The organism is Bartonella sp. AU16XJBT, assembly GCF_028618665.1.
In the GTDB taxonomy this organism is placed as follows: domain Bacteria; phylum Pseudomonadota; class Alphaproteobacteria; order Rhizobiales; family Rhizobiaceae; genus Bartonella.
Window position 1 is genome coordinate 1 of sequence record NZ_JAQITF010000001.1, and the last position, 230,686, is coordinate 230,686.

157 protein-coding genes, 4 tRNA genes and 2 pseudogenes (1 of these 163 cut by a window edge) are annotated in these 230,686 nt (G+C 37.8%); 83 read left to right on the plus strand and 80 right to left on the minus strand.

Annotated elements, in window-relative coordinates:
• The 3 genes from PVV66_RS00005 to PVV66_RS00015 form a co-directional block, all read right to left on the minus strand.
• Positions 1–4,200: hypothetical protein (locus PVV66_RS00005; RefSeq protein WP_273717535.1), on the minus strand; the 4,200-nt coding region annotated here is incomplete at its 3' end.
• A gap of 1,225 nt (positions 4,201–5,425) precedes the next feature.
• Complete coding sequence (locus PVV66_RS00010) at positions 5,426–11,563, minus strand: Vomp family autotransporter (protein ID WP_273717534.1); 6,138 nt, start codon at positions 11,561–11,563, stop codon at positions 5,426–5,428.
• A gap of 1,086 nt (positions 11,564–12,649) precedes the next feature.
• Positions 12,650–13,168: a helix-turn-helix domain-containing protein gene (locus tag PVV66_RS00015; RefSeq protein ID WP_273717533.1), complete on the minus strand. Its 519-nt coding sequence runs from the start codon at positions 13,166–13,168 to the stop codon at positions 12,650–12,652.
• A 943-nt stretch (positions 13,169–14,111) separates the two neighbouring features.
• Between PVV66_RS00015 and PVV66_RS00020 the strand changes: the two genes are divergently transcribed.
• Entirely contained in the window at positions 14,112–14,381 is a 270-nt protein-coding gene (locus PVV66_RS00020; protein WP_273717532.1) for a hypothetical protein, read from the plus strand.
• Between the two features lie 317 nt (positions 14,382–14,698).
• Here PVV66_RS00020 and PVV66_RS00025 read toward each other — a convergent pair whose 3' ends face one another.
• Complete coding sequence (locus PVV66_RS00025) at positions 14,699–15,910, minus strand: MFS transporter (RefSeq protein WP_273717531.1); 1,212 nt, start codon at positions 15,908–15,910, stop codon at positions 14,699–14,701.
• Between the two features lie 624 nt (positions 15,911–16,534).
• On the opposite strand from PVV66_RS00025, the gene PVV66_RS00030 reads away from it, so the two are divergent.
• From PVV66_RS00030 to PVV66_RS00050, 5 genes are all read left to right on the plus strand, one after another.
• Positions 16,535–17,311, plus strand: a complete 777-nt coding sequence (locus PVV66_RS00030) for a trans-aconitate 2-methyltransferase (RefSeq protein WP_273717545.1) — start codon at positions 16,535–16,537, stop codon at positions 17,309–17,311.
• Positions 17,312–17,841: 530 nt separating this feature from the next.
• The gene (locus PVV66_RS00035; RefSeq protein ID WP_273717530.1) at positions 17,842–19,056 is read left to right on the plus strand and encodes an MFS transporter; all 1,215 of its coding nucleotides are present in this window, start codon (positions 17,842–17,844) and stop codon (positions 19,054–19,056) included.
• On the plus strand, positions 19,053–20,258 hold the full coding sequence (locus tag PVV66_RS00040; protein WP_273717529.1) for an ATP-grasp domain-containing protein: 1,206 nt from the start codon (positions 19,053–19,055) through the stop codon (positions 20,256–20,258). Before PVV66_RS00035 ends, PVV66_RS00040 begins: the two co-directional genes overlap by 4 nt.
• Positions 20,259–20,281: 23 nt before the next feature.
• Complete coding sequence (locus PVV66_RS00045) at positions 20,282–20,998, plus strand: YqcI/YcgG family protein (protein WP_273717528.1); 717 nt, start codon at positions 20,282–20,284, stop codon at positions 20,996–20,998.
• Entirely contained in the window at positions 20,991–21,335 is a 345-nt protein-coding gene (locus PVV66_RS00050) for a cupin domain-containing protein (RefSeq protein ID WP_273717527.1), read from the plus strand. Before PVV66_RS00045 ends, PVV66_RS00050 begins: the two co-directional genes overlap by 8 nt.
• Positions 21,336–21,844: 509 nt before the next feature.
• Here PVV66_RS00050 and PVV66_RS00055 read toward each other — a convergent pair.
• The 4 genes from PVV66_RS00055 to rplU form a co-directional block, all read right to left on the minus strand.
• A tRNA-Ser gene (locus PVV66_RS00055) sits at positions 21,845–21,934 on the minus strand.
• A gap of 1,704 nt (positions 21,935–23,638) precedes the next feature.
• Positions 23,639–26,173, minus strand: a complete 2,535-nt coding sequence (gene ptsP / locus PVV66_RS00060) for a phosphoenolpyruvate--protein phosphotransferase (RefSeq protein ID WP_273717526.1) — start codon at positions 26,171–26,173, stop codon at positions 23,639–23,641.
• A gap of 1,398 nt (positions 26,174–27,571) precedes the next feature.
• Entirely contained in the window at positions 27,572–27,841 is a 270-nt protein-coding gene (gene rpmA / locus PVV66_RS00065; protein ID WP_273717525.1) for a 50S ribosomal protein L27, read from the minus strand.
• Positions 27,842–27,853: 12 nt separating this feature from the next.
• Positions 27,854–28,330, minus strand: coding sequence for a 50S ribosomal protein L21 (gene rplU / locus PVV66_RS00070; RefSeq protein WP_273717524.1), 477 nt, complete (start codon positions 28,328–28,330; stop codon positions 27,854–27,856).
• 289 nt (positions 28,331–28,619) lie between these two features.
• On the opposite strand from rplU, the gene PVV66_RS00075 reads away from it, so the two are divergent.
• Positions 28,620–28,709, plus strand: a tRNA-Ser gene (locus PVV66_RS00075).
• A gap of 933 nt (positions 28,710–29,642) precedes the next feature.
• Here the strand turns inward: PVV66_RS00075 and pgi are convergent.
• From pgi to PVV66_RS00090, 3 genes are all read right to left on the minus strand, one after another.
• Positions 29,643–31,307 (minus strand): glucose-6-phosphate isomerase, encoded by a 1,665-nt coding sequence (gene pgi, locus PVV66_RS00080; RefSeq protein WP_273717523.1) that lies wholly within the window; start codon positions 31,305–31,307, stop codon positions 29,643–29,645.
• A gap of 188 nt (positions 31,308–31,495) precedes the next feature.
• Positions 31,496–34,633 (minus strand): efflux RND transporter permease subunit, encoded by a 3,138-nt coding sequence (locus tag PVV66_RS00085; RefSeq protein WP_273717522.1) that lies wholly within the window; start codon positions 34,631–34,633, stop codon positions 31,496–31,498.
• Complete coding sequence (locus PVV66_RS00090) at positions 34,630–35,766, minus strand: efflux RND transporter periplasmic adaptor subunit (RefSeq protein ID WP_273717521.1); 1,137 nt, start codon at positions 35,764–35,766, stop codon at positions 34,630–34,632. The genes PVV66_RS00085 and PVV66_RS00090 overlap by 4 nt, the downstream gene beginning before the upstream one ends.
• A 363-nt stretch (positions 35,767–36,129) precedes the next feature.
• On the opposite strand from PVV66_RS00090, the gene PVV66_RS00095 reads away from it, so the two are divergent.
• The 4 genes from PVV66_RS00095 to PVV66_RS00110 all read left to right on the plus strand — a co-directional run bounded on the left by PVV66_RS00095 (position 36,130) and on the right by PVV66_RS00110 (position 41,161).
• Positions 36,130–36,206 (plus strand) — tRNA-Arg (locus PVV66_RS00095).
• Between the two features lie 762 nt (positions 36,207–36,968).
• On the plus strand, positions 36,969–38,642 hold the full coding sequence (locus PVV66_RS00100) for a formate--tetrahydrofolate ligase (protein WP_273717520.1): 1,674 nt from the start codon (positions 36,969–36,971) through the stop codon (positions 38,640–38,642).
• Positions 38,643–38,829: 187 nt separating this feature from the next.
• Positions 38,830–39,063, plus strand: a complete 234-nt coding sequence (gene rpsU, locus PVV66_RS00105) for a 30S ribosomal protein S21 (protein WP_273717519.1) — start codon at positions 38,830–38,832, stop codon at positions 39,061–39,063.
• A gap of 1,537 nt (positions 39,064–40,600) precedes the next feature.
• Positions 40,601–41,161 carry an SH3 domain-containing protein gene (locus PVV66_RS00110; RefSeq protein ID WP_273717518.1) on the plus strand — a complete coding sequence of 187 codons (561 nt, stop codon included), beginning with the start codon at positions 40,601–40,603 and terminating at the stop codon, positions 41,159–41,161.
• Between the two features lie 46 nt (positions 41,162–41,207).
• On the opposite strand, the gene irrA is transcribed toward PVV66_RS00110, so the two are convergent.
• On the minus strand, positions 41,208–41,720 hold the full coding sequence (gene irrA, locus PVV66_RS00115) for an iron response transcriptional regulator IrrA (protein ID WP_273717544.1): 513 nt from the start codon (positions 41,718–41,720) through the stop codon (positions 41,208–41,210).
• 233 nt (positions 41,721–41,953) lie between these two features.
• Here irrA and fabA point away from each other — a divergent pair, with 233 nt between their 5' ends.
• From fabA to fabI, 3 genes are read left to right on the plus strand one after another with little or no spacing between them, the layout of a single operon-like run.
• On the plus strand, positions 41,954–42,463 hold the full coding sequence (fabA, locus tag PVV66_RS00120) for a 3-hydroxyacyl-[acyl-carrier-protein] dehydratase FabA (protein WP_273717517.1): 510 nt from the start codon (positions 41,954–41,956) through the stop codon (positions 42,461–42,463).
• Positions 42,464–42,520: 57 nt separating this feature from the next.
• Positions 42,521–43,741: a beta-ketoacyl-ACP synthase I gene (gene fabB / locus PVV66_RS00125; RefSeq protein ID WP_273717516.1), complete on the plus strand. Its 1,221-nt coding sequence runs from the start codon at positions 42,521–42,523 to the stop codon at positions 43,739–43,741.
• A gap of 48 nt (positions 43,742–43,789) precedes the next feature.
• Complete coding sequence (gene fabI, locus PVV66_RS00130) at positions 43,790–44,608, plus strand: enoyl-ACP reductase FabI (protein WP_273717515.1); 819 nt, start codon at positions 43,790–43,792, stop codon at positions 44,606–44,608.
• A gap of 61 nt (positions 44,609–44,669) precedes the next feature.
• Here fabI and PVV66_RS09700 read toward each other — a convergent pair.
• From PVV66_RS09700 to acnA, 12 genes and pseudogenes are all read right to left on the minus strand, one after another.
• Positions 44,670–45,453: pseudogene (locus tag PVV66_RS09700) on the minus strand (integrase); the annotation flags it as partial.
• Between the two features lie 1,021 nt (positions 45,454–46,474).
• Positions 46,475–47,482 (minus strand): NAD(P)H-dependent glycerol-3-phosphate dehydrogenase, encoded by a 1,008-nt coding sequence (gene gpsA, locus PVV66_RS00135; RefSeq protein WP_273717514.1) that lies wholly within the window; start codon positions 47,480–47,482, stop codon positions 46,475–46,477.
• A gap of 399 nt (positions 47,483–47,881) precedes the next feature.
• A complete protein-coding gene (cyoD, locus tag PVV66_RS00140; RefSeq protein ID WP_273717513.1) occupies positions 47,882–48,610 on the minus strand; it encodes a cytochrome o ubiquinol oxidase subunit IV in 729 nt (242 codons plus the stop codon).
• Complete coding sequence (locus PVV66_RS00145; RefSeq protein WP_273717512.1) at positions 48,610–49,278, minus strand: cytochrome (ubi)quinol oxidase subunit III; 669 nt, start codon at positions 49,276–49,278, stop codon at positions 48,610–48,612. Before PVV66_RS00145 ends, cyoD begins: the two co-directional genes overlap by 1 nt.
• Positions 49,275–51,293 (minus strand): cytochrome o ubiquinol oxidase subunit I, encoded by a 2,019-nt coding sequence (gene cyoB / locus PVV66_RS00150; RefSeq protein WP_273717511.1) that lies wholly within the window; start codon positions 51,291–51,293, stop codon positions 49,275–49,277. Before cyoB ends, PVV66_RS00145 begins: the two co-directional genes overlap by 4 nt.
• Positions 51,294–51,368: 75 nt before the next feature.
• On the minus strand, positions 51,369–52,340 hold the full coding sequence (cyoA, locus tag PVV66_RS00155) for a ubiquinol oxidase subunit II (protein ID WP_273717510.1): 972 nt from the start codon (positions 52,338–52,340) through the stop codon (positions 51,369–51,371).
• Positions 52,341–52,464: 124 nt separating this feature from the next.
• Complete coding sequence (gene aroQ, locus PVV66_RS00160) at positions 52,465–52,914, minus strand: type II 3-dehydroquinate dehydratase (RefSeq protein ID WP_273717509.1); 450 nt, start codon at positions 52,912–52,914, stop codon at positions 52,465–52,467.
• Positions 52,915–52,969: 55 nt separating this feature from the next.
• Positions 52,970–54,103: a DNA replication/repair protein RecF gene (gene recF / locus PVV66_RS00165; protein WP_273717508.1), complete on the minus strand. Its 1,134-nt coding sequence runs from the start codon at positions 54,101–54,103 to the stop codon at positions 52,970–52,972.
• A gap of 20 nt (positions 54,104–54,123) precedes the next feature.
• Positions 54,124–55,245: a DNA polymerase III subunit beta gene (gene dnaN / locus PVV66_RS00170; protein ID WP_273717507.1), complete on the minus strand. Its 1,122-nt coding sequence runs from the start codon at positions 55,243–55,245 to the stop codon at positions 54,124–54,126.
• A gap of 187 nt (positions 55,246–55,432) precedes the next feature.
• Complete coding sequence (gene dnaA, locus PVV66_RS00175; RefSeq protein ID WP_273717506.1) at positions 55,433–57,004, minus strand: chromosomal replication initiator protein DnaA; 1,572 nt, start codon at positions 57,002–57,004, stop codon at positions 55,433–55,435.
• Between the two features lie 704 nt (positions 57,005–57,708).
• On the minus strand, positions 57,709–57,975 hold the full coding sequence (gene rpsT / locus PVV66_RS00180; RefSeq protein ID WP_100128210.1) for a 30S ribosomal protein S20: 267 nt from the start codon (positions 57,973–57,975) through the stop codon (positions 57,709–57,711).
• Between the two features lie 238 nt (positions 57,976–58,213).
• The gene (acnA, locus tag PVV66_RS00185; protein ID WP_273717505.1) at positions 58,214–60,901 is read right to left on the minus strand and encodes an aconitate hydratase AcnA; all 2,688 of its coding nucleotides are present in this window, start codon (positions 60,899–60,901) and stop codon (positions 58,214–58,216) included.
• 296 nt (positions 60,902–61,197) lie between these two features.
• Here acnA and ccmA point away from each other — a divergent pair, with 296 nt between their 5' ends.
• Genes ccmA through PVV66_RS00210 form a run of 5 tightly spaced genes read left to right on the plus strand, consistent with a single transcriptional unit; the run spans position 61,198 to position 64,134 of the window.
• Positions 61,198–61,809 (plus strand): heme ABC exporter ATP-binding protein CcmA, encoded by a 612-nt coding sequence (gene ccmA / locus PVV66_RS00190; RefSeq protein ID WP_273717504.1) that lies wholly within the window; start codon positions 61,198–61,200, stop codon positions 61,807–61,809.
• Between the two features lie 11 nt (positions 61,810–61,820).
• Positions 61,821–62,486: a heme exporter protein CcmB gene (ccmB, locus tag PVV66_RS00195; RefSeq protein WP_273717503.1), complete on the plus strand. Its 666-nt coding sequence runs from the start codon at positions 61,821–61,823 to the stop codon at positions 62,484–62,486.
• 46 nt (positions 62,487–62,532) lie between these two features.
• Entirely contained in the window at positions 62,533–63,312 is a 780-nt protein-coding gene (locus PVV66_RS00200) for a heme ABC transporter permease (protein ID WP_273717502.1), read from the plus strand.
• Positions 63,300–63,551 (plus strand): hypothetical protein, encoded by a 252-nt coding sequence (locus PVV66_RS00205; RefSeq protein WP_273717501.1) that lies wholly within the window; start codon positions 63,300–63,302, stop codon positions 63,549–63,551. The genes PVV66_RS00200 and PVV66_RS00205 overlap by 13 nt, the downstream gene beginning before the upstream one ends.
• A complete protein-coding gene (locus PVV66_RS00210; RefSeq protein ID WP_273717500.1) occupies positions 63,526–64,134 on the plus strand; it encodes a DsbE family thiol:disulfide interchange protein in 609 nt (202 codons plus the stop codon). The genes PVV66_RS00205 and PVV66_RS00210 overlap by 26 nt, the downstream gene beginning before the upstream one ends.
• Positions 64,135–64,684: 550 nt before the next feature.
• Here PVV66_RS00210 and PVV66_RS00215 read toward each other — a convergent pair.
• The 3 genes and pseudogenes from PVV66_RS00215 to PVV66_RS00225 form a co-directional block, all read right to left on the minus strand.
• Positions 64,685–65,686, minus strand: a complete 1,002-nt coding sequence (locus PVV66_RS00215; RefSeq protein ID WP_273717499.1) for an Hsp33 family molecular chaperone — start codon at positions 65,684–65,686, stop codon at positions 64,685–64,687.
• Between the two features lie 35 nt (positions 65,687–65,721).
• Entirely contained in the window at positions 65,722–66,657 is a 936-nt protein-coding gene (argF, locus tag PVV66_RS00220; protein WP_273717498.1) for an ornithine carbamoyltransferase, read from the minus strand.
• A pseudogene (locus PVV66_RS00225) lies at positions 66,654–67,869 on the minus strand (aspartate aminotransferase family protein). The gene argF and the pseudogene PVV66_RS00225 overlap by 4 nt, the downstream one beginning before the upstream one ends.
• 484 nt (positions 67,870–68,353) lie before the next feature.
• On the opposite strand from PVV66_RS00225, the gene PVV66_RS00230 reads away from it, so the two are divergent.
• Positions 68,354–68,887, plus strand: a complete 534-nt coding sequence (locus tag PVV66_RS00230; RefSeq protein WP_273717497.1) for a GcrA family cell cycle regulator — start codon at positions 68,354–68,356, stop codon at positions 68,885–68,887.
• 859 nt (positions 68,888–69,746) lie between these two features.
• Here PVV66_RS00230 and PVV66_RS00235 read toward each other — a convergent pair.
• Together PVV66_RS00235 and PVV66_RS00240 are read right to left on the minus strand one after the other, a co-directional pair.
• Positions 69,747–70,337 carry a Smr/MutS family protein gene (locus tag PVV66_RS00235; RefSeq protein ID WP_273717496.1) on the minus strand — a complete coding sequence of 197 codons (591 nt, stop codon included), beginning with the start codon at positions 70,335–70,337 and terminating at the stop codon, positions 69,747–69,749.
• A gap of 65 nt (positions 70,338–70,402) precedes the next feature.
• Entirely contained in the window at positions 70,403–71,095 is a 693-nt protein-coding gene (locus PVV66_RS00240; protein ID WP_273717495.1) for a Tim44/TimA family putative adaptor protein, read from the minus strand.
• A gap of 170 nt (positions 71,096–71,265) precedes the next feature.
• Here PVV66_RS00240 and PVV66_RS00245 point away from each other — a divergent pair, with 170 nt between their 5' ends.
• Complete coding sequence (locus PVV66_RS00245) at positions 71,266–71,760, plus strand: FxsA family protein (RefSeq protein WP_273717494.1); 495 nt, start codon at positions 71,266–71,268, stop codon at positions 71,758–71,760.
• A gap of 143 nt (positions 71,761–71,903) precedes the next feature.
• Positions 71,904–72,380 carry a protein-export chaperone SecB gene (secB, locus tag PVV66_RS00250; protein WP_273717493.1) on the plus strand — a complete coding sequence of 159 codons (477 nt, stop codon included), beginning with the start codon at positions 71,904–71,906 and terminating at the stop codon, positions 72,378–72,380.
• A 65-nt stretch (positions 72,381–72,445) separates the two neighbouring features.
• On the opposite strand, the gene PVV66_RS00255 is transcribed toward secB, so the two are convergent.
• Positions 72,446–74,746 carry an NADP-dependent malic enzyme gene (locus PVV66_RS00255; protein WP_273717492.1) on the minus strand — a complete coding sequence of 767 codons (2,301 nt, stop codon included), beginning with the start codon at positions 74,744–74,746 and terminating at the stop codon, positions 72,446–72,448.
• A gap of 196 nt (positions 74,747–74,942) precedes the next feature.
• On the opposite strand from PVV66_RS00255, the gene mutS reads away from it, so the two are divergent.
• Entirely contained in the window at positions 74,943–77,687 is a 2,745-nt protein-coding gene (gene mutS / locus PVV66_RS00260; RefSeq protein ID WP_273717491.1) for a DNA mismatch repair protein MutS, read from the plus strand.
• A 595-nt stretch (positions 77,688–78,282) separates the two neighbouring features.
• On the opposite strand, the gene ilvD is transcribed toward mutS, so the two are convergent.
• The 3 genes from ilvD to PVV66_RS00275 all read right to left on the minus strand — a co-directional run bounded on the left by ilvD (position 78,283) and on the right by PVV66_RS00275 (position 81,932).
• Positions 78,283–80,121, minus strand: a complete 1,839-nt coding sequence (gene ilvD, locus PVV66_RS00265) for a dihydroxy-acid dehydratase (protein WP_273717490.1) — start codon at positions 80,119–80,121, stop codon at positions 78,283–78,285.
• A 1,101-nt stretch (positions 80,122–81,222) separates the two neighbouring features.
• A complete protein-coding gene (locus tag PVV66_RS00270; RefSeq protein WP_183193592.1) occupies positions 81,223–81,474 on the minus strand; it encodes a DUF1150 domain-containing protein in 252 nt (83 codons plus the stop codon).
• A 26-nt stretch (positions 81,475–81,500) separates the two neighbouring features.
• Positions 81,501–81,932, minus strand: coding sequence for an Hsp20 family protein (locus PVV66_RS00275; protein ID WP_273717489.1), 432 nt, complete (start codon positions 81,930–81,932; stop codon positions 81,501–81,503).
• A 120-nt stretch (positions 81,933–82,052) separates the two neighbouring features.
• Between PVV66_RS00275 and nth the strand changes: the two genes are divergently transcribed.
• From nth to PVV66_RS00325, 10 genes are all read left to right on the plus strand, one after another.
• A complete protein-coding gene (gene nth / locus PVV66_RS00280; RefSeq protein ID WP_275064822.1) occupies positions 82,053–82,814 on the plus strand; it encodes an endonuclease III in 762 nt (253 codons plus the stop codon).
• Between the two features lie 154 nt (positions 82,815–82,968).
• Positions 82,969–83,172, plus strand: coding sequence for a 50S ribosomal protein L35 (rpmI, locus tag PVV66_RS00285; RefSeq protein WP_005774429.1), 204 nt, complete (start codon positions 82,969–82,971; stop codon positions 83,170–83,172).
• A gap of 33 nt (positions 83,173–83,205) precedes the next feature.
• Complete coding sequence (gene rplT, locus PVV66_RS00290; RefSeq protein ID WP_012230420.1) at positions 83,206–83,607, plus strand: 50S ribosomal protein L20; 402 nt, start codon at positions 83,206–83,208, stop codon at positions 83,605–83,607.
• Between the two features lie 95 nt (positions 83,608–83,702).
• On the plus strand, positions 83,703–84,785 hold the full coding sequence (gene pheS / locus PVV66_RS00295; protein ID WP_273717488.1) for a phenylalanine--tRNA ligase subunit alpha: 1,083 nt from the start codon (positions 83,703–83,705) through the stop codon (positions 84,783–84,785).
• Between the two features lie 31 nt (positions 84,786–84,816).
• Positions 84,817–87,231 (plus strand): phenylalanine--tRNA ligase subunit beta, encoded by a 2,415-nt coding sequence (gene pheT, locus PVV66_RS00300; RefSeq protein WP_273717487.1) that lies wholly within the window; start codon positions 84,817–84,819, stop codon positions 87,229–87,231.
• Positions 87,232–88,805: 1,574 nt separating this feature from the next.
• On the plus strand, positions 88,806–89,714 hold the full coding sequence (locus PVV66_RS00305; protein WP_273717486.1) for a metal ABC transporter substrate-binding protein: 909 nt from the start codon (positions 88,806–88,808) through the stop codon (positions 89,712–89,714).
• Positions 89,711–90,541, plus strand: coding sequence for a manganese/iron ABC transporter ATP-binding protein (locus tag PVV66_RS00310; RefSeq protein WP_273717485.1), 831 nt, complete (start codon positions 89,711–89,713; stop codon positions 90,539–90,541). The genes PVV66_RS00305 and PVV66_RS00310 overlap by 4 nt, the downstream gene beginning before the upstream one ends.
• The gene (locus PVV66_RS00315) at positions 90,538–91,404 is read left to right on the plus strand and encodes a metal ABC transporter permease (RefSeq protein ID WP_273717484.1); all 867 of its coding nucleotides are present in this window, start codon (positions 90,538–90,540) and stop codon (positions 91,402–91,404) included. Before PVV66_RS00310 ends, PVV66_RS00315 begins: the two co-directional genes overlap by 4 nt.
• Positions 91,401–92,306 carry a metal ABC transporter permease gene (locus tag PVV66_RS00320; RefSeq protein ID WP_273717483.1) on the plus strand — a complete coding sequence of 302 codons (906 nt, stop codon included), beginning with the start codon at positions 91,401–91,403 and terminating at the stop codon, positions 92,304–92,306. The genes PVV66_RS00315 and PVV66_RS00320 overlap by 4 nt, the downstream gene beginning before the upstream one ends.
• Before the next feature lie 458 nt (positions 92,307–92,764).
• Entirely contained in the window at positions 92,765–93,151 is a 387-nt protein-coding gene (locus PVV66_RS00325) for a YbaN family protein (RefSeq protein WP_273717482.1), read from the plus strand.
• 1,333 nt (positions 93,152–94,484) lie between these two features.
• On the opposite strand, the gene pncB is transcribed toward PVV66_RS00325, so the two are convergent.
• The 5 genes from pncB to aroA form a co-directional block, all read right to left on the minus strand.
• Complete coding sequence (pncB, locus tag PVV66_RS00330; RefSeq protein WP_273717481.1) at positions 94,485–95,789, minus strand: nicotinate phosphoribosyltransferase; 1,305 nt, start codon at positions 95,787–95,789, stop codon at positions 94,485–94,487.
• A gap of 129 nt (positions 95,790–95,918) precedes the next feature.
• A complete protein-coding gene (locus PVV66_RS00335) occupies positions 95,919–104,489 on the minus strand; it encodes a GH36-type glycosyl hydrolase domain-containing protein (RefSeq protein WP_273717480.1) in 8,571 nt (2,856 codons plus the stop codon).
• 233 nt (positions 104,490–104,722) lie between these two features.
• Positions 104,723–106,423, minus strand: a complete 1,701-nt coding sequence (gene rpsA, locus PVV66_RS00340; RefSeq protein WP_273717479.1) for a 30S ribosomal protein S1 — start codon at positions 106,421–106,423, stop codon at positions 104,723–104,725.
• 133 nt (positions 106,424–106,556) lie between these two features.
• Positions 106,557–107,204: a (d)CMP kinase gene (cmk, locus tag PVV66_RS00345; protein WP_273717478.1), complete on the minus strand. Its 648-nt coding sequence runs from the start codon at positions 107,202–107,204 to the stop codon at positions 106,557–106,559.
• Positions 107,201–108,529, minus strand: coding sequence for a 3-phosphoshikimate 1-carboxyvinyltransferase (gene aroA / locus PVV66_RS00350; protein ID WP_273717477.1), 1,329 nt, complete (start codon positions 108,527–108,529; stop codon positions 107,201–107,203). Before aroA ends, cmk begins: the two co-directional genes overlap by 4 nt.
• Before the next feature lie 186 nt (positions 108,530–108,715).
• Between aroA and PVV66_RS00355 the strand changes: the two genes are divergently transcribed.
• Positions 108,716–109,096, plus strand: coding sequence for a TIGR02300 family protein (locus tag PVV66_RS00355; protein ID WP_100129789.1), 381 nt, complete (start codon positions 108,716–108,718; stop codon positions 109,094–109,096).
• 107 nt (positions 109,097–109,203) lie between these two features.
• Positions 109,204–109,279: transfer RNA gene (locus PVV66_RS00360), tRNA-Ala, on the plus strand.
• A gap of 1,204 nt (positions 109,280–110,483) precedes the next feature.
• On the opposite strand, the gene PVV66_RS00365 is transcribed toward PVV66_RS00360, so the two are convergent.
• Both PVV66_RS00365 and PVV66_RS00370 read right to left on the minus strand, forming a co-directional pair.
• Positions 110,484–111,071 carry a hypothetical protein gene (locus PVV66_RS00365; protein ID WP_273717476.1) on the minus strand — a complete coding sequence of 196 codons (588 nt, stop codon included), beginning with the start codon at positions 111,069–111,071 and terminating at the stop codon, positions 110,484–110,486.
• A 113-nt stretch (positions 111,072–111,184) separates the two neighbouring features.
• Positions 111,185–112,369: a DNA recombination protein RmuC gene (locus tag PVV66_RS00370; RefSeq protein WP_273717475.1), complete on the minus strand. Its 1,185-nt coding sequence runs from the start codon at positions 112,367–112,369 to the stop codon at positions 111,185–111,187.
• A 91-nt stretch (positions 112,370–112,460) separates the two neighbouring features.
• On the opposite strand from PVV66_RS00370, the gene def reads away from it, so the two are divergent.
• From def to truA, 3 genes are read left to right on the plus strand one after another with little or no spacing between them, the layout of a single operon-like run.
• A complete protein-coding gene (gene def, locus PVV66_RS00375; protein WP_273717474.1) occupies positions 112,461–112,997 on the plus strand; it encodes a peptide deformylase in 537 nt (178 codons plus the stop codon).
• Positions 112,997–113,926 carry a methionyl-tRNA formyltransferase gene (fmt, locus tag PVV66_RS00380; protein ID WP_273717473.1) on the plus strand — a complete coding sequence of 310 codons (930 nt, stop codon included), beginning with the start codon at positions 112,997–112,999 and terminating at the stop codon, positions 113,924–113,926. Before def ends, fmt begins: the two co-directional genes overlap by 1 nt.
• 1 nt (position 113,927) lies before the next feature.
• Complete coding sequence (gene truA, locus PVV66_RS00385; RefSeq protein WP_273717472.1) at positions 113,928–114,671, plus strand: tRNA pseudouridine(38-40) synthase TruA; 744 nt, start codon at positions 113,928–113,930, stop codon at positions 114,669–114,671.
• A gap of 32 nt (positions 114,672–114,703) precedes the next feature.
• Here truA and PVV66_RS00390 read toward each other — a convergent pair whose 3' ends face one another.
• Entirely contained in the window at positions 114,704–115,567 is an 864-nt protein-coding gene (locus PVV66_RS00390) for an LOG family protein (protein ID WP_273717471.1), read from the minus strand.
• A 106-nt stretch (positions 115,568–115,673) separates the two neighbouring features.
• Between PVV66_RS00390 and dapD the strand changes: the two genes are divergently transcribed.
• Positions 115,674–116,522 (plus strand): 2,3,4,5-tetrahydropyridine-2,6-dicarboxylate N-succinyltransferase, encoded by an 849-nt coding sequence (gene dapD, locus PVV66_RS00395; RefSeq protein WP_273717470.1) that lies wholly within the window; start codon positions 115,674–115,676, stop codon positions 116,520–116,522.
• A gap of 593 nt (positions 116,523–117,115) precedes the next feature.
• Here dapD and lepA read toward each other — a convergent pair.
• From lepA to dnaK, 5 genes are all read right to left on the minus strand, one after another.
• Positions 117,116–118,921 carry a translation elongation factor 4 gene (lepA, locus tag PVV66_RS00400; protein WP_273717542.1) on the minus strand — a complete coding sequence of 602 codons (1,806 nt, stop codon included), beginning with the start codon at positions 118,919–118,921 and terminating at the stop codon, positions 117,116–117,118.
• Between the two features lie 869 nt (positions 118,922–119,790).
• The gene (locus tag PVV66_RS00405) at positions 119,791–120,684 is read right to left on the minus strand and encodes a DMT family transporter (protein WP_273717469.1); all 894 of its coding nucleotides are present in this window, start codon (positions 120,682–120,684) and stop codon (positions 119,791–119,793) included.
• 32 nt (positions 120,685–120,716) lie between these two features.
• Positions 120,717–121,622 (minus strand): acetylglutamate kinase, encoded by a 906-nt coding sequence (gene argB / locus PVV66_RS00410; RefSeq protein ID WP_012230379.1) that lies wholly within the window; start codon positions 121,620–121,622, stop codon positions 120,717–120,719.
• A gap of 1,253 nt (positions 121,623–122,875) precedes the next feature.
• Positions 122,876–124,018 carry a molecular chaperone DnaJ gene (gene dnaJ / locus PVV66_RS00415; protein WP_273717468.1) on the minus strand — a complete coding sequence of 381 codons (1,143 nt, stop codon included), beginning with the start codon at positions 124,016–124,018 and terminating at the stop codon, positions 122,876–122,878.
• A gap of 158 nt (positions 124,019–124,176) precedes the next feature.
• The gene (dnaK, locus tag PVV66_RS00420; protein WP_273717467.1) at positions 124,177–126,069 is read right to left on the minus strand and encodes a molecular chaperone DnaK; all 1,893 of its coding nucleotides are present in this window, start codon (positions 126,067–126,069) and stop codon (positions 124,177–124,179) included.
• A gap of 1,060 nt (positions 126,070–127,129) precedes the next feature.
• Here dnaK and PVV66_RS00425 point away from each other — a divergent pair.
• On the plus strand, positions 127,130–127,684 hold the full coding sequence (locus tag PVV66_RS00425) for a copper chaperone PCu(A)C (RefSeq protein ID WP_273717541.1): 555 nt from the start codon (positions 127,130–127,132) through the stop codon (positions 127,682–127,684).
• Positions 127,685–127,798: 114 nt separating this feature from the next.
• Here the strand turns inward: PVV66_RS00425 and lysM are convergent, their stop codons facing one another.
• Positions 127,799–128,254 carry a peptidoglycan-binding protein LysM gene (lysM, locus tag PVV66_RS00430; protein ID WP_273717466.1) on the minus strand — a complete coding sequence of 152 codons (456 nt, stop codon included), beginning with the start codon at positions 128,252–128,254 and terminating at the stop codon, positions 127,799–127,801.
• A 386-nt stretch (positions 128,255–128,640) separates the two neighbouring features.
• Between lysM and PVV66_RS00435 the strand changes: the two genes are divergently transcribed.
• The 6 genes from PVV66_RS00435 to thpR all read left to right on the plus strand — a co-directional run bounded on the left by PVV66_RS00435 (position 128,641) and on the right by thpR (position 133,697).
• The gene (locus PVV66_RS00435) at positions 128,641–129,363 is read left to right on the plus strand and encodes a response regulator transcription factor (protein WP_005774392.1); all 723 of its coding nucleotides are present in this window, start codon (positions 128,641–128,643) and stop codon (positions 129,361–129,363) included.
• A 39-nt stretch (positions 129,364–129,402) separates the two neighbouring features.
• Positions 129,403–131,187: a sensor histidine kinase gene (locus PVV66_RS00440; protein ID WP_273717465.1), complete on the plus strand. Its 1,785-nt coding sequence runs from the start codon at positions 129,403–129,405 to the stop codon at positions 131,185–131,187.
• 23 nt (positions 131,188–131,210) lie between these two features.
• Entirely contained in the window at positions 131,211–131,675 is a 465-nt protein-coding gene (locus PVV66_RS00445; RefSeq protein WP_273717464.1) for an HPr kinase/phosphatase C-terminal domain-containing protein, read from the plus strand.
• Between the two features lie 135 nt (positions 131,676–131,810).
• On the plus strand, positions 131,811–132,209 hold the full coding sequence (locus PVV66_RS00450; RefSeq protein WP_100129806.1) for a PTS sugar transporter subunit IIA: 399 nt from the start codon (positions 131,811–131,813) through the stop codon (positions 132,207–132,209).
• Positions 132,210–132,226: 17 nt separating this feature from the next.
• Entirely contained in the window at positions 132,227–132,520 is a 294-nt protein-coding gene (locus PVV66_RS00455; protein ID WP_273717463.1) for an HPr family phosphocarrier protein, read from the plus strand.
• Positions 132,521–133,157: 637 nt separating this feature from the next.
• The gene (gene thpR, locus PVV66_RS00460) at positions 133,158–133,697 is read left to right on the plus strand and encodes an RNA 2',3'-cyclic phosphodiesterase (RefSeq protein ID WP_273717462.1); all 540 of its coding nucleotides are present in this window, start codon (positions 133,158–133,160) and stop codon (positions 133,695–133,697) included.
• A gap of 92 nt (positions 133,698–133,789) precedes the next feature.
• Here thpR and grpE read toward each other — a convergent pair whose 3' ends face one another.
• Together grpE and hrcA are read right to left on the minus strand one after the other, a co-directional pair.
• On the minus strand, positions 133,790–134,458 hold the full coding sequence (grpE, locus tag PVV66_RS00465) for a nucleotide exchange factor GrpE (protein WP_273717461.1): 669 nt from the start codon (positions 134,456–134,458) through the stop codon (positions 133,790–133,792).
• Between the two features lie 125 nt (positions 134,459–134,583).
• Entirely contained in the window at positions 134,584–135,654 is a 1,071-nt protein-coding gene (gene hrcA, locus PVV66_RS00470) for a heat-inducible transcriptional repressor HrcA (RefSeq protein ID WP_273717460.1), read from the minus strand.
• A 483-nt stretch (positions 135,655–136,137) separates the two neighbouring features.
• Here hrcA and rdgB point away from each other — a divergent pair, with 483 nt between their 5' ends.
• The gene (gene rdgB / locus PVV66_RS00475; protein WP_273717459.1) at positions 136,138–136,785 is read left to right on the plus strand and encodes an RdgB/HAM1 family non-canonical purine NTP pyrophosphatase; all 648 of its coding nucleotides are present in this window, start codon (positions 136,138–136,140) and stop codon (positions 136,783–136,785) included.
• Positions 136,782–137,981, plus strand: a complete 1,200-nt coding sequence (gene hemW / locus PVV66_RS00480) for a radical SAM family heme chaperone HemW (protein WP_273717458.1) — start codon at positions 136,782–136,784, stop codon at positions 137,979–137,981. Before rdgB ends, hemW begins: the two co-directional genes overlap by 4 nt.
• A gap of 841 nt (positions 137,982–138,822) precedes the next feature.
• Here hemW and dapE read toward each other — a convergent pair.
• The 3 genes from dapE to PVV66_RS00495 form a co-directional block, all read right to left on the minus strand.
• Positions 138,823–139,995 (minus strand): succinyl-diaminopimelate desuccinylase, encoded by a 1,173-nt coding sequence (gene dapE / locus PVV66_RS00485; protein WP_273717457.1) that lies wholly within the window; start codon positions 139,993–139,995, stop codon positions 138,823–138,825.
• Positions 139,996–140,219: 224 nt separating this feature from the next.
• A complete protein-coding gene (locus PVV66_RS00490) occupies positions 140,220–140,966 on the minus strand; it encodes a M48 family metallopeptidase (RefSeq protein WP_273717456.1) in 747 nt (248 codons plus the stop codon).
• Between the two features lie 32 nt (positions 140,967–140,998).
• Entirely contained in the window at positions 140,999–141,778 is a 780-nt protein-coding gene (locus tag PVV66_RS00495) for a carboxylesterase (RefSeq protein ID WP_273717455.1), read from the minus strand.
• A gap of 195 nt (positions 141,779–141,973) precedes the next feature.
• Here PVV66_RS00495 and infC point away from each other — a divergent pair, with 195 nt between their 5' ends.
• Both infC and PVV66_RS00505 read left to right on the plus strand, forming a co-directional pair.
• A complete protein-coding gene (gene infC / locus PVV66_RS00500) occupies positions 141,974–142,492 on the plus strand; it encodes a translation initiation factor IF-3 (protein WP_273717454.1) in 519 nt (172 codons plus the stop codon).
• Positions 142,493–144,021: 1,529 nt separating this feature from the next.
• The gene (locus tag PVV66_RS00505; RefSeq protein WP_273717453.1) at positions 144,022–145,788 is read left to right on the plus strand and encodes an ABC transporter ATP-binding protein; all 1,767 of its coding nucleotides are present in this window, start codon (positions 144,022–144,024) and stop codon (positions 145,786–145,788) included.
• A 2,208-nt stretch (positions 145,789–147,996) separates the two neighbouring features.
• Here the strand turns inward: PVV66_RS00505 and PVV66_RS00510 are convergent.
• On the minus strand, positions 147,997–152,649 hold the full coding sequence (locus PVV66_RS00510; RefSeq protein ID WP_273717452.1) for a translocation/assembly module TamB domain-containing protein: 4,653 nt from the start codon (positions 152,647–152,649) through the stop codon (positions 147,997–147,999).
• Positions 152,649–154,613 (minus strand): autotransporter assembly complex family protein, encoded by a 1,965-nt coding sequence (locus PVV66_RS00515; protein ID WP_273717451.1) that lies wholly within the window; start codon positions 154,611–154,613, stop codon positions 152,649–152,651. Before PVV66_RS00515 ends, PVV66_RS00510 begins: the two co-directional genes overlap by 1 nt.
• 402 nt (positions 154,614–155,015) lie before the next feature.
• Here PVV66_RS00515 and PVV66_RS00520 point away from each other — a divergent pair, with 402 nt between their 5' ends.
• Positions 155,016–156,548 (plus strand): YifB family Mg chelatase-like AAA ATPase, encoded by a 1,533-nt coding sequence (locus tag PVV66_RS00520; RefSeq protein WP_273717450.1) that lies wholly within the window; start codon positions 155,016–155,018, stop codon positions 156,546–156,548.
• An 11-nt stretch (positions 156,549–156,559) separates the two neighbouring features.
• Here PVV66_RS00520 and PVV66_RS00525 read toward each other — a convergent pair whose 3' ends face one another.
• Positions 156,560–157,519: a transporter substrate-binding domain-containing protein gene (locus tag PVV66_RS00525; protein ID WP_273717449.1), complete on the minus strand. Its 960-nt coding sequence runs from the start codon at positions 157,517–157,519 to the stop codon at positions 156,560–156,562.
• Between the two features lie 575 nt (positions 157,520–158,094).
• Between PVV66_RS00525 and gyrB the strand changes: the two genes are divergently transcribed.
• The 12 genes from gyrB (at position 158,095) to tsaE (ending at position 176,256) form a co-directional block, all read left to right on the plus strand.
• Positions 158,095–160,527: a DNA topoisomerase (ATP-hydrolyzing) subunit B gene (gyrB, locus tag PVV66_RS00530; protein ID WP_273717448.1), complete on the plus strand. Its 2,433-nt coding sequence runs from the start codon at positions 158,095–158,097 to the stop codon at positions 160,525–160,527.
• Positions 160,528–160,645: 118 nt separating this feature from the next.
• Entirely contained in the window at positions 160,646–161,428 is a 783-nt protein-coding gene (gene ubiE / locus PVV66_RS00535) for a bifunctional demethylmenaquinone methyltransferase/2-methoxy-6-polyprenyl-1,4-benzoquinol methylase UbiE (protein WP_273717447.1), read from the plus strand.
• Positions 161,429–161,430: 2 nt separating this feature from the next.
• Complete coding sequence (gene ubiB, locus PVV66_RS00540) at positions 161,431–163,017, plus strand: 2-polyprenylphenol 6-hydroxylase (RefSeq protein WP_273717446.1); 1,587 nt, start codon at positions 161,431–161,433, stop codon at positions 163,015–163,017.
• 68 nt (positions 163,018–163,085) lie between these two features.
• Positions 163,086–164,474 carry a bifunctional phosphopantothenoylcysteine decarboxylase/phosphopantothenate--cysteine ligase CoaBC gene (gene coaBC, locus PVV66_RS00545; protein WP_273717445.1) on the plus strand — a complete coding sequence of 463 codons (1,389 nt, stop codon included), beginning with the start codon at positions 163,086–163,088 and terminating at the stop codon, positions 164,472–164,474.
• A gap of 1,642 nt (positions 164,475–166,116) precedes the next feature.
• A complete protein-coding gene (locus tag PVV66_RS00550) occupies positions 166,117–166,836 on the plus strand; it encodes a sulfate transporter family protein (RefSeq protein ID WP_273717444.1) in 720 nt (239 codons plus the stop codon).
• 223 nt (positions 166,837–167,059) lie between these two features.
• Entirely contained in the window at positions 167,060–167,188 is a 129-nt protein-coding gene (locus tag PVV66_RS00555; protein WP_273760942.1) for a hypothetical protein, read from the plus strand.
• Between the two features lie 651 nt (positions 167,189–167,839).
• Positions 167,840–168,760, plus strand: coding sequence for an acetyl-CoA carboxylase, carboxyltransferase subunit beta (accD, locus tag PVV66_RS00560; protein WP_273717443.1), 921 nt, complete (start codon positions 167,840–167,842; stop codon positions 168,758–168,760).
• Positions 168,761–168,764: 4 nt separating this feature from the next.
• Positions 168,765–170,084, plus strand: coding sequence for a folylpolyglutamate synthase/dihydrofolate synthase family protein (locus PVV66_RS00565; RefSeq protein ID WP_273717442.1), 1,320 nt, complete (start codon positions 168,765–168,767; stop codon positions 170,082–170,084).
• 43 nt (positions 170,085–170,127) lie between these two features.
• Positions 170,128–171,126 carry a complex I NDUFA9 subunit family protein gene (locus PVV66_RS00570; protein WP_273717441.1) on the plus strand — a complete coding sequence of 333 codons (999 nt, stop codon included), beginning with the start codon at positions 170,128–170,130 and terminating at the stop codon, positions 171,124–171,126.
• A gap of 720 nt (positions 171,127–171,846) precedes the next feature.
• On the plus strand, positions 171,847–173,244 hold the full coding sequence (gene ahcY / locus PVV66_RS00575; protein ID WP_273717440.1) for an adenosylhomocysteinase: 1,398 nt from the start codon (positions 171,847–171,849) through the stop codon (positions 173,242–173,244).
• Positions 173,245–173,279: 35 nt separating this feature from the next.
• Entirely contained in the window at positions 173,280–175,745 is a 2,466-nt protein-coding gene (locus PVV66_RS00580; RefSeq protein ID WP_273717439.1) for a PAS-domain containing protein, read from the plus strand.
• Positions 175,746–175,788: 43 nt separating this feature from the next.
• The gene (tsaE, locus tag PVV66_RS00585) at positions 175,789–176,256 is read left to right on the plus strand and encodes a tRNA (adenosine(37)-N6)-threonylcarbamoyltransferase complex ATPase subunit type 1 TsaE (RefSeq protein ID WP_273717438.1); all 468 of its coding nucleotides are present in this window, start codon (positions 175,789–175,791) and stop codon (positions 176,254–176,256) included.
• Positions 176,257–176,432: 176 nt separating this feature from the next.
• Here tsaE and trxA read toward each other — a convergent pair whose 3' ends face one another.
• The 6 genes from trxA to PVV66_RS00615 form a co-directional block, all read right to left on the minus strand.
• Entirely contained in the window at positions 176,433–176,756 is a 324-nt protein-coding gene (trxA, locus tag PVV66_RS00590) for a thioredoxin (RefSeq protein ID WP_012230305.1), read from the minus strand.
• Between the two features lie 175 nt (positions 176,757–176,931).
• A complete protein-coding gene (gene addA / locus PVV66_RS00595) occupies positions 176,932–180,411 on the minus strand; it encodes a double-strand break repair helicase AddA (protein ID WP_273717437.1) in 3,480 nt (1,159 codons plus the stop codon).
• A 2-nt stretch (positions 180,412–180,413) separates the two neighbouring features.
• Positions 180,414–183,533, minus strand: coding sequence for a double-strand break repair protein AddB (gene addB / locus PVV66_RS00600; RefSeq protein ID WP_273717436.1), 3,120 nt, complete (start codon positions 183,531–183,533; stop codon positions 180,414–180,416).
• 457 nt (positions 183,534–183,990) lie between these two features.
• Complete coding sequence (locus PVV66_RS00605) at positions 183,991–185,565, minus strand: peptide chain release factor 3 (RefSeq protein WP_273717435.1); 1,575 nt, start codon at positions 185,563–185,565, stop codon at positions 183,991–183,993.
• The gene (locus tag PVV66_RS00610; protein ID WP_273717434.1) at positions 185,565–187,226 is read right to left on the minus strand and encodes a lysine--tRNA ligase; all 1,662 of its coding nucleotides are present in this window, start codon (positions 187,224–187,226) and stop codon (positions 185,565–185,567) included. Before PVV66_RS00610 ends, PVV66_RS00605 begins: the two co-directional genes overlap by 1 nt.
• 371 nt (positions 187,227–187,597) lie before the next feature.
• Entirely contained in the window at positions 187,598–188,833 is a 1,236-nt protein-coding gene (locus PVV66_RS00615) for an argininosuccinate synthase (protein WP_273717433.1), read from the minus strand.
• A gap of 166 nt (positions 188,834–188,999) precedes the next feature.
• On the opposite strand from PVV66_RS00615, the gene PVV66_RS00620 reads away from it, so the two are divergent.
• Complete coding sequence (locus PVV66_RS00620; RefSeq protein ID WP_273717432.1) at positions 189,000–189,641, plus strand: LysE family translocator; 642 nt, start codon at positions 189,000–189,002, stop codon at positions 189,639–189,641.
• Positions 189,642–190,389: 748 nt separating this feature from the next.
• Here the strand turns inward: PVV66_RS00620 and rlmN are convergent.
• From rlmN to lptC, 6 genes are all read right to left on the minus strand, one after another.
• The gene (rlmN, locus tag PVV66_RS00625; RefSeq protein WP_273717431.1) at positions 190,390–191,616 is read right to left on the minus strand and encodes a 23S rRNA (adenine(2503)-C(2))-methyltransferase RlmN; all 1,227 of its coding nucleotides are present in this window, start codon (positions 191,614–191,616) and stop codon (positions 190,390–190,392) included.
• 42 nt (positions 191,617–191,658) lie between these two features.
• Positions 191,659–192,162 (minus strand): invasion associated locus B family protein, encoded by a 504-nt coding sequence (locus PVV66_RS00630; RefSeq protein ID WP_273717540.1) that lies wholly within the window; start codon positions 192,160–192,162, stop codon positions 191,659–191,661.
• 1,399 nt (positions 192,163–193,561) lie between these two features.
• Positions 193,562–194,026 (minus strand): PTS IIA-like nitrogen regulatory protein PtsN, encoded by a 465-nt coding sequence (gene ptsN / locus PVV66_RS00635; RefSeq protein ID WP_273717430.1) that lies wholly within the window; start codon positions 194,024–194,026, stop codon positions 193,562–193,564.
• Between the two features lie 1,169 nt (positions 194,027–195,195).
• Complete coding sequence (gene lptB / locus PVV66_RS00640; protein WP_273717429.1) at positions 195,196–195,990, minus strand: LPS export ABC transporter ATP-binding protein; 795 nt, start codon at positions 195,988–195,990, stop codon at positions 195,196–195,198.
• Between the two features lie 6 nt (positions 195,991–195,996).
• A complete protein-coding gene (locus PVV66_RS00645) occupies positions 195,997–196,569 on the minus strand; it encodes an LptA/OstA family protein (RefSeq protein ID WP_273717428.1) in 573 nt (190 codons plus the stop codon).
• A 102-nt stretch (positions 196,570–196,671) separates the two neighbouring features.
• A complete protein-coding gene (lptC, locus tag PVV66_RS00650; protein WP_273717427.1) occupies positions 196,672–197,316 on the minus strand; it encodes an LPS export ABC transporter periplasmic protein LptC in 645 nt (214 codons plus the stop codon).
• A gap of 186 nt (positions 197,317–197,502) precedes the next feature.
• Here lptC and ihfB point away from each other — a divergent pair, with 186 nt between their 5' ends.
• The 7 genes from ihfB to PVV66_RS00685 all read left to right on the plus strand — a co-directional run bounded on the left by ihfB (position 197,503) and on the right by PVV66_RS00685 (position 203,080).
• The gene (gene ihfB, locus PVV66_RS00655) at positions 197,503–197,781 is read left to right on the plus strand and encodes an integration host factor subunit beta (RefSeq protein WP_026500856.1); all 279 of its coding nucleotides are present in this window, start codon (positions 197,503–197,505) and stop codon (positions 197,779–197,781) included.
• 7 nt (positions 197,782–197,788) lie between these two features.
• Complete coding sequence (locus tag PVV66_RS00660) at positions 197,789–198,085, plus strand: lipopolysaccharide assembly protein LapA domain-containing protein (protein WP_273717426.1); 297 nt, start codon at positions 197,789–197,791, stop codon at positions 198,083–198,085.
• A gap of 165 nt (positions 198,086–198,250) precedes the next feature.
• Positions 198,251–199,183, plus strand: a complete 933-nt coding sequence (locus tag PVV66_RS00665; protein ID WP_273717425.1) for a class I SAM-dependent methyltransferase — start codon at positions 198,251–198,253, stop codon at positions 199,181–199,183.
• A gap of 2 nt (positions 199,184–199,185) precedes the next feature.
• Positions 199,186–200,034 (plus strand): RNA methyltransferase, encoded by an 849-nt coding sequence (locus tag PVV66_RS00670; RefSeq protein ID WP_273717424.1) that lies wholly within the window; start codon positions 199,186–199,188, stop codon positions 200,032–200,034.
• On the plus strand, positions 200,031–200,534 hold the full coding sequence (gene lspA, locus PVV66_RS00675) for a signal peptidase II (protein ID WP_273717423.1): 504 nt from the start codon (positions 200,031–200,033) through the stop codon (positions 200,532–200,534). The genes PVV66_RS00670 and lspA overlap by 4 nt, the downstream gene beginning before the upstream one ends.
• A gap of 796 nt (positions 200,535–201,330) precedes the next feature.
• On the plus strand, positions 201,331–202,104 hold the full coding sequence (locus PVV66_RS00680) for a Bax inhibitor-1/YccA family protein (protein ID WP_273717422.1): 774 nt from the start codon (positions 201,331–201,333) through the stop codon (positions 202,102–202,104).
• A gap of 112 nt (positions 202,105–202,216) precedes the next feature.
• The gene (locus PVV66_RS00685; RefSeq protein ID WP_273717421.1) at positions 202,217–203,080 is read left to right on the plus strand and encodes an endonuclease/exonuclease/phosphatase family protein; all 864 of its coding nucleotides are present in this window, start codon (positions 202,217–202,219) and stop codon (positions 203,078–203,080) included.
• 6 nt (positions 203,081–203,086) lie between these two features.
• Here the strand turns inward: PVV66_RS00685 and polA are convergent, their stop codons facing one another.
• From polA to PVV66_RS00715, 6 genes are all read right to left on the minus strand, one after another.
• On the minus strand, positions 203,087–205,996 hold the full coding sequence (gene polA, locus PVV66_RS00690) for a DNA polymerase I (protein ID WP_273717420.1): 2,910 nt from the start codon (positions 205,994–205,996) through the stop codon (positions 203,087–203,089).
• Between the two features lie 329 nt (positions 205,997–206,325).
• Positions 206,326–207,033 carry a DNA polymerase III subunit epsilon gene (gene dnaQ / locus PVV66_RS00695; protein ID WP_273717419.1) on the minus strand — a complete coding sequence of 236 codons (708 nt, stop codon included), beginning with the start codon at positions 207,031–207,033 and terminating at the stop codon, positions 206,326–206,328.
• Positions 207,034–207,037: 4 nt separating this feature from the next.
• Positions 207,038–207,625 carry a dephospho-CoA kinase gene (gene coaE / locus PVV66_RS00700; protein WP_273717418.1) on the minus strand — a complete coding sequence of 196 codons (588 nt, stop codon included), beginning with the start codon at positions 207,623–207,625 and terminating at the stop codon, positions 207,038–207,040.
• Entirely contained in the window at positions 207,622–208,494 is an 873-nt protein-coding gene (locus PVV66_RS00705) for a shikimate dehydrogenase (RefSeq protein WP_273717417.1), read from the minus strand. Before PVV66_RS00705 ends, coaE begins: the two co-directional genes overlap by 4 nt.
• Entirely contained in the window at positions 208,487–209,083 is a 597-nt protein-coding gene (locus PVV66_RS00710; RefSeq protein ID WP_273717416.1) for a Maf family nucleotide pyrophosphatase, read from the minus strand. The genes PVV66_RS00705 and PVV66_RS00710 overlap by 8 nt, the downstream gene beginning before the upstream one ends.
• 12 nt (positions 209,084–209,095) lie before the next feature.
• Positions 209,096–209,920, minus strand: coding sequence for a pyruvate, water dikinase regulatory protein (locus PVV66_RS00715; RefSeq protein WP_273717415.1), 825 nt, complete (start codon positions 209,918–209,920; stop codon positions 209,096–209,098).
• Positions 209,921–210,484: 564 nt separating this feature from the next.
• Between PVV66_RS00715 and rho the strand changes: the two genes are divergently transcribed.
• The 6 genes from rho (at position 210,485) to PVV66_RS00745 (ending at position 217,449) form a co-directional block, all read left to right on the plus strand.
• Positions 210,485–211,750, plus strand: coding sequence for a transcription termination factor Rho (rho, locus tag PVV66_RS00720; protein ID WP_005774324.1), 1,266 nt, complete (start codon positions 210,485–210,487; stop codon positions 211,748–211,750).
• A 31-nt stretch (positions 211,751–211,781) separates the two neighbouring features.
• Positions 211,782–213,089 (plus strand): tRNA uridine-5-carboxymethylaminomethyl(34) synthesis GTPase MnmE, encoded by a 1,308-nt coding sequence (gene mnmE / locus PVV66_RS00725; protein WP_273717414.1) that lies wholly within the window; start codon positions 211,782–211,784, stop codon positions 213,087–213,089.
• Positions 213,090–213,196: 107 nt separating this feature from the next.
• Positions 213,197–215,065 (plus strand): tRNA uridine-5-carboxymethylaminomethyl(34) synthesis enzyme MnmG, encoded by a 1,869-nt coding sequence (gene mnmG, locus PVV66_RS00730; RefSeq protein ID WP_273717413.1) that lies wholly within the window; start codon positions 213,197–213,199, stop codon positions 215,063–215,065.
• Complete coding sequence (rsmG, locus tag PVV66_RS00735) at positions 215,065–215,712, plus strand: 16S rRNA (guanine(527)-N(7))-methyltransferase RsmG (RefSeq protein ID WP_273717412.1); 648 nt, start codon at positions 215,065–215,067, stop codon at positions 215,710–215,712. The genes mnmG and rsmG overlap by 1 nt, the downstream gene beginning before the upstream one ends.
• 6 nt (positions 215,713–215,718) lie before the next feature.
• Positions 215,719–216,516 carry a ParA family protein gene (locus PVV66_RS00740; protein WP_012232630.1) on the plus strand — a complete coding sequence of 266 codons (798 nt, stop codon included), beginning with the start codon at positions 215,719–215,721 and terminating at the stop codon, positions 216,514–216,516.
• Positions 216,517–216,552: 36 nt separating this feature from the next.
• On the plus strand, positions 216,553–217,449 hold the full coding sequence (locus PVV66_RS00745) for a ParB/RepB/Spo0J family partition protein (protein ID WP_273717411.1): 897 nt from the start codon (positions 216,553–216,555) through the stop codon (positions 217,447–217,449).
• 24 nt (positions 217,450–217,473) lie between these two features.
• Here PVV66_RS00745 and PVV66_RS00750 read toward each other — a convergent pair whose 3' ends face one another.
• From PVV66_RS00750 to dapF, 7 genes are all read right to left on the minus strand, one after another.
• The gene (locus PVV66_RS00750) at positions 217,474–217,983 is read right to left on the minus strand and encodes a hypothetical protein (RefSeq protein ID WP_273717410.1); all 510 of its coding nucleotides are present in this window, start codon (positions 217,981–217,983) and stop codon (positions 217,474–217,476) included.
• Between the two features lie 576 nt (positions 217,984–218,559).
• Entirely contained in the window at positions 218,560–219,048 is a 489-nt protein-coding gene (locus PVV66_RS00755) for a hypothetical protein (protein WP_273717409.1), read from the minus strand.
• A gap of 2 nt (positions 219,049–219,050) precedes the next feature.
• Entirely contained in the window at positions 219,051–219,812 is a 762-nt protein-coding gene (gene gloB, locus PVV66_RS00760; protein WP_273717408.1) for a hydroxyacylglutathione hydrolase, read from the minus strand.
• Between the two features lie 65 nt (positions 219,813–219,877).
• Entirely contained in the window at positions 219,878–220,564 is a 687-nt protein-coding gene (locus tag PVV66_RS00765; protein ID WP_273717407.1) for a septation protein A, read from the minus strand.
• Positions 220,561–221,829, minus strand: a complete 1,269-nt coding sequence (gene ftsY / locus PVV66_RS00770; RefSeq protein WP_273717406.1) for a signal recognition particle-docking protein FtsY — start codon at positions 221,827–221,829, stop codon at positions 220,561–220,563. Before ftsY ends, PVV66_RS00765 begins: the two co-directional genes overlap by 4 nt.
• A 14-nt stretch (positions 221,830–221,843) precedes the next feature.
• Positions 221,844–223,127 carry a tRNA (N(6)-L-threonylcarbamoyladenosine(37)-C(2))-methylthiotransferase MtaB gene (gene mtaB, locus PVV66_RS00775; RefSeq protein WP_273717405.1) on the minus strand — a complete coding sequence of 428 codons (1,284 nt, stop codon included), beginning with the start codon at positions 223,125–223,127 and terminating at the stop codon, positions 221,844–221,846.
• Positions 223,127–223,978 (minus strand): diaminopimelate epimerase, encoded by an 852-nt coding sequence (dapF, locus tag PVV66_RS00780; RefSeq protein WP_273717404.1) that lies wholly within the window; start codon positions 223,976–223,978, stop codon positions 223,127–223,129. Before dapF ends, mtaB begins: the two co-directional genes overlap by 1 nt.
• A 227-nt stretch (positions 223,979–224,205) precedes the next feature.
• Here dapF and PVV66_RS00785 point away from each other — a divergent pair, with 227 nt between their 5' ends.
• The 6 genes from PVV66_RS00785 to PVV66_RS00810 all read left to right on the plus strand — a co-directional run.
• The gene (locus PVV66_RS00785) at positions 224,206–224,751 is read left to right on the plus strand and encodes an AprI/Inh family metalloprotease inhibitor (RefSeq protein ID WP_273717403.1); all 546 of its coding nucleotides are present in this window, start codon (positions 224,206–224,208) and stop codon (positions 224,749–224,751) included.
• A gap of 98 nt (positions 224,752–224,849) precedes the next feature.
• Positions 224,850–226,049: a cell division protein ZapE gene (gene zapE / locus PVV66_RS00790; protein ID WP_273717402.1), complete on the plus strand. Its 1,200-nt coding sequence runs from the start codon at positions 224,850–224,852 to the stop codon at positions 226,047–226,049.
• A gap of 288 nt (positions 226,050–226,337) precedes the next feature.
• On the plus strand, positions 226,338–227,300 hold the full coding sequence (mdh, locus tag PVV66_RS00795) for a malate dehydrogenase (protein WP_273717401.1): 963 nt from the start codon (positions 226,338–226,340) through the stop codon (positions 227,298–227,300).
• Positions 227,301–227,391: 91 nt separating this feature from the next.
• Positions 227,392–228,588: an ADP-forming succinate--CoA ligase subunit beta gene (gene sucC, locus PVV66_RS00800; RefSeq protein ID WP_273717400.1), complete on the plus strand. Its 1,197-nt coding sequence runs from the start codon at positions 227,392–227,394 to the stop codon at positions 228,586–228,588.
• Positions 228,589–228,591: 3 nt separating this feature from the next.
• On the plus strand, positions 228,592–229,494 hold the full coding sequence (gene sucD / locus PVV66_RS00805; protein ID WP_273717399.1) for a succinate--CoA ligase subunit alpha: 903 nt from the start codon (positions 228,592–228,594) through the stop codon (positions 229,492–229,494).
• Positions 229,495–229,658: 164 nt separating this feature from the next.
• On the plus strand, positions 229,659–230,686 hold the beginning of the coding sequence (locus tag PVV66_RS00810) for a 2-oxoglutarate dehydrogenase E1 component (protein WP_273717398.1). The gene runs 1,972 nt beyond the window's last position; 1,028 of the gene's 3,000 nt are visible here — the first part of the coding sequence; the start codon lies at positions 229,659–229,661; its stop codon lies off the right edge, out of view.

Below are 230,686 nucleotides of genomic sequence, written 5' to 3' on the forward strand. Positions count from 1 at the left end.
AAGAAAAGTAATCTTGCTATTGGTTTTTCCTTCACCTTCACCATGTTGAGCGATAAATGCTCCTTTATCATTGTTCCACAATAAAGCATCACCTTTTGTTTCATTAATCTGGTTGGTGATATCATTGGTAATTTTATTCTGAATATTCTTGAAAGATGTGCCAACTCCAGCAAACGCTTCTGCTACACTCGGATAGCTTTGCTCCTCTTCTGTTCCATCTTCCTTAACTGTCTTAAGCGTAAAAGTAGGCTCTTTCCATTTGCCTTCCTCATCATAGCTCGCATTACCATCCAAATAGCTAACAAATTGCTTGTTCATCGAATAAAGCTGCGAACCATTAATTGCATCGGTAGAGTTTTCAGTTATATCACCATTGGTAAGAAAAGTAATCTTGCTATTGGTTTTTCCTTCACCTTCACCATGTTGAGCGATAAATGCTCCTTTATCATTGTTCCACAATAAAGCATCACCTTTTGTTTCATTAATCTGGTTGGTGATATCATTGGTAATTTTATTCTGAATATTCTTGAAAGATGTGCCAACTCCAGCAAACGCTTCTGCTACACTCGGATAGCTTTGCTCCTCTTCTGTTCCATCTTCCTTAACTGTCTTAAGCGTAAAGGTAGGCTCTTTCCATTTGCCTTCCTCATCATAGCTCGCATTACCATCCAAATAGCTAACAAATTGCTTGTTCATCGAATAAAGCTGCGAACCATTAATTGCATCGGTTGAGCTAACAGCAATATCTCCATCCTTAAGAGATTTAATTTTGCTGTTTCCTTTTGCATCTCCTTCTCCATGCTGCGCTACAAAGGCATCCTCATCCTTGCTCCAAGACAACGAATCCTGTGCAACGCCCTCTGAGACTTCTTTAATGCGAGCGTTCACATTCTTGATATTGTCATCAAGTCCTTTAAAGGCTGAACCAACATCGGTGTGCGATTTATCTGTTACCTCACCGCCTTTATCAATATTCGATAAGTCATACTTGGGTCCTTTAAAGTTTTTGCCATCAAAGGATACATCATCACCTAAAATTTTTGACAAATCATCTGTAATCGTATGAAGCTGATCACCATTAATCGCATCGCTCGAAGCTGATGTTATAGAACCAGCGGCAAGCGATGTGATTTTGCTGGCTTTTCTGTCTTCACCTTCCCCATGCTGGGCAGCAAAGGATTGTGCTTTACTATCCCACAACAGAGCATCACCTTTAACTTCTTGTGTGATATTTGTGACTTTTTCATTAAAGTCTTTAACAATGTTCTGCACATTCTTATCAATTCCGTCAAAGGCTTCCGCTACATTATTGTAGCTCTTTTCTTCAACTTCATTATTCTCTAAATTGAAAATTTTGAGCTTGAAGGTTGGTTTGTTCAACACGCCATTCTCATACTTAGCATCACCCCCAAAATATTCGGCAACTTTATCGCCTAGAGAATAAAGCTGAGAACCTGTTATAGCTTCATGCGAATCTTTCTCTATCTTACCATCAGCGACATTGACAATCTTGCTCGCATCCTTCTCACCATGAGCAGCATTGTAGGCGCCACCATCACCTACACTATCATCCCAATTTAAACCATTTGAAGAGACGTCCTTTTCAAATTCCTTAATGCGAGCATTCACAGTCTTGATATTATCATCAAGTCCTTTAAAAGCAGAACCAACATCGGTATGAGATTTATCTGTTACTTCACCTTTTTCATCAATAGTCGATAATTTATACTGTAGTTCTTTAAAATTTTTGCCATCAAAAGATACTTCACCACCTAAAATTTGCACTAAATCCTCAGTGATTGTATGAATCTGACCACCATTAACAGCATCTGTCGAATTTGCGTTAAGATCTCCACCCGCAAGCCCTGTTATTTTTTTATTCCCAGCATCAATACCATTCGCTGCTATTTTGGGACCATTTTCAATGGTTAAGCCCGTTGTATCTAAAGTGATATCCTTTAATTTCACACTGTTTAATGTGACATCTTTTGCCAAATCAAATGTTATTTCTTTGCTTATACTGTCTTTTTTATCGCTACTTTTAATCTTTAAATTATCACTTCCAGAAGCCAAGTTTAACTTATCACCCGGCTGAAAACCTGACACAGCCTCATCATTAAGAGAAAGTGTCCACCCTTGTGCTACAAATTCTCTTAATTTTTTTAGCTGCGCAATGTTGACAGCATCAGTGTCTGCATAACCCGCTGCTACGCCTGTAAGCTGTCGCGTTATCTTATTTGGAGTATCACCAATACTAAAAGCACCTTGAGTGCTTTTCCATATCACATCATCACCTGTTGATTTGCTCCCTATGGAAGGATCATAGCCTACAATGGATGCTGAGTTACGAGAAGAAGATTTATAACCCACAGCAACACCACCATCAGTAAGTACTTGCACATTTGAACCTAATGCCATACTATTTTTAGCTGTTGCAGCTGAAAGTCCACCTAATGCAATACTATTTTCACCAGATGCATTTGAAAAACCGCCTAATGCAATATTATTTTCACCAGATGCACTTGAAAGCTTCCCTATAGCAATACTTCCTTGCCCACTTTCTTCCTCACTGGCAGCAATTTTAATACTTTCCGATTCAGCATTCCATTTAAAGACACTACCATCGGCAGCTTTTTTAATCTCATTGTGAAGGTTTACATAAGACTTACCCACCCCCTCAAAGGCTTTTGCTACATTCGAAAAACTTTCTTCTTCAACCTCATTCTTCTCAGGATTGAACGTTTTAATTGTGAACTTTGCATCATCCCATTGGCCACTTGTAAATTTAACACCACCACCTAAATATCCAGCTATATGGGTAGCTACAACACTCAACTGACTACCATTTACCGCGTCTTGTGAATCTGCACTAAGATCACCAGGTTCAATATCCGTTATCCTTCTATTTCCAGCATCAATGCCACCCGTTGTTATTTTGGGACCATCAGTAATTACTAAGCCCGTGGCATCGAAGGTATTTGTGCCTGCCTTTACGCTGTCCAGTGCAATGTCCTTCGCTAAATCAAATTGTACCTTGTTGTCTTTATCACCTTTGGTAATTTGGAAGTTCCTACTTCCAGCAGAAAAATCTACTTCATCGTCTATAAGAACGGTTTTGCCATTTTTACCGCCAACAGACAGTTTCCAGCCATTTTGTTTCACAAATGTTTTTAAATCTTTTAACTGCCCTACATTTACTGCATCAGTATCTTTGCTACCAGCTGCTACACCTATAATTTGTCGCGTTATGTTCTGACCAAAATCACCAACACTCACTGCACCTCTCGTACTTTTCCACTGAGGTGTAGCATTTGTTGCAACCTCACCCTTTAACGAAGGAGCATAACCAAAAATACCAGCAGTCCTTTTGGATACAGAGTTGTTTCCGATAGCAACACCACCCTCAACTATTACATTAGAATCGGAACCTAAAGCAATACTTCCAACTCCATTTGCTTCTGAATAGAAACCTATAGAAATAGCATTTTTAGAAAATGCATATGCACGGTGGCCAAGAGCAGTCGAACCATACTCCGTAGCCTTAGAAACAGCTCCTACGGCTATTGAATAATCACCCTTAGCAGTTGTATAATCGTTGTCTCGGTCCGAATTATATTCTCCACCTACTGCAACACTGCTTTGCCCCAAGGCATGAGCCATATGACCTACAGCAACGCTCCACTTTTTTTCTACTTTCGCGTTCTTACCTACCGCCACAGTATTATTGCCGATGTCAATTCCATCATCTCCTCTAGTCATTGGTGCATCAATTCTCGTCATCGGATTCATACTAAATGTCGTTGTAGCATTCTCCGATACAACAGAATTATAAGCACCCTCTAAAGAAGGTATAGAAAAAGAATTATCATCACTCTTACCAGACAGGGTTCTGGTTAAAAAATTTGCATAATCATTCAAAACATGAGCGTTTGGTGCCAACGTCGTATTCGATACTGTTATATAATTATCTTTTGATACATCAAGAGAATCATCATAAACAGAGATAACACTTTGGGAAGAAACCACAGAAACAGCCTTTATATCTGTAGATCCCCCTTCTCTTGGAGAGAGATTTTTTGAAAAAACTGGAAAAACGCTTGACAAAAGTGCAGCAATTGAAGTCACTGTCACAACTTTAATAAAAGGAAAACGAGAAAATTTTAATTCACTCCCCGCTAATTTAGTATATAATTTGTTCATAACAAATTCCCCAATGAAAAAATTTTAACGACAAACACAAAAAGACATATTTAAACGCTAGAATTTTATCTAGATTTAATTTTTTAACATCGAAATTTATGTGATGAAAAGATAGAAAAATTATGTATTTAAATGTTAGAGTGAATATACCCGCTTTTTGTGTTCTCTAAGAAAATAAGACCTATTTTTTTATATATTAGTTAATATTTGTTTAATTTTTAGGCTTTTTGGTTATTTTTTGCAAGAATAATATTATTTTTTTTGTTTTTCGTTTTTTCTTTTAATTTGAAATGAGCAAATCTAGAGTAATGAAGGGGAGTTTTTTCAAGTAAAATGAAGTCAATATGAGCGGGCGGGTGGTTTTTCTTGAAAAATTTTAAGGGGAGATGTTGTTACTCTTTCTTACACTGATGCTTTTCTTTTGAACTTTAAAAATTAGAGTACGTGTTGTCATTTTACAGTTTTCAATACCAAAAGCAAATACATGTTGGGGTACGCTGTATGCCGCTATTAAGTGCTGCTTAACTTTTTTGCTAAATAAAGCATTTATAATTTCATTCCTCTCCTTTAAGCGTGAAAGCGCTAAAAAGTGGTATTTCGTCATCAACACTATAATTTTTCATGCCTTCAGAATCTATAGACACCGTCAATTAAATATTGCTCAACTGTTATTGAATGTTGGCTTTTGCTTGTTTGCAGAGGGTAAAAGTATTTATGCTCTCTCCTTCTACAGTCATACCAAGACTTGTAAAACAATATTCGACAAAACTATAAGAACAGCTACATTTATGAAATAATACCGTATAAAAGGCAAACAATAACAAGAACGAAAGTTTAAATTATTGTTGGCTCATTTTGCATATCATTTTTATCACTGCTCTTAGTAAAACTAAAATATCTTTAAAGAACTATTTTTCCCATTAGAAAATTGGTAGTAAATTTACAGTTTTTTAGAGAGCAAAGGAGATCCCATTTTTCTACCTATAAAGTGCTGCAAAAACTTTTAGCTGTAAAATTTAAAAGTAGAAAATAATGAATGTGTAATTTATGGAAAAATTGCATTTTTTTAAAATTTACTCGCTTAAGTGAGAATATAAGTTTTTTCTGTTTTTTAAACATGTATTTATTAATTTATATATGCGCCTTTTTTACAGATGTAAAAAACAATTCACCCCTGCCTCACGAGACAAGGGTAAAAAGAATTTTTTATGTGTTTTTTTGATTATTAGTTCAGGGTCATATTGAATCCCGCACCTACACCCCAATGACCGCCAGAAGTCGTTGCGGATACATTAGACCGAAACTTTCCATTTTCTGAGGTATAACCAGCACCAAAGGCAAATGCAGATTGACTACGCCATAAACCAGTACCAAATCCAACGCTTAATTTTCCAGGGGTATCATTGTAGCGTAAATTAGACACTGCTAGACCAATAGCCGCTGCTTGTCTTGCCTCTTTTTTTACACTCTCAATGCTGTAGTTTAAAACGTCAAACTTCATATCGGTATACTGTTTAGACCGATCAACCGCATCGTCAATCGCATCAATCACAATATTATTAACCCGTTGATCCGTATAATGCTTGGATTCATCAAGAATAATCTTCATCTGTTCTTGAGTATAGTCATGGAGTTGACCACCATTTACAGCTTCTTTTGATCCTTTCTCAATTTTACCATCAGCGACATTATCAATCAGAACTGGTTCACTGGCATCACCCCCTGCTAATGTGATTTTGTTGGTTTTTTTACCGTTTTCATCTCTGTCATAGCGAACAGCATCCTCAGCAATATCGTTAACTTTATTATCAATATTATCAACTTTGGCATCAATATTGATAACTGTGTCACCAATATCTGCAATGGTATTGGAAATGTTATCGACTCTGTTGTTAAGATGCTTAACATCTTTTTCAACACCCGCTACACGTTCATTGGTTTCCCAAAGTTGTCCACCATTAACCGCGTCTTTTGAACCTTTTTCAATTTTGCCATCAGCTACATTGATAATTTTATTCGGCTTACCATCGCGACCAGCATCATAGGCTTTTTCTTTATCATTCCACTTTAAAGCATCTGAATCGACCTTGTTGATGACGTCATCAATACGGTTATTAATATTTGACATCCCATCATTAATATCACCAAAAGCATCAGCAACATTATGGTGCTCTGTCTCAACAGTCTTGCCGTCCTTATCGACTTTAGAAATCTTGAAAGTAGGATCTGTCCATTTGCCATTCTCATATTTAGCACCACCACCGAAATAATTCGCAAGCTGGTTACTCATGAAATAAAGCTGGTTACCCGTAATAGCATCCGTTGAACCATCCGCAATCTCACCATCCAAAAGATATTTCAATTTGCTGTTTGTCTTCTTGCCATCTTTTTCATGACGTGCAACGAATGCTTCTTCTTCATCATCCCAAAGTAAAGCATCTTTTGAGATACTTTCAATTTTCTGATTAAACTCATTGGATACATTCGTTAAACGCTTATTCACATCTTGAACATTATTATCAAGACCGTCTAAAGCTGAACCAACGTCATAAAAATTAGCCTTCCCTACCTTACCATCTACGATAGCAGATAAAGTATATTTCAGTCCTTTAAAGGCACCATCAACAAACTTTGCGCCACCACCAAAAAACTTGGCAACATCTTCTGATATTTTATTAATCTGGCTGCCATTAATTGCATCGTGGGAATCTTGGGAAATGCTACCATCTTTGACGTTATGAAGAGCAACTGGTCCGTTGTTTTTATCACCGCCCAAAGTTACGCTACCATAATTAACACTACCATCGTCATTCTTATCGTAAAGAACGGCAGCAGCAGTTACTGTCTCAATATCTTTCGTAATATCCTTTATGCTTTTATCAAGTTGGTCTTTGTTAACAGCCTCATCACCCTTCTCTGCTGCTTTAACACCAGAAATGGAACGTGCTACCTTACCATATCCTGCAATATTGATTTCAGTCCCAGCTGTATCCTTACCAATCGTGATAGGATCTGAAATTCCGTCTTGTTTAACAAGACTATTTTTTACCACATCGGAAATCTTATTATCAATATTTGTAATAGAAGTATTCACACCCGTAAATGCATCTGTAACATTATTATAGGGCTTACCCTGAATAAGGAAGGAAGGTTCGATACCGTTCAATACATCTGTACTGCCACCAAAATATTTTGATGTATTTTGAGCAACTTTTGATAAGTTATCAGTAACAGTTTTGACATTTTCATTCGTCTTAAAGAGCTGTGAACCATTTATGGCTTCCGTTGATGTTTGAGAGATCATTCCATCTTTTACACCCGAAAGAGTTCTTTCTTCGCCATCTTTATTGACAATACTGATTTCTGTCCCCCCTGTTTCTTTACCAACAGTGATAAGACCGTCTTCTCCCTCCTGCTTAACAAGGCTATTTTTTGTTATATCAGAGATTTGATTGTGAATATTCGTGAAAGTATTGTTCACACCTTCAAAAGCATCAGCAACATTATCATAAGGCTTTTTAGAAACAGTACCATTATCTTCAATGTGATAAACTTGGAAAGTAGGGGCATGCCATTCTCCATTTTTATCATAACCAGCGCCGCCACCAAAATAAGAAGCAACATCATTCATCGAATTGATCAAATTTTGATTGACATTCTTGATATTTGCATCAAGCCCTATCAAAGCATCACCAACATTATTATGTTCCTTTTGCTTGACTTTACCATCTACACCAACCTCCGATAAATTATATCTTGGTCCTATAAAGACTCCATCTTCGAACGATGTTTTACCACCAAAATAATCAGCAATGTCGCTACCCATATAATGAATTTGGGAACCATTGACTGCATCGGTTGAATCTTTAGTAATGTCGCCATCTAAAAGATAGGTAATCTTACTAACCGTTTTTTCGCCGTTTGGTCCATGAAGTGCAACAAATGCACCTTCCTCTTCACTCCACAATAAAGCATCTTGAGAGAACTTATCAAATTTATCATCAAATTTCTTGTCTACATATTGTATATGATTATTCACATTTTTGACATTTGCATCAAGTCCTGTCAAAGCATCACCAACATTGTCAAAAACTTTCTGCTCTACTTTACCATCTGCAGAAACTATCGATAAATTATATTGTGGACCTACAAAGGCACCATCTTCAAATGCTGCATTACCACCAAAGAATTTTGCAATATCTCCAGATATCTTATTAATCTGACTACCGTTTATGGCTTCTGTTGAACTGTTAGAAATTTCACCATCTTTGACACCTGCAATGGTTCGCTTTCCATCAGTCCCCGTGACATCAATTCTCGTACCACCTTTTTCAGTACCAATAGTGATAAGTTTTTTATCCTCATCCCATTTAACAAGACTATTTTCTACTATTTGATCTTTTATTTCGTTTAACTGTGAAACATTTACAGCGTCATTTGCATTAGTACCCTTTTGTACTCCTGTAATTTTTGTATTGGCAGCATAGATACCACCCTTAGTCATATTTGGACCGTCCTTGATCATGAAGCCGGCATTACTCATGCTACTAAGCCCTGTTTCTACACGACCAACTTTAATATATTCACTTAAATCAAAGGATACTTGATTGTCTTCGTTTTTGACAATTTTTATATTTGTGTTCTCACTCTCATTATTATCATCATCCTTATGCTTAACTGCAATAAGATCTACTGTACTCCCAGCTGTAACATCTGTAGCATTGTTTCCATCAACAGAAAGCTTCCAGCCTTTTTCTGCAAGCTGTCTTACATCTTTCAGCTGCTTAAAATTCACTGCATCAGTATTATCTTCCCCATCTGCCACTTTCGTAATTTTCTTATTGCCAGCATCAATCCCATTTATCGTTATTTTTGGACCACCGTTAACAAACCCAAAGCCATTATTATCCATAATGCTGTTGCCTGTCGTGACACTCGTGAGCTTAAGAGTATCATTCAAAGAAAAAGTAACTTTATTGCTGTTGTCTTTTGCAATTTTGATATTTTTGCTTCCGTCCTCACTCTCCGCCGCAACAAGATCTACTGTACCCCCAGCTTTAACATCTGTAGCATTGTTACCATCAACAGAAAGCTTCCAGCCCGTTTCCACCCCTGCTGTAAAGTCTTTCAGCTGCTTAAAATTAACAGCATCAGTATCATCAGTACCAGCTTTCACTTTTGTAATTTTTTTATTGCCAGCATCAATACCTTTCATCGTTATTTTTGGACCACCGTCAACAAACCCAAAGCCATTATTATCCATAATGCTGTTGCCTGTCGTGACACTCGTGAGCTTAAGAGTATCATTCAAAGAAAAAATAACTTTATTGCTGTTGTCTTTTGCAATTTTGATATTTTTGCTTCCGTCCTCACTCTCCGCCGCAACAAGATCTACTGTACCCCCAGCTTTAACATCTGTAGCATTGTTCCCATCAACAGAAAGTTTCCAGCCTTTTTCTGCAATTTCTTTTACATCTAGCAACTGTGAAAAATTTACAGCATCATCTAGATCTTCCCCATCTGCTACTGCAGTAATTTTTTGATAGCCAGCGATAATACCACCAGAAGTTAGTCTTGGTTTATTGTCTCCAGCAAACCCAAAGCCATTTTCATTCATAATGGTTTCCCCCGCAACAACACTTTTTACTGTAATATTCTCGGCCAAATCAAATATTACATTGTGGTTATTATCTTTCGCAATGTTGATATTCTTTTTACCTTCTTGGCCAACTGCTGTAAAATTTACTAAACCGTTTGGACCAATAGCCGTAGCATTCCCTCCATTAACAGCAAGCTGCCAAGTTGTTTTCGTTGCTTCTTTTATCTCTTTCAGCTGTTTATAATTTACTGCTTCATGATCTTGAGTCGCATCTGCCACGTTTGTGATCTTTTTATTGCCAGCATCAATACCATCCACAGTCATACTTGGAGCATTCTCATCTGCAAACGTAAAACCATCAATAGTTACTCTTGGCCCATTATTAATAATAAAGCCATCATCACTCATCGTGCTTTGCCCTGTGGTGACGCTCGTTAACTTAAGATTATCATTCAAAGTAAATTGAACTTTATGCTTATTCTCTTTAGTTTCTCTTTCAATCGTTAAGTTGTCTTTTCCCTCTGGTTTTTTATTTTTCACTGAAAAATCTATTATGCTGCCTGGATTCACGTCTGTAGGATTTTTATCGTTAGCAGACAGCTTCCAAGCTCCTGATGCCACATCTCTCAAGGCTTTTAATTGCGCCACATTCACAGCATCAGTATCCTTAGTCCCTGCTGCAACATTTGTAATCTGTCGCGTTAATTGCTGCTCAGTATTACCAACACTAAAATCACCTCCAGTGCTTTTCCATGCAAGACTAGTCTTTTTTGTTGCAGCATTTGTTACAGGATCATAACCTGCAACCTTTGAGTCAATACGAGAGACAGATCCTCCCCCCACAGCAACACCATCTATAACACGCACTTGTGCGTTTATACCAATTGCAACTGAATGAGCCATCTCAGCATAAGTATGGGAACCTATGGCAATCGAATTTTTACCTTTCGCTATTACCTTTCTTTCCTGCCCGTTGTCTGCAGGCTCCCCACCACCTATTGCAATAGAACCAAGAGCTTGCGCTTCAGCCTTCGAACCTATAGCAACCGTGTAATCTTTCGTTGCTTTCGTTTTGAGCCCTAACGCAACACTATTGTAACCAGAAGCAGTCGCAAGCCCTCCAATAGCAACCGTAGACTCCCCTGACGCCTCTGATCCCACGCCCATGGCAACACTTGCTTTACCACTTGCAAGCGCAGAAACACCAAAAGCTTGCGCCCCTCCAGCCTTTGCTGTCGCGCCTGCACCAAATACCGTGGAATAATTTCCTGTTGCCGCAGAACCACAGCCCGTTGCAAAAGAATAAACACCATAAGCCTCAGGCATAGCATTTAGAAACCCTTTAGAGCCAGCTGGTCCCATATAAGTAGCATTGTTGGTCAGAAGCCCATCCCCCTGCCAAGTAACCTTGTTAGTAGTCACATCATAAGGGTTGCGTCCGTTACCCTCAGTGTAACCATTGATAAATCTGTTATATTGTTCCTCTGCGGTTATTTGTTTATTATCAGCAACTCCTTGTTGTTGCTTACCGCCACGACCAACAACGTTGTCTGCACCGCAGTAGTCATCATCACCAACTAAAACAACACTGCCATGACTACCATGTGCATATGAAACGCCGGTGCCACTTGTGCTCAAATTAGCACCTCCTGTTATCGCAAGATTGGCAGCAAAAACGGGAGAAACACTCGATAAGAGTGTGGCCATTGCCGCGCTGAGCGAGACAGCTTTAATTAAATTTGGTGTGGAATATTTTTTTTTCATAAGAATCTCCTCCAACAGAGTTCAACATCATCACAACGCGCAAAAACACTCATGGCAAAACCCTTGTTTGCGCACCTCAAAAAAACAATAAATCAATATAAAACTCCCCCTCTGACGCCGGTATTCCTTACGGCATCATCCTAAAATCTTTGCAATAACATCGAATCTAGAAAAGTCCCCAATCCTTTTAGCTAGAGGGATTCAAGCTAAAAAATAAATAAAAATACAAGACTTTGAAAATATACCGTAATCTCCATTAAAAAATACTGCGATTTATCTCTTAACAAAAACAGTTTCACTAAAAAGCAATTCTACTTTTCAAATAAAGCGCATCAGCAAAATGGCAAGAGTATAAAAAATAATTTTTTATCAATTTGTAAAAATACTTCTCAATAAAAGAGCTTTTCTTATAAGCACAAATTTATGATTTTTTTAACTTATCGCATAATGTAATAGATAATGACGAGCATCATAATCTCACTCTTTACTAGCGATCTTTGTTATGCTATAATCTACTTTAGTATGGGTGTACTTCTTTGGAAAACATATTTCATGTAATGAGGTGCGTTTTGTAAAAAGTTTCAACATGCTTAGTGTGTTGTCTTGATAAAAAACTAAAGCGGGCTATAAACAGTTCTTTATTCTTCTCTTATATGTCTGTTACCCTTTTATAGGAACCAAATATAGTTTCGGCACCATAATGGGATTAAAGCCACAGTGTCTTTTTTCTGTTATATAAATTTTTTTAAATATCACAAACCGAAAGGAAGATGTTTTATAAACTCTTTCTCTTCACGTAACCCACTGTATTTTCACTGTTGTCAGTATCTTTTCCTTCAACAAATACATATTTCAGGAATAGTGTTCGCTGCTTTTTGAAAAAAATTTATTTGTATCATCAACCGACATTCTTTTTATAAACAATTTTATCTGTATAATATTAATGTATTGATTTATAATTATAATTTATCGTTTTTCAGGTTGAATAAAAGACTCGAAGATCATGAGACCTTCCCATTTCAGACTTGTTCATACAGTAGAAAATCGAAAAAATTCCATTATTTAAAAGGGCTGTTCGTTCGTATCTTATGACGTTGCTTGATGCGCTTTCTCAATTTCGATTTTACGCTTTAAATGTAATTTTAAAAGTGGCATCGTGGCTTCGACTTCTTCCATATCATTGATGTCTTGAATAAACTCTTGCAATTTTCCATAAAGCTCTGCAGCTAATTCTGCAACATCTTCAGGAGGCAAATTTATTTTTGCATCATGATAAGTTATATAAGCCAAATGTCCAAGCTTTTTCATCAGCCCAGTAGGAATCGCTTGCGGTTTAAAACCAGCTGCTTTCGCTTTTGCCATATCTGAAAACATCTCACCATTGCCCGTTACAAGCCAATCTAATGAGACACCGCAAATTTCTTGATATTTGGAGAGCGCAGAGGCTGTAGGCTCACTTATACCAGTTTCATAAGTTCCTATAGAACCAGCAGTGATACCAAGATGTTCAGCAAACTGCTTACGCTCTGTAAAACCAAGAGCGCGACGCACTTCGCGAAAACGTTTTGCCAACTCAGTTTTAGGTTTTGCTTCCGGACGAGCCAAAAAAATCACTCCAAAATCAATATAATTGTTGACTAAGTAATTATATTAATTTATATCTATCATTACTGCTCCTTAAGAAGAGCAGTTACCACATACACAACCCCACAAAAATGGATGTTACAGCATCCCTCTAAGCAGGAGCGAAAATTATGACAATCCCACAAAAAAGGCAATCGCCATAGTATTTTACCAAGCCCCCTACCCTCATACAACCTAGACAAAACGCGTGGAATTTTACCAAATACTGCCCTCCAGTGTCAAAAACATTTGAATATCATCTTACAAAAAAATGATCCTTGCCATTGCCAATTGTATACCCATCGAGCAAAGTTCTATCAAAAAGCGCAATCATATGTTTCAAAGCAATAAAAGGCCAATCCGGTTCTCTTCATTGCGTGCTGCACAATGTACCACTGAAATCTTATTATAAAAATATGCAAATACACTTCCCATACCATAGTTTTTATAAGATAAAAGGTTTATCAATGTCTAAAAATCGATATAAAATAGGCAAAATAATTGCATTTCTACAAAAAATGAGATTATCACACATTCTTAAGAAGCTGAACATTTACAAACCATGCTTGCTTATTGTAGATATTAATTGCACTGATTTAGCTGTAATTGGCAATAGAGATTTCAAGGTGTTTGGTTTATCGTCAAGATACTCCTCTCCTCTATGCAAATTAAAAGCCTTTTGGCAATATATTTTAAATGCTATAAGTTCTAGAGCAAACACATTGCCATCCATATTTACAATTGGGCACTTCAAAGTCTTGGAGTGATAAAGTTTTTAATAGGCATTGATTTATAAAGCGCGTATTTTGCAAAAAATTGACAAAACCGTGAGGTTCGTATACATGGCAGTTCTGAGTGATGATAGTGGAGTGATACTTAAACAGACCAAAGCTGCACAAAAAACCGCAACGTGGAGGAATTCAGCATGACCTATTTATGCGATAAAGAATTATCCGATACACTGGTTGGTCTTTATGACGACTATCAACGTGGTTTCGACATTGGAGAAGAGCTTAAATTGTGTGTGGATTTAGCTTTATCTCTTGAATTAGAGCTTAGTATTCTCCGTTTAAGTGAAACAGATGCACTTTTAAAAAAAGAGATTGTACAAACCTTGCATCGTCGCAGAAATGCTCATTCAAATGAGGATGAAATTGATGCAATTTTTCGTATGGATTTTGAAAAACAAAAATAATGCAACACTCTCCCCATATGATGAGAGAGTACTTTACTTTCTGCTGTGTTTAAACCAAAAAAATTTTAAGAAACTTTAACGTGTTGCGTCTTTGCCTCCTTACAAAAGTCCAATGAATTAAAGAAACGCATTAATCCTCTTTGGTCATCATCAAAAAATAAAGAGTATTTTATAGCATAAATTAATTTATGCTTTCTTCATTAAAAGCACCAACACTTTCACATTTACTCACCACCCCTTTAAAAGCAAAATATGAAATATACGGCGTTATAAATGTTTATAAAATAGCGTATAGTTTTACTACACTTCAATGTAATTTATCGTTTTTCATGTTGATAAAACAGCACAATAAATATTCCAACAAGCGCAACAATGCTTTGAAGAAAATATATCGATTGAGGTGATATGCTACTGCTATCGCTTGCCATAATGAGATAGACTCCGAGGATAAAGCATCCAGACAGACCATTAAAACTTGCCTGCAATCTTCCTTGATATTCCGGATCGCAAGAGAGTTGCGATAAAGAAATCGAAAGAGCCCAACTTGAAAGCCCAAATCCAATCATGAAATAAACAGGAAAAACAACAAGCGTGTGTGCATTGACAGATAGAATGGCAAGACCGATAGCCATAACAGCTAATAAAAGTGCTAATGTTTTCCTTATAGATAAAACTTTACAAAAAAATGGAGAAAGAAGCGCACCAGTAAATACGCCCATGGAATAAAGCGCCTCAAATATTGCAAAAGTCCTGCTATCTGCGTTTAAAACCTCTTGTGTATAAGGCACCAGAATAACAGGAATAGTCATCAAAAGCGTCATAATAATCATCTGGCTTATATAAGGCATAAAAAGAACCGAATTCTGCTTAAAATAATGAAGGGACGCTCTATAATTTTCCCACCAGTTTTGCTGATTTTGATTTTTAGATCTTTGGTTTTCAGGTACTTTCATTGCAAAATTAAACAAACCAGCAATAATAAAAAATATGCCGCCTATCAGAAGTGTTCCTTTTGTTCCTGCACAGGCGAGTATAAATCCACTAAACCCCATACCTATGATAGTGCCAAGTTCATAAACCATATCGATGGTTGCATTTGCATTGATGAGCTGTTTTTTAGGAACAATACTTTGGATCAAAGGGACAGCTGATGGCATATAAAGAGAAATAAAAATACCCAATAGAGCAGATAAGATCATTAAATCAATTTCCATGCCAAAATACCCAAGCATTACCCAACCCACAATCACCAAACCTCTGACAAGATTTGAAGTGATAATCTGCATTTTACGATTGTATTTATCCGCCAATACACCCAAAAAAGGTGCAAAAAGAATGCTAGGCGCCCAAAGAAAAAGCATCATCAACGCTACACCACGGATCGAACTTGTCTGATTGTAAGCAAGCCATGACAATGCAATGTAATTTAATCCGTTTCCAAACGTAGCAAACAAACCACTCAGGGTAAAGTAGAGAAAAGCTCTGTTCTCGAATAGAGCAGCACGTTCTTTCAAATTTGCAACGAACATAAATCATTCCCTCATACATACATCATTCAGTATGCCACATAATCACATTTAAAAATATATATTGAGTTCTTATTTTAGTTCATTAAATTTAAAGGAATGAAATTCCTCGTTTTATTAGAGCGTGATACATTTTTTATGAAAAGAAAACTCTCTAAATATCATATGGGATAAGTTTAACATACTGAAGATTAATAAATATTTCTACTTTCATTGCGCGTTACATTGGCACTATAGATATAAAATAGTGACGCTGAAATGTGTTGTTTTGGCTGTACAGTTACAAAGCGAATAGGCAATCTCATTTTTACGATAGAGTGTTTGAGAATGATCGTTTCCGCAAGCAAGTTATAAATTTAATGCTCATAAAAGGCATGCAAGAGGTAATCGCACCAGAAGTAAGACAGATTTTTAGAGGAATATATGGAATTTCCAACTGATTGCTCAAAAAACAATTTACTTTCAAAATGCATCATTTGAAGCAGAAGAGAATGTAAATATCAACTCTATAGAAAGTGTCAAAGAGCAGCTCCCATTCAATTTTCTTTTAGAATTTATTACTTGACATAATGGACAAAGGAGAGCTTCTTTATGTACAGTGCAATTCGTGAAGGGGGATCACACCATATGTTAAAAACTATTCAACCGCAAAGTGAAAAATTTGATGGACTGGCTGATGATTATGATCGTTATCGTCCACGCTACCCCTTCACCTTATTTAAAACCATGCTGCTTCCTTTTAAAGACAAAAAGCATTTGTCTATCGTGGATGTAGGGGCTGGAACGGGCATTGCATTAGAGGGAATTGTCAAACTTTTAGGAAATGAACACCACTATCATGCTATTGATGTATCAGCAGATATGATTAAACAGGGACAAAGCAAATTTCCTTTTGTGCAGTGGTATCACGGCAAAGCCGAAAGCCTCTTGCCCCAAATCGGCAAGGTTGATCTTGTTGTTGCAGCACAAGCGTTTCAGTGGATGGATCGCCCTCTGTTGCTTCGCAATGTCTCAAGTCAACTTCGCGCCGGTGGTGTCATGGCTGTCATTCAAAACAATCGTGATTTTCAAAATAGTCAATTTCTAGCCACTTATGAGACATTATTAGAGAAGATGAGCCCTAATTATTCCCGTTATTATCGCAATTTTGATTTTTTACAAGAAATGCGTGATGGTCTTGGAGAAAATCCTGAAAAGATTGCTTTACATACACACAATTGGACAATGACAATCCCATCCGAAGCTTTTATCGGCATGAGCCGCTCTTCAACGCAAGCGCAACGCGCCATTGCCAGCCATGGAGAAGAATATTTGCAGCAATTGGTTACACTCATAAAACAATACGAAGTGCAAGGAAATTTGGAACTTTTGTATCGAAGTGAACTCTACATCTATATGAAATAATCTTACATCTATGGTTATCCCCGTTACCTTTCAACGCATTATAATCTCCCCCCAACAAATGAAGTCGTCCGCCCCAAATTGATTGTATAAAGAGCCACCTAAAGCTGTACTAGCACACCTCAATCTGAAGCCATAAATAATTTCTGCCCGATAATTAAGGTTTGTTGTCCCTTCAAAATCCAAGCTTATCCAGTCAATAATCAATAACAACCCAGCAACCTTGAATTAAACAGAGACACCCCTTAAAATACCAAATATGGCTCTTAGGCGTAGCTGCGCTCATCATCGAATAAGTACCCCTTTATCGGCAAGGTGTCCCACAAAAAACGTAGCAAAAATACCAGTTGTCCTCGCTACTTAAATTTCTGAAAATGGGATATTATTACAGTAAATATCAGCGTTCAAATTTATATCATGCCCCTATCGAAAACACTTGACTTATCCCGTAATAGATGTACTAACTGTTTATGAGCGTGTGTACCAATTATAATACTGCATATTTTTAAAGATGCAGACATGGGGGGAATGATGTGCGCAAACAGCTAATGTTTCGGTTTTATGGGCTTGTTGTTCTGCTCTATCTTTCTGATATGGTGCTTTTCTTAAGTAACCTTTGGAATGCTTATCGCATAACATCCTCATCGGTTTTTCTAGGCATAACCATGGCTTTAGGGACCCTTACACCCTATCTTTTGAAAAAGAGTGGTTTTGTGCACATTAAAGCATCGTTGCGATTGATCGATTTATACACAAGACGGATCATCATCTATAGCCTCCTTTTATTGATTGCTCTTTTTCATTATGTCGACTCCCGTTTTGGTTTTATTGTGGTCTCTATCTCTATTGGTTATCTCTCTTTGATCACCTTAAGTACGCTGGAGACTTATAATACTAAACTCGCGCTTAGTGGCTATATTAGTGCTCAAAAGGCTTCTCGCATTATGCAAACAGTGGTGCAGATTGGCGCCTTTTTGGGGGCAGCATTGAGTGGTTATCTCTTAGAAGCAACCAGCCCACGAGGGGTAGCAGCTGAAGTCGGCTATAATGGTTTGATTGCAGCGATTTGTGTGTTTGACATTATCGTAAGCCTTGTGGCCGGATATGTCATCTTTCGCGATGAATATCATGCCGACAGCACTACAAACGGCTTGCCGCCTGTCACCGATAAAGAGACAATGCTTATACCGCAAGCAGATGGGCTTTCTCTAGAGCTTAAACTTTTATGCATCTGCATAGGCCTTATTGGCTTTCACATTTGCTCTTATAATACACTAGCAACTATCCTTTTTCAGAGTGTGAAAAATTTTGGCTCTGAATATTATGGGTTGTGCAGTGCTGTTGCAGGTGTGGGGGCTTTTTTAGCTGCTTTTATCAAGATCCCGCGCTTTGAATTCATTCTTCCAGCCCTTGTATTGGGTTTAGCTGATCTTATTTTTAGCACCACGCAATCGCCTTATTTGGCTGTGATTTTTTGCTTTTTTATTGGCTTTTCAATGAATACCATGCGGATTAACGCCCGCAAACATATGATTGAAGCAACCCGAACAGAAACTCAAGCAGAGCTGGTGGGAAGCTATAGCGGCATGCTTTATACTCTCTCTCAATCGGCTGGTTATGTTATCCTTGGTCTTCTTACAAGCTCTGCCCTTATGGGACCTCAAGCAGCCATTTACCTTCTCCCCCTTATAGGGCTGATAATTTTTATTTATGTTTTTTTCCTTTCATCACAGCGGGCCAAAGTATGAGTAAATCCATTCTTATTGTCGATCCTTTCTCCACGGGTGCTCTTTATAGTCCTGCTTTACAAAAATTAGGCTATGCTTGTTATGGCGTTGTCTCTCAACCAGTTCCTTTTTCACACTTTATGCTCTCTTATCAGGGTGAGGGCATGGTAGAAGCGAAACTTCATAGTGTCGATGAAATAAAACAGCGCTTTCCTGTCGGTGCGATAAAAGCCGTGGTGGCAGGCTCCGAAATAGGTATTTATTGTGCAGAACAATTGGCTGCTTATTATGGTTGTGCCGGAAATAACCCCTTGACCACTGATTGGCGGCGAAAAAAGACAGCAATGCAAAGGCGCCTTTGTGAAAATGGTTTATCCTATATTCGATCAAAAATTCTTACAAAAGGTGATTGTGCTCTCGATGATTTTGAAAGCCTCAGTGGCTATGTGGTAAAGCCAAACGATTCTGCAGGAAGCGATGGAGTTTTGTTTTTCTCTAACCGGGAAGAAGTGGCGGCGTGGATTTCTGAAATTGACTGGACGCAAAAAAATATTTTTGGCACACCTAACGAGGCTTATTTGCTCCAAGAACGATTGGAAGGAGAAGAATACATCGTAGATGCCATTGTAAAGGAAGAAGCTATAAAGATATGCGCTTTATCACGATATAAAAAGGGTATTCATAATGGAAGTGCCTTTGTTTATGAATCGCTTGACGTGCTTGATGCTCAAGATCCTCTTTATGCCGCTCTTATCTCTTATGCAAAACAGTGCATTCGCGCGGTGGGAATTGAATATGGGCCTGCACATATGGAAATCATGCACACCGCTCGTGGTCCAGTAATGATCGAAGTAGGAGCCCGCCTGCACGGAGGGATTGCGCCCACTTTGTTTGCACATTGCTATGAAAATGATTTACTTGAAAGCGCCGTTAACCTTATTGCGGGAGTGTTTTCACAAACACCAAGTCGTTTTAAGAAAAAAGGGCGTATTATCTTTCTTATCAACAAAGTTAACAATCATATCATAAAAGATGTTAATCTATGGCAGCAAAAGCTTCATTCTTGGGAAAATGTTGTTCATTTTATGCTCTTTTTTAAAGAAAATGAGCCTATCCCCCTAACCATCGATTTAAATACCTGTCCAGCTATTATAGCAATTTGGGGCGAGAGTGATGATGAATTATCGACTTTGGAGAGGATAATTCGTAGCAATTTCTTATAAAATACAACAATTGGGAGGAGTACATGGATTCAGCAGCGCAAATAATTGAAAATATCGATAAATATGAAAAATGGAAACAAGTCGTTTTTAACGAATTCGATGCAATAATGAATAACAAAATCAGGCCTTTTCCTTGCCTATTCGGGGTGAATGGATACCAAAAAGACATGCTGAGATTTGGATTCTATAAAAAGTTGACCGCAAAAAATATTATGGAAGATCTCATAAATTATTGCGACAATTATAAGAGCTTTGGAAAAAATACATCTTTTGTTGCATTCGAGGAGCCAGCCCCCATACAAAATATCGAAGTTTATAGAGAGAAATTCTGGTCTATACTTAAAGATTTGAGAATGCTTGACGACCGAGAATGGCCTAAGCATATACCTAAAAATATGGATGACCCTCTATGGGAGTTCTGTTTTCATGGCGAACCTATGTTCATAGTTTGCAATACGCCATCCCATATCAACAGAATAAGTAGAAAAAGTTCTACATTTATGTTAACTTTCCAGCCTAGATGGGTTTTCTCTGATCTACTGGATACAGAAAAAAAAGCAAAGAATGCCTTCTCCACTGTAGGAAAAAGACTTGAACCTTTTGATATTATCACAAAGTCTCCTTTTTTAGGAAAATACGGTGATCCCCAAAATAGAGAATGGATGCAATATTTTCTGCAAGATAATAATATTGAATCCCCACCTTGTCCATATCACGTAATGGAGCACGATAATGACTAAATTTTCCAACATTAAATTAAATAAAAGTGTATATGATATATTAAAAATGATGCTTCCAGAGCAAGGATCAATAGAGATACAAAGAGATTTTCCAGGAAAAATACATGATTGGCATATTCACCACGTCGATGAAACTCTCTTAATTATAGAGGGAGAGTTAATTTTTTTCTATGATGAAAAGCGCATAACCTGTATACAAGGAGATATTATACATCTACCTGCCAATACAAAGCACAAATCGATTGCGGCAGACGTAGGATGCATATACGCAATTGCTACAGAAAATCTCACGATTGAAGATAGTGTAGCTGAATACTCTCCAATTTCTTCTCTCTGAAACAGAATTTTAACTTTTACTGCCGCTTTTCTCACAAAGATATGCATCTTGAGTTTATGCGGCAGACAAGGCTATTAATCTCCAATTCAAGGCCCGCGTAAAAACTTTTCAGTTTTTATCGCAAAGGTGTATTTCTCTTTACTCGCTGATATTGTCACAACGACAATTAGTATTCAAGTTATTTGGTTTTTGTTAAAAGCGGCTGCATTAGATTTTGCGTTATTATGGCATCTATTTTCTTTTTCATAATGAAAGGAACTATCATAATAAACAAGTAGTGAAAAAATAAATGGCTATATCTATAGTAAATGCCAAAGTTACACAGATAGCCTTCGATCTTATTATAACTCCTGAATTTTTAAAAAGTTACTTGGTGAAGAAAAAGCTATTCGCAATCAAAGTAATAAAAACGCTACAAAAAAGTTCGGGATAGACAAAAAAATAAGTCAAAAAAATCAAAGAGCTTAAAATTCTCTAACTTTTATATCACCCATTGATTTTACGATAAATGGCGGAGAGAGAGGGATTCGAACCCTCGATATGGTTTCCCATATACACGCGTTCCAGGCGTGCGCCTTCAACCACTCGGCCACCTCTCCAGAGGTCCGCACACTATACCCAGAAAGAAATAACGTGCAAGCTTAAATTATACATTCAAAACTCAAAAAAAATTCATTTATTAAAATGAAAGCTGATATCTGTTGAATAACAAGCACATCCTTCTTTTTTAAGAAAAAACTTTTTCCGTGGATAGTTATTGTACAATACAAGAATGGGAATAAAAAGCTTATCACAAATCATAAATATTCATGCTTACTTATGCACCTTCTGTTTTATGAAAAAATACTGCTCTTAAAATTGGCATATGATCTATGCTTTCTTTACAATGAAGTCATTAAACATCTCTCGTCTATCAATATTGATTGCCGCAATAATAAATAAAATAACAGCGATATGAACTTCTTATATTTCTAAGCTTCATCTAGATAATAAATTTCATTCAATAAAAATCAGTTTCAACCTTCTTTCCCCTCTCAAGAATGAGGATTCTTAACCACGACAAATCTGTTTTTAAATTGCTTTCTCTTAAAATGAAATCTATCTACTCATCACTTTTATGTTTCACTTCATAGACAAAGTTTTAACTTATAAGGACAACTTATTGTTTTTACCTAATGAGATCCTCAAATAGCGTAAAACTTTCTCTTCACACTCCCTTTCATATTGAATGAATTAAAATCACTTTCTTGTACGTCATAAGCGGGGATAATATATGGAAAAAAACATTTAAGAGAGAATAAATGTCTCTTGTGAATTTTCTCAAATAAAAAGAACTGTCACAACATGGGAGCCGGAAAATAGAGTGATGGTGCAACTTGCTCCTTCATAAGTGTAAAGAGAGGGGCTTTATGGATTTACCGTTACACCATCCACCAGCGCACACGCGAAATGGGTTTGGGTGTACGAATGTTTGTGAATGAGCAATCCAATGGCGTTTCGTTTTACATAAAAGACGTGCCCCTATTAAAGAACATGAAAACAAAAGTGTAAGGCAAAGCTTAATCTCCATTATTTTAAAAGATATTGCTTTGGACATATTTGAAAGTCGTAAAGACGAATTAAAAGGTGATGGTAGGGATATTAGTTTGCATCTTTAGTCTTCATATCCCCCAAAATTAGATTATCTGCCCATTTCAGAGATTACACCAACAGAGATAAGCAATATACTCTCCCCCATTTGGTATGCAAAAGCCAACAACAGAAGAGAAAGCATTGAATCGACTTAAAAAATTTTGCTGCTTTGGGATTAAATGTTGATTTACAGGCAAAAAACAAAACATTCTAAATAAAATACTATTGTCTTGCTCATCCAGGCATTTGTTTTAAAAAACATTTCTCAATTCTTGTCACATTCATCCCATAACAATCATAACGCTCATAACGGTATTTATGAATAATATAAAATCTATTGGATAGCACTATCACGCTATTTACCCACTCCAATTGTTGCCACAACTTTTGTTATTTGAGAAAATCTATAAGAGGTATTTATTCTTTACTAAAGTGTTTTTATCCACACGTTAATTCCACTTATAAAGTATAAGAGAATTTTTTATGAATTTAAGATAAAGAAAATTTAAAATAAAAAAATCTTATGTTATTTGAGGATCTCGTCATGTAAAACGATAATTTACCACTATAAATTAATATGTTGCCTATAATCGTTCTAAAAGGCAATGGTCTACAGTACTAAAGATCTAATGACTTTGCACAATGAGCGCGTTCTTTCCTCTTAACGTTCTTTACCAGCGGATATCCTTGCTTAAAGCGCGTACAGCCCGTGCAGTTTCACATTGTAGTGCTTTTTGTGCTAAAATTTTCATATCTTCAAAACTATGAGTCTGCAAACACGCCTTTACTGGAGAAATATCGCAAGATATCATAGAAAGCTCATTAATTCCCAATCCAGCCAAAATCATCGCACCAAAAGGATCTCCGGCCATACCACCGCATACACTAACCCAACACTTATGTTGTGCTGCTCCCTGAATAGTCTGATAAATCATACGCAAAACTGCTGGATCAAGGCTATCCGCTTCAGACACAAGGTACGGATTTTGCCGATCAACAGCCATTGTATACTGTGTTAAATCGTTGGTTCCAATTGAGAAAAAATCAACATGGGCGCTCAATACATCTGCCATAATGGCTGCTGCTGGAACTTCGATCATAATACCAAGTTTTAATTTTGGTGCATCAATATCATTGCGGATTTCTTCTGCAATCTTTTTTATGGTAACAATCTCTGAAACAGACATCACCATCGGAAACACAATCCATAGATCTCCGCCCTCTTTTGCTGCTCGATATAAAGCACGTAACTGAGGAACCAGAAGATCACGCCGACGTAACAAAAGCCGCGTTCCTCGAACACCTAAAAAAGGATTATCTTCTTTAGATAAATGTAAATGCGTAACCTGTTTATCCCCACCAATATCAAGCGCACGAATAATTAATGGCTTATCGCCTACAGCTGCAATCATCGCACGGTACACATCAAATTGTGCTTCTTCATCTGGAATATGTGGATTCTCTAAAAATAAAAATTCTGTGCGCATGAGTCCGACACCTTCAGCCCCCAAATCTAGCGCAACAGGAACCTGATTTGCATAATTGACATTAGCCATGATACGAATTCTTTGACCATCTGTCGTTTGTACTGGTAATCTACACGTACTTATCTCACTGACACGTTTTTGCGCAACAGTATCAATATGCCTTTGAGCATCTTCAACATCTTCAAGCGTAGGATCAAGGTAAATGAACCCGTTATCGCCATCAATAATAGCCTGAATATCAGGCTGAACCGCTAAAATATCATCACCTGCAGCAACAACCATCGGAATATCAAGAGTACGCGCCAAAATAGCTGTATGAGAGAGTAGACCTCCCCATGCTGTCGCTAATCCTTTTACTTTTGTACAATCAAGTTGTGCAACATCAGAAGGAGAAAGATCATTTGTAACCAGAATAACACCACTTGGAATATCATTCAAAAAGAATGATCTATAGGATGGATTTATTTCACCCAAAACACGACGACCAACATCAACTAAATTAACAGCACGTGCTGCTAACAAAGGATTGTCCACCTTAGAAAACATATCTGAAAATTGCCGAACCGCTCTATCCCAAGACCAAGCGACACCATGACCTTCTGCTATAAAACGACAAGCTTGAGCTATGAGATTCTCATCTTCAAGCAAAACCATTTGCGCAGAAAAAATTGCAGCAGAATCCGCTCCCATACGCACTGTAATATCAGAAATCGCAGATGCCATTTTATGTTTTGTTTTTGTAAGAGCATTTTCAAGACATGCTGCACCAACTGAAAAATCAATTGGCTGGTCTATTATGGAAACATCATTTTGCCTTAAAACAAAAATCTTACCAAAGGCTAACCCTGAACTTGCCCCAACACCAGAAATGCCTTTTTGCATGAAGCGTGGATACCAACCATGAAAAGTCTTTGCTTGAGATTCCATTTCTCTCACCACGCATTTTTCACTAATACTCACTTTTTTTACAATAGCAATGGCATCATTGAGAAGTTTTGCTCCCTCTTCAGCATCTGTAGAAAAAATCAGAACATCACCGTTTTTTGCTCCTAATTGCAATAAACCAACTAAATTTTTCATTTCAACGGCACATTGACCATGGCGAACTCTGATAGAATTTTGAATCTTTTTCGCAAAATCAACCCAAAGAGAAGCTGGTCGTGCATGAAGACCACTCGGATAATCTAAAGTCCATTCCTGACACACCGAAAGATCACCAATAAAAGTTTTTTCTTTCTTTATATCTTGATCAAACAGAGTTGTAACAATTTGCTGTTTATCCGTGGTTGTTGTAAGTACTTCAAGTTGTTTTTTATCAAATAAAAGAGACGTCAATTTTTTGCAAATTTCTCTATAGCGATCTGGACACGCTGCAATGGCAATAACCAAATGTGCTTTCTTTCCCTCCTGCCATTCAACACCAGCAGGAACCTGTATAACAGCAACAGCGTCCTTGATGATTAAATCACAATTTTCAACCAAGCCATGAGGAATGGCTATACCATTCCCAAGCCAAGTATTCGTTATTTCTTCACGTGCAAGCATGCTTGCCAAATAACATTTGTCAACTGCGCCAACCTGTACAAGCAATTCAGCAGCAGCATAAATCGCATCATTTTTATGATTAAAAGCAGCAGCAAGTTGTACAGATTTGATAGACAAGATTTCACTCTCGGTAAAATCTACATTCATTGCTTCTGCTTCCTCACATCTCATCATGAATTCAAACTGCCTCACATTTGAATACAAAATCTCTGATAAATTTCATTTCAAAGCCACATTTTCAAAAATACAAGATGTACACAACACTACGACTTTTTGTTTTACGCAATAGAACTGAGTGAGGTGCTTAAATACCTCAATATAATCGATAAAACAATTGGATATTATAACCCCGCGGGTTGCTTAAAACCATCATAAGCAAATCTGACTCTTAAACTCTTACTTTACAAAGACAAAACCTCGATTTTTACAGCCCCAATCACCTGAAAAACTATGTTTTAAAAACGCTCTCTCTATCCTAAATTATTGAACATAGCTTGTCATTATTCTCCCTATAAGAAAGCATCCTCCTCAATCATCTGTAACTTCAGTTAACATTTCTAACTCTTCCTCCAAGTTGGTTTAACCTACCGCCCCTCTTATAAATTTATTACACCATTTAAAATTGCTCCATGCAACTTACTATCTTTAAAATTCTGTGCAGCTCATCCTATGATACTAACCTCTCAATCATATAGCATTGATATATTTTAAGCTAATCCTTTGCTGCAATCAATATCGCAAACACACAATGCCCTCTGTCGCACATTTGCAAATGTACACCCCATAAACACCATCATCAACCACTAAACTTTAAAAAAATTCTATAAATAATCTTACTTTCTAGACATTTCGTCAAATGAGATAAATAAAGCACAAAAACGAAAAGCAATTATTTCCTTAACTTTAAACCCTTATGCTGGTTGATTTTCAATAATGTACAATAAATAGTGAAATCCGGAAAAATACTCTTGAAGATAGCTGATTGCACATTGGTTACTTTTATATCTTAAGTCTTCCTTAAAAATATCATTTCAGCCTCGATTGACTGAAATGTTTCAATACATATTCCCTTAAAGCAGCTTTAATTATTCAGCTTTATGGATTTTTTATTCCTTTTTTTTAAAGAATGTCCTCATCTGCCCCCATCCCCAGCACACATGCTGATAAAAAGATTCCTCTTTATCAAAATGATCACATAAATAATGCTTTCATTAAATTTTTCATAATTTACCGAAAACAAATTGCTTCTCTTATCAAGAAATTACTAAACACTTCTTCATGCATAAAAAGAAAGTAAACTCTCCTCACTATTATCATACACAAATTTATCAATAAATTCCCTCATAACAACAATACCTAAATACTAACATAACACCGCACAAATATCTTCCCTCATTGAGAAAAGTCATTTCCCCCAATTCTACCTTTTTCGTTTTCCGTATACCTTCTAGATTTGTTATAGTACTAACGCAAAAAGGGAAAGATAACATTCTATCTTTCCCTTTTAACGCTTAAAAACTACAAGTGCAATTCAATGAAATTCCAGTTAATTGCTAGAGAAAATGCTACAGATTACTCTGCTGCCTCCACCATAGGAATAACTGAAACATAAGAACGGTTACCCGCTTTCCGTTGAAAAGAAACCTTTCCTTCTGATAAAGCAAAAAGCGTATGGTCTTTTCCCATGCCGACATTGTTACCAGGATGCCAACGTGTACCACGCTGACGGATGATAATATTTCCAGCAATAACGCTTTCACCACCAAATTTTTTAACGCCTAGACGTTTCGATTCTGAATCGCGACCATTCCGCGAGGAACCACCAGCTTTTTTATGTGCCATAGACGCTCTCCTTTAATCTTTCTTACTCTTTGATGCTACAGCCGCTTTCTTCTGCGATGCAGTCTTTTTTTCAGCCGTTTTTTCAGCCTTCTTCTCAACAGCAGCATCTTTTGTTTCTTTTGCTGCCGTTGCCTCCTCTTTTATGGGTTTCGCAGCTGCTTTTTTAGGCTTTGAACCACCCATTAAAATTTCTAAAACACGCAGTGTTGTAAATTCTTGCCGATGACCACGCGTACGCTTAGAATTCTGACGACGACGCTTCTTAAATGCGATAACCTTGCGCCCGCGTGCTTGTTCTAAAATTTCAGCCGTTACCCGTGCATCAGCAACAACAGGTGTCCCAATAACCGCATTACCTTCTTGCCCAACCATCAATACGTCATTGAATTCAACAACATCACCCGCATTTCCACTAACTTTTTCAACTTTTACCACTTGGTTAGCAACAATGCGGTATTGCTTACCACCGGCTTTAATGACTGCGAACATTTTTTATCCTTCCGTTCATTCCAGCTCTTATTTAACTTTTACCTTGAAATAAAGGAAAATAGGCTGCTTTTTATCAGTCGTAATCAATTTTAAAGAAGGATAAAACCTTCCTCAACACAAATACGCGCAGATTCCTCCACGCTCATATTTTTGCATATATGAAGGAATTTCTATTCTCTGTCAATAAAGTCCTATAAAAAAGAAAAAAAGGTTGTACCAAAAACAATTGAAGGTTATCTACCCATTAGAGACTATACTCAAGTAGTGCGAATTTTTTCGCACTTCATATGGAGAGGTGGCTGAGTGGTTGAAAGCACCGCACTCGAAATGCGGCATAGGGGTAACTCTATCGAGGGTTCAAATCCCTCTCTCTCCGCCATTAACTTAAAACGAACTTTCATATGCTCAGTATAGTATAACTTAAAACCCAGCATTTGCACGATTTTTATTATTTGCAATTGACCAGTTCGCGCTAATCTATGCCTGTCATTATGTATCTCTAGAAATCAGTATTGGATTTCTACGAGTTTTATAATTTCCAAACTTTTCCTCTCCCGATCTTTAGATTACCTCATCTGACATAAAATATCTCTTCAAATATTATTGAAAGATTTTTGCCAATCACCAACCTTTGATAGAGTTTTAGAAACAATGGTGATCATAGCGCTATTTGCAATTCTGTTGATAAAAAACTAAATGTGTTTTATCCGCATTAGAGTTTTTTATATTAACAAACACTTAAGCTTTTCTCATGCAATGTGCTCATTTAGAACTAATGTTATACGTATTTGTTCAAAATTTTTATCTCTTATGATATTATAAAAACTCTCAGCAAGCAGATCTTCTAAATTTAGTCTAACCATAACAAGATTGGGCGCTAATTTTCGAGCAACATGAGACAAAGCCAACTGCACTGCTAAAGTTCCAATAGCCTCTCAATCAGATTCTGGATAAGATTTTTAAAATTTCCCGTCCAATCTTCTCTTAATGATACCTCATAATCGCTTTACGCCCCAAAGTGATGACTCAACTATAATTTTGGAGCATGCCTCTCTAGAGATAGAAGATCTTTTCATAGGATACCAATCCCTTCTGATAGCACAGTATTTAAATTCTTTTTTCACATAGATAGTCGTTACATAAACATTGTACGGGACCTATAAAATCTGTTTTTTGCTCTTTTTTTGTTTTTCTATTGCCAAAATCCAATTCAAAAAATAAGGGAGCGCAGAGTAAAATAGAGAATTGTCTCATTTTTTTCTCTCGTTCTACCTTTGCTTAAGTTCGTACAGAATTTATTATCAAATTATATTTATTTTGCACGTCTTGCCTGAATATGGGCGAGCAATCCTAGTGTTGAACTATCGCGATTATCCGCTTTACTTTCTCCACGAAGAATGGGGAGTAACTCATTTGCTAATTCTTTACCAAGTTCAACACCCCATTGATCAAATGAATTAATATTCATTAAAATACCTTCAACAAAAATACGATGTTCATAAAGCGCAATGAGACGACCAAGTGCAAAAGGCGTTAATAAATCTTGAACCAGCGTAATACTGGGACGATTTCCTTTAAAACTTCTATGAAGTGCTAAGTGATCTGCTTCACATGCATCAACGCCATTTTTTATCAAGATATGCCGAGCATCTTCAATACTACGCCCTTTCATCAAGGCTTTTGATTGCGCTAAACAGTTTGCTAGCAACATCTCATACATAGAATGTAAATTTTTCTCATGCCCTTTTATAAATAAAATGAATTCTACAGGAATAACATCTGTTCCTTGATGTAAAAGCTGAAAAAAAGCATGTTGACTATTTGTGCCTGAATCACCCCAAACGATTGGACCACTTGAAAAATTTAATGGTTTTCCATCCAGCGAGACTTGCTTCCCATTTGATTCCATATCAAGCTGTTGTAAATAAGCTGGAAAATGTATTAAGCGCTGTGCATAGGGAATGATAGAGCGTGTTGAATAACCACAAATAACACGATGCCAGAACCCTAAAAGAGCAAATCGAATAGGAATATTTTTATGCAAAGGCATGGTTTTAAAATGTTGGTCCATTTGCAAAGCGCCATTGAGAAATTGGCGAAAATTTTGCCCCCCTATTGCAAACATAACAACAAGTCCAATGGCTGACCAAATTGAATAACGTCCTCCAACCCAATTCCAAAATTTAAAAACTCTGGTCGAATCTATGCCAAATTCTGCTACTTTATCAAGCGCACTCGAAACAGCAACAAAATGCGTGTGAATAGCTTCTTCTCCTAAATGTGAACAAATCCACTGACGTGCAACTTGAGCATTTACCATTGTTTCAGCCGTTGTAAAAGTTTTAGAAGCAATGACAAAAAGGGTTGTTGCTGGATTCAAAATAGAGAGAGTATCAGAAATATGGGCACTGTCAGCGTTAGAAACAAAATGACAACGTGGACCATCATGATAAGGTTTTAAAGCATATGTGACCATTGCAGGACCAAGATCAGAGCCACCAATACCAATATTGACAATATCACTTATTCTCTTTCCACTGCTTCCCTTATAGCGGCCATCACGTACCTTTTCAGAAAATCTTTCCATATCTTCAAGGACATCTTGAATATCGGGAATAAGGTCATGACCATCCAACATGAAAATTTCATCAGCAGGTAAACGTAATGCAATATGAAGAACGGAACGTTTTTCAGTTGTATTAATGGCTTGCCCCGCAAACATCGCATCACGCCGGCCTAACACATCTGCTGCGACAGCTAAATCGTCTAAAAGTTGTAATGTTTTAAATGTTACACCACATTTTGAAAAATCGAAAAGAAGATCATCAAATCTGAGAGAAAAATGGGAAAAACGCTGGTTATCCTCTAAAAAATGCTGACGAATATCAGAGACCCCATCCTTTGCAGCATGGTTTTTTAAAGCTCTTAATGCAGCTTCAAAAGCCTTTTCATTTCGAATCGAAAAGCTATTTCCCATAAGCTTATCCTATACGGTTATTGATAATGAAATCTATGCCCAAACATAACAAAGTAGAAAACGTCTCCTTAATTGCTCTCTCTTTTCACTGCTCACATAAAAAATGAAGGAATATAAAAGTGAAAAAATAAGATCAGAAAAAGATATTTTTACAAGGATAAACTTTCAAATCTTCTCTACTCGATACATCATTTAACTTGATTGAGTTCTTTTGTTAAGCGCAAATCTTCTTCTGCTTTTGGTCTTATAAAACGCCCCAAAAAAAGATAAACAACCGGTGTAACATAAAGCGTAAAAATAGTTGCTAAACCTAAACCACCAACGATAACCCAACCTAAAGCTATACGCGCTTCTGCACCGGCACCTTTGGCTAAAACCAAAGGGATACCCCCTAAAATAGCACAAATCATTGTCATACAAACTGGACGAAGGCGAATATTTGCTGCTTCTTCTACAGCTTCACGCACACTTCTTCCCTGATCACGCAATTGATCTGCAAATTCAACAATCAGAATACCATTTTTTGCCATAACGCCAATTAACAGAATTAAACCAATTTGACTGTAAATATTAAGAGTCACACCACTTAAGAGCATAGCAATTACAGCACAACCAATCCCTAATGGAACAGTAGCCATGATAATGAATCCTGAAAGAAAGCTTTCAAACTGGGCCGCTAAAACCAATAAAATAATCACAAAGGCAATGCCAAAAACAATCATAAAACTGGAAGATGTTTCATTAAGTGTTTCAGCTTCCCCTAAAGGAACAACGTAGGTTCCTTTCGATAACAAAGGAGATGCAGTTTTCTGTACAGTTTGGTAAGCATCCCCTAAAGTGATACCTGGAGCAAGATTTGCGCTTAAAATGACAGCGCTCATGCGCTTTTCCCGTTTTAATTGGGGAGCGATAGCTTTTTCATGTAAACGCGCAATAACTGATAAAGGAACATATCGATTGTCTTTGGTCTTTAAAAAAATATTTTCTAAATCACTAGGACTCTTCATGGAATTTTTACGCGATATCAATTTAACATCGTAAGAATGATCATCCACGTTAATGGAACCAACCTTTTTACCATCCAACATTGCTTGTAATGTATCGCCCAAGTTGGTGATATCAATCCCTAAATCGGAGGCTTTTTTTCGATTGATTTCAATAAAAAATTGCGGTTGTGTGGCATCAACAGTAAGACGTGGGCGAATAAAACGCGGATCAGCTTGTAAAGCACGCACTAACTTATCAGCTATGGGTTGTAATGTTGCATAATCATTGCCAAGAATGGCAAATTGTAACCCTTGCCCCGTTCCTCTCACACCTAGAGAATTTCCCTGTGCAGCAAACACAAAAACTGCCGGAAACTGACTAACCTTTGCATTAACATCTTTCACGATTTCTTGCTGACTGCGTAAACGTTTATCCCAAGATGAAAGCAATAAAACCAAAAAAGCAGTATTGGGTGAACCGCCAATACCCGCGATAGAGTAACTATTAGCAATCTCACCTGCAGCACGTAATGGCTGTAGACTCTCTTCAATTTGTTCTACCTGCTCGTTCAAATATTGTGTTGAAATACCTTGTGGTCCATTAATGACTAAAAAAATAAGGGCTCTATCTTCTTCTGGCGTTAATTCTTGTTGCAACTTCGTATAGCCTCCAACACAAAGAGCTGCAAAAACAAGTGAAGCAAAAATAACAGCCCAAGGCTTTCCTAAACACTTATGCAAACTGTAAGTATATGCCTTATGAAACAAAGAACCCAATTTATATAAAAACGTAAAATGATGATGGGCTTTTTCCTCTTCCTCCTCAATAGGTTCTTTGAGAAAACGTGAAGCCAACATAGGACAAAGCGTTAAGGCAACGATTGAAGAAAGCAAAATAGAAATTGCCAAAACAAAACCAAATTCTCTAAAAAGTCCTCCAACTTGTCCAGGAAGAAAGGAAATAGGGACAAACACAGCCACTAAAGTCAATGTTGTTGCGACAACAGCAAAAAAGACTTCACGGGTTCCTAACACCGCTGCGGCCCTAGGACCTATCCCCATATTGCGCCATCGAACAATATTTTCCAGAACAACAATAGCATCATCCACAACAAGCCCTGTTGCCAAAACAAGTCCTAAAAATGTGAGAATATTCAATGAAAACCCTACAAGATAAATCGCTGCAATGGTACCAATCAAAGCGACTGGAAGAGATACGGCAGGTATCAGCGTTACACGAATGTCTCTGAGAAAAAGAAAAATAACCAAGATAACGCTCAAAATAGCAATGACCAACGCAACCTCAACCTCATGAAGGGCGCTTTTAATAAAAATTGCATCGTCACTAATAACGTCTATATGTACAGAAGAAGGAACGATACTTTTGAGATTATCAACAACGGCTCTCACGCCTGCAGAAATATTAAGGGTGTTGGATTGTGCTTTACGCACAATACCTAATCCAATCCCTGTCTTTCCGTTGATACGAAGAATAACCGTTTCTAAATCAGGTGATAAAGTAACGTGTGCAACATCACCAAGATGCACATGAGGCTTTAAAACAACTTGTTCAAAAGATTCTGGTGTTGTTAAACGTGCAGTAGCACGGACAACTAAAGTTTGCTTAGAATTGCGTAACGATCCTACTGGCACATCCGTTGTCATATCAGCAAGAACACGTGAAATATCTGCGACAGTTAATCCATAACTTGCAAGTTTTGCTTGATCTATATCAATCTGAAAAATCTTTGTGCGAGCACTATCGACCTGTACATCACCAACACCATCAACAGCAGAAATTGCATCAACAATCTGATCGTCTACAACTGTTGTTAAATCATCAATACTCATTGTTGGTGATGTTACAACCAAATACATCATGGCAGCAGCATTCGAATCTGCTTTAATAATCAAAGGTGAATCTGCATTTTTGGGTAAAGAATAAGCAATGCGAGACAGAGCATCACGGAGATCAGATGCCGCTACATTCAAATCAACACCGACATTAAAATTAATCTGCACACGGGAGCGTCCAAAAGAAGATGTTGAAGAAATCGTCTTAACACCTGAAACACGAGAAACAGCATCTTCTATAACTTTTGTCACTTCACGATCAATTGTTTCCGCTGATGCACCAGAAAACATCGTCACAATTGTTGTGACTGGCGTATCAACATCGGGTAACTCTCTTACATCAACATTTAACCATGCTGCAAATCCTGCAATGATGATCATGGCATTTAAAACAAAAGTAAAAACCGGTCTGCGAATAAATAAGGCAATGAGACCACCTTGCTCCGCCTGTGACATTGGCTGCTTTGTGCTCAATTCTTGGCTCATTGTATATCCGTTCCATAAACTGCTGATAATTGCTGTTGATGGGACTTTGGGTCATCAATAATTACTTTACTTCCTGGGTAAAGCATTTGCACTCCTTGAATAACAACTTGATCACCATTTTCTAGAGGGGCTTTTACGAAAACCTGATCTGCTTTATGCTGAATAATCGATACGGGAATAGACTCTACTTTTCCTTCTCTCACACGCCAAACGAATGACCCTTTACTGTTCCATTGAATCGCAAGAGGATTAACGACAGGGAAAGAACCACCATGGAATTGCAAGGCAACAGAAAAGGACATACCAGACATGAGCATATCTTTTTCATTATTGATTTCAACCTGAGCATGAAGTGTGCGACTTTCTGGATCAACGACATTATCAATCGCATAAATATGACCAACAAAAGATTTATCTGGCTGCGCGGTTAATGTTGCCGTTACCTCATCTCCCTTATGGATACGCGACACATAGCGTTCAGGAACCCATATATCGACCAAAATACGTTCTCTATTCTCAATACGGCCTATTACTGTATTAAGGGTCACGTTATTCCCTACATCAACGGGTAAAATACCAACAACTCCAGGAATCGGTGTACGAATTGTTCGCCGATCGAGGTCTACCTCAGCGTTCCGCAAAACCAAATTTGCGTTATCCAACTCTAAACGTGCTGTAATTTCTTGAACTTCCGTTGCTGTATTGCTGGCTCGTAATTTAAGAATCCGCGAAAGCGTTAATGCGCTATTATCACGTTGTACTTTTGCTTTTGCGGCTGCTATTTCCTCCTTTTTAGAATCAAGCTTTGCAATCACATCCCCCACTTGTACTTTTGTACCAGCAGACACAAAAAGCTTATCAATAACACCTGGTGATAAAGGGGTTAAATCTACTTCAGCAAGTGCTTTTCCACTCCCAAGAACGTTAAGGTGTTCATAAAGATCTTGAATCTTCACACGGTCAACGACAACTTTTGTCGGATATCTTCCTATTTTTCCCTTTGAAGCTTTCGATATACTTGTTTTATCCACCATAGAAATGGGTTGTTTTGCACTCTGTTTTCCAGCCCAATAAGTAACCGTTAAAATGACAATTAAAAACACCAATGGAAAGATCTTTTTTAATAACGCCATACACCCACCTCTGCTGTGTCATGTTTATCTGAAATAGTTTTCAACAGTAATATCGGCGTTTTACACAAAAACCAAACAGCAGGTATATATCTTACCCCCCACCGCAAAAACACATATCATCTCTGGCTGACTATCGTTCATAGACGAAAACGTCAAGTTAACTATCGTTCATATTGCTTGGTATGGTCACAGCAAGAAAATGACCCTATCAAAAATCCAACTGAAACCATAATATATCATATCCTTTTTTTAATATCTCATAAAAAAGAGATTTTTTTTATGACAACCCAAGTTTCACTTGCATTTCTTTAATGAAACGATTAGGAACCATTGTCTTAGACAATGTAGAAAATCGAAATGTGTGCACCCGTAGCTCAGCTGGATAGAGCACCAGACTACGAATCTGGGGGTCAGGAGTTCGAATCTCTTCGGGTGCGCCATCTATCAATAAACTCAATAGCTTGCTCATAAATTCAAGTCCTTTGAATTTCTTTTTATGTGATTTATTTTTTGCTTATTATGGCTTTTTATTCCATTCTATTTTGAGTCGTTTCTTTAGCCATTTTGATAGAATAGAATGTTATACGGCCTTCAGTTCAACCCAAAGGCGCTTTTTATTAGCGATAATCGTAGCTGATTGCATGAGTTGGTATGTGTGTTGTTACTTTCTCTTCTCAATCTATACGCTTGTTTTTGATGTCTTCTGGATTATACTTTTTAATCAGTTGGATGATTTTTTACGTGCTTATTTTTCTTTTCTATCCATGGATATTTCTGAATATTTCATTTCTGTCCGCCCCATCTCAAGAAGGACTTTAGGTGTGCCATCACAAATTGCGGTTTACCGTCCTCTAAAACTTTTTCAGTGTGCTATTCTAAATAACAAATATAAAAATCGCATCAATATCGTTGTGTCAAAAGTTTTTAAACTCATTCCCCAAAGACTTTCTTCTGATATTCATCATTCGCTAATATTGAGATTGCAGGCTGGCTAAAAACTTACCAAAATTTAAAACATAGAGATTCTTTTTTCAAAAAAAAACGATAAAACCCTTCTTGTGTTCTTTTAGCATTATCTCTTGCGCGACACATCATTGAACTCTATGATATCTTATACTTTCTATTCTTTATGGATTATTCTCATTAATCCATAGAATACAGGTTTCAAACGTTAATAAAAGCTCAGTTTAAAGAATTTTTCCATGCCTAAAACAGATATTGAAATTGCTCGCACTGCTAAAAAGCAACATATTGTTGAAATTGCACAAAAAATTGGTATCGCACATGAAAACCTCATTCCCTATGGCCATGATAAAGCTAAAATTTCTTCTGCATACATAAAATCGCTCAATGAAAATCCAGATGGTAAACTTATCCTCGTCACAGCGATCAATCCCACCCCTGCTGGAGAAGGAAAAACAACAACAACCGTTGGACTGAGTGATGCTCTTAATCTCATTGGCAAAAAAACAATAGCCACTTTGAGAGAACCGTCTTTAGGCCCCTGTTTTGGTATCAAAGGTGGTGCCGCTGGTGGTGGTTATGCGCAAGTCGTTCCAATGGATGACCTTAATTTACATTTTACCGGTGATTTTCATGCTATTACAGCAGCTCATAATCTTCTTGCCGCAATGATCGATAATCATATCTATTGGGGAAATACTCTAAACATTGATCCACGGCGCATTGTTTGGAAGCGCGTTCTTGATATGAATGACCGTGCATTGCGCGATATCGTTATTTCATTGGGAAGCATAACAAATGGTTTTCCACGACAAACAGGTTTTGACATTACTGTTGCATCAGAAATTATGGCACTTCTTTGTCTTTCGGAAAATTTAGAAAACCTTACACGAAGACTCAAAAAAATTATTGTTGCCTATCGTTATGATAAAACACCCGTAACAGTAGCTGATCTCAATGCAGAAGGCGCAATGGCAGTTCTTCTCAAAGACGCCATACAACCCAATCTTGTACAAACAATTGAAAATAATCCTATTCTTGTTCATGGAGGACCTTTTGCCAATATTGCTCATGGTTGCAACTCAGTTATAGCAACAAAAACTGCTTTAAAATTGGCTGATTATGTCATCACAGAAGCAGGATTTGGAGCGGATCTTGGAGCAGAAAAGTTTTTCAATATCAAATGTCGGCAAGCCGGTATTATACCAAATGCAACAGTGATTGTCGCAACGATTCGTGCATTAAAAATGAATGGTGGTGTGGAAAAAAATAACCTTACAGAAGAAAATATCACCGCTTTAGAAAAGGGAGCAGCTAACCTTTTACGACATATCAAAAATATGGAGCTCTACGGTATCCCTTGTGTTGTAGCGATTAATCATTTTGACAGCGATAGCGATGCCGAAATAAAAACGTTACAAAAAATAGTTGCAACAACTGGACACAAAGCACTTATTTGTAAACATTGGGAACAAGGTGGAAAAGGCGCTATAGAACTTGCACAAGAACTTATTGCCTTAATTGAAAAACAAGATTCCGATTTTAAAGTGCTCTATCAAGATGATATTCCCCTCGTTCAAAAAATTAATTGTATTATAACAAAGTTATACGGTGGGCGTGGCGCTATCATCTCAGCGCCTATTCTTAAACAACTTGAATCTTGGGAAAAAGAAGGTTTTGGCACCTACCCTATTTGTATGGCAAAAACACCTTATTCTTTTTCTGCTGATCCCAAGCAATATGGTGCTCCTGTTGATTTTGAAATTCCTGTGCGAGAAGTTCGTCTCTGCGCAGGAGCCGGCTTTATTGTTGTCATTTGTGGAGATGTTATGACCATGCCCGGCTTACCCCATTATCCTACCGCTGAAAAAATTTATCTTGACGAAAATGATCAAATACAAGGACTTTCATAAGTTTATAACCGTAAACTCTATCATTTATTATAAAAAGCATTTTATGATAAAAAAATAGAATTTTAAAAAGCGATATAGACAAATGTCTTATTTATATGATATAAGCTTCTGTCCTTTTGGATATGCCTTTATAAAGGATGTAGGTTTTTCCTATCATTTATGACACTGAAAAAAAGCAGGATAAATAGTGCAAGTACTCGTTCGTGATAATAATGTTGATCAAGCGCTCCGCGCGTTGAAAAAAAAGATGCAGCGTGAAGGTATCTTCCGTGAAATGAAAATGCGTAGTTATTATGAAAAGCCATCTGAGAGGCGTGCTCGTGAAAAAGCTGAGGCTATTCGTCGTACACGTAAGCTTGCGCGTAAGCGTGCGCAAAGAGAAGGTTTTGTTAGTAACGGGCGAACTGTTGCGGTAAAGTGATATACTTTGGATGCATCATAGAATTGCATAAGCAACAAAGAATAAGCTAGCAGAAAATTTCATCTTCATAAGCAAAATTTTATTTTCATAGGCAATTACAATAGGTTTCTTGCCTATCTTTTTTTGTGTGCAATGTTGTCTCGTATTTTAGTTATATAAACTAATATGTTAATTATCTGGAAGTGATAAATTTTCTTATCATAGGAATAGTGTTGATTTCACTCTTGTAATTTTCAAAAAGAGATAACAAACAACAGTTTAGATATTTAAGCGACTTGTCTCCTATGTAAAATGTGGATTGCGCGGAGGGTGTTTTGTTATCACTTTTTGCTATAATTTTCCTCCTTCTTTTTATCCCTCAAATAACTGTTTTTTATATGCAAGCCTCATGATAGTTTTCTTCTTTTGTCCTTACATGTTCTGAATCTTTCAAAGATTTTAGATCAGATTACAAAACACAAATGGCTATCACAATATGCGATTGTGTGTATGAGAATATGAAAATACATAATCCTATTTCTCTGCACTTATGTAATTAACCTCATAAGCGTATCGAATAAGCCCTCCTTTTTCATTAAACTCTTTTATACTGAGTTGAAACAAAAGAAAATTGAAAATAAACAGAGAGAACGCTGTATTTAAATATGGGTGTAAGTGCCTTATATTATCATTTTTGATGAAAATATTTTTACAATTTAAATAACGCGTTAAAATTGATAACTTATTGATTTATGATCATAAGTAGTCATTTTTCATATTAAATAATAACTCTGAATACAGTAAAATTTCTCAACATCCTCTCATATTGAAGCAATCAAGATTTTTGCTTGTACATCATAAGCAGGGTCAGCATGTAAATAGAATAAAAATGCTTCTTATGAACGCTCTAAATAATAAGAACTGCATAACATTGAGAGCTGTGAAATAGAATGATGCTAGCAGCTTATCTCTACCATACGGGTAAGCATTATCATTGCATAAGAGCATAGTGTAGCAAATTTTATACATTGAATATCACAGAAAACTATCCTGTTAAAATTAGCCCTTCATATATCAAGCTACTCTATAATGTGGCTCATATTTTTACGTTTAAGTGCTTCATGCATCGTATTCTTTTGTCCATTCAAAACTGTCCTCTCAAGCCACATCATAATCCCTCTACTGAACAGTCTTCATATTCATAACATGCATAACTGTGCTTTTATTTCAAAAAATACTCTTGGAAAAAAGAGACAATATTTTAGCTCTGATTTCCTATACAAAAACTGCCTCAACCACAATATACTTTGCTGTCTTAATATCTTTCTCACACATACAAGCGCGCTAAAAATCCAATATTTATTTACTGGCATCTCCTCATAAACACGACAAACACTAAGAAATTAAAACTTTTGTTTTCTTTATTTTACTCTTCTTGTAACAATTTTTTCATTGTTTAGATCTCGTTAACGGGCGATATGGCATAATTTTTATCAGTCTCCAATCTTATCTTCCAGATTTTAAATTACCAATATATGACGAAATAAAGGAGTTCAGTGTGCAAAATTCTCGTTGGTTTCGCGATTTAATGCTTGCATCATGTATCTTAATAGCAAAAGTCATTGTATTGGATCCACCGCGTTTGTTGCACGCACAAACATTTAATCACAATTTAGGCCCCAGTGGTTTACCACTTCCGCGATTTGCTTCGATTAAACCTACGCGTGTTAATGTACGCGTTGGACCAGGGAGTAACTATTCTATCATTTTTACTTACAAAAAAAAGGGTTTACCTATTGAAATCATCCAAGAATATGATCAATGGCGCAAAATTCGTGATGCAGAAGGCGATGAAGGGTGGGTGTATCAATCGCTTTTATCAGGAAAGCGAACTGCTATAACTATTCCATGGCAAAAAGATAAAACAAAAAGGCTGATGCTACGAAAAAAACCCACCGACAACGCAGAACTTGTGGCAGAAGTAGAGCCTAATGTCATTGGCAATATCCACCAATGCGATGGACAATGGTGCGAAATCACTCTCAATAATGTTCATGGATGGCTTCATCAACCTCAATTATGGGGGATCTATCCTGATGAAAAAATAAAAGGTTGGTGAATGCTCAAATGCATCAAGTTTAATTTTTATTCCTCATTGAATATGCTTATTCCCTATCACAAGATTGATTTCTTTGTCTCAATCGAACAATCAAATCAACATGTGAAATTTCCATACCTTTTGGTGGCTTAGGCAAATTTCTAATAATGGAAGCTTTTTCCAAATCACATGGAATATCAAAAATACGATTTTCGCCTTCTATATAAAAATGGTAGTGATCAGAGGTATTGGTATCAAACCAAGTTTTTGAGCCTTCTACGGCAATAATCCGTAACAATCCCGCTTCCGTAAATTGATGAAGCGTATTGTAAACCGTTGCTAAGGATACAGGAACACCTGCCCTCACCGCTTCCTCATAGAGCTCTTCAGCAGTAATATGACGATTTCCTTCAGAAAAAATCATATGCGCAAGTTCTAACCGCTGACGTGTTGGACGCAAACCATTTTCACGCAAACGTTTTTCTAACATAGAAGTGGAATAATATTGCACACCTTCTCCACACTCTTTTATGGACTGTTGCTCTTCATTCATCTCTGAATTGTCTGCACTTCCTGACATATTACAAACCAAAATATCTTCCTGCGTCAATAAGATAAAAATAGAAAAAAATGGGGATAGTATGGTGCAATCTTGTATTCCATTTTTAAATAATTATTTGTGTAGAATACATGAAAAAGGGCTTTTGTCATTAAAAATGATATAAAATCATTTCCCTCTCTTTAAAATTTGCTCTAAAAGTAGATTGGGGAAAAGCGCAGAAATAAAGATATATGCAAATAAATGGAGTAACCATGGCTGAACAAAAGTCTCGCTATACTTATGAAGAGCTTCTAAGCTGCGCTCGCGGCGAAATGTTTGGTAAGGGTAATGCGCAATTGCCGGCACCACCAATGTTGATGATTCATCGAATCACTCAAATCAGTGAAACTGGTGGCAAATATGATAAAGGAATGGTTCGCGCCGAATTTGACATTACACCAGACCTTTGGGTCTTTAATTGTCACTTTATAGGCGATCCCGTTATGCCAGGATGTCTTGGATTGGATGGTATGTGGCAATTAACAGGTTTTTTTCTTGGTTGGTTAGGAGAACCAGGGAAAGGAAGAGCGATATCAACAGGTGAAGTGAAGTTATCAGGTATGGTAACGCCACAAACCAAACTTCTTGAATATGAAATAGATTTTAAGCGTATTCGACGTGGAAATTTAGTCTTAGGAATAGCTGATGGGTGGCTAAAAGCAGATGGAGAAACTATTTATAAGGCAAATGATTTGCGCGTTGCTTTATTCAAAGAAGATTGAATGTTATTTTCATCAGGAAGAATTTTTTACTATTCTGTATGGAATAAGGAGGTATGAATGCGTCGAGTTGTTGTAACCGGAATGGGGATTGTCTCCGCGATTGGAAATGAACCTCAAGCCGTTTTAACCAGTTTACGTGAGGCAAAATCTGGGATTTCTTACGCACCTCAATATGCTGAGTTAGGCTTTCGTAGCAGAGTTTACGGCAAACCTGATATTAATATAGAAGAATTGGTCGATCGACGCGCCCTACGCTTTCATGGACGTGGAACAGCCTGGAATCATATCGCCATGGATCAAGCAATTGCTGATGCTGGTTTAGAGCCTCATGAAGTATCAAACGAACACACAGGTATTATTATGGGTTCTGGAGGTGCTTCAACCCATTCAATCGTAGAAGCCGCTGATATTACACGCCAAAAAGGTCCAAAACGTGTTGGGCCTTTTGTTGTCCCTAAAGCGATGAGTTCTACAGCATCTGCAACATTAGCAACTTTCTTTAAAATAAAAGGGGTCAACTATTCAATCTCTTCAGCTTGTGCTACCTCCAATCATTGTATTGGGAATGCTTATGAAATGATCCAATATGGTAAACAGAAGCGCGTCTTTGCCGGTGGCTGCGAAGATTTGGATTGGACGCTCTCTGTTTTATTCGATGCTATGGGCGCTATGTCTAGCAGATATAATGATATTCCTCACAAAGCTTCACGTGCCTATGATGTCAATCGTGATGGATTTGTTATTGCTGGGGGTGCGGGTGTTTTAGTCCTTGAAGATCTAGAACTTGCTAAAGCACGCGGAGCAAAAATCTACGGAGAAATCGTTGGATATGGCGTAACATCCGATGGGCATGACATGGTCGCTCCATCAGGAGAGGGAGCAGAACGGTGCATGCGCATGGCCCTTGCAACAGTCGATAATAAAATTGATTATATCAATCCCCATGCAACAGCAACGCCTGTTGGCGATCCTCCGGAAATAGAGGCTATTCGCCGTATTTTTGGAGCGGGTGATCAATGCCCACCCATTTCTGCTACCAAATCTCTAACAGGACATTCCTTAGGAGCCGCAGGTGTTCACGAAGCAATCTATACATTGTTAATGATGAATCATAATTTTATTTGTGAAAGTGCCCATATTGAAGAACTTGATCCAGCTTTTGCTGATATGCCAATCGTTCGTGAACGACGTGATCATCAACAACTAAATACTGTATTGTCAAATACTTTTGGCTTTGGCGGTACCAATGCAACGCTTGTTTTTCAACGCTATATATAAATGAAAGTTCTTAGCAATTGAAAAAAGTACGGTCTTACGGAGAATAATATGAAAGGTTTGATGGAGGGCAAACGTGGCCTTATTATGGGAATTGCGAATGACCATTCAATTGCTTGGGGCATTGCCTGTCAACTCGCACAAGCAGGAGCTGAATTAGCATTAACTTATCAAGGAGATGCTTTCGGAAAACGTGTTCAGCCCCTCGCTGATAAACTTGGCTGCAAATTGGTTCTAGAGTGTGATGTTGAAAAAATTGAAAATGTTGACGACGTCTTTGAAAAACTTGAAAAAGAATGGAAAACGATTGATTTTATTGTTCATGCCATTGGTTTTTCAGATAAAAATCAACTAAAAGGGCGTTACGTTGATGTTACAACGCGTGAAAATTTTCAACGTACAATGGTTATTTCAGCTTATTCCTTTACTGAAATTGCTCAACGCGCGGGGAAGCTTATGCCTCATGGAGGGGCACTTTTAACCCTTACTTATGGCGCTTCACAGCAAGTTGTCCCTAATTATAATATCATGGGGGTAGCTAAGGCTGCTTTAGAATCTATGGTACGTTATTTAGCTGCGGACTTTGGTCCGCAAAATATCCGCGTCAATGCGATTTCAGCAGGTCCTGTTAGAACCTTAGCGGGTAATGGTATTGCAGCTGCACGTGCAATATTTTCACATCAACAACGTAATGCCCCATTACGTCGTACTGTGAATATTCATGAAATTGGAAAGTCCGCTCTTTATCTACTCTCTGACTTGTCATCAGGCGTTACGGGTGAAATCCATTATGTTGATTCAGGCTACAACATCATGTCTATGCCAATACTTGAAGAACTGAAAAAAACTGAAGATTCCCAAGAAGGATAAAAAATGCCCGACTTTAAAACATATGTAGAATGCTTTAGTCGCGTATTGAGCGGCGTTCTCTACTAGACTGAACCTCATAGAGACGGGCTTCAAGTCCAATCTGTTGCATATATGATGACACACAATTCTCACCAAGGGAACACGACCTGTTGCAGAAAAAAAGAAATCATTACAAGATAGCAAACAGCTTGTTTCAAAATTTTTAATGCCTCTGATGACAAGGAAAATAAAATTCTATTGCAGTATTACATTTTCCTTTCATATTTTCGAGCCAAGGATAATCCATACATTTCTCTCGATCTGATCTTTATCAATATAACGCAAAGGACCTGTATGCCCCCTGTAAGGATAAGCAAACACAAAGCCAATTGTATCAATTGTTGTTGTTTTGCAAAGTGTTTTATAAAAATCCGGTATATCTCTCCAATCCATTTTGCAAGAAAGTTTTGTGTTTTATGGAGTTGTTTTCCTAACAAAGCCCATGCTTTTTCTGCTTCTTGTAAATCAACATCCAATCCCAAAGCCCCAGCATATTTAGGACAAATATTAAGGCGGTTTAGTATTAAGGCGATTTAGTGCTTTCTTTACTGTTGCCGCTTCTGTATGCCAGACAGGAGCAAATGTGCCGCGTATCTCTGTTTTATTTCTCTCTGAAACGGGGAAACAACCTCATTTGGGAAGAATATAAAGGCATAAAGATAGGGATCATCTTTCAGCTTTACCATCATCCTTTAATTCAGCTGTACGTCTTTCACAGCAATATCTTTTAAATAATGAAGGTTACGCCTTCCCTCACGCTCTTATTTTTTCCGTTCTTTAATGAAATCACTCCCTTGAGGTATCAGATAAGATAGAATGTCTAAAAAAACACTATTGCTGTTGCTCATTTACATACTTTTTTAAAATACATACTTTTTTAAAAAGACATCTCTCAATGCACGCAATTCCATTTCACAATGGTACCTATAAACAGTATAATTAAAATCTTCTGTGAAATACATACCCCTTTTTGCACCACCATTTTACTTACCAAATTCTCATGTTGCAACACTCCTTGTCACTTGAGATGATTCATTAGAAGTATTTTTACTCTTTTCTTAAATAACTTTTATCCACACGCCAACCCACTTGCGACATACAAGCAAATAATTTTGATTAATTCAATACAAAAACACGATAAAATATTCATATAAATCAACATATTATCTTTATATCATATTATTTTTCAGTTTAAATGACAGCCACAAATACAATAATATTCTTTCAATTTCAGACCTTCACATTTGAATCAAAAAAATCATTTTTTGCATATAAAAAAGCAAAATTGATATGTAGGAAAAGAAAAGGCGTAAATATCTCTACTGCCCCCCCCCACAAGTGCCAAAAGCTGCCTTAACATTGTGAGCTAGAAAAGTGTGTGATAACGTCGGCCTTCTCCTTTGCAAGCATAAAGATAGGGGGTGCAATAGGTTTTGTGTATTTCACAGGGATTTTAATTATACTGTTTATGTATCATTGTGTAATGGAATCGCGTGCATTGAGAGATGTCTTTTTAAAAAAGTATGTGAATGAGCAGCAATAGTGTTTTGTTTTGCGCGAGAGGCATGCCCCCATTAAAGAACGAGAAAAACAAAATATCCCTTTCATCATATTACAGAAATATGTTTAAGTGGAAACAATAATTTATTTTCAAAGAGATAACTCTTAGATAAAAACTTTTATATTTCATAAAAATATAAAATGATATGAATCTATAATTTGCTGAAATACGACCATCTTACACAATCATCAATACAATCTATTTTATATTTCTATCATAATATGTTTCTATTTTTTACGATTGGAATTATTTAAAAACGCAGGATATCATTGTATTTCGTCCTTGAGAGTGCGGCTTAATAATGTGTTAGCCGCTTCAGTTATGTTTTTACCACAATAGAGAATTTGATAAATTTGTTTTACAATAGGCATTTCCACCCCAATACGTTTCGCTAACGTATGTACTTCCTTGGTATTTAAGTACCCTTCCACAACTTGACCAATTTCTTTTTCCGCTTCTTTTATATCTATCCCTTTACCAAGAAGTATTCCAAAACGGCGATTACGCGACTGATTATCAGTACATGTCAAAACCAGATCACCTAAGCCTGTCATTCCCATAAATGTGGAAAGCTCAGCACCCATAGCGCCCCCTAAACGACTGATTTCAGCTAGTCCTCGTGTGATGAGCGCTATTCGTGCATTTGCCCCAAATCCCATGCCATCTGATATTCCTGCACCAATAGCAATAACATTTTTGACGGCTCCCCCTAATTGAACACCAATCATATCTGAGCTTTTATAAACTCTAAAACTTTTGTCACAATGAAAAAGTTGCTGCAATTCTTTACCAAACGCAACATCAGAAGCTGCTATCGTCATTGCAGTAGGCCAACCAATAGCTAGTTCTTTAGCAAAAGTTGGTCCAGAAAAAACAGCTAAAGGAATTTTTTCACCTAAAATCTCACGAGCAACTTCTTGTAAGAAACGTCCTGTACCATGTTCTAAACCTTTCGTTGCCCAAATAACGCGTGAATGCTGATCCAAATAAGGCTGAATATTATACAACACTTGATGAAATACATGGCTTGGAACAGCGATTAATATATTATCACTTGCTGTTATTGCAGTTTCAAGCGAAGCTTCAAGGAGTAAATTTTCAGGAAATCGAATATCAGGTAAATATACTTGATTACAACGTTGTTCTTGTAATTTTTTGATGTGTTGAGAATTATATCCCCAAAGTAAAACATTATGGCCATTACGAGCAAGAGCAATCGCTAATGCAGTACCAAAAGAACCAGCACCAATAACTGTCATTGCAACGGTTTTCATTCAGTTTTCTGATTATTCTCTAAATTGTCAATTTCAATTGCACGTTATTATTACAAATAACTTCAATGCTCTCTTTAACATAAACACTGTAAAACTAAAACGTTACTTCTTCACAGCTTTATCTCACACAACATAAAAATGTTTTTCACACTCTTTTTTGTATTGAATTGTACAAACACTATTCTTTGTATATTCTACAAATAGCTATTTGTTTGAAAAAATTAAAGCTTGATTAAATACTCAATGGACCGTTTTGTTAAAAATACAAGTATATTCAAAACCATGATACCCATTCCACCGATATCTTACACTTAGCCCCCTCTTCATATTCTATGAACTTAGCAACAACATTTGTGGAGCTGATACATGCCGCATCAGCTCCACAGGTATTTATCACAACTATTCTACAGGAGTTTGCATACTTGGAACTTGATCCATGGGCATTTCTGAACCAGGCGCTTGATCTACAGGAGTTTGCATACTTGGAACTGGCTCCATAGGCATTTCTGAACCAGGTGCTTGATCTACAGGAGTTTGCATACTTGGAACTGGCTCCATAGGCATTTCTGAACCAGGTGCTTGATCTACAGGAGTTTGCATACTTGGAACTGGCTCCATAGGCATTTCTGAACCAGGCGCTTGATCTACAGGAGTTTGCATACTTGGAACTGGCTCCATGGATATTTCTGAATCCACCATCTTTTCTGGCTGTTTTCTTACGGATATATCTTTGTTTGATAATTGCTCAGATATTGAAGAATCATCTACACCTGATATTTTCGGTTCAATAACACGTCCTGAACCACCCATCATATTATAATTCAAATGGGAAATAGCCCACCAAGTTCCCCCAATAATAACAAAAACGCAAATAGCAGCAAACCATAAAGCGCTTAAATTCCACTTGGCATCTGGACCAGAGTTCAAGTGTAAAAAGAAAACAATTTGTACTATAATCTGAATAATCGCCATCCCAATAAGATATGCAACCTTTGTACTAATTGCCCAACCTTCCATCATTCCATACATCACAGGAATAAAAGAACCCAAGGTGAAAAATACAGCCAGAATAAAACCGACTAAATAGGAACCAGTACTGGGACCATGTGTTTCATTTTGCATGCTCATCACAACGCTCCTAATAGATAAACCATGGTGAAAACACCAACCCATACAATATCAAGTAAATGCCAAAAAATGGAAAGGCATGCTAAACGTGTTTTATTATTCTGATCCAAGCCATGACGACGAAGATGAAAAAACATCACGACCATCCAAAGAAGACCAACACTTACGTGCAGTCCATGCGTACCAACCAAAGCAAAAAACGCTGACCAATAAGCAGACAGTATCTCCCGTCCAAAAAGTTGTAGACCTGTTGAAGGATCAATACCCGCATAAGCATTTGGATCGTAATAAAATACCTCACTCAAGAGTTCATGGAATTCGTAAAGTTCCATAGCAATGAAACAACACCCAAATACAAAGGTTATAGCCATCCATAAACGCACACCACTGATGTTGTTTTTATGTGCTTGTACCATTGCAAAGCCATAAGTGACGGAAGAAAACAATAAAAAAGCAGTCTCAACCAAAACAAACTTTAAATCAATAAACTCATTCCCTGCCTTACCGCCGCCATAAGAAGCAGAAAAGACAGCAAAACTTGAAAAAAGTGTCGAAAACAGGATTAAGTCTGAAAGGATATAGACCCAAAAACCAAACGTCATTACCGAGCTACTATCGTGGTGAAGTTCATCCACAGTACTCGCATTATTCATTGTTACTGCACTCATACTGTCACTCCTTGTTCTTTAAGAACAGCTGTAAAGGCATCTTCCGTTTTTTGTACTTCTTCCGCTGGAATATAATAACCATGGTGATCACCTGTTAATGAATGACACACAAGCGTTGCAATAAAACCAACCAGCCCGATCGCAACAAGCCACCAAATATGCCAAACAAGCGCGAAACCAACAACTAATGAGAAGAAACCAGCAATAATTCCAGCTGATGTATTCGATGGCATATGAATTTTTGTAAATCCACTTGTTGGGCGTTGATAACCACTTTTCTTCATATTCCAATAAGCATCATCAGACTGTATCTTGGGAAGGAGAGCAAAATTATAGGAAGGAGGTGGTGAAGAGGTAAACCATTCAAGTGTACGCGCATCACCCCAAGAATCATTTAACGTTACTGGTAAGTGACCTTTATGCTTAATACCGTACCAAATTGCCAAAACAACCTGTAACACAAAACAAAGGATACCAAGTAAGATAATAAAAGCACCTAGAGCAGCAATAATAAACATCGGCTGCCAACTAGGTTCCATGTAATGCTGAAGACGACGTGTTGCCCCCATTAAACCAAGGGCATAAACGGGGAAAAAGGCAAGATAAAAACCAATAAACCAACACCAGAAAGATGCAATACCTAGTATGCGATTTGGTTTATAACCGAAAGCTTTTGGAAACCAAAAAGCAAGCCCTGCTAAATAAGCAAAAACCACACCACCAATAATCGTATGATGGAAATGTGCTATCAAAAAGAGCGAATTATGGAACTGCCAATCAGCAGGGACAATCGATAATAAAACACCCGTTAATCCACCACCAACAAACGTAAAGATCATTCCCATGCACCAAAGCATCGGAGGCTCAAAGCGTATCCTTCCTCTATACATCGTGAGCAACCAATTGAAAACTTTTACACCTGTTGGAACTGCGATGATCATCGTAGCAATACTAAAGAACGTATTTACAGCTTCACCGCCGCCCATTGTAAAGAAATGATGTCCCCAAACAAGAAGCGAAAGAATCAAAATAACCACCATGGCCCATATCATGGAAGTATAACCAAAGAGGCGTTTTGAAGAAAAAGTTGAGACAACTTCAGATACAATGCCAAAAGCAGGAACAACCAAAACATATACTTCAGGGTGGCCAAAAACCCAAACATAATTAATCCACACCATTGGATTTCCACCACCAACATTTGAAAAGAAATTCATATTCAAATAACGATCACATGCTAAGAGTGCAAAAGCGACAGTTAAGACAGGATAAATAACTAAAATAAGGACATTGCTGACAAAAGCGCTCCAACAAAAAACAGGCATTTTCATCATTGTCATTCCAGGAGCGCGCATCTTAATCAGAGTCGCAACGAAATTAACTGCCCCCATTGTCGTCGCGATACCAGAAAGCTGAAGCGACCATAAATAATAATCTACCCCTGTATCTGGGCTTGTTTGCAACTCTGTAAAAGGTGGATACATTAGCCAACCACCACGACCAAAATTACCAACACCTAAGGATATATTAATCAAAATCGCCCCAGCTGCCGTAATCCAAAAACCTAGATTATTTGCAAAAGGAAAAGCAACATCACGCGCACCAATTTGAAGCGGTATAAGATAATTAAAAAGACCAAATAAAATAGGTGTAGCCATGAAAAAAATCATGATCGTGCCATGCGCCGAAAAAATTTGATCAAAATGCTCAGGGGGTAAATAACCTGCTGTTTCACTCCCAAGAGCTAAAGCTTGATGCGTCCGCATCATAAGCGCGTCCGCAAAACCGCGAACAAGCATAATAATTCCAAGAATTATATACATAATACCAATGCGTTTATGATCAACAGTTGTAATCCAATTTCGCCATAAAATTCCCCACCACCCAAACGCTGTTAAAGCAACAACAGCAACTAAACCAATCACAACAATCGCGATACATGTATACAAAACGATTGGTTCATGTGCAAGCGCATGAAAAGCACCTGCCGTAGGATCTGTAAGTCTTCCAAACATTTCTTAACCCATTTCAAATGAAATTCAAGTTTAAAAGAAACCTTATATTAAAAGGGCTCTTTCTCTATTGATCCTTTAAATAACATCAGGATCAAATACTGAACACAGTGCACCCCACAGTGTCTGAGCAGCAGCACGTTTCATTAAATCTTCATTACATACCGTATTTTCATCGACACACCGATTAACAATACGATAGTAAAGCCGCTTCTCAACAGGTGCAAAATAACGAACTTCAGCATCTTTTTCCTTCGCAGCAATATCACCCATACGAGGCGCAATAGAAAGCTGACGATAAGATTTACGATCAAGAGCTCGACCATTAGCCCGAGCTTTCACAATCCAATCCTCAAAATCCTGCGAAGACACAGAATGCCACTTAAACCGCATCCCTGAAAAACCATCGCCACTGTAATTTGCTGAGGTTCCTTTGAATACTCCTTGTTCTTCAGCAATCAAATGCAACTTAGCATTCATTTGTGGCATAGCGTAAAGAACTGTACCTAATTTAGGAACCCAAAAGGCATTGACAGAATTTTCTGACGTCAATTGCAATAAAACTTGACGTCCTTTAGGCGCGTAAATTTCATTAATCGATGCAACGCCATATTGAGGATAAATAAAAACCCATTTCCAATCAAGAGCGATAGCATCAATCTGCAATGGTTCTCCTTCACCCACAACCTCTATTGGAAGAGGATTTGCAGGCTCAAGCTTATAGGTATAATAAGCTGTTAATGAACCTAAAATCATTACGATTACAATTGGAATACCCCACATTAAAGCTTCAATTTTATTTGAATGCGCCCAATCAGGGGAATAGTTCGCTTTCGTATTCGATGCACGATATTTTATCGCTAAAAATACCACACTCACCATGACCGGAATGACAACGCAAAGCATAACAAGCACACAGACAACGATCAAAACGAGCTGTTGACGTGCTACATAACCGGATGGTTGAAGAACATCCACTTTACAACCAGACAAAAGCAGTGCTCCCCCTAAAATCACAAGCATCTCTAATTGTCTAACAAAGCTTTTCATCTTTATTTACCCCCGTCATACGCACTAAAAATTTTCATAAATATAATACCTCACATTGTACAGATTTGAAAATAATTATCAAGTGAATTCAATGCCTATATTACGCTTATCCAACGCTCACTCTTTACCTTTTACAATTTATTAATTGTTTTGCAATATGCTCAAGAGCAAACCGATATCCATCACTTCCACACCCAGTTATGATAGCGTCGACACCTGCAGATGTATAAGAATGATGACGGAAAGTTTCACGCTGATAAATATGGGATAAATGAACTTCTACTTTCGGCCCTGAAAACATTTTTAAAGCATCAAGAAGAGCGACAGATGTGTGACTGTAAGCCGCGGGGTTAATGATCAATCCAGAACTTAGCCCTATTGCTTCTTGTATCCATTCTACTAATTGTCCCTCATAGTTACTTTGATAAAAATTTATGATAACCCCGGCTTTTTTGGCCCATTCTCTGCATTTTTTTTCAATATCTCCTAGCGTTTCAGTTCCATAAATTTCTGGCTCACGTTGACCCAGAAAATTTAAATTAGGACCATTTAAAATCGTTATCATCACAGACATAGCAAGCCTTTTCTTCTCAACCACCACTTAATTAAAAAAATATTTAGCATGTTTTTTACAGCAATAAAGTGCCATCTTTAATCTCAAAAAATTCTGCGCGTCCTTTTAAATCATCAAATAAAAGACGATCTGTTCCTGTCATAAATGTTTGCACAGCTAAATCATCAAGAATATCAAATAAAGCAGCACGTCGATGTGAATCAAGATGAGCAGCCATTTCATCAAGAAGAAGAATGGGAGCTCTTTGTGATATCATACCTGTTAGACGTGCATGACACAAAACTAAACCTGTCAGTAGCGCTTTTTGTTCACCTGTTGAACAAGATGTTGCTGCTCTATTTTTATCCGCATAAAAAACTTGTAAATCTGTGCGATGCGGTCCTTCTAATGTCCGCCCAGCAGCACGATCTATTGCACGATTACGCCGCAACATATCACAAAATTGCTCTTCAACTTCAGTCGCTGATATTTCACCAAGAGCTGTTTCTAAAAAACCATCAATTTGCAAAAAAGCTCGTGGAAAAGGTATCTGAGATGGCATTTGTGTAAACATATCGTTTAAAAGCCGAATAACATCAATACGCGCCGCAGAAATAGCTGTCGCCAATTCTGCCATCTGCTTTTCTAAAGCATTAAACCAAGCATAATCTTCATTGCCATCCAAAAACAAACGATTACGTGCACGCATCGCTCTATCATAATCGGCTATGCGGCGACTATGCAAAGGATCAATCGCCAAAACCATACGATCCAAAAAACGACGACGCTCAAGCGAAGGACCTGTAAAAAGACCATCCATAGATGGTGTTAAGATACTAATATGACAGTAATCTGTTAAGCAATCACTTGGCACATTCACACCATTAATATGGACCTTTCGACTGTTATCGCTAACCTCCAAAGCAGTACCGATCTTTACTTCACCATAAAGAGCACATTCAAGACATGCAAATACAACAAATCCTTCACCACCACCATCTATAAAGCTAACGTCAGAATATGCAGCCCGTCGCAAACCACGGCCCGGAGAAAAAAAAGATAATGCCTCTAAAAGATTTGTCTTACCCGCACCGTTGTGGCCAGTAAAAACCACATGCTGACCCGAAAAATCAATATTAAAAAAAGGATAATTACGATAACGTAAAAGTTTCAACTGCCTCACAGCCACTTTGTGCACATGACTTGCCATGCATTGCAAAACAATTGCCCCTAAACGCGAATAGGCATCAGTACATAGAGCACATCCGCATCATCATTATCGCGAATCAGAGCTGGCGCTCCAGCTTCAGCCAACATAAAAACCATCTCATCGCTTGAAAGCTGCCCAGCAATATCCAAAAGATAGCGCGAATTAAACCCTATCTCAAGGGGATCAGATGAGTAAGTTACGGATAATTGATCTTCCGCACTGCCCGAATCAGGACTATTAACAACAAGCCTTAACTGTCCATGCTCAATCGTTAACTTAACTGCCCGCCCCCGATCACTTGAAATCGTTGAAACACGATCAACGGCAGAAGAAAAATTCTGCCTATTAACAACCAATTCCTTATCATTGCCAAGAGGGATAACACGTTGATAATCTGGAAATGTTCCATCAATTAACTTTGATGTAAAAATCACAGAACCTACAGAAAAACGAATCTTTGTCTCTGAAAGCTCTATACATACATCACCATCATTTTCTTCTGAAAGAAGTTTTTGCAACTCTCCTACAGCTTTACGAGGAACAATAACACCAGGAATTCCTTCAACTCCTGGAGGAGCTTCCATCTCAACTTGTGCCAAACGATGACCATCAGTCGCAACCAAACGCAGTTTCAAAACATCATCATTAATAACATGGAAGTAAATACCATTAAGATAATAGCGGGTTTCTTCAGTAGAAATGGCAAATTGCGTACAATCAAGTAAATGTTTCAACCCTGATGCCGATAGAGAAAAGCGATAACCAAACTGCCCAGGAAGTGACTCTGGAAAATCTGCCTTTGGAAGACATTGAAGCTGAAAATGTGCACAACCGGAAACAACGGACATTGTACTCGCTTGATTCTCATCGACGGATAAGACAACTTCACTGCCATCAGGAAGTTTCCGAATGATATCATAGAGCAAATGTGCTGGAACAGTTGTTGCTCCAGCTTGTTCAACATTAACTGTAAAAGATTCTGTAACCTCTAAATCAAGATCTGTTGTCTTTAACTGTACATGACCATTTTCTGCATCAATCAGCACATTCGACAAAATAGGAACAGTATTACGACGCTCTACCACACGGTGAACACGACCAAGAGACTTGAGAAATTGATTGCGATCAACTGTAATACGCATAAAAGCCCCGTATGATTTACCAAAAACTATAGAATTCCTTAGAACTGAAATAATAGATCCTTTTTAGAGAATCGCTTGCTAGAGTTTATTAAACCTCTTTTAAAATGGCAAGTCACTCTTGCATAAGAAAAAACAAATCCTTTCATTAAATCCCTTAGAGTTTCTTAAAATAAAGAAATGATAAACACTATACAGCCTGCTCTCCAATCAACCGCTTCAACAATTCAAGTTCCTTGGCCAAGGTTTGATCACCACAAACTAAATCTTCAATTTTACGCACAGCATGTAAAACTGTTGTATGATCACGCCCACCAAAACGGCGCCCTATTTCTGGCAATGAGCGAGGCGTTAATACTTTCGCTAAATACATTGCAACTTGTCGTGGTTTTACAACCGTACGTGTTCGACGATTAGATAACAAGTCCTGTTTAGAAACATTATAATGGCGTGCTACCGTACGCTGAATTTCTTCAATCCGAATACGCTTAGGTTCACCTGGACGTGTCAAGTGACCTAATAACTCATCAATCCGCTCTAAAGATAAATCAGACTCAAAAGATTGACGAAATAAGAGCTGGTTAAATGCGCCTTCAATATCGCGCCCCGACCCTAAAACCGTTTTCGCAATATATTCCAAGACATCATTAGAAATTGATATCATGCCGTCATCTTGCTGTGCCACTTTCAACCGCTGGCGCAACATTTGCAAACGCATTTCATAATCTGGTGCCTCAATTTCAAGGGCAACTCCTCCCTGAAGACGAGACCGAACGCGAAGATCAAGCGATTCTAATTCCGCTGGTGGACGATCTGCAGCGACAACAACTTGTTTTGCACTATCAAGCAACATATTAAGCAAATGGCAAAATTCATGTTGTATCGACTTACCCTGCAAAAACTGCATATCATCAATAATCAAAAGGTCGATATCGCGTAGCTGTTCTTTAAAAGAAAGAGCATCATTATCACGAATAGCTGTTGCAAAACGCCACATAAAATATTCAGCAGTTAAATAAATAACACGTGCAGACGTTAAACGCTTCAATGCAGACGCTGCAATCGCTTGAAGCAAATGTGTTTTTCCTAAACCAACAGACGCATGAATAAAAAGAGGATTAAAACGCAAAGCACTTTTATGCCCCTCCGCAATTGAACGTGCTGCTGCTAAAGCAACGCGATTAGAAGCCCCCTCAACAAAACTTTCAAAAGTATAGCGAGAATCAAGTGGAGATCCAAAAACTCCCGCTTGAGAACTCTTGGCTGAATGCTCTACACAACTCTCAACAAAAGATGAAGTCACCTGCTCCTCTAGCACAACAGAAGGCGCACTTGTTTTACAAACAACATCCTTTGAAACGCGTTCCATACCGCGAACGACGACTTCAACACGAAGAATTGCTGAGTTCTCTTGTTTCCATAAATGAGTCAAAAGAGAACCATAGTGATTATTAATCCATGAACGTAAAAAAGCGGTAGGAACAGAAAGCTTTACAAGAGTATGACTATACTCAGCAAGTTTCACACGACCAAACCAGCTGGTATAAGCCTCAACACCAACCTGCGCCTTTAATTGTGCCATAACACGTATAAAAGCCGTCGCACTTTCCTCCTCTGAAACAATAGAATGCCCTATAGAAGCATTGCTACAAACGACCTCACCACTCTCCGTCATCCTATTCTTTATTATGTTCTCTGCCGACAGGACATTCACCGAAACCCTTTTAAAGGAACTAGCTTTAGAGTTCAATTTATCCACCATCTTCCATCCTGATAAAAATAAAATTTTGTCCTGCCAAACAGCTAAAATAAATCTAGCGAAGGCAAAACGCCCTACCCCAAACAAGATTACTCACCCTCCCCTAGGGATAGCCTCATCACAACCCCACTAACAAAGATGACCAATAAGATTTACTTGCACTCATGATATGACCCACCCTTCTAAAATGGTAAACATACCAATTAAGAAAACTAAAAAAAACGTTAGGAAAGCTATCCAACACAAAAGCTGCGAAAAGCCTAAACCAAAGCATTCTATATTCAACAAAATACAGGATAATAGGCTGATGTGACCCCTTCATGCTTTTTAGTCTTCACAAGAACCATACAAAACAGCAGAGGTAAAATGCAAGAGGTCAAAATAAAGTCAAAAGCCCAAAAAAAATGCTTGTTTCAATGAGGAATGAGAAAAATAATTGATTCAATTCATTTTTTTCCTCTGAATTTACCAATCATTAAAGAATCTCTTCAGATTAAAAAAAAAAAATAAAATGCTTGACAAAAAAGACTCTGTAAAAATCCACAAAGCTTGTGGATAACCAAACTCCCCCCTATAAACTTTCTCTCCTTTTTCAAGAGGAGAATCGCTGTCGATTCTTATTTTCAATAGAAACTTTTTGAAACAATAAAACAAAAAGCCAGCATCCTTACGGATACTGGCTTGATTCTGAATAAAACAGAAAAAGCTTAAACGCTGAGAGCCTTCAAACGCCTCGCTAAACGCGATACTTTCCTCGCAGCAGTATTTTTATGAAAAACTCCTTTAGAAACCGCACGCATAATCTCAGGCTCAAAATTCTTAAATGCAATTTCTGCAGATGCCTTATCGCCTCCCGCTAAAGCATCATCAAACTTACGCATAAAAGTACGAACGCGTGAACGGCGGGCCCTATTAACCTGTGTGCGTGCTGCAACCTTGCGCACCGCTTTTCTAGCAGAAGGTGTATTCGCCATAAAATAATCTCTCTTTCAACACCTTGGTAAAATGAGTCTCAATAATAACTCTACCAATATAAACAAACCTATCTCAAGCAAAACTATAAAGCTGCTTACAATTTCCGTAGCTTATAGCGCAATGTCAAAGCCAACGTCAATTAAATTTTCAAAGACAGACATAAAAAACGAAACCAAACTCTTTGATCCGAAACTTTATAGCTTAATCGTTTAAAGATATTCCTCAACAAAAAGGCATTTAAACGGCTAGCTTACGCAAGACATATTGCAAAATTCCACCATGATGTAAATAATCCAGCTCATCTTCAGTATCAACACGGCATAATAATGGAACGGCTTTTACCGTACCATCAGAAAAAGTAATTTTCGCTACGGTCTTTTGACGAGGTTTTAAATTATGAATCCCTTCAATTGTTACCTTTTCATCTCCCTTTAAGCCTAAAGATTTCCAACTTAGCCCCTCCTCAAAGACAAAAGGGACAATGCCCATACCAACAAGATTAGAGCGATGAATCCTTTCAAAGGATTGCACAATCACCGCTTTAACACCAAGAAGATTGGTCCCCTTGGCAGCCCAATCGCGTGATGATCCATTACCATATTCAATCCCCGCAAAAACAACGAGCGGAATACCTTCTTGTTTATACGCCATTGCTGCATCGTAAATGGTTTGTTCTATCGCTGAGGGATAATGAACCGTATAACCTCCTTCTCGACCATTTTCTCCTAACATGAAATTACGAATGCGGATATTGGCAAAGGTCCCACGAACCATAACTTCATGATTCCCACGGCGCGTCCCATATTGATTAAAATCAGCCACCTTAACACCATGATCCATTAAATATTTTCCAGCAGGAGAAGCTGCCTTAATAGAACCAGCAGGAGAAATATGATCTGTCGTGATTTTATCACCAAACAAACCTAAAATTCGTGCATCCTTAATATCTGGTAAGACATCCGGCGTTTTCTGCATATCATCGAAATAAGGTGGATTACGGACATAGGTGGATTGCTCATCCCAAGAATAGGTAGACCCTGTAGGGATCTGAACTTTTTGCCAATTTTCATCTCCTTTAAAAACATCTGCATATTTTTCGGCAAAAACCTTACGCGTGACATTTTCTTCGATAAACGCCTGGATTTCTTGAGAAGTTGGCCAAATATCTCTCAAGTAAATCGGTTGACCATCTGAATCTTCACCAAGAGGTTCCTTGGTTAAATCTTTACACACCGTCCCGACAAGTGCATGTGCAACAACTAATGGAGGGGAAGCTAAATAATTCGCTTGCACATCAGGGGAAACACGCCCTTCAAAATTACGATTTCCTGAAAGAACTGCAGCGGCAATGATACCATTGTCATTAATCGTTTTGGAAATAGCTGGATGCAAAGGACCAGAATTCCCAATACATGTTGTGCACCCAAACCCTACTAAGTTAAATCCTAATGCATCTAAATCCTTTTGCAATCCCGAATTTTGAAGGTAAGCTTCAACGACTTGTGAACCAGGTGCAAGAGAAGTTTTTACCCATGGCTTACTTTTGAGACCTTTTGCCACAGCATTTCGGGCCAAAAGACCTGCTGCAATAAGAACACTTGGATTCGATGTATTTGTACAAGAAGTAATCGCTGCGATTACCACATCACCGTGACTAAGCGTATATTCTTCTCCTTCAACCTGATAATGCTCATCTTGTCCAGAAGTTTTCTTATAGTCTTCAACCAATGCCTTTTCAAAACCTTGCCCAACATTTTCCAATGCAATACGTCCTTCAGGACGTTTAGGACCAGCCATAGAAGGAACAACGGTTCCCATATCTAATTCAATGGTATCACTAAAAATGGGATTAGCCACCACTTCGTCATGCCACATTCCTTGTGCTTTGGAGTAAGCCTCCACTAAGGCAATTCGATTTTCATCACGCCCTGTCATATTGAGATAACGCACCGTCTCCTTATCAATTGGAAAAAAGCCACAGGTTGCTCCATATTCAGGTGCCATATTCCCTATCGTCGCCCGATCAGCAAGCGTCATATGCTCCAAACCAGGGCCAAAAAATTCAACAAATTTACCAACAACACCCTTCTGGCGGAGCATTTGGGTCACCGTCAACACCAGATCGGTAGCTGTTACACCTTCTTTAAGCTTCCCTGTTAGGCGAAAACCAATCACTTCAGGTAACAACATAGAGACGGGTTGGCCTAACATTGCCGCTTCGGCTTCAATGCCACCAACACCCCAACCTAAAACACCCAAACCATTAACCATCGTCGTATGCGAATCAGTTCCCACACAAGTATCAGGATAAACTGTCTCCCCCCCCTCTTCATTCTTCATCCACACGCATTGTGCTAAATATTCGAGGTTAACCTGATGACAAATCCCTGTTCCTGGAGGAACAACGCGAAAATTTTGAAAGGCTTGTTGTCCCCATTTCAGAAAACGATAACGCTCACCATTGCGTTCATATTCATGCTCAACGTTTTCCTTAAAAGCCATGGGAGTGCCAAAATCATCAACAATAACTGAGTGATCAATGACGAGATCAACGGGGATGAGAGGATTAATTTTTTCAGCGTTACCACCAAGTTTGACCATAGCATCACGCATTGCAGAAAGATCAACAACCGCCGGAACACCAGTAAAGTCTTGCATAAGAACGCGTGCAGGACGGTAGGCGATTTCTGCCCCTGCGCTCCCTTTGTCGCTTAACCATTTAGCAACATTGAGGATATCCTCTTTTTTAACCGTGCGACCATCTTCAAAGCGCAATAAATTTTCGAGAATAACTTTCATCGAAAACGGCAAACGCGAAATGCCTTCAAGCCCATTCTTCTCCGCTTCGATCAAGCTATAATAAGTATATTCTTTGCCATTAACATTTAACGTTCTGCGACAATTAAAGCTATCAATGTGAGTCATGACTGTCCACCCTCATACTACAAACTACCCAATTTCCAGGAATGAACAACACAAACCACGAGTCAAGGTCGCAGCTTGAGTGCAGACGCAATTACCTCCGCCATCCACTTCCCCCTCCACCTTGCATAGGTAAATGCGGAAATCAGCGCCAAAAACCATTCTACACCAGATTTTGATGTAACGCACCTCTTATAGAACTATTTCTAGAACTATTCTAGGGACAATTGCATAAAAAAACGTGTTTTTTTATTCTATAATGCAATAAAGAATAGGAAAATAAAAAAATAGGCAATCGCATGGTGTTATCAGGCAAAGATTTAGCAGCTTACAGAAACGAGGAAATTCTATTCAAAGGTCTTTCTTTTCGTTTATTTCCACAGCAATTGATAACAATCACTGGACCAAATGGCATTGGAAAATCTACATTACTCCGAATCATTGTCGGTCTTCTTGAACCTGCTGAAGGTCATATAATACTTAAAGACTATGAACAAAGATACCCTGTTACAACTGCGTGTCATTATCTTGGTCCTCAAAATGCCATGAAACCTCTTTTATCTGTCATTGATAATTTGCAATTTTGGGCAGAGTTTTATGGACAACCTCTATGCTCCCCCTATGAAGCCCTTGCCGATCTTGGTCTTTCTGATCTTGAATATTTACCCTTTAACGCTCTGTCTACTGGACAACAAAGGCGTGTCGCTCTTGCCCGCCTTTTGCTCTCCTATCGTCCTATTTGGATTTTAGATGAACCCATATCGGGACTTGATAACCATGCTCAAAAACGCCTTACTCGTATTCTCCAGCGTCATCTCAATCAAGGTGGTATGATTATCGCCGCAACCCATAATTCTTTAGGCATTCCAGAAAACCATACAATCGCTCTGGAAAAATTTTTACCTCTCTAGGAGAGAATAAAATGAAAGCACTGTTCTGGCGTGATCTTAAACTATTATTAGCGCCACAAGCCTCGTCGCTAACAGGACTATTGTTTTTCATCGCTGTTGTGATCATAACCCCCTTTGCTATTGGACCAGATCCCAAAATTCTTGCACAAATAGGGCCAGGAATATTGTGGTTTGGTGCCCTTCTTTCAGGACTCCTTAATCTGAATAAACTTTTTCAAATTGATCGTGATGATGGCAATCTCGACCAATTTATCCTTTCAGAACAAAGACAAAGTTTTATGCTGATTGTCTTTACCAAATGCATCGCCCATTGGGTAGGAACGATGCTTCCTCTCATTTTTGCTACGCCTATTTTGTCCCTCATGCTCCACTTAGATGTAACGATAACTTTTACAACAATACTTACTCTTTTATGCGGAACACCTGCTATTATTTTTATTGGCGCCATAGGAGCAGCACTTGCAAGCTCATTGTTGCATAGCACTCTTCTTATTTTCATCATTATCTTACCGTGGATCATTCCAATTATGATTTTTGGCGTTTCAGCGGCTACGGCTCCAACAAATCCAAATGCCTCTTTTCTCACTTCCCTAGCTCTTCTTAGCGCTTTTTCACTTTTTTTGAGTCTCTTTAGCTCTTTTGTTGCCGCACTAACGCTCAAGCTTTTATCAGAATAATAAAAGATGATTGCCGCATAGCAAAACTCTGCCTATTATGAATTTCATGAATGAATTATCTCACACATATAAAATGAGGTCACTCCCTGCAAGTTTTGCCCGTTTTATGAAAATAAGCAAAATCATTATACCTTGGTTAGCCGGCATAACATTGTGTCTTCTTATCTTAGGACTCATTCTCGTGATGCATTCCCCTGATGACTATCAACAGGGTATGACTGTTAAGATTATGTACCTTCATGTACCTTTCGCGTGGTTGTCTACATTCTGTTATGTAACGATGAGTGTAGCGGCATTAGGAAATTTGATTTGGAAATATCATCTTGCTGATGTAGCTCTCAAATGTGGCGCGCCCATTGGAGCAATTTTTACCGCCTTAGCTCTCATGACAGGAGCACTTTGGGGGCGCCCTACATGGGGAACATGGTGGGTATGGGATGCACGGTTAACATCGGTTTTAATTCTGCTTTTTATCTATCTTGCCATTATCCTGCTTGGACGTGCTTTTGACAACCAAGTAAAAGCCGCTCGCGCTACTGCAATTCTTACCCTTGTTGGATCTGTTAATATCCCTATTATTAAATTCTCCGTTAATTGGTGGAATACATTGCATCAACCAGCCTCTCTGTTACGTGCTGGAGGACCAACAATCGACAATACTATGTTATTGCCCCTTATAACCATGTTATTTTGTTTCATCTTTATGTTTATTACGCTCTATTTGATGGCTATGCGAAATGAAATCAATCGTCGTCATATCCAAATACTTCAGATTAAAAAATCCCGTCGTGCACAACACCAGGACTCTTCATCATGCTTGACCTAAATGGCATCCACAGTGGACTTTTAGGAAACTTATCTTTGAAAATTGATTTTTTCCTTGGCACCCTTAAACACAAGCAAATTGTTGTTTTAAGCTATACGCTTTCTGCAATCTCCCTCTTATGTCTTATTGGCTATATTCTTTGCAAAGCCCTATACCAAAAAAAAATTCTCCAACAGCTAAACAAAAAAGAGCTGTCACAAAAAGAAAAATACAATGAAGAATATCCCTCCAAAACTTAAAAAAAATATATCTTTGCCTGTTTTGTTTGTTCTTTTTGGACCATTTGTGCTTTTTCTTCTTCTCATGGTGTTTTTTTTCAACTTTATGGATAAAAAATACCCTCAAGATCCTTCTCTTCTCCCAAATGCATTAGCTGGAAAACCTGCCCCCAATACGCTCCTTCCTCTTCTTGATAAGAAAAGTTATCTTAATTCAAAACAGTTTAAAGGACGTGTCACATTGATCAATTTTTGGGGTTCTTGGTGTTTACCTTGTCGCCAAGAGCATCCTCTTCTTATGAAAATTGCACAAGATAAGCGTTTTGATCTTATTGGTATTAATTATAAGGATAATAAAGCAAACGCCCTGCGCTTTTTAAATAGTTTTGGTAATCCTTTTAAATTGATTGGCTTTGATGTTTCAGGATATACAGCCATTGACTGGGGGGTATATGGACCACCAGAAACCTTTCTCTTGAATAAAGAGAGCATCATTATCGCCAAACATGTTGGTCCCTTAACATGGCAAATTTATCAAAAAAAAATTCTACCAAAAATTGAACAAGCAATCATAATAGAAGAAAATAAAATATCAATAGATTGATTTATAAATATAATTTACCATTTTTCTCTATTAAATGAAAACATCGAACACTATGAGATTTTTTCAAATCTTTTTATGTTGAATCAAGAAAAACATCTAAGAAAAGGCTAAAAATACCTTTTTGTGCATTTTTTTAATATAAGTATAATAAAAAACGTTTTAAGTTAAAAAATATAATAATGCAGGTTTGTAAGAAGACAAAGTTTTATCGTTCTATGCACGCCATTTTATTTATAGGTTCTTATTCTCTCGATAATTTCTCTTATGGTTATAACCAATGATCTTTTTTCGACTCTTAAGTAAGATGAATTCGAGTAAGAAAATATTGACTATAGTCAAAAAGAAGCCCTTTCGAGAGAAGAAAGTAGCTTTTACAGGGCACTCTTTTTTAAAAAGCATATCCAATGAATCGTGATTTCAACAGAAAGATCATTGATATACATCGAAAAGTGCTACTTCTAGAGCTTCATATGCGCTTGTGCTTAAGTTTTTATAGCGCGAATAAAATGGGCTTTTGTTGCAATCATCATTTTTTATGAAAAATATTTAATTATGTTTTTTCTTCCAAAAATTCTTGCGGTGTAAAATGATACGTTTTTGAGCAAAATTCACATGTAACTGAAATATGTTTATTTTTAACCATTTTATTGCGTTCATCAATCGGAAAACCTTCTAAGATTCCTTTAATTTTTTCGCGTGAACAAGAACATTGGTCGACAAGAGAAAAAGGATTAAAAACTCTCACACCTTGTTCATGAAAAAGACGGAACAAGAGTTGTTTACTCCCGACGTGGGGATCTGTTAATTCTGCACTTTCAATCGTTGCCATGAGTATTTTAGCTTCTTGCCATTGATTATCTAACTGGGTTTGGTTTTTTGTTTCTTCTCGTTTTTGATGAAGGTCATCTATTTTATGATGGGACGATGCTTGGGGCAAAAGTTGAGTCAAAATACCTCCAGCTCGCCAGCTTTTCTGCGGTTTTCCTTGGTTGTCACGATTGATTAATATAGCAACAGCCAAACGAATATCGGTAGGAATTTGCTCTGATTGATCAAAATAAGTACGAGCAGCTTCTTGTAAATTTGATCCATCTAATGCAACTATCCCTTGATAGGGTTGCATGTGGGGACCTTGATCAATCGTGAAAGCTAAAGTGCCTTTTCCTAAAAGTGTTTCTGAAGAGGTTTGATCATTATCTATGGCTTGTTTAAGCAGTTTTTTATCAAAACGAGCGTATCCCCGTAAACTGGAAGGAGGAGAAAAATCGCACACCACCATATTAACGGGTCCATCGGAATGGGTTTGTAAAATAAATTTTCCCGTAAGCTTGAGAGAAGTTCCAAGCAGAACAGTTAAAAGTAAAGCTTCTGCCAGAAGATAAGAAACTGGTTCAGGGTATTGATGCCTGTTAAGAATAGAATTTAAAGTTTCCCCAAGTTGTACAGCACGTCCACGGATATCAAGTTCTTCAACTTGAAAAGGAATAACACTATCATCTTCATGCAAGGCGTTGTTATTGAGAAAGGCTCCATCTTTCGTTTGTTCACTCATGGCTTTACCTTTTATTATAATTTGTTGTAGGGAGGCTATTGTGGAGAGAAAAACACATCTTGTAAACACCAAGAAAGAATTGCTTTTTGAACATGAAGACGATTTTCAGCTTCATCGAAAACCACTGAGTGCGGTCCATCAATCACAGTATCTACAACTTCTTCACCACGATGAGCAGGAAGGCAATGCATAAAAAGAGCATCAGGTTTTGCTAATTTCATAAGAGCTTCATTAACTTGATAAGGCTGAAAAATAGAATGATGACGAGCACGAAATTCTTGTCCCATGGAGACCCATGTATCGGTCATAATACAATCAGCATCTTGAGCCGCTTTTTGCGGATTATTGGTTAGTGTAAGATGCGCTCCTCGCTCACGTGCCCAATGTATAAATTTTTCCTGTGGTTCATTGCCTTTTGGAGTGGCAATACGCAAATGAAAATCAAAAAGAGCTGCCGCTTCAATCAACGAATGGAGCACATTATTCCCATCCCCCATCCACGCAACTATTTTGCCAGCAATTGGCCCTCGATATTCCTCATAGGTTAAGATATCTGCTAGAATTTGGCAAGGATGTGTATCATCTGTAAGGGCATTAATGACAGGAATTTGTGCATATTGTGCCAATTCCAGCATGCGTTGATGTTTTGTTGTTCGCAATATCACGATATCCACAAAACGGGATAAAACGCGTGCCGTGTCAGCTATGGTTTCACTATGACCAAGTTGCATCTCAGAACCCGTGAGCATTATTGTGTCTCCCCCAAGCTGGCGCATACTGATATCGAATGAAATACGGGTTCGTGTGGATGGTTTTTCGAAAATCATCGCGAGTGTTTTACCCACAAAAGGTTTTGAACCTTTCCCTGCTTTAAAAGATGCCTTAAGGATTTTTGCATAATCGATCAGGGCGCGTGCTATTGCTGGCGTTAAAATGGATAAATCCGTGAAATGACGAAGAGCATTTATCATGTGTGTGATATTTGTCTTTCTTTATTGATTTGCGAAAAGATAAGCTATTGCTTTTTCAATACGATGCAAACTTTCATCTATTTCTTCTTCCCTGATGATAAGAGGAGGCAATAAGCGCACAACATTGTTGTTGGCAGCAACACTTAAGAGATATTCATTTTCCAACGCATTGACAACAAGATTTGAAGGAACAACACATTGAATACCCACCATAAGTCCCATCCCATGAACTGCACAGATAATATCAGGATAGATATTGAGAATATGCCAAAGTCCACTTTTCAGTTTATCCCCCATGTTTTGCACATGGTTGAGAAAACTTGGCTCTAACAGAATATCAAGAACACTATTTCCTACAGCCATTCCAAGAAGATTTCCTCCAAAGGTTGAACCATGGGTCCCAGGTGTCATACTTTTTGCAACTTTATCCGTTGCAAGGCAAGCGCCTAATGGAAATCCACCTCCTAATCCTTTCGCGAGGGTAAGAATATCAGGCGTGACATCACTCCATTCATAAGCAAAAAGCTTTCCTGTGCGTCCCATACCCGTTTGGACTTCATCAAAAATCAACAACAAACCATTATCATCGCATATTTTGCGCAAAAATCTTAAATATTCAGAAGAAACCGTTCGTATTCCTCCTTCTCCTTGAATGGGTTCAATAAGAATAGCGGCGGTATTTTTATTAACAGCGTTACACAAAGCGATTTCATCACAAAAAGGGACTTGAATAAATCCACCAGCTTTAGGTCCAAAGCCTTCAAGATATTTTGCATGCCCGGTCGCAGCAAGTGCTGCAAGTGTCCGTCCATGAAATGCCCCTTCAAAAGTAATTATTTCAATGCGCTCTGAATGACCCGCAGCATAGTAATAATAACGTGCCGTTTTGAAGGCGCATTCTAATGCTTCAGTACCTGAATTGCAGAAAAAAACCTTATCCGCAAAACTATTTGCACAAAGCCTTGTGGCAAGAGCTGTTTGTTCAGGAGACTGAAAAAGATTAGAAACATGCCAAAGTTTTTCAGCTTGTCTTTTGAGCGTATCAACTAATTTAGGATGGGCATACCCTAATGCATTAACAGCAATGCCAGATGTGAAATCAAGATAATGTTCTCCTTTATCGGAAATAAGCCACACACCATGCCCCTGTTCAAAATGCAAATTTCGTCGTGCAAAGCATTCATAAAGTGGTTGTATAGAGATGGCATCCATCATAATTCCCTTTATATTTTAACCTTTTCAATATATACAAAGCAACACTACAAATAAAACAACATGATACATTTCGTTACGGTGCTTTCAACATTTCACTAGATTAATGATTATATCTATGGAATAAATCATTACACCAATTGAAAAAAAGTCAATGAAGGTTCTACAAATAAGAATTTTGGGGAAAAGCCTTAAACAAAAATGAACGTTTAACCTATAATTGATTTGCAAGTTGGGGAAAACATTCTAAATAAACAATTCAAGAGGTAAAGACTCTTGTCAGGGAGTGAGTGTATATTGTAATTTACACTATAGTTAAGCAAGATGATGTGTTTTTATTTGTAAGTTCCACAGGTTGGATGATTTTCTTATGCTCATTTAGAGTGTAAAATTCTTTCATTCAGCGCATTGAAAACATTATTGAAACATTTGAAGATGCAAAGGGGGGAGCATCGCGGTGACGTAATTGGAATGGAGTGCTGATATGGGTTGGACATGTGAACGTGTTGAGCTTCTTAAGAAGCTTTGGAGTGAAGGATTAAGTGCAAGTCAAATTGCTGCTCAATTAGGTGGGGTCAGCAGAAATGCAGTCATCGGCAAGGTGCATCGATTAAAGTTGCCAGGACGTGGCAAGACAGCACAAGGAAGTGCCCGTGCGCAAAAAACTCCCGCAGGAAGCAACCCATCATCTCCACGTACGCGCCGCAACACAGCTGCGGTATCGCCAATAAGCACATCATCTGTCAACGTTGAAGAAACAACTTTAAAGACAGAATTTGTAGCAGAAGATGTAAAAGAAGTTGATATGTCCACAAAATCTAATGTAGTGGTGCCTATATCACGTCAACTTAATCTGCTACAATTGAGTGAAAATACATGTAGATGGCCGGTTGGCGATCCATTATCAGCCGATTTTCATTTTTGTGGTGCCGATTCTGATGAAAATAGCCCCTATTGTGCTTTTCATGCTAAGCTAGCATTTCAACCAATATCTGAAAGACGGCGAATAAGAATATAAGATCAGCAATATAATTTCATATTCTGCGCTTTCTGCTTCTCATTATTCAATTTCAATGATCGAATTATTATGAGAAAGAAATTTGATGAGACTTTTAATGAATGAGAACATTTCTTCCTGAAAATATTCATAGGAATATGTTTTGAATAATACTGTTTCTCAATTTATTATGTTTTTATTCTTCGTATACCTAATAAAGTAATGTGGTGGTTATAAAAATAATTTATCGTTTGGCAATCTGAGTGAAATCCACGAATATCTCTCTCATTTTGAGCTCCCCTATATTGAATCAATAAAAATCTTTCGTTTGCGCGTCACAAGCTAAAGGAGCCACGTAGAGTAAAAATACTTAAAGAAAAGCATGCCTCTTATAAAGCCTCTCAAATGCCAAGGGTTTTGCAATATTAAGGGCTAGCAAAGTGTGTGATGTTTCCGGCTTGCACTTTTATTAAGCGTAAAGATGGAGGTTATAACAAATTTTTACGCTTTATGGAGATTACTATTTTTCGTGCCCTGCCATTGAATAAGCTTGAAAGTATTAAGAGATATTTCTCTAAAATAAGCACGCGAATATGCAACATAAGTGTATTCTGCTTGAAATGTTCTGTTTTGCGTGAGTGGTGAAATGTCTTTAAACCATAAAAAAACAACAGCACGATGCAATGTGTAGTGTATAAGACGAATAGTCTTTATAATTCTTTATAAGAAAGTTAAAAAATAAAAGAATACTGTATTCAACGCTCTTACGTAAGAGAAGAGAATTATAATTATAAATCAATACTTATCATGCCTCTTCTATGATCTATAACATACGGGATCTTGTAAAATCAATATTAAACCTGGAACGACTACAATAGCATCACATTCCTTTTCCCGACACAAAACGACGCAACCAAACATAAAGCGCACCTTCACCACCATGCTGACGCGCTGCTTGCTCAAACGCATGAACATAATATTGAAAAGCTGGTGTTGATAACCAATACGGAACAAATCTATACAAAGCTCCATCACTCCCAACGGATCGACCTTTTCCTGTAATCACAAGGACATAACGCAATCCACTCTGCTGAGAGGATTGTAGAAATTTTTTTAAGAAAAAATAAGCTTCTTCCTGCATATAACCGTGAAGATCAAGACGCGCCTCAAGAGGATAACGACCTTGGGAAATTTTACGATGTGCAACACGATCAAAGAAATGAATCTTATGCGCTTGTGTAACTGCTCTCTTCTCTTTTTTAATCATTGTCAAGTATTGTTGATTTTCCTGAGAAACTGAGGGGATTTGAGTTATGCTCTGTTTTTTATCATTATTACTTGCAATCGCTTCTGAAATAGAAGAGATTCTCTTACCATAAAGCGGTGTTGTCGTACGACAAACCATCTCCCATAAAAGGCGATCTCGTGAAGCCAATAAATCTCTTTTTTGTCTCCATTCACTTGAGGACATTTCAATTTCTCATAAATCTTCAATTTCTCATAAATCATTGAGTACTTATGGAAGAAAAAAGTACTTTAATTTTCATCTTCTGTAGCAAAAAGCTTCCAATTTGGATCCGGCGATAGGCTATTGCGAACAAACGTCCAAATATCCCTAATTTCTACAATCGCATCGGGATCCCCGTCTATACGCTCGCCCTGTTCATTATAAGTAACAGAAATCATCTCACTGATAATACGTATCGTTAAAAGTTCATCCTTATCTTGTATTGTCGCCGCGACAAACTCGATTTTATTAATTCCAACAAAAGTAAACTCTATTCTTTCTTTGTTTTTTTCTCGTTCCTCAATAGCAGCACAAAAGCTCTCAAAAACATCCTGACAAAGCAAGCTTTTAAGTTGACTGCGATCACCTTTGGCAAAAGCTGTTACAATCATTTCATAAGCAATTTGCGCACCTTTTATAAAAATTTGAGGAGAAAAATGAGGGTCAATTCTACACAGTGCTCGCAAATTTTCATTCAAAATACTTCCCTCTGGTGCAATCTTATCAATTTCACTAAAATCGCCTTTTTGTGAATTTTTTTGATGAGGGAACGAAACAATATTATCAGTCGTTTCTGCCTCAGCTTGTTTTTTAGAGCGACGTGAATAAGGATCAAAGGGAGGCTTTTCAAACCCAATTCGCTTCCCTAATACACTACGGAGTTGCACAAAAATGACAACCATAACAACAAGAGCGATGACAAGTATAACGTCAAATTCCATGGGCGCTGTCAATCTCCAAAGCTTAAGTCTGTAATAAACATTGCAGTCAATATCATTTATCAATAAATATGTAAAATAGGGAATCCTACCATTCATATATTTTTATAGATTTTATATAAGGAGTACTCTTTAAGAATTTCTCCCCTCCTCATCCAGAAGGAAATTTTCATGTGATAAAACTTTATTCTATAAATCCTCGTTTTTTTGTCGTTATTTTGCTCTGTATTCTTTTAATTGAGATCGCTGGTTTTATCTTTGTTGGTCAAGAAATTGGCATTTTGGCAACTTTGAGTTTGGTTATTCTCACAACCATAGTTGGGGTGGTTTTATTGCGAATTCAAGGATTTAGCCTTTTAAAAAACATACAAAGTGAACTTATCCAAGGACGCACATTAGAAAACAATATTATTCATGATGCTTGCATCATGTTTAGTGCGATTTTACTTATTCTTCCCGGCTTTGTAACTGATCTCTTGGGCATATTACTTCTTATTAAACCAATTCGCTCTGTTGCTTGGCATTTCTTTACATCATTAAAAAACACAATGAAGCCCAATACGAAAAGAAAAAATGACTCTGAAAAAATAATTGATCTTAACGCTGAAGATTACAAAATTCATGATACGACAGAATCTCCATGGCGCAAAAATGATGATAACCATTGAAATACCTAAAAAATCTGTAATGACCGAAAAAAAATAATCAAGATAAAGAGCGCATTCCTTGCAACCTTTTGCAAGGCGTGATAACCAATTCGATCTTTAGATCTAAAATAATATACATAATTGTAATGAGAGAGGTTCGTCGTATGGCCGAAGGTGAAATGAACAACAGTGGTGGAGAGCCGGTTTTTGCTGTATTAACGCAATATTTAAAAGATTTATCATTCGAGAATCCAGGCGCTCCTCATTCATTGCGTGCGCGTGAAAAATCACCACAAATTGATATCAATATTAATGTCAATGCTAACCCAATTGGGGATGACAATTATGATGTTGTCTTGTCTCTCTCCGTCAAAGCTAATGATGACACTGAAACCTTATTTCATGTAGAACTAATTTACGGTGGTGTTTTCCACCTTAAAAACATTCCACAAGAACATGTTATGCCACTGGTCTTTATTGAATGTCCCCGTCTTTTATTTCCATTTACTCGCCAAATTATATCTGATGCTACTCAAAATGGTGGTTTTCCACCTTTGTGGATTGATCCTATTGATTTTGCAGCCCTCTTCCAAAAGCGTCTCGCTGAAGAACAAAAAGACAATCAAATACAGCCATCTTAAAAATTTATTCCTTTGCTATCATAAAGCCCCTTGATATATTATGATCTACGAGGGGCTTTTTTCCTTTAGGTGACTTTTGCTGCATGATAAGCTGCAAGCATTGCAATATTGACAACATCTGTATCGTTACCACTAAACGGTACAATTTGGACAGATTTTTTCAATCCAATTAAAATAGGACCAATGATGGTCGCTTCACCAAGTTCTTGTAACATTTTACTTGCAATGGAAGACGCGTGATATCCGGGCATAACCAAAATGTTAGCGGGCTCTTTTAATCCCATAAATGGATATTGCTGCATCAATTTTGAATTAAGCGCTACATCAGCACTCATTTCTCCATCAAACTCAAAATCAACTTTACGCTCATGCAAAATATTAATCGCATCCTGAATTTGCTGTGTAACCTTCCCTTTCATATAACCAAACGTAGAAAATGCTAAAAACGCAACCCTTGGGTGATATCCAAATCCACGCACAAACAAAGCGGTTTGTTCTGCTATATCTGCAAGTTCTTCAGCATTAGGATTTTCATAAACAGCAGTATCCGCAATAAATACAGTTCGGCCACGGCAAATAGCTATTGAAATACCAATCAATCGTTCTTTTGGTTTTTCATCAATTGCCCGACGTATATCAATCAGCGCTGTTTCATAATTGCGTGTCACCCCTGTAACCATTGCATCCGCATCTCCTAGTGCCACCATACACGCAGCAAAATAATTTCGATCATTATTGATACGTCGATGACAATCACGCAACAGCCAGCCTTGACGCTGCATCTTTTTATAAAGATAATTCGCATAAGCATCGGTACGACAGGAAAGCTTAGCATTCATCAGTGAGATACCTTCACGCTCCAAATCAATTCCAGCGATAACAGCCGTTTCTCTTACTTGCTCTTCACGACCAACCAAAATCGCTTGTCCTAATTTTTGATGAACATAGGAAACGGCAGCCCGCATGACTTGCTCTTCTTCACCTTCTGCAAAGACAATTTGTTTTGGTGCTTGACGAACATGGTGATAAACCCCTCGCATCATCGAAGAAATAGGATCACGTCTCGCTTTCAAATCGCGCTCATAAGCCTCTAAATCATCTATGCTCTTTTGCGCGACACCGCTTTCCATTGCTGCTTTTGCTACCGCACTTGAAACAACCGTGAATAAACGCGGATCAAAAGGAACAGGGATGATATAATTAGGACCAAATTTTAATCGCTTTCCGCGATAGGCTTCTGCAACGCTGTCAGGAACTTCCTCATGTGCTAAATCGGCAAGGGCCCTCGCCGCAGCAATTTTCATCTCTTCATTAATAACCGTTGCACGTACATCAAGTGCACCACGAAATATATAAGGGAAACAGAGAACATTATTAATCTGATTTGGATAATCGGAACGCCCTGTTGCTACAATGGCATCCTGACGCACTTGCAAAACCTCTTCCGGCGTAATTTCTGGATCAGGATTGGCCATGGCAAAAATAATTGGCTTTGGCGCCATAGATTTTACCATTTCAGCAGTTAGTGCACCTTTAGCAGAAACCCCGAAAAATATATCTGCCCCTTCCATTGCTTCCATAAGCGTACGTTTATCCGTTCGAACAGCATGCGCCGATTTCCACTGATTCATTCCCTCTTTACGTCCTTCATAAACCACACCCTTTGTATCACATAATATGATATTTTCAGAACGAAAGCCCATCGCTTTAATCAGCTCAATACAAGCAATCCCAGCAGAACCAGCACCATTACAGACTAACCGTGTGTTTTGCATATCGCGCCCTGTTAAAATCAAAGCATTAAGAACACCAGCAGCTACAATGATTGCTGTACCGTGTTGATCATCGTGAAAAACAGGAATATTCATCACCTCACGTAGGCGACTTTCAATCATAAAGCACTCAGGCGCCTTAATGTCTTCAAGATTAATGCCACCAAAAGAGGGCTCTAAATGACGCACCAAATTGATAAAACTTTCCGTATCGTTGATATCAATTTCTAAATCAATGGAATCAATATCCGCAAAACGCTTAAAAAGCACTGCTTTGCCTTCCATGACCGGCTTAGAGGCAAGGGCGCCTAAATTTCCTAACCCTAAGATAGCTGTACCATTTGAAATAACAGCAACAAGATTGCCTTTTGCTGTATAATCGTAAGCTAGCGCTGGATTTTGAGCAATTGCCTTAACTGGAACTGCAACACCCGGTGAATAAGCAAGGGCTAAATCATGCTGTGTTGTCATAGACTTTGTTGCAACAATCTCAAGCTTTCCTGGTCGACCTCGACTATGAAAATCAAGAGCTTCTCGTTCGCTCGCACTGTAAATCGTTTGGGGTGTTTTTTGATCCTGCTCGCTCTTTTTCATCTCACTTTATTTTCTCCAAAAACAGTGTAAATTTTGCTTGATAATGCGTATAATCATTAAATTTGATTCATATGTTAGAAATCGCTATTCTTTGCCTTAGCAAATCTGATGATGTGTTGCAATTTAGAGATAAATAAATATCGAAGTAAACAAAAAAGAGCAAAAGCCTCACTGAAAGAGAACAGGCCAGGTAAAAATGGATAAAAAAAACGACCATCAAAATAATTTAATTCCACAGCCTGCTTCCCTCTCTGCTTCCTCCCAAGAACGTCTTACACCTATGATGGAGCAATACATAGAAATCAAAGCCGTCCATCATGATTCCCTTCTTTTTTACCGAATGGGAGATTTTTATGAATTATTTTTTAATGATGCAATTGAAGCTGCTCAAGCTTTAGGAATCACACTCACAGCACGCGGAAAACATTTAGGGCAAGATATTCCTATGTGTGGTGTTCCCGTTCATGCTGCAGACGATTATTTGCAAAAACTGATTGCTTGTGGTTATCGCGTTGCTGTTTGTGAACAAACAGAAGATCCTGCTGAGGCAAAAAAACGGGGCTCAAAATCTGTCGTTCGGCGTGATGTTGTTCGCCTTGTAACCCCTGGAACAATAACAGAAGAAAAACTCCTTGATCCAACACGCGCAAATTATTTGATGACACTTTCCCGTATAAAAACCGGCGATGGAGAAGAATTTGCCCTTTCTTGGATTGATATTTCAACAGGTATATTTCGTGTAACAGAAAGCCGTCAAGAAAAACTTTTAGCAGATATTATGCGTGTGGATCCGCAAGAAATCATTGTTGCTGATTCCTTTTTTTATGATAAATCGCACAAATCACTTTTTAATATTCTTGATCGTATCGTTGCACCTCAACCGGCTTGTCTCTTTGATACCCTCACCGCTGAACGCGATATTTGCACTTATTTTAAACTTTCAACGCTTGAAGGTGTTGCCGATTATTCACGCTGTGAACTCTCTGCCATCGTAGCTGCTATTCGTTATATCGAAAAAACACAAATCACGCATCGTCCTCCTCTCATGCAACCTGAGCGCCAAAATGAAAGTGCTACCCTTTTTATTGATGCCGCAACCAGACTAAGCCTTGAGCTTATTCGAACGACATCAGGTCAACGGGATGGAAGCCTATTAAAAGCTATTGATCGCACTGTAACAGGGGGGGGATCTCGCCTTCTCATCGATCGCCTTATTTCTCCTCTCACAACCCCTTCAGCGATTGATACACGTTTGGATTCTATTGATTTTTTTCTCCGTAATCCTTCTCTTGCAGAAGCGATAAAGCTCACTTTAAAAGGGGGACCAGATATGCCCCGCGCTGTTTCACGTTTGGCTCTTGGACGAGGAGGTCCCCGTGATATGGCAACGATTCAGCGCGGCTTTGAAATCATTCGTGAAATTCACCAGCTTCTTAATAATGAGCTCCTGCCTCAAGAAATAAGTGATATACAACAGGTGTTTTCAAATCTACCCGTTGCTTTACATTGCCATTTAGACCAAGCATTAGCCGATGATCTCCCACTACTTAAACGTGATGGTGGTTTTATTCGTTCCAATTATCATAAAGTGCTCGATGAAATGCGTGCTTTACGGGATGAATCGCGCCGTGTCATTGCTGAACTTCAAGCGCAATATGCCCAAGAAACAGATATTAAGACGCTAAAAATAAAGCATAATAATATTCTAGGCTATTTCATTGAAGTTACCAATATACAAGCATCTGCCCTTACAAATAATCCACAAGCTAAAGCACGTTTTATTCATCGGCAAACAATGGCAAACGCTATGCGTTTTACGACAACAGAGCTTGCTGATCTTGAAAGTCGTATTGCCCATGCTGCCAACCACGCCTTGACACTTGAACTGGAAATCTTTGATGCTCTTGTTCAGGAAATTATTGAACAAGTTGATTTTATTCGTAAAGCCGCTGAAGCGCTTGCTATTTTAGATGTTTCTGTCGCTTTAGCACATCTTGCTGAGGAACAAGGATATTGCCGCCCTAAAATTGATCATTCACTGACCTTTCATATCAGCGGGGGACGCCATCCTGTTGTTGAGCAAGCACTCCGCAAACAAGCAGCAGAACCCTTTGTTGCCAATAATTGTGATCTCTCTGTGCAAGAAAATCAGCAATATGCAGCAATCTGGCTTTTGACAGGGCCTAATATGGGAGGAAAATCAACTTTTTTACGGCAAAATGCTCTCATTGCTATTATGGCGCAAATGGGGTCCTTTGTTCCAGCAACCTCAGCGCATATTGGCGTCGTTGATCGCCTTTTTAGTCGCGTTGGTGCTTCCGATGATCTTGCACGAGGGCGCTCAACCTTTATGATGGAAATGGTTGAAACAGCAACGATTCTCAATCATGCTAGTAACCATTCTCTTGTTATTCTCGATGAAATAGGACGTGGAACTTCAACCTTTGACGGGCTTTCTATTGCTTGGGCAGCCGTTGAATATCTCCATGAAGTTAACCACTGTCGTGCTATTCTTGCTACCCATTTTCATGAAATGACTGCTCTTACCGAAAAACTTGACAGACTGCATAATGTAACCATGAAAGTCAAAAATTGGAATGGTGATGTGGTTTTTCTTCATGAGGTCACACCAGGAGCCGCTGACCGATCCTATGGGGTACAAGTTGCAAAGCTTGCTGGGCTTCCTCCAGCCGTTATTACACGAGCGACAGATGTCCTCCATCAATTAGAACAAGGTGAAATGGCTGGAAAAGGGCATAAACTCATTGATGACTTACCACTCTTTTCTCTTAAAGCAACCTCTCCCCTCAACGAAGAGAGAAACAAACATGATGCGCTTCACGAAGCTTTAAAAAATATTCATCCCGATGAACTCTCCCCTAAGCAAGCTTTAGAAGCAATTTATCACCTCAAACAGCTTGAAAAGAATACCCCCCTATAAAAAATAGATGTTCTTTTTTATTAAAAAGCTTTCTTAATAGGAAATTACCAGTCCCCTTTTTTGATAGGTTTTAGTATAAAATCGCTCTTCACTCGTTCCTATTCTCTTTTCTGCACAACATATTTTGATAAGCATAGAGAGAAAAAACGGACCTATCCTCATATTTCCTTAGATCAAGGCTAACTTTTATACAAAAAAATTAATCAATATCGACGCTTTTTACAAAACAGTCATTTTTTACAAAGATTGTTATGAAATTTTCTCTCTCCTGCGAATAAACATGTTTAATGAATCATACTTTTTCACGATCAATATTACTGTTATCGTAATTATTTTTATCATAGAAGCAGCTTTGGTCTAAAGCTGTCTGTGTTGGAATACCACCCAAATTTGCATGATAAATTCATAGATAATGAAGTTATCCATTTTCTTCACATTTTAAACGATAAAGAGCTCTTTATACCGGTTTTACATAGGTTTTATAAGTGAATCTTGCTTCTTTTTATTTTCTTAAAAGACCTTTGAACTCCTTCCCGTATCTCAAAAAATGAAGATTTTCACTCTCTCTTTTTTATAAAACGCGTCCTTCATCTCATCAAATATTACGAACTGCACCCTTTGCTGCAGATGTTGTCATCGCAGCATAAGCTTTGAGAGCCTTTGAAACTTTACGCTGACGCTTCTCAACCGGTTGCCAAGCATCTTTTCCTTTTGCTTCCATCTTAGCACGACGCTGCTTCATCTCAACATCATCAACCAACATATGAATGCTACGGTTTGGAATATCAATTTCTATGATATCCCCTTCTTCCACCAGCGCAATTTCTCCTCCTTCAGCCGCTTCTGGTGAAACATGTCCTATCGAGAGCCCTGAGCTGCCCCCTGAAAAACGTCCATCCGTAACAAGTGCACAAACTTTGCCCAATCCTTTAGATTTGAGATAACTCGTGGGATAAAGCATTTCTTGCATTCCAGGTCCCCCACGTGGTCCTTCATAACGGATTAAAACAATTTCACCTGTTTTAATTTTATCATTTAAAATTGCTGAAACAGCTGAATCTTGACTTTCAAAAATTCTTGCTGGACCTTTAAAAGTCAAAATTGATTGATCAACGCCTGCTGTTTTTACAATACAGCCATCTTTGGCTAGATTTCCATAAAGAACTGCCAATCCTCCATCTTGTGAATAGGCATGTTCCTTATCGCGGATCACTCCTTTTTCACGATCAAGATCAAGAGTCTCATAGCGACAAGATTGGCTAAAAGCTCTCTGTGTTGGAATACCCCCTGGAGCAGCACGATAAAATGTACGAACTGTTGGTTCACTGGTTTGTTTTATATCCCAATAATCAAGAGCTTCTTTCATCGTTTTTGCATGAACCGTATAAGTTGATGTATCAATGAGTCCCGCCGCATCTAGTTCGCCTAAAAGCCCCATAATACCTCCCGCGCGATGAACATCTTCCATATGGACATTCGCAACAGCAGGTGCAACCTTGCATAAAACTGGAACACGACGTGAAAGGTGATCGATATCCGTCATGGTAAAATCCACCTCACCTTCCTGCGCCGCTGCTAAAAGATGCAGTACTGTATTGGTTGATCCTCCCATGGCTATATCAACGGTCATGGCATTTTCAAAAGCCTTGCGTGAAGCAATAGAGCGTGGCAAAACTGTTTCATCATCATTTTCATAATAACGCTTGACCAATGCAACAATCTGCCTTCCAGCTTCTTCAAAGAGCATCTGTCGATCTCTATGTGTTGCTAACACGGATCCATTTCCAGGAAGCGAAAGCCCCAAGGCTTCCGTTAAGCAATTCATGGAATTGGCCGTAAACATTCCTGAACAAGAACCACATGTAGGACAAGCAGCACGCTCCATTTCAGCAACTTCTTCTTCTGAATTCAGATCTGAAGCGGCAGCAACCATGGCATCAACCAAATCAACCCTTAAATCTTGATCTTTCCATTTAATCTTACCGGCTTCCATAGGACCGCCTGAAACAAAGATTGTTGGAATATTCAACCGTAAAGCAGCCATTAACATTCCAGGGGTAATTTTGTCACAATTAGAAATACAGACAAGAGCATCCGCACAATGGGCATTGACCATATACTCTACAGAATCAGCAATAATTTCACGTGAGGGCAAAGAATAAAGCATTCCATCGTGCCCCATCGCAATTCCATCATCGACAGCAATGGTATTAAACTCTTTTGCAACACCACCGGCAATTTCTATCTGTTGTGCAACCAATTGTCCAAGATCTTTTAGATGGACATGCCCTGGTACAAATTGTGTAAAAGAATTCGCAATCGCAATAATGGGTTTACCAAAATCTGTATCTTTCATCCCTGTTGCACGCCAAAGTCCGCGAGCTCCTGCCATATTACGCCCGTGAGTCGATATTCTTGAACGGTAAGAAGGCATTATTTTTTTCCCCTCAAATAATTCCATTTCGCTTGTTGTGCTGTAACTTCACTCTAAAAACAAGAACTTTAATATTTAAAAGAGAAAAATACCTTGTACTGAAGCATTTGAAACACAAAATTAAAAACACTGTATAAGCTTCTTCATAAAGCTCTATTGTTTTATTACCTGCCCATTAACATCTAATCCCAGCGCCCCTGCACGTTTGAGACAAATATCAAAACAATTCAATACAACACGAACTGTTCCAGATTTTTACATGCCAGATTTAGTGAATATATTGCCCCGACCTGTTTGCGTAATTTCTGAAACAATAAAACAGCTTTATTGGTAAAGAATATGAAAGCCTAATGGTATAAAAACTTACCAACTCCTTACATTTCAGCTTTACGCCTTTCAAAAGCATCCATAGCGATATCTTAAATAATGATGGCACATTGTCTCATACTTTTGTTTTTCACATTCTTCAATGAAGTCACGCCCCTTACGAAGAATAGAATACTCAACAAAATACACTCATCCTTCCAATTCACGCACTCGTTTTAAAGAAGTATCTCTACGCTGCTCTAGCCTATTTCATCACCAAGCGCGTGAGTAATCTAACGGCCCCATAAATAAATAAAACTTATAGAGCACCACTACCTTTACACTTATGTAAAGAAAAATTTGGAAAAATCATATACTTCGATAATTCCCAATGTTACAAAAGTCTTTGGCAATTAAGACAATTCATAAGAGGCATATTCCTTCCTTCACGTATTTTTACCTATACTCCAACTCTACTTATGACTGAAAAACAAGCAATTTAAATTGATCAATATAAGAGAACCTTAAACGAGAGAATCTCATGATTTTGGGGACTCATTCCAGTTGAAAAAATCAATTATAAATACTCATCACTATTTTATTGAGTAATAACGCACATTGCATCAGGATGCCAATCCTTTTAAGCTCCCCTCCACACAATACCAAGACACCACCCGCCCTCACCAACAAAGGAAGGAAAAAGTCCAACAATACCGCTAAATAGCTTAATACCCTTTAATTGAAAAAAAACGGATAAAATTTATAAAGAGCTTAAGTTTTTTCTCATCAAGCAATCTAGTGCAGAGTTACAATTTGGAGCTCATGCTCATTGGCTCCAGCAAGGGCAATAGAGCGTTCATCGGATAAAATGATAGGATAACCTGTTTCACCAAAAAGCGCCCATATGGTAATCCCTGGGGTCATGGGGGGAAGATCTGGAAAATTTTTAGCCAGATCATCTGTACAAACCTTTTTTAAATAGGCAATCTGTCCTGTATCAGAGTAGGACGTATTCTGAAACGATAAGCTTTGTTTATGTTCTCCCATTTCACTGTTCCTTTACGCCTTAACTTTTATGTCTCACCACTACTGGCTTTAATTGGAATCTGTTTTATTTCTTTTTTTAATTTTGGTTGATACAGACTAATTGATAAAAGACCATTTTTCAACTCGGCATTTGTGACATTCATCCCTTCCGCGAGGACAAAGGTCCGCTGGAATTGTCGCGCGGCTATACCGCGATATAAATATTGATGATTTTGATTGTCTGTTTGTTTACCATGAATAACCAATTGATTATCATCGAGTAAAATATTAAGATGATTAATCTTAAATCCAGCAACGGCCAAAGTTATCCGGATATGATTTGCATCATCGTTTTTATGTAAACGTTCAATATTATAGGCTGGGTAAGCCTCATCAGCCTTACCGATACGTTGTAATATTTTTTCTACGGTTTCAAATCCTAAAAGAAAAGGATTGGAGAAAGGTGTCACATGTGTCATTCATGAGTATCCTCTTTAAAGCGGCTTTACTTGACCAAACTCTATATAAAATGTTCGCTGCATTCTTCTCATATGGCGAGCGCGCATGATAACTTCAAGAGAGAAGATTAAGAGAGTTCAATGCCTCAAAGTAACATAAAAATACCTCGAAATACCATAAAATTGTCAAAGGTGCGAAATTTATCTGGTATATTATATGATGAAGATGAAATTACAGAAATATTTCGCCGTTTTTCTGTGCAACGCCCAACCCCTAAGAGTGATCTTAACTATATAAATACTTTTACGCTTTTGGTTGCCGTGGTTCTTTCAGCTCAAGCGACAGATATAAGCGTTAATAAAGCGACAAGAGAACTCTTTCGCCTTGCTGATCGACCAGAAAAAATGGTTGCATTAGGGGAAGAAGAAATCGCACATCATATCCGTTCAATTGGTCTTTGGCGTGCAAAAGCACGCAATGTTTATGCACTTTGTAACTGTTTAATGGACCAATATGGCGGTCAAGTCCCTGATACGCGTGAAGCACTTATGGCTCTTCCGGGCGTGGGGCGTAAAACAGCTAATGTTGTTTTGAATGTTGCTTTTGGTCAGCCTACATTGGCGGTCGATACACATATTTTTCGCTTAAGCAATCGTCTTGGTTTGGCGCCTGGCAAAACACCAGAGATTGTTGAGAAAAAATTATTAAAAATTATACCGGTTCATTATCTTCGTCATGCACATCATTGGCTGATTTTACATGGACGCTATATTTGCCAAGCACGTAAGGCACAATGTACGCAATGCATTATTGCTGATTTATGTAAAGCCGCAAGCAAAACAAATGCTATTCCAGCACCTTTGGTTGAAATTCAAGGCAATGGAGCGCCGATTTTTTTGTAATACGCTCTTGATATTTTGTTTAGACTAGCTTATGAAAGCGCTTTTGAAGAGCCGCCCGGCAGGGCATGCCGTGGCTGTTTAGATGCTTGTTCAAGCGTTGGTCCGCTTGAGTAAATAAAAGTTTGATTGATCAATTAATGTATGGAGTAGCAAAATGCCCAAGATGAAGACCAAATCATCCGCTAAAAAGCGGTTTAAAATCACTGCGTCAGGCAAAATTAAAGTAGCAGCCGCCGGTAAGCGCCACGGTATGATTAAGCGTTCGAATAAATTTATTCGCGATGCACGTGGAACAATGGTTTTATGTGAACAAGATGCTAAAAAAGTTATTCAGCATTATTTGCCGAATGGTCATTAAACCTTGCGCTTTTGATTTTGAGGAGATTATAATATGGCACGTGTGAAAAGAGGTGTGACAGCACACGCTAAGCACAAAAAAGTTCTTAAACAAGCTGAAGGCTTTTACGGTCGACGTAAAAATACTATTCGTGCCGCTAAGGCAGCCGTTGATCGTTCAAAGCAATATGCTTATCGTGATCGCAAAAATAGAAAACGTACTTTCCGTGCTTTGTGGATTCAGAGAATTAATGCGGCTGTTCGTGCAGAAGGTTTAACTTATGGACGCTTTATTGATGGCTTATCAAAAGCCGGTATTGAAGTTGATCGTAAAGTTCTTTCAGATATAGCAATCTATGAGGCGGAAGCATTTTCTGCTTTAGTCGCTTCGGCAAAAAAAGCTTTAGAATATTTAAAAGATACAACACCTAATGCTTTTGAAGGCGCTGTCAAGTAAGCCAGTCGTGTTCTCTTAAAGCATTTATTTATTCGAGGTCCCGTGCTGGCTATTGCGAGTGCGGGTTTTCTTTTATTAAAAAAATAGGCAAAAATATGAACGATATTGAGCGTCTGGAACAAGAAATTTGTTTAGCCTTAGAGGCAGCTAGTGATGAACAGGCACTTGAAGAAGTGCGTATTGCAGCATTAGGTAAAAAGGGCAGCATCTCTGAAAAACTAAAAGCATTAGGAAAAATGGAGGCTAGCGAGCGCCAAAAAGTTGGACCCGTTCTTAATGGGTTAAAAAATCGTATTTTAGAATTATGGGCGCAAAAGCGTGATCTTCTAAAAAGACAAGCAATGGATGCTCGTCTTTCTCGTGAAACGGTTGATATTACCTTACCTGTTCGCTCTTCGCCTATGGAACGGGGGCGTATTCATCCTATTTCACAAGTGATTGAGGAAATTATCGCCATTTATACGAAATTGGGTTTTTCTCTTGCAGAAGGGCCAGATATTGAAACAGATTATTATAATTTTACGGCATTGAATTTTCCTGAAGGGCATCCAGCACGTGAAATGCATGATACCTTCTTTTTTGATGTTGATAAAATGGGAGAACGCAAATTATTGCGGACCCATACATCACCCGTACAAATTCGCACACTGGAAAAACAAAAAGCACCCATACGGATCATTATTCCTGGAAAAACTTACCGCATGGATTCGGATGCAACACATTCACCCATGTTTCATCAGGTCGAAGGCCTTGTCATTGATAAAACCTCGACCATTGCTCATATGATGTGGCTGCATGAAACCTTTTGTAAAGAATTTTTTGAAGTTGCTTCAGTAAAAATGCGTTTTCGTCCCTCTTTTTTCCCCTTTACCGAACCATCTATGGAAGTGGATATTCAATGTGATCGTTCTGGCTCAGAAGTAAAGTTTGGCGAAGGACAGGATTGGTTAGAAATTTTAGGATGCGGAATGATACATCCTCATGTGTTGAAAAATGTTGGTTTGGATCCCGATGAATATCAAGGCTTTGCATGGGGAATGGGCATTGATCGTATTGCCATGTTGAAATACGGTATGCCTGATTTACGGGCTTTTTTTGATGCTGACCTGCGTTGGCTAGACCATTATGGCTTTCGTTGCTTTGATATGCCTGCTTTTTTTCCTAATAGAAATGTGTGATCTTATCATCGCTTTCATGTGAGGTTTTAAAATGAAATTTACTTTGTCGTGGTTAAAAGATCACTTAGAGACAGATGCATCTTTGGATGAAATTTGTGAAAAACTAACAGCTATCGGTCTTGAGGTTGATCACGTTGATGATCGCTCTTCTTTAAAAGAATTTGTTATTGCGAAAGTTTTAACGGCAGTAAAACATCCTGATGCAGATAAACTCCAAATTCTTTCAGTCGATACGGGAACTGGTACACCTGTTCAAGTTGTCTGTGGCGCACCAAATGCACGTGCTGGACTTGTTGGTGTCCTTGCACGACCAGGCACTTATGTTCCAGGACTTGATGTAACATTATCTGTAGGAAAAATCCGCGGCGTTGAGAGTTTTGGGATGATGTGTTCACAAGCAGAGCTTGAATTATCAAATGAGCATGATGGGATTATCGAACTTCCAGAAGATGCACCTATTGGGGGAGCATTTGCAGCTTATGCTAGTCTCGATGATCCGATCATTGATATTGGTTTGACCCCCAATCGCTCTGATTGCACAGGTGTTCGTGGTATTGCCCGTGATCTTGCTGCTGCTGGAATCGGACAATTAAAAGAATTGTCTTTACCAAAATTTGAAGTTTCCTTTGATACACCTCTCGACGTTTCATTCGATTTTTCGCAAAATTCATCGTTATGTTTAGGCTTTGCTTGGCGTGAAGTGCGTAATGTTCAAAATGGCCCATCACCACAGTGGATGCAACAGCGTTTAAGTGCAATTGGTTTAAGACCGATTAATGCGCTGGTTGATATGACTAATTACATCAGTTTTGACCTTGGTCGTCCGCTTCATGTTTTTGATGCTGATAAGATTAAAGGGAATTTGTATGTACGTTGTGCTCGTGAAGGAGAGAAACTTCAAGCACTTAATGGAAAAATCTATCATTTGAGCGTTCAGGATTGTGTCATTGCAGATGAAGAAGGTGTTGTTTCGATTGCCGGTATCATGGGTGGAGAAAGAACGAGTTGTGATGAAACAACACGGCGCGTTATTATTGAATCGGCGCTTTGGAATGCGCAAAGCATCGCACAAACAGGGCGAGCATTAGCTCTTATCAGTGATGCACGTTATCGGTTTGAACGGGGTGTTGACCCGGCTTTTATGGAAACAGGGCTTGAGATTGCAACAGAATTGGTCTTACGTCTTTGTGGCGGTGAAGTATCCAAGGCAAAAATTGTTGGCTATCAGCAACAAGAAACCAAACAGATCGCTTTTCCTTTTTCTGAAATTAAACGTTTGACACATTTGGAAATAGAACCTGCAAAAGTCATCTCTATTTTAACAAAACTTGGATTTTGCGTTGAGGGAAAAGGAGATATTGTTACAGTAAAAGTACCATCATGGCGTCCTGATATTATGGGTAAAGCAGATTTGGTGGAAGAAGTTATGAGAATTTATGGGTTAGATAAAATTAAGCCTATTCCTTTGGAAAACTTCGCAGAAGAAAAAGATCAAGTTTTAACATGCGCGCAAATTCGTTCACGCGCTACCCGTTTGGCTCTAGCACATCGCGGTATGAAAGAAGCGGTAACGTGGTCTTTTATCTCTGAAAATCAAGCTCTTGCTTTTGGGGGAGGTCAAGCAGAGCTTAAATTGGTCAACCCTATTGCCGCTGATATGTCAGTGATGCGGCCTTCTCTTTTACCTGGTTTGCTTATGGCAGCACAGAGAAATGCTGATCGTGGTTTTTCTGATCTTGCTTTATTTGAAATTTCCAGCATTTATGAGGGCGATACCCCTGATAAACAACGACGTGTTGTAAGTGGGATTCGTCGTGGCACAGAGCAATTTGAAGGTACTGGGCGTTTTTGGAATGGAAATGCAACCGCCGTTGATGTTTTTGATGCCAAAGCAGATGCTTTAGCCGTTTTAGAAGCATGCGATATAGATGTTGGGAAAGTACAGATTGAAGTTGACGCCCCTGATTGGTATCATCCAGGCCGTTCAGGAGTCATAAAACTTGGTTCAAAAATTATTCTTGGTTTTTTTGGTATTCTTCATCCAGCGACCTTAGAAAAATTAGATATCAGCGGTCCTTTATGCGGCTTTGAAATTTTTCTCGATCAAATTCCAGAACCAAAGAAAAAAACAACGAAAAGCCGTCCTCCCTTGAAATTATCGCCATTTCAAATGGTGCGGCGTGATTTTGCATTTATCGTTGATAAAACGATTGCTTCTTCTCTTATTGTTCGTGCTGCTCAAGGAGCTGATAAAAAACTGATTCATTCCGTGCAAGTTTTTGATCTTTTTGAAGATCAAAGCCTTGGTGAAGATAAAAAATCCGTTGCCATTGAAATTGTTATTCAACCGATTGAACGCACTCTGACAGACAAGGACCTAGAAGAAATTGCTACAAAAGTAATAGAAAATGTCACTAAAATGACAGGCGCTTATCTTCGTCGTTGAGTATTTTTCAATTACTTTTATAAAGACAGGAGCACTTTTGAGTGCTCCTTTATTTTTTAAGGGTTTAAGATCTATAGAATTCTTTTTAAAGAGAACTTTATCACAATACATTGATTTATAATGATAATTTTCAAATAAAGTCCGTAATATTATAAGACTCATCATTTCAAATCCCCTTTGAATGAATCAAAATCTTTTATCCTCAATACCTTAAAGTGGAGTGGTTGTTTAGAAACAATAAAAAAGGAGTAAAAAATGCTCCTTATACATGCTCTCAAATGCCAAAACCTATCGCAATATTTAAGAATTGATCATGCGACATTGGGATTGAAAAAATAAAAATGGTACCGCATTTTGTAAAGTCAATGATTGGGCTCAATGGATCTCATCCCCTTTGAGGTATGTGCCTTAGAGCTATTGCCATGAGATGAATATAAGATGTTTTGTTAAAACAAGTGCATGAATGACATGATAAGCCTCTTGTTTTGAGCGTTCTGTTGTTTGTGAAGGCTGTAATCTCATTGGAAAATGAGAATAGAAACATGGGGGCAATATGCATTCCATGAATTAAAAGACATTGCTTGAAATGCTTTTGAAAAGCACACAAATTACATAATCGCTGTAAATAACTTGATGAACCTGATCTATTAGAACCACCAGTAACATACTAAGACCCTTTGCATTTTCAAAATTCATTTCACGTAAAGCCAAATTAAAAAGGGAAAATAACCAGGAGATGATTTCTACTTTGCATCTTTATATTTTTCTAAAGAAGTTGCATCTGCATTTCAAAAGACAAATTCAAAAAACTGTAATATTTTTTGCTCCATTTTAGCAGATAAAAGCGAGAATTGCTTATAAAGCTTTTAAACGTAATATTTTTTCAAATGTGTGCTTGTTTTAAGAAACATATTTTAGTGCTTCTAAGTTTGTTTCACGACAGCATCCGTGAATGGTATGATTAAAGTTTTATTCTGCATGATCTTCTTTATGCTTCGTAAAGGGCAAATTGGCTTCATCATACTCTCTTTTCTAGTGTCCATATAGGCAACAAGCCCTTATATTTGCGAAAGGCCATAAAGAAGGATTTTTACTCCTTTTTATCGTTTTTGTTCACAGACTCATTCTGCTTGGAATGAACAAGTAAAAGGTAGTCTTTGATTCGTAATAAAAGGGGTTAAAATGAAAAAAAACTATTATATTCAGATCATTAACTTAATAAAATGATACATTACCCTTATAAATTAATATGTTATCATTGGGATTAGATGTTGATTAATCAGCAATAAAAAAAGACACAGTCTTTATGAGATAAAAAGTGCCATAAAACATAAGTTTACCAGCAACAAATGAGAAAGGTATCTCAGCTTTTTATAAAATGCTTTGCAAAACAACAAAACAATTCTTCTTTAAAATCATCCATTTTTTCAAGATGAATTTTCAAAGCAAGAAAGAATTGTTTTTAAAGGGCTTGAAAAGTTAATTTTTGTAAAAATCCTTCATTGCAAATGCAAAAAATAACTGTTATTGCTAAATGATAATGCAAATCATTCGCAATAAAAAAGAGAAAATTAATGAATATAAAAAAGATTTTTACTCTAATTCTGGGAAGTTTTATTTTTTTTACTCCCAATTTAGCAGTATGTGCTGGTAAATTTAAAGCTGTTACAACATTCACCATTATTGCTGATATGGCGCGAAATGTAGCCGGTGATGCCGCTGATGTTGAATCAATCACGAAGCCAGGTGCTGAAATTCATGAATATCAACCCACCCCACGTGATCTCATGCGTGCGCAAGGCGCAAACCTTATCTTGTGGAATGGATTAGAATTAGAACTTTGGTTTGAAAAGTTTTTTCAAAATATCAAGGATGTTCCAAGTGTCGTTGTTTCAGAAGGTGTTGTACCAATTACCATTGGTGAAGGGCCCTTTAGTGGTAAACCCAATCCCCATGCATGGATGTCACCGACTTCTGCTCTGATTTACGTTGATAATATTCGTGATGCTTTTGTAAAGTACGATCCTGAGCATGCTACTATTTATAAAGAAAATGCCGAAATTTATAAACAGAAGATTCGCGCAACGATTGATCCAATCAGAGCGGAATTGCAAGCGGTACCTCAAGATAAGCGTTGGCTTGTAACGAGTGAAGGTGCATTTAGTTATTTGGCACGTGATTTTGATTTGAAAGAGCTTTATTTATGGCCAATCAATGCTGACCAGCAAGGAACACCACAACAGGTTAAGCATGTTATTGATATGGTTCGCAAATACAATATCCATGCAGTTTTTTCTGAAAGCACAATTTCTCCAGCACCTGCAAAACAAGTGGCAAGAGAAACAGGAGCTAAATACGGTGGTGTTCTCTATGTTGATTCTCTGAGTGAGAAAAATGGTGAGGTCCCCACTTATATTGACTTATTACGTGTCACGAGTGGTCGTATTAGCAAAACCTTATTAGAGGGAGTAAAAAACCAATGACGGAATGTGGAATATTTGCCCAAGGGGTAACGGTAACTTATCGTAATGGACATACAGCTTTACGCGAAGTAAATTTTGAAAGTCCAAAGGGGTCTATTACAGCATTGGTTGGCGTTAATGGATCCGGTAAATCAACATTATTTAAAGCGATTATGGGGTTTGTACGCCCCTCAAAAGGAAAAATTCGCATGTTTGATTTGCCAGTTGATATAGCTTTGAAAAAAAACCTTATTGCTTATGTTCCTCAAAGTGAAGATGTAGATTGGAATTTTCCTGTTCTGGTTGAAGATGTTGTCTTGATGGGGCGGTACGGTCATATGAATTTCTTTCGCTATGCCAGCGCACGAGATTATGAAGCCGTTCGTGTCGCCTTGGAACGCGTTGATATGTTGCCTTTTGCCAAGCGCCAAATCGGAGAACTTTCTGGTGGACAGAAAAAGCGCGTTTTTCTAGCACGTGCTCTGGCACAGAAAGCAAAAGCTATTTTATTAGATGAGCCGTTTACAGGGGTTGATGTTACAACAGAAGATAAAATCATTGCTTTGTTACAAGATCTTCGTAAAGAAGGAGCAGTAATCTTGGTCTCTACCCACAATTTAGGCTCTGTTCCGGAATTTTGTGATCATACAGTTTTAATAAAAGGAACCGTTTTAGCTTCTGGGTTAACGGAAAAAATCTTTACAAAGGAAAATCTGGAGAAAACTTTTGGAGGTTCTTTGCACCACCATATTTTTGATCTTCAAAGCACGAAAAAAAATAGTGTTTTCATGGGAGGAAAACAGTCTGCAGTTTGTGAAAGTATTGAAAGAATGGAGCACGTTGCATGATTTCTTGGTTGCTTGAGCCTCTGAGCTATCAATATATGGTGAATGCAATGTGGGTTTCTGGGTTAGTTGGGTGTGTTTGTGCCTTTCTTTCGGCTTTTTTGATGTTAAAAGGTTGGTCATTGATTGGTGATGCGCTATCCCATTCTATTGTTCCTGGTGTCGCAGGGGCTTACCTTTTAGGGTTGCCTTTTTCACTTGGCGCTTTTTTTTCTGGTGGTCTTGCTGCGGCAGCAATGTTGTTTTTTAATCAGCGGACAAAACTGAAAGAAGATACCATTATTGGTCTCATTTTTTCTTCCTTTTTTGCCTTTGGATTATTTCTCAAATCATTAAAACCAATGGCTGTTAATATTGATACGATTGTTTTAGGAAATATTTTAGCCGTTAGTTCATCAGATATTATACAATTGGCTTGTATTGGTTTTTTCTCTTTACTTATATTACTTTTGAAATGGAAAGACCTCCTTGTCTCTTTATTTGATGAAACACACGCACGTGCCATTGGATTGAACGTAAAGTTTTTAAAGATTCTCTTTTTCACACTGCTTGCTGCTTGTACTGTTGCTGCTATGCAAACGGTTGGCGCATTTTTGGTCATTTGTTTGGTTGTGACGCCTGGAGCAACAGCTTATCTTTTAAGTGATCGTTTTGTGAATATCTTGGTTATTGCAGTTATAATTGGCACATTCACAAGCGTATTAGGTGTTTATGTGAGTTATTTTTTGAATGCACAAACGGGGGGCGTTGTCGTGCTTTTTCAAGCATCCTTATTTATGTTAGCTTTTATTTTTGCTCCTAAACACGGGTATATTGCTGCGCGTTTACGTATAAATGCAGCAAAAAAAGGTGTGATGTTATCATGATTGATCAATTACTACTTCCTTTCCAGTTTTCTTTTATGCTGAAAGGCATGCTTATTGTTATGATCCTTTCTATTCCAATGGCAATGCTTTCTTGTTTTCTTATTTTGAAAGGATGGGCACTGTTAGGTGATGCCATTTCCCATGCAGTATTTCCAGGTGTTGTTGTTGGTTATATGACAACACCGTGGGTGATAGCATTTTTAGCTTCTTTGCCATTTGCTTGGTTCCAACATATGCGCCCAGAGAATATTACAATGACTTTGATTACTTGCGGTGCTTTTGTTGCGGGTATGGTTTGTGCACTTACAACAGGTTTTTTGGGAAGCAATAGTCGTATCAAACAGGATACAGTGATGGGTGTTGTTTTTTCATCGATGTTTGGTTTAGGGCTTGTTTTGGCGACATCTATCTATAGTAGCCTAGATTTAAATCATATTCTATTTGGTAACCTGTTAGGCGTTAATTGGCTTGATATTACGCAGACAGCGATCATTTCTGCCATTGTTACTTTTACTTTAGGGGCAAAATGGCGCGACTTTATGCTGTATATTTTTGATTCAGTACAAGGTCGTGCAATGGGATTGCGAATATCACTGCTCCACTATACGCTTCTCACGATGATTTCTCTTACAATTGTTGCAGCTTTGAAAGCGGTTGGAATTGTGCTTGTTATTTCTTTACTGATAGCACCAGGAGCAATTGCCTATCTTGTCACAAAACGGTTTTCTTTTATGTTAATGATCGCGATACTTGTTGCAGCTTTTTCTGGTTTTTTAGGGATTTATCTCAGCTTATTTATCGGCTCTGATTCTGCTTCCACAATCGTGTTGATCTTGACATTGATTTTTATTACTATTTTCATGATGATTTTCTTTCGTCCAAACACAATTCAAGAAACTTGATGGTGATAAAATTTATGCATATCAGCCATGCATTTTTATATATTGTTTCTCATGCCTATTTTAATTAGATGTTGAATCGCTAGGTTATTTTTCCTCCTAATGTCTAGCAAGTGAATGCAGTACGTATTCTCCCCCCCCCCCAACGCTGCATTCTTAATTAAGAGGCTGCATTGATTTATTCTGCAGCCTTTTTATTTTTTTACTTTTCTAAAGTCTCCTCTTATTTCTTGAAATCATTTAAAATGATTATCGTATTGCAAAGCTATTTAGTATCTTGAAGGAACTTATGAAAGTCAAAGACACTTACACATAGAAATGTTGGAGAGGAGAAATAGTGGAGAGGAGAAATAGTGGAGAGGAGAAATAGTGGAGAGGGATTGTCCACTCAAACATATGAACAGTGACACAGATACAATTTTTTGTGTAAAGTTTTACGTGGAGGAAAATAATAAGAGAGAATGAAGAAATATTTCAAGATATCACACCCTTTGCGCCTCTGCTATTATATAGCAGGGTGGGCAATGGTTATATTAGGTATTATCGGTGTGGTATTACCTATTATGCCAACTTTGCCTTTTTTATTGGTTGCCTCATGGTGTTTTACGCGTTCTTCTCCATGTTTTCATCAGTGGTTGAATAATCATCGTATTTTTGGTCCCCCTCTTAAACGATGGGAAGAAAGAAGAGCGATCTCTCCATTTGTTAAAATTTTTGCAGTGATGAGTATGACAGGGGGAGGATTATCCTTTTTCGTGATGGTACACCCACCTTTATGGATTTCTTTACTTGTTGCCGTTATATTATTGTCGATTGCTATTTATATTGTGACACGTCCATCTTCATAATGACAGAAAAGACTTCATGAGATGCTCTTTTTAGTTTTGTCTTATTTGTTAGAACGATAAGAGGTACTTTTCCTTCAAATTTTAGAAATAACCTCTTCGTACTCAAAATGCGTATGAAATAAAAGCTTTTTAAAAGCAATTGATTAATGATATGTTTGTGAAATAATTTTTATGAGCAAAGAAAATTATGCTCTCCCTTAAAACTCATAAAAAGTTGCTTTGTAAACAATGATAAATTACATTCATCAAGAGGCTTTATTTTTGTAAAGTATGCTCGTACGAGTTTCTATATACATCTCTATTGAAAACGCATTGATATTATATCTTTTTTCTAACAAGATATTTCGTTTGTTTTCATATCTCTTGATGAGGACATCATACAAAGTTTATTAAACCCCATCATTTTATACTTATACGGTTAAGAAGCCTGCCTATTATAGGCAATCTTTAGTATTCTCCCAACTTATGGCTCAAGGATAAGTCATAAGAAACAACAGAGTTTTGTTCAAATGGCTTTATACATCCACGTATTCTTGTGATGATATGCACGTAAATAAATTTTCTGACTTTGCATAAAGCCTATTCGAAATAAAAATATTATCGCATTCTCTGTTTTTTATGAGATCATGTCTTTCACGTAATCACGTAAAATAAAAAAATCTCCAATGCCTATCGTGTTATTTACACGCTTATTTTAACAAAATATTTCTCAATGCTTTATACCCATTTCATGAGGGCCCCATATAGAGTGTAGCGGTAAATATCCTATAAAATGAAATTCATTGGGGCGCCACCATCCTTTGCAAAACGATTGCCACTATGCCATTTGTCACCTCCAATGTTGTCTTACTAATTCTGAATATTGCAATAGCCTTTTAGAGCATTCATAAGAGCTATTTTATAATTTTTATCCACACGAACCATTCCACTTGTAGCATGCAAGGAGATGATTGTACTTAATTCAAAAACAGGTTTGAAATGAGAAAAACTTACAATGTTCACGAACTCTCACTCAACATGCAAAGTGATAGTATCTTGCTATACCGTAAAATACCTTTATCTATAACAATGATATAAAGCATTTAAGCCTCTTTAGCTAAACTTCCTTGGCTCGTTAAGTTATTAAAGTGCATCGTGCATATTTTTAAGTTTTGCTTATCGAGCCTTATATCAGCAAACCGCATGTGTGGAAAGCCAAGTGGAATCCGCTCAACAAGAATCCGAACTATTTACAGACCTGCAATGGTTAAGAATCCTCGTCCTTAGGATAGGAAAAAGGTTAACCCTTATAAACAATATGATGAATCAATATATCGGTTTAAAGAGCCGAAAATTACATCTTTATAGGTCTAGCAATGCGCTTTTTATTGCCAAAAAAATTGAGATAACGTTGTACTTCTTTTGAATCACCGATCGTCTTCTCAGGATTATCTGAAAGTTTTACTGCTGGTCGACCATTGGCATGGGTCACCTTACAAACAAGAGAAAGAGCATCAAGGGTTGCAATTTCTTGAGGGGCACAGCCCGTAAAGTCATTGGTAAGATCAGTGCCCCATCCAAAACTCATGCGCACTTTCCCATGGAAATGATGATAGGTTTTTTCAATTGTATCGACATCAAGTGCATCAGAAAAAATTAAGAGTTTTTCGCGCGGATCTTTACCTTTTTCTTTCCACCATTGAATAATACGTTCTCCACCTTCAATAGGGGGTGCACTATCCGGTCTAAAACCCGTCCAATCTGCTACCCAATCTGGGGCATCGCATAAAAACGCTTCTGTACCAAAGGTATCAGGTAAAACAATGAGAAGATTTCCACCATAATAACGATTCCAATCTTGCAAAACTTGGTACGGAGCTCTGCGTAATTCATCATCGTTATTGCTAAGAGCAGCAATAACCATAGGCAATTCATGTGCATTGGTTCCAAGAGCTTCTAAATCTGTATCCATGGCGAGAAGGACATTAGAAGTTCCCGTAAAAGAATGACCAATACCTTCTTTTAAAGCTTCAACACACCAACGCTGCCATAAAAAAGAATGGCGGCGCCTTGTCCCAAAGTCGGATATTTTAATATCAGGCAATTTTTTAAGGCGTTCAACTTTACTCCACATTTTTGCTTTAGCACGTGCGTAAAGTACATCAAGAGCAAAGCGATCCAGTTTTTTCATAGCTGCACGTGAACGTAATTCACTGATGATAGCAAGAGCTGGAATTTCCCACATAGAGCTATGAGCCCACGGACCATGAAAATGAAGAATATATTGGCCATCTTTACGGGTTAGTTCATATTCCGGGAGTTGAAAATTCTCAAGCCACTGAAGAAAATCCGGTTCAAAAATTTGTTTGCGTCCATAAAATGTATTACCAGCAAGCCAGATCATTTCTTTTTTTGTAAAGCGCAAACTAAGAGCGTGATCAAGTTGAGCACGCAATTCACCTTCATCAATATCATCGGCAAGACGTATTGTTTTAGAGCGATTTATGAGGGAAAAAGTAACATTGACAGTGGGATAAAGCCCCCAAATCATCTGTACCATAAGAAGCTTATAAAAATCTGTATCAAGAAGTGAACGAATAATGGGATCAAGTTTCCAAGTATGATCGTAAACACGTTTAGCAATATCCGGATGATTCATAATCTTTTTCTTTCAGTCTCATAAAATCTAAAATTATTATGCACCAACACGGTCAATATAGGCAGTGCAAGGACTATAACAACTCTACAGTTTTGGGCAAGAATAAAAACTTGCTCTCTTTTTTCGTCTTTAAGATTTAACAATACGTATAATTTCATGCTGACTTGTTTTTTGTAATTTTATCCCTTTATGCACTTCAGTATATTTTTTGCCATCAACGTGAAGCATATTTTCAGATCCCCATTTGACTTTAATGGTATAAACGGCATCATAAAATTTCATTTTTGCTTCATATTTTGGCCAAATAGAGGGTAAATGTGGCTGTAAAAACAACAGATCTCCCTGACGCTGTATTCCAAGAATAGCTTGTGTTGCAGCACGATAAAACCACCCGGCTGAGCCTGTATACCATGTCCAACCGCCTTGACCACACCGTGGTTCAACGGCGTAGATATCTGCGGCCAACACATAAGGCTCAACACGATAAGTTTCAGGATCTTGTCCATGAGTAATTGGATTAATCATAGAAAATAAAGCGTAAGCTTTATCGTTTTGCCCCATTTCAGTTAATGCCAAAATACTCCAAATAGCACCATGCGTGTATTGACCACCATTTTCTCGAATGCCAGGGGGATAACCTTTTATATAACCGGGCTCGAGTGTACTTTTATCAAAAGGCGGCCAAAACAAGCGAATGAGTCCACCTTTTTTATCACACAAATGTTCCAGCATTGATTCCATTGCTTGCTTTTGACGCTCAAGCGGTGCCATTTGAGAAATAACAGCCCAAGATTGGACAATGGTATCAATTTGACACTCATCATTGCTTTTAGAGCCAAGAGGCGTTCCATCATCAAAATAACCACGTCGATACCAAGCACCATCCCAACCGTTTTCTTCTAGGGATTTTGTTAAGTATTCAAAGTATGTACTCCATGTGTCAACACGGGTGTTATCTCTACGTTTTTGAGCTAAAGGAATAAATGCTCTTAGTGTGCTCCCAAGAAACCATCCTAACCAAGTGCTTTCGCCTTTTCCTTGCGCACCTACCAAATTCATACCATCATTCCAATCGCCACCTAAAATAAGAGGGAGCCCATGGGGTCCACAGCGTTTAATGGCAAGATCTAAAGCTAAAGCACAATGTTCATAAACTGTTGCAACCTTTGAGGATTGGGCGGGTTTAAAATAAGCATCCTGTTGCCCACTTTTTAGAACATCGCCTTCAATGAAAGGAATAAACGTATCAAGAAAGGTATCATCGCCAGTAGTATTGACATAAAGAGCTGTTGCATAGGCAAGCCAAACGATATCATCAGAAATGTATGTGCGAACACCAGCATTTGTATCAGGCAGCCACCAATGTTGTACATCTCCTTCAAGAAATTGGTGCGCTGCAGCATTTAACAATTGTTCATGGGCCAATTGTGGTTTCAGTAACAACAAAGACAAACTATCTTGTAACTGATCACGGAAGCCAAATGCACCACTTGCTTGATAAAAGGCAGCGCGCGCCATAATGCGGCATGCATAGACTTGATAAGGAAGCCAATGATTGACCATAATATCAAAAGAGGGATCGGGTGTTTTTACTTGGAGTGGAGAAACAAAATCACTCCAATAGTGTTTTTGTTGTGCGAGTAAAGTTTCAAAATCACTTGCACGTACTTGATTGAGTAATTTTTCAGCTTCTTTTCTATTTTCAGCGCTACCAAGATAGAAAATGATTTCTTTTGTTTGTCCGGGAAGAAGATCAATATCATAGGCAAATGCTGAACAAGGATCACATCCTGCTTCAATGATATTCGAAAGTGCGCTGGCTTTACGGATCGCATTTGGATGTGTTACGCTTCCCGTTGTACCGATAAATTCGCTGCGATTGGTTGTGGTGCTGGTTGGCATTTTAGATGCTGATAAAAATGTGACTTGTTGAGATTTTTCAATGTGATAGGGGTTTTGAATAAAATGTGCGCCCCATTTAGCCTCATAAGAAGGAACAATAAAGGGGGCATATTTTGTACGGACATTTCCCAAAACCCATTCAACATAATTATAAAGGCGTAAACTGCGTGGTTTTTCCCCTTCATTCGTGAGGATAAGACGTGAAAAGCGAACAGGTTTTTCTGCGTCGAGTGTATGAGTCAGTTCTAATGCGATTTCTGAATGTGTCGATTTAAAAGTTGAGAATCCAAAACCATGACAAGCCTCATAAACAACATTTTCATCACATTCTACAGCAGAAATAGGTGAGAAACGTTTTAAAGACTGGCGATCAACCAGATAAAGTGCTTCGCCTGGCCGGTTAGAGGTTGGATCATTCGCCCAAGGAGTTAATTGATAATCGCGGCTATTGTGAGCCCAAGTAAAAATTGCACCTTCAGCAGAAACATGAAAACCAAATCCATGATTAGCAATGACGTTAATCCAAGGATGCGGTGTAGTGGTGCGTCCATGAAGACGTATTACATAATGATTATGCTGATTAAAACCACCATAACCATTCCAATATGTTAGATCTTCTCCATTAGTGGGGGGAGATGATGGTTTTTGTTGACTCGCAAGACCAATAGAAGCAAAAAGATTTTGTTCAGTTTGTGTTGTAACTTGCCTTCCTTCGTTATATTTGGGGGAGTCTAATTGATCATGAGGTCCCTGATAATTTTTACGAATTGAGAGATCAAAATCATTCTCATCAAGCCGTTTAAGCTGTTCAAATAAAGAGCCATTTTGGGCATCAAGAATAATGCGTGCTGATGCAAGAAGCGTTTTAAAACTTTGTTCATTTATTTGATCACGCCGAAGTGTAAAAATATGTTGGCGTTCATCTGTTTCTTGCGTGTAATGTCGATAAGATTCGCATACCCATTCAAGAGCGCGTTGTGTATCTTGTATATAGGAAAATGCTTGTTCATTGAGAATAACCAAATCAACGATGAGTCCGCGCATACGCCAATATTCATGTGCTTTAAGGAGCTCTCGCAGTACAGTTATATTTCCCTCGTTATTTAATCTAAGAAGACAGATTGGATTGTCTCCTGAAATGGACATGGGCCAAAGATCAGACTGTTTTCCAAGCGTCTTTGCTAATATTTCAGAAGGAAGACGCCATGTTCGGTCAAGATAGATAAGCGGCGTTGCATATTTTTGATAGACAATAGCTTCTTTAAGCTCAGTTCCACTCTGATACAGCGCAACTTGTGAGCGTGTCCATGCCATTGAAAGTTCTTTTTGAAACATACCGGGTTGTCGATAATGTTTCATATGATTATACAACACTTCTTTTGTATGAGCAGCAAAAGTCCAAAAAATAAGTTCTGCTTTTCCATAGGCTGGAATTTTTATACGGCATCGCAATGACACAATAGGATCGAGAACACAACCTTGACTGTTACTCAAACGAGCATTTCGGTCAAATGCAGCAGGCCGATGAATGGATCGCCCCCGACCAATAAACAACGAGCGATCCGTTTCAGCTTCTGTTTCTTGGAGAGTATCTGTTGTACTGGAGACAAAATGAGCAATATAAATTTCGGGGTTGTTAGGTGAGCGTTTGCGCCTTTTGGCAAAAATTGTTTTGCTTTCCTCAGCAATTTCCGTCTCTATAAACATCCGTGAAAAAACAGGATGAGCTTGGTCCATATCCATTGTTGCGAGCGCTAGTTCACCATACGAGGTAACTTCAATAAGACAGTCTTTGTTTGTTGTATTCATCAGTTGAATACGTCTACCTTCGCCACATCCTTCAGATGTAATAAGACATTCAAGTGTTGATCTGATACCATCAACCATTTTCGTATATTCAGCCTTTTCATCCGTAAAAATGCTGACGGCTTCTTCTTCAAGAACGCGTGTTGGTTCACTGGTCACAGACCACCACCGTCCACTATAGGTATCGCGTAGGAAGAATAAAATCCCTTGTTGATCTTCTGTGGCATCAGGAATAAAGCGCGTAATCGCATAATCATGCCAGCGGCTATAACCAGAACCATTCGCTGTTAACATGATGGAATAAAAGCCATTAGACAAAAGCAAAGTTTCCCGTGGTTTAAGCAGCGGGTTTGTAATAATGCGCAAAGGGGCGGCATCCAATGCTTGAGATTTATTGCGCATACGCTTAATAGCTTTGGTGTGAATAATAGGAATAAGATGGGGAGCGCGCTCTTGTAAAAGCAATTGCGTTGCTTCAATAATGGGATCATGATGAAAACGATCACGCATTCTCCCTTGAAAAATAACATTGTTAAGAGCAAGGATAGACATACCATGATGGTGCGCATAATAATTGCGTACAATAGCGTATTTTTCCCCTATTTTTACGCGTGAAGGGGTAAAATCAACAGAGTCATAATAACCGTATGTTCCTAAAGCTCCAAGATCACGGAGTCGTTTTAAATTGGCAACAGCGCAAGCAGGAGCATATTGTGCCGCGAGAAAGCTGGCATAAGGAGCAATCACCGCATTGCGTGAAAGACCACGTTGGAGTCCGAGGCTTGGAACACCAAAATGAGCGTATTGGTAATTCATTAAATGATCACGAGCGTTAAATGCAGCCTCTGAAATACCCCATGGCAATTCCCGTGTATGGGCATATTTTATTTGACAACGAATAATCAATCGATTTGTTTGATCCAAGAGAGATCCTAAAGGCTCATGCATCACAAGAGATGGCATAAGATATTCGAACATGGAACCAGACCATGATAGGAGTGCACCTTTCCAACCTATGGGAATGAGAAGTCGGCCAAGATGAAACCAATGTTTAAGTTTTATATCTCCTTTTGCGATGGCAAAAAAGCTTGCAAGACGTGCCTCTGAAGCGAGTAGATCATAACAATTTTCATCGAGTTTGTTTTCTTGAACACGATAACCTATGGATAAAAGATGCCGTTTAGGCTGTTCTAAAAAGTCAAATTGCATATCAAAGGCGATTTGCCGTGCCGCTATAGCCAACCTGTTTAGTTTTTTGCATAATTTTTCAGTATCACAATGAGCCGTTGCATCATGATGATGAGCGTCGCAGGTTTCGATAAGGCATTTAACCCAAGAAAGCGCACGAGCAGATTCTGTCGTTTGAATTTTTTGGTCGAGTTCATCGATTAAGTGTACAATATCATGGGCTGTACGTGAAAGATCCTTGATGTGAGAAGGGATCGTATTTTCTTGTTCTACAAAAGTACGGACAGAGTGATGAAAATGAGCAATCTTTTCTTCGATTCTTTGGCGTAAGAGATGTAAACTGGGTTGATGATCTGGAATTTCTTTAACCGTTTCTTCGAGAATAGTAAGAACATCTGATAAGCCTTCTCGATCACTTTGAAAAAGAAGATGCGGTTTTTCAGCCCATCCCCTTAAGGCAGAAGAGAGTGTTACCAAATGACCGGCAAGATTTCCTGAATCAACAGTTGATACATAAGTGGGTAAAAGAGGTCTGAGTGTATCGGTTTCATACCAATTATAGAGATGACCACGGAACTTTTCCATTTTTGCAAGAGAGCGTAATGTACATTCAATACGGGTGATGGTCTCTTCAAAACCAATCCAGCCAAAATCACGTGCAGCAATAACAGAAAGAAGATAAACCCCAATATTCGTAGGGGATGTACGTTGAGCAACAAGAGGTTCAGGATCTTCTTGAAAATTATCGGGAGGCAAATAGTTGTTTTGTGCATTGACAAAGGTTGCATAATAAAACCATGTACGCCGTGCAATAGAGCGGAGGATTTTTTCATCTTTTGAAGAAAGTGCAAGGCTATCTTGAAATGTTGAAGGTCGACTCACAGCCCAAGCAATAAAGGGTGAAAAAAACCATGCTATCCCAAAAGGCAAAGCAATAAAGCTTGCAAAACTATCAAAAAAAAGAGGGAATGTTAGAGCAAGAGCACCAATAAGCGATGCTGGTGCCATTGAAAGAACATAGAAAAGTAAACTATTAGGTGTTGATTTTGTCTCGGCAGAGGTTTTCCATTCAAGAAGGTGCTGTTTTGAAATCGTCATACGATAGAGTGTACGAATAATCGCATCGGTCATAAAATACGCTGAATGAGCAAGAAAAGTCGTTTTAAGAAATATATCAGCGCTTGTAAGAGCAGTTTTGTTCCCGATTAATTGAAATTGTCCGCGCAAAGAATGATCTATATTGGATGGAATAAGCGTTTTTAATACACATAAAATGGGTGCAATGAAGGCGCTAAGCAACAAAAATATCTGCCAGATAATTGCACTCTTTAATGGCAAAAGAGCCCATCCTGCAAATGCTGCGATTAACCACATCAGTGGAGTGAGAGAACGACGTAAATTATCCTGCATTTTCCAGCGTGTCACGGAGCTTATTTGACGATGGGAAAAAAGATAAGGCAAAAGTTGCCAATCACCACGAATCCAGCGATGGTAACGCATAACATCAATATTATAAGCTGTTGGATAATCCTCAATGACTGCTATGCTACTTACCAGAGCAGTACGGGCATAACCTCCTTCTAAGAGATCATGACTGAGAACAGTATTTTCTTTAACTGTGCCGTCAAGTGCTTGTTCAAATGCATCAATATTATAAAGACCTTTACCGATAAAGGTACCTTCTCCTAAAAGATCTTGATAAGTATCAGAAACAGCAAAAACATAAGGATCAATACCACGGTTGGTAGAGAAAACCCGTTGGAGAATTGATGTTTTTTTTTCTGTTGTCAGAGAAGGAATAATGCGCGGCTGCAAAATGCTGTAGCCTTTTATAACCTTTCTGCTTTGTGGATCAAAAATGGGATGATTGAGTGGATGGTTAAGCTTTCCAACAAGTTTTGTGACGCTCTCAGGGGTAAGACGTGTATCGGCATCCAGCGTCATAACAAAACGGCAATCCATAGGAAGATGTGGATTGGTGGGGTAAAAGCTGGTGTTTTTATCGCCTCTTAAAAGCCGATTGAGTTCATGAAGTTTTCCCCGCTTTCGCTCCCAGCCCATCCAACATTTTTCGCTGCTATTATAAAGGCGTCGGCGATGTAAAAGGAAAAAAACAGGAAGTTCATCACGATGATAACGACCATTGAGTTTATCAATGCTTCTTTGCGCATAGTGCAATAAATCAAGATCATCTTGTGTTTCTCTTAACGGAGCATCCACCCAATCTGTAATCAGTGCAAAATGAATGGCACCTTTAGGATTGGAAAGATAGTGCACTTCAAGATTATACACTTGCGCATCAATATCATCGCGTGATGTTATCAAAGTAGGCACAACAACCATTGTACGTGCATGTTCGGGAATACCTTCTTTATATTCATAACCAATGAGCTGTCTTGATGGAACAAACCACGAAACAACCGTATTAAATAAAGCACAAGCCGCATCCATAGCAGGAAAAAGCGCCAATACAGTAAAGCAAAGAGACAACCATGGTGTCATGCCGGATATCTGTAAAAGGATGTAAACTGCAAGCAAAAGAGCAAGTGTCAAAAAAGAAACAGGAATGGCAATGGCTCTCAGTTTTAAGCAATAAAAAGCGCGTGCCCATTTTATGAGAGGAGGCGGCATATATCCACAAGCCTTTTCAAAGGCGCCACGACCATCATCGACAAGATACCACCCAACAGAAGAATGATGAGGTCTATCTTCAAAAGTGGTATTGGCCATTTCTACAGCTTTATGGGAAATTTCCAACTCACTAAGAGGCGAAAAACGTGCAATTTTTTCAATGACTTGTCGATAAATACTGCGTGAATGAGAATCAATTTCAGAAAAATCACTATTTTTACGCAAAATAGCATCAACACAACTCACTGTTTCAAACCATACGGTCCAATCAACATCATCTATAGCTTTAAGAGCACGGATAATATTGCCCATGGTCACACCATCTGCGGCTTGTCGAGTGTGTTCATCGGCTGTTGCGCTTTCTAAGCTACTGCCTTGACTTTTCAATTGCTTTTCAAGCCAAGTTAATGCAACGGTTGAATCGACAGATGCACTGCGCAGGCGATAGAATAAATGCGCTGAAAAAGTTGGGTCAGCAGTGAATGATTTGTATTGCGTAAAAAGAGAGTTTAGACTTGTTTTATTTTCTACAAGAGAAATTTTATCAGCTACTTGACTAGCAAGATGCCGCATCTGCCGCGCTTTTTCGATACGCACTGAAAGACGACGAACATTTTCAATGAGGAGCATTTGCATAACAGAAGGAAGAGCCCACAATTCACCAATTGTGAGCGCACAAACTTCTTGAAACCCATTAACCATAGCCGTGAGTGTTTCTTGTGAGAAGCTGCTATCGGTATGCGCAATATAAAGCCAAGTTAAAGCAAAAATGCGTGGTATTCCTGCTTTTTGTGTAGAAAGAGGAAGTTGCTTTATGAAGGACTTTGGGAAATTACGGCGTAGTTGTTGTATGGTTTTATCAATGGTGTAATGATTATCAATGAGCCATTGAGCAGACGGCGCGATCGTTTCATCATTTTGAGCAGCAAAATCACTGGTATGAAAGGCGTGAAGGATCAGTTTAGCATTTTCATTCAATCTCTTGCGAAAATCTTCTACTCCTTCATATTCAGGAAGTAAAATTTCTTTGCCAGAAGCTATATCATGCCCTAGGTTATAAAGATCTTCCTGTACTTTATAAATTGCACGAAGAGGAAAATCCGTATTAATAAAGTGGTCTTTTCCCTTCTTGTGAGAAAAAAAGTACTTTATGAAAGGTATTGTGCACGCCATAATGTCCCATTGTTATTCAATTACATCATTCTTTTTATTTACATTGTAAGCATTTTATCTGAATAGTGAACCGTTGATAGACAAAAAACAAACTTTTTGTTTTTATTTGCAAGCAGTTATAATAATTTTGAATGCAATAATTAAAAATTAAGGAGATAATTTCTTCAGAAAATAAAAAGGTCACTCCTAAAATGAGTGACCTTAATAACACCGTCAATTTTAATGATTGATGATTAATCTTGTTCTTGTTTTTTCAAAGCTGCACCAAGAATATCGCCAAGAGAAGCACCTGAATCTGTAGAACCATATTGGGCAACAGCTTCTTTTTCCTCTGCAATTTCTAACGCTTTGATCGACACTGAAATTTTACGTGTTTTTTTATCAAATGCTGTGATGCGAGCATCAACTTTTTGCCCAATTGCAAAACGCTCAGGACGTTGTTCATCACGATCACGCGCTAAGTCAGCACGCCGAATGGTTGTTTCAAGGTTGTGGTCAATTAATTTCACATCAATGCCATTGTCGTTAACAGCAATCACTTCACAGGTGACAACAGCACCTTTTCGCAATTCACCAGAAGCGGCTGCCTCTCCAACTTTATCGCTGGAAAGCTGCTTAATTCCAAGAGAAATACGCTCTTTTTCAATGTCAACATCCAAAACCACAGCTTTAACGATATCACCTTTGTTATAAGTATCAATGACTTGTTCACCAGGACGGTTCCAATCGAGATCAGATAGATGAACCATACCGTCAACATCGCCTTCAAGTCCAATAAACAGACCAAATTCTGTTTTATTTTTAACCTCTCCCTCAATTTGTGAATTGACAGGAAATTTATTGGCAAAAGCTTCCCATGGATTTTCAAATGTTTGCTTTAAGCCAAGAGAAATACGCCGTTTAGAAGGATCAATTTCAAGAACAACCACTTCTACTTCTTGTGATGTAGACAGAATTTTTCCAGGGTGAACATTTTTCTTTGTCCAGCTCATTTCAGAAACATGGATCAATCCTTCAATCCCTGGTTCAATTTCAACAAAACCACCGTAGTCAGTAATGTTGGTAACAGCACCCGTAATTTTTTTACCAATCGGATAGCGGACACTGATGCTTTCCCAAGGATCACTTTCAAGCTGTTTCATTCCAAGAGAAATACGGTGCGTATCTTGATTAATGCGAATAATCTGAACTTTAATCGTTTGGCCAATTGTGAGCACTTCAGAGGGGTGGTTAACACGCCGCCATGCCATATCTGTAACGTGTAAGAGACCATCAATTCCACCAAGATCAACAAAAGCACCATAATCTGTGATATTTTTCACCACACCTTCAACGATTTGATTTTCTTCAAGATTTTGTACAATTTCTGAACGTTGCTCAGCGCGACTTTCTTCTAAGACAGTACGACGTGAGACAACAATATTGCCCCGTCGACGATCCATCTTCAAAATTTCAAAGGATTGTGAATTATGCATGAGAGGTGAAACATCACGAATGGGACGAATATCAACTTGGCTGCGCGGCAAGAAAGCAACAGCGCCATCAAGATCGACTGTAAAACCACCTTTTACTTGACTAAAGATAACTCCCTCAACGCGCGTACCAGCATTGAATTTTTCCTCTAAACGGATCCAACTTTCTTCGCGCCGTGCTTTTTCACGCGATAAAACAGCTTCGCCCATCGCATTTTCAATGCGTTCAATGTAAACCTCAACTTCATCGCCAACTTGCAAAGAACCGTCTTTTGCTTTAGCTCCAAATTCTTTGAGAGGAATACGTCCTTCGACTTTAAGTCCAGCATCAATAATGGCCATGTCTTTTTCGATTGCAATAACACGACCTTTAACAACAGATCCTTCATTAAGATCATTGGTTTGAAAAGATTCTGTTAAAAGAGCTTCAAAATCCGCTGTTGTGGGATTGTATTGTGACATAAGAACTCCTAATATATACCTTATCTTATAAGGTATGAGCGCTAGGTTAGTGTTAACATGGGTGACCCCTTAGCCCTTTTTCTTATAATACAGGAAAAAAGTTAGCGCGAGGCTTGAAGTCACCTTAACGAATTCATTCAATTATATGCATTTTTATGATTGGATCAATAAAACTACATGCAATTGCAAATGTTGCTTCTATACTCAATTCTGACGTATCAAGCAAGTGGGCGTTTTTTGCTGGTTTTAAGGGGCTTTGTTTGCGCATTATATCGCGGGTGTCTCGCTGTTCAAGATTGCTAAGTATTTCATGATAATTTGCTTGCTCCCCCTTTTTTAAAATCTCTTGGTAACGACGTTTGGCACGTATTTGAACATTGGCTAGAATATAAAACCTGATATCAGCATCAGGGCAAACGACGGTGCCAATATCTCGCCCATCGAGCACGCTTCCAGGTAAAGTTTTGGCAAAACTACGTTGTTTTTCGACAAGAATTTTGCGTATAGCAGGATTAAGCGCTATTTTTGAAGCCGCTTCACCAAGTTCATGAGAAGAGAGAAGAGCAGAATTTAAGGTATTAAAATCAAGTTCTTTAGCATAAGTGATAGCATTTTTTTCATCATTAAGCGCTAAATTGTGTTGTAAAAGCGCATGAGCAACACCACGATAAGTAAGCCCTGTATCCAGATGATGAAGATGATAATGCGCAGCAATTTTGCGTGCTAAGGTCCCTTTGCCTGAGGCTGCAGGTCCATCAATGGCAATAACAAAAGGCTTCAAGCGATTTTTCCCCCAAGTTGTCTTATAAAAGGTATAAATTCCGGAAAACTCGTAGCAATCATTCGCTTATCATCAATGGTAACAGGTTTTTCTGATACAAGTCCAAAGGTGAGAAAGCACATAGCAATGCGATGATCAAGATGTGTGGTAACATGTCCACCACCCAAATCTTTGGAAGAACCTTTCCCATAAACAACAAGAAAATCTTGACCTTCTTCACAGTCTACACAATTAATTTTTAATCCTTGGGCAACAGCAGACAGTCGATCTGATTCTTTAACACGCAATTCCTCAATTCCTAGCATAACTGTTTTGCCTTCTGCAAAGGCCGCTGCGACCGCCAAAGCAGGATATTCATCAATCATCGATGGAGCACGCTCTTTAGGCACAGTAACACCTTTAAGGATCGATGATTTTATCCGTAGATCGGCGACATCCTCTCCACCTGTTTGGCGTTGATTCAAAAATTCAATGTGAGCGCCCATTTCCCACAATGTTTCGATAAGCCCTATTCGAGAATTGTTTATTAGAACATTTTCAATGGTGATATCAGAATCTTCTACAAGAAGGGCTGCGATAATTGGAAAAGCAGCAGAAGAAGGATCACCCGGAATATGAATCGTTTGTCCAGTCAGATGGGGTTGACCATTAAGATGAATCAAACGCGCACCTTCCTTATCTCTTTCTATTTCAAGTTTAGCACCGAATGCTTTTAACATTTTTTCCGTATGATCGCGTGTGAGAACCGGTTCAATAACCGTTGTAATGCCGGCGGTATTGAGTCCAGCAAGGAGAACCGCTGATTTAACTTGAGAGGAAGCTATTGGAACACGGTAGCGAATCGGATTAGCCATTTTGGGACCATAAAGCGTTAAAGGAAGGTGATCGCCGTGTGTTGCCTCAATTTCCACCCCCATAAGACGTAAGGGATCGAGGATACGCCCCATAGGACGTTTAGAGAGAGAAGCATCGCCAATAAAAGCTGTTTTCATATGATAGGGGCCAACCATTCCCATAACTAAACGAGCACCTGTTCCAGCGTTTCCAAAGTCTAAAGGTTTTTGTGCAGCTAAAAGGCAACCATTCCCTGTTCCTCGTATGCTCCAGAAGTCATCCTTCTTAATCATACAGGCACCCATAGCTTGCATAGCAGCGGCTGTATTGAGTACATCAGCGCTTTCAAGTAATCCGTGGATATATGTTTCACCATTTGCTAACCCTCCTAATATAAGAGAGCGATGGGAAATTGATTTATCTCCTGGTATTCGAATTTTTCCAGAGAGACTACTCGATTTATAGGCGGTTATAGGGATTGATTTTTGCATGGAAATTCTATTTAATTCTATCTAACCTTTATGAAATTATGCATCCTTTAGCACATGCTTTAAAGGGCGTCATGAAAAAATCTACGTGGAACAGTGTATTTATCTTTGACAAAGGCGTTATTTTTCGATTAAGCACCATAAAATTTATCTTTTAATGGAATGTAGTTAATCAAAGAGGCACGGTTTATGGCAAAACAAGAACTTGGAACGAAACGTGTTGATCCAGAAACAGGAAAAAAGTTTTACGATCTAAATCGCGATCCTATTGTGTCACCCTATACAGGAATTTCTTATCCGCGTTCTTATTTTGAGGTTGCGGCAGCTGAAGCAAACAATGAAGAAGAAGTGGATACTGAAGAGCTTGATACAGCCCTTGAAAAGTCTGCTTTTATGCTTCTTGAAGAGGATGATGACGGTTCTAAAGATGACGATCTTCCTGATTTGGAAGATAGTGATGTCGATCTTGGTGACGACGATGATACATTTTTATCTCACGATGATGACGATGAAGATGATGATGTCACCGATATTCTCGGAGGCGGCGTTTCTAATGATGACGATGCTTAAAAGAAGGCATCTTTTCCGTTGAATGCAAATTCTTCTTGATCTTCAATTTTTCTCGTTTTAAAAAAGTTGGAATTATACTGTCCTTTTAGGGAAAATTTGTTTTTATAGGGGCTATAGCTCAGCTGGGAGAGCGCTTGCATGGCATGCAAGAGGTCAGCGGTTCGATCCCGCTTAGCTCCACCAAAAGGACCAGCTCTTCTATCAAGAAATCAATTTACAGCAGAGAATATGTGATCAATTTGAAAAAGTTATGTGCTCTGTAACTATAAATTCATTAGTGAACGCTCTTTTAAGTTAAGCACTGTAATATATTTCTAATTGTTTGTTGGATTGTGAAATTTTACTGTCATAGTAATGAAAAGTACGTGAAGTCTTTTATACTTTGCATAGAAATAAAAAATGAGCTGTTTAGCTTACGCATTGTTTTAAAGGACAAAATTTAAATCCCCCTCCACCGCAAAATTTCCACAAAATCATAACGTGCTGATTGTCGCTATCTTTTTAAAAGATAGGAAGACCCTAAACATAGATTTGAGAATAAAATACTAAGATATACTTCCCCATTATTGCGAATCAGAACTTTTTTGAGTGTTTTTAGTCTGATCAGATGTCCTACCAATTAAAATCGTTTCCTTGGAACATCATGAGCAAGGTTGAGGTGTAAGCAAAGCGGCACCTATCACACACCTTGCAGTCCCCCATGTTACTTCACGCTACAGGAAAGTCCTGCCTTGAAATATTTATTATATGTAAAGCTGTATATACCCCCTAAACGATAGGGCCGTACAACAAAATAACTTTTTTAATTAAGATAGACAGGCGAGATGAATGGACATGCTTCATTAAATACGCTTAGTCTTTTCGAAGGCTGTAGCCCCCCTTATACAAAGCAATATTTTATGAAGCGATACTCTTTCGTTTAATGCATTTCTCGTTTTTTTATATTGAATGTTTTACCCTTTTTATGATGCTCGAATTGCATTTATTTTAATTGCTATTTTATATGCTTAACAAATAAATATTCATGTCATAATCAGCTAATAATGCGCATAATGAAAATAAAAAATGATATTATATTTTAAAATTTTCCTTCAATTATCTCTGGTATTTCGCCCAAAGTTAAATGCTAGCGTTCAGTGGGAGATAGTGTCCATTGTAAATTTTTTGAAGAAATGTAAACTCTTTGAACAAAGGGGAACAAAAATATCGAGAGTATTTCCAAATATATTGTGTATTGCGAAAACTTTCTGTCGCTTGAGTTAAAAAAATAACAATTTATTTCATTCGACAATCAGAAAAACCAAACTATCTTATCACGTCATAAGAAACTTTGTTCTCGAATAATTTTATCCCATAAATTCCCTAATTGAAATTTTCAGAATTCTCCCTAACGCCATCCACATCTCTTTAATTGTTGTTCATAGAGCCCAGACATCCTCGCCATGCGCTGTGCTGCTTGTGAAAGCGCAGCAGTAACATGCCCGCCACTACGCGCATAAGCACCATGTCCCATATGATAATTTAAATAAAGGTTATAGGCATCATCAAACCTCACTCCATTGCGTTGAACAGTTTGGCGATGATACCAAGCAACAAAATCAGCAGCATCTGCAAAATTCGTACGCCATGCAAAAGACTTTCCTGTAGAGCGAAGATACATTTCCCATGTACTGTCAAGCGCTTGAGCATAACCATAAGCTGTCGACCGACGCTTCCATGGAATAAAACCAAGTAGTTTTTTGCGTGGAGGACGTGCATTGTGACGAAAACTTGATTCCATATTAATGGTTGCAAGAATAATCGGCATAGGAATTCCATAGCGCATTTCTGCTCTTTGAGACGCCCTACCCCAATTATCAAAAAAACCATTTTTTTGTGCCAAAATAGCACAAGCATTGTTTGTGTGGATGGGAGTAGTTGTTGCACAGCCCCCTAGCAGAAACACCAGTGCCCCTAAAAACAAAAGGTGTCGCATATTCCCTATTCCTCTCGTTTAAGAAACAAAACAAAATAGAGATACTAAAAAATTATTACCAATCAATAAAGAACATGATCCTAACTTGTGATCGTTGAGAAGCTTGATTTACTTTATTCTTCATCAACCAAACGCAATATTTGCGACTGAGTTGATGTTGTCATTTTTGCTGGTTCAGAATAATTTTCTTTTAATTCGACAGTTTCAATGCGATTTGCCCGTTTCATAATTTTAGAGGACGATATTAAAATTCCCTCTATATCTTCTCCTGCTTTGTGAAAGTGCTTCTGTAGTGCGCGAACACGGCTATCCATTCGTCCAAAATCTTCCATCAATTTTGCTACTTCTGATTGAATTAAATGCGCTTGTTCACGCATCCGCGCATCTTTCATAATGGTTTGTACAACTTGGACAGAGAGCATCAACAAAGACGGTGAAACAATAATCACATGGGCTCTATTGGCTTTTTGTACCAATGGCTCAAAATCCTCATAAATTGTCGCAAAAATCGATTCCGATGGTACAAAGAGAAAAGCGGTGTCATGGGTTTCTCCAGGAATTAAATATTTTTGCGCAATATCACGGATATGGACTTCCATATCCGTGCGAAATTGGCGTTCTGCCTCTTGACGTTCTTGAGCTGTTGTTGCTTTACGCATGGTATTCCAAGCTTCCAGAGGAAATTTAGCATCCACAACAAGAGAAGGCGCTTTATTTGGCATGTGAATGAGACAATCTGGCCGCTTTCCATTTGAAAGAACAGCTTGAAAAGCATAAGAATTTAGTGGTAGAGCATCAGCAATAATTGCTTCCATCCGCCCTTGACCAAAAGTACCACGCGTCTGCTTATTGCTTAAAATGGATTGCAGTTGGACAACTTGTCCCGTAAGTGACTGAATATTATTTTGCGCTGCATCAATGACCGCTAAACGCTCTTGCAAACGATTTAAATTCTCATAAGTTGATTTTGTCTGTACCTGAAGTGTTTGACCTATATTGGCTGTCATGCCATTGAGTTGCTCACTGAGTGACTTATTCAATTCAGCCTGTCTTTGACCGAAAATTTCAGCCATCGTTTGCATTCGCCCTTGCATTTCAGCTTGTGTTTTGAGCAATGTAGCCATCTGCTCTTGTGCCTCACGCGCACGCTTGGCAACTTCACTTTCCAAAAATGCCTTTTTTCGATGAGAATAAATCAACATAAAAAATGCTAAGCAAAGGAGTATCAATAAAAGCAGGGCGCTCAGTTTCGTAAACGACTCATCAGCAAGTATAAAAGAAAAAAACGAATCAAACATGAGAAGTAATATAACGCCCTCATCATAAAAAAGCGCAAGAATTTGTTATTCAATATTGACCCATAACAAAGCATTGATTAATCTATTCCGCATGCCAATAAAATCTTTAGTGACTTTACCAGATCCGATTTTACGGGAAGTATCCAAACCCATCGACCAAGTCGATACAGCTCTCCAGAAGCTCGCGGATGATATGCTCGAAACTATGTATAATGCTAAAGGTATTGGTCTTGCTGCTATTCAAATTGGCATACCACTACGCATGTTGGTTATAGATGTCTCTGGAAATTCTGAAGATAAGCAGAAAAAGCCCTTTGTTATTATCAACCCTGAGATTTTATGGCTTTCAGATGAGCGCAATATTTATAAAGAAGGTTGTCTTTCTATTCCTGACTATTTTGCGGAAGTTGAACGCCCTAAACGCCTGCGTGTTCGCTATCAAAACCGTGAAGGAAAACAAAAAGAAATTGAAGCAGATAATCTGTTGGCAACTTGCTTGCAGCATGAGATTGATCATCTAGATGGCCGCCTGTTTATCGATCATATTTCAAAAATCAAACGGGATATGGTGATACGAAAATTTAAAAAACGCGCAAAAGAAAAAACGACGCAGGAAGCAGTTTTGTAATGGCATTACGTTTGAGTTTTATGGGAACACCAGATTTTTCTGTTCCCATTTTACATGCTTTGTTAGATGCGGGGCATGATGTTGTCGCCGTTTATAGCCAACCTCCTCGCCCAGCAGGACGTCGTGGTCTTAAACTTATCCCCTCAGCTGTACAAAATGCAGCAGAAGAAGAATCTATTCCCGTATTCACGCCCAAAACACTCAAAACAGCCGAACAACAAGCTCAATTTGCAGCACTTTGTGTTGATGCGGCTGTTGTGGTTGCCTATGGACTTTTGTTACCCAAAGCTATTCTTGAAACACCGCGTTTTGGTTGTTTTAACGTCCATGCTTCACTCTTACCACGTTGGCGCGGTGCTGCACCTATCCAGAGAGCAATTATGGCTGGTGATAAAGAAACAGGGATAATGATCATGAAAATGGACGAAGATCTTGATACGGGACCTATCGCTCTTTCTCACTCCATCTCCATTACTGATAACATCACTACTACTGAGCTTTCAAACAAACTTTCACATATTGGTGCAAAACTTATGATAGAAACTCTATCAACTCTTGAAAAAGGACAACTCAAACTGACCCCACAATCAGAAGAAGGCATAACTTATGCCGCCAAAATCAAAAAGGAAGAAACCCGCATTGATTGGACAAAATCTGCTGAATTTATTCATAGGCATATCCGTGCGCTTTCTCCCTCTCCTGGTTGCTGGTGCAATATGAATATCGGTGGACGAGAAGAACGCGTAAAAATTCTTGAAAGTCGTTTAATAACAGGCCCTTCTCTTGAAATTGGTCGAATAGAACCAGATTCTTTGATTATCCATTGTGGTCAAGGACGCCTTGAGATAACTTCTCTCCAAAGATCTGGTGGTAAAGTCCTTGAGAGCGCAACCTTTTTGCGAGGCGCTCATATTTCTGCTATTTTTTGATATGCCACGTTTTAAACTCACTCTTGAATATGATGGATCAAATTACGCTGGCTGGCAGCGTCAAACAGAGCTTCACACGATACAAGGAGCTCTTGAACAGGCAATTTTTCGCTTTAGTGGACAACAATTAACCATTACAACTGCGGGTCGAACGGATGCAGGGGTGCATGCTACAGGGCAAGTTTCCCATGTTGATTTCATAAAAAACTGGCCCCCCCATACTATACGAGATGCGCTCAATGCTCTTTTACGTCAACAGAGTGAAGCAATTTCAATCTTAAATGTAGAAAATGTCCCTGATGATTTTGATGCGCGATTTTCCGCTATCAAACGCCATTATCTTTTTAAAATTCTCAATCGTCGCTCTCCACCAGCCTTAAATGCCAAACGCGTGTGGTGGTTGCCAAAACCTCTTAATGTTGAAGCTATGCATGAAGCGGCTCAAAAGCTTGTCGGAAAACATGATTTTACAACTTTCCGTTCAGCACATTGCCAAGCCAAAAGCCCTATTCGGACCCTTGAACGCCTCGATGTTCAAAGAGAAGGAGAAGAAATTTTCATTTATGCGAAAGCCCGCTCTTTTCTTCATCATCAAATCCGTTCATTCGCAGGAAGCCTCATGGAAGTGGGTATTGGACGTTGGACAGCTCAAGATCTTGAAGCAGCTCTTCATGCTAAAGATCGTAAACGTTGTGGTGTTGTTGCTCCCCCTTCAGGACTTTATTTAACTAAGGTAGAGTATTAACTGTCCCACAAAAATGACTTTTTCAAAAGCAATTAAGGCAGTTTATAAAAAGAACGAATTTCTTTGAAAGCTTCTGCTGCTGTATTGACAAATTTCACCAAATTAATATCCGCAGGAGAGATTGTACCTTGCAAAGCTAAATATTCAAAATTGATAGCATTGCTCCAAAATTCTTTGCCAAACAATAAAATTGGTACCTGTTTCATACGTCCTGTTTGTATTAAAGTTAACGTCTCAAACAACTCATCCAAAGTCCCAAATCCTCCAGGAAAAATAGCTAATGCTTTCGCGCGTACTAAAAAATGCATTTTTCGCATCCCCAAATAGTGAAAATTGAAACACAAATGCGGAGAAATATATGAATTAGGCTCTTGCTCATGCGGTAAAATAATATTCAAGCCAACCGTTGGCGCACCAACATCACAAGCACCACGATTTCCTGCTTCCATAATCCCTGGTCCGCCTCCTGTGACAACCACAAATTCACGGTATTCTGTTTTTGCCGAATAGAGGGAACACAAACGTGCAAATTCTCTTGCTTCATCGTAATAACGTGACATAGCGCACAAATTTTTCTTTTGTGTTTCATTTTTTGCAGCCCACGCTGTTTGCCCAGGTTCAGGAATACGTGCACCACCGAACAAAACAACTGTTGATTGAATATTATATTCTTTAAGTGTTATTTCCGGCTTTAAAAATTCAAGACCAATACGTTGTGAACGCAGCTCTGGACGCATCATAAAATCTTGATCGATATAGGCTAAACGATAAGTCGGAGAACGCATTTGTGCTGAATTAGAGACTTTATGGATCTGTTGTAGAGCTTCCTTCGTATGAAGAAGGGGGGTCCAATTTTCTCGTTCTTCTTTTCTTTTTTCTTTACAGCCCTTTTTCATGCACCTGTCCTACTTTCTCATCGTTTTATTGACTGAAAACATTTCTTCGCGTAGGTCATAGAGAATAAATCTTGAAGCTTTCAACTTGTTTAACGGAACTTTCGTCATGACCCATCTCACACAACTTGAAATCATTATCGAAAAAGCATTTGATGATCGCGATTCTATTAATACTACCACAAAAGGTGAAATTCGTGAGAGTGTCGAACACACATTGAACCTTCTTGATAAAGGTGAAATCCGTGTTGCAGAACGGCAAAAAAATGGACAATGGCATGTTCATCAATGGTTGAAAAAAGCTGTTCTGCTCTCTTTTCGCCTCAATACCATGCAAATTATTGTTGGTGGAATCAATGGAACACATTGGTGGGATAAAGTTCCTTCGAAATTTTCTGGTTGGAAAGAAGATGATTTTCAAAAAGCGGGGTTTCGTTCTGTTCCTGGAGCGATTGTACGCCATTCTGCCTATGTTGCACCAAACGTCATACTCATGCCATCCTTTATCAATCTTGGCGCTTTTGTCGATGAGGGTACAATGGTTGATACATGGTCAACCGTTGGTTCTTGCGCACAAATTGGTAAACATGTTCATCTTTCCGGTGGTGTTGGTATTGGAGGTGTTTTAGAACCACTGCAAGCAAATCCAACCATCATTGAAGATCATTGCTTTATTGGTGCACGCTCTGAAGTTGTCGAAGGCTGTATTATTCGTGAAGGCGCTGTTTTGGGAATGGGCGTTTTTATTGGAAAATCCACCAAGATTATTGATCGTACAACAGGAGAAATTTTTATCGGTGAAGTACCAGCCTATTCGGTTGTTGTTCCAGGATCTCTCCCTGGAAAACCACTCCCAAATGGTGAAGCAGGCCCAAATCTTTATTGTGCTGTTATCGTAAAACGGGTTGATCAAAAAACACGAGAAAAAACATCCATTAACGATCTTTTACGTGATTAGACACACTGTTGATTTATAGTGATCATTCATTGTTTTTCAACTTGAATAACACCCTCAAATACAAGGATTCTCTCATTTCAAATCCTTTCATACTGCATCAATCGCTCTCATTTCTTTGTGCATCCCAAACGCAGTTAGTGTATGCGTAAGACACGCTTCAATAAAAAGAGTAAAAATGTCTTTAATAACGCTCTCAAACAACACTAAGAGCTATCATAACATTTTGAACGCGCAAAGAGTGTGATGATAGCCACCATGCGTCTTTATGACATATAAAGATAATCGCGCCAAATAGGTTTTATGTCATTCACGGAGGCTTTACCGTTATACTTTTTACGAACTACCATTGTGAAATGAGATCGGATGTATTGAGAGGTATTTCTTTACAATAAACACGCTAATGTGCAATACAAATATATTTTGTTTAAAGCATTCCGTTTTACGTTTACGTGAGCAATGTGACACCATGAAAAAAACATTCTACCTAAAAATGTAATTACTGCGCAATTTCCATTTAAAAGCACTCTTTTAAAACTGAACCAATCAACAAAAACAAAAGTGCAATAAATTAAGAGAAAATACTCCTTTTTTCATTATTTATTCATTTTGAGCGCTTGAATAAAAGCTGACTGAGGAATTTCTACCTTTCCAAATTGGCGCATCCGTTTTTTACCTTCTTTTTGCTTTTCCAAAAGTTTGCGCTTACGCGTTACATCGCCCCCGTAACATTTCGCTGTCACATCTTTACGCAAAGCACGAATTGTTTCGCGCGCTATAACTTTACCACCAATAGCCGCTTGAACTGGAATTTGGAACATATGCTGGGGAATAAGATCTTTCAGTTTTTCGCACATGGAACGCCCGCGCTTTTCTGCAATCGTGCGGTGCACAAGCATCGACAATGCATCAATAGACTCTCCATTCACCAAAATAGACATTTTAACTAAATCCCCCTCTGCATAATCCGTCATCTGATAATCAAAAGAAGCATACCCCTTTGAGATCGATTTTAGACGATCATAAAAATCAAAAACGACTTCATTCAGTGGTAAATCATACGTCACCATAGCACGCGTTCCAACATAGGATAAGCCAACCTGTACCCCACGCCGCTCTTGGCACAATTCTAAAATTGACCCAAGATAATTATCAGGAGTCATGATTGTCGCTCGGATCCACGGTTCTTCGATGGAAGAAATTTTAACCAGATCAGGCATATCTGCCGGATTGTGTAACTCTTTAACAGAACCATCATTCATATTCATGCGATAAACAACTGAAGGTGCTGTCGCAATTAAATCCAAATTAAACTCACGCTCTAACCGTTCTTGAATAATTTCAAGATGAAGAAGCCCCAAAAAGCCACACCGAAAACCAAACCCCAAAGCCGCGGATGTTTCCATTTCAAAAGAAAAACTCGCATCATTTAAGCGTAATTTGCCCATGGCTGCACGTAAATCTTCAAAATCAGCAGCATCAATTGGAAAAAGTCCACAAAAGACAACCGGTTGCGCAGGTTTAAAACCAGGCAAAGCATTTTCACAAGGACGACGCTCTTCAGTAATCGTATCCCCAACCCGTGTATCGGCAACCTCTTTGATAGAAGCAGTGATAAAACCAATCTCGCCTGGTCCTAATTCATCAACCTGGACCATTTTAGGTGTAAATACCCCAACGCGCTCAACGGGATATTTTGCCCCCGTCCCCATCATACGAATGGTTTGACCTTTTTTTAAAATACCATCTATCACCCGTACCAAAACAATGACGCCAAGATATGCATCATACCAGCTATCAACCAACATTGCCTTCAAGGGATTTGCAATATCACCCGTGCGTGGAGGTGGTAATTGTGTAACAATTGCCTCCAAAACATCAGGAACACCCAAACCTGTTTTTGCTGATATTTCTACCGCTTGAGATGTATCAATGCCTATCACATCTTCAATTTGTTCTTTAACACGCTCAGGTTCTGCTGCTGGAAGATCAACTTTATTGAGCACAACGACCAACTCATGGGAATTATCAATGGCTTGGTAAACATTTGCCAAAGTTTGCGCCTCGACACCTTGGCTTGCATCCACTACCAACAGAGAACCTTCACAAGCTGCCAGTGAACGTGAAACCTCATAAGCAAAATCCACATGACCAGGTGTATCCATAAGATTTAGAATATAGGTTTCACCATTCTTTGCCTTATAGTGTAAACGGACTGTTTGTGCTTTAATAGTAATCCCACGTTCACGCTCAATATCCATGGAATCAAGCACTTGTTCCTTCATCTCACGTGTATCAAGTCCCCCTGTTATTTGAATCAAACGATCCGCTAAAGTGGACTTGCCGTGATCAATATGCGCCACGATGGAAAAATTACGAATATAATTACGATCTCTTGTCATATAAGGCGATTTAGCAAAGAATAATACAAAACGCAAAGACCAATTATGTCCTCTTGAGAACCTTTCAAAAGAATATTAACCAAAAGAGTTTCTCAAAACACAACTTCTCATAGCTTAAAAAATAAGATTTTTGTCTACTCAATTAAATACCAAAGGGACTAAAATGATTTTTTCACATCTTGTTTGATGGCTCATAGATTGGATAAACTGGTACCATCACACACTTTGCCAACCTCCAATATTTCGATGATCCTTGATACTTGAAAGAATTTATAGGAGGTATGCCTTTCTTGTGGAGTTTTAACCACGTAGACCACCCGCTTATGGCGTGCAAGCAAGTGATTTGGATTGATTTCACATGAAAAAGATTTGAAATGATGCTCTGTGATTTTTACAAACTGCACGCGGACCACCAATGAGTGGGAAATTTGTCTTTTTAAAAAGCGTGGGAATATACAACATTATGGGGAACCGCTTTGAGCGTTCTATTTTGTTTGAAAAGCATAATCCCATGAAAGAACAAAAGAAATAACACAGCACCAATGCACAATCCCCATTATAGGTATTATCTTGGATGTGTTTTGAAAGTTGTAAAGCCAAATTTAAAAATAACAATAAAGATGAGAGCTGGTTTTTATCTTTATCCCTTCATATTTTAATCCCATGAAGGTTATCTTCCCGTTTCAGAAGTCAGAAAAAATAAAGACTCTTGCTCTAGTTTGGCATACAAAAGCAGAAACAGCTTATAAAGCCTCTTCATCATCTTTAATTTTAAAAAAGCCTCAAAAATGAAAACTCTGCAAGCAAAAAACGCATGCAATAAAATCATCATAGTAAAGATGCATCGCTCACCAATTTTTTCAATTGCTTTATTTTTTTTTACGCCATTGTGAAGGTTGTAATTCAGCAACAATAATCCCAATCAGAATAAGCAAACCACCCAATAAAGCTAAAGGAGATAAATGCTCTCCAGCCAAACGCCCAACGATACCAGCCCATACCGGTTCACCTGCATAAATGAGTGTTGCACGCGTAGGGGAAATAGACTTTTGTGCCCAATTCATAGCCAATTGAATAATAGCACTCATTAATGCCAATCCCATACCAACACTAAACCATACCCACGAAAATTCAGGAATGCTTTCACCCATCAAAGGCATACAAGCAAATGAAAAAAAACCGCTAAAGAATAACTGAATAATGGTCACACGCCGACTATCAACCTTGTTGGCAAAAATTCCGATGAGTATGACTTCTCCAGCAATCGCTAAAGCGCCCAACAAAGTCAAAATTTCACCTTTTGAAAAATCAAAACTTCCCGGCTTTTGTCCTGAAACAAGGACAAGCCCAATAAAAGCGAAAATAATACCAACCCAACAGGCAAAACGGGGAGGTTTTTTAAAAACAATCCATTGCAAGATTGGAACCATCGGAACATAAAGCGCTGTGATAAAAGCCGACTGACTACTAATAATCGTTTGAAGTCCAGCTGCTTGAAAAGCATAACCAAAAAACATGGATAAACCAATTGCCATCCCAGCGAAAACTTCATAAACAGTTATACCTTTTATAGAGCGCCAAAAAATTGCTCCACATATAAGAGATGCAACAATAAAACGAAATCCAACAAAAAACAAAGGACCGCTATAGCGTACCGCAATGTGAATGACTAAAAATGTAATCCCCCACAATATTGTTGCAGCAAATATTGCCAATTCTGGTTTACTTAATAAAGGATATTTAAACTGTTTTATATTCGTCATGAAAGGCCTTCTCCTCCAATTTTCCGCACAATTTATGAAACAATAAGCGTTCCAACTCCCTGTTCGGTAAACAGCTCTAGTAAAACAGAATGAGGGGTTTTTCCATTTAAAATGACAACACCTTCCACACCATTTTGAAGGGCTTTCACACAAGTTTCTACTTTTGGAATCATGCCTCCTGAAATTGTTCCATTTTTGATAAGTTTCTCAGCTTCAGAAACTGTCAATTCCTTTAAAAGTTTGCCCTGTTTATCCAAAACACCAGGAACATCCGTGAGGAATAAAAGACGTTTTGCCTCTAATGCACCAGCAATAGCTCCAGCAAAAATATCAGCATTAATATTATAGGTTTTACCATCCCGACCTGGAGCTACAGGAGCAAGAACTGGTATCATTTCAGAACATGCTAAAAGGTCCAGCAATGTACGATCAACTTCAATAGGCTCACCAACAAACCCCAAATCTAAAACACGTTCAATATGTGAATCAGGATCAATGACAGTTCTATAAGCCTTTTCGGCAAAAACCATATTGCCATCCTTACCACACAGCCCTATTGCCCATTCACCCTCAGCATTGATGAGAGCAACTATTTCCTTATTGATGGAACCCGCTAAAACCATTTCAACCACTTCAACGATCCGCTCATCGGTTACCCGTAAACCGTTTTCAAATCGTGATTCAATCCCCATTTTCATTAAAATTTCAGCAATTTGAGGCCCACCACCATGAACAACAACAGGATTAATCCCCGATTGCTTTAATAGAGCAATATCACGCGCAAATGCCCGCCCCAAAGCAGGATCACCCATAGCATGACCGCCATATTTTACCACAACCGTTTCATTTTCGTATTTTTGCATATAAGGTAAAGCAGACGATAAAAATGCTGCTTGTTTTTCCAAAACATCGACAGCACTGTTTTTAGCATCATCCATTAATAGAGCCTCCTCATCACTTTTTACTATCTCTTAGTGAAATTTAGGAAAAGTGAAAACAATAAAACAAAGCTTTACTCTATCCATCCCCCTGAAAATCGTCAATTTTCCTTCAAATTACGAAAAAGTAATAACGAGATGAAATAAGAAAACAACTTCCTCAATAAAGTTAACAGCGAAAAATTAAACAAAATAAGCGCAAAAAACGTCATTATTTTATGATCTTATGTATAAAATCGAATAGTAAAATTTTTAAGCTACGCTGTAAAGTCAACTCATTAGTTTACCCTTATGGATACTTAACAATGAATGGGAATATATACAACCATTGATTTTGTAAGATAAAAACAAAATTTTCTTATAATAATAAAATCAATATATTACCGACATAGAAATCGCTCAATTGCTTTATTTATATTTTATCTAAAATTGAACATTCAAAAATAATCAATTAAATAATTTATGAAAATGCGCGTTTTAGAGAATTATAATAAACTGATTTATAATCATAATTTACCGTTATCCGAAAAAATAACCTCTATTTTAGAGGAAGCTATGGTTAAGACTATGAAAATAGCACCTATACAATCGATAATGAGAGGTTATATTATTGGGAAAAGATGGATTGCCCAACAGCTTCTTTAGCCTTACTTGATAGAATCTTGCCATTTTGTAGTTTTATTATAGAGCTTTAAAAGGGATGTTGAATGAACAAATCATAAAAAAAGAAAGATAAACACAAAATTCTGAATGCTTGGTTCCTTCCTTTTCTTTAAATTTAAAGAAGAAGGTTCTTAAGGGATTTTGCCCGTAAATAATCTGGATTTTTACTGGGATGGTTTCACTTGATGGTCGCTCATGTGATTTTATTTACATAAGACTCTACGAACAAGGCTAATAACCACGTACTTCTAAAAACACTTCATGTGTACAAAAAGGCTTACCTGGCTTGTATCACCACCTTAAATGACGATCTTTTACGGCACAACAAGATCAATGCTGTTAACACTAGAAATATTATCAGTCATTCAATTGCATGCCTTATATGGATAAGCCCTTTTTAAAATGTTATAGACACTCAAAAGCAAGACTTATCCATAAAATCCATGAAATGTAAAAAAACTTTCCGCAGCAGGAACTTACCCTAAATTAATTGTTTCTCTCTTTTCAAAGATGATAAGAAAATAGAAAGCTTAATGAAAATAACCTTCCAAAAGTGTTTTCTCGCTTATTCTGAATAACGTTCACATATTTTAACCAGAAATATTTTCAAAAAATTCTTTCATACGTGAAAAAAAACCATGTGATTGTGGTGAATTCTCATGATTTGAGAGTTTTTCAAATTTTTGCAACAGTTCACGTTGCTCTTGCGTAAGTTTCTGCGGTGTCTCAATCGTAATATGGATGTAAAGGTCACCCCTTGCTTGCTGACGACGCAACATAGGCATGCCTTTGCCTTTAAGGCGGAATTGACGTCCATTTTGTGTCCCCTCTGGAATCTTAACACGTGCTTTAACACCATCAAGATCAGAAACCTCAAACTCTCCTCCTAAAGCCGCTGTTACCATCGAAATAGGAACACGACAGTGAAGATCTGCTCCTTCTCGCTGAAAAAATTCATGCGGTTTAACGGAAAGAAAAATATAAAGATCACCATTGGGACCACCACGAATACCAGCATCCCCCTCACCAGAAAGACGAATACGCGTCCCATCTTCAATACCAGCTGGAACATTCACGCTCAATGAACGTTTTTTCTCTATGCGTCGTGTCCCCTGACATTTGGGGCATGGATCCGTAATCGTTTCACCACGTCCATGACATGTAGGACATGTTCGCTCAATAGAAAAGAAACCTTGTGCAGCACGCACACGACCAGATCCATGACATGTTCCACAAACTTGTGGCCTAGATCCTTTTCTCGCACCTGAGCCTTCACAAACATCGCATGTGACGGAACTAGGAATATTAATTTCTGCAGTTTTTCCTGAAAATGCCTCTTCTAAAGTCACTTCCATATTATAACTCAGATCTGCACCACGTTCGCGACCATCACCACGCTTACGGTGCCCACCTCCCATAATCTCACCAAAAAAGTCTTCAAAAATATCAGCAAATCCACCACCGGCAGCAAAACCGCTAAAGGGATTTCCTCCCCCTTGACCACCGCTATTTTCAAAAGCCGCATGACCAAACCGGTCATAAGCAGCACGCTTTTGGGGATCTTTAAGAACTTCATAGGCTTCGCCAATTTCTTTGAATTTTCGCTCTGCCTCTTTATCCCCGGCGTTGCGATCAGGATGATATTGCATTGCCAACTTACGAAAAGCAGATTTCAACTTTTTATCATCACATTCACGAGTCACGCCAAGAATTTCATAATAGTCAACCTTCATCATGTATTCCTGATAGTTTTTCTATCATCCATCTTTATGGATAATATCGCTTTTAATTTATATTTTTAGCAACAAAGTTGCAACTTATCTCAAATAATAAAGCCCAGCCTTATATTTCAAAGGCCGGGTTTATAAATTAATCAACACATATGCTGACACTATTTCTTCTTATCATTAACTTCTTCAAAATCAGCATCGACAACATCATCATTCTTTGTCTCTGTTTCAGCGTCAGCGCTCGCTGCTTGTGAAGTTTCATACATAGCCTGACCAAGTTTCATACTGACTTCTGCTAATTTTTGCATCTTTGCTGTTACTGCTTCCGTATCACTGCCTTCAAGTGCAGATTTCAAATCAGATATTGCTGTTTCAATCTGTCCTTTTTCTTCGGCTGATACTTTATCGCCATATTCATTGAGCGACTTTTCAGTTGAATGAATAAGAGATTCGGCTTGATTCCTAGCTTCAACACCTTCACGGCGTTTTTTATCTTCAGCCGCGTGCTCTTCTGCATCCTTTACCATTTTTTCAATATCAGCATCACTTAAACCACCCGATGCCTGAATACGAATTTGATGCTCTTTACCAGTTCCTTTATCTTTGGCCGAAACATTAACAATACCATTTGCATCAATATCAAAAGTAACTTCAATTTGAGGTATACCACGCGGTGCTGGGGGAATACCAACAAGATCAAATTGAGCCAATAACTTATTATCACTCGCCATTTCCCGTTCACCTTGGAAAACGCGAATAGTTACAGCACTCTGGTTATCATCAGCTGTTGAAAAAACTTGCGATTTTTTCGTTGGGATAGTGGTATTGCGCTCAATGAGACGTGTGAAAACCCCACCCAAGGTTTCAATACCCAAGGATAAAGGTGTTACATCTAGCAGCAATACGTCTTTGACATCGCCTTGTAAGACGCCCCCTTGGATGGCTGCACCCATTGCGACAACTTCATCGGGATTAACACCTTTGTGTGGATCTTTGCCAAAGAAGTTCTGCACGACTTGCTGAATCTTGGGCATACGTGTCATACCGCCCACTAAAACAACTTCGTCAATCTCACCAGCCTTTAATCCAGCATCTTTCAACGCAGCTTTACAAGGCTCGATGGTACGCTGCACTAAATCGTCAACCAGAGATTCAAATTTTGCCCGAGTCAATTTCATTGTTAAGTGCTTGGGACCTGATTGATCTGCCGTGATAAATGGTAAATTGATTTCTGTTTGCTGTGATGACGAAAGTTCAATCTTTGCTTTTTCTGCCGCTTCTTTTAAACGCTGTAAAGCGAGTTTATCATTTTTCAGATCAATTCCTTGCTCTTTTTTGAATTCATCTGCAAAATAACCAACCAAGCGCATGTCAAAGTCTTCACCCCCTAAGAATGTATCTCCATTGGTTGATTTAACTTCAAAAACGCCATCTCCAATTTCAAGGACTGAAATGTCAAATGTACCACCACCAAGGTCGTAAACAGCAATTGTTTTTCCATCCTTTTTGTCCAAACCATAAGCTAAAGCAGCAGCAGTCGGCTCATTAATAATTCGTAAAACTTCAAGTCCAGCAATTTTACCCGCATCTTTAGTCGCTTGACGTTGCGCATCATTAAAATAAGCAGGAACAGTAATAACCGCTTGTTCAACTTTTTCACCAAGATAAGATTCAGCTGTTTCCTTCATTTTTTGCAAAATCATCGCTGAAATTTGCGATGGAGAATATTTCTTACCGGCTTCTTCAACCCATGCATCACCATTGTCACCTTTAACGATTTTATAAGGCACAAGCGCTTTATCTTTTTCAACCATAGGATCATCAAAACGGCGCCCTATCAAACGTTTCACTGCAAAGACTGTCCCTTCAGGATTTGTTACCGCCTGCCGTTTAGCAGGCTGTCCAACAAGCCGCTCTCCCCCATCAGTAAAGGCAACAACGGAAGGTGTTGTTCGCGCTCCTTCTGAGTTTTCGATAACCTTTGCGTTTTTGCCATCCATAACAGCCACACAAGAGTTCGTCGTCCCCAAATCAATACCAATTACTTTTGCCATATTATAATCTCCATTCAGCAAGCTACCTCAACCTCCATAAAGCATCTTTTTAAGGTAGCTCCTCATAACACTTAAAGCCCGTATATTACCTCAAGCAACATAAAATAATAATAAACCGCAAGTCACAACAAGCCTCGCTGCCTCGTATATAAGAACAGGATTTTATTGCTACAAGAGAATAATGAGAGAAACATCTCCAAAATAAAAAATTTCTCTTAAAATGGGCTCTCTAATGACCCATAAATACCATATTTATGAAAGACTTGAGATCATAATACATTTTTCTTGCAATTCTCAACAAACATATTTCTCTATAAACATTAAAAAAATAAAAAGAGTAATCGCACACGCGTTCTTGATCTCTCATTATTAATTAAGAAATACTTACGTAAAAGCTTTTTTAAAATATCGCTTAAAAGCGAATAACTTATATCACAAATATTATAAACCTTCCTTAGACTAAAATAGCCGTCATATCTTATGATAATTATTTTTTATGAGCCTCCTTCATAGTATTAAACGGTGCTTTTCCAAATGCTCATATCGATAACGGTATCATCTATCGATCTCCTCTCAAAAATTCTTCTTCTAATAGCCTCATCATTCATTGCTATGCTGCTATTTGAAAGCTGTGCTTTAAACTCACCTAAAGAGCTTTTTTCTTAACTGTATAGTTCTGAAATTTGAAAATATATAAAAATGCCTCCGTCGAAACGCTTTAAAATGTCAAAAGCTGTTGTAATATTAAGAGTTGATCAAGTGTATGATCTTTTTGTATTATATTTTTATTCAGTAAAATAGTAGTAGACCATAAATGGACCATAAATTTTTACCATTTACAAATACTTTTGTGAGATGAACACAAAAGCGTTGAGAGGTGCTTTATCTTTGTAAATCTTACTGTCTTCCTTTAAAATCCAAAAATTCTATGATTTCTATTTTCATAATTTAAACCAATTTTATTTGAGCAATTATTTCTTTTATTTTTATTTTAAATAAAAATTCTGCTAAGAATAAGAAAATGTTCAAAATGTGAATCTTTATGAAGAAGGGTAAATCAATGATGATATCTATTATTAAGAAAATAACAAATCTCATCTTTAAGAATACAATACATGCACAATATTCGCACAAAAAGGTTATCGCAAATATCGTGTGTGCTCTTCTCTTTGCTGGTATAACCCTACCAGCAAATGCCCAGCAATATAAACTTGGTGACATAGAAATTCTCAATCCTTGGGCACGCGAAACACCTAAAAGTGCAAAAGTTGGTAGCGGTTATCTCTATATTATTAATCACAGTAATACCCCAGACCGTTTAGTTTCTATTTCCACAAACGGCGTACAAACAACAGAAATGCACACTATGACAGTTGTTAATGATATTATGAAAATGGAAAAAATGCATAATGGCATTGAAATTCCGGGAAATGGCGAAATCACGCTTAAGCCCGGTGGCGATCATATTATGTTTATGGGACTTTCACAACCATTCAAGCTAGGTGATAAAATTAGCGCAAAATTGACATTTGAAAACGCAGGAACCATTAATATTGATTTCTCTGTAAACGCTATGCAAACAACCTCACCTTTTAAATCTACTTCTGCTCACTAAGCTCTTTTTATTATAAATATACATTTTATAAAATGAAGAAGCGTGATTTTTTTACGCTTCTTATTTTTTTGTTTAATATCATAGTATAAGCAAAAAATTATCCTCTTTGATGCGTTAAATATGGTCAATTTCAGGAATACGCAAAACTTGTCCAGGATAAATTTTATCAGGAGATTTTAGCATTGGTTTATTGGCTTCAAAAATAAATGTGTTTTTATCACCTTGCCCTTTTCCATAAACCTCTTCAGCAATTTTCCAAAGATTATCACCAGATTTAACCTCATAAAAACGAGAAGTTTTTCTAGGCGTCGTATCTATAACCTTTAATTGCTCAACATCCACAGAAGAGATACCTTGTGAATTGCCAACAATCAGAAGTGCTTTTTCAAGTGTTTCCCTATCTGGAACCTCACCGCTTAAAATAGCTTTACCGTCTTTAACTTGAATATTGACTTTTTCTGTACCGAGTTGAAAATGATCAAATGCAGCCTTGAAGTCTTTTTCTTTTGGTCCATGGTCCCCCATACCTAACTTTTCCCCTACAGTTTTAATAAAATTAAAAAGTCCCATGATAACCTCCTTTCGTATAGCAGAAACAAATTTTTGTGCATATATTGCCACATTCTTGTCTTTGCTCTTAAAACACATAGGCGAATTTTCTAAACTTCAACAATCAAAACTAAACATGTTCAATTTTGGTACAAAGACAATAATAAACTTTGCAATAAATTTTGATAAAAAAAGCTTTTATGCAAATTTTCTCTCAAACGAAGGGATCTTAATAGACGTAGAAACATTATAAATTATGAAAGCAAAACAAGATATTACAGGAATGACAAGAGGTTTTTTACTTTGCTACAATTTGTATCATATTTGTTTTGCAAAAAAAATGTGAACTCCCATATAAATAAGTGTGGGTAATTTGCTACCACAGCAATAGAAAGGTCTAAGAAACCATGAAAGATACACCAACAATCACGCAAACGATTGTACTTGTTGATGATGATCGCAATATTTTGACATCTCTATCTTTTGCGCTTGAGACAGAAGGATATCGGGTTGAAAGCTATACAGATGGAGCATCTGCACTCAAAGGTCTCACACTTCACCCCCCACACTTAGCTATTTTTGATATTAAAATGCCCCGAATGGATGGGATGGAACTCTTGCGTCGTTTACGTCAAAAATCTGATCTTCCAGTTATTTTTCTTACCTCTAAAGATGATGAAATTGATGAATTATTTGGTCTCAAAATGGGAGCTGATGACTTTATTACGAAACCTTTCTCCCAACGTCTTCTCATTGAGCGCGTGAAAGCTATTTTGCGCCGTTCCAATGCACGTAACCAACCACTTTCTACAGGGACTTCTTCCACCTCTTCTCTTAAACGTGGAGATCTTGTGATGGATCAAGAACGTCACACCTGTACATGGAAAGATAAACCTGTTATTTTAACTGTTACGGAATTTTTGATTTTGCAAACCTTAGCACAAAGACCAGGAGTTGTAAAAAGTCGTGATGCTTTAATGGATGCTGCCTATAGTGATCAAGTCTACGTAGATGATCGCACCATTGATAGCCACATTAAACGTCTACGTAAAAAATTTAAACAAGTGGATGATGATTTTGCAATGATTGAAACACTTTATGGTGTAGGTTATCGTTTTCACGAAGTGTAAAGCTGCTTTGTCGCAAAAATTTGAACGGCAATCAAATCGATGACAGACAATTCTCAACTGGAAACTCTTAAAAAAACAGCCCTTAACAGTATATCCTCAACGCCATTTCTTATGTTTGCTCGTCTGCATCTTCGAACACAACGTCTCTTTAGACAGTTGCTTTTTTCCAGTCTCACACGCCGCATTGTTATATTAAACATTGCTGCCCTTGCCGTTCTGGTTACAGGCATTTTATACCTTAACCAATTTCGCGATGGTTTAATTGAAGCAAAAATTAAAAGTTTATGTACCCAAGGGAAAATTATTGCTGGAGCTATTGCTGCTTCTGCAACAGTAGATACAAATTCTATCCTTATTGACCCCCAAAAACTCTTGGAGTTACAGACCGGTGAAAGCGTTACACCCGCCCCCCAATCAACCGACTCTTGGGATTTCCCCATTAACCCTGAGCAAGTTGCCCCTCTTTTACGACGTCTTATCACACCTAAAACGACAAGAGCACGTATTTATGATCGTGATGCTACTTTACTTCTTGATTCGCGGGTTCTTTATTCTAGTGGTGAAGTTTTTAGCTATGATTTACCCCCACTTAAAACAGAACAAAACATGTGGGATCGCTTTACTTCATGGTATTCAAACACATTTTATGGCAAAGGTATTGCTCTTGATAGAGAACAAACAAAAAACCGTGGTATTGCTTATCCAGAAGTGTACCGTGCATTAAACGGATCTCTTGCTACCGCCAAAAGACGCAACAGACAAGGTCAACTCATTGTTTCTGTTGCCGTTCCTGTTCAACGCTATCGCGCAGTGGTTGGCGCCCTTCTTCTTTCAACCACTGGCTCCGATATTGATAACATTGTAAAGGCCGAAAGACTGGTTATATTTAAAGTCTTTGCCGTTGTAGGCAGCGTACTTTTGGTTCTTTCGCTCTTTTTAGCCCATACGATTGCCCATCCCTTAAGCAAATTATCTGCCTCTGCTAATCGAGTACGTAATGGCAATAATCAGCGTGTAGAAATTCCTGATTTTTCAATGCGTGAAGATGAAATTGGTCATCTCTCAACCTCTATTCGTGACATGACCAATGCCCTTTATATGCGTATTGAAGCCATCGAACGCTTTGCTGCTGATGTAAGCCACGAATTAAAAAATCCCCTTACTTCTCTACGCAGTGCTGTTGAAACCCTCCCTCTGGCTAAAAATGAAGAAGCACAAGAGAAATTGCTTGAAATTATTCAACATGATGTGCGCCGTCTTGATCGGTTGATTACAGATATTTCTGATGCATCGCGTCTCGATGCAGAGCTTGCACGAGAAACCGCAGAGATCGTTGATATGACACCACTTTTGGAAAGTCTTGTTCATGCTGTTCAGGAAGTATACCGTAATGCGCAAACCATCGATGTAAGCCTTAATATTATCCCACGTCCTCATGGAAAAGCCTATCTTGTGCTGGGACATGAGCTCCGTTTAGGGCAAGTGATTTCAAATCTTCTTGAAAATGCACGTTCCTTTATTCCCCGTAATTGTGGCAAAATTTCCATTACTATGAAAAGTCATGCTTCAACCCTTATTTTAACCATTGAAGATAATGGACCCGGTATTCGTTCAGAGAATATTGAACGCATTTTTGAACGTTTTTATACAGATCGACCAAATGAAGATGCTTTTGGACAAAACTCTGGACTTGGCCTTTCTATTAGCCGGCAAATCATTGAGGCCCATAATGGGACAATTACAGCCGAAAATATTATTGATCCGGAACTTGGAAAATGTAAAACTGGTGCACGTTTTATTATTATGCTTCCCCTCGTTAAATAAATCTTTTATCCAAAGTAAAAGGTATGAAAACAAAATGTGAAATACTCCACGCAAATTGCCTTCAACTGGGTGGACAGGGGCTGTTAATTATAGGTCCATCGGGATCAGGAAAATCAACCCTCACCCTCTCTCTGCTCGACCGCGCTGAGTGGTCAAAACGTGAAGCAAAACTTATCAGTGATGATTATACAATGCTACGTGCGAAAAATGGAAAACTTCACGGATACACACCTGACAACTTACAGGGCGGTATCGAGATTCGTGGTGTTGGTCTTTATATGATGGAATTTCAAAAGAATACAACTATAGATTGCGTTGTTTTTCTCGGCCCTGAATATGAACGTTTTTCCACAAATAAAACTTTTCAATTTGAAGATTTGCACATCCCTCTTTTAAAACTTCCCTCTCTTCGTGAAGCCGATTGTACAGCCATTTGTCAAGCTATTGAAGCATTTTTGTTCAGAAAAATATGGCGTAAACCTGTCTAATTTTTTTCTAAAGATAAAAAAATAACAATTTTTGCCTTTTTTTTGCAAATTTTTCTTGGCAGCAAGACAAAGCCTTGTAAAATATCTTTCCCACCAATATGGTCGGATCTTATTAGTTAACAGGAGTTTGCGTAAATGATTGGACTCGTGCTTGTAACGCACGGTGAGCTGGCTGTTGAATTTTTACATGCCGTGGAACATGTTGTTGGAACACAAGAAAAGTTTGCAACAATATGCGTTTATCCCGATGACGATATAGATCAGCGCCGAGGTGATATTATAGCCGCAGTAACCGATACAAATACAGATCATGGCGTCATCATATTAACAGATGTGTTCGGTGGAACACCATCAAATATAGCTATTCCTGCTATTGAAAAAGGACGCGTTGAAATGATTGCGGGGGTTAATTTGCCCATGCTTATTAAACTGATTTCTATTCGCAAATGTCCTGATATCTCATTATCAGACGCGTTAAGAATAGCGCAAGAAGCTGGGCGTAAATATATTAACGTACCAAGTATGATTTTATAGCGGATAATACAATACCAATGCTTTCCAAAGATACCTCCCCATGTATAAGCCGTCATTTCAATATCTGTAATAAACGTGGGTTGCATGCAAGGGCTTCCGCAAAATTTGTACAAACTGTTGACAATTTTAACGCTACTGTTGAAGTTGAAAAGGATGGAAAAATCGTTGGTGGGTCATCAATTATGGGGCTTATGATGCTAGCTGCTTCATCCGGTTGCAACCTCATCATTCGTGTTTCAGGACCAGAAGCAACAGATGCTCTTAATGCTCTTGAAAAACTCATCAATAACAACTTCGGAGAGGAAAACTAGCGCTTTCTCACCATAAATAAGGATGATAATTCTTAGAGAATAAGAACTGTCCATCGTTATCTTAGACTTTGATCACTTTTCCCGTTTTTGTGCCAATATTCATATCCACTGTAGATTAACACAATTATTATAAATGTAACTTCTTGTCATAATTCTATTATATAGAATTTTTTCTTCCTTTCTTAACATTATTTGGCAAATTTAAATAGTTGTTGCGTATTATGGCTGTTATCATGATTAATATTTATGATGAGATCTTTACAGTAGAGAAAAACTTTTATCCCTACTGAATAAGCTGAATTTTAAACTACTTTAAAAATATAGAATTAATCACATCATAAGGAATTTTTCAATTTTCTTTATCTTAAACTAAACTTTTTGTATTTGTAGAGAGAAAATACACATAACCTTCTACCACACATCTTCGCGACAAAACACATATGAGTATGGTTTCATTATCCCGATAAATATTTTTTTTAATTTCATAAGCTTTATGAACTCAATGCAACAATTATAGAATAAACATTTTTTAGACATTATTTTTCTACACAATTGCCTTATCCTTATTGGTGTATTCATCTTTATTATTATCCACCATTGTGCTTGCAGTGGTATTTTTTACTTTAAGGAGATAACCATGTCTCGTTTATTTAGTGCCCTTCAAATTCCCCAACAAACAACACAACAACTTGTATCCTTGCAAAATGGCTTACCAAATGCGCAGTGGATTAATCCGCAAAATTTTCACGTTACTTTGTCTTTTTTCGGTGAAATTGAAGGTGCTACAGCGGATGCACTTATGCACGCCTTTGACACAATAAAGTTCCCTCCTTTTATGCTACAAATGAAGGACTTTGACATTTTTGTTTCAGAAAACGCTCCACATTCTCTTGTTATTCGCATTGAACTTTGTGAAACTCTCAATCTTTTACACGAAAAGATGCAATATATTCGTAGCCATTTAGATCTAACGCCTGATGAAAGAGAATTTACTCCACATATTACTATTGCACGACTGCTTGATACTAAACCTGCAGATCTTCCTCCTTATCTGTCCTCTCGGGGTGATTTTTCATTTCCTCCTTTTGAGGTCGATCACTTTGTCTTATTTTCATCCCCATCTCCCTCAAGTGATGCACCATATATTGTAAAAGGGAGTTGGCCACTTCAAAGATAAAAGGGTGTTACAAACACCCTTTAAAGCTCTTTGAGAAAAAACCTCATACATGCGAAATTGCAGGAAATGCTGCATTTTACGTTGGAAGCTTGTTATTGATGTGAAGCCTTATCAGTTTCAACAGAAGTTTCTTTTGTTCCTCCTTTGGCCACACCCACTATAGCTGGGCGCAACACCCTTTCCCCGATAATATAACCAGCCTGAACAACTTGTTGAACAGTGTTATCGGGGACATCAGTATTAGGAATTTCAAACATCGCTTGATGAAAGTGAGGATCAAATTTTTGTCCATCTGGATAAATTTTCTGCACCCCATGGCGTTCTAATGCTGCCATCATGGCACGTTCAGTCATTTCAACACCTTCTGCCAATGATTTCAAACCAGCATCACTTTCACGTGCACCTTCTGGAATCGCTTCCAAAGCGCGATTGAGATTGTCAGAAACAGACAACATATCCCGTGCAAAATTAGCAATGGAATAAGCCCTCGCATCCGCTACATCACGCGCAGTACGACGTCGAAGATTTTCCATATCTGCAGCAAGACGTAAAAGTTGATCTCTCAGCTCTTTATTTTCATCCTGCAAAGACGCTAAAGGATCAACTTCATTACTTTCTTTTTCAACGTCTCCATGTACTTCTGTTTTATGTGTTTTTAAAAGTTCATCAGCTGCTTGTTTAAGTGTATTACGATCAGCGGGATTTTTTAAATCGCAATTTTCAAATGAAGCATCAGTAAATTTGTTTTTTTCATCAGACATAAAAATTCTATTCCTTCATAAGATTTGTTATTCTCGATATCGAAATTTTACAGACAAAAATCAAGGGGTATAGATGTATATTAATACAATGAGCTTTTATAGCACAAATACTTACCTGCATCGTTTTAACGCAATAACTGTGATACAAGTTGAGCTGTATAATCAACCATGGGCACAATCCTTGCATAATTAAGCCGTGTAGGACCAATAACGCCTAAAGCACCAATAACTCTTTGTTGTGAATCACGATAAGGTGCTACGACTAAAGAAGAACCAGAAAGTGAAAATAACTTATTTTCTGAACCAATAAAAATTCTAACCCCTGAACCTTCATCCGTTAAATCGAGAAGCTGTGCCATACTCTCACGTGTTTCAAGGTCATCAAACAAATGGCGTAACCGTTCTAAATCTTCTTCTGCTTTCACATCTTCAAGCAAATTACTGCGTCCACGAACAATGAGGTGTATTTTATGATCAGCGCCTTCTCCTCCTAGGAGAGCTAATCCCGTTTCAACAAGATGATGTGATAAATCATCAAGTGCAGCCCGCGTTTCCGCGCACAAACGCGCAATTTCCCCTTTAGCTTCACTCAATGTACGCCCTTGAATATGAGCATTGAGAAAATTCGTTGCTTCTGTCAATTGTGCATGGGTAACCCCTTCTGGCAAATGAACAATACGATTTTCAACCTCACCTTGTTGAGTCACTAAAACAGCAAGAGCGTGCTCCCTATCAAGACGCACAAATTCAATATGTTTTAATGTTCCTTCTTGTTTTGTTGCGAGAACAAGCCCAGCCCCACGGGAGAGATCTGAAAGAACTCGGCTTGCTTGAACAAGAAAATGTTCAACCGATTGTGCATGACCAGCCTCTTTGACTTGCATTTCAATATTTTCTCTCTCCTCGTTTGGCAAATCACCCGCTTCCATAAATGCATCAACAAAAAAGCGTAAACCCGATTGGGTTGGCATTCGCCCTGCCGAAACATGCGGTGCATAAATCAAACCGAGATGTTCAAGATCACTCATCACATTGCGAATCGTCGCAGGTGATAATGTCTGTTGCAAAAGCCGTGAAAGATTGCGTGACCCTACAGGCTCACCATCATTAAGATAGGCTTCAACAATATGGCGGAAAATATCACGCGAACGCTCATCAAGATATTTTAGTTCATTATCAATAGGTTTGTGCTTCATCACAATTGTTTCACTACTTAAAAACACTCTTCTCTTATATAAGTTTTGCCAAGGCTTGGTCAAATAATCTAAAGTAGTATAAAAATATACTACCCTATTGAGCCATAAAACACCATCTTTTAGAATGATGTTATAAGGCAATATAAATTATGCATGAGGTATTTTTAGTTAGAGTGTGTGATTGGATATTTAAGACAGGCATTGATCTTCTTTAGAGGCTTACCAAGAGAAGCTTGATTGTTTACAAACCACTGGGAGTAGAAAATTGGACTTTTACCATAAAAAGGCTCCCATAAAAAAATCATCTCTCATGTCTTTTTAATCGTTATCTTCACAAAATACGAAAAATTTTATTTGAATAAAATATCATAAAACGTGTAAAATAATCCTATCATGTAAAATCAAGCAGAATGTGTGTATATGAGCATTTAAGCTGTTTTTTAGCACAAAAATAGTTCCCCTTTCATTTTTGGAGAAATCTATATGAGAAGTATAGCAGATAAAAAACTTGTCATTGCTACACATAACACCGGCAAATTACATGAAATCACCACTTTGGTTGCACCTTTCGGTTTAATAATACAATCAGCAAAAGAGCTTGGTTTGCCAGAGCCAAAAGAAACAGGAACAACATTTGAAGAAAATGCTTATATTAAAGCTTTTGCAGCAGCAAAAAAGACAGGACTTCCTGCTCTCTCTGATGATTCAGGTTTAGAGGTGGATGCATTGGATGGTGCACCAGGCGTTTATACCGCGGATTGGGCGATTCAAGCCGATGGTACACGTAATTTTCCAAAAGCGATGCAAAAAATAGAAGATGAACTCCAAAAAATCGGAGCACGAGAAAAAAGCCAACGAAAATGCCGTTTTATATCCGTCATTTGCATTGCGTGGCCTGATAACCACGCAGATTATTTCCACGGATACGTTGAAGGAACATTCATTTGGCCTCCACGGGGAGATAAAGGCTTTGGTTTTGATCCTATTTTTTTACCAGATGGATATGAAAATACCTTTGGAGAAATGTCAACAGAGCAAAAACACAGCTGGCAACACAATGACATTCCCCCTCTTTCACATCGCGCACGGGCTTTTAAACTTTTGGCAGAAAATCTTTTGGCATTCTCATGAATGAACCTTTTGGCATTTACATTCATTGGCCCTTTTGTGCAGCGAAATGTCCCTATTGTGACTTTAATTCACATGTTCGCATTCATGGTATTGATCAACCACGTTTTGTCACCGCCTTTGAACGCGAAATAGAAACGCAATACAATAAAATAGGTCCACGTCATATTACGAGTATTTTTATTGGTGGGGGAACTCCTTCTCTTATGGAGCCGCAAACCGTTGATGCCCTCTTGCAAGCACTGGCAAGAAAGTGGATATTTGATGATAAAGTTGAAATTACATTGGAAGCTAATCCATCCAGTGTGGAAGCAGGACGTTTTCGCGGATACCGTGCTGCAGGTGTTAATCGCTTATCTCTAGGGATACAAGCGCTCAATGATAAAGCATTGCGCAAACTTGGCCGACTCCATAATGTAGAACAAGCTCTTTACGCAATTGATTTAGCACGACAAATTTTTCCACGCTTATCCTTTGATCTCATTTATGCTCGCCCCAAACAAACCCTTGAACAATGGAAATCTGAACTTGTACAAGCCATTGATTTGGCCGCGGATCATCTTTCTCTTTATCAATTGACAATCGAAGAAGGAACCGCCTTTAAACGACTTCATGATGCAGGAAGACTTATCCTGCCCCCATCAGAGCTAGCAGCAGATCTGTATCATCTTACCCAAGAAATAACAGCTCTGTATGGACTTCCTGCCTATGAAATCTCAAACCATGCTATGCCTGGTGCTGAATCAGCACACAACCTTCTTTATTGGCGTTATCACCAATATGCAGGATTTGGTCCAGGAGCACACGGACGTTTCATTGAAAACGTACAAAATCATTCTTCCGCCTTTTCAAAGGCATCTTTATCACACCTTGAAAACCGTGAGCGTTATGTCACAATCAATGAAAAGCATCCCGAACAGTGGCTAGAATTAGTAGAAACAACAGGACATGGCTGTATTGAAACAGAACGATTAACCTCTGAGCAACAGGCAAATGAAATGCTCCTTATGGGGTTACGCCTTTGCGAAGGCTTAGAACTTACACGCTATGAAACCTTAAGCCCCAAACGTATCCCAATGGAAAAACTTATCGATTTACAACACCAAGAATTGGTAGAAATGGTTGATAACCAACGCTTAAAAGCGACAACCAAAGGACGTATTGTTCTTGACCACATTATCAGCCAACTTGCCAACTAAAGTTTTTATAACAACATATTGATTTTAATGACAGTTATCATTTTTATAGCAAAAGCGAGACTAAAATATCGTAAGATTTTTTCATTTAAAAACTATTTATAATACATTAATGACAACCATTCACTTACCCTCTAAAAGTAGGAAAATTTTTGGATAAAAACTATTAAAAAGGGTATAAAATGCTTTTTATGAACAATTTCAAACGCCAAAAGCTATCGCAATATTTTGAGCTAAAAAGTCTATGATGGTCTCTTTTTTCATAAGCGTAAAGAGAGGCGATGCCCTATAGATTTTATATTACATTATCCATAAGCACCGTTGAATGTAACAAACATTGAAAGCGTTTCTTTAGAATAAGCACGTGAATGCACACTACAATGATATATTATTTCTTACAAGAGTGTGGAAAATATTAAAACATAAAGTACAAATAAGCACATTTATGTTGTAGAAAATTTTTAAAAAAGCAGCATATTCTTATGTGTCTTTATGGCTTTAACCTATCATCATATCAATTGTGATATTAACGTTCGTTGTTTTCCATATATGAATTGCGCGTTAATTTCTGCCCTACACCTTAAAGAATCAAGATTCTTAATCCGATCCTGTAAACAGCCCTACTTCTTAAAACATGTTTCACTTGGTTTTCCATTTATGTGATCCACTGAACTGAAGACTTTACGAGCAACAATCCAGCTTAAGAATGCTGTACTTTAAAACCACCTAATATAGCTAAGTCGCGCTTTATATCACCACACCTCAAATGACAATGTTTTATGGCAACAAAAGGGTTTTACGGCAAAACAAGATAAAGATATTATTGAACCAAACAATTATTTCTTTATGCAAAAAAATCAACAATAAAACGCTCATAAATAGCCGTTAGCGTTTCTACTGCATCAAGGGCGACACATTCATCTACCATATGCATCGTTTGCCCTGGTAAACCAAATTCAACCACGGGGCAATAATCCTTAATAAACCGCGCATCTGAAGTTCCCCCAGACGTGGAACATTCTGGTACACTCCCTGTTACACTTTTAATAGCATTGGATAAAGCTTGAATAAGTTTATCATTTTTGGTCAAAAAAACATCCCCTAAACTTGGAATCCACTCAAGCTGATAAGAGGGATATTGACCACTGTTATTTTTTGATTGCACCAAAGAAAGACGCTTTTCAATTTCCCCCATCAATGTTTCTTTTGTCCAAAGATCATTGTAGCGTATATTAAAACGAACCGTTGTCTGTGCTGGAATAACATTGACCGCTAAATTACCGGTATCGATGGTTGTTAGCTCTAAATTACTGGGTTGAAAATTCTCTGTTCCTTGATCTAAAGCAGTTTGTGTCAATGCTTGAATAAGTTTACTCGCCAAAGGCAAAGGATTGGCAGCCCGCTCTGGAAAAGCAACATGACCTTGGCGACCTTTCACGGTAATGATACCAGAAATCGATCCGCGTCGTCCAATTTTGATAACATCACCAACAGTCTTTACGCTTGTTGGTTCTCCCACAAGAGCCGCAGTCCATTTTTCGCCTTTTTTTTCTGCCCATTTGAGAAGTTTTACCGTACCATTAATAGCAGGCCCCTCTTCATCACCAGTAATTAAAAGGCTTACCCTCCCTTTAATGGACCGTTTTCCAAGAACTCGTGCTAGAGCCGCAATAAAACAAGCAATACCGCCTTTCATATCAACAGCACCCCGCCCATATAATTTTCCCTGATCTATAACAGCTTCAAAAGGTGGATAGGTCCAGTCTTCCAATGCACCTGGCGGTACAACATCCGTATGACCCGCAAACATAAGATGGGGTCCTTCGCTTCCCATTTTCGCATAAAGATTTTCAATATTATCTGTATTTTTATCCGTAAAAATAGGGCGTTCAACATGAAATCCCATTTTTTTCAAAAATTGTTCCAAAGTTGATAAAGCCCCTGCTTCATGAGGTGTAACAGAAGGACAACGAATAAGTGCCTGTAATAGCTGAAGTGGATCTGTAAGAACAGGCATAAAAAAACCTTCCTATTTGTTATAAATCATCGGAACTTAAGGTTATTACGCTGAATGACAAAAAAGATAAAGCAAAAACATTGAAGACACTCAGCAAACCAAGCAGGGGAGGACAATCGTGCTGAGAGCTTCAATGGCTTCCTCATCATGCATGACGAAGCACCAAAACAACGAAACATTCAACAAAAAGTTCCGTTAAATATTGCTTTCATTTGCAAGTTTTTTTACACCTCTAATTCATATGAATCAAAATTAATGGCGTGCAGTCTCTGAGCATTTTCTTTCAACCAAGCACGATATGTTTTACTATCAGGGCAAAGTTTCTCACAAAGAGCCCAAAATCTTGGTCCATGATTCATTTCAACAAGATGAGCAACTTCATGGGCAACAACATACTCAACAACTTCTTTTGGTGCCATAATAAGGCGCCAAGAAAAAGAAAGACGCTTATCAATTGAACAAGATCCCCAACGACTTCTCGTATCTTTATAACAAATGGATTTGACTTTACGCTCTACCTGATGAGCATAATGCGCCACCAAAGGTGTTATAATAAGCGCTGCTTGTTTTTTTAAAACGTCAGCAATGCGTCTTGGGAGATATTCTAATTGACCATAAACAATAATTTCAGGCCCCTGCTCCGCATTTGCTGTAACAATTTCTGTTACCCCACGTCCTTCTCTATGTTTTATGGTATGAGAAACACCCAATAAGGGAATTGTTGCTCCCTCTTTGAGATAAGCATTTTCATGAGAAATTTGTACACGAGCAAGACGTGCCTCAATCCAAGACCGATGTTTTTCAATAAAACTTTCAACCGCATAGAGATTTATCGCTGGTGGTATTGTTACACAAATCTCCTGGCTTCTGGCATCAATACGTAAGGTAAGACGGCGCGCGTGCCTATTTTCCCGCATTCGTACAGGGATAGCACGATCAGAAAAAATAAAATGCTTTTCAGAAATGTTCATATATTTATCTTCATTATCAATAAATAGCCCCCTTATTTTGCATTAATCTGATTAATCAAAGATCTCAAGGCTGTTTCGAAGCAATCTAAATCTTGTGGACGAGAAAAACGGTGATCGGCATCACGCACAAGTGTCAATGTTACGTCATGAAGAGGTAAATGATCAAGTAAAGTCAATGTATGCTGATAGGGTATCTTATCGTCTTCCATCCCTTGTAGAATATGAATTGGGCACCCAACATCAATGCATCCTTTCATGACACAATTTTCGCGTCCATCTTCAATCAATTTTCTTGTAAAGGGCATTGGTTCCTCATCACCAACAGCAGGACGTTCAATATAGCCTTTTTCTTCCAAAATTTTCCATTCTTCTGGGCCTAATTCTGGTTCCACCAATGTTTTTGTAAAATCAGGTGCTGGAGCAATTAATATCATACCAGCAAGCTTCTTATTTTTCTGCGCTAGCATCATAGCAAGCTTTAGTGCAATCCACCCCCCCATAGAGGAAGCAACCAAAATTTGCGGTCCCTCACAATAGGTTTCAAAAGTTGCTAAACTTTCGCTCACCCAACGTGAAATCGTTCCTTGAAAAAAATCTCCTTCCGATTCCCCATGACCAGAGTAATCAAAACGTAAACAAGATAAATCATTCTTTTGAGCAAACTGATCAACCAACATCGCCTTACTTCCCAACATATCGGATTGATAGCCATGAAGCCAAACCAAACCTGGAGAGTGGCGTCCTTTGCGATAGCGTACTGCAAGAGCAGTGTCCTCAAACGAAAAAAATTGGCACGGAATATTTTGATTCATGATTCTTTTTCTCCATAAAACAATTTCTTTAAATTAAGGGAAAAACTTTTATAAACCAAATCACTTAAAAAAGTAACAAATCAAATAATGAAAAAGACGCGAATTATAGTTGTTTTTATGCGCATAATTGTATATTAAATTAGCTGTTAGTTGAATCAAAATTAAGGAGCATAAACCATTCGTAAACCGTTTAAAATGACACCTACCCAAAAAGACGGACCACGTTCAAATAAGGATATTCGAGTCCCTCATGTTCAGCTTATCAATGATGCGGGACAACATCAGGGGGTCGTTGCAATACAAGATGCTCTTGCTATGGCCGCAGAGGCGGGGCTTGATTTGGTTGAAATTGTACCAAATGCAGAGCCGCCCGTGTGTAAAATCATCGATTTGGGAAAATTAAAGTATCAAACTCAAAAAAAAGCCGCTGAAACACGTAAAAAACAAAAAGTCATCGAAATCAAAGAGATTAAGATGCGCCCGAATGTTGATGTCCATGATTATGGAGTCAAGCTGAAGGCTGTTCATCGCTTTATTGATCATGGAGATAAAGTAAAGATTACTTTGCGTTTTCGTGGTCGTGAGATGGCTCACCAAGATCTTGGATTAAAGCTTCTGCAGCGTGTGAAAGAAGATACAAGTGAAATTGCCAAGATTGAATTGGAGCCAAAACTTGAAGGGCGGCAAATAATGATGGTGATCGCGCCTAAATAGTTTTTTATTGGAATAATATCTGTGTGCAACTCGTCAAAATGAGCGGATGAGTACCGTCTAGAAGCGCCACAGTGAGTTTTGTGGTGCTTTTAAGGTTTTATAAATTTGTATAAATCCTTTTAAGAGTTTAATAATGCTTTCTCAATTTATAAAAAGAATTCGTTATTTTGCATATTAAATGAGACAGTGCGAATACCGTAAGATCTTCTCATTTCGAGCTCTCTTATTTATAGAATCTAGCAAAAAATCATTTGCTTGTACATCACAAACAAAGATAATGCATAAAATATTAAAAAAGTAGAAATGTCTTTTGTGAACCATTTCAAATGTCAAAAGTTATAACAATAGGGAAACTGGTAAAGGAATGATGGTGTTGGCTTGAACTTTCATAACCGTAAAGATAATGAAGCCCATTAGCACGACCATCCTCATCTGTTCCTTGCAATCGCAACGTACTGATTTATAAAGATATTCATTGTTTTTCATTAAGAGTCTCGAATATCGTAGGGTTCTTTCATTTCAAATCTCTCTCATGTTGAATCAATCAAAATTACTTGCTTGCACATCATAAGCGGAGAGAGGCGTGTGAATAAAAACTGTACAAGAAAAGAGTAAAAATGCCTCTTATGAAGAGTCTCAAGTGCCAAGGGCTGTCGCAACACCCACGAGCTGGCAAAGTGTGTGATGGTGCAAGCTTGTGTTCCTTCATAAGCGTAAAGATGGGGGTGCTTAATAACAACACTTTACCAAACAGCATTCAATAATCCAGGGAACAATCAGTGCTTATTTTTCAAAATAAGATATCATCTCCTCATTACAAATTTCCCCTTATTATCAACTCTATTGCCAGCTTTCTAAGCAACTTTAGCTACTATCTCTTTTAAAGATAGATCATTTTGTTGGTTCACTACCAAAGCCTTTAAATTTTTTTATTCCATTGGTTTTAATCTAACCTTCTGAATATAATAGGATAAAGCGAATACGCAACGTTATAGGATGAAGATGAAAATGATGTATTTTTAAATACTCAAAGCATGAAAAATTCCTTGCGCAATATTTTGCATGGAGTAGAATAGAATAACATATTAATTGATAATGATAATTTATATTTTTGCTCCTTTTAATTAAGTGAATATCGTAGGATTTTCTCATTCCAAATCTTCTCAATATGGAATCAAACAAAAATATTCGCTTGCGCATCATAGGGGATATGATGTGCATAGAAAAAATCATTATCCTCTTATGAAAGTTTTCAAGCGACCAGGGGGAATTGTTGCAATATGCGAATGCCAATAGAGTGATGGTATCAGCTTATATCTTAGATGATACCTATATAAATGAAAGTATAAATGAAAGAGTGATGCAAAAACCATTTATAGAGGATTTTACGTTATACGATGTGCTGTCGCATGAAAGAGTATGACGCACATTGAAAGAAGAAGGTTCTTTTTGTAAAAAAGATTAAGAGGCTTTTTAATTAAGAGCGCCTCAATCTTGCATAAAACAACAAGAAAATATAGAAGCACTTCATGGCCAAAAAACAACTTTCCTCTTTTGATAAACATCTTATTATCCGCCTTTTGCGGGAAAATTTTCATAAACATGCGCGTTGGTACAGTGCAGCTATTATCTCAATGATCATCATTTCTTGCACAACTGCAACCAGTGCGTGGATTATGCGTGATGTTGTTAATTATATTGTTGATGCGCAGAATTTTGCTATGATCGTTTTGATTTCTAGCTTCATTGCTTTTATCTTTATTCTTAAAGGGATTGCAACTTTTGCCCAAACTTACTTTTTAAGCAAAGCAGGCAACAGTATCATTGCTGAACAACAACGCAAAATTTATGCGCGTCTTATGGAACAAGGTGTCTCCTTTTATCATAATAACACGTCATCTGATCTGCTTGTTCGCGTAACCCATAATGCAACGGCTGTGCGTAATATCATTGATACGATTATCACAACTTTTGTACGTGATTTGCTCTCTGTTAGTGGTCTGTTGCTTGTCATGTTCATTCAAAACTTTGTGTTAATCTCCATCACTTTAATCTTAGGACCACTGGCTTTTTTAGGTGTTCGAATGGCTTTAAAACGCGTTCGTCGCCTTATGGAAAAAGAACTTCTTTCACTTGGTGAAATTATAAAAATCGTGCAGGAAACGGCTATTGGTATTCGAGTCATCAAGGCTTTTTCACTAGAAGAAGTCATGAAAAAAAGGATGGACAAAGCCATTTGTGATGTTGAAAAACAAACAAACAATATTGCAACACTTGAAGCTATTACTAATCCGATTATGGAAACACTCACAGGTGTTGCCATTGCAGGTATTATCTGCTTTTCCGGTTACCTTGCAACCCAACGCGCAGGTGTTCAAGGTGAATTTATGTCCTTTATTGTTGCTTTACTTTTAGCTTATGAACCAGCAAAAAGACTCGCAAATGTCCGTGTTAAAATTGAATCTGGCTTGGTCAATATCCGTACGATGTTTGAAATACTCGATCGTCCCCTTACAGTTATAGAGCATAAAGAAGCTAAAGATCTGAATAAAACGCAAGGAGCTATTCGTTTCGAGCATGTTTCTTTTGCATATACTGATAACAAAATGGTATTGAAAGACATCAATCTAGAAATAGAAGCCGGGAAAATGACCGCATTGGTGGGGCCGTCTGGTTCAGGAAAGTCAACCCTTATCAATCTTATTATGCGCCTTTATGACCCCACAAAAGGACGTATATTGATTAATGATCAAGACATTCGCTACACAACTTTTCGTTCTCTGAGAAACCTAATGGCCTATGTAGGGCAAGATACTTTTCTGTTTCAAGGAACCGTTAAATATAATATTGGCCTTGGAAAAGAAGGCGCTCGTGATGATGAAATTATCGCAGCAGCAAAAGCAGCAAATGCTCATGACTTTATTATGAATTTGCCAAATGGTTATGATACTCAGATAGGCGATAATGGCTGTAATCTTTCAGGGGGACAAAAACAACGACTCGCTATTGCTAGAGCAATGATTCACGATAGTGAAATTCTGATTCTTGATGAAGCAACAAGCGCGCTCGATTCACATACCGAAGCACAAATTAATGAAGCCATTCATCACCTTACCAAAGGACGCACAACGATCATTATTGCTCATCGCCTTTCAACGATTGCTCGTGCTCATAAAATTGTGTTCATACAAAATGGACAACTGGTTGAACAAGGGACTCAGAAAGAATTACTCGCAAAAGAACATGGATTTTATAAAAAACTTCATAATATCCAGTTCAAAAAATATACGTCCTAATTTCTAAGCTTTTAAATAAGATTTAAAATAAAAAATGGATAGAAGCTAACGCTCCATTTGTAAAAACGGAATTACCAAAGAAAAGTATTATTTCAATCAAGAATTAGCAAAGAATTTATGGTTTATTGAGAATAAACTTATTGGATTTAGATGAAAACCTTCCCTTTTATTTTGTTGAATACAACTGATTTTTAATCATGAAACTTGAGATCAAAAACCTTCTTCTCTTTTTAAGAAAGTGATGAAACATTCGTAAGTTTTACAAATCCTAAAAGAGAGAATACCATAAAGTTTTGAAAAAATTTTTACGAAGAAGGAGAAATCTAGATTGATGCTATCTTTATCCATATTTATCTCTACGCTGACAATTTTTTCCTCTTAACACCTTAAAAGTACAAAGATTCCTACTCAATCTAATTTGTAAATAATCCAGATTCTTATTGAATTCGTTCCACCCGATAACAACTTGATTCACTTATAAAAGACTCAACGAACAACGCCACCCTTAATATTCATAAAATGCTTTCAAAACACTTGGTCAAAGAGGCTACACGCCTTACTATCACCACACCTCAAATGACAGTCTTCCATGAGCACAACGAGATAAATGCCAATTACAAAAAGCGTGCTGTAAACTATAGATATACTCAATGTAAAAGAAAAAGAGTGAAAAATAAGAAAGGATTTATTATAAAACTTTTTACTGTTGTAGATTGCTTGAGAGCAAGCTTTTCTGTTTTATCTTCACCTCTAGAAATGATATTCCTCAAATACCTTAACTTCTTGAAGCGTTTATATATATATAAAGCGTTATTGCTGATTAAAACTGTGATTTCAATATGCTATAAGAACACTCCTCTTTTTTCTAACCGCTTAAATAGAAAAATATGATATAAATCTGATAAATATTTTTACAAAAATATCTTTTGATATATATTAATATATTGATTTGTAATCATAATTTTATTTTTCATCTCAAATAAAAGATACGATGTCATTTGCTTATTTCTCCTTTATATTTATGATGAAACAATCAAAAGAGCTTGTTGTACGTCATAAAAAGCATTGGCGTATCCATAAAAACGCTTAAGATAAGCAATAAAAATCCCTCTACGCTTTCAAGCGCAAAGGTTGTCGGCAACATGAGAAGCTGAAACTAAAATGATAATGCCAACTTATATCTTTATTAATATCGGTAGTATGAATTTTATCCTATTTCACAAGCAGTATTGTGAAATAGGATCAAGCATACACTGAGAAATATTTCTTTAAAACAAGTTTATGAGTTTGCACCACAATAGTAATAGTGTTCTGTTTGGAACTGTTTGTTATAAGAAAAGTGATCTTATTCAAAAACACCATAAACAAAAATGTAAAATAATTAGGTCATTTTTATTATTAAAAAATATTGCTTTAAATACGTTTGAAAATAAAATCGATATCTTATGAATTCTACGCTTGCCTCATGCTTTTGTTTATCGTGTTCTTTAATGGCAACATGTCCTTCCCATGAAATAGAAATGCCATTGTATTGCAAACTCATGGGCTTGTTTTAAAGAAACATCTCTCAACGTTCCCCCAAAGCCCATTTCGCGACAACGCCCATAAATTGTACAACAAATCTATTCAGCACCTCCATCGTTTACGCTTATAGAGTAATAAACCGGCACCATTCACACTATTTTGCCAACTCGTAGGTGTTGGTGACAGCCCTTAGCTCTCGAGATGGTTCATAAAGAGGCATTTTTAGTCATTTCTTGTACAGTTTTTATTCACACGGCTTTCTCCACTTATGATATGCACGTGAATGATTTTGATTGATTCAACATGAAAGAGATTTACAATGAATGAGAGAAGCTTACGGCATTCAAAGTGCAAAGTTCTAATTCAAATTGAATGACGATAAATTATTCTTTATAAATCAATATGTTGTATATATTATACTCTTTAGGCAACAGTATGAAATGAGCTTGAGAACAAGGTTTATCTCTAAAATAAGTTATAGATCAGCAAAATAACATGCTCTCCTTCGTGAAGATTTTGTTTCTTTAGAGTATGCCATAAACAAAAAATCAACTATTCTAGATCGTTTTCTTCACACCGCAATAAACACTTCACCTTTGAGTGTATTCCTAATCTAGGCTTCCTTCCTCAGCCTTAGAAATGAGAGACAAAAAATAAAGAAATTGTTTTTTAAAAATTCAATCTTTAATAGTCTCTTTCATAAAAGAGACCAATACTAGAATTTTGTTCATTTCCTATAGCACCTTTAGCTTTGAGATGACGCGAAATATCCAAATTAATTGTGCCTTTCGTCGTTCCATCAGACCCTGCTTCAAAGCCTAAATAAATGTTATTGTGTATGTAGCGACCAATACGTAAGCCTGTATTACCCTTTTCATTAACGATAACATCAAGATCATCAAGTCCAATTTTAGTTCGTAAAGTGTTCAACAAAGATGTATTAGAAGCACCCGCAAGATCAGCTGCTGCCGCCGCAAGTTGAGCAATCTGAAATGGTGATAGTTCATTAAGAGAGCGATTAAAAATCAAACGCGCCAAAATCTCATCCTGTGGCAAATTCGGTTGTGAAGAAAAATTAATATCAAGATTATCAATCGTTCCACTTACAGTTACAGTGACGCGAATGTCACCACTGTTATTGTTGGTTACAAAATAAACCGTAGGATTAAGATTACCGCTAAAACTCGCTTGTCCTTGATCAAAATTAAGACGTTGTGAGAGAATATCAAAACGTCCACGAATCATTCTAAACTCACCCACTGGATGCACATCATTTAATGGACCTGCTAAATTAATGCGTCCTCCCAGTTCGGCATCTAACCCTTTTCCTCGTACAAAAAATTGATTGCGTGCTGTAATACGCATATTTGATAGCACAACAGATGACGATTCTTCTGTGACACTAGGGCTTTTGTTCGTGCCCTTAACATCAGCACGTTCAAGTGTTGTTTGAATTGGTTTTGTTAAATTCTTATTTCTAACTTCAAGAAACTTAGCATTTTTAAAATGATCAGGGACCAGAATTTCAGCTTTTTCAACGATGATATCACCACCAATAACAAGATCACTTAGAAAATGACCTGTCATTGTCATATCACCTGACAATGTTGCAAGAATCATAGAACCATCGTTATAATTGGCATTATCAAGATGAAAGATCAAATCAGACTCTAGATCATTAGAGATACGACCTGAAGCAGAAATTTTCCCTCCCTCAAACGAAGAAGCTGAAGCTTTCTCTATAAGAATATGATCGCCATCTAATTTGCCTTCAAGCGTTATATTATTCAAGCCTACATTGGTTTTTGAATCAAAAAAACTACCATCACTTATAGAAATATTTCCAATAAATTGTGGCTTTGATAACGCACCATTAAGAGCTGTATCAATTCTTGCTGTGCCCGTTATATGTGCACCACGCTTAGCTAATAAGAGATTAACAAAATCAAGAGGCATTATCCCTTTAACGTTTAATTTTGCCTCTGAACCATTAAGAGAAACAGGCCCATAGATGGAAAAATCTAATCCTTTATCTCCTGTTGCTATCATATTTGCAATATGAAATGTCGAGTTTTTATAAGAACCACGAGCATTGATATTGATTGACATCGGTCCTTTAGGCGTCATAGCGGTTAAACTTTGACTAGAAAGCTCAAAATGAGCAGATGGATCCTTCATTGTTCCACCAATATCAACTTTTCCTATCACCGTCCCATCAAACGCTTGTCCTGCAATAAAACTATTCGCCAAACTTGCAGATAAATTTTGCAAATTAATATGGAGATCAAGCTTGTCTTTCTCTAAAGATACAAGCCCCTGAGCTTGTGCTTGTATTCCTTCTCCTGTGACACTTGCATTCAAAGTAAGATTTTGATCTAAGGTTTTTCCCGTAGCAGAAAGCGAAAAAGGCATAATTTTTTTATCTTGAAGAGCAACGCTTGTCAGTCCCTCACCTTTTATATCGTAGGTTATATCAGGTTTTTTTAAATGACCACGAATCATAACCTGTCCTGTTACACTCCCTGCTGCTCCAAGATCGGATTTCCACAGATTGGCCAAAGTAGCAGGAAGAGCATCCACGGTAAGTTGCAAATTCATGGTATCTTGAATATTCCCTGCAAGAGTAATTTTACCGCCATTTATTGCAATTCCTAATTCATTAATTGTCATTCCATCTTTATCAAAAACAATTATCGACGGTTTTGGCAATGTTGCATGGAAATGGTGTTGTTTTAAATCTATGGCTTCAATTCGCACTTCTCGCTTTATGCCTTTTGGAAGTTCTACACCCATTACACGACCAGAAAGCTGAGCCTTCAGAGCATCATGCACCATCGCTTGGACAATAAAAACCGTTTGTTCATTATCTCTATTGGCGTGAGCATTTAAACGATTGACCATTATCAAAGGAGTTTGGATATGCTCTGCATTGATAACGCCTTCAAACTGTGTCGTACCAAAAGGATCGAATATGTCGGCATCTATTGCCAGTTTTTTTATTTTATTCTTGGCAAAATTCAAATGGTTAACGTGCGCCTTCACATGGGCTTTTTGTTTGCCATTTTGTTCATCAAAAATAAAATCTCCTTTTACTTTTCCACTACCATCCTGCAACAATAATGCTGAAAGTACTGAAATATCATCAGCATCAATATGCAGCGCTCCTTTCAAAAAGCCTCCAAGTTGTTGAGAAAGATCACCCGTTATTTTTACACTTCCCCCTTTAATATCGATATTTTCAAGTTTTCGAATTTTATGAGAATCTTTAAAAGAAGCAGATAAATGCAGAGGTTTATGAGCAAAAATTCCTTCACCTTTTACCCCCCCCGTTAAAGAAGTAACGGGTGCTGTATTATCTACAAGTACCTGTATATTAAGTGTTGTGTTTTGAAGTTTTTTCCCTACAACCAACGCTTCAGCAACATGAGCACTTGTATTGAGTTTTATATGGCTATTGCGCCCTCTTGCTGTCCCTTGAATGGTAAGTGCACCGCTTATCTTCGGATCTAATTTGGCGAGATCAGATATTTGAGCAGATAAGTCCATTTTAGCGCTTTCATCCGAAAAATAGCCATTAGCCTGTATGTTGGTATATTGATTTTTCAAATTCAAATGACGTAAAATGAAGTCCGTCGTATTTCGAGCAACACCACCTGAAAGAGTGATATTTCCTTTGAATAAACGATCAAAAGGCTGCACACCTATTTTCATATTGTCAGCTATTCCTGATAATTTCAAATCAAAAACGCCACTCAGTAAACCGATCGTTCCTTTGGCTGTAATATCTGCATTACCAGAGAGTGGTTGTTTACTGAACATTTCCAAAGGAGCTAATGTTTGAGCTTTTAAACCAAGATCGCCTGTAAAAATAAAATGCTCCATTGTCCCTTTTAACCAAGAAGAAAAACCCTGAGCCGTAACACTAAAATCATGAATCAAAATTGGTTTATGCGAAACAATATCCGTATCTAAATGCATATGAACCGCTTGGCTTAAATCTTCTACCAACGTTCCTTTAATCTTTTTAACCCCTTGAAGCGTTCCATTAACCTGAACACCAACATGACGAGAAGCCGCATTATCAAGATTTTCGCTTACTCCCCCCATATCAAAAACAGCATCGCGAATATAAATATTTTTATTTCTAAAATGATGTACAACAAGCCTCCCATTCCAAGATTGCTGTCCTTCGCGACCATAATCAATGTTTAAAGCAACATTATTTGCAGGTTTTGGCGCCTCTGATACCGGTAAATGAACGGACTCTTTTTCGTTATCAAAAGCCATTTTGCCATCAACAAAAAGCCGCCGCAAAAATCCATCAGCTGTTATTTCAGCATTGGCGATAACATTCATTTCTTTGCTCTGAAGAACCATCTGATCAAGGTGTGTCCCCCCCTCTCTTGTTCTTCTTGCCTCTGCTTTTAATGTTATATCAGATGCGAAGAGATGACGATATTGAGCAGGTATTAAAGACTCCAATCTACCCTCTAGTTTCGTAGAAAAACTGTGTCCTTCTGAAACACTTGCGAGAATAACATGACCATCTAAAATAGAATGGTGATCGTCTTCTAAAGAAAGTTTGATAACCAAATCATCAAAAGTACCATCACCTTTAATGACGAGATTTAATGCTGGATGTTTTTCAATGTTAAAAACATTCGCCAAAATACCATTTTGTGGTTCATCAGTAGAGATATCAATTTTAGCTGTACGATTGTTCTCAGATATCTTGGTAAGAACAGAAAAAGAACCCGGTGCATCTAAACGATGCGCCGTTATATCAACATCAAGATTACCACTCGCCAAAGTGAAATTGCCTTCTAAGGACATATCAGCAGAAAAACCAAAAAGATTCTGTTCAAACGTCACATGTTGAGCTGTAAGTGTATTAATAGAAAGAGCAAGCGGCAATTTTGGTAAAGAAAACCTCCCCGTCTCAAGGGAAGAAATAAAAGAAGAATTGCCTTGTGGTTTGCGTAAAAACGTAACCTGTTCTGCTGAAAGCTGATTAATATCCATCCGCCCTCTTAGCAGCGTTAGACGATTCCAATCCATTTTAGCATTGGTAATTTTAAGCCAAACCCCATTTTTATCACTGACAGTAATAGCATCAATTGATGTTTGAGAAGACAACGTCCCTTGTATATTGTGTAAACGAACTTGACGATTAGGTGTTGAAAGTTTGCGTTCAATTAAAGAAACAAACCATGAACGATCATCTGCTGCCTCTTCGCTAGAGGGAAGACGGTCTTCTCTCTGTGCAAAAACAAAACCACCGACCAAAAAAAACACAAGTCCAAAGAAGAAAGCTAATAAACGTACAGTTTTTTTCATTAAAATGCTTGTCCTATACCTACATAAAAACCAATGCGAGGATCACCCTGCTCTCTCTTTAAAGGAAAGGCTAAATCAACGCGTAAAGGACCAAGACCCGTCATATAGCGACCTCCTATACCGGCTCCCCATTTAATTTTTTGAGAAAAGTCAAATTTTGCCTTTTCTCCTACGAGACCTCCATCAAGAAAACTGACAAATCCTATTTTATCATTTAAAGAAACACGCAATTCTGCCGATCCCTCAATAAGCGCTCGTCCGCCAACAACCGCATCATTTTCCGTTTTGATACCAATATTACGATAAGCATAACCACGAACAGAGCCCCCACCACCAGCAAAAAAGAGCGTATCCGCAGGAATTTGTGCTGTATCATTCCCAAGAATTGTACCAAGCTTTGCCCGCGCAGCAAAAACAAAACGATTCCCTTCATCCAGCGCCCAATAAGAACGACCTTCTGCCGTTACTTTTGCGACAAAGTTGCTAAAACGCATCTCATAAAAGGGCTCAATGAAAACTTCACCATATAAACCTTTTGTTGCATTGAACTTATTATTACGACTATCGTAAATCAAACCGGTAGGGAAACCAATTGTTGTAAAATTACGACTCCCAAAATAGATATCACGTGAATAACCATTCGAAACTTCTATAGCTGCTTGTCCCGATAGATTACTATTGAAAATATGTGTAATACCTAATTTCCCTTTGATGGCTTTTGTCGTATAATTTTCTAGAACATCTTGTTGTATTTTTAATTCTGACCTGAGATCTGTATCAGGCGTGAGTACACCCGGCTTTATAAATGTACCACCGAAAAGGTAATCAAAGTTCTTAAAATTATATGATTGTTTTTTGTTTCTGCCAACACCATTTATTTTTGTTTCAATTTTAAGGATCTCTGCATGACCAAAAAGATTGTTATGCATCCAATAAGCTTCAAAACCAGCACCATCTAATGTTGAATAACCACCCCCTAAACCAAAACGACGCGGTTTACGTTCTTGTACAATAAGCGTAAGCGGTAAACTGCCATCTGGGTTAATGGTATCAGCCTCTCGTATATTAATAGCACGAAAAACACCAAGGCGTGCAAGACGTTCATTTGCTTTAGCTAACGCATCGGAATCGTATTTCTGACCTGGCTTCAATCCGGTCATCCATGCGATATAAGCTGAATCTACACGTGGTTTCTTACTTATATTACGTACAGTTAGCGGACCATAATAAGCCTTTTGTCCAGGATCAACAACAATCCGCCCTTCAACACGCAACGCAGCATGGTCAGCCACGATCTCACTTTTCATAATTTTAGCTTTAGCATAACCTTGTTGACGCCATCCTTCGACTGCCCATTTTTCTGCTTTCAAAATGGTTTCAGATTTGGCAATAGCGCCAACTTTATAGCCCAATTCTTCAATTGTGGGCATTTTATGCGCTTTACGTTTTTCATAGGGCGCTACTTTATCAATATTTGCAATACTAAAAATATATTGTGGACCAGCATTAATCGTAATAACGATATTTGATTGTGCTGGAAGTTGAGTTACCGGACTTAAATCAGCGGCTTCTAAACCATTAATTTTAATACTAATAACACCCCCATAGCGCCCATCAGCATAAAGAGCAGAAAGAATAGCCCGATAATCTGAACGCGCTTTGGCTAACAAACCAGAAGAACTCGCAGATGCTTTCTCTTTATCTGCAAAAAGAGAAGAGACAGATTTAACTATTTTTATACCTTCTAATGGCGCTCCTGGTGGTGTAATAATATCAACTTTATAAAATCTCTCTGTACTTTTGACATACTGTGAAGAAGATTTTTTTTTCTTTTGACCAAAAATAGGGATGCCGAAAAAATCAAATGCAGCAAGTGGCTGTGGAAAAGCAAAAACGAAACACAAGCCTATAAATACACAGCGTACAGTTCCTGATTTTAACAAAATTCTTGTTTTGGATACCATAAATCAGATACCTTTAATACACTTGCATCTACTACACTTTTAAATAATATAAAATAAGAAAGGTAAATATAACTACTTTGCATACTTTACACGTTTTATCACATCAAATAACACTCTGCGATACATAACGTCACCCTCCCCTCATATCTTCACAAAATTCTGCTCTGTTATGTCATACAAACAGCCTCATTCCTTTTTCTTAACATATTCATTTAGCTTATTATAAATGTTTTATTGCGCTCCATATTATCATGGTTAAATTTGTACAAATAACTTGCCATGAGAACGCTACAAAAATCTGCGTACGTATATAGATCTCTCCATTTAAAAAACCATAGAGATGCTTCTTGATTTTTATGCGTAGATATGATTGTCTCTCCCAAGTCTAAAGGGGGGAGATCAATGATCGCACGTATTACAACTGTTGCTTTTCGCGGTCTAGAAGCAGTTCCTGTCGATGTACAGGTTATGATTTCGCCCGGTAAAATAGGAATGGCTATTGTTGGATTAGCCGATAAGGCAGTCGCAGAAAGCCGTGAACGTGTACAAGCAGCCCTCCATGCTTGTGGGCTTTCTATGCCAACCAAACGAATTACGATTAATCTTGCACCAGCTGATTTGCCTAAAGAGGGATCACATTATGATTTGCCAATTGCCGTAGGCTTAATGCTTGCTATGGGAATTCTCCCTCCCGACGTAGCGCAAGATTATGTCATTTTAGGCGAATTGTCACTGGATGGTTCACTGACTGCCATCAACGGGGTTTTACCAGCTGCCATGACAGCTGTATCACTCAATAAAGGACTGATTTGTCCCTTTCAATGTGGACCTGAAGCCGCATGGGCAAATGCAGAAATAAATATTCTTGCCCCAGAGACTCTTCTCACTATCGTCAATCATTTTAAAGGAACCCAAATTCAAAAACGTCCACAACCGCGCCAATATACTATTGAAACTGAACTTCCAGATCTTTGCGAAATCAAAGGACAGAAAACAGCCAAACGTGCCTTAGAAGTTTGTGCTGCTGGACGCCATAACCTTTTGTTTGTTGGCCCTCCTGGAGCTGGAAAATCTATGTTGGCGCAACGCTTACCTTCTATTTTACCCCCTCTTGATAGTCGTGAGCTTTTAGATGTCTCTCTAATTGCTTCTATTACAGGAGAAACAGTCCATAATACCATTTCACTTCATTGCCCCTTTCGTGCTCCACATCATTCTGCTTCCATGGCTGCAATGATTGGTGGGGGGCTTAAAGGACGACCAGGAGAAGTCTCTCTTGCCCATAATGGCGTATTATTTCTTGATGAGTTGCCTGAATTTTCTCCGCAGGTTCTTGATTCCCTTCGTCAACCTTTAGAAAGTGGAGAATCGGTTATAGCCCGCGCTAATCATCATATCAGCTATCCTGCTCGCTTCCAACTCATTGCCGCAATGAATCCTTGCCGATGTGGTATGGCAGGTGAAAAAGGCCATGTTTGTGCTAAAGGAATACGCTGTCAAATCGATTATCAATCCCGTATTTCTGGTCCGCTGCTCGATCGAATTGATTTACGGATTGATGTTCCTGCTTTGACAGCGATGGACCTTATGCAACCAGAGCAATCAGAAAAAAGCTGCGATGTTGCTAAACGTGTCGCACGGTGCCGTACTATTCAAGCTCAACGCTTTGCAACACTAGGGTTTGACCATATCCGAACCAATGGCGATTGCCCTGCCAAAATTATAGAACAAATTGCCATTCCTGATAAAAATGCCGCCATACTCTTACGAGAGGTGAGTGAAAAAATGCATCTTTCTGCACGTGCTTATCATCGCATTCTCAAAGTTGCGCGTACGATTGCTGATCTTGATGGATCCGATAATCTTTCACGCCATCATCTCGCAGAAGCCATCTCCTATCGACTCGGTACGGAAAGATTAACAGCTCTGAACTAAAAAACTTTTCGTCAGTAAAAACTTACTGGAAAATATCGCAAATAAAGCTCTGTAAGCTTACCATCCTCTTCTAGAGATTTTAGTGCATAATTGAGGATATCAACCAATTTTTCATTCTTTTTTGCAACAGCAAGCTGCATTCCTTGCCCCAATAACTGCGGTGCCATATATGCCCCTCCAACAAAATGGCAGCAATCAACAGATTTTTGATTTTTGCCCCATAACGATAAAGCAAATCCATCATCAAAAATAAGGTCAATTTTATGCTCCTCTAAGGCTTTATAGAGCTCTTCTCTCTCTTTAAATCCTTGCCATTGTGCTTTAGGGAAATAATAATGAAAGAGCTTTTCGTGAACACTTTTAGACAAAACACCACTGGTTAAATGGACCAATTGATCGCTTATTGGCTCATCGAGATTTAATTTTTGAGAAGCAACAAATCGCGCTGGAAAGCGCAAATATGACTTTGTAAAAACAAGATCTTGCTGGGTTTGACTTGTTTCTTTTAAACCCGCAATAATAACTTCTGCACCACCATTTTTGACATGCTCTACAAGCTCTTTCCAAGGAACCACTTCTACTTCACAAAATTTTTCTAATTGTAATTTTGAGCAAATAGCACGTAATAAATCGATATTATAACCTGCAAGATGCCCCGTTTGATCAAGAAAATTAAAGGGGGGAAAATCAAAAGTTGTTACAAAACGCAAACGAATGATATCCGTGGTATCAGGTTGTATCAAATGTTCATGCGAATCAAAAAAAGAAGGCAGCCTTCCAGCTATCCCAGCTTCTGCGTAAGAGAAAAATAAAAATCCCCCTGCTACAAATAAAATACGAATAAAAAGAATGTATAAATTATGGCGTAAAAAATACCGTAAACGCCATTGAAACTGTTTTACATGTATAGGCTTTCTTATTTTCAAAATCTCTTCCCCATTTTTCAAAGATAATATGCAACGCCGCTTCATTATTATCTAACGCACTTCACCAAAATATCTTCCGTTTCATCAATAAAATTCTTGCTCTTTTTTTAACTGTGAAAAACTTTAACCGTTTTCGTATATTTTTTGAAATCCGTTGAAAATGCTTAAACTTTTGATCTCAAATATTCTCAAACAAGTATATAAAAAGAAATTAACCTTATAGAATTATCAAGGTATTTGACTTTGTACTCTTCAAACTCAGCTTCTCTCGATAAATTACGTTTTTAAGTTCTTTTGTCTTTCCATTCATACTACTCACTTAACGAAAGGCTAGACAGATAAACCCTGCGCTAAATATTCACCACGCACTGTAAAAATACTTAAATATATCAAAGAAGCGCTTAGTTATCTTATATGACTGGCCTAAATAACGTTGTTTTACTGTATAATAGTATAATATCGTTTCATCATTCTCTCCATTATATATCGACAGATATTGAATCTAGAGCTGATATACGGTAAATGTTTAATGTGGTTATTCCATAAATAACTGATCAGAACATTAAGCTTTAAAAAAGCAGATAAAATATTGTAAATTGAACACAGGAATGGATTAACTTATGAGTGATGAAATAACCTCACCGACAAAAAGCGATGACTATGGCGCCGCTTCTATCAAAGTTCTCAAAGGTCTCGATGCTGTACGCAAACGTCCTGGTATGTATATCGGTGATACGGATGATGGATCTGGGTTACATCATATGGTCTATGAAGTTGTAGACAATGCCATTGATGAAGCTTTAGCCGGTCACGCAACTCTTGTAAACGTCACACTCCATGCTGATGGCTCTTGTTCTGTTCGTGATAATGGACGTGGAATTCCAACAGATATCCATCCAACAGAAGGTATTTCTGCCGCAGAAGTTATCATGACACAGCTTCATGCTGGCGGAAAATTTGATCAAAACTCTTATAAAGTTTCAGGTGGATTGCACGGTGTTGGTGTCTCTGTTGTGAATGCACTTTCTGTTTGGCTTAAATTGCAAATCAGACGAAATGGTAAAATTCATGAAATATCATTTACTCATGGGGTGGCTGATGCTCCATTAAAAGTTGTTGGCGATTGTGATCAAGAAAGTGGAACAGAAATTAGATTTTTACCAAGCTCTGAAACCTTTACTATGGTTGAGTTTGACTTTGAAACTTTAGAGCGTCGTTTACGGGAATTGGCCTTTCTAAATTCTGGGGTTCATATTCTTCTTATTGACGAGCGTCATGCTGACATTAAATCCGTTGAATTACATTATGAAGGCGGATTGACAGAGTTTGTCAAATATATTGATCAATCAAAAAAAGCGCTCTTAGATACTCCTATTTACATTGCAAGTGAAAAAGATGGTATGAGCGTTGATGTTGCCCTATGGTGGAATGATTCCTACCATGAAAAAGTCTTGTGTTTTACCAATAATATTCCTCAGCGTGATGGTGGAACGCATTTAATCGGTTTTAGAAGTGCTCTTACACGTCAAATTAATGGTTATGCCGAATCTTCAGGAATTGCCAAAAAAGAAAAAGTGAATTTAACCGGTGATGATTGCCGTGAAGGATTAACAGCTATTCTTTCTGTCAAAGTTCCTGATCCTAAATTTTCTTCACAAACAAAGGACAAATTGGTTTCTTCTGAAGTGCGCCCTATTGTTGAGAATTTGGTCAATGAAGGTCTTTCAATATGGCTGGAAGAACATCCTAATGAAGCAAAGCTTCTCATTAGTAAAGTGGTGGAAGCTGCAACAGCACGTGAAGCTGCACGCAAAGCACGTGAACTCACAAGGCGAAAAGGAGCGCTTGATATCACTTCTCTGCCAGGAAAACTTGCCGATTGCCAAGAGCGTGATCCTGCAAAATCAGAAATCTTTATTGTCGAGGGAGATTCGGCTGGTGGTTCAGCAAAAAGTGGACGCTCACGTCAAAATCAAGCAATTTTACCTCTCCGCGGAAAAATCCTCAATGTTGAGCGAGCTCGCTTCGACCGCATGCTCTCATCTGATATGATCGGAACACTGATTACAGCTCTTGGAACGTCTATTGGTAAAGATGAATTTTCACCCGATAAATTACGCTATCATAAGATTATTATCATGACAGATGCGGACGTTGATGGAGCCCATATACGTACTCTGCTGCTCACTTTCTTTTTTAGACAAATGCCCGAGTTAATCGAACGTGGACATCTTTATATTGCTCAACCACCTCTTTATAAAGTATCGCGTGGAAAATCTTCTCAATATATTAAAAATGAAGCAGCCTTTGAAGAATTCTTGATCGATACGGGACTAGAAGAAACAACCCTCGAACTTTCAACGGGAGAAGTTCGTGCAGGGGCTGATTTATATCAACTCGCGAAAGATGCCCGTGTATTCCGTCAACTTTTAAATGGTCTTCATACCCGTTATGACCGCAATATTGTTGAGCAAGCAGCCATTGTTGGCGCTTTTAACCCTGAAGCCTTTACAACACAAGAAAAAGCGCAAAAAATAGCAGAGGCTGTCGCACACCGCCTTAATCTGATTGCTGATGATATGGAACAGGGTTGGAGTGGACAATATATAGAAGATGGAAGTTTATGTTTTGAGCGTATTTTGCGTGGCGTTAAAGATGTTATCGCGCTTGATGTAGGACTTATAAACTCAACCGATGCACGTCAAATTGATCGCATTTCCCAAAATTTTAACGATATATATCATCCTCCCCTTCTTTTACGCCGCAAAGATAAAACAGAGCGTATTTTTGGACCTATGAGCCTTTTAGAGAGCATTTTTACAAACGGTAAAAAGGGTATTACTCTTCAACGTTATAAAGGTCTTGGGGAAATGAATGCTGAACAACTTTGGGAAACAACGCTTGATCCCAATGCGCGTTCTCTTTTACAAGTAAAAATTAATGATGCAACCGATGCAGATTCACTCTTTTCTCGTCTCATGGGTGATGAAGTTGAACCTAGACGTATTTTTATTCAAGACAATGCCTTAAGCGTTGCCAATCTTGATATCTAAAGGTATTCTTTTGTTTTGGGCTGTATAAACATCGCAGTTTTATACGTTGTTTTTTCGTATTTGAACATTACCTCTCTATTTCATTTACGATAAAAGAAAAATAAGGAAGGTCATATACATGGCAACCGAAACAGAACGTGTAGGAGCCAAAGGGGGTATGGAGCACTCTTTTGGTTTTACAAGAGTTGATGAAACACAAAAACAATCCATGGTCGATGGGGTGTTTCATTCTGTTGCTGAAAATTATGACAAGATGAATGATATCTTATCCTTAGGGCTACACCGTGTGTGGAAAAATTCTATGGTTGCATGGCTTTCTCCACCAGCGCTTTCTCATTGGAGAGTTCTCGATGTCGCTGGTGGTACAGGTGATATTGCTTTTCGCATCCTTAAGGCTTCACGTCAAAAAGCCCATGCTACGGTGCTTGATATTAATGGTTCTATGCTCAGCATTGGCAAACAACGCGCACAAAAAAATGGTCTTGCTCCTCTGATTGATTTTGTTGAAGCCAATGCAGAACATCTCCCCTTTGAAGACCAAAGCTTTGACGCTTACACGATTGCTTTTGGAATTCGCAATGTTCCTCATATTGATCAAGCTCTTAGAGAAGCTTTTCGCGTTTTAAAGCCCGGTGGACGTTTCTTATGTTTAGAATTTTCAAATGTTGAGATGCCTTGGCTCGATAAAATTTATGATCTTTGGTCTTTCCATGCTATCCCTAAGCTGGGTCAATTTATTGCAAATGATGGTGATGCTTATCGTTATTTGGTTGAATCTATTCGCAAGTTTCCTAAACAAGATGATTTTGCCCATATGATCAAGCAAGCAGGATTTTCGCGCGTATCGTACCGCAATCTCACCGGTACGATTGCAGCACTGCATTCAGGTTGGAAAATTTAAAAATGGTGCAAATTTCTCCCTACTTTCAATTGATGCGTGCAGGGTGGATTTTAACACGTGAAGGTGTTTTAAGTGCTCTGCCTCACGACGATCTTCAAGGATTTCCAGCATTATGTCATCGTATAGCGGGGGCATTAGCACGACGCAAAACGAAAAAGAAACAGCGATCTGAAAATATTTCGTATGCCATCAATAAGCTTGGACCCTCTTACATAAAACTTGGTCAATTTCTTGCCACAAGACCTGATATTGTCGGACGTAATGTTGCAGACGATTTGTCACAACTACAAGATCGTGTCCAAACATTTTCTTGCACCGCCGCTATTGCTCAAATTGAAAGTTCTCTTGGTCGCTCTATTGATGATTTATTCATAAATTTTTATCCTCCCATTGCCGCCGCTTCTGTTGCTCAGGTTCATCCTGCTGAATATATTGATGAAACCGGTCATAAGAAAAAATGTGCCGTAAAAGTCATTCGTCCCAATATAAGAGCGCGTTTTTCTAAAGATCTTAGAGGTTTCTATCTCATTGCGCATTTACAAGAGCGTTATATCCCTGCCTCTCGAAGGCTACGTCCTGTTCGTGTGGTGGATACTTTAGCACAAACAACACGCCTTGAAATGGATTTACGCTTAGAAGCAGCAGCTATATCTGAAATGGCTGAAAATATTCAACAGGATACAGGTTTTCGGGTTCCTCGTATTGATTGGGAACGGACAGGGCGAAATGTTCTTACCATGGAATGGATTGATGGTATAAGAATATCCGAAATTTCCAAACTCAAAGAAGCAGGTTTTGATCTACAGGCTCTTGCCATTACGCTTATTCAGTCTTTTCTACGCCACACATTGCGTGACGGTTTTTTTCATGCCGATATGCATCCTGGTAATTTATTTGTAGACTCAGATGGATGTATTGTTGCTGTTGATCTAGGCATTACAGGAAGGCTTGGAAAAAAAGAAAAGCATTTTTTGGCTGAAATTCTTTACGGCTTTATTACGCGCGATTACCATCGGGTAGCCCGCGCCCACTTTGAAGCAGGCTATGTCCCTTCACACCATAATATTGAAAGCTTTGCACAAGCCAATCGTGCGATTGGTGAACCAATTCACGGACAATCAGCACAAAGCATTTCCATGGCTAAGTTGCTCACATTATTGTTTGAAGTCACTGAATTGTTTGACATGCAAACGCGACCCGAACTTCTATTACTGCAAAAAACAATGGTTGTTGTGGAAGGTGTTGCCCGCACATTAGATCCTAGTTTTAATATGTGGAAAGCTTCTGAACCCGTTGTCAGAGAATGGATTAGTAAAAATTTAGGACCCGTAGGCGTTGCAAAAGACTTTAGTGAAGGAGCGCAAGCTCTCCTTTCCCTGGCACGCAAAACACCACAACTGGTACAAAACTTCCAACGTATAGAAGAAGATTTCAATCAAATGAGAACAACAGGTTTTAATCTTTCTCCTGCTACCCTCAAACAACTTGCCGCTGAACAAAGTCGTAGAAACCGTTATGGTCGTTATAGCCTATTTATCATTGCACTTTGTTGCGTTTTTTTCACTTTTTACTTTTTTCATCTTTTCTAATCTCTTTAATATGCTAAAAATACCAATAATGAAATCATTGCAATCATTTTGTTTATTGGAGGTATTTTATGGCCAGTATTACTATTCGTAATCTCTCTCCTGAAATTAAAGAAGCTTTGCGCGTACGTGCCGCACAAAATGGCATTTCTATGGAAGAAGAAGTGCGCCGTCTTTTAAGTAATCCCACCACTTTCACCAGACACCCCTCTCATGTAAGTGCCGTTGAAGTGCAATCATTGCAATCAAAATCACTCCTTCTTATTATTGGTGGAAGTATTGCGGCCTATAAAGCGCTTGATCTTATTCGTCGTTTAAAAGAGCGTGGAGCACGCTTAAACATTATTATGACAAAAGCAGCACAAAAATTTATTACGCCTTTAGCCGCTGAAGCCCTCAACGGTCGTACTGTATATACTGATTTATTTTCACGCGAAGAAAAACATGATATCGGACATATCCGCCTAGCACGGGATGCTGACCTCATTATTTTAGCCCCTGCTACAGCCAATCGCATAGCCAAAATAGCCCATGGCATAGGAGATGATCTAGCCGATTGCGTCCTTTTAGCAGCACGCTGTCCACTTTTAATCGCGCCTGCTATGAATCCAGCTATGTGGGCGCATCCAGCCACTGTTCGCAATGTTGCACAATTGCGCGCAGATGGCGTTCATATTATCGGACCAGAAATCGGAAATATGGCTGAACGTGACGAAACAGGCTATGGGCGCATGAGTGAACCCTTAACCATTGTCGCTGCCATAGAGGCTCTTTTGGATGTGCGTGAAAAACCTCTCTCTGGCCGCCATTTCATCGTTACCTCTGGCCCTACCCATGAACCTATTGATCCGGTGCGTTATCTTGCTAATCGGTCTTCAGGTAAACAAGGCCACGCCATTGCAACCACTCTTGCGCATTTGGGGGCAAAAGTAACACTTATTTGTGGACCTGTTAATCTTGCAGACCCACAAGAAGTAAAAACTATTCATGTTGAAACAGCACAACAGATGTTACAAGCCGTTCAAGAATCATTGCCTGCTGATGGTGCCATCTTTGTTGCCGCAGTTTGTGACTGGCGCAGTCAAACGCAATCTTTACACAAAATTAAAAAGAATGCTCATAAAACACCACCATCCCTCCATATGGTCGAAAATCCGGATATTTTAGCAACGATTGGACACGCTCCAAACCGCCCCTCACTGGTCATTGGTTTTGCTGCTGAAACATGTGATATTATTGCCAATGCGCAAAAAAAATGTGTTGAAAAAGGCGCTGATTTCATTCTTGCTAATGATATTTCTCTTCAACCAGATGGTACAAGTGTCATGGGTGCTGATACAAATCAAGTTTATCTTGTGAGCAAAGAAAAAGTTGAACAATGGCCCCCTATGCGTAAACAACACGTAGCGCAAAAATTAGCAAACATAATCGTATCATTTTTTACCCCCCCAAATGCCTAATCCTCATAAGGAAAAGATACCCCATTTTTCAAATAATAACTCTTCAAACACCTTATTAAAATATCTCAAAAATAAGAACTGAACTTTTGAATCCATGAAGATGTCTATACATCTCGACTAGATTGGATAACGTATTAATTTATAATGATAATCTAACATTATTCAACTTGAATGAGAACCCCGAATATCGTAAGATCTTCTCATTTAAAATCCATGTATATTGAATCAATGAAAACCATTTTCTTGCACGTTAGCAACGATAGCCGCATGAATATTAAGTGTTTAAGAAAGGACTAAAAACCCCTACAATGAACCGTTTTAAGGGCTAAGGACTTGTCGCAACATTGAAGGTAAAGAGATGATGCCGGCGTGCTCTTTTGTTAAGCGTAAAGAGAGAGACGCTCTATAAGTTTTATAGCATTTATAGGAGCTTTATCCTTATACCATTTCACAAGCGCTGTTGTGACAGGGGTGTGGTGGGCATTGAGAGATGTTTCTTAAAAAAATCCTATTCTTACCCTAGCTTTTATCAAGAATAGAGTCTTTTTCACCACTGTCTCTCTAGCTTACAAAAAGAGAAGCTGAAACCATCATTTTTTAGTCTTCAACTTTACGAAAGCCCTGCACTGGGGAGAATTTATCAAAAGCATTTTCTTTCTTAAATGTTTTTATCCCCATATTGCTCCTATTTATAATGTGTAAATAAATGATTTTTTTGATTTTAACGATGAAGATTTAAGAAAATATCTCTATATTTGGGATTTTCATTCAAGTTGAAGATGATAAATTCTCTTCATAAATGAAAGGTGTTATTATCTAAAAATTATTTGCTCCAGTGCACCATTTGTATGAAAGATGCTTCAATGAACGCTTACTTTATTGCACTTATAGCTCTTAAAATTTAAAATCTCATCATTTTTAATCATCAGTGATATCTCCCTCTCTTTGCTTTTTCTCAAAAAACTGCTTGTTATGAAATATGTAGTGTTAATCGTTTGAAGTTTTTTTCCTATTGCGATGTCACATGAGTCATTCTGTTGCCCAAAATCAGAATATCTCCATAACGAATATGTAAATTTTACCCTTATTTCACTAACCTCAATATTGTTTTGAATAGAAGCAAGAGCCAAGACGCGCCACGCCAAGCGATAGAAAAGTACAGAATATTAGGAATCGTGCACAACAAATAAGGCTATAGATAAATGAAATTAGGCAGCGATACTGGATAAATGGAAGTAAAAAAACTCCTCCTCACTATCTTTTACCACCTTAATTTTTTAGATATATCATGTAAACGCAATTAGCTAAACTCTGTACAAAAATATTTAAAATCTCTTCTACAACAGCTGCTTCTTAAATTCTTCTCAGTTTTTTAAAAGCAAAATTTCTATTGATTCAAATTTTATTTTAAACGAAGAAGCCTTCGTTATTTTTTTATTTTATCCATTCTATAAGAAGAATTTATCCTGATTGGAATAATATATAAAGGTAAAAAATCCTCTTTTTTACAAAACAATATCGATGTATTTCCTTAGTGTTATTGAAAATAGTTCTTGTAATTCAAGAAAGAAAAAATTACGCAATACACTCATCTAAATATATTTCTTGTTTTTTTTTGCTTCTTTCCTTAATTTATTAATCTATGATTTTTACTGCTGCCTATCGTGCTTTACAACGTCTTCTGACCTCACAATATAGCATTATGATACTGAAAGCATTGGGAGTTACTTTTTTTGTGCTCGCCATTTTATGGTTATGTGTGCACCAACTTTTTGTGTCTTACTTTTGGCCTTGGGTTTCTCAGTTTCTTCCTGGTCTCCCAAGTTGGGCAGGGTGGTTGGGATTTAGCATGCTTATCATCTTCAATCTTGGTTTGGCTCTTTTGTTAGCTTTTTTTATTGCTCCCATCACAGCTATGATAGGTGGTTTTTTCATTGACTCTGCTGCTGAAATCATTGAAAAGGAAGATTATCCAAATGAGCCTATGGGACAAGCTATGCCATTTGGGGGTTCTCTTATCCTCTCCTTTAAATTTGTTATTTTAAGCCTTCTTGGGAATGGAATTGCTTTTATTTTATTCTTCATACCAGGTGTTAATTTGATTGCTTTTTATGTTATTAATGGTTACTTGCTTGGTCATGAATATTTCTTGTTTGCTGCTTACCGTTTTCGGACAGAGCAAGATGCGCGTGCTTTTTTACATACTCATTATACAACGGTTTTTGGCGCTGGATTGTTGATTGCGGTTTTTGTTTCGATTCCCATTCTTAATTTAGCCACACCGCTCTTTGCAGCTGCCTTTATGACACATTTACACAAAATGCTTTCCCAAAAGACCATAGCACGCATCACTCAAAAATGATGTTCCTTGAACTTTAAACTTAACAAAACTTGCGAGACAAAGAAAGCATAATATAAAATCTTATGTTTTACCTTTTCTAAAATCAATATTTTGATTTATAATGATAATTTATCATTTTATGACATGCGTAAAAAACTAAATATCATAAGGATTTCTCACTTTAACCCTATTCATACTGAATCAATTAAAATCGTTTGTTGAGATGTCATAAACGGGAACGGTCGTGTGGATAAAAGCACTTTTAAAAAGGCATACAACACCTCTCATGCCCCCTCTCAATGCAAGAATTATTGTCACATTGGAAGTTGGTAAAGAGTATAAGGCTATCGGTTTATTCCTTTTATTTCAATAAAAATGGGAAAACATATAAATCTTATACCTTTCATGGAGAGGTTATACTCTTCATAGGCATTATCATGAAAGAATTTTTGAAATATGTGAGACTATCAAATCTAGCAATGTATGGATACATAATAAAAATGATATTTTTGGGGCGCTTTATTTTATGTGAAACGCGCGCTTTAAGAAAACCGTTTGAAAAAAATCTTGCTCTGGTGTTAGCGTTTCGCTAACATAACGTTATCATATCCATTATCTTTAATGGATGAGTATAGCCTTGTTAAGGTTTTATATTATAAGGTTTCTTTGCTTTAAGACTGTTGATATTAATGATTAATTGGAGAGTCATTTTTATTAAAAGAAAATAAGCCGTTTGTTAACCAACGTAAGAGATGAGTTTTAATACCAAAGTCAAAGAATAAAAACATGTAAGTCCTTAAAGTTTTTTAGAAATTTGTTATAGGGAATGCTCTTCGTGCATATGATTTTTATGACATTGGAAATATTAAAAATAAAAAAACAATGGAGTTAGAGCTATACGTGTGCGGATAAAAGTATTAAATAGACTCTTTTGTTCAGCCGGAAAAGCAAATGTAACTGCTTAAGTTCTATATTATTTCAAATCATGCAAAAGATGTGTAATATTTAAAGGAAGGCTATAAAGATGAACTGGATTACAAATTATGTTCGTCCTAAAATTAACTCTATATTGGGGCGCCGTGAGATTCCAGAAAATCTATGGATTAAAGATCCTACCAGTGGTGAAATGATCTTCCATAAAGATCTGGAAGCCAATCAATTTGTGGCTCCCAATTCTGGCTATCATATGCGTATCAGTGCCAAAAATCGTCTCATGCATTTTTTTGATGATGGTGTCTATACAGCTCTTGAAAATCCAAAAGTTGTCACAGATCCTTTAAAGTTTCGCGATGAAAAACGCTATATTGACCGGTTAAAAGATTATCGTTCTAAACTTGGTGTTGATGACAATATTTTAAGTGCACGCGGCACTATTGAAGGCTTACCAATTATTGCAACCGTTCAAGATTTCGCCTTTATGGGTGGGTCTCTCGGTATGGCTTCAGGGGAAGCTATTATCAAAGCTTTTGATACTGCCATTGCTGAAAGGTGTCCTTTGGTTCTTTTTGCTGCTTCTGGTGGTGCACGCATGCAAGAAGGAACACTCTCACTGATGCAAATGCCCCGTACAACAGTAGCGATTGAAATGCTGAAAGAAGCAAAACTTCCCTATATTGTTGTTCTAACCAATCCAACTACCGGTGGTGTTACTGCTTCTTACGCCATGCTTGGTGATATTCACATTGCCGAACCCGGCGCTATGATTGGTTTTGCTGGTCCACGTGTGATTCAACAAACGATACGCGAAACTCTACCAGAAGGTTTTCAAAGTAGTGAATATCTGCTCGAACATGGTATGATTGATATGGTTGTATCGCGTTTAGAAATGAAAACAACCATTGCACGTCTTTTACGCTTAATGATGAAACATCCTGCTTTTGTTAACCCTTCCAACCCATCTCCTACAGATTCTAAAACATCGCTTTCTACAACAAAAGTAGCTTAAATTTATGCAACAAAGTCAAGTACAAAGGGTGGTGGATGGTTTACTAAAGAATTATCCGAAAAAATTTGATCTTTCTTTAGAGCGTATTGTTCGCCTTTTAGAGCATCTTGGCAATCCACATTTAAAACTTGGCCCTGTTATTCACATTGCTGGAACAAATGGCAAAGGATCTGCCTCAGCAATTTGTCGTGCTCTTTTAGAAAGTGCTGGCTACTCCGTTCATGTGTACAGCTCACCTCATCTCGTCAACTGGAATGAACGCTGCCGATTAGGTCAAAAAGGAGGTGGTCAACTTGTTACAGAGAGCCTATTGGCTGAAACAATCCGTGAAATTACAAAAGCAAACCGTCAAGAGCCGATTACTATTTTTGAAATTTTTACAGCCGCTGCCTTTATGCTATTTAGTATACATCCAGCTGATGTTGTCATTTTAGAAGTTGGGTTGGGAGGACGTTTTGATGCTACCAATGTCGTTAACAAACCAGCTGTATCGCTTATTATGCCCATTGATTATGATCATGAGAACTTTCTTGGAAACACAATTGCTCAAATCGCTTTTCAAAAAGGGGGGATTATCAAACCAAACGTTCCTGTGGTTATCGGTAAGCAAAATTATGAAGAAACTCTTGCTACTTTAATATCCCTTGCCGATAAAAATAAAGCACCTTATTCTCTATTTGATCAAGATTATCAAAGCTATAAAGAACATGGACGTATGGTTTTTCAAAATAATCAAGGTCTCATGGATCTTCCTCTTCCTAACCTTATTGGAGACCACCAAGTTGCCAATGCTGGTGCTTCTCTTGAAGCAGTCTATCAAGCAGGTTTTCAACTTTCAGAACAAGCCATAAATGACGCTTTGAAAAATATTTATTGGCCCGCGCGGATGCAACACCTTACCCAGGGACACTTGGTTGATCAACTGTCTCCTAATATTGATTTATGGTTAGACGGTGGTCACAATCCTGCTGCTGGAAAAGTTATTGCAGCTGAACTTACACAATGGAGAAAAAAAACAGATCGTCCCATTATTATGATTGCTGGCATGCTCAATACCAAAGATGCTGTGGGTTATTTTCGTCCTTTAGCGAACCTTGTCGATAAAATATATACGATACCGCTTATTGACAATAACGCCAGTATCTGTCCAATAAATTTAGCTGAATCAGCCCAAAAAGCAGGAATATTTGCGTCCCCACAAGCACATCTACAAGATGCTTTGCATAAAATTAAGGTCGAATATAAAGAGGCTATTGTCCTTATTGGAGGTTCCCTTTACCTTGCGGGTGATATTTTGCGTGACAATAAAACACCACCGTGCTAAAAATCGGCTATTTTTAAAGCTTTGAAAGATAGACTTTTTAATCATGCAATTTGATTGTGCACTTTATCAACATCCTAAACTTATTACTGTTTTTGGCGGATCTGGTTTTGTAGGGCGCCATGTCGTTGAAACTTTGACGAAGCGGGGATATCGCGTTCGTATTGCTGTTCGTTGTCCACAAAAAGCTTATTACATGCTCCAAATAGGAGAAGTAGGACAAACCCAAATGCTTAAAACAGATATCAAGCATCGTGCATCTGTTGCACGCGCATTGCTTGGAGCTGATGCGGCAGTGTTTTTGCCTGGTAGTTTAAAACAAGCAAATCAATCGAATTTTAAAAGCACACAAATTGATGGTGCTTACAATGTTGCTGAATTAACAGCAGAAGCTGATATTCCACTCATCTATATGTCAACGCTTGTAGCTAATGAAAACGCTTCATGTCTTTATGCGCATGTTAAGTTTATGGGTGAACAAATCATTCATAACAAGCATCCTCAAGCAATTATTATGCGTCCATCTGTTATCTTTGGACCAGAAGATTGTTTCTTTAACACCTTAGCAGATTTGTCACGTTTTTTACCCATTATGCCTCTTTTTGGAGGGGGACAAAGTAAATTGCAACCCGTGTATGTTGGTGATGTTGCCGAATTTCTCGCACGCGCTTTAGATGGACAGGTTGCTTGGGGAAAAAATTATGATCTTGGTGGTCCCCAAATTATCACCTTCCAAAATGCTCTTGAAAATATACTCAAAATTATTCACCGTAAAAAAACAATCCTATCCATGCCTCTTTCTGCTGGTCTATTGATTGGAGGAGTTTTAGGAACAATCGGTAAATTACCTTTTATACCGACACTTGTAACAGCCAATCAGATACGCTTTTTGCAAATGGATAACATTGTTTCACAAGAAGCTATTGAAAATGGATATACTTTAGAAGGTGTGGGAATTACTCCTAGAGCAATAGCTGCATTTTTGCCAAGTTATCTCTGGAGATTTCGTCCACATGGTCAATTTTCCCAAAATTTACTCGTCTAAAATAAATTCTCCTAAAACTGAGTTAATTATTTGATTTATAATTCATAGCTTGTTGTTCGCTATTTTAAAATCAGAGTGTTCAATAGATTGATGTTTTTGCATTTTAAATGCTCCATTGATATCATAAAAAGTGTTTTCTCGCATATTTACAGTCTTTTGAAAAAAATTATTGAAAACAGGAAAAAAACATCTCTTACAAACTATCCTCATGTAGGAGCATAATGCACCATAGGAATTCAGAAAAACCTATGCTGAGATTGTCTGTTCATAAATATAAAGACAACAACATATGGCTTTGCATTATATTATTTTACTAAAGCTTAATAATCAAACGAAACAAGATCATAATGCCTTTTTTAAACAACCGCATGAGTGAGTAGAATAAAAGTGTACTATTTTTGTTTATCCCATAAAAAAATCAATATAAAAACTGTGAAGCAATGCATCATGTTTATTCTTTAAAAGGTATCCCTCTGAAGATTTTTAAAAGCTTTAACGTTCCGTAAAAAGAATAAAATTTTGTTTTTATAATAAGACTTATCCTGAGATTTCTTGTCCTATTCGTCACATCATGACTCAGCTTCATAAATGCCTATTTGTTACACAAATTTATGGAGATTTTAAAAGAGCTTTTTCACATAAAGAAGTCTTCTTCTTGTCTTGCATTTTTTTTTAATTTCTCCTACCGTCTTGGAAAAACTGATTTTAAAGGAATAAAGAATGACAGCTCAAGATTTTGTTGTCAAAGATATTGCCCTTGCCGCTTATGGTCGTAAAGAACTTGATATTGCTGAAACTGAAATGCCTGGTTTGATGGCTTGTCGAAAGGAATTTTCCTCCAGTCAACCTTTGCGCGGTGCGCGCATTTCTGGCTCATTGCACATGACAATTCAAACAGCTGTTTTAATTGAAACATTAAAAGCGATTGGCGCCGATATACGGTGGAGCTCTAGCAATATTTTTTCCACACAAGATCATGCAGCAGCAGCTATTGCCGCAACGGGTATTCCTGTATTCGCTGTTAAGGGTGAAACATTGGAAGAATATTGGACTTATATAGATGCCATTTTCCAATGGCCTGATGGTAATCCTTCCAATATGATTTTAGATGATGGAGCAGATGCTACAAACTATATTTTAGTGGGAAGTCGTGCAGAACAAAATAAAGATATCCTCTCGCATCCTAAAACAGAAGAAGAAGAAATTTTTTTCAAACAAATCCAAAAGCGTATGGATGCAACGCCAGGATTTTTTACACGACAGCGCGCAGCAATTAAAGGGGTAAGCGAAGAAACCACAACAGGTGTAAACCGCCTTTATCAATTACAAAAAGAAGGACTCCTGCCTTTTCCTGCTATTAATGTCAATGATAGCGTCACGAAATCAAAGTTTGATAATAAATATGGATGTAAAGAATCATTGGTCGATGGTATTCGACGTGGAACAGACGTGATGATCGCGGGGAAAACTGCCATTGTCTGTGGTTATGGTGATGTAGGAAAAGGTTCAGCAGCGTCTCTTTCGGGTGCTGGAGCGCGTGTTAAAATAACAGAAATTGATCCTATTTGCGCACTTCAAGCGGCTATGGATGGCTATGAAGTTATTAATTTGGATGATGCTGCCTCCAGTGCTGATATTATCATCACAACAACAGGCAATAAAGATGTTGTCCGTTTAGACCATATGCGACAAGTCAAAGATATGTGTATTCTTGGAAATATTGGTCATTTTGATAACGAAATCCAAGTCGCAGCCCTTAGAAATTTGCCATGGACAAATATTAAACCTCAAGTTGATATGATCACCTTTCCCGATGGAAAACGCATCATTTTGCTCTCTGAAGGGCGGTTGTTAAATCTTGGTAATGCAACAGGGCATCCTTCTTTTGTCATGTCGGCCTCGTTTACCAATCAAGTTTTAGCGCAAATTGAACTCTTTACCCGTGCAGAACACTATACAAATGAAGTCACTGTTTTGCCTAAACATCTTGATGAGAAAGTTGCACGTCTCCATCTTGATCGGTTAGGAATAAAATTAACTGTTTTATCAGAAGAACAAGCCGCTTATATTGGAGTCACACCGCAAGGACCTTATAAACCAAACCATTACCGTTACTAAAATGCTTCCTTGGGTTAAAAAAAGGGAAAGATGTCGTGCTCAGCTTTGGTGACCATACCCCCAAAGAAAAAGCTCAAAAAATGATTCGAATCTATACGTATATCTTTTGCCTTTTTTTCTTTTTTTCTCCAACATGCTCTATTGCTCAGTCGTTGGAGAATTATTTACCATTTTCCTTCACTTTGCAAAATGGTCCATGGCTGTTTTTAGCGCTGTGTGGAGGGATTTCTTGTGCTTCATTTCTCACATGCATGGCTGTTATTATGCATGCAAAAAAAACAGCACAGAAGCCTTTGAAGATAATTCAAGCAGATTTTTCTGAAAAACTTAAATATTATGAATGGCTTCTGGAAGAAACCGAGCAATTCCTTCTTATTTGGGAAAATCCAACAACCTTACCTCGTGTCGTGGGTAACCTTTCCACATTGCAAAAAATAGGCATTGATCAGCAAAATTTTCAGCGTTTTGAACTCTGGGTTGAAGAAAATTCTCTGCGAGAACTTGATTATGCGTTGACTCAACTGCGTTGTAAATGTCACCCTTTTGCACTTTCCATCACCACCACAAATAATGTGCTGCTACAAGTTACAGGGGTTATCGCAAGAACAGTCGCCATCGCTCGTTTTCAAGATATCTCAAAACAGCAGAGCGAAAATGCTCGTTTACAGAAAGATATCGCCCGCCTTCTTACTGAACTGAGAATGCAGCGTAATCTTCTTGATCTTATTCAAGAACCGGTATGGATCAAAGATTGTGAGGGAAAAGTTTGTTTTATCAATCGCGCCTTTAGAGAAATGACAAACTATCGTGAAGGCAGTGATGAAGTGGGGGATCTTTTCAATGAAAACACACAATGCAAAACAGATGAAACAGAAACACTTTTTCAAGAACATGTTCACACCGTCATTGATGGAGAACGGCGCCGTTTTCATCTCACACGGATCACAACAGCCGAAGGGATGGCCGCTTTTGCACGTGATGACAGTGCCTATGAAAATCTTGCTCATGAATTAAGATATGTTCTTCAAAGCCATTGTGAAACCCTTGACCAAATCTCAACAGCTGTAGCCATTTTTGATACAAACCAAAAATTAAAATTCTGCAATCATGCTTTTAAAATTTTATGGCCGTTGGAGAGTTCCTTTTTAGAAAGTGAACCAAGCCATACATTATTTCTTGAACGTTTACGTGAAAAAGGGCTCATTGCTGAACACCCTGATTGGCGCGCGTGGAAAGAAGAACTTTTTAAAGCCTATCGGCAAATGGAATCAAACCAACAAATTTGGAATCTTCCAGATGGGCGTACGGTGCGTGTTGTCTCGAACCCTCACCCACAAGGAGGGGTCACGTGGCTTTATGAAAACCTTACAGAAAAAATTGATCTTGAACGCCGTTATAATACTCTTATTAAAATACAAGGTGAAACACTTGATAAACTTTCCGAAGGCGTGGTCGTTTTTGGTACGGATGGACGCCTTCGTTTATCCAATCCGGCCTTGTCGAAATTGTGGTCTCTTCCTTATAATTTACTGGTAGAAGGAACCCATATTACACAGTTACAAAACCATTGTTCAGCCTTAACTTGGGGGCAAGAATGGGATCAGTTTACCAAATTCATTACCGGTTTTGCTGAAAAACGTGAAACATATTCGGGACGTATAGATCTTAAAAATGATATGATTATTGACTATACTTTAGTCCCTCTTCCCGATGGACAAACAATGCTTACTTTTGTGAATGTTACAGACACCGTTCATGTTGCACGAGCTCTTCAAGAAAGAAATGAAGCCTTAGAAAGTGCTGATCGTTTGCGTAATGAATTTGTCCAACATGTTTCCTATGAATTGCGTACACCTCTCACCAATATTATTGGATTTTCCGATATTTTACGGGATCAAATTTTCGGTTCTATCAATGAACGTCAACAAGAATATCTTGGGCATATTCATTCAGAATCAGGAACTCTTTTGAATATTGTTAACGATATTCTTGATCTTGCCACCCTTGACGCAGGCATTATGGAGTTAGACATAAAACCAGTTAACATTGCTGATGCTATGATACAAGCGGTAGCCCGTGTAGAAGATCGCCTTAATGGACGCCATATTACGCTTTTACAACAAATTTCGCCTTCCTTAAATTCTATTTCTGCTGACGAAAAGCGCTTACATCAAATTTTTGTGAATGTTCTGAGTAATGCACTTAATTTTGCAACGGAAGCGAGCACTATTGAATTTTGTGTCGATGAACAAGATGATAACATCGTCTTTAGCGTTCACAATGAAGGCTCTGATATCCCTGAAGACATTCTTGATCGTATTTTTAAACGTTTTTCTTCCCATTCACACCATGGTGGGCGTGCAGGAGCGGGACTTGGTCTTTCGCTTGTGAAAAGTTTCGTTGAACTACACGGTGGATATGTTGAAATTCTTACCGGTTCTGGAAAAGGAACAACAGTTAAGTGTTTTTTCCCCCTCTCCAAAGGAGATAAAATTTTTTAATTTTAACCTTTATTATATTTTTATCCAGCTCATGGAAGTTTTGATGAATTTTAATTTTTTTCTTGAAAATGAAGAGGCAACAAAGCTTTTTGCAAAAAATTTAGCCCTTTCTTTAAAGCCAGGAGATCTTGTAACGCTGCAAGGAGATCTTGGAACTGGAAAGTCAACCATTGCACGTACAATCATCCAAACACTTGCGAACGATGACACTATGGATGTTCCAAGCCCGACTTTTACTCTTGTGCAAAGCTATCAACTTCCACAGTTTGAAATTATTCATGCTGATCTTTATCGCCTTTCTATGGCAGAAGAAATTGATGAATTAGGGCTTCATGAAGCACGTGAGAAAAACATTTTACTCGTTGAATGGCCAGAAAGAAGTACAGATTTTTTAGAGTTTGCCACTTTTGCACTTACCTTACAATATCAAGCACATGGGCGTCATGTGACACTGAGATCTGCACAACATTCCATTGAACGTTTGCAACAGTCTTTTGCAATTCACACATAAAAAATATCGACATGGTCATGCATAACAGTGTGTATTCTTAAAAGCATTAAAATAAATGCATCTAACTTTTTGATTTAATTGACTTGCTATTACCAATATATTTTAGAAAAGAATGTTTAAAAAAGTCAAAAGGAGAGATAAAATTTCTCTCCTTTATCGTTGCCTATGTATAAGCATTAACGAAGCCCATCTTTTATCCACTCAGAAAGACGTCCTTTAGAGGTAGCGCCAACCATATTTGATGAGACATTTCCATTTTTAAACATTAATAATGTAGGGATAGAGCGTACTCCATATTGGGTAGCTAATTCCGGATTTTCGTCAATATTTACTTTGACAATTTTAACTTGGTTTTGCATCTCTGTTGAAATTTCATCCAAAATTGGCGCAATCATTTTGCAGGGACCACACCATTCTGCCCAAAAATCAACCACAACTGGGGTGGAAGAGGTTAGAACTTCACTTTCGAAATTGTCCTTATCAACTTTTACACACGTCATTGATTTATCCTTTATACTCACTTTTTATAGATTGGTATGATAACAATTCATATCAAGTTATTGCAAAGATAAATTATTAAAGAGTTTTTTTGCATCAAAAATTGTGGCGTGTGTTTATTTGAGCAATTTTAGGAAAGTAAAAAAGCGTAAAGATACTTTGAAGGGAAGCAATAACTTATAGGGCAATTTCATCAAGAAATGCCTCGAGTTTTTCTGGAGGAAGTTTAAAAATTTTGGCTTCTTTACTGTAGATAAGCAGAGCTTGGATATCTTTATCAGGATGTATCGCTTGCAACAATTTTCGATAAAGCGCCATTTGCAACCAATGATGAGGAGCAATAGCAGCTTCATTTTCAGGTGGAATCCCTGTTTTAAAATCAGCAAAGATAATGCTGTTTTTCGTGATGTAGAGACGGTCAATTTGACCAGAAACTGCTTGTTCCTTTCCTCGAATTTTTACAATACCCATTAAAGGAACCTCAGCACGTGAATGCTCAGAAAAAAGGGGGGTGAGGTAAACATGATCTAAAATTTTCCAAACGTGGCGAAGAGCATCTTCTCTTTGGCTTTCCTCCCAATGAGAAGCTTTGAGATTGAGATAGTTTCGAGCATAATCTGGACGTTTTTGTGGGGGGCAATCTGGTAGATGTTGTAACAATCGGTGAATGATATGACCATATTCAATGAAAAAAACTCTGTTGGTGTTTGTTTCTCCTAAAACAGGTGAAGTGAAAAGTTGTTTTGGACTTGAAGAAAGCTCTGTATCAGCTTCAATGGAAAGGCTCGCGACAGAGGGTTTTAACGGTTTTGGGAGCACTGGTTCGACTGGTACTTTATGAGAGAAAAAGGAAGGCAAAGGTGGTAAGGCTTGACTCTCAGCACAAGGAACTTCTTGATTTATTATAGAGGCAGAAGAAGAAGATGTAATGCAATAACGCCAAGCTGCAATATCTTCTGCAGGACCTTTTATAGTAACCGCATGGGGTACAAGGGCTTTTTTTACTAGTTGTAGCCATGTATCAGAGAGCGTTTTTTTACCGTTATATCCACAAACAAATAAACGATCTTCAGCGCGTGTCATTCCCACGTAAAGAAGGCGCCTATATTCTTCTTCGGCACGCTCTTTTAAATGTAAAATTGCTTTTTTAGAGAGCTTTGTATTAAACTTTTCATTGGGGCGCCAAATAAAAGCGTGTTGTCCGTACCCTTGTGCATCATCTAAAGGAACTTTAAGCAAATGAGGTGCATGCTGAGGATGCCAAATCGCACTACCAGGATCAACCAAAAACACAATAGCAGCCTCCAGTCCTTTTGCGGCATGAACCGTCATGATGCGAATTTCTTCATTGTTTTGTTCAAATTCACGTTTAATTTCTGGTTCGCTTGCAGTTAATGTTTCTAAAAAAGCTTGTAATCCTGGTAATCCTGTTTTTTGAATAGCGAGCGTATAATCCATAAAAGCATCGAGTACATCATTTGCTTCAGATCCTAAACGGGCTAAAATTTTTTGTCTTCCTTTATCATTATTCAGAATATGGCTATAAAACTCGAAAACCGGTATTTTATCCACTAAAGTGCGATAATAGTTCAGTTTTTCAAAAGCATCTTTAAAAGATACCTGCGATGATGCATGCGTACATAAGCTTTGCCAAAGAGAGCCGGTTCGGTGTGTAGCAAGCTGATAAAGTTCCTTTTCACTAAAAGCAAAAATGGGGCTTTTTAAGACGCAAGCAAGAGAAAGATCATCTTGTGGCTGCAAAACAAAACGCCCAAGTGCCATTAAGTCACGGATACTAATATGTTTGGTGAGTTGTAAACGATCAGCCCCTGCTACAGGAATATTAAGGTGTTTCAGAGCACGGGAAAGAGCTGAAACAAATTTATCACGTTTACGAACCAAGATCATAATATCACTTGCCCGTATTAAGCGTCCCTTTGCTGGAAGCATTTCACCTTTTTGTAACCAGTCGGCAATCGTTTCAGCAATTTTTTCTGCTAAACGGACTTCAGGTGTATCTAAATGATCAACACTCAAATGCCAATCATGAGGAAATTCGCTTGTTTCTTTGGAAATGGCATCCCATATAACAACTTCACCTGGGCTATGAACACGAATAGCCTCATGCACCGTCTTTGTGTTTTCTGCCGAAAGTCCTTTATAGTTTTCTGGTGTTTCGAAAACAAGATCAACGCTTTTAAGAACATCTGCTGTAGAGCGAAAAGAGTAATGCAGTTGTATTTTTTCAAATTGTTGATTTGTTTGCTGCGCTTTTTTTTGGATGATTCGTCCATTTGCAGCAAAATTTTCCGGAGCAGCGCCTTGAAAAGAATAAATAGATTGCTTTTCATCTCCAACAGCAAAAAGAGTCCGTATATTTGTTCGTTGGCTATACCCTGAGAAAAATTCTTGTGCCAACAGTTGAATAATTTGCCATTGCTCCGGGTTGGTATCTTGTGCTTCATCAAGGAGAATATGATCAAGGCCCTGATCAAGTTTATAGTGCACCCATTGGCTTGCACCTTTGCGCTGTAACAAATGGAGCGTACGCTCAATAAGGTCGTCAAAATCCAAGATGCCATTGGCCTTTTTTAGATTCGTATAGATTTTGAGATAAACGGCACAGAGCTGAAAAGCAGCCATATTGAGGGTAGCAACCTTTGTGCATTGATATTTTTCTAAAAGAAGAGAAAGCTTGTTTTGTTTATCTTCAAGCATTTGTTGAATAAACGGCCAAATTTCATCGGATTTTTTACGAGATAAATTTGAGAAGCTACGCGGCTCACCTTTTGTTTTAAAATAAATATCAGAAATAATATTGAGAATATTTGTCTCATCATGCGCCTTTTCTAATTGGGAAAATTTTTCCACCATATTCTTAAAGTTTTGGCTTCCATTGGTTTCACAATGCTTAAGAGCATAAAGGGGGAGGCGCGCGGTTTGTTGAATTTGTTCCAGCAGACCTTGATTTGTTTCATCGGGCGCTAAGTTGAAAAGCGCGCGCAATTTTTCTTCTCCATTTTCAGATAGAAGAGAAGATAAAAAATCAGAGAGTTTATGTTGCTTTTCAACTGCTTCATAGAGCAGTTGGTTAAAAGTATGTTCGCTAATAACTTGAAGCAACTGTTGCAAAGCAGGTTGTACATCATGACGCGCTAAAAGTTGGCGACGAGATTCTTGTCGTAATTTTTCGCGACTGATATCATCGGGAAGTTCGAAATGCCCTGCGATATTGGCTTCTAACATAAATTGATGCAAGAGAGATTCACAAAAAGCATGAATCGTTTGAATTTTCAAGCCTCCAGGCGTTTCAAGAGCACGAGCGAAGAGTTGTCGTGCATAAGTTAATTTTTGCGCATTGACGGGTTTATTTTCAAACCGTGTTAAGATTTCTTGCAGCTGTGCATCATCGAGTTCATTCCAACTGGAAAGTGTACGAAAAATTCGTGATTGCATAACAGCAGCAGCAGCTCTTGTATAAGTAAGGCACAAAATACGTGCTGGAGGCGTACCGTTTAAAAGCAAACGAATAACACGTTCACTTAAAACGTGGGTTTTTCCAGATCCAGCATTTGCAGAAACCCACACGTTTTTTTGGGGATGTGTTGCTGTTGCTTGTGCATCAAGAGCGGCTTCAGGAATAGAAAAAACAGTCATGATTACTCTTCTTTATAAAAACCACTTGACCATTCCCACAACCGTGCCAAATGGTCGTAGTCACCCTCATATCGTTTTTCCATGGGAACAGCATGTGAAAGATAGCCTTGTTGTGGATTTTGATAATACGTTATAAGTGCAATAAGATTTTTCCATGCAATTTCACCAAGATTAACTGCACTTAAGTGGGTTTCTCCTTCTCCTTTACTTAAAAGAATGGATTGGGATTTAATTTCACCTTTTCCGTTTAGGGGAATGTAAAATAAATTTGAGGGGGTAAGATCTTGAAAATCTGGAAATGCCCCTTCCATCAGCAAAGCTGTTTCTAAAGCCAATTGTGGAAATAATAATTCACGAACCTGTTTTGATGAAGGAGGCGTTCCAGTTTTGAAATCTAGAATTTCAACCGCTCTGTCTGGCAAGACATCAAGACGATCAGCACGCCCTGAAAGGGTTACTCCTGTTGTTCCTATAGGTATTTTTTCTGAGACCACTTCAGCATATCGCTCTCGCGGCCCTAAACTTTGTTCCCACTGAATAAGGCGTGGAGCAAGATTTTCAAAAATGTTCCACCAAATAGCTTCAATATCGGGTGGAAAATTGAATTTATCAAATTCTTTACGTCCAATGGCAAGTAGGACATCTAAAGCATTTGCGGCATTTGGATTTTTTATTTGTGTGCAAAAAGCTGCAAGAATAGCGTGATAAAGTATTCCGCGCTCAATAGCGCTAGGGTCGTGAATAAGTGGTTTAAGTGGTTTCAGTCGTAAGATTTTTTTGGCATAAATAGCATAAGGATCATAGCGCAATGTTTCTATTTCAGTGACTGAAAAATGACGCGGACGTACATCAAGGGGTGGTGCGGGACAAGGTCGTTCCACATCAAAAATCATGCTGGTATGATCAAGCATCCTTGTCCAATGGCGTAGTATTTCACCTCGTGCACGGATTTGTTCCCAAGCCTTTTTTCCTACAACTGTTTCTATGCGTTGTAGCCAGCGTGAAGGAATAGAAGGCGTATGATTAACACGCAATGCGCGACTCATCACCACTTTATCCATTCCCATAGCCCATTGAAAATCATGGGCGGAAATACCAATACGCTGCTCTGGTGGTTCTAGAGTTAACATCATTTTCATCGGTCGCGATAAAAAAGCATCATTCCGGATTGATATCGGCCATGACCCTTCATTAAGACCGCCAATAACCACTGTATCAACCGTTTGCAAACGTGATTCCAAAGTACCCCAGATGAATAAACGTGAATGTCCTCCAGGCGAAGGTGTAACGGAACGCGTTGCGATCAATGCAGAAAACATAGCGGGCCATTCGCAAAGATGAAATGTTAATCTTGATTGATCACTGACCAATTCCCGTAAAAATTTTGATAGAGTTTGTCCTGCTTCGTGTCGATAAAGATGAGCAAGAGAATTATCCTCATTGCGCCCAAAATTTTCAAAAACCTCAACAGTTGCTATCGCAGCTTCGTTGATGGTGCATTCTTTCTCTTGTTTCATGAGAGAGGCTAAAGGTTCAACAGCCTTCTTCAAAAGATGACACAGGAGACGTGCTTCCTCAAATTTCTGCTGATCAAGGGCATTAATTTCAGAACGAGCATGGGAATAGGTTTCAATCCATTTTTCAAGAAATTGATCACATTCGCAAAGATTGATACGCCCCGTGTTCCCTCGAAGAACAAAAAGTTCAAAATTTTCTGCCATTTCGCGTAAGCAATGACGATTTTGTTGGAGTGTTGTCAGTGGATGTTTAAGAAGAGAAAGAAAAGCAATGGGATCATCAGGTTGCAACACATTTTCTAAGATCAGTCGCAAGAGCGTTACAGGCAATGTTTGTGCAAGTGGTATTCCCCCTGAATCATTTGCTTCAATGCCAAATCGCTGTAATTCCGCAGCAACACGGCGAGCTAAATTACGGTCATTTGTAATAAGGGCTGCAGTTTTTTGGGGCTCTTCAATAGCCTTGCGTAAAGCAACAGCGATAGCGAGAGCCTCTTCACGTTCATTTATAGCTTCAATAAATGACCAATCTGCACAAATATCCTCATAATCATCACGGACAATTTGTATCCATTTGTCTGTCGTAGAAGCTGGTCGGAGTGCTTCCGATAAAAGAGCCATTCGCCTTTTCTTTGTGCTATTCTGTTGGCCAATTTCGCAAACATGGTCGCGTTGACAGTCCATGAGAGTTAGAAGTTTTTTTAAATGATATTGAGGATGGCTAAAAATATTTTCTGCATGATCAAAAAAATCACAAGCTGTTTTTTCTTTATTGCTTGTGCTGAGTGCATTCCATTGTTCTTCATCCATATGAAGATCAAGACCAGGAAGAACAACAGCCCCTTTTGGTAGAGAGGCTATAACCTTTAAAAGATGAGAAACTGCGGGAATAGAACCGGACACACCAGCCGCAATGATCGGTTTATCAGGCTGCGTACGTCGTAAAGTCTCTGCATGCATTGTAAGTGCTTGATTACGCCATTCAGCAGGATTACTTCGCTGCCTTTCTATCAAGATTTGTGGCCAATTTTGCGTAACAATAGTCAGAAAATCGAGTGTTATTTGCCACCATTCAGCAATCATATCAGGAGCAATATTTTTAAGTTTCGTCCAATCTGCTGCTTCTGTTTCAATTTCATCCATCAAATGTGCTAAATCTTGAGCAAGCCAAATTGCATCGGCACTATGCGCTGGAATAAGCACATCTTCTGTACCAAACATGGCACGCAGATGTGCAGGCAAACTTTCACGCCATGGACGAATAAGACGCGCTAAAAGCAGTAAGCGTTCGCTTTCTCCAATAGGCGGATTGAGAGAACAGGTATGATTTTCAACAAAAAGGAAACTGTCCTCATCGACATCTCCTAGGGCACGAATGGTTGGCAAGAATGTTGATTGTGTCTGGCTTCTTTCAACAAAGGCTAAACGCAAAGCCCGAGCTGCACGACGAGTTGGAACATAAATAAGGCTATCGGCAAGGGCTGTTTGAATATCTCCATTGGGAGCAAAATTATCAATAAGGGTACCAGAGAGCAGCGCATCAACAAAGTGAGGCAAAAAAGCCGTTCCAGGAGAAATAGAAAAGACACGTGGTTTATAGGTCATATGATCTCATATTTGGGATAACAAATTCCATCTTATTGATTATTTGCATTATTTTGACTGTATACAATTTTCATACAAGGAAAAACTGAAAAGCTCTCTTTATACAGGAGATTTTTAACTTACATTCAAAATATTGAAATATATGACCTTGTCTTAAGCCATCGTGAAAAAATATATCAAAACTTTTTTGATATTTTTCAACGAAGAATTTAGCTCCAGCTTGCCTTCTAACTCACAGAAGCAATATAAAAAAACAAATATTAAAATTTTAAAAGACGTTATAAATATATTATAACTTATTGAATATAAAAATTAACGGCATTTTTATATAATGCAATCTGAAAATGTTTTTTACAGACGCTATCGTTTTCAGAAAAAAATAACAACATTCAGATCCCCAATACAATGTGAAAAATCATTATCAACCAAATTGTGACATAAAAGATTCTTCTTTACGTTAAGAGCGTACTTGATAATCTTTAAAAGCAGAAAATTTTATTTTAGGGGCTCTTTCTGCCTCATAATTCAATGAAAAATGGTTCTCCGCTAAAAAAACTGGATCACCTTCCAAATCATACGCAATAGCAGAGCGGTGATTGCTGAGAAAATTTTGTAACTCATCTTTGCTTTGTGCTAAAACCCAACGGCATAAATTAAAACGTGCGGGCTCAAAATTGACGGGTAAAGAATATTCTATTTTTAATCGTTCTTTTAAAACATCAATTTGCAAAGCACCAATAACACCAATGAGAGAAGGCGATCCATCATCTGGAATAAACAATTGTACAACCCCTTCTTCAGCCATTTGTTGCAAAGCTTCTTTGAGCTTTTTTGCTTTCATTGGATCGCCCAAACAAACACGACGTAAAATCTCTGGTGCAAAATTGGGGACTCCCCTAAAGAGGATATCTTCTCCTTCGGTCAAAGTATCGCCAATACGCAATGTTCCATGATTAGGAATTCCTACGATATCACCCGCATAAGCTTGATCAGCAATTTGGCGTGAACGCGCAAAGAAAAATTGTGGAGCCGAAAGTGTCATTGGTTTTCCCGTTCGAACCAACTTTGTCTTCATACCGCGTTCAAGTGTTCCAGAACAAACCCGAAAAAACGCAATACGATCACGATGATTAGGATCCATATTCGCTTGAATTTTAAAAACAAATCCCGTCATTTTAGGTTCAGTTGCTATGATATTGCGCTGATCTGCACTTTGATCACGGGGACTTTGGCCAAAATCAATGAGTGCATTAATTAAATCACGAACACCAAAATTTCGTAACGCCGAACCAAAATAAACCGGAGTCATATGACCTTCACGGAAAGCTTGAAGATTAAAGTTTTTGCAAGCACTTCGGGCGAGTTCCACCCCTTCAATAAAAGTTGAACGTTGATACTCTGGAAGTAAATGAACAATCTCACTGGGATCTGAAACGATCCGCTGTGTTATCTCATCATCTTTTTGGCGAAAACGATTATGATGAAGATCAAAGGTACCAACAAAATCTTTACCCGTCCCAATAGGCCATGTTATGGGTGCGGTATCAAGCGCAAGTTTTTCCTCAATTTCATCTAAAAGCTCTATAGGATCACGCGCCTCACGATCCATTTTATTAATAAAAGTAACAATAGGAATATCCCGCATCCGACACACTTCAAACAATTTTAGTGTTCTAGGCTCAATCCCGCGGGCGCCATCCAATACCATGATAGCACTATCAACAGCTGTAAGAGTACGATAGGTATCGTCTGCAAAATCTTCATGGCCTGGGGTATCTAAGAGATTAAAAATATGATTTTCATATTCAAACGTCATCACAGAAGTCACAACAGAAATACCACGATCACGCTCAATATTCATCCAATCAGAACGGGTTTGAATACGATCTTTTTTGGCTTTTACTTCTCCTGCAAGTTGAATAGCACCACCAAACAATAAAAGCTTTTCCGTCAATGTTGTTTTCCCAGCATCTGGGTGAGCAATAATCGCAAATGTACGGCGTCGCTTTACTTCCTGGACTCTTCGTTCCATTATTCCTCCATAGGTCGTGCCAATGCTTCGGCAATCAGTGCACGCATTTCATTAATCCCATAAAGCGCTATAAATGATCCCCATCGCGGACCTCGCTCTTGTCCTAAAAGGACCTCATAGAGCATTTGGAAAAAGACATTGGAGACACCAGGACCACCTTCAGGACTTTTTTTGCTATGATCTTGGTAACGTTCCGTTAGTCGCGCAACATCAAGAAGCGTATTTTGCAATATGTTGCCATCAAAAGTTTCAGGCAAATTGGCTAATTTTTCATCAATTTGTGCTAATGTTACGCGTTCACTGTTATCGGGTGTACGGAATTTTTTGTTGGGTTTGACAAAAATATCAAAATATTTAATGGCAAACTTCACCAATTGATCAAGTTCTGGATAAGTTTGCGTATTGGCACCTTTAGCATAACGAGAAATAAACCCCCAAAGAACTTCTGCATTCTCTGCATTTGAAGCACTTACTAAATTTAAAAGCATGGCAAAGGATACCGGCAAATCAACCTGCGGTGGACAACCATTATGAATATGCCATACAGGATTATTAAGCCGTTCTTGCCAACTTTGACGACCATAGGCTGAAAGATGTGCATAATACTCATCAACGGCTTTGGGAATAACATCAAAATAAAGCCTTTTGGCTGTCTTGGGCTTTGAAAACATATAAAGCCCTAAACTCTCCGTTGGGGCGTAAGTAAGCCATTCATCAATGGTTAAGCCATTTCCTTTTGATTTGGAAATTTTCTGCCCTTTCTCATCCAAAAAGAGCTCATAGTTAAATCCTTCTGGAGGCTTCCCACCCAATACTTTACAAATTTTAGAAGAAAGATTTGTGGAATCGATAAGATCTTTTCCTGCCATTTCATAATCAATGCCAAGCGCTGTCCAACGCATAGCCCAATCGACCTTCCACTGACACTTAACTTTGCCCCCTGTAACCTCTGTTTCTATGGTTTCTCCTGTTTCGGGTTCAATATAAGTAACCGTTCCTTTTTCAACATTCCGCGCAATCATCGGGACCTGTAATACTTTTCCAGAAAAGGGAGAAATCGGTAAAAAGAGAGAATAGGTTGCTTGTCGTTCTTCACCCAATGTCGGTAAAATAATTGCCATCACCTTGTCATAACAAGCAAGGATTTTTAAAAGTGTTTCATCAAAACGACCCGAACTGTAATAATCCGTAGCACTTGCAAATTCATAATCAAAACCAAAACGATCAAGAAAAGCCCGTAAACGTGCATTATTCGCTGCTCCAAAAGAAGGATAATCATCTCCAAAAGGATCAGGTACACGACTCAACGGTTGACCGAGATAATGTTCCATTTTCTCGCGATCAGGCACATTCTCAGGGACCTTGCGCAAACCATCCATATCATCAGAAAAACAAAGCAACTTTGTTTTTACTTTATTCTCTGTAAGAATATGAAATGCATGACGCACCATGGTTGTACGTGCAACTTCCCCAAAAGTCCCAATATGCGGTAAACCAGATGGTCCATAACCCGTTTCAAATATTACACTATCTGGGTAACCTGTTTTTTCATACCGTTTGATAATCTTACGTGCTTCTTCAAATGGCCAAGTTCTCGATTGAGCAGCCGCATCCTTTAATTCAGGCGTAAGGCTAAGGGCATCACACTGATCACGCATCATTATTTATCCTAAAAATTATACTTTTTCAAAATAGGGTGTATGGTTCTTGAATTTATTCGTCAATAATAGCAAGCAAAAAGATGTAAATTTCTTGATACTCTTGGTCAAAATACAAAAACCACCCCCGCTGTAAACATATTTTGTTCTGAGAGAAATAAAAAACATTGAATATTATAAAGCAAAATTGTCTTGTTTTGATTATCAAAGCCTTCTTTTCTCTTACCACGAGGCTTGCTTATTATATTTATAAGCACAAAAGCGAAGTCTCTAACAGTAAACGAAAGAACCTTAAGAACCAATAAACAAAAATACTTAGATAAAGTGTTTCATATAAAAACAATGCCCCATATGATACTTTTCAAAGTAATTTTTTATCTTTTTTCTTTATCATCTTGATGACGCATGGCTAATGTACGCAAACGAAGAGCATTTAATTTAATAAAACCTGTTGCATCTCTTTGATCATAAGCGCCTTGATCATCCTCAAAAGTCACCAACTCACTAGAATAAAGTGACTTTTTACTTTGGCGCCCTTCAACGATCACATTTCCTTTATAGAGCTTTAACGTAACTTCACCTTCAACATGTTCTTGAGATAAATCAATCGCTGCCTGCAACATCTTACGTTCCGGAGAAAACCAAAATCCATAATAAATGAGTTCTGCATAACGTGGCATTAATTCATCTTTCAAATGAGCTGCACCACGATCTAGCGTTAAAGATTCTATAGCTCTATGAGCCGTTAAAAGGATAGTTCCCCCTGGTGTTTCATAAATACCCCGCGATTTCATACCCACAAAGCGATTTTCCACCAAATCTAACCGACCAATACCATTATCGCGCCCATAATGATTTAATTCTGCAAGTAAAGTTGCAGGGGTTAAACTTTTTCCATTGATTGAAACAGCATCACCTTTTTTAAAGCCAAGAGTGATTCTGGTTGCTTGATCTGGAGCAGCTTCCGGCGAAAGAGTACGCATATGGGCATATTCAGGAGCAGGAAGGGCTGGATCTTCTAAAATCTTTCCTTCTGATGAAGAATGCAATAAATTTGCATCTACTGAAAAAGGCGCTTCACCTTGTTTATCCTTTTCTACAGGAATTTGATGTGTACGGGCAAATTTAAAGAGATCTGTCCGACTCTTAAAATCCCAATCACGCCACGGTGCAATAATCTTTATATCAGGATTAAGAGCATAAGCGGAAAGCTCAAAACGTACCTGATCATTGCCTTTTCCTGTTGCTCCATGAGCAATTGCATCGGCCCCTGTTTCCTTAGCAATTTCAATAAGGCGTTTTGAAATAAGTGGACGTGCAATTGACGTTCCTAAAAGATAACTCCCCTCATAAACGGTATTGGCCCGAAACATCGGGAAAACAAAATCACGCACAAATTCTTCACGCAAATCTTCAATGTAGATTTCTTTAACACCGAGCATTTCAGCTTTACGACGAGCAAATTCTAGCTCTTCGCCCTGCCCCAAATCCGCTGTAAAAGTTACAACTTCAACGCCTAGCGTACTTTGCAACCATTTGAGAATAATTGACGTATCTAACCCCCCTGAATAAGCCAAAACAACTTTTCTAATATTTTGCCACTTTTTCATTCTAATGCTCTATACAAATTGCTCTTTTTTTCTAAAAAATTAAAACGATGCAAGAAGTATAAAAATAAATTCTCTTTAAACAACATTAAAAAGACTCAAAAAGCATAAATAAAGACGCTTCAAAGTATAAATAATGAACATTACTTAAAAATAAGAGGAGATTGACGTGTCATTTCTACCGGAGTGGTCTATTGTTGTACAATTTGCTTTAGCATCGTTGATTTTAGCACTTATTCCAGGACCTGATATGATGCTTTCTGTAGGACGAACCATTACACAAAGCAAAAAAGCTGGAATTATGTGCGCCTTAGGAAGTGCAACAGGATTTGCCATTCAAGTTACTGCCGTAGCACTTGGCTTATCAGCGCTTATTTTTACTGCGCCACACGCTTTTGTTCTTCTGAAAATTGTAGGCGCCTTTTATCTTTTATGGTTTGCCTTTCAAGCGTTACGGAGAAAACCTACACTTTCCTTTGAACCAACATCTTCTAAATCTCAAAGCTCTAAACGTAACTATCTTGCTGGTATTGGAATTAATCTTCTCAATCCTAAAGTCATACTCTTTAACGCGACATTCTTACCGCAATTTATCAATGCGAATGATCCTATGGCAACACAAAAGTTACTCTTTTTGGGACTCTCTTATATTCCTATTTCTTTTCCCATTACAATTTCAGTCGTTTTTACAGCACATAAACTTACCAAAACCCTTAAACAAAATCCTCTTTATCTCCGCTTTCTCGACTGGCTTATTGCAGGTATTTTTACCAGCTTTGCCCTTCATCTTCTTATCGTTACAAAAAATTGATTTAAAGGTGTAATTTATCGTTTTTAATTTAAATGTGAATTCTAGATATTGTGAAACGCTCTCAATTTTACATCTGTTTATGTTGAATTAAACAATAGCTTTCTTGCACATCACAAGAAAAGCTTGAATTGTCATGGGGATAAAAACGATCCAAGAAAAGAATAGCTCTTATGAATTGTCTTAAACACCTAAAGCCTTTAAAACATTGAAAACTAAAAAATAGAATAATGGTACCAACTTACACCTTTATTAAACCTAAAAGTATGGATGGTATAATATATTTCACAGAGGCTTTTGTATTATACTCTTCACAGAAATTTTTGCGACATGGGGAGTGCATTAAGATGTCAATGGACAAAAATGGTAATTTATATTTTAGACACTCCGTTTTTTGTGTGAAGTGTAATCTTGTTAAAGAACGTAACAAACAAAAGCATGAGGCAATGTACATCTTAAAAGATATTACCGCAGATGCTTTTAAAAGTCATAAAGCCGAAGTAAAGAGTGTGAGGTGGAAATGTGTAGCCCTTGAGACTTTCCTCTAAATTAGGTTTCATCCTCATTTCAGAGATTATGCAAACGGACTTTATGCAATATCTTTTCCCCTATTGAATCTATAAAAGCTGAGATTGTTCATCTCGCACTGTTCCACCTTAAGCTATGTCTTATACATGCTTATTTTATGCGAGGTTTATACGTTGATTTACAGAAAAAAGCATAAGCTTTATATCACTGAAAACTGTGTTAACTAATGACCAATGGCATTTTCAAGTTTCAAACGTTCAGATTTCCGTAAGCGCTCTGAAGCCGATTTAAGCTGTCCACATGCCGCTAAGATATCGCGTCCACGCGGTATTCGAATAGGAGAAGCATAGCCTGCTTGATTAACAACATCAGCAAAACGCTCTATTTGCTCCCAATCAGAACATTGATAATTACTCCCTGGCCACGGATTAAAAGGAATTAAATTAATCTTAGCAGGAATCCCTTTCAATAGCTGAATCAATCGCTTAGCATCATCTAAACTATCATTGATATCTTTCAGCATAACATATTCAAATGTAATTCGTTTTGCATTAGACAAACCAGGATAATTACGACAAGCATCCATGAGTAAAGAAAGCGGATATTTTTTATTGATAGGAACAAGCATATCCCTTAGTGTATCGTGTACAGCGTGGAGTGAAATTGCTAACATAACACCAATTTCTTCTCCGGTTCGGATAATTCCAGGAACAACCCCACTAGTTGAAAGCGTAATCCGACGTTTTGATAAAGAAAGTCCATCGCCATCAGAAGCGATCAATAAAGCTTTTTTTACAGCTTCAAAATTATAAAGAGGTTCTCCCATTCCCATCATAACAATATTGGTAATTTTGCGCCCTTCAACAGGAACAATTGCCCCATCAGGAGTATCCTTATCAGGAAAATCACCCAAACAATCACGTGCAACCAACAATTGTGCCAAAATTTCTTCCGCAGTCAGATTGCGAACAAGCATCTGCGTTCCCGTATGACAAAAAGAGCAGGTTAATGTACATCCCACTTGCGATGAAAGACATAAGGTCCCACGTCCTTCTTCAGGGATATAAACCGTTTCAATTTCAACAGGCCTTCCAGCTCCACGCGCTGGAAAACGTAAGAGCCATTTACGTGTACCGTCCTTTGATATTTGTTCTCCAACAATTTCCGGACGTGCAATGGAAAAATGACGTTTAAGTGTTTCCTGCATTGCTTTAGAAATATTCAGCATTTCATCAAAATTTGAAACACCACGTACATAAAGCCAATGCCAAAGCTGACGCGCACGCATACGCGTTTGACGCTCTGGTACACCAAGTGTCTTCAAAGCTTGCACTATTTCATCTTGCGATAATCCAATTAAAGAGAGTTTAGAACTCTCCTTCACAACAATATTATCTGTTTTTCGTTCTATACATGAACCAACAGGCCTAAGATCATAGGAAATAGCCATTGCTTTCCAATTTACATCACTATTTTAGAAGTTATCAAAACCTTAATGGCACTTTTGAGCTGCATTTAAGGCAGCAGTGACCCCTTTTAAGGAATAAGTATAGGTGGTATGCGTTCCCCGTTTTGATATTGCCTTCACTGTCATATTGTTTCCAGCACGCATAGCAGAAACAAGCTGTTTTTCTAGCTCTGATGACGCCAACCAAGCTGAAGAATCCTTCGTAAAGAAATCAAAGTCCTTATCTCCAATGGTCACTGTCACTCTCGACCCTTCTTGAAGCGTATAACCAGCCATAAACTGCGGCTCAAACGAAAGAGGCGATTGAGAACGCTTGGTAACTAAGAAAAAATTATCACCATGATTAACCGTCGTTGGAAGAGAATTCAAAGGAACAGACAACACATAGCAAATCGTATTTTGGGACGATTTATAAGAATAGGCTCCCCACGCTTCAAATTGATTTAAACGGCTTGGCGTTTGTGCACACGCCACCCCACCTGTAACAAGAACCATTACAGATGCAGCAATAACAGTCTTTTTAAACATCTTCATTTAGCTCACTTCTTTAATCTTTAACAAGACTCTCTTCATTAGAAAAGTTCAAATAAAAACTTCTCGATACTCACGTGTAATTATCCTAATTCCTTCAATAAGCAAAATATTTTCACAGCAATCAGAACAGATTTTTACGTTCCATTGTGACCTTTTAGTCGTTACTAAAATATGAACTTTTTATTCAATAATCACATTAAAAAACAACATTTTTGATTTTATATCACTCATTTCGTTTTTGCATAAAAAACGTTCTCTTTAATCTGCTGCAAAACTTTGAAAATACACCCTGCACTCCAAAAGAAATTTCATAGCCTTGTGAATATCATTTCTCAAATCTAAACATTCAATACATGTCTGTCCGTAAGATACTCCACCTTCCATCCATTATAGTGTATTCATACCTCGTATTCAATATCGTCCTGATATCGCCTTTTCGTAATATTAAAAATATCTTGCAAAAATAATCAAATATTATCAATATATTAATCATAAAACATAGAGACTTTAAATCCTGTCTCAATAATGACATGCAACTTTGTTTGTTATGAAACTATTTCCCTATATCTCATCTCAAATTATTAATTTTTAAAATGATTTTAACCACTTACACAAGCTTAACCATATTGTTAATGCATTAGAGAATATCTTCCTTCCTGTTACAAAAACTTCTGAAGAATTCTTTTGTCTCGTTTTCTTATCTTATTTTTAGGTAATTTATAAATAAAAATATAAAACTTTTTTCTATAGCAGCTCTAAACTCTCCACCTTATCGTCTTTTAAACAACATTTTAATCAATTAAAGCATCATTGAATAAATTTTTCTATAAAACTCTTTCACCCAGCCTAAAGCTATCATTTTCATTCATACCGTACAAATTTGTTTTTTAGCATGAGCTCTATACAACAGTTGCGATCTAAACCATATCTATTAAAATAGCTGATCTCTTCCTCGCCCTCAAAGGACGAAGATTCTTAACCCCATCTGGCCTGTCAACAATTCGGATTTTGTTAAGCAAGCTCCTCTTGTCTTTCAATTCATGGAATTCTACAAGCAAGTCCTGCTTAAGAATATTTACGAGGTATCCTAAAAGCACTTAATGTATTAAGAAAACTTACATGCCTTATCTCATCATACCTCACGTGCTATTGTTTTACAGCATAAAAGGACAAAAGAATTCAAGAGCATAATGATTGGGTGCTTTAATATATGGGAACAATAAAAAATAAGTACTTTGTTTTTGTTGCTTGCGATTTTAAAAAAGATTCGCTTAGAAACGATTTTTTAAAATCGCATAACGTAATCTTTTGCTATCAGCCCTTTAAGATACAAATTATATTATTTCTACCCTCTATGGTGTATACCCCGCAATTTATACACTCATAATCCCTTTTAAGCTGCATTTGATTCTGAAGTTTGAATCAATAAAGCATAAAGCGCATTGGCATTATGCGTATTGCGCAATTTTTGCACAACATCAGCATGACGCAAAACACGTGCAATCTGTGATAAAGCTTTTAAGTGATCTGCACCAGCATTTTCAGGTGCCAAAAGAAGAAAAACGAGATCTATAGGTTCGTCATCGAGAGCTTCAAAATCAACTGGGCTTTCAAGACGTGCAAATATACCAATAATCCGATTAATATCAGGTAATTTTCCATGAGGAATCGCAATACCACCACCAAGCCCCGTTGAACCAAGCTTCTCGCGTTGCAAAACAATATCAAAAATTATATGCTCACTAAGACCTGTCAGCTTAGACGCTTTTTCGGCTAAAATTTGTAGAACTTGTTTTTTCGAATTAGCCTTAAGAGCCGGAATAATTGCTTCCGGTGCTATTAACTCACTCAAATTCATCCTTTAATTTTCCTCTTACACGCTTAAATGCTCACCAATAAACCTATAAATGGTGTCGATATTTAAAGTTCTTTCACTTTTCGCAACATCGCATGTGTTTTTATTTTTCAATTTATAACGGGTGATGGCTTAATACGTCTCATATCATTTTTAACAGAACAATAAATAGTGTTTAGCTCCTCATTAACAGCATGAGAACAGAAAAAAAGAAACGAAGTTGTTCATAAAATTAATTTCCTTAAAACACTAGAAAAGGGCATTATTCATAAATTTATTAAACTTGTCACAAGAGTTAATGTATAATTCCCCATTAGATTTTTTTCTTTCTTTAAAAATAAGTTCTTAATAGAATGAGAAGCATATTGAGCAAAATAGACCTTTAGTTTGAGAATTACTGTATAGCTTAAACAAAGCCTTATAACAAGAATCTAAAAGCTTTTAGAATTTTGATGATTATTTTAAAAGATTTATAGATTTAGCCTAATATTTGTCGCCGCGCTCCTATTTTTAAATACGCCACACAAACCAATAAAACACGACAATCCCTCTTAAATAAATGCAATATATAACGGATGCTCCAATTAAAATACCCGAAACAGCATCAGCGATATGTTCTTTGATTCGACAGAGAAAAATATGATAAATATCTCTCACCTTTCAATAACACACGCATTTATTTACAGCCTCATTTATCATTCATTATCGCGTTAATCTAGTGATATCTTTTCTATGATACAATCATAAGTAACCTCAACCAATAAAATAATAAACTCATCTTATAGTGATGAAGCCTTTTGTACCTCTCAATAAAATTTTTTAGATTACACTCATAAAAGAAGTTTTGGCATAAATAAGGAAATTTTCAATAATTCAATAATAATGTAAAGAATACAATCACCAGAAAAAATCTTATTGCATACCCCAATTAAAAAACTTTATCCTAAAGTCGTCTTCTTTTGTTGATTTACAATCTTTAAAAACATCATCAATAAAGGAACAATTGCCTTTGTTTCTGTAATAAAAATATATATCGATAATAATTCTTTATTAATAATCACAACGAAATCTCATCCACCTCCTTTGGAATGTGTTTGATTACCTAAAATAGCGTTTGTGACGATCATGTTGTTTCTGTTAAACTTAAATGGAAACGTAGGAAAGCTGTAAAATCATAGAGAAAACTGATTTCCCAAATAAATCCTGCGGACATCAACGTTGTTGATAATATCATGAGGACGACCGTGAACTAATACTTTACCGGTGTGAATAATGTAAGCGCGGTCAACAAGTCCTAATGTCTCGCGTACATTATGATCTGTTATTAAAACACCAATGCCGCGCTTCGTTAAATGACGAATAAGCTGCTGAATATCAAAAATAGCGATAGGATCAATTCCTGCAAATGGTTCATCAAGTAACATAAAATTAGGACGAGAAGCTAAAGCACGCGCAATTTCAAGCCGTCGACGTTCACCCCCGGATAACGAAAGTGCAGGCATTTTACGTAAATGATCAATTTTAAATTCATGTAAAAGGCTATCTAACTCTTCACGTTGTTTAAGGCGATCTTTTTCAACAACTTCTAAAACAGCTTTAATGTTATTTTCTACTGAAAGACCACGAAAAATAGAGGCCTCCTGCGGAAGATACCCAATACCTAAACGCGCACGTCGATACATCGGAAGATGCGTAATATCAAATCCATCAATTTTAATGGATCCTCCATCAGATTTTATGAGCCCCGTAACCATATAAAAACAAGTTGTTTTACCTGCCCCATTGGGCCCTAAAATGCCAACAGCTTCTCCCGTACGAATGCCAAAAGAAACGCCATTAACAGTTGGTCGTCCTCGATAAACTTTAATCAAATGACTGGCAATCAAAGTCCCTTTTAAGCGCTTTTTTGAAGCTTCACTTGCAAAATCATAGTTATCAGTCTGTTTTTTTCTTTTGATTCCAAACATGAAATCTTAATGGCCATTTTTTTGATTTTGTTTAAAAATAATAGAAACGCGACCCTTTTTATTAGTCGTCTCACAACCTTCTAAAAAAGCCTTTCCGCTTTCCATATTTGCCGTTAGTTTGCATCCTGTTGCTACATTATCACCATCCGTTAATACAACATGATTCCCTGTCAAGCTCATCATTTTTGATTTTCCATCAAAAACGCCTTTATCCCCCGTGGCAATTTGCGTAGCTATTTTTATATAAACCTTTCCTAAGGCTTCCATTTTTTGTACGCCCGACGAACCAAACAAAGCAACAGATGATGCCTTCGTATCTTCCTTGTTTCTATCCGTTCCTTTATAGACTTTATCGTAATAAACAACTAATTTTGCCGTCCGTAAAAGACGTTCACCTTGCACCACTGAAACATCACCCTTAAAAAGCGCTATCCCTTCTTTATCACGTATTTCTAAAGAATCTGCATGAAGTTCTACCGGTTCTTTGCCGTTTGATAGACTTATACCAAAATGGGTTTCTTCAGCATAGCCTAAAACCGTTCCTCCTCCTAACACTCCCATGCTAAAAGCTAACGCCATACCTATCCATCTTTTGTATGATCTCATTATTTCAATTCTTCTGTCTGTATAGTCACATACTTCTCTTTTAAATATCGTTTAAAGATTCGTATTGATATTGCGTCATTGCTTTTGAAGCACTAAATGCACACCGCCATGGAAATACATGTTTTTTCCTTTTTCTCGAATTTGTAAGGCATTGGCGGCAAGATGAAAACCAGCTCGCTGAATATTAACACGCTGATCTGTTTTTAACTGTCCCTCAGATAAATTAATATTAGCCGACATAAATTGTGCCATCATCCCATCGTTCGTCGTAATGGTGAATGGCTTATCCAACTGTAAAAAACCATGAATGTTATCGTAAACGCCCCCTTGTGCTGCGAGAAAAACCTGCCTTTGTTGACCCATAGATGTTTTAGCTGTGATGTTTTGTAATCCAATTATTCCAGAGCGCGTATGATCTTGAAATGCCTTTTCTGCTTTAAGCCAATAAGGTTCATGAGCACGCGTATAACCTTCTAATTTTGGATTGAGCATCGTCAAGTTCACCACTCCATTCTCTTCACTATTCAAAGGCATAGGATCAGAAGGAGTGGGAACCAAGAAAAACGTAAACCAGCAAAAAACCAGCGCTGAAACTAAGGCTAAGAGAGGTAAAAAAATTTTTAATAGGCTAATGCGACGCGAATGCCGGGATGCTTTTTTAAAAACATCTCCAACAGATGATTGCGTTGAAAAGACTTCATAATAATTGTGTACGGACATACTCTCCTAATCTCTTAAATATTCCGAATTTTTAATCTGTATAACCTTTATAAGAGGTATTTTCAAATTTTGTTTCTTGAAATTTGCTTTTTCTTGGTTTTATTTTGCTTTTATCTGTTTATATATTGTAATATGCATGAAGTGCACAATTATAAAAAAGTTTTTTGTGTGGAAAGTGAGGCTATTGTGGTTAAATCAGAGCTTGTGCAAATTATTGCTCGTCATAACCCGCATCTTTTTCAACGGGATGTGGAAAATATTGTAAACGCTATTTTTGAAGAAATTTCAACGGCACTTGCAAATGGCGATCGTGTTGAACTTCGTGGATTTGGAGCATTTTCTGTAAAAAGCCGTTCAGCCCGTAATGGACGTAATCCACGAACAGGAGAAGCCGTTGCTGTTGAAGAAAAGTGGATTCCTTTTTTTAAAACTGGCAAGGATTTACGCGACCGTCTTAATCAGTGAGAAACTTATGATCATTAAACGTATTCTTTTAACAAGTATCGGTGTGATTATCGCAGCGGTTTTGATTGTTTTTATCATAGCTAATCGTCAAATGGTTCCGTTAACCCTTGATCCTTTTCGAGAAAATTCTGAAAGTTTTACTTATCATGCTCCCCTCTTTATATGGCTCTTTATTTTCTTTGGTTTTGGTATTTTATTAGGAAATCTATTCCGTTGGTTTTCTTATTACAAATGCAAAAAAGCTCTCAAAAAAAGTAAAGCCGAGATCGAGAAATTGAAAATGTCTATCACAAATTTGGTGTAATGGTCTTTTAGTGAAGTCTTTTTCTCTCTGTATTTTATATTCAACACAGAGTTTAAAAGTGCTTTTTTCTAATGTTTTAATTGATTTTAGCTCTTTTGCACTTTTATCAAACATTTAAGAGCTTTATAATACAGCTTTTACACCTCATACACTGTGATACAAAACATGCCTGCACAATGCTTTCAATCCTTTCCCAATAATAGATATCCGCAGGAAAAATTGCCCCTTATTTTAGAAACAGGTGTGAGTGAAAATTATGCTCTCATTGATTCTGGTCATGGACAAAAATTAGAGCGTTATGGAGCTTATCGAATTATTCGACCAGAAGGTCAAGCACTATGGAAACCCGCTTTATCACAAAAACAATGGGCTGATGTTGATGCTATTTTCACAGGAAACCTTGATGAAGAAGGGGTTGGTCGTTGGCTTTTTCCTAAAAAGCCACTTGATGAAACGTGGCCACTTTCTTGGAATGGACTGTCTTTTCTAGGTCGCTTTACTTCCTTTCGTCATGTAGGCGTTTTTCCTGAACAAGATGCTCATTGGCGCTCTATGGAAGAACAAATTGTTAAAGCCGCACGTCCTATAAAACTATTGAATCTTTTTGGCTATACAGGTGTTGCCTCTTTGATTGGAGCACGAGCGGGTGCAAATGTTACCCATGTTGATGCTTCTAAAAAAGCCATTGCGTGGGCAAAAGCTAATCAGGAAAGAGCAGGATTACCAGATTATTCTATTCGCTGGATTTGCGATGATGCTGTAAAATTTGTCGAGCGAGAACTACGTCGTCAGAAAAGCTATGATATGATTCTTCTTGATCCCCCTGCTTATGGGCGTGGACCCCATGGCGAAGTTTGGCAACTGTTTGATCATTTACCAGCGATGATCACAAATTGTCGTAAACTTCTCTCTGATAAACCGCTCTCTGTTGTCCTTACAGCTTATTCTATTCGTGCTTCCTTCTTTGCACTTCATGCTTTAATGCGCGATGCATTTGTAAATCTTGGTGGTACAGTCGAATCAGGAGAACTCATTTTGCGTGAAGAAGTTGCAGGGCGCGCCCTTTCTACTTCTCTTTTTAGCCGTTGGATTGCTTGAACATGTGTGGACAAAAAACTGGTAGAGTGAAAGAAATTACCTCTCTTAGCAACCCCATCATAAAAGATCTTAAAGCACTTAGCCAAAAGAAAAACCGTAATCGAGAAAGTCTTTTTATGGCAGAGGGATTAAAATTGATCATTGATGCTCTCAATCTCGGCTGGACAATACAGACGCTTATTTTTTCTAAAAGCGAAATTGGTAATGCTACTATCGAAAATACTGCTGCACGCGCTGTAGCCAATGGTGGTTTTGTTATTAAAGCCTCACAAAAGGTTATGGAATCACTTACTCGACGTGATAATCCACAAACAGTTATTGGTATTTTCAAACAAAAATGGCAACCTCTTGAAATGATAAAAGGACAGGCTAAAGATGTTTACATCGCGCTTGATCGTGTGCGTGATCCTGGAAATCTTGGAACCATTATTCGCACTGCTGATGCTGTCGGTGCTAAAGGTGTTATTTTAATTGGTGAAACAACAGACCCGTTCTCACCTGAAACAGTTCGTGCAACCATGGGATCTATTTTCTCTATACCCCTTTATCGTTTTGATGAAAGCACCTTTTTAAACTGGTCTGCTCACTTTAAAGGTATGATCGTTGGCACGCATCTCAAAGGATCTCTGGATTATCGTAAACTTGATTTGAAAAATGGTCCTATCATCCTTTTAATGGGAAATGAAAAACAAGGGTTATCAGATATTCTGACAAGTCGGTGTGATAAACTTGCGCGTATTCCACAAAGTGGGCGCGCTGACTCGCTTAATCTGGCTATAGCAACAGCTGTTATGCTTTATGAAATTCGTCGCCCTTATTTAACACTGGAACCATGCGAGGAAAAAATATGATCCGTAAATCACTCCCTTTTCTTCTCTTTGGCTTAGCCCTTACAGTAGGACTTGACCAAGCTGTTAAGTACTGGGTTATGCAAAATATGCCTTTAGGAACAGAAATCCCTCTTATTCCTTTCCTTTCCCTTTATCATGTGCGTAATTCTGGCATTGCATTTTCGTTTTTTTCTTCCTTTTCTCACTGGGGAATCATTGCCATTACGATCATTGTGATTATCTTTCTTCTATGGTTATGGAAAAATACTGAACATAATAAATTTTTAATGCGCTTTGGTCTTATCCTTATTATTGGGGGAGCAATCGGCAATCTTATTGATCGTATTCGCTTTCATCATGTCACTGATTACATACTTTTTTATATTGATGATATTTTTCATTTTGCTATTTTCAACCTTGCAGATAGTTTTATTACACTTGGTGTTATTGCCATCCTTATTGAAGAATTGTGCACTTGGATGAAAGCAAAACGTCATTCCAACCATCCATCTCCTCATTGATGTTCTCATCGCCTCAAAAAAACAGAGATTTTTAACCATCATAAGTCTGATTACAAATTGATTTCTTTTGATCCATTTTTGCGGTTAATCGTTTAAAATATTTTTCTTTATGAGCTTTTATTTTCTTTTCAACTTTACATTTCCATCTTTGCTCAATACAAAAGAACTGACTTCAAATAGAAATCAATACCTCTTTATCTATATGTCCTCTATAACATCATGATATGAAAATATTTTACAGCATTTAAAATTCTATTTATTTGCTTAGAGTAATTGCTTTTCGTATATTTTTTAGTTTTTACAGATATCATTTCTTACAGTACTTTTCTTTAGCTTCGTTAAAAAATACTCCTTTTTTATTTTTAGATATTGTCTAAATTGCCAAGGGCTGTTGCAACATTAAAAGCTTATAAATAAACGATGATGCCAGCTTAATCCTTCATAAGCGTAAAGATAGATATTTTGTAGATGGGAATTATAGGGTTCCTGTGAATAATAAAAAGCTTCTAGTATCGTCTTTTTATCTTGCAAAAATATGGTAAAAAAAACGGAAATATTTTTCATAAAAATGAACCTTTTCCTTACCAATTTGTAAGGTTCCTTGCTTAGATAAATCTCTTGTAATTTTTAAATAAATCTCCATAATAAAGGGGAATATGCTGGAATTCCGTCAGTGATTCTGAAAGGTTTTTGTATTTGCTAATTTAAGGCTTATACGAGGTTTATCTCTGTAATGAGAGAGACACTTTTAAAAAAGTCAATATCTGACGGGACATATGCTAAAGGATTTTATATTATGGCTAATTTTAAAAATTTACGTTCAGCGCCTGCTTCTCATGCTGATGCATCAATTGATCAGGGATTGCGCGACTATATGTTGGGTGTCTATAATACAATGGCCATTGGTTTGCTTATTACAGCTGTTGCCGCTTATGCAATTGTATCATTAGCAACGACAACAGATATGAGCCAAGCAGCAGCTCAGATCAATAGCAGTGTTTATTTAACATCATTTGGAGTAACATTTTATACATCTCCATTTTCTTATATTGTTATGTTTGCACCACTCGTTGCCGTTTTATTTCTCAGTTTTAAAATTAATACATTGAGCACAAATGCTGCTCGTAGCCTCTTTTTTGGTTATGCCGCTCTGATTGGGCTTTCATTGTCTTCTATCGTTTTGCGTTATACGACAGAAAGTATTGTACAAACCTTTGTCATTTCCGCTGCAACTTTTGGAGCTCTTTCACTTTATGGATACACAACAAAGCGTGATCTTACAGCAATTGGTTCGTTCTTATTCATGGGATTGATCGGTTTGTTTCTTTCTATGATCGTGAACATTTTTCTTGGATCAAGTGCTTTGCAATTTGCTATCTCCGTTATTGGTGTTTTTATCTTTGCGGGTTTAACAGCTTACGATACTCAGAACATTAAGTTAATGTATTATGAAGGAGATGAAGGCGACACCAGAGGACGTAAAGTTATTATGGGTGCATTGAGTCTTTATCTTGATTTCATCAATATGTTTGTTTTCTTGCTACAATTTCTTGGCTCAAACCGTGATTGATTGCAAAAATCATCGCTTAATGAAAGAACCTTGTTTCTAAAAGAAACAAGGTTCTTTTGTTTTTAGTGTAAGTTTTTACCCTTTGCCTCTTAGGGACTATTCTTTTCGCAAAATGACAAAAATACCTTACAAGCAAAAATTCCCTAAGTTTAGCGACTTTATCCAACAAAAGCTCCATAACTCTCTTTTAAAGGCAATCTATAGCCGCTCTCATCATCAATCAAATATCCTCAACCCAAATAATCATTATGATCTGACCGTTGCCTCCTATAATGTGCATAAATGTGTAGGTGTTGATAAAATTTTTAATCCTACACGGATTGTTCGTGTTATTACTGAATTACAAGTTGATATCCTTGCTCTTCAAGAAGCAGATAAACGTTTTGGGGAACGCATTGGTTTGATTAATCTTCAGCTGTTAAAAGCTGAGACCGGCTTGATCCCTGTGCCTCTCAATACTATGTCACCTCATGGTCATGGTTGGCATGGGAACGCGCTTTTTTTGCGAAAGGGATATGTACGCGACACTTTACAAATCACTCTTCCCGGTATTGAACCACGTGGAGCTATCATTGTAGAATTAGAAATGGCAGCAGGCCCTATTCGTATTATCGCGGCTCATTTTAGCTTACTGCGTTATTCTCGTAAACAACAAACAAAAATGCTCCTTGCAATCTTGCAAAAACGCTCCCTTATGCCTACACTCCTCATGGGAGATTTTAATGAATGGCGGCTGGGAAAAGGCTCATCTTTAAATCATTTTTACCCCTATTTTGATAGCACACTTGAAGTTGTACCAAGCTTTCCCTCTCGCTTTCCTTTCTTAGCCCTTGATCGCGTTTTTGCCTTTCCTCACCAATTGGTAACAAATCTTGAAAACCACCATTCACCACTTGCGCGCATTGCCTCAGATCATTTGCCGATCAAAGCCTATCTTAATCTTTCCAATGCAATGAACATCCTTAAAAATAAATGAAAAAGGTTAATGTGCCTCATCCCAATTTTGAGCCATCATTACTTTCACTTCAAGGGGTACAGACAAAGATAAAACCGGCATTGTAGCATTTTCCATGACATTTTTAACAACAGCCATGGTTTTTTTACTCTCTTCTTCTGATACTTCAAAAATCAGTTCATCGTGCACTTGCAGCAACATTTTTGCTGATAGATTTTTTTCTTTTAAAGCATCTTCCATCTGTATCATAGCACGGCGAATAATATCGGCCGCAGAGCCTTGAATTGGCGCATTGATAGCTGCTCGCTCATTAAGAGAACGAATTTTTACATTCTTTGCTTTTATTTCTGGATAATGGATACGACGCCCAAAAATTGTTTCTACATAACCATTCTCACGCGCAAAGCTTTTGGTCTTTTCCATATAATCTTTAATTCCTGGAAATCTTTCAAAATAAAGTTGAATATAACGACTTGCTTCTTGGCGTGAAATCCCTAATTGATTGGCTAATCCAAAAGCTGAAATACCATAAATAATACCAAAATTAATCGCTTTTGCACGCCGTCGTATATCCGAATGCATTCCTTCTATCGCAACGCCAAACATTTGTGATGCCGTTATAGCGTGAATATCATGTCCTTTAGCAAAAGCTTCTTTTAATGCTTTTATATCAGCAATATGTGCAAGAATGCGTAATTCAATCTGACTGTAATCAGCAGAAAGCAAAACATGGTCTTTTCGAGCAATAAAAGCTGTTCGAATTTTACGTCCTTCAGCAGTTCGTACTGGAATATTTTGCAAATTTGGCTCTGATGATGATAATCGCCCTGTTGATGTTATTGCCAAAGAATAATTCGTATGAACACGCCCTGTTTTTGGTAAAATATAAGAAGGCAAAGCATCGGCATAGGTAGATTTTAGTTTTGCAAGTTGGCGCCACTCAATAATTTTACGCGGTAAAATATGACCTTCAGCAGACAACTCTTCTAAGGTCTGTGCAGAAGTTGACCATTGTCCGCCCTTGGTCTTAGCACCTCCAGGCAATCCCATTTTGCCAAAAAGAATATCCCCTAATTGCTTTGGCGAAGCAAGATTAAATTTTTCATCAGCTTGTTTGTAAATTTCCTCTTCTAAAATCAAAGCAGCTTGTGCCAATTCTCCTGAAAGACGCAATAAAATCTGCCGATCAATAAGAATCCCACGTTCTTCCATTCTTGCAAGAACTTCTACAAGAGGTCGATCAAGACGCTCATAAATTTTTGTCATACCCCGAGCGACAAGTTGCGGTTTCAATACTTGCCAAAGGCGTAGCGTTATATCGGCATCTTCCGCTGCATAAAGAGTTGCTTGTTTTAAATCTACTTGTGCAAAAGAAGTAATTTTTTTTCCATTATGTGTTAAATCTTTATAGGCAATTGGTTTATGTCCAAGCCAGCGTTCAGACAAATCATCCATATTATGGGTTAAAGTTCCAGCATCCAAAGCATATGACAAAAGCATAGTGTCATCAAAAGAACGTATTACAATGTCGTATTGCTTCATCACCAACCAATCATACTTTATATTCTGACCAATTTTTAACACGGCTGAATCTTCTAATAGCGGTTTTAAAAGTGCTAAAGCTTTTCTGGTTTCAATCTGCGAGGCAATGCGCCCACCCCTCAAAAGGTCCTCCTCTCCTTCATCAAAATGTTCAAGAGGTATATAGGCTGCTTTTTCTGGCTGTAATGCGAGTGAAAAACCAACAAGCTTTGCTTGCATCGGATCAAGAGATGTTGTCTCAGTATCAAAAGCGAAAAAACCTTGTTCTTGTGCTTGTGATAACCACTCTTTTAAAATTTCCTCATCAAGAATTGTTGTATAAGTATCTCTTGTAATTTTTTGAGTTATTGCTTGATCTTTACGTTTTTGTGCAAAAACTTGTGGAGAATTTTCAGAAAAATTATGAAGAGATTCTTTCTCAATATTTTTGATATCAGTATCATGCCCATGACTCAGTTTTTCCCACTCAACATCTACATCAAGTGTATCAATAACAGCTGCATCGCATGTCGTCGCTTCTGCTACACGACGCGTTAATGTTGAAAATTCCATCGCTTTCAAAAAAGCAATTAAGCGTGGTCCGTCTTGTGGCTCTAAAATAAAATCATCTAAATCACTGTCTATAGGAACATCTGTTTTAAGCCTAACAAGTTCACGAGAAATTTTAACCTGTTCACTATAAGCTTGTATGTTTTCACGTCGTTTTGTTTGTTTAATTTCAGTCACACGTTGCAACAAAAGATCAAGAGAACCAAACTGATTTAACAATTGAGCAGCAGTTTTTGGTCCAATACCTGGAATACCCGGTACGTTATCCGTCGAATCTCCAATTAACGCTTGTAAATCGATCATCTTTTCAGGGGTAACACCCCATTTTTCTATAACTTCTGAGATGCCTATATGCTTGTCTTTCATTCCATCATACAAGGATACATGCTTATTGACGAGTTGCATAAGATCCTTATCAGAAGATATAATGGTCGTTTTTGCACCAACCTTTGTTGCCAATTGTGCATAGGTTGCTATCAAATCATCCGCTTCAAAACCTTCCTTTTCAATACAAGGCAAGTTAAAAGCCTTTGTTGCTTGGCGTATTAATGCGAATTGAGGAATTAAATCTTCGGGAGGCTCAATGCGATTCGCTTTATACTGAGGGTAAATTTGTTTTCGAAAAGTATCAGATGAATAATCAAAAATAACAGCAAAGTGTGTTGGAACAATACCAGTCGCTGTGTTACGAGCGTCACAGAGTAATTTCCATAACATATTACAAAAACCAGCTACTGCTCCTACAGGAAGTCCATCCTTTTTACGTTTTAAAGGCGGTAAAGCATAGTAAGCACGAAAAACATAGCCCGATCCGTCAACCAACAAAAGATGATCTGTCGCTTTCATGACAATTTTATCTCTCCATTTCAGCTAAAAAAACACATTACCCTTATATATTTTTTTCACTTTTATTTTAATTTTTTTCATCTTGCCTCTAAAAAGCCATTTTTTCTTTTCATAAGACATGAAGTCGTTGCACTTTATATTACGTACCTAGAGCTTTTCTTTGCTGTTACAGGATTAATAGCTTTCATTTTGCTCCTCCTATGATAGCTGAGGTACGATGTAGCGACAAGGTCGTTGTGGTGTTCCCCTCCCCACAACGACCGTTTTTTTGGCATCTGTATTTTCTATTTTTAATCTTAAATAATTTTTTTAGAGAAAAGGTAAGGATGTTATTCATGAATTTTGAAATTATTCCACAGAGCTTTTTCGCCCATTTTATTGATAAAATCAGCGTGCAACCTTTTTTCTTGTGCACTCAATCTTGAAGGTAAAGCCTGTGGACGAAATTTAACTGCATAAAACGTATCTTTCTCATTTTGGGTATGTTCATCAACACTTCTTTTGTTATCAAAACCCAATACGCCCTGCTTTCCACCAATCAGTTCAATATAAACATCGGCCAAAATCTCTGCATCAAGGAGAGCACCATGAAGAACACGATGACTGTTATCAATTCCAAAACGTTTGCATAAAATATCAAGAGAATTAGGGCCCATAGGAAATTTACGCCGTGCCATAGCCAATGTATCAAGAATATTATCAACACTGATAAGCGGCTTATTGACACGTTTTAATTCTGCATTAATAAAACCTATATCAAAACTCGCATTGTGCGCAATCATGGTCGCACCATTGATAAATTCTAAAAAATCATCAACAATATCACTAAAACTTTTCTCGTTTTTTAGACGTTCATTGGTTAATCCATGAATTGCTACAACTTCATCAGGAATAATAACGCCTTCAGGGTTTAAATAAACGTGAAATTGGCGCCCCGTAAGATAACGATCAACCATTTCTACACAACCAATTTCGATTATGCGATCTTTCTCTTTATCTAAACCTGTTGTTTCTGTATCAAAAATAATTTCCCGCATGATTTTAATTCTTCAGCAATTTTCTTATTACATCAAAAACTTGTTGACGTGTATTCTCTAGATCTTTCCCTGTATCAATTATAAAATCAGCACGCTCTCGTTTTTTTTCATCCGGCATTTGTTGAGCATTGATAAAGGCAAATTTTTTCTCATTCATACCTTGTCGAATCATTACACGTTCTTTTTGTATTGCTGGTGGAGCAGAAACAACAATAACGCCATCCACACGACTTTCACCATTTTTTTCAAACAGAAGTGGAATATCAAGAATAACTAATTTTTCCCCCTGGTGGCGCGCTGTGTTAATAAATTCTTTTTCTTTTTCTTGCACCAAAGGGTGAATTATTTTTTCTAATGTTTGTAATTTTTCCTTATCGTCAATCAAAATTTCAGAAAGTTTCAAACGATTAACTTCACCATTTTCAACAACACCAGGAAAAATACGCTCTATGCGAGATAAAGCTGGCTCGCTTTTATAAAGCTGTTGTACTGCCTCATCAGCACTAAAAACAGAAATACCCGCTTGCTTAAAAAAATCAGCAACTGTTGATTTTCCCATAGCAATTGATCCCGTCAATCCTATGATCTTCATTCTCTCTCTTCACTCATATCCTCTAAAATAGCTGTCCGTAAAGCTTTTGTTACTTGTGGTCTTATTCCAAACCACCGTTCAAAACCTATAACAGCCTGATGTAGAAGCATCCCAAACCCATCAACAGTTTTTAGACCACAAGCTTTTGCCCGTTGTAAAAAAGGGGTTATCAATGGTGTATAAACAATATCTGTTACTAATGCCGTTTTTTTTGCCTTATGAAAATCACAAAAAAAAGAATCACTTTTTTCTTCAGTTTTTTTTATGCTAATAGAAGTTGTATTAACAATTAAATCAGCTTGATAAAGTATTTCATCGATTTTATGCCAATCGTAGACTTTAATGGTTTTTCCAAAATGTTGGGCTAAATCATCAGCGCGTTGTTTTGTACGGTTAACTAAATAAATCTGCTCAAATCCCCGTTTTTTTAAAGCATATAGGATAGCGCGTGCAGCGCCACCTGCTCCAAATACAAGAGCTGTTTCCCCTCCCCAATCAGATGCAAAATCATCAAGATTAGCGCTAAAACCATAGGCATCACTATTTGTGGCACAAAGTTTATCTCCTTCATACCAAAGTGTATTAGCAGCACCAATCATTGTTGCTCTCTCATCTTTATAATCTGCTAAACGAAAGGCTTCTTGTTTATGCGGTAAAGTAACATTTCCTCCACAAAAGCCCATTTTTTGTAAAGAAGTAATAAAATAACTGAATTTTTCAGAGGTTACTTCCTGTGCAAGATATTCCCCTTGTAAACCATATTGTTTAAGCCAAAAATTATGAATTCTTGGCGATTTTGAATGATGAATAGGAAAACCAACAACAAAAGCACGGGGATAATTTATTTTTTCTATTGTTAAGTCAACCATCAATAATTCCTAAATGACGTAATTTTACGAGTAGAGGTAGCAAAGGTAAACCAACAATGGTAAAAAAATCTCCATCAATTTTTTCAAAGAGATGAATCCCTTCCCCTTCAATTTGATAGACTCCCACACTGTTTAGAACATCTTTTCCTACGCGCGCTAAATAACGTTCAATAAATTTTGATGAAAGTAAACGTACGGACATATGGGCACTAAAAGCTTCAACCCAAATTTTTTGTCCATTTTTAAATAAAGCTACTGCACTATGAAGAGAATGCGTTTTTCCTGATAAATCACATAAACGTTGATGTGCTTCCTTAATATTTGTTGCTTTATGAAAAACTTGACCTTCCAAATCAAGCACTTGATCACAACCAATAACGAAAGCATTAGGAAAACGATCTGAAACATTTTTTGCTTTTGCACTCGCAAGAAAACAGCTGAGTTCTTTGAGTGTTTTTTCTTTTGCTTTTTTTTCTACTTCTCTTTCATCAAAAGAAGCTCCCTCAATGAAAAAATTTAAACCTGCTTTTTTCAATAATTGTGCACGATAAGAACTAAGAGATGCTAATATTAATGTCTCTGCGTTCATAAGAATTTTCTCTCATTTTCCTTCACGAAATCGTGATAAAAGTTCAAATATTGCAGCAGCAGTTTCTTCAATAGAGCGCCTTGTGACATCAATAATAGGCCAACCAAAACGTTCGCAAATGCGTTTTGCATAGATTAATTCTTCAGCTATGTTAATACGATTCGTATAACTCTCAAGAGCAAAACCTTCTCCCAACTCTCGATTTTGGCGAATATGTGAGATTCTTTCAGCTGAAGCAATTAAACCAATAATCAAAGAACTTTTTGCCTCTAAAAGGGATTCTGGCAAATCAATATTAGGAATAAGGGGGACATTGGCCGTTTTGATTCCGCGATTTGCTAAATAGATACTTGTTGGTGTTTTAGAGGTTCTTGAAATTCCTACAAGAATTACATCTGCTTCAGACAAGCTACTGGAAGACTGTCCGTCATCATGCTCTATCGTAAAATCGAGTGCCTCAATACGACGAAAATAATCTGCATTAAGATCATGTTGTGCACTCGCACGTAAGTGTGTTGGCATCCCAAGGTAAGACTGAAAAGCATTTAAAACAGGGTATAATATATCAATACAGGGAACTTTTATTTTTTCGCATTTTTTTTGAAGAAGAAGTTTAAGTTCTTCATCAATTATTGTGTAAAGAACAATACCTGGCTCTTGTTGTATTTCATCAAGAGCTTTTTGTAACTGTACTTTATTACGAATCATAGGATAGATATGCTCTGTTGCCTGAATCATGGTATACTGCGATGCTACAGCTCTTCCAACAGAGATTAATGTTTCCCCCGTTGCATCAGAAAGCATGTGTAAATGAAAGGATTTTTTTTCTTTTGTCACAAAAATTTTAACTCCTTGTTAAGACATGTGTATATATCTTCAGAAATTTTTATAAAACTAAAATTTAGGAAAATTTTTCCATTATTATGCACAAATTAAACCCTTGTGATAATCGAAGTCCTCTTATAAGAAAAAAGAGGGGATAATAGCTTTAAGATAGTGTTATTTTTATTCTTTTTTTCTTTTCTTTTGTGGATAAAATTGAGGATAAATAAAGCATAAATAATAATTCACACTAAACACAGCTTTAAATAAAAAGAATCCTCTCTTAATATAAATTTATTAATAAAAAGTTTTGGAAAAATGCTTTTGAATGATATTTCATTGATGCTATAGGTTAAGTTCATATTTTTATTATGAAATAATTAAATACTATTCGGATTTTATATTTTTTCAAATTTTTTACATAATTTCTTAATATTACACGAATAAATTTCATATAAATGGCACTTGCAGATTGAAAAAATTGAGTGTAAAATATTTTTTTCTTATAAATATTTCATTCTATAAAATCTCCAAAATTGTTTAGGGTAATTCTCTCCTTAATTATAAAGAGCATACTTCATGCAAAAAATGAAACTACAAGAACTTAAAAGCAAAAATCCCGTTGAACTTGTTTCTTTTGCTGAAACATTGGAAGTTGAAAATGCTTCCCTTATGCGCAAACAAGAATTAATGTTTGCTATTTTGAAAAAACTTGCTCTACAAGATGTAGAAATTATAGGAGAAGGTGTTGTTGAAGTTTTACAAGACGGTTTTGGATTTTTGCGGTCTGCTGACGCTAACTATCTTCCTGGACCTGATGATATTTATCTTTCACCTTCACAAATTCAGTCTTTTTCTTTAAAAACAGGTGATACCATTGAAGGTCCTATACGGAGCCCAAAAGAAGGGGAGCGTTATTTTGCTCTTCTTAAAATTAATACAATTAATTTCGAAAAACCTGAGAAGATTCGCTACAAAATTCACTTTGATAATCTTACGCCTCTTTATTCAAATGAACGTTTCCAAATGGAAATACAAGATCCTACAGAGAAGGATATGTCATCGCGTGTAATTGATCTGATATCTCCATTGGGAAAAGGACAAAGAGGATTAATTGTCGCGCCACCTCGGACGGGAAAAACAGTTTTATTGCAAAATATTGCTCATTCTATTACCACTAATCATCCCGAATGTTATCTTATTGTTCTTTTGATTGATGAACGACCAGAAGAGGTTACTGATATGCAGCGGTCAGTAAAAGGAGAGGTTGTTTCTTCTACTTTTGATGAACCTGCAATACGTCACGTACAAGTAGCAGAAATGGTCATTGAAAAAGCCAAACGCCTCGTTGAATATGGACGTGATGTTGTTATTCTTCTGGATTCTATTACACGTTTAGGTCGTGCATATAATACGGTTGTTCCTTCTTCAGGTAAGGTTTTGACAGGTGGGGTGGATGCAAATGCCTTACAGCGCCCAAAACGTTTTTTTGGTGCTGCACGTAATATTGAGGAAGGTGGATCTTTAACCATCATTGCAACGGCTTTGATTGATACAGGTAGCCGTATGGATGAGGTTATTTTTGAAGAATTTAAAGGAACTGGTAACTCGGAAATCGTTCTTGATCGAAAAGTTGCTGATAAGCGTATTTTCCCTGCTATGGACATTTTGAAGTCAGGAACGCGTAAAGAAGAACTTTTAGTCGCACGACAAGATTTGCATAAAATTTTTGTTCTTCGTCGTATTTTAGCGCCTATGAATGTAACAGATGCAATTGAGTTTTTGATTGATAAATTAAAGCAAACAAAAAACAATAGTGAATTTTTTGATTCAATGAATACCTAGAGACATTAAAGTTTTTATTAGGAAAAAACCTGTGGATACAATCTTTGCTGTTTCGAGTGGATTGTTACCTTCAGGGGTTGCAGTCATTCGGCTTTCTGGTCCTCATGTTGTGCATATCGTTAAAACACTGTGTGGTTGTTTACCTAAAGCACGCTTTATGCATTATGGAAATCTCATTGCTCGTGATGGTAGTTTTTTAGATTCTGCTTTAACTGTTTTTTTTCCTGCTCCTCATAGTTTTACGGGAGAAGATTGTGCAGAATTCCATTTACATGGCGGAAAAGCAGTTGTTAATCGTTTTCTCGATGAATTATCGACATTTTCTGGATGCCGTATTGCAGAGGCGGGTGAATTTTCACGTCGTGCATTTATGGAGGGAAAATTAGATCTTGTTCAAGCAGAAGGTCTTGCTGATTTAATAGAAGCAGAAACGGAAAGCCAACGGCGTTTAGCGGTTATGGGGACAAGTGGACATTTAACAACACTTTATCGTGATTGGCGTCATAAGCTTACAAAGGCGCGTGCTTTTATTGAAGCAGAACTTGATTTTGCTGATGAAGCAGATATTCCTGATGCAATATCCTATAAAATTTGGAAAGATGTAGAAGATCTTTGTACTTCTCTTCGAGAACATATTCGTGAAGGAGAACGTGCGAGTATTTTACGTGATGGATTAAAAATTGTTATTGCGGGGGCTCCTAATTCTGGGAAATCAAGCATTATGAATCGTCTTGCAGGAAGATCTGTTGCTATTGTGACGGAAGAAGCTGGAACGACTCGTGATGCTTTAGAAATGAGACTTACTCTTGGTGGTTTACCTATTTTTTTAACGGATACTGCTGGTTTTAGAAAAACAGAAAATAAAATAGAACAATTAGGAATAGAAGTTGCTAAACAGCATGTGAGAGAAGCTGATTTGGTTATTTTAGTTTATGATATGGGAAATCCTAAGCAAGTTGATTTACCAGAAACATCGGCTGAAATATGGCGTGTTGGTAATAAGCTTGATCTTTATGAGAAAAATGATCCATGCTGGTCTATACAATTTTCTGCATTAACTGGTTTAAATTTTGATTGTTTTATCAAAGAACTTGAATCATTTTGTCATCATCGTGCTTCTGAAGTTGGCAATCTTGTTCCGGCGCGTAAAAGACAACTTCAATTATTAAAGGAAGCTGTTAAGGAGATTGAAAATTCTCTCAATTATCATTCTCTTGATCTCAGTTTACGCGCAGAACATCTCCGTCGTGCAAGTGATTTTCTTGGAAGAATTACGGGAGATATTGATGTTGAAGATTTACTTGATATTATTTTTTCAGAGTTTTGTGTTGGTAAATAATGATTCACGTGAAACATTGATTATTTCATAGACAGATTTAAAAGATTATGTAATTTATATCCTGTTTCACGTGAAACCTTAGAACTATTCTCTATGGAATGAATTAAATGCAATCATATGATGTTATCATTGTTGGTGGTGGTCATGCAGGCTGTGAAGCAGCTTCAGCTTCAGCGCGTGTAGGTGCACGTACAGCACTTGTGACACATAAAATATCAGCACTGGGAACAATGTCGTGTAATCCTGCTATTGGGGGGCTTGGGAAAGGGCATTTAGTACGTGAAATAGATGCGTTAGATGGTCTCATGGGAAGAGCAGCAGATGCTGCTGGAATTCAGTTTAGACTCCTTAATCGACGTAAGGGACCAGCAGTGAGAGGTCCACGGGCACAAGCTGATAGACAACTCTATAAAGAAGCCATTCAAAAATTTTTAAAAGAACAAGAAAATCTGACGCTTGTTGAAGATGAAGTTATTGATTTGTTTTTAAAAGATCATAGTGTATCAGGTGTTATTTTAAAAAGACAAGGAACAATTTTTTCCGGCGCTGTTGTTTTAACAACAGGGACATTTTTAAATGGCTTTATTCATATTGGTGATAAAACATGGGCTGCTGGCCGCATGGGAGATCCATCAAGTGTGAAACTTGCTGAACGTTTGAAAAATTATCATATAAAACTTGGGCGATTTAAAACTGGAACCCCTGCTCGTTTGAGTAAAAAAACAATAGATTGGGATCGTCTTCCAAAACAACAAGCAGATGAAAATCCTGTTCCTTTTTCTCTTTTAACAGAAAAAGTTGAACAGCCACAAATTGAATGTGCAATAACACGTACAAATACACAAACACATCAAATTATTCGTGATAATATTCATCTTTCTGCTTTATATTCTGGAAATATTGAAGGATTAGGACCTCGTTATTGTCCCTCGATTGAAGATAAAATTGTTAAATTTGGGGAACGTGATGGACATCAGATTTTCCTGGAACCAGAAGGATTAAATGATGATACGATTTATCCAAATGGTCTTTCTACTTCTCTTCCTGAAGATGTACAAATTTCCTTCTTGAAAACCATTGAAGGATTGGAAAATGCTACAGTTTTACAGCCCGGTTATGCTATTGAGTATGATTTTGTTAATCCACAACAATTAACAAGAAGCTTAGAATTACGCTCTTTACCAGGATTGTTTTTAGCGGGACAAATCAATGGTACAACAGGATATGAGGAAGCTGCAGCACAAGGACTTTTAGCAGGATTAAATGCGGCACGTAAAGTTGGAAAATTAGATGAAATACTTATAAGTCGTTCTATCGCTTATATTGGTGTTATGGTTGATGATTTGGTTTCACGAGGTGTTTGTGAACCTTATAGAATGTTTACATCACGTGCTGAATTTCGTTTATCTTTACGGTCTGATAATGCTGATACGCGTTTAACACCTTTGGCCCAAGAATGGGATATTGTCAGTAAAGTACGTTGGGATTGTTATAAGAAAAAGAAACAACGGCTTGATCAAGCACGATCAATATGCAAAAATCTCTTTTTAACACCTAATGAAGCTTCTGCTCATGGATTACACGTGAATCATGATGGAATTCGGCGTTCGGCTTATGATTTTCTTGCTTATCCTCATATGACTTTAGAGCGTCTTTCACATTTTTGGCCACAATTACGAACAATTGATTCTAAAACGGTAGAATCTTTAGAAATTGAAGCACAATATGCGGTTTATTTAGATAAACAAGCACAAGATATTGCCTCTCTTCAGAGAGATGAACGTTTGGAAATTCCTTCATCTCTTGATATTCAGGCAATTTCAGGTCTTTCAAACGAACTTAAATCAAAAATTCAAGAAGTGTCGCCGCGTTCAATTGCTGATGCACAAAAAATTGATGGTATGACACCCGCCGCGTTATCCCTTATTATTACGTATATTCAACGTCAACGACGTGAAAAGGCTAAAACAGCTTAATGGATTCTTCTATAGAACAAAAGTACAAGCAACTGTTAGATATTATTCCTTCTGTTTCACGTGAAACGATGGAAAATTTAATTCAGTTTGAGTCTTTAATACTTCAATGGAATGCACACATTAATTTGATATCTGCTACAACAATACCAGATTTATGGAAACGGCATGTTTTAGATTCAGCACAAATTTTTCCTTTGTGTAGTCATTCTTTGCAGTGGTGTGATCTAGGATCAGGAGGAGGTTTTCCCGCAATTGTGATTGCTATCTTTCTGAAAGAAAAAAAATCAGGACATATTAATCTTGTTGAAAGTAATGGAAAAAAAGTTGCTTTTTTGCGAACAGTTATTGCTCAACTTAATCTTCCTGCAACGGTTTATCATGCTAGAATTGAAGATATCTATCAAAAAATTCCCATATCCGATATTATAACGGCACGGGGACTAGCGCCGCTCAATGAGCTTTTACAGCTTATTTTTCCTTTATTAACAGAAAAAACAATCGCTCTTTTGCAAAAAGGTCGGGATTACGCTACAGAAATAAAAAATGCCTCTGCCAATTGGCGCTTTGATCTGTTAAAACATAAAAGTAAAGTTGATGAAAATTCTGTTATTTTAGAAATTTCTCATATTCGATCATATAGAGGGTAAAGCAAAATGAGCGAAACACGAATTATCGCTATTGCAAACCAAAAGGGTGGAGTCGGAAAAACAACCACAGCAATTAATCTTGCAACGGCTTTAGCAGCCATTGGTGAAAATGTTCTTATTATGGATGTTGATCCACAAGGTAATGCTAGTACAGGCTTAGGAATTGATCGTAATAGCCGTCCTTTATCGTCTTATGATGTTCTGGTTTCAGGAGTTTCAATTACACAAGCAGCTTTAAAAACAGCCGTACCCAATCTTCATATAGTTCCTTCTACACTTGATCTTTTAGGTGTGGAGATGGAAATTTCTTCATCACAAGATCGTATCCAACGTTTACGTAAAGCTCTCTATGATGATCCGGAAATGGAAAAAAAATTCAATTATATTTTAATTGATTGTCCACCATCACTTAATCTTCTTACATTGAATGCTATGGGGGCTGCCGATTCTGTTTTGGTACCTATGCAATGTGAATTTTTAGCGCTTGAAGGTTTAAGTCAATTGCTTGAAACAGTAAAACAAGTACGATCTGTTCTTAATCCATCTCTAGAAATCCAAGGTATCGTTCTGACAATGTATGATGGACGTAATAATCTTTCAAATCAAGTTGTTGAAGATGTACGCTCTTTTATGGGAGATAAAGTTTATCGTACTGTTATTCCACGAAATGTAAGAGTATCAGAAGCACCCTCTTTTGGTAAACCTGTATTGCTTTATGATCTCAAATGTGCTGGAAGCCAAGCTTATTTGCGTCTAGCATCAGAAATGATACAACGTGAAAAACAAGCACGTGCTGCTGCTTAGAAATATAAAAAAACTAAAAATTCAAAGAGAAAAATTATGAATGATGATCTCTCAAAAAAAAGACTAGGACGTGGATTAGCAGCATTGATTGGAGATATCAATTTAAACAACAATCTTGCACGTTCATCAAGTTTTGATAAATTGACTGAATCCAGTAGCATTTCCGAACGATTTGTTCCTCTTGAATCTATTTCATGTAATCCTCACAATCCGCGACGTCATTTTACTGAAACAGAGCTTGATAATTTAGCACAATCAATTCGTCAGCACGGTGTGGTTCAGCCTGTTATTGTAAGACCCTTAAAAGGTCATTCTCATCGGTTTGAATTGATCGCAGGTGAACGGCGTTGGCGTGCAGCACAACGTGCAAATTTAAGTCAATTGCCCGTTATTGTCCGTGATGTGGATGATAAAACTGCTTTGGAATTGGCTATTATTGAAAATGTTCAGCGGGCTGATCTTAATCCTATCGAAGAAGCAAAAGGATATGAGATGCTGTTGAATGAACATGATTATACACAAGTCGATTTAGCGCAAGTTATCGGAAAAAGTCGTAGTCATGTTGCAAATACACTTCGTTTGTTAAAACTTCCAGAAAAAGTACAACAACTTCTAACAGATGGGCAACTTTCTGCGGGACATGCACGGTGTCTTATAACTGTTGATAATCCACAAGATTTAGCTGAAAAAATTATCCGTGAAGGGCTTTCGGTACGTCAAACAGAAATACTTGCATATGAGCAGGCAAATCCTAAGACTAAAAAACGTACTGCTATGGAAAAAGATGCAGAAACAAAATCTTTAGAAAAATTACTTGCAGATGTCATTGGAATGAAAGTTATTATTCGTCATGGTAAAAAAGGTGGTGATTTAAAAATACATTATTCTTCACTAGAACAATTAGATGAAATTTGCCGTCGTTTACAAAGTTAATCAATTATTTTAAAAAGAGTTTTCTTAACAATTCCCTTTTAAAATTTTGATTATTCTATACATATGCTCTTTAGCAAATTCTATATTACTGGAAAGTACAACGTTTTGTTCATAAGTAGAAATTTCTTCATTTGTGAGCATATTCAGTGTTGCTTGAAGTGTTAGGTGGGCAACAATAAAATCTTTGGGTGTAAAATTATTTTCTCTTAAAATATTTACGAGTCCTCTTTTACTAGAAATATAAGTGATATATCTTTCAATGTGATCATCATAAGTGGTAGGATTATTCTTTGTATTTTGCGGTTCTAGAGGTAAATTTTTACATTCTTGTTCAATTTTCTCTAAATTTAAAAGAAGATCTTCTGTTAAGGGGTAGTTTGCAACAGAAGATGATATAAGAGAGGGATTATTTGTTTTTTGCTTTTTGTCTTGAGCATGTAATGCAAAAGGAAAAAGGAAAAGAAAGTACAATGCAAACTTAAACATAATTAAAAAATATTCTTCTTTTTTGAATTTCAATAAAGACTTTTTCATCTGTTGCTCTTTATTTTTAGGAAAAGTCATTTGAATATAACCAGAAGATAGTTATTCAGAATGGTAAAATATGATGATTTTTAATAGGGTCATGCCTCTCACGAAGAATAGAACGTCATTGGGTTGTTAATTCACGCGCTTGTTTTTACTTGTTTTTAAAATACATCTTTCAACGCTTCCAAGTTCATTTCGTGATGGTGCCCCGTGAGTGGTGTAATTATAAAGCCTCACTAAGAATATAAAATTACAGAGTACCTCTATTTTTTGGCTTATCAAGAAACAAGCTGCATCATTACACAGTTTGCTAACTCCCAAGGTGGTACTAAAGTCTTTGATACTTAAGACAATTCATAAAAGGTATTTTTATTGTAGAGCTTCACTCCACATGTCCCTCTTCCCGCTGTAAGGTACAAGCAGATGGTTTTGATTGATTTAACATGAGAAAACTTAGAAATAAGAGAATCTTACGATATTCGTGCTCCTTATTTGATATGTAAAATAGTTAATTATCATTATAAATCAATATCTTGACCAATTATAGTAATGAAATGATATTTTTTGTCGTTTCATAATTGATTAGTTTCTCAGAATCAGTTCTTCACAACTCCCTAAAAGATTCGTTATTTTGTAAAAATGTTTCTTAACAAATTCAAAATTGTTTAGAGATATAACAGGCTTCTCAGGTGAATATTCCTTTTCGGGTAGAAATACAAGACGCATTGATATTCTTTCAAGTGTTAAGGTTCCAGCAGCGAACTCTTTAGGTGTGAGATTATTTTCTTTTAAAATACTCACGATTTTTGGTTTACTAGAAATATAGGCAGTGTAATTTTCAATATTAGAGTGAACATTAGAATGATAAGTGATAGGATCATTTTTTGTTTTTGGAAGTAAATTTTTACATTCTTGTTCAATTTTTTCTAACTTTAAAAGAAAAGTTTCTGTTAAGGGATAATTGCCGATGACAGGTGATATAAAAAAAGAATCATCAGTATTCTGTCTTGTATCTTGAGCATATGATACAAAAGGGAAAAAAAAGAAAAAGCACAATGCAAGTTTAAACATGACTAAAAATTATCTTTTCTTTTTCGAATTTCTGCAAAAACTTCTTCATCTGTAGAGTCTTTCATTGAAAGATTTTTTCTGATTGCTTGATTATCCCAGCGAAGAAAGGGGTTTGTTGCTTTTTCTTGTCCTAAAGTGACAGGGAGAGTCATGGCATTTTTTGCGCGTAATGAAAAAACTTCTTCTGCTCTTTGTTGAAGTTTTGGATTATGTGGATCAAGTGTCAATGCAAAAAGAGCATTATTTTTTGTGTATTCATGTCCACAATAGAGAAGTGTTTCATCAGGAAGTTGACGAAGTTTTTTTAGAGAATTTAGCATTTGTACTGCTGTTCCCTCAAATAGACGCCCACAGCCAAGTGAAAAAAGTGTATCTCCAGCAAAGAGTAATTTTTTTTCAAGAAAATAATAGGATAATGCTCCTAAAGTATGGCCAGGTGTTGAGAGAGCTAAAAGTATGTGAGAACCAAAGAGAAGTTTCTCATCAGGTTGAAGTGTTTGATCGAGATGATGAATTTTTTCTTTTTCTGCTTCTGGTCCGATAACCGTAGCGTTGTACACTTGTTTTAATTCTGCTACGGCTTCTACATGATCATAATGATGGTGAGTCACAAAAATAGTGTGAAGTTCCCAATTACGACGCTTTAAAACATTGTGAATTGCTTTGCTTTCAGGAGCATCCATTGCGGCTGTCATACCGCTTTTTTCATCATGAATGAGTACACCAAAATTATCTTTTCTACAAACAAACTGCTCAATCAACATGTTTTTTCTCCTGAACAGTATATCTATCAATAAATACGTAAAGTAATCTGTCGTCGTGAATTTGTTTAAGAATTAGATTTATCCTCTTCTGTAAAAAGCCCTTGTGAGTGTTTTAGTATAAGAGGCATTTGGGTAAGCATGAAAAGAACTGTTATAGGCATGACGCCAAATACTTTGAAACTCGTCCAAAAATTATCGCTAAAATTACGCCAAATGATTTCATTCAAAAGGGCAAGAAAAACGAAAAAAAACGCCCAACGATAGGTGAGTTTTTGCCAGCCTAAATCATCAAGTTTTAAGGTAGAGTCAAGAGCATAACGTAAAAGTGGTTTTTTAAAAAACATTCCACCAAAAAGTATAAAAGCAAATAAGCTGTTAATGATTGTTGGTTTCATCTTTATGAAAGTTTCATTATGAAGCCAGAGCGTTAAAAAGCCAAAAACGAGAACAAATATTCCCGAAATAAGAGGCATAATAGGAATTTGTCTTGCAAGGATCCATGATAAGCTTAGAGAAATAATAATCGCTACCATAAAAATAGCTGTTGCAGGGAAAATGGGTTTACTAAAATTTTGAAAAAATTCAATTTTTTTTATCAACCATTCTCCCTTATAATTGGCAAAAAAGAAGGCGACCAATGGTCCCATTTCTAAGAGAAACTTAAGTGTTGGGGAGAGGGAAGTTTTTTTATTATTATTCATATTTTTCTCAGAATTATTGTGTGAACTAGGGTTAGATAAAGGTTGTTTCATACATGTTTTCCTACGATAGTTTCGGCAAAGTCAGAAGCAGAAAAGGGTTGAAGGTCTTCAATATTCTCTCCTACACCGATAAAATAAATGGGTAATTTATATTTTGCTGCGATAGCGACAAGAATTCCTCCTCGTGCAGTCCCATCTAGCTTTGTCATGACCAAACCATTAACACCAGCAATATCACGGAAAATCTCCACTTGGCTGAGTGCATTTTGTCCGGTTGTTGCATCAAGCGTTTGAAGGATTGTATGGGGCGCTTGGGGGGAGTGTTTTCTTAAAACACGAATAATCTTTGCCAACTCATCCATCAATTCAGATTTATTTTGTAAACGCCCGGCCGTATCAATAATTAATACATCACTGTTTGCTTTTTTTGCTTTTTCAAAAGCATCAAAGGCTAAACTTGCGGCATCTGCACCCAATTTGGTTGAAATAACAGGAGAATCGGTACGTTTACCCCAAATATGCAATTGTTCAATCGCTGCGGCTCGGAAAGTATCACCAGCAGCAAGCATAATGTTTAGTCCTCCTTCAGTTAATTTGGCTGCAATTTTTCCAATTGTTGTCGTTTTTCCAGTACCATTTACACCTACCAGCAAAATAACATGAGGCTTATGACTTAGATCAAGTTCTAATGGCATGGCAACAGGTTCCAGAACTTTTTTGATCTCATCAGCGACAATTGTGTGAATGTCATCTGAGGAGAGATCTTTTCCATAACGACTGGAAGCCAAAGTATTTGTGATGCGTGTTGCTGTCTCTAGACCGAGGTCAGCTTGAATAAGAATATCTTCGAGCTCTTGCAATGTCTCTTCATCAAGTTTTCTTTTAACAAAAAGATCGCTGATTGATCCGCTTAGGCGTTGTGAAGAAAGGGCTAGACCTTTTCTAAGGCGTCCAAACCACGCTGTCTTTTTTTGTTCAACAGAGGGTTCAGATAAAGTTTCTTCATTCTTTTTTTCACAAATGGTGTTTGTGACAAGAATTTTGCCATAAGGGGGAATTTTACCAGAAAGGGGGGCTTTATCAGAATGCGACTCTAAAGATTGGAATTTTTCATCACATTCTACAGATCTTAACTTTTGATTTTCTGCTTTTTCTTCTTGTTCTGCATCTGTAGAGATTTGACCGTTTTTTGCCCTTTCATTTTTGTCTTCATTTTCTTCTATTATATCGTTTTTATCAAGAATAGAAATTTGTTCCATTTCCTGATCTTTAGATTTGTTAAAAGAGAATATTTTTTTTATAAAAGATTTTTTCATAAGAGTTTTCCGGCTCAAGCAGCGTTTAATTTTGGAAGGACAGCAATTAATTTATCGCCATCATGGTCAATGATAAGGGCTTGAACAATTGTTCCTGCTTTTGCACCTTTAATTTGTACAAGAGTATAATCTTCTGTTCGTCCAATTTCATCTTTTTCAACGAGAATTGTTTGTTGACTGTTTTGTAAATGAGCAAGATGTTTTTGGTAAGCTTCCTCACCTGCTTTACGCAATCTTTCAGCACGCATCTTAACTATTTTACGGTTGACTTGTGGCATCCGTGCGGCAGGTGTACCTTCTCTTGGACTAAAGGGGAAAACATGAAGGTGGGTTAAATGACAATCTTTGATTAAAGCAAGACTGTTTTGAAACATCTCTTCTGTTTCCGTAGGAAAACCAGCAATCAAATCGGCACCATAAACCATTGTAGGACGTTTGGCACGCAATTCTTGGCAAAATTGAATAGCATGTTCACGCAAATGCCGACGTTTCATCCGTTTTAAAATCATATTATCGCCTGCTTGCAAAGATAAATGCAAATGAGGCATGATCCTTTTTTCATAAGCTAAAAGATTTATGAGTTCTTCATCTGCTTCAATGGAATCAATAGATGAGAGGCGTAATCGGGCTAAGTCAGGGATATGATGCAAAATGGCTGAAGTTAATTTTCCTAGAGTAGCTTTTCCAGGCAGATCGTGACCATAACTTGTAAGGTCAACACCTGTAAGGACCACTTCTTGAATTCCCTCGCCTGTCAGTTTTCTAATTTGCTCTATGACAGCCCCCATGGGAACTGAACGAGATGGTCCACGTCCATAAGGAATAATGCAAAATGTACAGCGATGATCGCATCCGTTTTGCACTTGTACAAAAGCGCGGGTGCGTTCTTGCATTGCACTGACCATATGGGGAGCAATTTTTTGCACTTCCATGATATCATTGATGCGCACCTTTTCGGAATGGTTAATACCAAAATCAGGAAGTTGACGATAAGAATGGGCATGAAGTTTGTCTTCGTTTCCTAAAACGAGATCCACTTCTGTCATCGAGGCAAAATTTTGTGCTTCTGTTTGGGCAGCACAGCCTGTTACAATAATGCGGGCATGAGGATTTTCGCGTCGCGCTTTGCGGATAGCTTGTTTTGCTTGCCGTACGGCTTCGGCAGTGACGGCGCAGGTATTGAAAATAATAGCACCATCTTTAAGCTGGTCTAGCCCTGAAGAAGTGCTTTCTTTGCGAATAATTTCCGATTCGTAGCTATTGAGTCGACAACCAAAAGTTACAATTTCTACTGCCATCAAGAGTTATCCTTTTTGTAGCAGCCTGTTAAAGGATTTAAAAAACCACTAAATTGATATTTTATTGGTCCCGTCATGATAATGTGATCGTCTTCTCGGTAAAAAATATTAAGTATTCCCCCTGGTGAGTTTACATCCATATGGCGCTGTATCAGACCACGTCGATAAGCGGCCACTGCACTGGCACAAGCAGCACTCCCACATGCTTGTGTTAATCCTGCTCCTCGCTCCCATGTACGTAAATTTAGACTTTTCTTTGACGTTATGCAAGCAATGGAAATATTGCATCGTTCCGGAAAAAGGGGATCATGTTCAAGTTTTGGTCCATATTTTTCTAATGGAATATGTTGAATATCATTTTTAACAAAAAAGATAGCATGGAGATTACCAATAGATATAAGGCAAGCATCTTTTAGGGGACCAGCCGTAATGTCTACATGATTTGTATCAACTATTTCACGTGAAACAGGCATTTCTTTTGCATTGAAATTTGGGCATCCCATATCAACAGAGATGAGATTGTCGGCCTGCCGTTTTCCTTCAATAATTCCAGTGGGTGCTTCTAAACGAAAATTTTCACCAAAATTGTGGTCTGTGAGCCATGCAATGACACAGCGGGTACCATTGCCACAAGCTTTAGCCTTTGAACCATCAGCATTCCATATTTCGATGCGGAAGTCGGCTTCGTTCTTTGTTGGGTTGTGGATAGCCATGATTTGATCAAAATGCATTTCGGGATCTGCCGATAAAGCAAGGATTGCTTGTACTGTGAGAGCCTGTGTGCTTTCACGCATATCAGCAACAATAATTTGATTTCCAAGACCGTCCATTTTGCTAAATGGCGTTTTCATGAAATTTCTCTATTTCTAATAATTACTTATCAAGGGATATATGACTGAAAAACTTATAAATTTCTAGTGTTTAATAAATATAAAATTGGATACATAACTGACTTTCATTTAAAATAAGTGATTTTAATCCTGTTTTTTTTAATTTGTTAATTTATCTTTGTCATTATAACGAATATTCACTTAATTTTTTTGTGAGTTTATTTATTGTCGTGGGAGAGAGTACAAATATGGCGTTTTCAAAAATTTCGTTTTTCGTTGCAATGTCAACAGTAATGCTTTTAGGGGGATGTTCAACAATGCGGTTTGACAATAATGACAGTAGCAACGCATTAGAAGTTTTTTATCCATCTCAACAAATGACAACATTGGAAGTGTCTGATGTGTCGTCTGCTTCTTCTTCGATATCTGAAGCTGTAAACGCCTCGATGTATGAGAAAGGAGATGCTCAGAGTGATGGACGAATGGCTAGTCTCGAATTGCCAAGCAATGCCACTGATTTAGTTCCTGCAAGTATTGCTGGGGTATGGAATCTTTCTGTGGGGGGTAAAGTTTGCCGGATTGCAACGCCACAAACAAAGTTTGGACAAGGGTACCGCGCTGGCCCTTTACACTGTCCAGGAATTGCTTCCCAAGTGAGATCGTGGGCTGTTAAAGGAAAAAGATTATATTTTTACAATAATTCTGGACGTGTTATCGTTGCACTTTATTCTTCAAATCTTGATCGTTTTGAAGGACGTACACTTGATGATCATCCCGTTGTTTTAAGCCGTTAGATCATTTTTGACCGTTTATAAAAAAATAAGCTATATGGACAGATTCGTAAAAAGAATTTGTATTTTTCATTGAAAACGGTTGGGAAAAGGTTGTTTGGATGATTCTTGTTTCAACACGCTATAAGGAACTGGTTTCTAAAGGGAAAGTCCGTTTTGATCCAGCTCAATTGGCTGTAACAGAGCACTTTGATCATTTATTAAAAAAAATTTCGGAACAAAATGCTTCTCGTCCTTGGTATTGGATATTTTGGTCTTTTTTAAAAAGAATATTTAAAAAGAAAAGACAAAATTTCGCTCATGTTGCAAAACAAGGAGATGAAAATGATTCTTTTCAAGGGTTATATATTTATGGTGAAGTAGGACGGGGCAAAACCATGCTGATGGATTTGTTCTTTTCTTGTTTGCCTAAGAGCCATAAAAAGCGCGCCCATTTTAATGATTTTATGGCTGATGTGCATGAGCGTATTAATTTTTATCGTCAAGTATCTGGGCGTGAAAAATCTAAACAAGATAATCCTATTTTAGCTGTTGCTGAAGATCTTGCACGAGAAGCAAAGGTGCTTTGTTTTGATGAATTTAGTGTAACAGATATTGCTGATGCTATGGTGTTGGGGCGGCTTATTTCTGCTTTGTTTGATAAGGGAATTTTCTTTATTGCGACTTCAAATGTGGCGCCGGATAATCTTTATTATAACGGTTTAAATCGTGAACTCTTTTTGCCTTTTATTCAAGTTTTGAAAGCATATGTTCGTGTTGTTAATCTTGATGCAAAAACAGATTATCGTCTTGAAAAATCAAATCTACAGCCCGTGTATGTAACACCATTAGGGAAAAAAGCAGATGAATGTATGGATCAAGCATGGGCATTTGTGTTGCAAGGACATAAGGAAATATCTGATGAGCTTTCTATAAGAGGGCGCCTTATTCCTATTCCGCGTTTTGCTGCGGGTTGTGCACGCTTTAATTATCGAGACTTGTGTACAAAACCTTTGGCCGCAGCTGAGTATTTGGTATTAGGGGAGCGTTATCATACGATTTTTATTGATAATGTACCGATCATGGATGATACATGTCGCAATGAAACAAAACGGTTTATTTTGCTTATAGATATTCTTTATGAGCGCCACATCCGGTTATTTATGTCGGCAGCAGCAGGGGTGGAGGATTTGTATAAGGGGCATGCTCAGACCACGGAAACATTTGAATTCCAAAGAACACAGTCACGTCTTTTTGAAATGCAAAGCTATGATTATTTGAAGTTTTGGGAAGAACATTTTCTTTTGAAGAAGAAGCGTTGATTATACTTTTACCTTTACGTAAACTGTAAAAACAATAACTCTTTGAAATTAAAGAAATGTAATAATTCTGTTGTATTTTTTTTAAATTCACTTTATCGATAAATCATGATAATTTTCTAATAGTTGTTTCTGCGGAGGGTTGTTGTTTTTGTAAGGAGAGAAATTTGTAAATTTCATTTATTTACTCCTTTTTATGATATTATTTAAAAATGATTGAAGTCAAAAATATTCAGTTTATGGGCGCTGATGAGTGTGCGCTGAATTATCTGAAAGTTAGGAAAAAATAAAATGGCACGAAAAAAAATAGCTCTCGTTGGTTCAGGTATGATTGGTGGTACCTTAGCACATATTATTGGGTTGAAAGAGCTTGGTGATGTGGTCTTATTTGATATTTCGGAAGGTATGCCACAGGGTAAAGCTCTTGATATTGCTGCATCTTCTCCCGTTGATGGTTTTGATGTCAATTTAAAAGGTGCAAATGCTTATGAAGCAATTGAAGGGTCTGATGTTGTTATTGTAACAGCAGGGGTGGCACGGAAACCTGGCATGAGCCGTGACGATCTTTTGGGTATTAATTTAAAAGTCATGGAACAAGTTGGTGCTGGGATTAAAAAGTATGCACCTTCAGCTTTTATTATTTGTATCACAAATCCTCTTGATGCAATGGTATGGGCATTACAGAAATTTTCAGGTCTTCCGGTGCATAAAGTGGTGGGTATGGCTGGTATTCTGGATTCAGCGCGTTTTCGTTATTTTTTATCTGAAGAATTTAAAGTCTCTGTTAAAGATGTGACAGCATTTGTTTTAGGTGGGCATGGTGATTCAATGGTGCCCTTGGTGCGTTATTCAACAGTTGGTGGTATTTCTTTGCCTGATCTTGTTAAAATGGGTTGGACAACAGAGGAAAGAATTGATCAAATTATTCAACGTACTCGTGATGGTGGTGCAGAAATTGTTAGTTTGTTAAAAACAGGTTCTGCTTATTATGCACCAGCTGCTTCTGCTGTTTCTATGGCTGAAGCCTATTTAAAAGATACTAAGCGTGTTGTGCCTGTTGCAGCCTATCTTTCAGGGGAATATGGGGTTAATGATACCTACGTTGGTGTTCCTGTTGTACTTGGTGCGGGTGGTGTTGAAAGGGTCATTGAAATTGATCTTGATAAAGAGGAAAGAGATGCTTTTGATTATTCCGTCAATGCGGTTAAAAAGCTTTGTGAAGCTTGTATTGCTCTTGTGCCTAGTCTCAAGTAAATAAAACAAGCTTTCGTTCATTAAAATAAAGTATTTTAGAATATTAGAACTTTAGTATTAATAATAATCCATAAAAGAAAGGGACTAATGCATGAATATCCACGAGTATCAGGCCAAACGTCTGCTTCATGAATATGGAGCACCCATTGCCAATGGTGTTGCTGTTTATTCTGTAGAGCAAGCTGAAAAATGGGCAAAAAAATTGCCCGGACCTCTCTATGTGGTTAAAAGTCAGATACACGCTGGTGGTCGTGGTAAGGGTAAGTTTAAAGAACTTGGTCCTGATGCAAAGGGTGGTGTTCGGCTTGCACAATCTGTTGAAGAAGTTGTTGCAAATGTTCAAGAAATGCTTGGAAAAACTTTGGTAACCAAACAAACTGGTCCAGAGGGTAAACAGGTCAATCGTCTTTATATTGAAGATGGTGCTGATATTGAGCGCGAACTTTATCTTTCACTTTTGGTTGATCGTAGTGTTGGTCGGATTGCTTTTGTTGTTTCAACAGAAGGTGGCATGGATATTGAAACGGTTGCTGAAGAGACGCCAGAAAAAATCTTCACACTGCCTATTGAAGTGTTAGAGGGTGTTACCTCTGCTGATTGTGCAAGACTTTGTGATGCATTAGAATTGCGCGATAGTGCACGGGAAGATGGTGAAAAGCTTTTTCCAATTCTCTATAAGGCATTTTGTGAAAAAGATATGAGCCTTTTAGAAATCAATCCGCTTATTGTGATGAAAGATGGTCACTTGCGCGTCCTTGATGCGAAAGTTTCTTTTGATAATAATGCGTTGTTTCGTCATCCAGATATTTTAGAATTACGCGATCTTTCAGAAGAAGATCCAAAAGAAATCGAAGCCTCAAAGCATGATCTTGCTTATGTTGCTCTTGAGGGCACAATTGGTTGTATGGTCAATGGTGCTGGTCTTGCTATGGCAACCATGGATATCATTAAGCTTTATGGAGCTGAACCGGCAAATTTTTTGGATGTTGGTGGTGGCGCATCAAAAGAAAAGGTGACAGCTGCTTTTAAGATTATTACGGCTGATCCAAATGTTAAGGGTATTTTGGTTAACATTTTTGGTGGTATTATGCGTTGTGATGTCATTGCTGAAGGTGTGGTTGCTGCTGTTCGTGAAGTTGGTTTAAAGGTTCCCTTGGTTGTTCGTCTTGAAGGCACGAATGTTGAGCAGGGTAAAGCGATTATCAATGACAGTGGTTTGAATGTTATTCCCGCCGATGATTTAGATGATGCTGCTCAAAAAATTGTTGCAGCCGTGAAGGGAGCTTAAGCGATGTCAATTCTTGTGAATAAAGAGACGAAGGTTCTGGTTCAGGGGCTTACAGGAAAAACAGGAACATTTCATACAGAACAAGCGCTTGCTTATCATGGCACGCAAATGGTCGGTGGTGTTAATCCTAAAAAGGGTGGGGAAACATGGGAAGGTTCAAAAGGTGAAACTCTTCCTATCTTTGCTAGTGTTGCAGAAGCAAAAGAAAAAACAGGCGCAGATGCTTCCGTTATTTATGTTCCTCCAGCAGGGGCTGCGGCAGCTATTATAGAAGCTATTGAAGCTGAAGTTCGTTTAATTATCTGTATTACGGAAGGTATTCCCGTTATGGATATGGTGAAAGTAAAGGCGCGATTAGAAAACTCAAAATCTCGTCTTATTGGTCCTAATTGTCCTGGTATTCTCACGCCAAATGAATGTAAAATTGGTATTATGCCTGGTTCTATTTTTAGAAAAGGCTCTGTCGGGGTTGTTTCACGGTCGGGAACTTTAACTTATGAAGCTGTTTTTCAAACGAGTCAGGAAGGTCTCGGACAAACAACCGCTATAGGGATTGGTGGTGATCCTGTTAAGGGGACAGAATTTATTGATGTGTTGGAAATGTTTTTGGCGGATGATGAAACCCAGTCTATTGTTATGATTGGTGAGATTGGTGGTTCTGCTGAAGAAGAAGCGGCACAGTTTCTGCAAGATGAAGCAAGAAAAGGGCGTAAAAAGCCAGTTGTTGGCTTTATTGCTGGCCGCACGGCTCCTCCAGGTCGTACAATGGGACATGCTGGTGCTGTTATTTCTGGTGGTAAAGGTGGAGCAGAAGATAAAATTGCAGCAATGGAATCAGCAGGGATTCGTGTGTCTCCTTCGCCATCACAGATAGGTAAGACTTTGTTGTCAGTTTTGAATGGCTAAAAGAAAATTTCATCTGGATAAGAATATTTTCTTAATTCAGGTGAAAAAAGCTTGAGTATAAAAAAGTAAAACTTTTTTGAATGTTCGTACCCTCATCTGCTTTGTAAGCATTTAAAGGTCGAAAAGAGATATAAGGAGACGGAATAGATGTTCCGGAGAGGTATATGGCAAGGCAGGACGAGATAAATAGTCTTTTTGCACAGACATCATTTCTTTATGGTGGGAATGCGGATTATATAGATCAACTTTATGCTCAGTATGAAAAAGATCCTACCAGTGTTGATTCACAGTGGCGTGCTTTTTTTGAAGGTCTTCATGATAACAAAGAAGATGTTCTCAAAAATGCTGAAGGAGCAACGTGGCAGCGTGATAATTGGCCATTAAAGCCAGATGGTGAGTTGGTTTCTGCTCTTGATGGTGATTGGTCTTCTCTTGAAAAATATCTTGGTGATAAATTAAAAGAAAAAGCAGTAACAGGGGTTGCTCAAAAGGGAAAAGCTTCTAGTGAACAAGATGTTATTCGCGCAACGCGTGATTCTGTTCATGCCATTATGATGATTCGTGCGTTTCGAGCTCGGGGGCATCTTCGGGCAAAGCTTGATCCTCTTCAATTGGCGGAAAAACTGGAAGATTATAAAGAACTTTCTCCAGAAGCTTATGGTTTTACTCCTGCTGATTATGAACGTCCAATTTTTATTGATAATGTTTTAGGGTTGGAATATGCAACTATTCCGCAAATGCTTGAAATTCTCAATCGTACCTATTGTTCAACAATCGGTGTGGAATATATGCATGTTTCTGATCCCGTCCAGAAAGCATGGCTTCAAGAGCGTATTGAAGGGCGAGATAAAAAAATTGCTTTCACACAGCAAGATAAGAAAGCTATCCTGAATAAGCTTATTCAAGCAGAAGGATTCGAACAGTTTTTAGACACGAAATATAAAGGGACAAAACGTTTTGGACTTGATGGTGGTGAGGCGCTGATTCCTGCTCTTGAGCAGATTATTAAATGCGGTAGTGCTTTAGGGGTGCGGGAAGTTATTTTAGGAATGGCCCATCGTGGTCGTTTAAATGTTCTTTCACAAGTTCTCGCTAAGCCGCATAGAGCCATCTTTCATGAATTCAAAGGGGGATCTTATAAGCCAGACGATGTAGAGGGATCAGGTGATGTTAAATATCATTTAGGAACGAC

What these genes read in the sequence shown, in the direction of transcription:
- PVV66_RS00010 (WP_273717534.1), bottom strand. Translation starts at nt 11,563, where the DNA reads ATGAAAAAAAAATATTCCACACCAAATTTAATTAAAGCTGTCTCGCTC.
- PVV66_RS00020 (WP_273717532.1), top strand. Translation starts at nt 14,112, where the DNA reads ATGACCTATTTATGCGATAAAGAATTATCCGATACACTGGTTGGTCTT.
- PVV66_RS00025 (WP_273717531.1), bottom strand. Translation starts at nt 15,910, where the DNA reads ATGTTCGTTGCAAATTTGAAAGAACGTGCTGCTCTATTCGAGAACAGA.
- PVV66_RS00030 (WP_273717545.1), top strand. Translation starts at nt 16,535, where the DNA reads ATGTTAAAAACTATTCAACCGCAAAGTGAAAAATTTGATGGACTGGCT.
- PVV66_RS00040 (WP_273717529.1), top strand. Translation starts at nt 19,053, where the DNA reads ATGAGTAAATCCATTCTTATTGTCGATCCTTTCTCCACGGGTGCTCTT.
- PVV66_RS00045 (WP_273717528.1), top strand. Translation starts at nt 20,282, where the DNA reads ATGGATTCAGCAGCGCAAATAATTGAAAATATCGATAAATATGAAAAA.
- PVV66_RS00050 (WP_273717527.1), top strand. Translation starts at nt 20,991, where the DNA reads ATGACTAAATTTTCCAACATTAAATTAAATAAAAGTGTATATGATATA.
- ptsP (WP_273717526.1), bottom strand. Translation starts at nt 26,173, where the DNA reads ATGATGAGATGTGAGGAAGCAGAAGCAATGAATGTAGATTTTACCGAG.
- rpmA (WP_273717525.1), bottom strand. Translation starts at nt 27,841, where the DNA reads ATGGCACATAAAAAAGCTGGTGGTTCCTCGCGGAATGGTCGCGATTCA.
- rplU (WP_273717524.1), bottom strand. Translation starts at nt 28,330, where the DNA reads ATGTTCGCAGTCATTAAAGCCGGTGGTAAGCAATACCGCATTGTTGCT.
- pgi (WP_273717523.1), bottom strand. Translation starts at nt 31,307, where the DNA reads ATGGGAAATAGCTTTTCGATTCGAAATGAAAAGGCTTTTGAAGCTGCA.
- PVV66_RS00085 (WP_273717522.1), bottom strand. Translation starts at nt 34,633, where the DNA reads ATGAGCCAAGAATTGAGCACAAAGCAGCCAATGTCACAGGCGGAGCAA.
- PVV66_RS00090 (WP_273717521.1), bottom strand. Translation starts at nt 35,766, where the DNA reads ATGGCGTTATTAAAAAAGATCTTTCCATTGGTGTTTTTAATTGTCATT.
- PVV66_RS00100 (WP_273717520.1), top strand. Translation starts at nt 36,969, where the DNA reads ATGCCTAAAACAGATATTGAAATTGCTCGCACTGCTAAAAAGCAACAT.
- irrA (WP_273717544.1), bottom strand. Translation starts at nt 41,720, where the DNA reads ATGTCAGGAAGTGCAGACAATTCAGAGATGAATGAAGAGCAACAGTCC.
- fabA (WP_273717517.1), top strand. Translation starts at nt 41,954, where the DNA reads ATGGCTGAACAAAAGTCTCGCTATACTTATGAAGAGCTTCTAAGCTGC.
- fabB (WP_273717516.1), top strand. Translation starts at nt 42,521, where the DNA reads ATGCGTCGAGTTGTTGTAACCGGAATGGGGATTGTCTCCGCGATTGGA.
- fabI (WP_273717515.1), top strand. Translation starts at nt 43,790, where the DNA reads ATGAAAGGTTTGATGGAGGGCAAACGTGGCCTTATTATGGGAATTGCG.
- gpsA (WP_273717514.1), bottom strand. Translation starts at nt 47,482, where the DNA reads ATGAAAACCGTTGCAATGACAGTTATTGGTGCTGGTTCTTTTGGTACT.
- cyoD (WP_273717513.1), bottom strand. Translation starts at nt 48,610, where the DNA reads ATGAGCATGCAAAATGAAACACATGGTCCCAGTACTGGTTCCTATTTA.
- PVV66_RS00145 (WP_273717512.1), bottom strand. Translation starts at nt 49,278, where the DNA reads ATGAGTGCAGTAACAATGAATAATGCGAGTACTGTGGATGAACTTCAC.
- cyoB (WP_273717511.1), bottom strand. Translation starts at nt 51,293, where the DNA reads ATGTTTGGAAGACTTACAGATCCTACGGCAGGTGCTTTTCATGCGCTT.
- cyoA (WP_273717510.1), bottom strand. Translation starts at nt 52,340, where the DNA reads ATGAAAAGCTTTGTTAGACAATTAGAGATGCTTGTGATTTTAGGGGGA.
- aroQ (WP_273717509.1), bottom strand. Translation starts at nt 52,914, where the DNA reads ATGTCTGTGATGATAACGATTTTAAATGGTCCTAATTTAAATTTTCTG.
- recF (WP_273717508.1), bottom strand. Translation starts at nt 54,103, where the DNA reads ATGGCAAGTCATGTGCACAAAGTGGCTGTGAGGCAGTTGAAACTTTTA.
- dnaN (WP_273717507.1), bottom strand. Translation starts at nt 55,245, where the DNA reads ATGCGTATTACAGTTGATCGCAATCAATTTCTCAAGTCTCTTGGTCGT.
- dnaA (WP_273717506.1), bottom strand. Translation starts at nt 57,004, where the DNA reads ATGGTGGATAAATTGAACTCTAAAGCTAGTTCCTTTAAAAGGGTTTCG.
- rpsT (WP_100128210.1), bottom strand. Translation starts at nt 57,975, where the DNA reads ATGGCGAATACACCTTCTGCTAGAAAAGCGGTGCGCAAGGTTGCAGCA.
- acnA (WP_273717505.1), bottom strand. Translation starts at nt 60,901, where the DNA reads ATGACTCACATTGATAGCTTTAATTGTCGCAGAACGTTAAATGTTAAT.
- ccmA (WP_273717504.1), top strand. Translation starts at nt 61,198, where the DNA reads ATGGTGTTATCAGGCAAAGATTTAGCAGCTTACAGAAACGAGGAAATT.
- ccmB (WP_273717503.1), top strand. Translation starts at nt 61,821, where the DNA reads ATGAAAGCACTGTTCTGGCGTGATCTTAAACTATTATTAGCGCCACAA.
- PVV66_RS00200 (WP_273717502.1), top strand. Translation starts at nt 62,533, where the DNA reads ATGAATGAATTATCTCACACATATAAAATGAGGTCACTCCCTGCAAGT.
- PVV66_RS00205 (WP_273717501.1), top strand. Translation starts at nt 63,300, where the DNA reads ATGCTTGACCTAAATGGCATCCACAGTGGACTTTTAGGAAACTTATCT.
- PVV66_RS00210 (WP_273717500.1), top strand. Translation starts at nt 63,526, where the DNA reads ATGAAGAATATCCCTCCAAAACTTAAAAAAAATATATCTTTGCCTGTT.
- PVV66_RS00215 (WP_273717499.1), bottom strand. Translation starts at nt 65,686, where the DNA reads ATGAGTGAACAAACGAAAGATGGAGCCTTTCTCAATAACAACGCCTTG.
- argF (WP_273717498.1), bottom strand. Translation starts at nt 66,657, where the DNA reads ATGATAAATGCTCTTCGTCATTTCACGGATTTATCCATTTTAACGCCA.
- PVV66_RS00230 (WP_273717497.1), top strand. Translation starts at nt 68,354, where the DNA reads ATGGGTTGGACATGTGAACGTGTTGAGCTTCTTAAGAAGCTTTGGAGT.
- PVV66_RS00235 (WP_273717496.1), bottom strand. Translation starts at nt 70,337, where the DNA reads ATGTCCTCAAGTGAATGGAGACAAAAAAGAGATTTATTGGCTTCACGA.
- PVV66_RS00240 (WP_273717495.1), bottom strand. Translation starts at nt 71,095, where the DNA reads ATGGAATTTGACGTTATACTTGTCATCGCTCTTGTTGTTATGGTTGTC.
- secB (WP_273717493.1), top strand. Translation starts at nt 71,904, where the DNA reads ATGGCCGAAGGTGAAATGAACAACAGTGGTGGAGAGCCGGTTTTTGCT.
- PVV66_RS00255 (WP_273717492.1), bottom strand. Translation starts at nt 74,746, where the DNA reads ATGAAAAAGAGCGAGCAGGATCAAAAAACACCCCAAACGATTTACAGT.
- mutS (WP_273717491.1), top strand. Translation starts at nt 74,943, where the DNA reads ATGGATAAAAAAAACGACCATCAAAATAATTTAATTCCACAGCCTGCT.
- ilvD (WP_273717490.1), bottom strand. Translation starts at nt 80,121, where the DNA reads ATGCCTTCTTACCGTTCAAGAATATCGACTCACGGGCGTAATATGGCA.
- PVV66_RS00270 (WP_183193592.1), bottom strand. Translation starts at nt 81,474, where the DNA reads ATGGGAGAACATAAACAAAGCTTATCGTTTCAGAATACGTCCTACTCT.
- PVV66_RS00275 (WP_273717489.1), bottom strand. Translation starts at nt 81,932, where the DNA reads ATGACACATGTGACACCTTTCTCCAATCCTTTTCTTTTAGGATTTGAA.
- nth (WP_275064822.1), top strand. Translation starts at nt 82,053, where the DNA reads ATGCCTCAAAGTAACATAAAAATACCTCGAAATACCATAAAATTGTCA.
- rpmI (WP_005774429.1), top strand. Translation starts at nt 82,969, where the DNA reads ATGCCCAAGATGAAGACCAAATCATCCGCTAAAAAGCGGTTTAAAATC.
- rplT (WP_012230420.1), top strand. Translation starts at nt 83,206, where the DNA reads ATGGCACGTGTGAAAAGAGGTGTGACAGCACACGCTAAGCACAAAAAA.
- pheS (WP_273717488.1), top strand. Translation starts at nt 83,703, where the DNA reads ATGAACGATATTGAGCGTCTGGAACAAGAAATTTGTTTAGCCTTAGAG.
- pheT (WP_273717487.1), top strand. Translation starts at nt 84,817, where the DNA reads ATGAAATTTACTTTGTCGTGGTTAAAAGATCACTTAGAGACAGATGCA.
- PVV66_RS00305 (WP_273717486.1), top strand. Translation starts at nt 88,806, where the DNA reads ATGAATATAAAAAAGATTTTTACTCTAATTCTGGGAAGTTTTATTTTT.
- PVV66_RS00310 (WP_273717485.1), top strand. Translation starts at nt 89,711, where the DNA reads ATGACGGAATGTGGAATATTTGCCCAAGGGGTAACGGTAACTTATCGT.
- PVV66_RS00315 (WP_273717484.1), top strand. Translation starts at nt 90,538, where the DNA reads ATGATTTCTTGGTTGCTTGAGCCTCTGAGCTATCAATATATGGTGAAT.
- PVV66_RS00320 (WP_273717483.1), top strand. Translation starts at nt 91,401, where the DNA reads ATGATTGATCAATTACTACTTCCTTTCCAGTTTTCTTTTATGCTGAAA.
- PVV66_RS00325 (WP_273717482.1), top strand. Translation starts at nt 92,765, where the DNA reads ATGAAGAAATATTTCAAGATATCACACCCTTTGCGCCTCTGCTATTAT.
- pncB (WP_273717481.1), bottom strand. Translation starts at nt 95,789, where the DNA reads ATGAATCATCCGGATATTGCTAAACGTGTTTACGATCATACTTGGAAA.
- PVV66_RS00335 (WP_273717480.1), bottom strand. Translation starts at nt 104,489, where the DNA reads ATGGCGTGCACAATACCTTTCATAAAGTACTTTTTTTCTCACAAGAAG.
- rpsA (WP_273717479.1), bottom strand. Translation starts at nt 106,423, where the DNA reads ATGTCACAATACAATCCCACAACAGCGGATTTTGAAGCTCTTTTAACA.
- aroA (WP_273717477.1), bottom strand. Translation starts at nt 108,529, where the DNA reads ATGCAAAAATCAATCCCTATAACCGCCTATAAATCGAGTAGTCTCTCT.
- PVV66_RS00355 (WP_100129789.1), top strand. Translation starts at nt 108,716, where the DNA reads ATGGCAAAACAAGAACTTGGAACGAAACGTGTTGATCCAGAAACAGGA.
- PVV66_RS00365 (WP_273717476.1), bottom strand. Translation starts at nt 111,071, where the DNA reads ATGCGACACCTTTTGTTTTTAGGGGCACTGGTGTTTCTGCTAGGGGGC.
- PVV66_RS00370 (WP_273717475.1), bottom strand. Translation starts at nt 112,369, where the DNA reads ATGTTTGATTCGTTTTTTTCTTTTATACTTGCTGATGAGTCGTTTACG.
- def (WP_273717474.1), top strand. Translation starts at nt 112,461, where the DNA reads ATGCCAATAAAATCTTTAGTGACTTTACCAGATCCGATTTTACGGGAA.
- fmt (WP_273717473.1), top strand. Translation starts at nt 112,997, where the DNA reads ATGGCATTACGTTTGAGTTTTATGGGAACACCAGATTTTTCTGTTCCC.
- truA (WP_273717472.1), top strand. Translation starts at nt 113,928, where the DNA reads ATGCCACGTTTTAAACTCACTCTTGAATATGATGGATCAAATTACGCT.
- PVV66_RS00390 (WP_273717471.1), bottom strand. Translation starts at nt 115,567, where the DNA reads ATGAAAAAGGGCTGTAAAGAAAAAAGAAAAGAAGAACGAGAAAATTGG.
- dapD (WP_273717470.1), top strand. Translation starts at nt 115,674, where the DNA reads ATGACCCATCTCACACAACTTGAAATCATTATCGAAAAAGCATTTGAT.
- lepA (WP_273717542.1), bottom strand. Translation starts at nt 118,921, where the DNA reads ATGACAAGAGATCGTAATTATATTCGTAATTTTTCCATCGTGGCGCAT.
- PVV66_RS00405 (WP_273717469.1), bottom strand. Translation starts at nt 120,684, where the DNA reads ATGACGAATATAAAACAGTTTAAATATCCTTTATTAAGTAAACCAGAA.
- argB (WP_012230379.1), bottom strand. Translation starts at nt 121,622, where the DNA reads ATGGATGATGCTAAAAACAGTGCTGTCGATGTTTTGGAAAAACAAGCA.
- dnaJ (WP_273717468.1), bottom strand. Translation starts at nt 124,018, where the DNA reads ATGAAGGTTGACTATTATGAAATTCTTGGCGTGACTCGTGAATGTGAT.
- dnaK (WP_273717467.1), bottom strand. Translation starts at nt 126,069, where the DNA reads ATGGCAAAAGTAATTGGTATTGATTTGGGGACGACGAACTCTTGTGTG.
- PVV66_RS00425 (WP_273717541.1), top strand. Translation starts at nt 127,130, where the DNA reads ATGATGATATCTATTATTAAGAAAATAACAAATCTCATCTTTAAGAAT.
- lysM (WP_273717466.1), bottom strand. Translation starts at nt 128,254, where the DNA reads ATGGGACTTTTTAATTTTATTAAAACTGTAGGGGAAAAGTTAGGTATG.
- PVV66_RS00435 (WP_005774392.1), top strand. Translation starts at nt 128,641, where the DNA reads ATGAAAGATACACCAACAATCACGCAAACGATTGTACTTGTTGATGAT.
- PVV66_RS00440 (WP_273717465.1), top strand. Translation starts at nt 129,403, where the DNA reads ATGACAGACAATTCTCAACTGGAAACTCTTAAAAAAACAGCCCTTAAC.
- PVV66_RS00445 (WP_273717464.1), top strand. Translation starts at nt 131,211, where the DNA reads ATGAAAACAAAATGTGAAATACTCCACGCAAATTGCCTTCAACTGGGT.
- PVV66_RS00450 (WP_100129806.1), top strand. Translation starts at nt 131,811, where the DNA reads ATGATTGGACTCGTGCTTGTAACGCACGGTGAGCTGGCTGTTGAATTT.
- PVV66_RS00455 (WP_273717463.1), top strand. Translation starts at nt 132,227, where the DNA reads ATGCTTTCCAAAGATACCTCCCCATGTATAAGCCGTCATTTCAATATC.
- thpR (WP_273717462.1), top strand. Translation starts at nt 133,158, where the DNA reads ATGTCTCGTTTATTTAGTGCCCTTCAAATTCCCCAACAAACAACACAA.
- grpE (WP_273717461.1), bottom strand. Translation starts at nt 134,458, where the DNA reads ATGTCTGATGAAAAAAACAAATTTACTGATGCTTCATTTGAAAATTGC.
- hrcA (WP_273717460.1), bottom strand. Translation starts at nt 135,654, where the DNA reads ATGAAGCACAAACCTATTGATAATGAACTAAAATATCTTGATGAGCGT.
- rdgB (WP_273717459.1), top strand. Translation starts at nt 136,138, where the DNA reads ATGAGAAGTATAGCAGATAAAAAACTTGTCATTGCTACACATAACACC.
- hemW (WP_273717458.1), top strand. Translation starts at nt 136,782, where the DNA reads ATGAATGAACCTTTTGGCATTTACATTCATTGGCCCTTTTGTGCAGCG.
- dapE (WP_273717457.1), bottom strand. Translation starts at nt 139,995, where the DNA reads ATGCCTGTTCTTACAGATCCACTTCAGCTATTACAGGCACTTATTCGT.
- PVV66_RS00490 (WP_273717456.1), bottom strand. Translation starts at nt 140,966, where the DNA reads ATGAACATTTCTGAAAAGCATTTTATTTTTTCTGATCGTGCTATCCCT.
- PVV66_RS00495 (WP_273717455.1), bottom strand. Translation starts at nt 141,778, where the DNA reads ATGAATCAAAATATTCCGTGCCAATTTTTTTCGTTTGAGGACACTGCT.
- infC (WP_273717454.1), top strand. Translation starts at nt 141,974, where the DNA reads ATGACACCTACCCAAAAAGACGGACCACGTTCAAATAAGGATATTCGA.
- PVV66_RS00505 (WP_273717453.1), top strand. Translation starts at nt 144,022, where the DNA reads ATGGCCAAAAAACAACTTTCCTCTTTTGATAAACATCTTATTATCCGC.
- PVV66_RS00510 (WP_273717452.1), bottom strand. Translation starts at nt 152,649, where the DNA reads ATGAAAAAAACTGTACGTTTATTAGCTTTCTTCTTTGGACTTGTGTTT.
- PVV66_RS00515 (WP_273717451.1), bottom strand. Translation starts at nt 154,613, where the DNA reads ATGGTATCCAAAACAAGAATTTTGTTAAAATCAGGAACTGTACGCTGT.
- PVV66_RS00520 (WP_273717450.1), top strand. Translation starts at nt 155,016, where the DNA reads ATGATCGCACGTATTACAACTGTTGCTTTTCGCGGTCTAGAAGCAGTT.
- PVV66_RS00525 (WP_273717449.1), bottom strand. Translation starts at nt 157,519, where the DNA reads ATGAAGCGGCGTTGCATATTATCTTTGAAAAATGGGGAAGAGATTTTG.
- gyrB (WP_273717448.1), top strand. Translation starts at nt 158,095, where the DNA reads ATGAGTGATGAAATAACCTCACCGACAAAAAGCGATGACTATGGCGCC.
- ubiE (WP_273717447.1), top strand. Translation starts at nt 160,646, where the DNA reads ATGGCAACCGAAACAGAACGTGTAGGAGCCAAAGGGGGTATGGAGCAC.
- ubiB (WP_273717446.1), top strand. Translation starts at nt 161,431, where the DNA reads ATGGTGCAAATTTCTCCCTACTTTCAATTGATGCGTGCAGGGTGGATT.
- coaBC (WP_273717445.1), top strand. Translation starts at nt 163,086, where the DNA reads ATGGCCAGTATTACTATTCGTAATCTCTCTCCTGAAATTAAAGAAGCT.
- PVV66_RS00550 (WP_273717444.1), top strand. Translation starts at nt 166,117, where the DNA reads ATGATTTTTACTGCTGCCTATCGTGCTTTACAACGTCTTCTGACCTCA.
- accD (WP_273717443.1), top strand. Translation starts at nt 167,840, where the DNA reads ATGAACTGGATTACAAATTATGTTCGTCCTAAAATTAACTCTATATTG.
- PVV66_RS00565 (WP_273717442.1), top strand. Translation starts at nt 168,765, where the DNA reads ATGCAACAAAGTCAAGTACAAAGGGTGGTGGATGGTTTACTAAAGAAT.
- PVV66_RS00570 (WP_273717441.1), top strand. Translation starts at nt 170,128, where the DNA reads ATGCAATTTGATTGTGCACTTTATCAACATCCTAAACTTATTACTGTT.
- ahcY (WP_273717440.1), top strand. Translation starts at nt 171,847, where the DNA reads ATGACAGCTCAAGATTTTGTTGTCAAAGATATTGCCCTTGCCGCTTAT.
- tsaE (WP_273717438.1), top strand. Translation starts at nt 175,789, where the DNA reads ATGAATTTTAATTTTTTTCTTGAAAATGAAGAGGCAACAAAGCTTTTT.
- trxA (WP_012230305.1), bottom strand. Translation starts at nt 176,756, where the DNA reads ATGACGTGTGTAAAAGTTGATAAGGACAATTTCGAAAGTGAAGTTCTA.
- addA (WP_273717437.1), bottom strand. Translation starts at nt 180,411, where the DNA reads ATGACTGTTTTTTCTATTCCTGAAGCCGCTCTTGATGCACAAGCAACA.
- addB (WP_273717436.1), bottom strand. Translation starts at nt 183,533, where the DNA reads ATGACCTATAAACCACGTGTCTTTTCTATTTCTCCTGGAACGGCTTTT.
- PVV66_RS00605 (WP_273717435.1), bottom strand. Translation starts at nt 185,565, where the DNA reads ATGGAACGAAGAGTCCAGGAAGTAAAGCGACGCCGTACATTTGCGATT.
- PVV66_RS00610 (WP_273717434.1), bottom strand. Translation starts at nt 187,226, where the DNA reads ATGATGCGTGATCAGTGTGATGCCCTTAGCCTTACGCCTGAATTAAAG.
- PVV66_RS00615 (WP_273717433.1), bottom strand. Translation starts at nt 188,833, where the DNA reads ATGAAAAAGTGGCAAAATATTAGAAAAGTTGTTTTGGCTTATTCAGGG.
- rlmN (WP_273717431.1), bottom strand. Translation starts at nt 191,616, where the DNA reads ATGGCTATTTCCTATGATCTTAGGCCTGTTGGTTCATGTATAGAACGA.
- PVV66_RS00630 (WP_273717540.1), bottom strand. Translation starts at nt 192,162, where the DNA reads ATGTTTAAAAAGACTGTTATTGCTGCATCTGTAATGGTTCTTGTTACA.
- ptsN (WP_273717430.1), bottom strand. Translation starts at nt 194,026, where the DNA reads ATGAATTTGAGTGAGTTAATAGCACCGGAAGCAATTATTCCGGCTCTT.
- lptB (WP_273717429.1), bottom strand. Translation starts at nt 195,990, where the DNA reads ATGTTTGGAATCAAAAGAAAAAAACAGACTGATAACTATGATTTTGCA.
- PVV66_RS00645 (WP_273717428.1), bottom strand. Translation starts at nt 196,569, where the DNA reads ATGGCGTTAGCTTTTAGCATGGGAGTGTTAGGAGGAGGAACGGTTTTA.
- lptC (WP_273717427.1), bottom strand. Translation starts at nt 197,316, where the DNA reads ATGTCCGTACACAATTATTATGAAGTCTTTTCAACGCAATCATCTGTT.
- PVV66_RS00660 (WP_273717426.1), top strand. Translation starts at nt 197,789, where the DNA reads ATGATCATTAAACGTATTCTTTTAACAAGTATCGGTGTGATTATCGCA.
- PVV66_RS00665 (WP_273717425.1), top strand. Translation starts at nt 198,251, where the DNA reads ATGCCTGCACAATGCTTTCAATCCTTTCCCAATAATAGATATCCGCAG.
- PVV66_RS00670 (WP_273717424.1), top strand. Translation starts at nt 199,186, where the DNA reads ATGTGTGGACAAAAAACTGGTAGAGTGAAAGAAATTACCTCTCTTAGC.
- lspA (WP_273717423.1), top strand. Translation starts at nt 200,031, where the DNA reads ATGATCCGTAAATCACTCCCTTTTCTTCTCTTTGGCTTAGCCCTTACA.
- PVV66_RS00680 (WP_273717422.1), top strand. Translation starts at nt 201,331, where the DNA reads ATGGCTAATTTTAAAAATTTACGTTCAGCGCCTGCTTCTCATGCTGAT.
- PVV66_RS00685 (WP_273717421.1), top strand. Translation starts at nt 202,217, where the DNA reads ATGACAAAAATACCTTACAAGCAAAAATTCCCTAAGTTTAGCGACTTT.
- polA (WP_273717420.1), bottom strand. Translation starts at nt 205,996, where the DNA reads ATGAAAGCGACAGATCATCTTTTGTTGGTTGACGGATCGGGCTATGTT.
- dnaQ (WP_273717419.1), bottom strand. Translation starts at nt 207,033, where the DNA reads ATGCGGGAAATTATTTTTGATACAGAAACAACAGGTTTAGATAAAGAG.
- coaE (WP_273717418.1), bottom strand. Translation starts at nt 207,625, where the DNA reads ATGAAGATCATAGGATTGACGGGATCAATTGCTATGGGAAAATCAACA.
- PVV66_RS00705 (WP_273717417.1), bottom strand. Translation starts at nt 208,494, where the DNA reads ATGGTTGACTTAACAATAGAAAAAATAAATTATCCCCGTGCTTTTGTT.
- PVV66_RS00710 (WP_273717416.1), bottom strand. Translation starts at nt 209,083, where the DNA reads ATGAACGCAGAGACATTAATATTAGCATCTCTTAGTTCTTATCGTGCA.
- rho (WP_005774324.1), top strand. Translation starts at nt 210,485, where the DNA reads ATGCAAAAAATGAAACTACAAGAACTTAAAAGCAAAAATCCCGTTGAA.
- mnmG (WP_273717413.1), top strand. Translation starts at nt 213,197, where the DNA reads ATGCAATCATATGATGTTATCATTGTTGGTGGTGGTCATGCAGGCTGT.
- rsmG (WP_273717412.1), top strand. Translation starts at nt 215,065, where the DNA reads ATGGATTCTTCTATAGAACAAAAGTACAAGCAACTGTTAGATATTATT.
- PVV66_RS00740 (WP_012232630.1), top strand. Translation starts at nt 215,719, where the DNA reads ATGAGCGAAACACGAATTATCGCTATTGCAAACCAAAAGGGTGGAGTC.
- PVV66_RS00745 (WP_273717411.1), top strand. Translation starts at nt 216,553, where the DNA reads ATGAATGATGATCTCTCAAAAAAAAGACTAGGACGTGGATTAGCAGCA.
- PVV66_RS00750 (WP_273717410.1), bottom strand. Translation starts at nt 217,983, where the DNA reads ATGAAAAAGTCTTTATTGAAATTCAAAAAAGAAGAATATTTTTTAATT.
- PVV66_RS00755 (WP_273717409.1), bottom strand. Translation starts at nt 219,048, where the DNA reads ATGTTTAAACTTGCATTGTGCTTTTTCTTTTTTTTCCCTTTTGTATCA.
- gloB (WP_273717408.1), bottom strand. Translation starts at nt 219,812, where the DNA reads ATGTTGATTGAGCAGTTTGTTTGTAGAAAAGATAATTTTGGTGTACTC.
- PVV66_RS00765 (WP_273717407.1), bottom strand. Translation starts at nt 220,564, where the DNA reads ATGAAACAACCTTTATCTAACCCTAGTTCACACAATAATTCTGAGAAA.
- ftsY (WP_273717406.1), bottom strand. Translation starts at nt 221,829, where the DNA reads ATGAAAAAATCTTTTATAAAAAAAATATTCTCTTTTAACAAATCTAAA.
- mtaB (WP_273717405.1), bottom strand. Translation starts at nt 223,127, where the DNA reads ATGGCAGTAGAAATTGTAACTTTTGGTTGTCGACTCAATAGCTACGAA.
- dapF (WP_273717404.1), bottom strand. Translation starts at nt 223,978, where the DNA reads ATGAAAACGCCATTTAGCAAAATGGACGGTCTTGGAAATCAAATTATT.
- PVV66_RS00785 (WP_273717403.1), top strand. Translation starts at nt 224,206, where the DNA reads ATGGCGTTTTCAAAAATTTCGTTTTTCGTTGCAATGTCAACAGTAATG.
- zapE (WP_273717402.1), top strand. Translation starts at nt 224,850, where the DNA reads ATGATTCTTGTTTCAACACGCTATAAGGAACTGGTTTCTAAAGGGAAA.
- mdh (WP_273717401.1), top strand. Translation starts at nt 226,338, where the DNA reads ATGGCACGAAAAAAAATAGCTCTCGTTGGTTCAGGTATGATTGGTGGT.
- sucC (WP_273717400.1), top strand. Translation starts at nt 227,392, where the DNA reads ATGAATATCCACGAGTATCAGGCCAAACGTCTGCTTCATGAATATGGA.
- sucD (WP_273717399.1), top strand. Translation starts at nt 228,592, where the DNA reads ATGTCAATTCTTGTGAATAAAGAGACGAAGGTTCTGGTTCAGGGGCTT.